Consider the following 204,857-nt stretch of genomic DNA (forward strand, 5'->3'; position numbering starts at 1 on the left):
GTTCGCCTCGTTGATGAAGGCGTACACGTCCTTCGCCGCGCCGTCGATGTAGACGGTGTCCTCGAAGGAGAACGTCAACTCGGAGTCGGCGTATTCGCGTTCGGCGTTCTCCTTCAGCGCCGCGAGCTCGGCCAGGGCGTTCCGGTCGACCTCCGTGCCGATCCGGTCCAGCGCCCCGGAGTCGTCGCCCTCGGCCCGGAACTCGTGCAGCAGCCGCACCCGGGAGGAGTTCTCCCCGAGCGGCTCGACGAGCCAGGCGCCGCCGAGCCCGGCGACGGGTGCCTCGGTGACCAGGTGCTGGAAGTTGATCCGCAGTGCGGCGGGCTCGACGATCCGGCGCAACGGACGGCAGCGCGGCTCACCGGCCACCGTGTCCCAGATCCGCAGCCGCTCCTCGCCCTGGGGGGCCTCCTCGTACTCGACGTGGATGACCGAGGGGAAGATCCGTGGCCAGTTCCCCACCTCGGCGATCAACCGGTGGACCGTGTCCGCCGGGACCGCGACGTTGATTTCGTGCGCGACTTGGCGCATGCCCGGGTGTTCCATGCGTGCTCTCTCCTCGTCCTGGTGTGGTGCGCTGGGACGGGACGGGAACGGTGACGGACAGAAAAGCCGCTGCCGGGTGGGGGATTCCCGACAGCGGCCAGCCAGTGGGGGTGGGAACGCGCCCGTGCGTCCGCGTCCGTGCGCGATCTGCCGTGCGTGGTGCTGCTGTGTGTGGTGCTGCTGTACGTGGTGCGGCCCTGCGTGGTGCGGCCGTGCGTGGGGGGCTGGTGGGCGGTGTTTCACGTGAAACAGCGGCCGGCGTGCGATGCCGAGCCGTGGTTCAGACCCGGCGGCGGGCCGTCTGCCGCCCGACCGGACGGCCCGCCGCCGGGTGGCTCACTCGCCCGCGGCGCGGGTGTGCACCACGCGGTAGGTGTTCTCGTCCTGCCAGGTCTGCAGCGCGGCGACGCGGGCGTCGACCTTTTGGCGCTCCGGGGAACGCTCCCCCTGCGGCACGGCGCGGAAGGCGTCGTACGCCTCCTTGCTGTCCCACTGGGAGTAGACGACGACGAACTTGCCCTCGAGGCCGCGGGCGCGCAGGCCGCGCAGCACCGTGTGGGTGCGGTAGCCGGGGACGTCGACCAGCCACGTCTGGGACTCGCCCAGGGCGTCGATCAGGTCCTCCTGGCCCTCCGGCAGTACACCGAACAGCTCGATGGACGTGTAGTCGTCGCGGTCCGGGGAGATCTCCGTGACGCCGTCGAGCTCCGGCTTCTGCTGCGTGAACGCGATCTCGTTCTGGAGCAGCCGGATCGAGGTGGTGATCTCGCCGAAGAGCGGGAGGGTGCGGTGCTTGAACTCCTCACCGGCGTAACGGCTCTCGAGGTCCTCGGTGCTGCGCCACTGAATGAAGTTGGCCGTTCCCGGCTTGTCCTGTCCGGCGTGGACCGTGCTGGATATCCAGCCCTCGTAGGCCGCCGTGTCGACGATCTCGCGCATCGCGGCGAGCAGCTTGACCTGCTTCTCGGCGGCGTCGGTCGAGAACAGGTTGAGAACGGTCAGGTGCTGACCATCGGCTGCGATCTTCGGCATTCTCTCGTCTCTTCCGTTCGAGGAAAGGGGAGGTGCGAATGGAGGTACGAATGCAGCATGGCAAGGAGATCCGCCCATGTGAAAGGCCCTGCTGTTCAGGGAAATTGACTCTTTTGTCAATTGTTTGAGGGCGGTGTCAGATCTTCCTCAACTTCGTCAGGGATATGAAAAGCGGCCTTGGTTGCCGATTGGCAGGGGCGCCATGCTCGGGTAATGCATCCAGGCCCGGAAGTATCAGAGATATCCACTCTCCTGGACCGTTACCTCATCGGTCTCGACGACGACGAACTCGACGACGTGTGGGCGCGGGGCCTCTTCACGAAGGACGCCCTGGTCGAGTTCCCCATGAGCCGGCACGAGGGCCTCGACGGACTCGCCGGATACCACCGTGACGCGTTGGCGGCCTTCGCCGCCACCCAGCACCTGGGCTCACCCGCGGTCGTCGACCTCGACGACTCCGGCGAGCGGGCCGTACTGCGCGCGAACCTCGTCTCGACGCACGTCCACCACCCCGGTGCGGCGGACGAGCCCCTGTTCCAGGTCGGCACCCTGGCGACCGGCGAGGCCTGCCGCGCCGCCGAGGGCTGGCGGCTCTCCTCCCTGACCTTCCGCGTGCTGTGGACCCGCGGTACCCCGCCCCGACCCCGGGAGCCTCAATGACGACTCTTGCGGCGGCCAACGCCCAGGACATGAAACTCGCGATCATGCTTGTCGACATCGGCCTGGTGCTCGTGGTCGGCGCCGCGCTCGGCCGGCTCGCCCAGAAGTTGCGCCAGCCGATCGTGGTCGGTGAGATCACCGCGGGCATCCTGCTCGGTCCCAGCGTGCTCGGCCTGCTGCCAGGGAACCTGACCGAGCACATCTTCCCCGCCGACGTGCGGCCGCTGCTGTCCGCGGTGTCCCAGGTCGGGCTGATCCTGTTCATGTTCGTGGTCGGCTGGGAGTTCGAGAAGCGGCTGATCAGGCCGCACGCCCGGCTCGCGGCGGGCGTCTCCCTCTCGTCGATCGCGGTGGCCTTCGGCCTGGGTGTGGCCCTGGCACCGTTCCTCTACGACGAGCACTCCACCGTGGCCGGGCACCACATCTCCTTCGTCGCGTTCGCCACCTTCATGGGCACCGCGATGTCGGTGACCGCCTTTCCGGTGCTGGCCCGCATCCTCACCGAGAACAAGCTCCTGGACACCCGGGCCGGCTCGCTCTCGCTGGCCAGCGCCGCTATCGACGACCTGCTCGCCTGGTGCCTGCTGGCGTATGTCTCGGCCCTGGTCACGGCGAACGGCGACTACTCCGACCTCGCCGACATCGGGCTGTACAGCGTGGCTTACGTGGCCGGGATGTTCCTGGTCGTACGGCCGTTGGTGGCCCGTCTGGTGTGGCGCTGGGCCGCGACCGAGCGCTGGTCCGCACTGCTCGCGGTGCTCTGCGCGGGCGCGCTCACCTCGGCCTGGCTGACCACCTGGATCGGCATCCACGCCATCTTCGGGGCGTTCCTGTTCGGGTTCGTGATGCCCCGTGAGCCCGCCATGGTCCTGGCGGAGCACCTGCGCAAGCCCATGGACAACGTCAGCGTCGTGCTGCTCCCGGTCTTCTTCATCGTCACCGGGCTCGGCGTGGACCTCGGCGCGCTCACCTCGGGCGACTTCGTCGCGCTCGCCGCGATCATCGCCGTGGCCTGCACCGGCAAGCTGGTCGGCGCGATCGTCCCGGCACGGCTGGCCGGATTCTCCTGGCGGGAGGCGAAGGACCTGGGGCTGCTGATGAACACCCGGGGCCTGACCGAACTCATCATCCTCAATGCCGCCGTCACCCTGGGCGTGCTCGACGGACGCATGTTCACGATGCTCGTGATCATGGCCCTCGTCACCACGGCGATGGCGGGTCCACTGCTCTCCCGGCGCCGCCCGGAGCCGGCCGACGTGCCCGAGCCGACCGAGCCGACCGAGGGGGTCGCGGCATCGGCGCCGCCGCACGCCTCGGAACCCGACGCGGACTTCATCCGGCCGCGCACCTGATCAAGAACCCCCGCGTAACCCCGTACGTCCGTAACCCCGTACGTCCGCAACCCCGTACCCCCGTACCCGAGAACGAGAGGGCTGTCGTGATCCCCGTTTCGCAAGCCATTCCCGAGCAGCTCGGTCCGGTCGACGGCCGTGCGCTGCGCACCGTGTGCGGGCACTTCGCCACCGGTGTCACGGTCATCACCTCGGGCAGCGGCGAGAACGCCACGGGCGCCACGGTGAACTCCTTCACCTCGGTCTCCCTGGAGCCGGCGCTGGTGCTCATCTGCCTGCACGACAACTCCCGGCTGCTGCCGGTGGTCCAGGAGTCCGGCGGCTTCGTCGTCAACTTCCTGACCCAGCGACAGGAGCCCATCGCCTGGGCGTTCGCCGGCCGGCGGACCGCCCGGATCGACGAGGTGCCGCACCACAGGGCCGCCCTTGACCTGCCGGTGCTCAGCGAGGCGCTGGCGCACCTGGAGTGCCGACTGGTCACCGAGTACGACGGCGGAGACCACACCATCCTGCTCGGCGAGGTCGTCGGACTCGGCGCGCCCGCCGAGGAGGAGCCGTTGATCTTCTTCCAGGGCGCCATGCGAGAGCTCGGCGACGACCCGGTTCTGCCGCGCCGCTGATGTCGCGACGACCGTTACCGGTTCCGGGCGGCAGCCTGCTCCTCCGCCGCGTCGAACTCCTGTCGTGCCTGCTCCACCAGCGGCAGGTGGCCGGTCGACCAGTCGAAGAGCGAGGCGAACAGCGGGGCCAGGCTGCTGCCCAGCTCGCTGATCTGGTACTCCACCCGGGGCGGCACCTCCGGGTAGTACGTGCGGATCACCAGTCCGTCGCGCTCCAGCTGGCGCAGCCGCTGGGTCAGCACCTTCGGCGTGATGGTGCCGATGTTGCGGTGCAGCTCCACGAAGCGCTGGGTGCCGAAGGCGTGGAGCGTCCACAGGATCGGCGTGGTCCAGCGACTGAAGACGATGTCGAGGACCGGGGCGATCGGGCACGCCTGCCGGGAGCCGGCGCCTGCCGCGTGCGCGGCTTCGGGGCTGGTCATGACCAGGGTGCCGGTCGGACTGTCGGTCGTCGCGGCCGTAGGGCTGCCGCCGCCCGCGGTGCTCTTCATTCAGATCATCACCTTCCGGGAAGTCACTTTCCTCTAGGTACCTACTTTACTCAGGATGCTAGCTTCCGAGAAGCCAGCGATACCAGTACCTCCCTGCACGTCCCCGTCCGAGATCCTCATGCTCCTAGGGAGTGACATGTCCATCCAAGAGTCCACCCACAGCCCCGCCGCGGCGGGCGAGCCGGGGCCGGTCCGCCGCCCCGGACTCATCCTGGCCTTCCTCTGCCTGGCCGGCTTCATGACCTTCCTCGACGTGTCGATCGTGAACGTCGCCCTGCCGACCATCGAGGACGAGCTCAACATCTCCACCACGTCCCTGCAGTACGTCGTCACCACCTACGGCATGATCCTCGGCGGCTTCCTGCTGCTGACCGGCCGGCTCGCCGACACCCTCGGCCGCCGCCGGATGCTCCAGACCGGCCTGCTCCTGTTCGCCGGTGCCTCCCTGGTCGCCGGGGTCGCCCAGAACGCCGCGATGCTGATCGGCTCCCGCGGTGCCCAGGGCCTCGGTGCCGCGTTCATCGCCACCGCCGCGCTGAGCCTGCTGACCAACAACTTCGAAGAGGGCGCGGCCCGCAACAAGGCGCTCGGTGCCTGGGGCGCGCTCAGCGGTCTCGCCGCCGTCGCCGGTGTCACCCTCGGCGGTCTGCTCACGGATGGACCCGGCTGGCGCTGGATCTTCTTCATCAACGTTCCGATCGGCGTCATCGGCGCCCTGATCGCCCCGATGATCGTCGGCGAGAGCCGCTCCGCCGAGCGCAGCAAGTCCTTCGACATCGCGGGTGCCGTCGTCCTCACGGCCGGCCTGATCCTGCTGATCTTCACCCTCGGCCAGACCGTCTCCGACTCCGACGTTCCGATGGACCGGGTCTACGGCGGCTTCGCGCTCTCCGCGGTGCTGCTCGTCTCCTTCGTCCTGATCGAGCGCCGCGCCAAGGAGCCGCTGATGCCGCTCGGCATCTTCCGTCGCCCCTCACTGCGCGCCGCCAACGTCATCGCCGTCCTGCTGCTCGGCACCTGCGTCACGCTGTTCTTCTTCGCCAGCCTCTTCATGCAGCAGGTCCTGGACTACTCCGCCGTCAAGACCGGCTTCGCGTACGTGCCGCTGGCCGTGCTCACCGCCGTCGGCGCGGGTGTCGCCTCCCAGATCGTCACCAAGGTCGCCGCCAAGCCCGTCCTGCTGGTCGGTCTCTCGCTCGCCGCGACCGGCATGATGCTGCTGTGGCGCGCCCCGTCCGACGCGTCGTACCTGATCGACGTGCTGCCGGCCTTCTCCCTGATGGGCCTCGGCCTCGGTATGTCCTTCGTCCCGCTCCAGGTGTCCGCGTTCGCCGGGATCGAGGAGCGCGAGTCGGGTCTGGCCGCCGGTCTCATCAACACCGCCCAGGAAGTCGGCGGCGCGCTCGGCCTCGCGGTCGCGGCGACCTACGCCTTCCGCCGGGTCGCCGAGCTGACGGAGAAGGCGGGCGGCGATCCCGCCCTGGTCAACGAAGCCCGTACGACCGTCTTCCACGACGCGTTCCTCGTGGGCGCCGGCTTCGCCGCGGCCGCCTTACTGGTGACCCTGGTGCTGCTGCCGCTGACCAAGTCCTCCGAGCAGTCCGCGGCCGTCCCCGCGCACGCCTGACGGACGACACACGGTCATGGACGACACACGCTCATAGACGACACACGGTTATAGAAGGACGGACCCGGCCATGTCCAAGCACCTGCCCCTGTCCGCGGCGGCCGAGGAATTCCTCGCCGAGAACGCCCTGTGCACCCTGACCACCCTGCGCCCGGACGGCACGCCGCATGTCGCGCCCGTACGGTTCACCTGGGACGGTGAGGCGGGCCTGGCCCGGGTGATGACCACGGTGCACCGCCGCAAGTCCCGCAATCTGCTGGCCGTGACAGGCGCTCGCGCCTCCGTGTGCCAACTGGTGGGACCGCGCTGGATCACCCTGGAGGGCCCGGCGACCGTCTCCACCGACCCGCCCCGGGTGGTGGAGGGGATGCGCCGCTACGCCAAGCGGTACTGGTCCCAGCCGCCGCAGCCGCCCGGCCTGGCGGTCATCGAGATCGCGGTGGACCGGGTGATGGGCCTGTACTGAGCTCTCGTACCAAGAAAAGCCAGAGGGTGCCGGAAGACGCTTCCGGCACCCTCTCGCATGCTCCCGCTGTACTGGCCGCCCCGGACAGGTCCTAGTACCGCCCGGTAGCTGCCGGGCCTCTGACGAACTTGTCAGAGTCCTGTATCGGCGGCCATTCAGCTTCGCGGGAGCCCTCGGAATACTGGAGAAAACACCAGCGGGAGAGGGAATATGGACGCTTTCAACGCCGATGTGATCGTTGCCGGTGCAGGACCCTCGGGGCTCATGCTCGCAGGGGAACTCCGCCTCTCGGGTCTCTCGGTCATCGTGCTCGACCGGCTGGAACAGCCGATGCAGCAGTCCCGCGCCCTGGGATTCTCGGCCCGCACGATCGAGGAATTCGGCCAGCGCGGACTTCTCGAGGAATTCGGTCAGCTGGAAACCATACCCGGCGGCCATTTCGGTGGACTTCCCATCGACTACCGCATTGTCGAGGGCGGTAACTTCGGTGTCCGCGGCGTTCCGCAGTCGCGCACCGAGGCCATCATCACCAAGTGGGCCACGGGCCTGGGCGCCGACATCCGCCGGGGCCACGAGGTCATCGGCCTGTCGCAGGACGACAGCGGCGTTCAGGTCGAGGTCGCCGGCCCCGAGGGCCTCGAGACCCTGCGTGCCGCCTACGTCGTCGGCTGCGACGGCGCCCGCAGCACCGTCCGTCACCTGGCCGGGATCGACTTCCCCGGCGTCAGCGCCACCATCGAGATGAAGATGACGGACGTCGTCGGCATCCAGCTGCGGCTGCGCCCCACCGGCGAGGTCGGCGAGGCCGGCATGGTCGTCGTCCTGCCGCTCGGCCCCGGGGCCACCCGCGTGGTGGTCTTCGAGCGCGGCGCCGGCGTCCGCCCCACCCAGGAGCCGCCCACCTTCGAGGAGGTGGCCGCCGCCTTCCAGCGGGTGACCGGCGAGGACATCAGCGGCGCCAAGTCGCTGTGGACCAGCTACTTCACCGACGCCAGCCGCCAGGCCGCCGAGTACCGCAAGGGCCGTGTCTTCCTCGCGGGCGACGCCGCGCACATCCACCTGCCGATCGGTGCCCAGGGCATCAGCGCCGGCGTGGGCGACGTGGTCAACCTCGGCTGGAAGCTCGCCGCCACGGTCAAGGGGCACGCCCCGGAGGGCCTGCTCGACACGTACCACTCCGAGCGCCACCCGGTCGGCGCCCGCATCGTCTACAACACCCTCGTCCAGCGCACCCTGTACCTCGGCGGCCCCGAGGCGCAGCCGCTGCGCGACCTGTTCGCCGAACTCGTCCAGATCGAGGACGTACGACGTCACCTCGTCGGCCTGGTCACCGGCCTCGACATCACCTACGGCGCCACCGGCGACCACCCGCTGCTCGGCCGCCGGCTGCCCGACCAGGAGCTGCTGGTCGGCGACGAGAAGACCACCACGTACGAACTGCTGCACGCGGGCCGTCCGGTCCTGCTGGACCTGCACGACAGCGCCGCACTGCGCGAGGCCGCGGCCGGCTGGGCGGACCGCGTCGACATCGTCACCGCGGGCCGCGCGGACGCGAACGCCCCGGCCTCCGACCTGCTGGTCCGCCCCGACGGCTATGTCGCCTGGGCGAGCGCCGACGGCTCCGTCGAGGGACTGACCGAGGCGCTCGGACAGTGGTTCGGCGAGGCCCAGCACTGACTCGCTTTTCCAGAACGCGCCCCACCCATCCGACCTGTCCGAGAAATCCCGTCCGAGAAAGCGTCTGAAAAAAAGGAGTGCGGTCTTGCCCACCAAGGCTGAGGAAGCGAAGAAGGCCGACAAGGCCGCCGACTGGATCGAATGCGACGTAGCCATTCTGGGTTCGGGCCTCGCGGGCTCGATCATGGGAGCGATCCTGGCCCGCCAGGGCGCCGACGTGGTACTCATCGACGCGGGCCAGCACCCCCGGTTCGCCGTCGGTGAGTCCCAGAACCCGCAGCTCGTCGAATGGCTGCACATTCTGGCCGTGCGCTACGACGTTCCCGAGATCAAGCACATGCTGGACGTGAAGGCGGTCACCGAGCACATCGGCCCCAGCCACGGCCGCAAGCAGAGCTTCGGCTTCGTCACGCACCGGCCGAACCGGGAGCCGGACCCGCGCGAGGCGACGATGTTCGTCATCCCGAAGATGCTCACCGAGGCGGTGCACCTCTTCCGCCAGGACACGGACTCGCACTACCTGAACGTCGCCGCCAAGTACGGCTGCACGCTCCGCCAGAACTGGTTCGCCACCGACCTCGACGTCGACGACGACGGTGTCACGGTCACGGGGAAGAACGGCGAGGTGTTCCGCGCCAAGTACCTCATCGACGCGAGCGGCTTCCGCTCCCCGCTGGCACAGAAGTTCGACCTGCGCGAGAACCCGCCGCGGCACAAGCACCACGCCCGCTCGCTGTTCACGCACTACGTCGGCATCAAGCCGTACGACGACGTGTGCAACTACCCGGAGGCGCTGCGCCCGCCGGCCGAGTCGCCCTTCCACGGCGGCACCCTGCACCACCTCATCGAACGCGGCTGGTTCTGGATCATCCCGTTCGACAACTACAAGGACTCCAAGAACCCGGCGTGCAGCGTCGGTCTGACCTTCGACGAGCGGCTGTACCCCAAGCCGAAGGACATGACGCCGGAGCAGGAGTTCAACCACTACCTCGACAAGTACCCGGCCGTGAAGCGCCAGTTCGAGGGTGCCAAGCGGATCCGCGAGTGGGTCTCCACCGACCGTCTCCAGTACTCCTCCAAGCGCACCATCGGCGCCCGCTGGTGCCTGATGTCGCACGCGGCCGGCTTCATCGACCCGCTGTACTCGCGCGGTCTGTCCAACACCTTCGAGGTCGTCGACGCCCTCGCCTACCGGGTCCTGGACGCCCTGCGGGAGGACGACTTCACCGAGGAGCGCTTCGAGTACGTCGAGCGCCTGGAGCAGGGGCTGCTGGAGTACAACGACAAGATCGTCAACAGCTCGTACATCGCCTTCAGCCACTTCCGGCTGTGGAACGCGGTGTTCCGGGTGTGGGCGTGCTTCACCACCCCGGCCACCATGCGCCAGATCATGGCCCGCCAGAACTTCCAGCTCGACGGTGACGACCGGCACTTCCGCGAGATGGAGAAGGCGCCGTACACGGGCCTGTGGTGGCCGGACAGCCACGCCTTCAAGGTCCTGTTCGACATCACCGCCGAGACCTGCGAGCGGTACGAAGCGGGCGAGATCGACGGTGACAAGGCCGCGGACATCGTCTTCGAGGCGATCCGCGACTGCGAGTCCGTCAACACGCCGTTCGGCTGGAAGGGCCCCGAGGACCTCCGGTTCTTCCGGGCCACCACCCCCACGATGATGAAGTTCATGTGGTGGGCGAGCACGTCCGGCCCCAAGGAGATGCGCGACCTCGGCCGTTCGATGCTGGCCGGAGTCGTCAAGCAGGGCGTGCGCGGCCGCAAGGTGTCCTGACCTCGCCGCCACCTCCCGACTCCGGAAGTCCCCCCTCCCGGATCCGGCGCCGGGCCCACCCTCCCCCCGTGGGTCCGGCGCCGCCCCCTTACCCCTTACCCCCTCCTCCCTTTGTTCCGCTATCCACCGTTTCCTAGAACCCTTGGGACATCCGTGATCACTCGTAGAGCATTAATCGGTGCGGGAACCGCCGCCGCCGGCCTGGCCGTCCTGCCCCACACCCCCGTCGCCGCGGGCACCAGCGCCCCCTGGAGCACGCTCGCGGGCAAGCTCCAGGGGCAGTTGGTGCTACCGTCCGACTCCGCCTACGCCGTGGCCAAGCAGCTGGAACTCGCCCAGTTCGACTCGGTCAACCCGCGGGCCGTCGCGTACTGCGTCAGCTCCTCCGACGTCTCCCTCTCCCTGCGCTTCGCCCAGGACTACGGCCTGCCGTCCGCCGTCCGCAGCGGCGGCCACAGCTACGCGGGCTACTCGACCACGCCCGGCCTGATCATCGACGTCTCGCGACTGAATGCGATCACCGTCGGCAACGGCACCGTCGACATCGGCCCCGGCGCCAAGAACGTCGAGATACTCAACGCCCTCGCCCCGCACGGCCTGGTGGTCAGCGAGGGCGGCTGCCCCACCGTGTCGGCCGGCGGTTTCCTCCAGGGCGGCGGCTTCGGCTTCCTGACCCGCCCGATGGGCATGGCCTGTGACGCGGTCACCTCGGCCGAGGTGGTCCTCGCCGACGGCCGCGTGGTGACCGCCTCGCCGACCAGCTACAGCGACCTGTTCTGGGCGATCCGCGGCGGCGGTGGCGGCAACTTCGGCGTCGTCACCCGCTTCTCGGTCACCCCGCACGAGGGCGACCAGATGGCCATCAGCAACCTGATCTTCCCGTACGACCGCGCGGCCGACGTGCTGCACGGCGTCGGCCAGTGGCTGGTGGACGCCCCCCGCACCATCGGCGGCGGCGCGTACCTCGTCCAGCCCGACGCCGCGCCCGGCACGGTCCCCGCGCTCAACGTCTTCCTCGCCTCCCGGGGCACCCCGGCCGAACTGGCCTCGGAGGCGGCGCGGCTGCTGTCGCTGACGGGCGCGGTGACGGCCCGCCAGGACGCGGTGATGACGTACCAGCAGGTCATGATGATGATCTTCGGCTGCGCCACGCTGAGCCAGGACCAGTGCCAGCGCTCCGGAAAGTCCCCGAGCGGTGTGCTCACCCGGCCGGCCTTCGGTCTGGAGCGGACCCGGATGGGCTCCGAGCCGTACGCGCAGAGCGACTGGGCGGACGTACTGACGGCCTTCGACGCCGACCGCAGGGCCGGGCAGTCCCGCTACCTCGACTTCCACTTCTTCGGCGGCGCGGCCAACGACCTGGCCCGCACGGACACGGCGTATGTGCACCGCGACTCGCTCTTTTCCGTCAACTACCGGGTCCTCATCAACGACCCGGCGCAGTCCACGGCCGCCGCCCAGGCCGTCGCCACGACCTGGGTGGACAACGGGTTCGACACCATCGACCCGCTGTCGAACGGCGAGACGTACCAAAACTGGATGGACGCGGAGCTGACGGACTGGCGACAGTCGTACTACGCCGAGAACTACGCACGACTGGCGGTCGTCAAGGCCAAGTACGACCCCCGTAGGTACTTCAAGTTCGCCCAGGGCATCAGCGCCTGACGGTCTGTCAGCGTGAGCCTCTCGCAACGCGGAAGGGCCGCCGGACCGGTGTCCGGTGGCCCGCCCACTCCGTCGCCCGTCAGGGACGACGGCCGTACCAACCGACCAGCTTGTCGATGTCAGGAGCGTCCTCGTGCACCTCCACCACCGGGCCGAAGGGCACCTGGCCGCCGCGGGGTTCCGCGGGCACGGCCCGGTGCATGTTGGCCAGCGGCGCCGCCAGCATCTCCGGGTCCCACTCGGGGGTCTGACCGGTGGCCTTGGCGAGGTCCCAGGCGTGCAGCACGAACTCATTGGTGTAGATCACCGAGGCGACCACGCCCGGAACCGGCCCCCAGGGCAGGCCGATCTGGCGCCCCAGCACCGCCGGGTCCGACCAGACGGCGTCGAACTCCTTCGTCGCCGTCGCCCACGCCTTGGCCCAGTCGCCGTCGGCGACGTCCTCGGCGAAGTGCGGAACGCTCATGAAGGAGCCGCCGGCGCCCATGACGGCGACCCGGCGCAGCACCGACACCACGTGGTTGGCCATGTCGCGGACCGAGTAGTCGGGACACGGGGTGATGGTGTCGTACTGCTCGGGGCGCAGTGCGGCGAGCGTACGTCCGGTGAGGTCAACGGCCTTGAACAGGCCTCCGCGGGGGTCGACTTGAGTCATGTCTTGAGTCATGTGTTCATCGTCGACGTCAAACAGGTCATCTTGTGGCCTATTAGGGGGACCACATCAACATTGCCTAAAAATGACGTACTGGCTGAAAATGTGTCAAAGGTGAAGGGGAGGGCTAAGGGGAGGGCTAAGGGGAGAGCGGGGACGGGGGGTGGGGCGTTGTGAAGGCTGATCGTCTGGTGGCGACCCTGCTGCTGCTCCAGGCGCGCGGGCGGGTGACCGTGCGCGAGGTGGCCCAGGAGCTGGAGGTCTCCGAGCGCACCGCGCGCCGCGACCTGGAGGCCCTCACCACCGCCGGTGTCCCCGTCTACTCGCAGCGCGGCCGGGGCGGCGGCTGGAGTCTGGTCGGTGGAGCCCGCACCGATCTGACCGGCTTCACCTCGCGCGAGGTCGGGGCACTGTTCCTGGCCGCGGGCCCGCTGTCGGCCTCGCCGGAACTGCGGGCGGCGTTACGCAAGTTGATGCGGGCCGTGCCCGCACCGATGCGACCGCACGCCGAGGCGGCGTCCAAGGCCATCCTCATCGACGGGGTCGACTGGTCGCGTACGGCGGCGGGGAGCAGCGGCCCCCACCAACACGCCCTGGAACGGGCGGTGCTGGACGGCGAGCGGGTCCGCCTCGGGTACGCGCACCCCGACCGGGCGCCCGGTGAGCGGACCGTGCACCCGCTCGGGCTGGTCTCCAAGGCCGGCCGCTGGTACCTGGTGGCCGGCACCGAGGAGGGGCTGCGCACCTTCCGGATCGGCCGCGTCACCTCCGTGACACCGACCGGTGAGCCCGTACGGCGTCCCGAAGGCTTTGAACTCGCAGCGGCCTGGCGAGAGTTGTCGGCCGAGGTGGAACAGAAGCTGTCCGCGGCGACCGTACGGGCCCGGGCCGACCGCGACGCCCTGCCGGTGCTGCGGCAGCTGCTCGGCGGCCGGCTCCGCGCGGGAGAGGTCCAGTCCGACGGGCGGGTCGAGTTCACGGCCGACGGCCCGTCCGTGCAGGTACTCGCCGCGCAGCTGGCGGGCCTCGGCGGCCGTGTCGAGGTACTCGATCCGCCGGAGGCGCGGGAGTCGCTCGTACGTCTGGGCGAATCGCTGACAGCGGTCTACGGCGCTCCGGACGGTGCCCGTCGTGACGCCCGCCGAAGCGATAGTCACTTTCCTCTAGGTACCTACTATACGGAGGATGCTAGCGTCCCAGTCATGGCCGCCCACCACTGAGGGCCGTTCGCCGACTCAATGTCCCGACTCAATGTCCCGACTCAATGTCCCGACTCAATGTCTACGTCTGCGTCTACGGATCAATGAGTACTGATCAATGACTACTGGTTACCGATTAGGGAGCTGTTCATGATTGTCGTCACGGGAGCCACCGGAAATGTCGGACGGCCGCTGATCGAGGCGCTCGCCGAGGCGGGCGAGCAGGTCGTGGCGGTCTCGCGGCGCCCGCTGCCCGCCACCCCGGCGGAGGGTGTCCGCCATGCCCAGGCCGACCTCGGCAGCGCCGAGAGCATGCGGCCGGTCCTCGAAGGCGCCGACGCCTTCTTCATCCTGCTGGCCGGCGAACTGCTCGGCTACGGCGAGGCCGCGACCGAACTGCTGGACGCGGCGAAGGCCGCCGGGGTCAAGCGGGTCGTCCTGCTCTCCTCGCAGATCAATGCCACCCGCCCCGACTCCGCCTCGCACGGCCGGCTGCGCGAGTTCGAGGACGCCGTACGCGGATCAGGACTGCCGTTCACGATCCTGCGCGCCGGCGGATTCGCCTCCAACGCCTTCGCCTGGGCCGAGTCGGTCCGCGCCGACCGCACGGTCTTCGCCCCGTTCGGTGACGTGGCGCTGCCGGTCGTCGACCCGGCCGACATCGCCGCGGTCGCCGCGGTGGTCCTGCGCGGGGACGGCCACGCCGGCCGTACGTACGAGCTGACCGGCCCCGAGGCGGTGAGCCCGCGCCACCAGGCCGAGGCGATCTCCCGGGCCCTCGGCGAAGAGGTGACCTTCGTGGAACTGACCCGCGAGGACGCTCACGCGCACATGGCCCAGTTCATGCCCGAGGACGTCATCCCCGGCACCTTGGACATCCTCGGCGCCCCTCTCCCCGCCGAACAGCAGGTCAGCCCGCATGTCGAGGAGATCCTGTCCCGCCCGGCCACGCCGTTCTCCGGCTGGGTGACGCGCAGCCTTCCGGCCTTCAAGTAGCCCCGGACCGCCGCCGGATGCCCGCTGTGTTCGTTCCCCCGCGGCAGCGGGCATCCGGCGGCCCATGACAGGTCGAGCCTCCTCAGGTCCAGACCTGAGGAGGCTCGTGTGCAGTGCTCCTGATGGCCTGTGCATCCTTGGTGCGACTGGGTATCACGGGGTGGTGCTCACTATGGTGTGATGAGGTTTTTGTGGCGCTTTCCGGTGACGGTGCGTCTGTGAGGTGCAGGAGCGTGGTGGTGCGCCCGGTAGCGTGCGTGTCACTGCGAGGCCGGTGGGAGCAGCAATCACGATTCCGGTCTCCTTGAGAATCCGCCCCGTGCCCAGGAATGCGACGCGGGGTCCCGCCCCGCCCGGGTCCACACCGGAGCGGAAAGCGTCCGGCGGGGCGGATACCGCAGCCTCCGAATCGCCGCGGCCGGCAGCGCCACAGGCGGCAGGTGCCGCACACGATGAGCACCCGCACCGCACCCGGCGGCGACGGCCCACGGTCCACCGGCAGGCGTCCACACCCCGCCCAGCACGACGGACCGCTTCCCAGCATCCAGGAAAACCCAGGACCGCCCAGGGAACCTCAGCTCATCAGCGACGCTCAACCTGTCTGCCCTACCCCCGGAGAGCTACGCGGCGAGGCGCTCGGCGAATTCCTTGGCCTTGGTGGTCGCCTCGTCGTGGGCCTTGGCGCGGGAGGCCTCGAAGAGGGGGACCAGCTCGGACATCGCCGGGTTGTGCGGGGCCATGGTGAGCTCCGGGACGATGAAGTGGAGGTCCAGTCCGAGGGTGTCGCGCAGGGTGGCCTCCAGGTAGTTCTGGACGTACTCGTACGGCTCGCGGGGGGTGCCCGGCGCGTACGAGCCGCCGCGGCTGGCGACGACCGTGACCGGGGTGCCCTTGACCTTCGAGTCCTCGGTCATGGCGGTGCGGCCCATGAGGATCACGCTGTCGAGCCACGCCTTGAGGGTCGAGGGGATCGCGAAGTTGTACATCGGAGCGCCGATCACGATCGCGTCCGCCTGCTCCAGTTCCGCTATCAGCTTCTCGCGCGCGGCGAAGGCGGCGGCCTGCCCCGGCGTGTGTGCGTCCGCGGGGGCGAAACCGGCGGTGTGGGCGTCGGCCGTGATGTGCGGTACCGGGTCCGCGGCGAGGTCGCGGTAGATCACGGTGCCCTGCGGGTGCTGCTCCTCCCAGGCCTTGCGGAAGGCGTCCGTGACAGCGCGGGAGGCCGAGGCCGAGCCCGGGAAAACGGACGAGTCGATGTGAAGGAGGGTGGCCATGAGGATCTCCAAGAGGGGACGGCTGCCCGAGCCCGAGGGGCTTGGGCCAGAGCGCTTTGTTTTCGTACTCGACTAGAGATAACACAGCTACTTACTTTTTTTCATCCCCGCACGGCAACGCAGTACCCTGGACTCATGCCAGAGCCAGAGCCGGGGACTCGCGGGACGCACGAGGCAGGGCCGTGTCAGCAGGTCGACGACGGCATGACCCGGGTCTTCCAACTGTTGGGAAAGCGCTGGACCGGCCTCATCGTCGCCGTGCTGCTCCAGCACCCCGTCCACTTCGCCGACCTGCGCCGGGCGATCCCCGGCATCAGTGAACGGATGCTCTCCGACCGCCTCACCGAACTCGGCGCGGCGGGACTGGTCGTGCGCCAGGTGGACGAAGGCCCCCCGCTGCGGGTCTCGTACGGCCTGACGGAGGCGGGCGCCGCGCTGGAGCCCGCCCTCCAGGAGCTCGGCACCTGGGCGGAGAAGTACCTGCCGGGGACCCCGCCGTGCCAGGGACACCTGCGGGAGTAGCGACCTCGTAGGCGGCCTTGCCTCGCAGTTGTCCACAGGGGCTGGGTTGTCCACAGGGTCTGACGCGTCTCAGCGACCGGCGGTACGGTCATCACGAGTTGATGTTCGTCCGGTGTGCGTGCACGGGGGAGGCGGTCGTCGTGACCGAGGTCGGTGCAGGGGTTGTGGGTACGGCGGTTCGGGGGCCCTTGGCGCCCAGGATCTCCGGGGTCCTGGCGGTGCAGGGATTCGCGGGATGGTCCGAGCCGGGCGCGCCCACGGACAAGGACCTCAAGTCCCCCCAGTCCCCCGAGTCCTCCCAGTCCCCCAAGGAAGCCGGCAAGGCACTGCGCGAGCGGGTGCGGCGCGAGGCGCACGCCGAGCTGACCTTCGACGCCGACAGGCCGGACGCGATGGCCGCGGTCGAGGAGTCCAGCCTCGGCAGGATCCCGGGGCTCACTCCGCTACGGATCGGCAGGATGGCGGCCAGCCCCTTCGCCTTCATGCGCGGCTCGGCCGGCCTCATGGCGTACGACCTCGCGCGCACCCCCATGACCGGCATCGGCGCGCAGATCTGCGGCGACGCCCACGCGGCCAACTTCGGCCTGTACGGAGACGCGCGCGGCGGCCTCGTCATCGATCTGAACGACTTCGACGAGACGGTCCACGGCCCCTGGGAGTGGGACCTCAAGCGCCTCGCCACCTCGCTCGTGCTCGCGGGCCGGGAGGCCGGGGCGGACGAGGACATGTGCCGCAAGGCGGCCCAGGACACGGCCGGTGCCTACCGACGCACGATGCGCCTGCTCGCGAGGCTCCCGGTGCTGGACGCGTGGAACGCCATCGCGGACGAGGCGCTCGTCTCGCACACCGACGCCCACGACCTGCTCGGCACCCTGGAGCGGGTCTCGGAGAAAGCGCGGGCCAACACCAGCGGGCGGTTCGCCGCCAAGTCGACGGAGGCGGTCGAGGGCGGCGGGCGGCGTTTCGTCGACGCCTCGCCGGTGCTGCGCCGGGTACCCGACGCGGAGGCGGCAGCGGTCGCGGCCTCGCTGGAGCAGTACCTGACGACCCTCCCGGAAGACCGTCTCCCCCTCCTCGCCCGGTACGCGGTGCACGACGTCGCCTTCCGCGTCGTCGGCACGGGCAGCGTCGGCACGCGCTCGTACGTCGTGCTGCTCCTGGACCACCGCGGCGAGGCCCTCGTCCTCCAGGTGAAGGAGGCGCGCCCCTCGGCGCTGCTCCCGCACCTGGCGACGGCCGGCCACGCCCTGCCCGATGTGCCGCACGAGGGCCGCCGCGTCGTCCTCGGCCAGAAGCGCATGCAGGTGGTCAGCGACATTCTGCTGGGCTGGACGACGGTCGACGGCCGCCCCTTCCAGGTGCGCCAGTTCCGCAACCGCAAGGGCAGCGTCGACCCCGCCGCCCTCGCCGCCGACCAGGTCGACGACTACGCCCGGATGACCGGCGCCCTCCTCGCCCGCGCGCACGCCCACAGCGCGGACCCCCGCCTCGTCGCCGGCTACTGCGGAAAGAGCGAGGAGCTGGACGAGGCGATCGCTTCGTTCGCCGTGTCCTACGCGGACCGCACGGAGGCGGACCACGCGGAACTGGTGACGGCGGTCAGGGAGGGGCGGGTGGCGGCGGAATTGGGCGTTTGAGCGCTACGAAGGCGGTAACAGGGGGAGGCGCGGGCCGGTGGTCTTGAGTGTGTCCCGTGAGCCGTGGCCTACGCTGGGCGGGTGACGACCCCGGAAGCCGAGCACAGTCAGTCCGAGCACAGCCAGTCCGACCACATCGAGGCCGAGGATGCCCGGCCCGACGCCGATTCGGCCTCGGGTCCCGCGGACACGGTCGGTGAGGGCGTGGCCGGTGACGGTGACGGATCTCAAGGCGCGGCGCGGCCCGAGGAGCGGCTGGAGCGGGCGGTGCGGGCGGCCGAGCAGGCTCTGATCGAGTTCGAGATCGCGGTGGAGACGTTCCGCGTCGAGGTCGAGAACTTCTCGCGGCTGCACCACCAGAAGCTCGGCCCGATGTACTCCCGCCTCGACGAGCTGGACGCGCAGATCGCCGAGGCGCTGGCCGCGCGCACCGGGGACCCGGAGGACATACGCAAGGCGGACGAGGCGCGGGCACGGGTCATGCCGATGCCCGGGGTCGAGGAGCTGTTCCACGGCTGGATGGACTCGGACGGCCTGTTCCCGGAGGCCGTGGCGATGCTGACGGACCAGCCCGTGCGGCCCCCGCAGCGGGTGCGCCCCAGCGACGAGGCCCGCAAGCTCTACCGCGAGCTGGCCCGCAAGGCCCACCCCGACCTGGCGCAGGACGAGGACGAGCGCAGGCGGCGCGGCGAGTTCATCGCCCGGGTCAACGCCGCGTACGGCCGGGGCGACGAGGCGCTGCTGCGGGAGCTCTCCGAGGAGTGGGCCGCGGGCCCGGTGCCCGAGGAGTGGAAGCCGAGCCGCAGCGAGGAGCTCTACGCCCGGCTTGAATGGCTTGCCCAGCGCAAGGAAATGCTCACCCTCGTCGCCCGTGAGCTGGAAGAGGGTGCCATCGGCGCGATGCTCAAGCTGGCCCCGGACGACCCTGACCGGCTCCTCGAGGAGATCGCCGAACAGCTGTTGGCTCAGGTCGCCGAGCGCGAGGCGGAGCTGGCCCGGATGGTCGGGTAGCGTCAGAGGCATGTCTTTTGGTTCTGGTGTGCCCACAGTCGAGGTCGGGGATCTCGCGGACGGAGACTTCCTGCTGGACGTCCGGGAGGACGACGAGTGGCAGGCGGGTCACGCCGCGGGGGCGCTGCACATCCCGATCAGTGAGTTCGTAGCCCGCTATGGCGAGCTGACCGAGGCGGCGCCGCAGGACGGCAGGGTCCACGTGATCTGCCGCTCGGGCGGCCGTTCGGCGCAGGTCGCGATGTATCTGGTCCAGCAGGGCATCGACGCCGTGAACGTCGACGGCGGCATGCAGGTCTGGGCTGCCACCGGCCGCCCGGTCGTGGACGACAAGGGCGGGTCCGGCTTCGTGCTGTAGGCGTGCTGCGTGCTGTAGGCGGCTCCTTGGAGGGCTCTACCCCCGCGCGCCCTGCGCGTGCAGGTGCCGGGCGTGGGGCGGCGTGGCTTGCTCAGCCCAGGGGATGGGCGGCGAGCAGATCGCCCAGCGCCTCCTCGTGCGCCGCCGCCGGTCCGAGCGACAGCTCCAGCTGCTTGGCCCAGGCGTGGTACCGGTGCAGCGGGTACTCGACGTCGGCGCCGAACCCCCCGTGCAGATGCTGCGCGGTCTGCACGACCCGCCGTACCCCTTCCGACGCCCAGATCTTGGCGACGGCCACGTCCCCGGACACCGGAAGTGCACCCCCCGCACCCCCCGTACTGCCCGCACTGATCCGCCACGCGGCCTGCCACAGCGTCGCCTCCATCGCGCGCAGGTCGATATAACGGTCGGCGGCCTGCACGGCGACGGCCTGGAACGTGGCGATCGGGAACCCGAACTGCTCCCGTCGGCCGGCGTACGCACTCGTCATCCCGAGCACCCCCTCACCGAGCCCGAGCGCCAGCGCGCACGTCCCGGTGGCCAGCAGCTCCCGCAACCACTCCCACGCCCCGTCCGCGTCGATGACATCCCGGGCGTCGATCCGCGTGGACTCCAGGCGCAGCTCACCGAGCCGCTCACCGGTCGTGGAGATCTGCTCACCGAGGACGACCCCCTCGTGGACCCGGGGGACGAGGGCGAGGACGGTCCGGTCGGCGTCCGTGTGCGCGGGTACGAGGGTGAAGTCGGCGTTCTGCGCCCAGGGAACCGCCGTCTGCACCCCGTCCAGCAGCCACGCGGCACCGTCCCGTCGTGCGGTCACGGCGAGTTCGGCGGGGTCGTGCCCGGTCCGCCCGTTCGCCGCGACGGTCAGCACGACTTCGCCCCGGCCCGTCCGCGCGAGCAGCTCCGCCTTCAGCCGCTCGCCGCCGTAGGCCTGTACGGTCGCCGCCGCCGCGCTGCTCTCCAGCAACGGGACCCGGGCCAGCACCTTCGCCGACTCGCGCAGCACCAGGCACAGGGCGATCGCGTCCAGGCCGGCCCCGCCGTACTTGGCGTCGAGCAGCAGGCTCAGCAGGTCCGCGTCGGCGAGCCGCGCCCACAGGGCCCGGTCGAAGTCCTCGGCGACGGCGCCCGCGGTGAGCGCGGGACTGGGCACCGCGTCCGGCACGACGCCGCCGAACACCGCCCTCGCCGCCTCGACCGCCGCCTGCTGCTCCTCGGTGAAGGTGAAGTCCACGGCCTGTCCTCCCACGCACCGGCCCACCGACCAGGCCGGACGCCTGATCTGACGGAGCGTCAAGATAGAACAGGTTCTACGAGAAGGGAACGGATCGGCCGCGCCCCACGGAAATGAACGCGCCCTCGGCCCCCTCTCCAGCCGATCGATCGTTCGGTCGTCGTCCTGATCCGATGACGGGACGGGCACCGTAAGGTGTCCAACGCTGTGGATAACCTCGGGATCGCCGCTGTGGGCGCTGTGGGCACTGTGGCCGCTTCGGCTGCTGCTTCCGCCGGCGCCGCTGTGGCCGTTGGGGCTGTGCCGGGCGGTCGAGCCTGAGTACCGTTCCGGTGCGCGCGCCGCGGCGTGGTGCGCGCGGGCGGTACGGCACGGTACGGCCCGGCGGCGGGAATCGGACCGGGATCGGGATGGGGGCGGAATGGACACGTACGACGAGGGCTCACCCGCCCGGCACACGCCGGCCGAGCCCGGCGACCCCGCGCCCGAGGGCCCCGGCCCCCTCCCCGACAGCCCTCCCCCTCCTGGCCTGGAACCCCCCGACCAGGGACTGACCGACCTGGCACGCCCTGACCAGGGACTGACCGACCTGGCACGCCCCGAACAGGGACTGACCGACCTGGCGCCCCCTGACCAGAGGCCGACCCACCAGGGCCCCTCCGACCAGGCGCCCCCCGACCAGCCACCCACCGGCATAGCCGCCCTCTCCCTGCGCTACCAGATCGCCGCGGCCCTCGCCCTCGCGGTCATAGCGGTCACCGCCTGTGTGCACCTCGGGATGGTGTTCCTGCACGTCGCACCGTCGAACACGGTCACCAAGCAGCACGGCCGGGCGATCGACGACTGGATCTACCCCGAGTTCGAGCAGAACTGGAAGCTCTTCGCCCCCAACCCGCTGCAGCAGAACATCGACGTCCAGGTCCGCGCCCAGGTCCGCACCGCGGACGGCAGCATCAGCGAGACCGGCTGGTACGACCTGTCCGCGCTCGACGGCCTGGCCATAGACGGCAATCTGCTGCCGAGCCACACCCAGCAGAACGAACTGCGCCGGGCCTGGGACTTCTACATCAACACGCACGACAACGAGAACCGTCCGGCGGACCTGCGCGGCGACCTCTCCGAACGCTATCTGCGCCGCGTCGTCGTGCTGCGTCTCGACCGCGAACGGGCGGGCGGCACCGGCGCCGTCGTCGAACGCGTCCAGGTCCGCTCCCGTACCACCAACGTACGGCCCCCCGAGTGGAGTGAGGAGCAGGTGTCCGACAAGCCCATCCTCCGAGAGCTGCCCTGGTGGATCGTGCCCGAGGAGGACCTGAAGGACGCGTGGACGGAGGCGAGCGCCCGATGAACGGATTCGCCCTGTCGGTCTCGCGCGGCATCGCCCGTGTCACCGACGCCGCCCTCGGCCCGTACCAGACCGCCGTGATCCGCATCGGCTTCGCCGCCACCTGGCTGCTGTTCCTGCTGCGCGAGATCCCGCACCGCCAGGAGATGTACGGCCCCGACGGACCGTGGAGCTGGGACCTCGCCCAGGGGCTCATCGCGGAGAACCACGCCTTCACGGTCCTGATGTGGTCGGACAGCCAGGTGTGGTTCGAGATCGTCTACGCCCTCGCCGTCCTGTCCAGCGCCCTGCTGCTGGTGGGCTGGCGCACCCGCACGATGTCCGTGCTCTTCATGATCGGCGTGCTGTCGCTGCAGAACCGCAACATCTTCATGGGAGACGGTGGCGACAACGTCATCCACCTGATGGCGATGTACCTGGTGTTCACGCGCTGCGGCCAGGTGTGGTCGCTGGACGCCCGGCGGGCCCGGCTCGCGCGGGAGGCACGCGCGCGGGGCGACCTCTCCGGGGCCGAGGGTCCGGACCGGGCCGGCTTCGCCCTGTGGGCCGTGCTCGGACTCGTGCTGGCGGCGGCGACGGGCGCGGGCAAGATCGACGGCGGCTGGATGGGCGGCTGGCTCACGATCTTTTGGGGACTGTGGGCGGTGCCTGCCCTGTGGTGGGTCGTCGGCCGCCGCGCGCGCGGCGCGGAGCCGCGGATCCTGCTGGACGTCGTCGCCAACATCGTGCACAACGCGGCCCTGCTCACGATCATGGCCGAGGCGTGTCTGATCTACGCGACCGCCGGCTGGTACAAGATCCAGGGCTCGCGCTGGCAGGACGGCACCGCGGTCTACTACCCGCTCCACCTGGACTACTTCTCGCCCTGGCCCGCCCTGTCCGACCTGCTGTCCGCGCACGGCACGATCGTGCTGCTGGTGACCTACGGGACGGTCGCCGTGCAGGTCGCCTTCCCCTTCACCCTGTTCAACCGGCGGGTCAAGAACGTCCTGCTGGCGGCCATGATGACCGAGCACGCCGTGATCGCGGTGGTCCTCGGGCTGCCGTTCTTCTCGCTCGCGATGATCGCCGCCGACGCGGTGTTCCTGCCGACGTCCTTCCTGCGACGCCTCGGTGGGTGGGCCACGCGCGCGCGTGGACGGCTGTTCCCGAGCGGCGTCCGCAAGCTGCCGGATCCACGCGTACCGGATCCACGCGTACCGGATCCACGCGTACCGGATCCACGCACCCCGGATCCACGAGCATCAGGTCCACGCACCCCGGAGACCGCCGAGGACCCACCCGTAGGCTTCACAGCATGAAGGACCCCGTAAGCGACCGCCCGCAGGACCCCGTCAGCACCTGGCACCGGCTCGCCGACACCTCCGTCCTGCTCGACGGCTTCCACGCCCTCAAGCACGCGGTGCGCTTCCACGCCGAGGTCCCGGTGGCGGTCACCAGCGACCGGCGGGCGGCGCTCGCTCTCGCCGACGAGCTGGCCCCGGACGTACGGGACACCCTGGACGGCCTGCTGACGGAGGTCCCGGAGGCCACGTACCAGTCGCTCGTGCCGCGTCCGCACCCCACCGCGGTGGCCGCTTTGGCGGTACGACCCTCCCGCGACGCCAATCTGCGGGCGCTGGCCCGCACACCCCGCACCGCGCCCGTGGTCGTCCTCGACCATCCGCGCAACCTCGGGAACGCCGGCGCGGTGATCCGGCTCGCGGCCGGCTTCGGCGCGACCGGTGTCGTCACGACGGGCACCCTCGACCCCTGGCACCCCACCGTCGTGCGCGGCGGGGCGGGCCTGCACTTCGCCACCGCCGTGGAACGGCTGACGGTGGCGGAGCTGCCGTCCGGGCCGGTGTTCGCCCTCGACCCGGAGGGCGAGGACATCCGGGCGCTGAAGCTCCCGGACGACGCCGTCCTCGCCTTCGGCTCCGAGCGCAGCGGCCTTTCCTCCGACCTGCGCGCCCGCGCCGACCACTTGGTGTCGCTCCCGATGCGCCCCCAGGTCTCGAGCTACAACCTGGCGACGAGCGTGGCCATGACCTTGTTCCACTGGAGCACCCCGTAGGGGCGCGGGGCTGTGACATGTGCGGCTCCGCCGCGTGGGTGCGACCAGCCGCATCCGGCCCGCAGCCTCAGAGCTACCGCCGAACCTCCACCACCCGGAACCGATTGGCCACGAACGCCCCGTCACACAACGCGGCGTTCGCCGCCGGATTCCCACCCGACCCATGGAAGTCCGAGAACGCCGCCGTCTGATTGACGTACACCCCACCCGTCAGATTCAGCGACAGCTGCGCATACTCCTCCAGGCAGGCCTCCTGAACGGCCCGCTCGACCTCCACGTCAGTGGTGTACGCCCCGACGGTCATCGCCCCCTTGTCCCGGACGGTCCGCCGCAGCAGATCCACCGCGTCCGCCGCCGAGTCGACCGCGACGGCGAAGGAGACCGGCCCGAAGCACTCGCTCATGTAGGCGGCCTCGTCGTCGGCCCCTTCCCAGTACTTGCGCGCCCCGTCGAGCTTCACGATCACCGGCGTACGGACCACGGCGTCGGGGAACTCCGGGTTGCTGATCTCCCGCGAGGCGAGGGCGACCTCGCCGAGCCCCGCCGCGGCCTCCAGCCGCGCCTTTACGTCCGGGTTCACGATCGCGCCCAGCAGCCCGCCCGCGCGCGCGTCGTCCCCGAGGAGTCCGCCGACCGACTTGGCGAGGTCGGCGACGACCTCGTCGTACGACTTGGGGCCCTCCTCCGTACGGATGCCGTCGCGGGGGATGAGGAGATTCTGCGGGGTCGTGCACATCTGGCCGCTGTACAGGGAGAGGGAGAAGGCCAGGTTGGACAGCATGCCCTTGTAGTCGTCGGTGGACTCCACGATCACCGTGTTGACGCCGGCCTTCTCCGTGTAGACCTGCGCCTGGCGGGCGTGGGTCTCCAGCCAGTCGCCGAACGCCGTCGAGCCGGTGTAGTCGATGATCCGGATCTCGGGACGCACGGCCAGGGTCTTGGCGATGCCCTCGCCGGGGCCCTCGGCGGCCAGCGCCACCAGGTTCGGGTCGAAGCCCGCCTCCGTGAGCACCTCGCGCGCGACCTGGACGGTGAGCGCGAGCGGCAGCACCGCGCGCGGGTGGGGCTTCACGAGCACCGCGTTGCCGGTGGCCAGGGAGGCGAACAGGCCCGGATAGCCGTTCCACGTAGGGAAGGTGTTGCAGCCGATGACGAGGGCGATGCCGCGCGGCACCGGGGTGAACTGCTTGGTCAGCGTGAGCGGGTCGCGCTTGCCCTGGGGCTTGGTCCACTCCGCGGTGTCCGGGGTGCGGACCTGCTCCACGTACGCGTACGCCACCGCCTCCAGGCCGCGGTCCTGCGCGTGCGGGCCGCCCGCCTGGAACGCCATCATGAAGGCCTGGCCGCTGGTGTGCATGACCGCGTGCGCGAACTCGTGCGTGCGGTCGCTGATCCGCTTGAGGATCTCCAGGCAGACCACGGCACGTGCCTCCGCGCCCGCGTCGCGCCAGGCCCGCTGTCCGGCCCGCATGGCGGGCAGCAGCACGTCGATGTCCGCGTGCGGGTAGGTGACGCCCAGCTCGATGCCGTACGGCGACACCTCGCCGCCCACCCAGTCGTCGGTGCCGGGCTGGTCGAGGTCGAGACGGGTGCCGAGCACGGCGTCGAAGGCGGCCTTGCCCTCGGCCATGCCCAGGCTGCCGTTCTCCCCGTACGCCTTGGGGTGTTCGGGGTGCGGGGACCAGTACGCGCGTGTGCGGATCGCTTCCAGCGCCTGGTCGAGGGTGGGCCGGTGTTGGGCGATCAGCTGGTGCGCGGAGAGTTCGGCGGCCATCAGGGACCAACTCCTCGTCTCAGGGGTGCGTCATTGCACCCGCGAGCTGGGCAGGAATGGACATACAGAGTTAGAGTAACCGAACGATCGGTCGGGACAAGGGGGACCGCCGCATCTGTGGAAAACCCCGTGCGGGAGGATCGCGCACATGACAGCAATCGACCTCAACAGCCCCGTGGCCGTCGTCGGCACCGGCACCATGGGCCAGGGCATCGCCCAGGTCGCGCTGGTCGCGGGCCACCTCGTGCGGCTCTACGACGTCATCCCGGGCCGTGCCGACGCGGCGGCCGAAGCGATCGGCGCCCGTCTCGACCGGCTCGTGGAGAAGGACCGGCTCAGCGGCTCCGACCGGGACGCCGCACGCTCTCGTCTGCACCCGGCCGGGAGCCTCACCGACCTCGCGGACTGCGCGCTCGTCGTCGAGGCGGTGCGCGAACAACTCGACGTGAAACAGCAGCTGTTCCGCGAGCTCGAGGACATCGTCGAGGACGACTGTCTGCTCGCCACCAACACCTCGTCCCTGTCCGTCACGGCCATCGGCGGCGCCCTGCGCAACCCCGGCCGCCTCGTCGGACTGCACTTCTTCAACCCCGCGCCGTTGCTGCCCCTGGTGGAGGTCGTCTCCGGGTACACGAGCGACTTCTCGTCGGCCACGCGCGCGTACGAGACGGCACGCTCCTGGGGCAAGACCCCGGTCGCCTGCGCCGACACCCCCGGCTTCATCGTCAACCGGATCGCGCGGCCCTTCTACGCCGAGGCCTTCGCTGTGTACGAGGCGCAGGCCGCCGACCCCGCCACCATCGACGCGATCCTGCGCGAATGCGGAGGCTTCCGGATGGGCGCCTTCGAGCTGACCGACCTGATCGGCCAGGACGTCAACGAGTCCGTCACGCACTCCGTGTGGCAGGCCTTCTTCCAGGACGTGCGCTTCACGCCCTCGCTCGCCCAGCGACGGCTCGTCGAGTCAGGCCGGCACGGCCGCAAGACGGGCCACGGCTGGTACGACTACGGGGAGGACGCCGAGCGCCCCGAGCCGCACGTCGCGGAGCAGGCGCAGCCGCCCGGGTATGTCGTCGCCGAGGGTGATCTGGGCCCGGCCTCCGACCTGCTCGCCCTGATCCGCGAGGCGGGCATCCAGGTCCGCGACGACGAGGAGGACCACGGCACCCGCCTGGTGCTGCCCAGCGGCGGCCAACTCGTCCTGGCCGACGGCCAGACCTCGGTCGAGTTCCGCGACGTCGTCTACTTCGACCTGGCGCTCGACTACCGCCGGGCGACCCGGATCGCGCTGTCGGCCTCCCAGGACACCGCCCCTCAGACCCTCTCCGAGGCCGTCGGCCTCTTCCAGGCGCTCGGCAAGACCGTCAGCGTCATCGGCGACGTCCCCGGCATGATCGTCGCTCGCACCGTGGCCCGGATCGTCGACCTGGCGCACGACGCCGTCGCCAAGGGAGTCGCCACCGAGGAGGACGTCGACACGGCGATGCGGCTCGGCGTCAACTACCCGCTGGGCCCCTTCGAATGGAGCCGCAGGCTCGGCAGGAGCTGGGCGTGCTCCCTCCTGGACGATCTGCACCAGCGCGACCCCTCCGGACGCTACGCGCCCTCTCTCGCGCTCTACCGGCACGCGTACGCCACCGAGAAGCGGGAGGGCACCCCATGACCACCGCCAAGCGCGACACCTACACCCCGGAGACCCTGCTCTCGGTCGCCGTCCAGGTCTTCAACGAGCGCGGCTACGACGGCACCTCCATGGAGCACCTCTCCAAGGCGGCGGGCATCTCCAAGTCGTCGATATACCACCACGTCACGGGCAAGGAGGAGCTGCTGCGCCGCGCCGTCAGCCGAGCGCTCGACGAGCTCTTCGGGATCCTCGACGAGGAGCACGCGCGCGTGGGGCGTGCCGAGGAGCGCCTGGAGTACGTCGTGCGGCGCATGGTCGAGGTGCTCACCGCCGAACTGCCGTACGTGACCCTGCTGCTGCGGGTGCGCGGCAACACGGACACCGAGCGCTGGGCCCTGGAGCGGCGCCGCGACTTCGACCACCGGGTGGCCGAGCTGCTGAAGTCCGCCGCCGCCGACGGGGGCATACACGGCGACGTGGAGGTCCGGCTCGCGACCAGGCTGGTCTTCGGGATGATCAACTCGATCGTGGAGTGGTACCGGCCGGACGGGCGGGGCATGGGCGCGCGGGAAGTCGCGGACGCCGTCGTGCAACTGGTCTTCTCGGGACTCCGCAGCGGGCGCTGAGCCCGGGTGCGTCGCAGAGCGCCGAGTTCATCCCTCCGGTTCCAGGTCCTCCTCCTCGAACACCAGCAGCGTCCGCGTGCTGAGCACCTCAGGGATGGCCTGGAGGCGGGTGAGGACCAGCTCGCGCAGCGCCCTGTTGTCCGGTGTGTGCACCAGCAGCAGTACGTCGAAGTCGCCGCCCACCAGCGCGATGTGGGAGGCCCCGGGGAGCACCCTCAGCTGCTCGCGGACCGTGCGCCAGGAGTTCTGCACGATCTTGAGAGTGACGTAGGCCGAGGTGCCCTGCCCGGCGCGTTCGTGGTCGACGCGCGCCCCGAAACCACGGATCACACCGTCCTCGATGAGGCGGTTGATACGCGCGTAGGCATTGGCCCGTGACACATGAACCCGTTCGGCCACGGAGCGTATCGAGGCGCGGCCGTCCGCCTGGAGCATCTGCAGGATGTCCTGATCGATGGCGTCGAGCGGGCGGGCCGGCGGATGGACGGGTGGTGGGGCGGGCTGCTGGACGGGGCCGGCCTCCGACGGTTCGGCCATTTGTTCAGGTGCCATGTCCCCCCGCCTCCCTACCATGGACGTACTGCGTCCATCTCAGGTTGTGCAGAACCGTTTGTCCACAGCCTGGCGGTGCCTGTAGCCAAAATGTGCCGACGACCGAACAATCGGTAGGTGAGGCGCGTCACAACCGTGGCGCGTCCTGAGCCACTCCCACGAGGAGGTGCCGTCATGACGGTCATGGAGCAGCGAGGCGCTTACCGGCCCACCCCGCCGCCCGCCTGGCAGCCCCGCACCGACCCCGCGCCGCTGCTGCCCGACGCGCTGCCCCACCGCGTCCTCGGCACCGAAGCGGCCGCGCGGGTCGACCCGGGCCTGCTGCACCGTCTGTACGCCGAGCTGGTGCGCGGCCGCCGCTACAACGCCCAGGCCACCGCCCTCACCAAGCAGGGCCGCCTCGCCGTCTACCCCTCCAGCACCGGCCAGGAGGCCTGCCAGGTCGCCGCCGCGCTCGTCCTTCAGGAGCGCGACTGGCTCTTCCCCAGCTACCGGGACACCCTCGCGGCCGTCGCCCGCGGCCTCGACCCCGTCCAGGCCCTCACCCTCCTGCGCGGCGACTGGCACACCGGGTACGACCCGCACGAGCACCGCATCGCGCCCCTGTGCACCCCCCTCGCCACCCAGCTTCCGCACGCCGTGGGCCTCGCGCACGCCGCCCGCCTCAAGGGCGACGACGTGGTCGCCCTCGCCCTGGTCGGCGACGGCGGCACCAGCGAGGGCGACTTCCACGAGGCACTGAACTTCGCCGCCGTATGGCAGGCCCCCGTCGTCTTCCTCGTCCAGAACAACGGCTTCGCCATCTCCGTCCCGCTCGCCAAGCAGACCGCCGCCCCCTCCCTGGCCCACAAGGCCGTCGGCTACGGCATGCCCGGGCGTCTGGTCGACGGCAACGACGCGGCCGCCGTGCACGAGGTGCTGAGCGACGCCGTGCGCCACGCGCGCGCGGGGGGCGGTCCGACACTCGTCGAGGCCGTCACGTACCGCATCGAGGCCCACACCAACGCCGACGACGCCACCCGCTACCGCGGCGCCTCCGAGGTCGAGACCTGGCGCGCGCACGACCCGATCGCCCTCCTGGAACACGAGTTGACCGAGCGCGGCCTGCTCGACGACGACGGGGTACGGGCCGCCCGCGACGCCGCCGAGACGATGGCCGCGGACCTGCGCGAGCGCATGAACCAGGACCCGGTACTCGACCCCATGGACCTGTTCGCCCACGTGTACGCCGAACCCACACCGCAACTGCGCGAGCAGGAGGCACAATTGCGCGCGGAGCTGGAAGCCGAGGCACACGGGCCGGAAGGAGCAGGGCGATGACCACGGTTGCCCTGAAACCGGCCACCATGGCCCAGGCCCTCACGCGCGCGCTGCGCGACGCCATGGCCGCCGACCCGACCGTCCATGTCATGGGCGAGGACGTCGGCACCCTCGGCGGCGTCTTCCGGGTCACCGACGGGCTCGCCAAGGAGTTCGGCGAGGACCGCTGCACCGACACCCCGCTCGCCGAGGCGGGCATCCTCGGGACGGCTGTCGGCATGGCCATGTACGGCCTGCGGCCGGTCGTGGAGATGCAGTTCGACGCGTTCGCCTACCCGGCGTTCGAGCAGCTGATCTCCCACGTCGCACGGATGCGCAACCGCACGCGCGGCGCCATGCCGCTGCCGCTCACCATCCGCGTCCCGTACGGCGGCGGCATCGGCGGCGTGGAACACCACAGCGACTCCTCCGAGGCGTACTACATGGCGACTCCGGGGCTCCATGTCGTCACGCCCGCGACGGTCGCCGACGCCTACGGGCTGCTGCGCGCGGCCATCGCCTCCGACGACCCGGTCGTCTTCCTGGAGCCCAAGCGCCTGTACTGGTCGAAGGATTCCTGGAACCCGGACGAACCGGGGACCGTTGAACCGATAGGCCGCGCGGTGGTGCGGCGCTCGGGCCGCAGCGCCACGCTCATCACGTACGGCCCGTCCCTGCCCGTCTGCCTGGAGGCGGCCGAGGCGGCGCGGGCCGAGGGCTGGGACCTCGAAGTCGTCGATCTGCGCTCGCTCGTGCCGTTCGACGACGAGACGGTGAGCGCGTCGGTGCGGCGGACCGGCCGCGCGATCGTCGTGCACGAGTCGGGCGGGTACGGCGGGCCCGGCGGTGAGATCGCGGCCCGCGTCACCGAGCGCTGCTTCCACCACCTGGAGGCGCCGGTGCTGCGCGTGGCCGGGTTCGACATCCCGTACCCGCCGCCGATGCTGGAGCGGCACCACCTGCCCGGTGTCGACCGGATCCTGGACGCCGTGGGGCGTCTGCAATGGGAGGCGGACAGCTGATGGCCCAGGTGCTGGAGTTCAAGCTCCCCGACCTCGGGGAGGGCCTCACCGAGGCGCTGATCGTCCGTTGGCTGGTGGAGGTCGGGGACGTCGTCACCGTCGACCAGCCCGTCGTCGAGGTCGAGACCGCCAAGGCGATGGTCGACGTCCCCTGCCCGTACGGGGGTGTGGTCACCGCCCGCTTCGGCGAGGAGGGCACGGAACTGCCCGTGGGTTCCCCCCTGCTGACGGTCGCCGTCGGCGCCTCGGCCTCCGGCGATGACGACGGGGGATCCGGCAACGTACTGGTGGGCTACGGCACGGGGGCGCCTCCGGCGCGGCGCAGAAGGGTCCGGTCGGCCCCCGGGACGGTGGGGTCCGGGGCGGTGGCGCCCGGGCGACGCCCGCCGAGCGTTCCGCCGCGGGAGGGCGACACGACGGGAGAAGGCGAGGTCGGCGGCGAGCACGGCACGACGGCCGCCCCGACCGGGTGGCGTGGGCCGGGACAGCCGCATGGGCGCGGCCCTGCCGTGTCCTCCGCCACCGTGCCCCCCGCCATCGGTGAAGGGGCGATCGCCGATGGCGGCGACACCCCGGCAAGCGTCGGCGGCGTCACCGCGGTGCGCGGCGGGGGTCCCGTACCCGTCATCTCCCCGCTCGTCCGCCGGCTCGCCCGGGAGAACGGTCTGGATCTACGGGAGTTGGCGGGCTCCGGGCCCGACGGGCTGATCCTGCGGGCGGACGTCGAGTACGCGCTGCGCGCGGCGGCAGCCTCCGCGCCGACGCCCGCCTCCGCGCTCGCCGGGGCCTCGCAGGCCGCGTCCGTCGCCCCCGCCGCACCCAGGCCCACGCAACCGGCCTCTCCCACCCAGGGCACCCGCATCCCCCTGCGCGGTCTCCGCGGTGTCGTCGCCGACAAGCTCTCCCGCAGCCGCCGGGAGATTCCCGACGCGACCTGCTGGGTGGACGCCGACGCGACGGAACTCCTGCACGCGCGCGCGGCGATGAACGCCGTCGGCGGCCCGAAGATCTCCCTGCTCGCGCTGCTCGCCAGGATCTGCACCGCCGCGCTGGCCCGCCACCCGGAACTCAACTCGACGGTCGACCTGGACGCCCGCGAGATCGTGCGACTCGACCAGGTGCACCTGGGCTTCGCGGCGCAGACCGAGCGGGGTCTGGTCGTACCGGTCGTACGGGACGCGCACGCACGCGACGCGGAGTCGCTGAGCGCGGAGTTCGCCCGGCTGACCGAGGCCGCGCGGACCGGGACGCTCACACCGGCAGAACTCACCGGCGGCACCTTCACGTTGAACAACTACGGAGTGTTCGGCGTCGACGGCTCCACGCCGATCATCAACCACCCCGAGGCGGCCATGCTCGGCGTCGGCCGGATCATCCCCAAGCCCTGGGTGCACGAGGGCGAGCTGGCGGTGCGACAGGTCGTCCAGCTCTCGCTCACCTTCGACCACCGCGTGTGCGACGGCGGCACGGCGGGCGGCTTCCTGCGCCATGTCGCGGACTGCGTCGAACAGCCGGCGGTGCTCCTGCGTTCCCTGTGATCGCGGCGGCACGCATACTCGGGGGATGACCGCGTACGAGCCACCGGGTACCCCCGGCACCGATGCCCCGTACGACGCCGTGGTGCTCGCCGGAGGCGCCGCCCGGCGGCTGGGCGGCGCCGACAAGCCCGGCGTGCGGGTGGGCGGGCGCGCGCTGCTCGACCGGGTGCTGGCCGCGTGCGCCGAAGCCGGGACCACGGTGGTCGTCGCCGAACCCAGGACGACCGCGCGCCCCGTGGCGTGGGCCCGCGAGGACCCGCCCGGCGGAGGCCCGGTGGCCGCCCTGGACGCCGGACTGCGGCACACCACCGCCCCGTATGTCGTCGTGCTTTCGGCCGACCTGCCGTTCCTGGACGAGGGGACGGTACGGCGCCTGCTGGCCCCCCTTCAGGAGAGCGGCCCCCCGCACGACCCGGCGAAACCCGAAGGCGTACGCGAGGGTGCGCCCGACGGCGTGCTGCTCACGGACCCCGACGGCCGCGACCAGCCGCTCGTGGCCGCGTACCGTGCGGCGGCTCTGCGCCGGGAGCTGTCCACGCTCGCCGCCGGACACGGCGGACTCACCGGTCTGCCCCTGCGGCGGCTCACCGCCGCGCTGGACCTCATCCGCATTTCCGACCCCGTCGCGTCCTTCGACTGCGACACCTGGGACGACATCGCCGCCGCCCGGGCACGTATCAGGGAGCATGGGCACGTGTTGGACGAATGGATTTCCGCAGTCAAGGACGAGCTGGGCATCGACCTGGAGGTCGACACCGGCGTCCTGCTGGACCTGGCCCGCGACGCCGCGCACGGTGTGGCCCGGCCCGCGGCACCACTGACCACGTTCCTCGTGGGGTACGCGGCCGCGAGGGCCGAGGGAGGCCCCGAGGCCGTGGCCGAAGCCGCCCGCAAGGCCACGGCGCTGGCGCTCCGCTGGGCGGCCGAGAACGCCCCCGACGCCAAGCCGGACGCCGGATGACCGCGCCGGGTGCCCGCGTAGGCCAGGACGCCGACGAATTCGACGTGGAGGAGGCCCTGGCCTTGGTCAAGGATCCCCGCGGACACGGCCACGACACCCCCGCCGACCCCGCACCGGCACCGGACGGCGCGGGCCACGCCCCCACGGGCAAGGACAGCGGGCGGCACCACAAGGCCACCCCCTGGCAGCAGGCCCGCGCCACCGCCGAGCGGGCCGCCCGTTCGATGCCGCGCCGCGCTCCCGTCTCCGTGCCCCTCGACGCCGCCCTCGGCCTGGTCCTCGCCGCCCCCCTCACCGCGCTCACCGACCTCCCCTCCTTCGACACCTCCGCGATGGACGGCTGGGCGGTAGCCGGGCCCGGACCCTGGGACCTGCGCGAGGAACGGGTGCTCGCGGGCCACGCGCGGCCCCAAACGCTCACCGACGGCGAGGCGGTGCGGATCGCCACCGGCGCGCGCATCCCGCAGGACGCCACCGCCGTCCTGCGCAGCGAGCACGGACAGCTCGACGACAAGGGCAGGCTGCACGCGACGCGCGACGTCCTGCACGGTCAGGACATCCGCCCGCGCGGCCAGGAGTGCCGCAAGGGCGACCAACTCCTGCCGGCCGGCGCCCTGGTCACTCCCCCCGTGCTGGGCCTCGCCGCGGCGGCCGGGTACGACACCCTCGCCGCCGTCCCCCGCCCCCGCGCCGAAGTTCTCGTCCTCGGCGACGAGTTGCTCACCGCGGGACTCCCTCAGGAAGGCCTGATCCGGGACGCGCTCGGCCCGATGCTGCCGCCCTGGCTGCGCGCGCTCGGCGCCGAGGTCGTCGCGGTGCGCAGGCTCGGCGACGACGCCAAGGCCCTGCGCAAGGCGATCGCCGGCTCCGATGCCGACCTGATCGTCACGACCGGCGGTACCGCCGCGGGTCCCGTCGACCACGTCCACCCCACCCTGAGCCGCCTCGGCGCCCACCTCCTCGTGGACGGCGTCACGGTCCGCCCCGGCCATCCCATGCTCCTGGCCCGCACCAAGGAGAACCAGCACCTCGTCGGCCTGCCCGGCAACCCCCTGGCGGCCGTCTCCGGCCTGCTCACGCTCGCCGAGCCCCTCCTGCGCATCCTTGCGGGGCGCGTCGCCCAGGAGCCGTACACGCTGCCTCTCATGGACGCGGTGCACGGGCACCCGCACGACACCCGGCTCATCCCCGTCGCCCTGCGCGCCGACCGGGCCGTTCCGCTGCACTACAACGGTCCGGCCATGCTGCGCGGCATCGCCGTGGCCGACGCCCTCGCGGTCGTACCTCCTGGCGGTGCCCGCCCGGGCCAGGAGCTGGAACTCCTCGATCTGCCCTGGTCGTTGGCGGGGGCATGAGCGCATGAGCCAGGGCGTGAACTGGACGGCGAGCCGGATCGGGGAGTGTTTCACGTGAAACTTCCGGGCCATGACGCGATCGCCCGCCAGGCGGACGAGCATCTCGTGCCCCATCGGGTGAAACTCCCGAGGAAAGCGGTGGAGCACCCCCTCCGTCAGGTCGCCAAACGACTGGCGATGGCCCTGTTCGTGCTCGCCGCGACCGCCTTCATCGTCTGGATCGACCGCGACGGCTACCGCGACAACGCGGGTGACGGCGTAGACCTCCTCGACTCCCTCTACTACGCGACCGTCACCCTCTCCACCACCGGCTACGGCGACATCACCCCGGTCAGCGACGCCGCCCGGCTCACCAACATCTTCGTCATCACCCCCCTGCGCGTGCTGTTCCTGATCATCCTGGTCGGCACCACCCTCGAGGTCCTCACGGAACGCACCCGGGAGGAATGGAACATCAACCGCTGGAGATCCACAGTGCGCGATCACACCGTCGTCATCGGCTTCGGCACGAAGGGACGGTCGGCGATCGAGACCGTCCTCGCGACAGGGTCCAGGACAGGGGCGAAGAAGGAGCAGGTCGTCGTGGTCGACCTCAGTTCGAAGGTGATCGACGCCGTGACCGCCGAGGGCTATGTGGGTGTGGTCGGGGACGCGACGCGCAGCGATGTGCTGATGCGGGCCGAGGTGGACAAGGCGCGGCAGATCATCATCGCGACGCAGCGCGACGACACGGCCGTCCTGGTGACACTGACCGCGCGGCAGCTCAATCGCGGCGCGAAGATCGTGGCCGCGGTGCGCGAGGAGGAGAACGCGCCGCTGCTGCGGCAGTCCGGCGCCGACGCCGTCATCACCAGCGCCAGCGCCGCCGGCCGCCTGCTCGGCCTCTCGGTGCTCAGCCCCGCCGCCGGGATGGTCCTGGAGGACCTCATCCAGCAGGGCAGCGGGCTCGACATCGTCGAACGGCCGGTCGTCAAGGCCGAGGTGGGCAAGGGCCCGCGCGAGACGGACGACCTGGTGGTGAGCGTCGTACGAGGGCATCGGGTGCTCGGATACGACGATCCGGCCGTCGCCGGGCTCCAGTTGACGGACCGGCTGATCACGATCGTTCGGTCGTCGCCCTGACGCGCGGGCAGGCCTGCGCCTGTCGCGGGCCTACTTGCGGTTGTACAGCCGCATCGTGATCGGCCCGAAGACCAGCACGAACAGGCCCGACCAGCCCAGGGACCAGGCGATCTCGGCCGTCGGCCACTCGCCCGCCATCAACTCGCGGACCGCCGAAGCGAGATGGGTGATCGGGCTGTTGTTGACGAACGCCTGGAGCCAGCCGGGCATGGTCTTCGGGTCGACGAACACGTTGGACAGGAAGGTGAGCGGGAAGATCACCATCATGCTGACGCCCATCACCGACTTCTCGGTGCGCAGCAGCAGCCCGAACATCGTCCAGATCCACGAGAACGCGAACGAGAACACGACCAGCAGCGCGATCCCGGCGATCACGCCCACCGCGCCGCCGTCCGGGCGGTAGCCGAGGATCACGCCGACGGTGAGCATCACCACGGACGCCATCGTGTAGCGCAGGGCGTCGCCGAGGAGATAGCCGACCATCGTCGACGGCCGCCAGATCGGCAGGGTACGGAAGCGGTCGAAGACGCCCTTCTCGATGTCCGTGTTCACCGAGACGCCCGTGTACATCGTGATCATCACCACCGACATCACCAGGATGCCCGGCAGCAGGAACTGGATGTACTCCGCCGGCGAACCGGCCAGCGCCCCGCCGAACAGGTACGTGTACATCAGCACCATCATGATCGGGAAGGCGGTGACGTCGAAGAGCTGCTCCGGTACGTGCTTGATCTTGAGGATCGCCCGCCAGCCGAAGGTCAGCGAGGCCGACAGAGCGCTGGGCCGCGGCGGGCGCTCCCCGGCGACGAGCAGCGCGGCGAGCGACTCGGCGCTGACGGGGGCGAGTTCCTTGCTCTCGGTGTTGGTCGCGGTGCTCATGCGGCAGCCTCGTCCTTCGTGTCGTGGCCCTGTGAGCCGCCGTTGGCCGAGCCGTCCTTGGCCGAGTCGTCCTTGGTGTCGTGTCCGGTGAGGGCGAGGAAGACCTCGTCCAGGCTGGGCTGGCCCAGGGAGAAGTTGTCGACGGTGATGCCGCTGCGGGCCAGTTCGGCGAGCGCGCGGGCCGCCTGCTCGGCGGCTCCCCGGCCGTTGACGGCGTCCATGCCGACGCGCGCCGTCAGCGCCACCGGATCCGGTTCCCGCTGCACCTGCGCGTCGAGCGCGATCCGCAGTACCTCCTCCGCCTCCGGCCGCTGCGCGGGATCCCGCAGCCGCAGATGTACGGAACCGGCGCCGACGGACGCCTTCAGCTCGCCCTTCGTGCCCTCCGCGATCACCTTGCCGTGGTCGATGACGGCGATCCGGGAGGCCAGCTGGTCGGCCTCGTCCAGATACTGCGTGGTCAGCAGCACGGTCGTGCCCTGGGCGACGACCGCGCGCACGATGTCCCACACCTGGTTGCGGCTGCGCGGGTCGAGGCCGGTGGTCGGTTCGTCGAGGAAGAGCAACTCGGGAGTGTTCAGGATGGACGCGGCGATGTCGACGCGGCGCCGCATGCCGCCGGAGTAGTGCTTGACCTGCTTGCCCGCCGCCTCCGTGAGCCCGAAGGCCTCCAGGAGCTGCGCGGCGCGCTCCCGCGCGGCCTTCTTGCCGTGCCCGAGGAGCCGGCCCAGCAGGACCAGGTTCTCGGTGCCGGTGAGGTCCTCGTCCACGGACGCGTACTGGCCGGTCAGGCTGACCCGGCCGCGCACCTCGTCGGCCTCGCGGACGACGTCGTGGCCGAAGACGTGTGCCTGGCCGCCGTCCGGCCGCAGCAGGGTGGCGAGCATCTTGACCGTGGTGGTCTTGCCGGCGCCGTTCGGACCGAGGACGCCATAGACCGTGCCCGTGGGCACGGCCAGGTCGACGCCGTCGACGGCCCTGGTCTCGCCGAACGTCTTCACCAGGCCCGCGGTCTCGATGGCCAGGCCGGAGGTCTGCTGGCTCATGGTGGGTTTCCTTCCGCGTACGTGGGTTACGCATGGGGAGACCTTTACCGTCGCTCAGATTCATCGGTCGCGCACAGAGTTTTCTCAGAGGATCGGCCCAGCGACCGAGGGGCGTCCGTTCGGGGGCCGAAACAGAGAGCGAACGATCTGATTCGAGCAACAACGCTCAACGACGTAAGAACGCTCAACGAGGTGGGAAGCAGTAGCGTCCCCCTCATGTATGCGATCACGATTCCTGAACCTGGTGGGCCCGAGGCGCTGGTGTGGGACGAGGTCCCGGATCCCGTGCCAGGAGACGGCGAAGTCCTCGTCGAGGTGGTGGCGAGTGCCGTCAACCGCGCCGATCTGCTGCAACGCCAGGGCCTCTACAACCCACCGCCCGGCGCGTCCCCCTACCCCGGTCTCGAGTGCTCGGGGCGCATCGTCGAGATCGGCCCCGGTGTCTCCGGGTGGGCCGTCGGCGACGAGGTCTGCGCGCTGCTCGCGGGCGGCGGATACGCCGAGAAGGTCGCGGTCCCGGCCGGGCAGCTGCTGCCGGTGCCCGCGGGCCTGGACGTCAAGCAGGCAGCCGCGCTGCCCGAGGTGACCTGCACCGTCTGGTCGAACGTCTTCATGGTGTCCCACCTGCGTCCCGGCGAGACGCTGCTCGTGCACGGCGGCTCCAGCGGCATCGGCACCATGGCGATCCAGCTCGCCAAGGCCGTGGGCGCGAAGGTCGCCGTGACGGCGGGCAGCAAGGACAAGCTGGAGTTCTGCGGCGAGCTCGGCGCGGACATTCTCATCAACTACCGCGAGCAGGACTTCGTCGAGGAGCTCAAGCGGGCCACGGACGGCGCGGGCGCCGACGTCATCCTCGACAACATGGGTGCCAAGTACCTCGACCGGAACGTCCAGACCCTCGCGGTCAACGGACGGCTCGCGATCATCGGCATGCAGGGCGGCGTCAAGAGCGAGCTGAACATCGCCACGCTCCTCAACAAGCGCGCCGCGATCAGCGCGACCTCCCTGCGCGCCCGTCCGCTCGGCGAGAAGGCGGCGATCGTCGCGGCCGTACGCGAGCACGTGTGGCCGTTGATCGACTCCGGCCACGTCCGTCCGATCGTCGACCGAGTGCTGCCGATGAGTGACGCCGCGACGGCACACCGGCTCCTGGAGGAGAGCGGTCACATCGGCAAGGTGCTGCTCGAGGTTCCCTAGGTCCTGGCCGATCCCGAGGTTCCCTGGCCGGCGCGGTTCGGCCTCAGCCGCGCCGGAGGCGCAGGGCGAAGAACGTCAGCGCCAGGCCCAGGCCGATGAGGATCAGCCCGCTGCCCAGGGGCAGGAATTGCAGCACCGGTTCCGGGCCGGTTCCGGGGCGGACGACGCCCTGCCCGACGGCGGTGGGGGCGTTCGACGGCTCGGGGGCGACAGCGGCCTCCGTGCTGTCGACGGCGGCGGGGACGCGATCCTCGTCGGCCGGTGCCGTCTCCTCCTCGTCGGGCTCCTCCTCCGACGGGGGCACCTCGCGGCCCGGTCGCGCACGGCCCTCACCCGCGAGGCTCCCTGCCCGGGAGGAGTCGGCGCTCGGGGCGGGCTCGACGGCGTACGCGGGGTGTACGGCACCGGTCGCCAGGACCAGCAGCAGTCCGGCCGCGCGCAGTGCCCTGAGCCATGGAGTCACACCGGTGACCCCCTCCCGATGAGGAGTCCCATGATCAATGGGACAAGCCTCACATGCCTTCTTTGTCCTGGCATCTCAGGTCCGTCCACACGGTGGATCACCCTGCACGGGGGGCACCACCGTGATGGGGTGTACGAGTGCGAGACAATGGCGGCATGGAGATGCCGAGGAGCGAAAGGTCGCCGGAGAACCCTCAGATCCTGGTCGTGGGCCAGGACGGGATGGCTCTTGGCGGCACCGGTGACGAGGACTCCCGCGAGGTCCCGGTGACAGATATGGTCGAACAGCCCGCCAAGGTCATGCGTATCGGGAGCATGATCAAGCAACTTCTCGAAGAGGTGCGCGCCGCACCTCTCGACGAGGCGAGCCGGGTCAGGCTCAAGGAGATCCACGCCAGCTCCGTCAAGGAGCTGGAGGACGGCCTGGCGCCCGAGCTGGTCGAGGAGCTGGAGCGGCTCTCGCTGCCCTTCACGCACGACGCGACCCCCAGCGACGCCGAGCTGCGCATCGCGCAGGCTCAGCTGGTGGGCTGGCTCGAGGGCCTCTTCCACGGGATCCAGACGACCCTCTTTGCCCAGCAGATGGCGGCCAGGGCCCAGCTGGAGCAGATGCGCCGCGCCCTCCCGCCGGGCGTCGGCGGTGTGGACGGCGACGAGGACCCGCGCGCGGGCGGCCGCTCCGGCGGACCGTACCTGTAGCCCTGGTCCCTGTACCCCTGGAACCTGTAGCGCCAGACGACACCCCACACGTAGCGGGCCCGGCACGAAAAGTGCCGGGCCCGTCCCTATGCCGGTCCTGTCAACGGTTCAGGACGGGTCGCCCGTCGAAACCTTGAACTCGATCACGCCGACGCCCGAGCCGCTCGACGTCCTGGCTCCCGGCACGATGCTCGGCGCGGCGGCCTGCAGCGACCGGGCGACGCGCAGGCACTCGTCGCGCATGGTCTCGGCGCTCGGGAAACGCTCGTTCGGGTTCTTCTTCAACGCGCGGGCGACGAGCGCGTCCACGGCCGGGGGCAGCGAGCGGTTGATCATCACGTTGCCCGGCTTGATGTCCCGGTGGACAGGCCCATCTCGTGGCTGATCTCGAGGGCCGCCGGCGCGTCCGCGGTGATCTTCAGGGCCTTGTCGGCGGGCATGGCGCCGTACTGCGCGATGTCCTGGTCGAGCACGGAACCGAGCGGTTGCCCCTCGACGTACTCCATGACGATGTACGGGTGGTCATTCCGTCGAGGCTGTCCTCGCCGTGTCGAAGACCGAGACGATGGTCGTGTGCGTGAGCTTCGCCACCGCCTGGGCCTCGCGGCGGAAACGCTCGCGGAAGGCCTGCTCGCGGCCCAGCTCGGTGTGCAGTGTCTTGATCGCCACCTGGCGGTCGAGCACCGAGTCGTCTGCGAGATGCACCGAGGTCATGCCGCCCTCGCCGATCAGATCGCGCAGTTGACAGCGCTCGCCGGCGACCGCGCGCGCCCCGCGTACCGGCCGTGTGCGCCGTCCTGGCTCATCTTCTGCGTCCCCCATCGGCGTGGCGGCAGCGGCTGGTTGCTCCCGCGGTCCGTCATCGATCGATCGGTGTTCGGTGATCGATTGGCTGATCACCGGCCAAGTCTGCCCCAGGGCAGAGACACGTCAAGCTCGGTGCCCGTTCCGTGACCGTACGCGAAAGAACCGTCGCGCAAGCGTTACAGGTGCCGTGCGGGCGGTACACAGAATTTGCACGCGAGCACCTGCGACGGGTTTGATGGCCCGTCCATCCCACTTCCGTCTCGGACCGACGCCTTGCGGGGAGCCTGTAGCGTGGCCCGACGGAGACCGTAACAACCACCGCGCAGACCGCGGGCAGAAACGACGGCGAGGACTGATGGCACAGCAGCGCGCTCAGGGCCCGTCCGACCCCGAGGCGACTGGCGGCGGTATGTCAGATGCGCCGGAGATGTGGGGCAACGGCGGACTGGTGGGGGACGGCCGATATCGGCTGACCCACAGACTCGGCCGGGGTGGCATGGCCGAGGTGTTCGCGGCCGAGGACGTACGCCTCGGACGCACCGTCGCGGTCAAGCTGCTCCGCTCCGACCTGGCCGAGGACCCGGTCTCGAAGGCCCGCTTCACGCGCGAGGCCCAGTCGGTCGCGGGGCTCAACCACCACGCGGTCGTCGCCGTGTACGACTCCGGCGAGGACGTGGTCGGCCACGGTGTCGTCCCGTACATCGTGATGGAGCTGGTCGAGGGCCGTACGATCCGCGATCTGCTGCTCAACGCCGAGGCCCCCGGGCCCGAGCAGGCGCTGATCATCGTCTCGGGTGTCCTCGAGGCGCTCGCCTACTCGCACCAGCACGGCATCGTGCACCGCGACATCAAACCGGCGAACGTGATCATCACGCAGACCGGCGCCGTGAAGGTGATGGACTTCGGCATCGCGCGCGCCCTGCACGGCGCGCAGTCGACGATGACGCAGACCGGCATGGTCATGGGCACGCCGCAGTACCTCTCCCCGGAGCAGGCGCTCGGCAAGGCCGTCGACCATCGCTCCGACCTGTACGCGACCGGCTGCCTGCTCTACGAACTTCTCGCGCTGCGGCCCCCGTTCACCGGCGAGACGCCGCTGTCGGTGGTCTACCAGCACGTCCAGGACATCCCGGTGCCGCCGTCCGAGGTCGCCGAGGGGGCGCCGCCGGAGCTCGACGGGCTCGTCATGCGCTCGCTCGCCAAGGAGCCGGACGACCGGTTCCAGACCGCCGAGGAGATGCGCGGGCTGATCCAGTACGGGCTGCAGATGCTGTACGACCAGGGCGCGCACACCGGCACCTGGAACACCGGCCCGGTCACCATGCACGACAGTCCGCACACTCCGGTGTCGGGTTTCGCGGGCACGGCGGCGCTGCCGCACCCCAGTGACTCCGGCACCTCGCAGATCCCGGCGCCGATCATCCCCCCGTACGGCGGTGGCGGGGACGACGGCGGTTTCGAGGGCCATGGCAACCACGGCAGCGGCCGCGGCAAGCTGTGGATCCTCGCGGTTCTCGCGGTGATCGCGATCGCGGCGGGGGTCGCGCTCGCACTCAACAACACCGGTGGCAGCGGCGACGGCGGGCCGAGTACGACGCTGTCGCCGACCACGTCGCCGACCGCCACGGACGAAAAGTCCAGCGAGAGCCCCAGCGAGGACTCCACGGACACCGCGACGGACGACACCACGGACGACGACTCCGGCTCGAACTACGACCCGGACTACACGCCGTCGTACACGCCGTCGTACAGCTACAGCAGTGAGCCGTCGTACACGCCGTCGGAGGAGCCGTCGGACACGGCGTCCTCGGAGCCGACGCCTTCCGAGGAGCCGAGCCAGCCGTCCGAGGAGCCGTCGGAGCCGACGGACCCGTCGGACGACGGCGGTGACGACACCGGGGGCGGCACGGCAGGTCCTTGAAGGACTCCGATCGAAACGCCCTCCACGCGCGCGTGAAGCCCGGCAACGGGCGCCACGCGCGCGTGGTGTTTCACCGCCCCACAGCCCACCGCCCCCACCGCCACGGGACGCTCACCCCGCGAACGCCTCGCGCACCGCGTCGTACTGCCGCGTCCACCACACCGCCAGCGCCGAGGCCGCCGGGAACTGGGGGTCGGCGCGGGTGTCGCCGCGTTCGTAGTGCCAGCGCAGCATCCAGAAGTCGTTGAGGCGCTCCCACCACACGCGGTGCACAGCGGCGGTGAGTTCGCAGGGGGTGGCACCCGCGGTACGCCGGTACGCGCGCGCGTAGGCCCGCACCTTCGCCAGGTCGAGCGCGCCGACGGGGCGTACGAAGAAGATCACCGCGGCCCGCACGGCCTCCTCGGCACGGGGGTGGACGCCCAGCCGGTCCCAGTCGACGATCGCGGCCGGTTCGCCGTCGCGGTAGAGCAGGTTGAACGGGTGGAAGTCGCCGTGCACCCAGCCCACCGAGCCGCCCTGCGGGGGCCGTCGGTCGGCGTGTCGTTCCAGGAGGGCGCGGCGCTCCAGGAGCCGGTGCCGGGCGAGTTCGTCGAAGGCGTCGGAGGGGTGGTGGTGGCGCACCCGGGCGAGCAGGCGGTCGATCAGCGCGAAGGTGTCGACGGGGTCGGAGGCCGGGTTCGCCCGGGTCCGCCCTTCCACCGGCATCACCCGTTCCAGACTCGCGTGGACGCCCCCGAGGAGCGCTCCCAGGCGCGCGCACTGCTCGCCGGTGAGCTGGCCGCCGTGCTGGTGCCGGCCGTCGATCCAGGGGTGCAGCGCGTACGCGTGGCCGCCGATGACGGCGACCGTGCGCCCGTCGGTGCCGGTCAGCGGTGGGGCGACGGGGACGCCGAGGTCGGCGAGGCGCTGGGTCGCCCGGTGCTGGCGGGCGATCGCGACGGGGTCGGCGGTCTCGGGGTCGAAGTGGTGCTTGAGGAAGTAGCGGCCGCGGGTGGTGCGGAGCCGGTAGCCGCGGTTGAGCAGCCCTTGGTCGACGGGGTCGCAGGTCAGCGCGGACCCGGCGGCGTACTGGCGGAGGAGGGCGCCCAGAGGGGGCGCGTGAGGCACAGGGGGTGGTACGGACGATCGCGGCACGCGCCAGATGCTAGGGCACGAATCGGGGCCCTGACCTCGCGTTTGTCACACACAGTCGTATTTGATCATTGATGAGTCACAGGGCGTGCTGGAACTGCCGTCCAAGGCCACCGTCCGTGGAGTGCACGGTCGAGAACCGGGGCTCGATCCCCAGATAGACCGGGTCGTAGGGCTCGCCGTCGACGACACGTGGCGTCGCGCCGAAGAGCTCCAGATGTGTCGCCGTCGGCTCGACGATCTCGCACCGGCCCACGATCTGCGCGGACCACACGCCTTCGCCGGGCCGTGCGGCGCTCAGGCTGTCGGTGCCGTACGCGACGATGCCGCCGACGCAGGCCCGGTGGTGTCCCCAACCCCGGTGCATGCGCAGTAGGACGCGCCCGTCCGCCACGATGTGGCGGGCGAACGCGAGGAAGGGCATGGCGCGCATGCTGGTGGCCACCCGGCCGTAGTCGGTGCGGCCGATCAGTTCCACGGCGAGCTGTTCGTCGGTGAGCTGTTCCTCGGTGGGCATGCCACCCAATCTCCGGCACCTGGAGGGGCGGAAAAAAGAGGCGCCCGCCCTCTGGAGAGGGGCCATAAGTCCCGAATAAGTTCCCGGACCGATCAGCGCTGCTTCTCCGCCTGTATGCGCGCCACATAGGCGGCCGCCTGGGAACGCCGTTCCATGCCCAGCTTGGACAGCAGGCTCGACACGTAATTCTTGATCGTCTTCTCGGCGAGATGCAGCCGCTCACCGATCACGCGATTGGTGAGCCCCTCGCCGATCAGGTCGAGGATCCTGCGCTCCTGCTCGGTGAGGTGCGCGAGCCTGTCGTCGCTCTTGGCGCCACCGCCGCCGCGTAGCCGCTCCAGCACCCGGGCGGTGGCCACCGGGTCGAGCAGGGACTTTCCGGCGGCGACATCGCGTACGGCCGAGAGCAGTTCACTGCCGCGAATCGCCTTCAGGACATAGCCCGAGGCACCCGCCATGATGGCGTCGAAAAGGGCCTCGTCGTCGGAGTAGGACGTCAGCATCAGGCACTTGATGTCCTCGTTCTGTGACCGGATCTCGCGGCAGACCTCCACCCCGCTGCCGTCCGGGAGCCGGACGTCGAGCACCGCGACGTCCGGGCGTGTGGCCGGAATCCGTATGAGCGCGTCGGCCGCCGTGCCGGCCTCGCCGACCACCTCGATGTCGTCCTCCACCGAGAGCAGCTCATAAACGCCCCGGCGTACCACCTCGTGATCGTCGAGGAGAAATACGGTAATTTGTCCGTCTTCGGGCACGAAGTAAGTGTCACACACCACTATGGGCGTTGCCTGGGGTGAACTCTTCCCGTGTCCGGGGTGACCGGGATAACGTGCCGGTGTTCCGGCCCCCTGCAAGGCTGCAACCCATGCTCTGACCAGCGACTGTTCCCGACTAGCGCGATTACTTGGAAATCCGACTAAAAAGTACTTGGAAATCCAAGCAAAAACGCAGGTCAGGAGGGGTTTCCCAGAAATGTGGAGCACTGGGTAACGTGACCGTTGCAGGGTGCTCGCCGGGGCACCTGTCACGCCTGTTCCCGGCCGAGGGCACCCACCCCGTGCACGGGTACTGGAACAGGCGAGCCGCACTGGCCACCCGGCAACCCCGGGGGCCGGACCGACGGAGGAGCACACGTGACCGTGGAGAGGACTGCCGCGCGCAAGCCGCGACGCAGCGCCGGTACAACCGGTACGAAGAGCGCCGCGAGCAAGCGCGCCGGCGCGGCTGAAATGGGCAAGAAATCACCTGGCGCATCGGGGGCGGACCCCGAACTTGTTCAGCTGCTGACTCCGGAAGGCAAGCGCGTCAAGGACGCCACGTACGACTCGTACGTCGCCGACATCACCCCCGAAGAGCTGCGCGGCCTGTACCGCGACATGGTGCTGACCCGCCGCTTCGACGCCGAGGCCACCTCCCTGCAGCGCCAGGGCGAGCTGGGCCTGTGGCCCTCGCTGCTCGGCCAGGAGGCCGCCCAGATCGGCTCCGGGCGGGCCACCCGCGAAGACGACTACGCCTTCCCGACCTACCGTGAGCACGGAGTCGCCTGGTGCCGCGGGGTCGACCCGACCAACCTGCTCGGCATGTTCCGGGGCGTGAACAACGGCGGCTGGGACCCGAACAGCAACAACTTCCACCTGTACACGATCGTCATCGGCTCACAGACGCTGCACGCCACCGGCTACGCCATGGGCGTCGCCAAGGACGGCGCGGACTCGGCCGTGATCGCGTACTTCGGAGACGGCGCCTCCAGCCAGGGCGACGTCGCTGAATCGTTCACCTTCGCCGCGGTCTACAACGCCCCGGTCGTGTTCTTCTGCCAGAACAACCAGTGGGCGATCTCCGAGCCCACCGAGAGGCAGACCCGCGTTCCGCTCTACCAGCGCGCGCAGGGCTACGGCTTCCCGGGCGTCCGCGTCGACGGCAACGACGTCCTGGCCTGCCTGGCCGTCACCAAGTGGGCGCTGGAGCGGGCCCGCCACGGCGAGGGCCCCACGCTCGTCGAGGCGTACACCTACCGCATGGGCGCGCACACCACCTCCGACGACCCGACCAAGTACCGGACGGACGAGGAACGCGAGTCGTGGGAGGTGAAGGACCCGATCCTGCGCCTGCGCACGTACCTGGAGGCCTCAAACCACGCGGACGAGGGATTCTTCGCGGAACTCGAGGCCGAGAGCGAGGCGTTGGGCAAACGAGTACGCGAAGTCGTCCGGGCCATGCCGGACCCGGACCGCTTCGCCATCTTCGAGAACGCGTACGCGGACGGGCACGCGCTCGTCGACGAGGAGCGGGCCCAGTTCGCCGCCTACCAGGCGTCGTTCGCGGATGAAGGGGAGGGCAAGTAGCGATGGCTGCGGAAAAGATGGCGCTGGCCAAGGCGATCAACGAGTCGCTGCGCACGGCCCTGGACGCCGACCCCAAGGTCCTCATCATGGGCGAGGACGTCGGCAAGCTCGGCGGTGTCTTCCGGGTCACCGACGGTCTGCAGAAGGACTTCGGCGAGGACCGGGTCATCGACACCCCGCTCGCCGAGTCGGGCATCGTCGGCACGGCGATCGGCCTGGCCCTGCGGGGCTACCGCCCGGTCGTGGAGATCCAGTTCGACGGTTTCGTCTTCCCTGCGTACGACCAGATCGTCACGCAGCTCGCGAAGATGCCCGCGCGGGCGCTCGGCAAGATCAAGCTCCCCGTCGTCATCCGCATTCCGTACGGCGGCGGCATCGGCGCGGTCGAGCACCACTCGGAGTCGCCCGAGGCGCTGTTCGCGCACGTGGCGGGCCTGAAGGTGGTCTCCCCGTCGAACGCGTCCGACGCGTACTGGATGATGCAGCAGGCCATCCAGAGCGACGACCCGGTGATCTTCTTCGAGCCGAAGCGGCGGTACTGGGACAAGTCCGAGGTCAACACGGACGCGATCCCCGGACCGCTGCACAAGGCGGTCGTGGCACGCGAGGGCAGCGACCTGACCCTCGCCGCGTACGGCCCGATGGTGAAGGTCTGCCTGGAGGCCGCGGCGGCGGCCCAGGAGGAGGGCAAGTCGATCGAGGTCCTGGACCTGCGCTCGATGTCCCCCCTCGACTTCGACTCCGTCCAGGCCTCGGTCGAGAAGACCCGCCACCTGGTCGTGGTGCACGAGGCCCCGGTGTTCCTGGGCACGGGCGCGGAGATCGCCGCCCGCATCACGGAGCGGTGCTTCTATCACCTGGAGGCGCCCGTCCTGCGGGTGGGCGGCTATCACGCCCCCTACCCGCCGGCACGTCTGGAAGACGAGTACCTTCCGGGCCTGGACCGGGTGCTCGACGCCGTCGACCGCTCGCTGGCGTACTGAGGAGAGGGTCGTGACGACGATGACTGAGAACGCGTCGGGGCTCCGCGAGTTCAAGATGCCCGACGTGGGCGAGGGACTCACCGAGGCGGAGATCCTCAAGTGGTACGTCAAGGCCGGTGACTCCGTCACCGACGGCCAGGTCGTCTGCGAGGTGGAGACGGCCAAGGCAGCCGTGGAGCTGCCCATCCCGTACGACGGTGTGGTGCGCGAACTCCGTTTCCCCGAGGGGACGACGGTGGACGTGGGCGAGGTGATCATCGCGGTGGACGTGGCCGGTGGGACGGCCCCGGCTCCCGCGGAGGAGGCCCCCACGGCCGAGGCGCCGGCGCAAACCCCCGCTGCCGAGGCGCCCGAGCCCGAGGGCCGCAAGCCGGTCCTCGTCGGGTACGGCGTCGCCGAGTCCTCCACGAAGCGCCGCCCCCGCAAGGGCACGGAGGTCCCGGCCCAGCAGTCCGAGGCATTCTTCGCGGCCACCGCGATCCAGGGTGAGCTCAACGGACACGGACACGCCAAGCAGCGCCCCCTCGCCAAGCCCCCGGTCCGCAAGCTGGCCAAGGACCTCGGCGTCGACCTGGCGACGATCACACCGTCCGGCCCTGACGGCATCATCACGCGCGAGGACGTACACGCGGCGGTGGCCCCGGCCCCGGTCGTGGAAGAGACTCCGGCCGCCCCCGCCGAGGCTCCCGCTCCGGCCGTCACGTACGGCACGGCCCGCGAGACCCGCATCCCGGTCAAGGGCGTCCGCAAGGCCACGGCCGCCGCGATGGTGGGTTCGGCGTTCACCGCGCCGCACGTCACCGAGTTCGTGACGGTCGACGTGACGCGCACGATGAAGCTCGTCGAGGAGCTGAAGCAGGACCCCGCCACATATGGGATGCAGGGCCTGCGGGTCAACCCGCTCCTCCTGATCGCCAAGGCCCTGCTGGTGGCGATCAGGCGCAACCCGGACGTGAACGCGTCGTGGGACGAGGCCAACCAGGAGATCGTCCTCAAGCACTACGTGAACCTCGGGATCGCCGCCGCCACCCCCCGTGGCCTGATCGTCCCGAACATCAAGGACGCGCACACCAAGACGCTCCCCCAACTCGCCGAAGCGCTGGGCGAGCTGGTGACCACGGCCCGCGAGGGCAAGACCTCACCGGCCGCGATGCAGAGCGGCACGGTCACGATCACGAACGTCGGCGTCTTCGGCATCGACACAGGCACGCCGATCCTCAACCCCGGCGAGTCCGCGATCCTCGCGGTCGGCGCGATCAAGCTCCAGCCCTGGGTCCACAAGGGCAAGGTCAAGCCCCGCCAGGTGACGACGCTGGCGCTGAGCTTCGATCACCGCTTGGTGGACGGAGAGTTGGGCTCCAAGGTGCTGGCCGACGTGGCAGCGATCCTGGAACAGCCGAAGCGCCTGATCACCTGGGCGTAGGGCCGCGACGTCCTGAGAACGACGGAGGGGGCCCACCGCGGATGTGCGGTGGGCCCCCTTCTCGTATGTGGGGACCATGTCCCGTATGTGCGGGACTGTGTCCTTTTGGCTTCGCCCGGGACTACTTGGCGAAGGCGTAGTTCATGAGCTTCTTGGCGTCCGACTCGCGGGCGGCGATGGAGGTCGAGGCGAGGACGGTGCCGATGACCGTCTTGCCGTTGCGGGTGGCGGCGAAGACGAGGCAGTACTTGGCCTCGGCGCCGGAGCCGGTCTTCACGCCGATGGTGCCGCTGTAGCTGCTGAGCAGCCCGTTCGTGTTGGTCCACGCCGCCATGGTGCGGGTGCTGCCGGTCTTCGTGATGGTCTTCGCCGTGTACGACTTCGTCTTCACGATCGTCTTGAACGTGGAGCTCTTCATCGCGCTGCTGGCGATCTTCGTCAGGTCGCGCGGCGTCGAGTAGTTCGAGCCGTTGCCGATGCCGTCGAATGAATCGAAGTGCGTGTTCTTCAGGCCGAGCTTCGTCGCGGCGGTGTTCATCTTGCCGATGAACGACTTCACGCGGGCGGCACGCGTCGTGCCCGTGCCGAACTTGTCGGCGAGCGCGTACGCGGCGTCGCAGCCGGACGGCAGCATCAGCCCGTAGAGGAGCTGGCGGACGGTGACCTTGTCGCCGACGATCAGGCGCGCCGAGGACGCGTTGTTGGCGACGATGTAGTCGCTGTACGCCATCTGGATCGTGACCTTGGCGTCCAGGTTGAGGTTCGACTGCGCGAGCACGACCTTGGCGGTCATGATCTTGGTGGTGGAGCCGGTGGAGCGGCGGGTGTCCGCGGTCTTGCCGTAGAGGGTCGCGGCCGTGCTGTTGTTCATCACGTAGCCGCCCTTGGCGGCGATCGTGGGCGTCGTGACGGCGCCCGCGGGGGCGGCCCCGAACGCTCCGGCCGCCAGTACGGCGCCGGTGGTAATGGTGACAGCGGCGGCTCGACGGATACGCGTGCCCTTAATGCCGGTAATCAAAATGAACGCTCCGAATGCGCGAAATGCCCCTGGGAGAACGACACATGGCAGTGCCGTCTCACGTACGGACTCGCGACGCGCCCAAAGGGATGCACGAAAGAAGGGGATGGTTTATGTGACGTGCGTTACGTCAAGAGTCTATCGGTGACGGCGTGATGGGTCTCCGGTCGTACCGGTCCGCATCCTGGACGAGACGCGACCATGCGTACGTGTTGTATCTATGATGTGCGCATGCCTGTCGCCCCGTCCGTGTCCGCCCCGCCGGCCGTCCCCCCGGTGAACCAGCCCGTGGGCCAACCGGTGGAACAGCCGGTGAAACAACCGCTGAAGCAGCCGCCCGCCGCCGACCGTGTCTACGCCCACGTCAAGCACGGGGTCCTGGAGCGCCGTTACGAGGGCGGGACGCTGCTCACCGAGGGCGAGCTCGCCGAGGCGGTCGGGGTCTCGCGGACTCCCGTGCGTGAGGCGCTGCTCCGGCTCGAGGTCGAAGGGCTGATCAAGCTCTACCCGAAGAAGGGCGCGCTCGTGCTGCCCGTCTCCGCGCAGGAGATCGCGGACGTGGTCGAGACACGGCAACTTGTCGAGGAGCACTCGGTCCGCAAGGCCGTACCGGCTTCGCCGCGGCTCATCGAGCGCCTGGAGGAACTCCTCACGCAGCAGAAGGAGCAGGCCGCGGCCGGGGATCTGGCCGCCGCCGCAGTCACCGACCGCTGCTTCCACGCCGAGATCGTCCGCAGCGGCGGCAACGAGATCCTCTCCCGGCTCTACGACCAGCTCCGCGACCGGCAGTTGAGGATGGGGGTAGCGGTGATGCACGCCCACCCCGACCGGATCACCAAGACGCTCACCGAGCACGAGGAGATCCTCGAAGTCCTGCGCTCCGGCGACGCGGAGGCGGCGGTCGACCTCGTCCACCGGCACGTCAGCTGGTTCTCGAACCTGGCGCGGGGAGAGGTCCGATGAGTTCCCACTCGGCCGTGTCGCTCCCGGGGGACCCGCCCGGCGGACGCCGGGCCATCGGCGTCTGGGGCATCGGCGTCTCCGTCTACTTCGTCGCGGTCATCTTCCGTACGTCGCTGGGGGTGGCCGGGCTGGACGCGGCGGACCGCTTCCATGTGAACGCCTCCGCCCTCTCCACCTTCTCGATCCTCCAACTCCTCGTCTACGCGGGCATGCAGATACCGGTCGGCCTGCTGGTCGACCGGCTCGGCACCAAGAAGGTGCTGACGATCGGCGTCGTGCTGTTCACGGCGGGGCAACTGGGCTTCGCGTTCTCCCCCTCGTACGGGATGGCGCTGGCCTCGCGCGCGCTGCTGGGCTGCGGTGACGCGATGACGTTCATCAGCGTGCTGCGGCTGGGCACGCGGTGGTTCCCGGCCCGGCGCGGTCCGCTGGTCGCACAGTTGGCGGGTCTGGTGGGGATGGCGGGCAACCTGGTCTCGACCCTCGTCATCGCGCGGCTGCTGCACGGGGTGGGCTGGACGGCGGCGTTCGCCGGCAGTGCGCTCGCGGGAGTCGTCGTCCTCGTCCTCATGCTGCTGTTCCTGAAGGACCACCCCGAGGGGCACGAGCCGGAGCCGTTCCCGCATCAGGGGGCGGCGTACGTCCGTCGCCAGATCGCCGCGTCCTGGCGGGAGCCCGGCACGCGGCTCGGAATGTGGGTGCACTTCACGACACAGTTCCCGGCGATGGTGTTCCTGCTGCTGTGGGGCATGCCGTTCCTCGTCCAGGCGCAGGGGCTGTCCCGGGCCACCGCCGGTGAACTGCTCACCCTCGTGGTCCTGTCCAACATGCTGGTCGGCCTGGTGTACGGGCAGATCGTCGCCCGGCATCACGCGGCGAGGCTTCCGCTCGCGCTCGGGACGGTGGCGGCGACCGCGGTGGTCTGGGCGAGCGCGTTGGCGTATCCCGCCGAACGCGACCCCATGTGGCTGCTGATCGTGCTGTGCACGGTGCTCGGTGCGTGCGGGCCCGCGTCGATGCTCGGCTTCGACTTCGCGCGGCCCGCGAACCCGCCCGAGCGGCAGGGGACCGCGTCCGGAATCACCAACATGGGTGGTTTCGTCGCCTCCATGACGACGCTCTTCGCGATCGGTGTGCTGCTGGACGCGACGGGCGACAACTATCGCGTCGCGTTCTCCGCCGTGTTTGTGCTGCAGGCGCTGGGGCTGAGCCAGATCTTCCGGCTGCGGAAGCAGGCGGCGCGGCGGGAGCGGGAGCGGTTGGTGGCCAGCCGGGTGGAGACGGTGCACGTGCCCGCGTAGGCACCGGGCGAGGGTTTCCGCCCCCGCCGCCCTTACCCGTCCCTGGTGGCTGCCGCCCCCAGACCCCCGCTTCGGCCTGAACGGCCTCGTCCTCAAACGCCGGACGGGCTGGGATGCGCGCCCCCGGCGCTACGGCGTGACCGTGAAGTTCCGCAGGATCGCCGTCGTCAGTTCCGGGTCGCCCTCCGTCTTGATGCGGTCGGAGACGGCGTCGGCCGAGACGCGCCCGCAGGCGAGGCGGAAGTACGTCTCCCAGTCGAGGGTGAGGGTGGCGGCGGGGCCGAGAGAGGGGGCGCCGTCTATCGAGCCGCGCCCCTCCGCGTCGACACGCACCGTGCGCAGGAATTCCATCGGCCCGTGGATGTCGAAGACGACCGCCGAATTCGCCGGCGCCCCCGCGTTCTTCGCGACGACCTTCGGGAGCGCGGCGAGCAGCACGTCACGGGTGATGTGCGCACCCGGAGAGTCGAGGTTGCCGGGCCGGCCGAGGGCGACCCGGAGGTCCTGCTCATGCACCCACACATCGAACGCCCGGTTCCGCATCGCCTGTTCGAGCGTCGGCTCGGAGCCGAGCGGACCGCGCACCTTGGTCTCCGGGGCCCGCGACTCGTTCCGCAGCTGACGGTTGCGGCGGATGATCGTGTACTCCAGCTCGGAGGTCATCTCCGGCGCCGTGTGGTGGCGGCGTACGTCGACCTGCATCTCCATGTACCGCTGGTACTCGTTCGTCACGTGGAACAGGTCGCGGGGGAGCGTGTGGATCGGCCGCGGGTCGCCCAGCATCTCGCAGTCGAGCCCGATGACGTGCGACACCAGATCCCGTACCGACCAGCCGGGGCAGGGCGTCCTCCGGTTCCACTCGCCCTCCACCAGCGGCGACACCAGTTCGGATATCGCGTCGATGGAGTGGGTCCAGGCGTCGGCGTAGGACTGAAGGCTGGGATGCAGACTCACGGAACGGGACCCCTCGGGCGATCGGTGCTCGGGCAGTGGGTGTCTTGGAACGCTAAGTTACGCTGCTGTGAGGCACCCCGGCAGTGCTTTCGTGTGACGATCGTAGGCCCGTATGGACGGCTCGAATGCCAGGACGGTGGTAGTGTGCGCGCCTCTCTCCTCCAGATCGATGTAAAAGAGACCGAATCGGTCGATTCGCGTCGGCGGCGTGTGGCATCACTGGTACGAGAACAAGCCGGTGTCGATCTGGTCGTGCTGCCTGAGCTGTGGACCACGGGCGCGTTCGCGTACGAGTCCTTCGGCGCGGAGGCGGAGACCTTCGAGGGGCCGACCTTCGAGGCGATGGCGAAGGCGGCGAGCGACGCGGGCGTGTGGCTGCACGCGGGTTCGATTCCCGAGCGGGCCGCTGACGGGACGCTCTACAACACCGCCCTAGTCTTCTCCCCCTCCGGCGACCTGGCCGCCGCCTACCGCAAGATCCACCGCTTCGGCTTCGACAAGGGCGAGGCCGTGCTGATGGGCGCGGGCGGCGAGCTGGTGACGGTCCGCCTGCCGGACACCACCGTCGGCGTCGCCACCTGCTACGACCTCCGCTTCCCCGAACTCTTCCGCGGGCTCGTCGACGCGGGCGCCGAGACCCTCGTCCTCTCCGCGGGCTGGCCGGAGCGCCGCAGGGCCCACTGGACGCTGCTGGCTCAGGCACGGGCGGTGGAGAACCAGTCGTACGTCCTCGCCTGTGGAACGGCCGGGACGCACGCGGGCGTTCCCCAGGCCGGTCACTCGATCGTGGTCGATCCGTGGGGCGAGGTCCTCGCCGAGGCGGGCTCGGGCGAGGAGATCCTCACGGTGGACTTCGACCCGGCGAAGGTCGGCGTGACGCGGGAACAGTTCCCGGCGCTGAAGGACCGGATGCTGGGGCTGGAGGCGCCGCGCCGCTGAGTCAGCCCTCCGCGTCTTCTTCCCTCCGCTCCTCCCCGCGTTCCTTCTCCGCCAGGTGGATCACACACACGGCCACGGCGATCAGCAGCGCCGCGTCCGCGTCGTCCCGGACGACATCGACGCCGTACGTCTCCCGGATACGCAGCCACCGCCGCGAGATCTGCGCGAGCAGCTCCCCGTCGTAGTCGACGCCGAACTCACGGTCGAGGATCTTGCCGCTGACGTCCAGCTCCGTGCCGTCCACGAGGGACACCCGGTAGTGGTTGCGGAGCAAGGACAGCCGCTTCCGCCTGATCGTCGCCAGCGGCTCCCCGTCCCGCTCGATCACCATCGTGTCCCGCAGGGCGAACATCTTCTGGTGGATGTCGATGAGAACACGCCCCCGCGTGTCCTTGAGCTCGAAGGTGTCCCGCAGCCGCATCGCCTTGCCGTCGACGAGGAACACCTTGTTTCCGTGGTCGTCCTCGATCCAGTAGTCGTCACCGAGGCCGAGGAGCCGGTCGCGTACGAGGAATCTCATACGGTCACGGCTTCCCCGGTGGCCGGTCCGAAACGCCGCCGGTAGGCCGACGGGCTGAGCCCCGTCTCCCGCCGCAGCCGCACCCTCAGGTTCGCGGCACTGCCGAGACCGCTGCCCCGCGCCACCACGTCGAGCCGCTGCTCGCCCCGCTCGATGAGGCGACACGCGAGCGCGACCCTCTCCCCGGTCAGCCAGGCCAGTGGAGTCGTCCCCAGCTGCGCCCGGAAGCGCCGGTGCAGCGTGGCCGGGCTGAGGGCCGCGTACGCCGCCAGGTCCGCGACCGTGAGCGGCTCGCCGAGCCGCTCCTGCGCCCAGGCCAGCAGCGGTGCGAGGGATGCGTCCGGTACGTCGGGCACGGGCCGCTCGACGAACTGCCGCTGCCCGCCGTCGCGGTGCGCGGCGAACACGAGCCGCCGGGACACCGCGTTGGCCACCTCGGCGCCATGATCCCGGCGCCAGATGTGCAGGCCGAGGTCGAGCGCGGCGGCGCTGCCGGCGGCGGTGAGGATGTCGCCCTCGTCGACGAAGAGCACGTCCGGCTCCAGCAGTACCTTCGGGTGCAGTTCCCGGAAGGAGTCCGCCCAGAGCCAGTGCGTGGTGGCGCGGCGGTCGTCGAGCAGCCCGGCCTCGGCGAGCGCGAAGGTGCCGGTGCAGAAGCTCACGACGCGTGCCCCGCGCGCGTGGGTGCGCCGGATGGCGTCGAGGACGGCGGCACCGCGCGGTACGACGTTGTCGGGACGGCCGGGTACGACGAGGGTGTCCGCGTCGTCCGCGGCCTCCAGTCCGGGCACATCCGTCAGGGTGAAGAACCCGTGGTTCATCCGGACCCCCGGCGTGGGCGTGCACAGCGTCACCTCGTACAACGGCCCCGGCAGGCCGAGCTCGGGCCGCGGCAGCCCGAAGAGTTCGGTGGCGACGCCCACCTCGAACGGATTGGTGCCCGCGTCGACGATCACGGCGACGCGGTGAGGCCTCGACTGCTGAGACCCGACCCGGTGGGGCCTCGACTGCTGAGAGGATCCTTGCGGCATATGCGATTTCTAGCACTCGTGCGAGGGCCGGCCCACCGCTGAGGATGGCGCCATGAGCACCCAACCGGTATCCCTCCCCGCCGCCCTGGCGTCCTTCACCGACCTGTGGAGCCCCCGCATCGTCACCACCGTCAACGACTACGACGTACGCGTCGCCAAGGTCGAAGGCGAACATGTCTGGCACATCCACGACCACACCGACGAGTTCTTCCTGGTCCTGGAGGGCGAGCTGACCATCGCGCTCCGGGAGCCGGAGGGCGAGCGGACCGTCGTACTCCCCAAGGGATCCGTCTTCACCGTCCCGCGCGGCACCGAACACAAGCCGATCGCCCCCGGCGGCGCCGAGATCCTCCTCTTCGAGCCGACCGGAACCCTCACCGTGGGCGACCACCACGACGAGGTCCCCGACCACGTGCACGCGACGACGGGCCAGGCTCTCGGCTAGTCCGACGAAGGCTGGTCCGACGAAGATGGCGGCGTCCTGCGACGACACTGCATCCCATAGCGGCTCGGCCGCGGGGACCAACGAATACCCGGCCTGCCACGTCCACCAGCAGGACTGGGGCGTCCCGGTCCGCCTCACGGAGGGCGGCACGGACCGGCTGCCGCTGGTGCTGGCGGGGATGGACGCGGAGTAGGCGCCCGGGGCGGTGTCAACTCTCCACGGAGTAGGCGCCCGGGTCGACGTCAGCCCTCCAGGAACGCCACCAGTGCGTTCGCCAGCAGGAACGGGTCGTCCGCGCCGCACAGTTCGCGGGCGCTGTGCATCGACAGGATGGCCACGCCGATGTCGACGGTCTTGATGCCGTGGCGGGCCGCGGTGATCGGGCCGATGGTGGTGCCGCAGGGCATGGCGTTGTTGGAGACGAAGGACTGGAAGGGCACGCCGGCCTTCGCGCAGGCGGCGGCGAAGACCGCGCGGCCCGAACCGTCCGTGGCGTAGCGGTTGTTGACGTTCACCTTGAGGATGGGGCCGCCGTTGGCACGCGGGTGATGCGTCGGGTCGTGCCGCTCGGCGTAGTTGGGGTGGACGGCGTGGCCGGTGTCGGAGGACAGACAGACCGTGCCCGCGAAGGCGCGCGCCCGGTCCTCGTACGAGCCGCCGCGCGCGTACACCGAGCGCTCGAGCACGCCGCCGAGCAGCGGACCGTCGGCGCCCGTGTCCGACTGCGAGCCGTTCTCCTCGTGATCGAAGCCCGCGAGAACGGGGATGTACGGGAGCCCCGAGTCGCCCGTCGCGACCGCGACCAGAGCCGCCGTACCCGCGTGCAGGGACAGCAGGTTGTCCATGCGGGGGCCCGCCACCAGCTCCTTGTCGCGGCCCAGGTGGGACGGCGGTTCGACGGAGTGGGTCATCAGGTCCCAGCCGGTGACCTCGCCCGCCGGCAGCCCCGACTCCTCCTCCAGGAAGGCGATCAGGTCGCCCTCGCGGGGGTCGCCGAGGCCCCAGATGGGCTGCAGGTGACGCTGCTTGTCGAGCTTGAGTCCGTCGGTGGTGACGGAACGGTCGAGGTGGACGGCGAGCTGGGGCACCCGCAACAGGGGGCGGTCGATGTTCACCAGCCGCGACGAGCCGTCCTTCAGGGTCAGCCGTCCCGCCAGGCCCAGGTCACGGTCGAGCCAGGAGTTCAGCAGCGGCCCGCCGTAGATCTCCACGGCCACCTGCCGCCAGCCGTGCGCCCCGGTGTCGGGCAGCGGCTTGACCCGCAGATTGGGGGAGTCGGTGTGCGCGCCCACGATCCGGAACGGGGTGTGCGGTTCGGCGCCCTCGGGCACGTACCAGGCGATGATCGCGCCGCCGCGCAGCACGTACTTCCCGCCGCTCGTCCCCTCCCACGCGTCGGTCTCGGCGACCTGACGGAATCCGGCCTTCTCCAGCCTCTCGGCGGCGTTCGCCACGGCGTGGTACGGCGTCGGGCTCACCGACAGGAAGGTCATGAGGTCGTCGGTGTGGCCGCGGTCGAAGCGGGCGCTTGTGCTGCTCATGGGGTTCACCTTAACGACGCCCGAGGGCCCGCTCCCGGGGATGGGGAACGGGCCCTCGTAAGGAGGATGTGAAGGCCGGACACCTGACTGGAAGGATAAGTTCCGATCAGGTGTCCGATGTTTCAGGCACCCGGTGTTTGTGTTTCAGGTGTCCGGCGCTTCAGGTGTCCGCTGCTTCAGATATCCGGCGCTTCAGATATCCGGTGCTTCAAGTGTCCGGTTCCTCAGAACGCCGCCTCGTCCAGCTCCATCAGGTCCAGCTCCACACCCTCGGCGAGCTTGCGGGCGCCGGTGACGCCGGGCAGGACGTTGGCCGCGAAGAACTTCGCCGCGGCGATCTTGCCGGTGTAGAAGGGGCGGTCCTTGGCGGAGGCCGTCTCCAGCTTCTCGGCGGCCACGGCGGCGCCGCGCAGCAGCAGGTAGCCGACGACCACGTCGCCGGAGGCCATCAGCAGGCGGGTGGTGTTCAGGCCCACCTTGTAGATGTTCTTGACGTCCTGCTCGGTCGCCGCCAGGTCGGTCAGCATGAGACCGACGATGGCCTCCAGCTCGACGGCCGCCTTGGCGAGCTGCTCGCGGGCGGCGGACAGGTCTTCGCCGCCCGTGCCGAGCGCCAGGAACTTCTTGATGTCCTCGGCGAGGGAGTTCAGTGCCGCGCCCTGGTTGCGGACGATCTTCCGGAAGAAGAAGTCCTGGCCCTGGATCGCGGTCGTGCCCTCGTACAGGGTGTCGATCTTGGCGTCGCGGATGTACTGCTCGATCGGGTACTCCTGGAGGAACCCGGAGCCGCCGAAGGTCTGGAGCGACTGCGCGAGCTGCTCGTAGCCCTTCTCGGAGCCGTAGCCCTTGACTATCGGCAGGAGCAGGTCGTTCAGGGCGTGCAGCGCGGTGACGTCCTCACCGGCCGCGCTCTGGACGGCGATCTCGTCCTGGACGGCCGCCGTGTGCAGCACCAGCGCGCGCATGCCCTCCGCGTACGCCTTCTGCGTCATCAGCGAGCGGCGCACGTCCGGGTGGTGCGTGATGGTGACCTTGGGCGCGGCCTTGTCCATGAAGTTCGCCAGGTCGGGGCCCTGGACGCGCTCCTTGGCGTACTCGAGGGCGTTCAGGTAGCCCGTCGAGAGGGTGGAGATCGCCTTCGTGCCGACCATCATCCGCGCGAACTCGATGATCCTGAACATCTGACGGATGCCGTCGTGCTTGTCGCCGATCAGCCAGCCCTTGGCGGGGTGGCGGTCGCCGAAGGTCATCTCGCAGGTGTTGGAGGCCTTGAGGCCCATCTTGTGCTCGACGTTCGTCGCGTAGGCGCCGTTGCGCTCGCCCAGCTCGCCGGTCTCGAAGTCGAAGAGGTACTTCGGGACGAGGAAGAGGGACAGGCCCTTGGTGCCGGGGCCGTGGCCCTCGGGGCGGGCGAGGACGTAGTGGAGGATGTTCTCCTCCATGTCGTGCTCACCGGACGTGATGAAGCGCTTCACGCCCTCGATGTGCCAGGAGCCGTCCTCCTGCTGGACGGCCCTCGTGCGACCGGCGCCGACGTCCGAACCGGCGTCCGGCTCGGTCAGCACCATCGTCGAGCCCCAGGTCCTGTCGACCGCGATCTGGGCGATCTTCTTCTGGACCTCGTTGCCCTCGTCGAAGAGGATGCCGGCGAACGCCGGTCCGGAGGAGTACATCCAGACCGCCGGGTTCGCGCCGAGGATCAGCTCCGCGAACGCCCAGATCAGGGACGCGGGGGCGGTCGTACCGCCGATCTCCTCGGGCAGGCCCAGGCGCCAGTACTCGGAGTCCATGAAGGCTTTGTAGCTCTTCTTGAAGGAGGCCGGTACCGGCGCGGTGTTCGTCTCCGGGTCGAAGACCGGGGGGTTGCGGTCGGCGTCCGCGAAGGACTCCGCCAGCTCGTTCTCCGAAAGGCGGGTCAGCTCCTCGAGGATGGTCTTGGCGGTCTCGACGTCCATCTCCGCGAACGGGCCGGTGCCGTACAGCTTGTCGCGCCCGAGCACCTCGAAGAGGTTGAACTCGATGTCGCGGAGATTCGACTTGTAGTGCCCCATGGCGACGGCTCCGTAAGGGATTGGGAGGCGGAGGTACTCGCGGCCTCGTTACACGTACCGGCAAGTAGCTACGATGATGCTACCCGTCGGTAATAAGAATCAACCCCTGATGGTCCATATGTGGCGCAGTAGTCTTTGGCGCATGTACGGCTACGACCAGAACCCGGGTGCCCAGCAGCAGTACGCGCAGCCGCAGCAGCAGATGCCCGGGCAGATGCCGGGCGGCCAGATGCCCGGCGGTTACGGGCAGCAGCCGCCGCTCTACCCCGAGCCGTCCCCGCCGTCCCTCGCGGACGCGGTCCGCGCCTTCACCACGGGGTCGCTCGCCGCCGAGGACTTCCAGCAGGTCTTCGCGACGTCGAAGGTCTACTGCCCGCGCGGCGACAACCCCGGCTTCCTGGCGCTGCACAACACCCAGCAGCCGGTCATCCCCATGTTCACCTCCCTCAAGGAGCTGCGCCGGTACGCCGGCAAGGAGTCCAAGTACTTCGTGATCACCGGCGCCGAGGTGATCGACCTGCTCCCCACCGGCTACGGCTTCGTGCTCGACATGGAGGGCGAACACCGCATGGTCTTCGACGCCAAGGCGGTGGAGCAGATGGTCGACTTCGCGATGCGCAGGATGTACGGCTGACGTACCCCGCTCACTCGAGACGCCCGGAGGGAATGCCCTCCGGGCGTCCGTCGTTACGGGTGGCAGAAAGTTCAATAATCAACTAAACTCGAAGCACAAGGAGGTACCGACATGCCTGCAGTGACCGTCGAGAACCCGCTGGCCCTTCCCCGTGTGGCCGCGCCTGCCGATGCCGTGGCCCGTCCCGTACTCACCGTGACGACCGCCCCTGGCGGCTTCGAGGGCGAGGGGTTCCCGGTTCGCCGTGCGTTCGCCGGGATCAACTACCGCCACCTCGACCCGTTCATCATGATGGACCAGATGGGTGAGGTGGAGTACGCGCCGGGCGAGCCCAAGGGCACCCCCTGGCACCCCCACCGCGGCTTCGAGACCGTGACCTACATCATCGACGGCGTCTTCGACCACCAGGACTCCAACGGTGGCGGCGGCACCATCACCAACGGTGACACCCAGTGGATGACCGCGGGCGCCGGCCTCCTGCACATAGAGGCCCCGCCGGAGTCGCTCGTCATGTCCGGCGGCCTCTTCCACGGCGTGCAGCTGTGGGTGAACCTCCCGGCCAAGGACAAGATGATGGCCCCGAGGTACCAGGACATCCGCGGTGGCCAGGTGCAGCTGCTGAGCACCCCCGACGGCGGCGCGCTGCTCCGCGTCATCGCCGGTGAGCTCGACGGTCACCAGGGCCCGGGCATCACCCACACGCCGATCACCATGGTCCACGCGACCCTGGCGCCCGGCGCCGAGATCACGCTCCCGTGGCGCGAGGACTTCAACGGCCTCGCGTACGTCCTCGCCGGACGCGGCAGCGTCGGTACGGACCGTCGCCCGGTCCACACCGGCCAGACCGCCGTCTTCGGCACCGGCACCTCGCTGACCGTCCGCGCGGACGAGCAGCAGGACTCCCACACGCCGGACCTGGAGGTCGTGCTTCTCGGTGGCCGGCCCATCCGCGAGCCCATGGCCCACTACGGCCCCTTCGTGATGAACACCCGCGAGGAGCTGCAGCAGGCGTTCGAGGACTTCCAGAAGGGCCGCCTGGGGACCATCCCGGCGGTGCACGGGATGTCCGAGGGCGGGCTGTAGGACTCCGCTCCGCCGGATGAGTGAGGGAGGCCCCGTCCGCCATGCCGGACGGGGCCTCCGACCGGTGGGCAGGTTGCGCGAGGGGTGCATCCGGGCAGGGCGACGTATCAGGGCATGCGCCGCCGAAGACGCACCCGCGCCGGCCCGGATCGTCGCTCCCTCTTTCGGCCCTCCTGATGTGACGCACCGGCTGACGCATGGTCAGGTGAAGGCGTGCAGCTACTCCCCGAAGGTGCCCGGCGCCTGGCCGCCTGGTGTGTCGTGATCCTGCTCGTCGCTGGTGTGGCGTGGGTCGGGATCGAACTGTGCGGGGAGCTGCGTACCGCGGTGGTGCCGGTGCTGCTCGCGCTGCTCGGGACCGCGCTGCTGAAGCCGCTGTACCGGCGGATGGTGAAGGTCGGGGTCAACCGGTCGCTGGCCGCAGGGCTGACGTGTGTCGCGGTGGTCGTGATCGTCGGCGGGGCCGTGTACATCGTCGTCGCCGCGCTCATCGAGACCGGGGACCAGATCGTCGCCTCCCTCAGGCAGGCGGCGAAGTCGCTCACCGAGCACTTCGGGGCGGCGGGGACCTCGCTGGACGACCTCGCCGCCAACTCCAAGGAACTGCTCACCAAGTTCGGCGGGACCGCGGCCTCCAATGTCATCAGCGGGGTCAGCGTCGTGGGCGAGACCATCGCCATGGCCGTACTGGCCCTGCTGCTCGTCTTCTTCTTCCTCCGGGACTCCGACCGCACCGCCGGGGCGCTGCGCTCGCTCGCACCCCGCGGCACCGCCGACACCGTGGAGGCGATGGCCCGCCGCGCCTTCAGGGCCGTCGAGGGCTTCATGCGCGGGACCACGCTCATCGCCTTCATCGACGCCCTGTGCATCACCGTCGGGCTGCTGATCCTGCGTGTCCCGGGTGCGGTCGGGCTCGGCGCGCTCGTCCTCGTGGGCGCGTACATCCCGTATCTCGGCGCGTTCATCTCCGGCGCGGTGGCCGTGCTGGTCGCGCTCGCCGACCGGGGGTTCGTGATCGCGCTGTGGGCGCTCGGAGTCGTCCTCGCCGTGCAGGTGCTCGAGGGGCATGTGCTGCAGCCGATGATCCAGAGCCGGACCGTGCAGATGCATCCGGCGGTCGTGATGCTGGCGATCACGGCGGGCGCGTCCGTCGCGGGGATCCTGGGCATGCTGCTCGCCGTACCGCTGACGGCGGCCGCGTTCGGGGTCTTCTCCGAGCTGCGTACGCGCTATGCGCCGGCCCCCTCGGACGTCGTGGCGGACGACTCGTAGAACTCGAACCAGATGCTCTTGCCCTCGCCCCGCGGGTCCACGCCCCAGGCCTCCGCGAGCAGCTCCATGATCACCAAGCCCCGTCCGGAGGACGCCAGTTCACCGGGGTGGCGCCGGTGCGGCAGGTCGTCGCTCGCGTCCGTGACCTCCACCCGCATCCGGCGGTCGTCCGGCCCGCCGGTCACCTCGGCGACGAGCTGTGCGTCGGCGTCGGTGTGCACCAGGACGTTCGTCAGCATCTCGGAGACGAGCAGGACCGCCGAGTCGCGCTGGTCCTCGCAGGCCCAGTCGTGCAGCAGCTCACGCAGCTGCTGGCGGGCCCCGGCGATCCGCTCGGGCTCGGCCTGCGCCACGGTCAGCGCAGCTCGGCGTACCGTCGGCCGGACGGTCACGTCCGTGTCCCCGCAGCCGCACCCCTCGGCCTGCCGGCACAGCAGCAGCACCGCGATGTCGTCCTCGCGGCGGTCGACCAGCGGCCCGGGGGTGTGGTACGAGGAGGGCCCGTGCACCGCCTGGACCAGGGTGTCGGCCAGCGACTCCATGTCACCGGTGTGGGACTCCAGGATGCGGCGGATGCGGCGCCACCCGGTGTCGAGGTCGTGGCCGCCGGTCTCGATCAGCCCGTCCGTGCAGATCAGCATGGCCTCGCCGGGCTCCAGGACGAGCCGCGTGGTGGGGTAGTCGGCGTCCGGGTCGATGCCGAGCGGCAGCCCGCCCGAGGTCGGCCGGATCAGCACCGTTCCGTCGGCCATGCGTATCGCCGGGTCCGGGTGTCCGGCGCGGGCGATGTCCAGCGTCCCCGTCGCCGGGTCCACCTCGACGTACAGGCAGGTCGCGAAGCGCGGGTCGCCGTCGGCCGGTCCCCCGTTGCCGCTGCTCGACCCGTACGTCACCGAGTCCGTGACCCCGTACAGGAACCGTGAGGCCCGGGAGAGGACCGCGTCCGGGCGGTGGCCCTCGGAGGCGTAGGCGCGCAGGGCGATGCGGAGCTGGCCCATCAGCCCCGCGGCACGCACATCGTGGCCCTGGACGTCGCCGATGACGAGGGCGAAGCGGCCGGACGGCAGCGGAATCATGTCGTACCAGTCGCCGCCGACCTGGAGGCCGCCGCCGGTGGGGACATAGCGTGCGGCGACGCTCATGCCGGGGATCTGCGGGCCCAGCGTGGGCATCATCGAGCGCTGCAGGCCCTCGGTCAGTTCCCGTTCCGACTCGGCCGTCCCGGCCCGGGAGAGGGCCTGCGCGAGCATCCGGGCCACGGTCGTCAGCACCGAGCGCTCGTCGGGAGTGAAGCTGACGGGGTACGTGAAGGCCGCCATCCACGCGCTCATCGTGCGCCCGGCGACGGTCAGCGGCAAAAACGCCCAGGACTCCCGGCCGAAGTGCGCGGCGAGCGGCCAGGAGGTGGGATAGCGGCTCTTGTACTCCTCCGGGCTGGAGAGATAGACGGCCCGGCCGGTGCGGACGACTTCCGCCGCCGGATAGTCCGAGGCCAGCGACATCTGGATGAAGGGTCCCTCGTCGCCCGGCTGCTGCCCGTGGTGGCCGATGAGGGTGAGCCGGTCGCCCTCCGCGCCGAAGACGGCGAGCCCGTCCGGCGAGAACCCCGGCATCGACAGGCCCGCCGCGACCCGTAGCACCTCCGCCGTGGACCGTGCCTCGGCCAGGGCCCGGCCCGCGTCCAGCAGGAACGCCTCGCGCGAGCGGCGCCAGTCGCCCGTGACCGGGCTGCGCGCGGCGGCGCCCGGCGAGGGCTCGGTGACCTCCTGGAGGGTGCCCAGCAGCTCGAATCTCCCGGTGCCCGGGGTGAGGGTCGGCTTGGACCGGGTGCGCACGGTACGGATCACCCGTCCGTGCTCGTTCATGATCCGCAGCCGGACCTCGGCGAGCGTGTCCTCGGTGACGGCGAGCTGCACGACGCTGACGACCTCGTTCCAGTCGGCCGGGTGAAACCGGGAGCGCACCCCCGCCTCCGTGACCTTCGTGGGCTGTGGGGGCAGCCCGAGGAGCCGGGCGGCCTCCCGGTCGAGTGTGACCAACCCTGTGGCGTTGTCCCAACGCCAGAGGCCGGTTGCGAGGGCGGCCAGGACGTCCCCCACGCTGGGCAGGGGCTCACCAGTGCGCATTCACCCACTGTAGAAAGAGGTGATCGTCGAGTGCCACCGAGAGTATTCGGGGTGGCGATCATTGGGTGGCCGGTACCCTTGGGGGATCTGGGCGTAGGCCCGGAAGTTTCACGTGAAACCGAGAAACAGACCCTGGTCCGACGTTCCGCGTGAAACAGACAGCTGAAACAGACAGCGAAACAGACACCCGATCCGCGAAGACTGGATGAACGACGATGCATCGGTACAGGTCCCACACCTGCGGCGAGCTCCGCGCCTCTGACGTCGGCAGCGACGTCCGGCTGAGCGGCTGGCTGCACAATCGCCGAGACCTGGGCGGCATCCTCTTCATCGATCTGCGCGATCACTACGGCATCACGCAGCTCGTCGCCCGCCCCGGCACCCCCGCCTACGAGGCCCTCGACAAGGTCTCCAAGGAGTCGACGGTCCGCATCGACGGCAAGGTCGTCTCCCGCGGCACGGAGAACGTGAACCCGGACCTGCCCACCGGCGAGATCGAGGTCGAGGTGAGCGAGGTCGAGCTGCTCGGCGCGGCCGCCCCGCTGCCCTTCACGATCAACGCCGAGGACGGCGTCAACGAGGAGCGGCGCCTGGAGTACCGCTTCCTCGACCTGCGCCGCGAGCGCATGCACCGCAACATCCTGTTGCGTACGGCCGTGATCTCGGCGATCCGTCACAAGATGACGGCGCTGGGCTTCAACGAGATGGCGACGCCGATCCTCAGCGCCACGTCCCCGGAGGGCGCGCGCGACTTCGTGGTCCCCTCCCGTCTGAACCCGGGCAAGTTCTACGCGCTCCCGCAGGCGCCTCAGCAGTTCAAGCAGCTGCTGATGATCTCCGGCTTCGACCGCTACTTCCAGATCGCGCCCTGCTTCCGCGACGAGGACGCGCGTGCGGACCGTTCGCCGGGCGAGTTCTACCAGCTCGACGTGGAGATGTCCTTCGTCGAGCAGGAGGACGTCTTCCAGCCGATCGAGAAGCTCATGACGGAGCTGTTCGAGGAGTTCGGCGGCGGCCGCCACGTCACCTCGCCGTTCCCGCGCATCCCGTTCCGCGAGTCGATGCTGAAGTACGGCTCCGACAAGCCGGATCTGCGGGCCCAGCTGGAGCTGGTGGACATCACCGACATCTTCGAGGGCTCGGAGTTCAAGGCCTTCGCGGGCAAGCACGTGCGCGCCCTGCCGGTGCCGGACGTGTCCGCGCAGCCCCGGAAGTTCTTCGACCAGCTCGGTGACTTCGCGGTCTCGCAGGGTGCGAAGGGTCTGGCCTGGGTGCGGGTGGCCGAGGACGGCTCGCTCACCGGTCCCATCGCGAAGTTCCTCACGGAGGAGAACGTCGCGGAGCTGACGAAGCGGCTTTCGCTCGCCGCGGGCCACGCGGTGTTCTTCGGCGCGGGCGAGTTCGACGAGGTCTCGAAGATCATGGGCGCGGTGCGGGTGGAAGCCGCCAAGCGTGCCGGCCACTTCGAGGAGAACGTGTTCCGCTTCTGCTGGATCGTCGACTTCCCGATGTACGAGAAGGACGAGGACACCGGCAAGATCGACTTCTCGCACAACCCCTTCTCGATGCCCCAGGGCGGCCTGGAGGCCCTGGAGACCCAGGACCCGCTGGACATCCTGGGCTGGCAGTACGACATCGTCTGCAACGGCGTCGAGCTGTCCTCCGGCGCGATCCGTAACCACGAGCCCGACATCATGCTCAAGGCCTTCGAGATCGCGGGCTACGACCGTGAGACCGTCGAGGAGCAGTTCGCCGGCATGCTGCGTGCCTTCCGCTTCGGCGCCCCGCCGCACGGCGGTATCGCCCCGGGCGTCGACCGCATCGTCATGCTTCTCGCGGACGAGCCGAACATCCGGGAGACGATCGCGTTCCCGCTCAACGGCAACGCGCAGGACCTGATGATGGGCGCGCCGACGGAACTGGACGAGACCCGTCTGCGAGAGCTGCACCTTTCGGTGCGCAAGCCGCAGCCGAAGTAGACCTTCGTCTGCATCCCGGCGCGTTCGAATGGCTCGGAATCGACACCGATTCCGAGCCATTCTCATGTGGTCCTCATGGGCTCCCGTGAATCACAGCTCTTTGACAGGTTCACTTCATAGCGTCCATGGCCATGACTGATACCCCCCAACAGGCAGCAGCAGAACGGGAATTGACGCGCCGTCGGGTCGTCGTCGCTGGCGGTGCGACGGTCGTGGCCGCGGGTCTGGCGGCCGGCCTGGGCGCGAACGCCTTCGCGGGCGACGCGACCGCCGCCACGGGCGCCGGGCCCCTGGCGATGGACTCCGCGAGCCCGTCCGGCACCCCGGAGGCCTGCTACGTCCTGACCTCGGAGACCACCGAGGGTCCGTACTACATCGACGCGGACAAGATCCGCCAGGACGTCACCGAGGACGAGGAGGGCATCCCCCTCACCCTCAGACTCAAGGTGATCGACGCCGAGACCTGCAGACCGGTACGGAACGCCGCCGTCGACATCTGGCACTGCTCGGCGCTGGGCGTCTACTCGGGCTACGAGGACATGGGCAATGGCGGTGGCGGCGCCCCGCCCTCCGGCGCCCCCACGGACGCGCCCACCGGGACGCCCACCGGCCCGCCCCCGTCGGGCGGTCCCGGCGGCCACCAGGAGCCGACCGACGACGAGCGCTATCTGCGCGGTACGTGGCGGACGGACAAACGCGGTCACGTCACCTTCAGGACCGTCTTCCCAGGCTGGTACCGGGGCCGCTGCGTGCACATCCATGTGAAGGTCCATGTGGACGGCACCTGGACGGACGCGGGGTACGAGGGCGGCCACACCTGCCACACGGGCCAGCTGTTCTTCGACGAGGAGTCGGTGCTGGCCTCCGCCGAGGTGGAGCCGTACTCGACGAACTCTGCCACCCGGACGACCCTCGACGAGGACACGATCTACCCGGACAACGGCGCCGAGGGCGGCCTGCTCCACCTCAGGTATGACAAGAGGCGCATCGCCCGGGGTGTCCACGCCCACCTGACGATGGGCGTGGCCCCGGATGAGACCCATGACAGCTCGGAGTAAGAGCAAGGAGTGGGATGAGTAAGGGAAGCCTTGCCTAAGTCCATTATCAGAAGGGGCTCGAAAGTGCCGTATGTTTCGGGCCCCTTTTTGCTCTCTCAGGGAAAGCCACAGTGCTTTCCCATGGTCTTGACAGGCGATTTACCTAGCGTCCGGGCCATGACTGAGACCCAAGGACCGGCGCACAAGCAGAGCATGACACGACGCAAGGTTGTTATCGCAGGTGGAGCGGCCGTCGCGGTCGTGGGCGTGGGCGGCGGCATCGCCGCGACCGCGAACGCGGGCCAGACGACCTCCGACTCTGCAACGCCTTCGTCCTCGTCGAGCTCCGAGACGTGTTACACGCTGACCTCGGAGACCACCGAGGGCCCGTACTACATCGACGCGGACAAGCTCCGCCAGGACGTCACCGAGGACCAGGAGGGCATTCCGATGACCCTCAAGCTCAAGGTGATCGACGCGGAGACCTGCAAGCCGCTGAAGAACGCGGCGGTCGACATCTGGCAGTGCAACGCGATGGGTATCTACTCCGGTTACGAGGCGATGAGCAGTGGCGGCGGTGGCGGCGCCCCGTCCGGCATGCCCTCCGACGCCCCGACCGGCTCCCCGACCGGCGAGCCCCCGTCCGGCGCGCCCTCCGGCGGTACGGGCGGCGGCCACTCCGAGCCCACCGACGACGAGCGCTACCTGCGCGGCACCTGGAAGACCGACAAGCACGGTTACGTCACCTTCAAGACGGTCTTCCCGGGCTGGTACCAGGGTCGCGCCGTCCACATCCACACGAAGGTCCACGTCGACGGCACCTGGACCGACGCGGGCTACGAGGGTGGCCACACCTGCCACACCGGCCAGTTCTTCTTCGACGAGAAGTCGGTCCTGGCGTCGGCGGAGGTGTCCCCGTACTCCACGAACACCACCACCCGCACCACCCTCACCGAGGACACGATCTACCCCCAGAACGGCCATGAGGGTGGCCTGCTGTACCTCAAGTACAACAAGAAGAACATCGCGAAGGGCGTCCACGCCCACCTGACGATGGGCGTGGCCCCGGACGAGACCCACGACAGCACGGACACGCAGCCGAGCGCGTCGGCGTCGGCGTCGTAACTCCTCGCACGCACACAAGGGGCGTCCGGGTTCGTGAAGTCCTGGGCGTCCCTCGGCGACAAGTTCGGGCGGGGCGCAGGCTGGGATGCACTCCTGTCAGCCCGCCACCCGGCCCTCCGGGTAGGCCGTCTCGCGAACGGTGCCCCGTTCCGGGAAGTACCAGACGAACGGCATCAGTCCTCTTCCGGCTCCTCGGAGAACAGGTCTTCCGTACGGGTGGCGGTGATGGCTCGGTCGAACCAGCGGACGAGGGTGTCGAGGTCGCTGCAGTCGGTGATCCGGGTGCGGGCGTCGTCGGGGACGGGGATGCCGCGCCGTTCCAGCAGGCGCAGGATCGACGAGGCTTGATTCTCGGCCCTTCCTTCGAGGTAGGCCGTCTCGCGAACCGTGCCCCGGCCGGGGAAGTAGCTGACGAAACTCAAGATTTCCCTCCACTTTTCTCCCGCCGGGGTCTTGCCCAGGGAGTTGTCCAGAAAGTCGTTGAAGTAGTCGGCGGACTTCCCGTCCGTCTCCTGAAGGGCGCGGGCCAGTGCTTCCAGTATGGCCTCGATCCGGGGGCTTCGGCCATGCGCGACAGCGGAGAACGCCGCCATCGTGAGGTTCTCGGCCGCGGTCCTCTCGTCGGTGATGACCGGCAGGTTGTCCGGTCCGACGATCAGGGGATACGTCCGCTGCGCGGTCCAGCCCCGGGCTCCGCAGGCGAAGGGGCCGGCCGCCCACTTGGCCGTGGCCCGGTCCTGGCACACCACGAGCAGCAGCACTGGAAGGTCGTACTTCGCCTGGAGGTACGCGACGTAGTACCCCCAGCTCGATTCCTTGGCCGTGTCCCGGCGCCGCTGGGTCGACGGCGAGCACGAAGGTGTCTCCGTCGGACGGGGCGATGCGCAGCACGGTGTCCACGCGGCGCTCCACCGGCCGGATCTCCGTCACGTCGGAGGTGAGCGCGTCCACGGTCACCTTCTCGGGTAACGGGATGCCCAGTACAGCGAAGACCGGGGCGAGGATCTCGGGCCGGTCCTGGAAGATCCGGTGCGAGGCCTCGTGCGCCGATGTGACCATGTGGCGGAACCTAGGGGGATCTCGGGCCGGGCGTTCGGCCGACGGGAGGGGATCACTCTTTCGGGGGGCGATGAAACGTTCACGCCGCCGTGGTCAGTTCGCACCAGATGTACTTGCCGGTGCCGATGATGTTCTTGACGTCCCGTTGGGGGACCCAGCCCCAGGTGTTCGCGCAGTCGTGGACCAGTGCGAGGCCGCGGCCCGTTTCGGCGTCGGGGGTGGCGTGGTGTACGGGGTGGGGTGGTGTGGGGTCCGCGTCCCAGACACCGATGCGCAGGGTGCCGCCTTCCGCGCGGAGCCGTATGGCGGCGGGGCCCTTGGTGTGCTGTACGGCGTTGGTGACCAGCTCGGTCGCGAGCAGCTCGGCGGTTTCTGTGAGGTGGGGGAGGCCATGGGCGGTGAGGATCAGACGGAGGGTGCGGCGGCAGATGGCGACGGCTCGGGGGTCGTTGGGGATGTAGAGGGTGTACTCCCAGGGGGCGGGGGCGTCGATGGCCTCTTGGGTTTGGGTCACGGTTGAACTCCTGTGGAGGGGAGGGAGGGCGGTGGCGGTTGTCGGGCGGTGGCTGTGTCGCGGCCGCCATGGCAGGGCGGGGCGGTGCGCTTCCGGGGACCCCGGGGTTCCGCAGTGTGTGCGTCGCGTCACCGACGGTAGGGCAGTAATTTGTGCCCGTGCAAGCAGGTTGCGTAATCTGCCGCTCGCAAGTGGTAATCCGGTACGGCTCGTTGAGGGAAGAGGTCCGTATGCCGCCGAGGAGTCAGCCGACTGCGCGTCAGATGCGCCTCGGTACCGAGTTGCGCAGGTTGCGGGACGCTGCCGGCAAGACCGCCCGGGAGGTGGCGCAGTTCCTGGGCTCCACGTCAGGACAAATGAGCCAGATGGAGGCAGGCATCGCGGGCGTGAGCGAACAACGCCTGCGAAGGCTCGCGGCCCATTACGCCTGTGCGGACCAGAAGTTGGTCGACGCCCTGGTGGAGATGGCGACGGACCGTACTCGTGGGTGGTGGGAGGACTACCGCGACGCACTGCCGCCCGAGTTCCTGGACTTGGCGGAGCTGGAGCACCACGCGCACTTCGTTCAGGTGATCGCGACCGCTCATGTGCCGGGACTGCTTCAGACCGAGGAGTACGCGCGGGCGGTTTTCGGGTACTGGGTACCGCCGCTCCCGGACAGCGAACTGGAGCTGTGGGTTGCGTACCGCATGCGTCGCCAGCTGCTCCTGTCGCGAGAGGGGGCGGTGCCGTACGAGGCGGTCCTGCATGAGTCCGTATTGCGTACTCGTGTGGCCGACCGGCGTGTGGCCCGCGTTCAACTCGAGGAGCTGGTTCGTCAGTCGGAGCGTCCCGGCGTCTCGTTGCGGGTGATTCCCTTCGACGTCGACGGATTCGCTGGGGCAAGCTCGTCGTTGGTGTACGTCGGCGGTCGCGTACCGGCATTGGACACAGTGCAGCGCGATACCCCCTACGGCTCCGCCTTCCTGGATGCCTCCGCGCAACTCGGCGCCATGCGAACACTCTTCCGTAAGGTGGAGTCGGCGTCCCTTGACCCGGCTCGGTCGCGGGATTTCATCCACCGTCTGTCGAAGGAGCTGTAGGCGTGATCCATTGGCAGAAGTCCACGTACTCCGGCGGCGCGGCGGGCAACGAATGCGTGGAAATGACCTGCGTCCACGACAAGTTGCTCCTCCGCGAGAGCGACGAGCCCGGCCGGATACTTTCCCTCTCCCCCGTCGGTCTGGCTGCCCTCCTGGGGGAGATACGGGCGAACCGGGCCTGAAAAACAAGCTCACCAACTAGGAGCCGGGCGTCCGAGCCCGCAGCGAACCGCCGCCGGCCCCCCTTGGGAAAGGGGGGCCGGCGGCGGCAGACGCCAGGGCGCTTACGAATCGTCGCCGCCTTGGCGGTTCGAACTCCGGTCCGCACGCCCCGATCGACGCACCAGCTCGCCCGCCGCCAGGGTCGCGGTGGCCACTGCCCGCACCCAGCGCGGGCCGCCCCGTGCCGCCCACACGACGCAGACACACCCTCCGACGACGAGCACGAGGACGCCGGACAAGACGAGCACTGCCATGCTCATCCCCCTTCTTCCGTTGTGGTGGCCGCAGTCCGGTCAGGACAGCGACTTGTAGCCGCCCCAGCCCGTGGCGATCTTCGTACGCGCCCCGAACGACCCCTTGCCGTCACCGTAGTTGCGGTACAGATTGCCGCTGGTGTCACGGGAGACGAGGTCGGCCTTGCCGTCGCGGTTGAGGTCGCCGGTGCCGACGACGGCGTTGTAGGAGCTGCCCCAGTTGCTGAACAGCTTCACCCGGGCCGTGAACGTGCCTTTGCCCGAACCGGCGTACTGGTAAAGGGTGTTGGACTTGTCCTGGGCGACCAGGTCGCCGATGCCGTCGCCGGTGATGTCGCCGACGCCGACGATCTTCTTGTAGCCCTTCCAGTTGTCGTAGAGCTTCACGCGCGCGGACAGCTTGCCGGTGCTCGTGCCCTTGTAGAGGTACACCGCTCCGGTGGACGTGTTGCGGGTGATCAGGTCGGGGCGGCCGTCACCGCTGATGTCGCCGGGCGAGGTGAGGATGTCGTACTGCGTCCAGCCGCTGGTCGCGAGGGTCGTGTACGAGGTCGATGGCTTGACCGCGCTGCCGCAGCCCGGCTTGTAGAGGCGCAGGGCCCCGCTGCTGAGGCGGACGAGGACGTCGTTGCAGCGGTCGCCGCTCAGGTCTCCGAACGGGACCGCCTTGATGCCGGCGGCCCACCCGGTGCCGGTGGCCTTTTCGGAGAACTTGCCGCCGCCGGTGCCGAACTGGACGGACAGACCGCCGGAGGAGTTGAGGGTGAGGAGGTCGCCGACGCCGTCCGGTTCGCCTTCGATGCTGTGGAAGTCGTGGCGTACCGTCGCGCCGCCGGAGACCGTTCCGGTGCCGCTGGTCACGGTCGTTGCCGTGGAGCCGCCGAGGCCGGTCGCCTTGAGGGTCCACTTGAAGCGGCCGTTGGGGAAGTGGCTTCCGTTCGTCGCCTTGCCGTTCCAGGTCGCCGACAGCCAGGCCGTGGCGGCGCCGCCGGTGACTGTGCGGGTGGCCTTGCCGCTCTCGCCGCTCTCGACGGAGGTGAAGGTGAGGGACCAGGAGGCGACGGGGCGGGAGAGGAGCCAGGTGCCGTTCCAGGTTTTGGAGTCGGCGTCGGACGACTTCAGCCAGACCAGATCGTCGGCGGTCTCGGTCGCGAACACGCTCGGGGCGGACGGGGCCACGCCGGTCGTCGCGATGTGCGTCCGCTCGTACATGTCGAACCAGGCGACCAGGCCCGTGTACTCGTCCACCGTCCACCGGTAGCGGCGGTCGGTGGCCTGCCCGGAGGCCGGGAGGCCGGAGGCGATCACGCGGGTGGTGCCGGTGGCCGCGTCGGTGAGGACGAGTTCGTCGCTCGCGTGGTCGTGACGCACGGTGAATCCGTCGCCGAGCAGTACGTCACCCGGGGTCACGGGCACCGACGTACCGGCCTTGGTGTCGTACACGCCCGCAGAGGCCGTTCCGCAGGACCAGTACACCCAGCGGCCCGCTGCCTGGAGCTCGGTCGGCACACAGCCGGTGTTCGGGATCGTGACCGTGGTGAGGGTCTTCTCCTCGGTCAGGCTGTACGAGGTGATCTTGCCGGCGGTGGTGGTGGCGCTCCAGAGGGTGGAGCCGTTGAGGGCGGCGGCGCGGATCGAGCGCTTCAGCTGCTGCCCCTGGCCGAATTCACCGACGTACTGCAGGGGAGTGGTGCCACCGGAGTTGTAGACCGCGTAGTCGTCGGAGACGTCGACGATCGCGCCGCCCTCGGTCGCGAACTCCAGCGTGCTGTTGGACCAGGCGTCACCGATGGCGATCAGCTTGTCCGCGTTCGGGAGACCGCTGCCGCCCTCGTCCATGTCGCTGAACGTGTCGAGGTAGACGTCCTCGGGCGCGGAGCCGCTGTTGCCCCACAGCGGCGAGCAGGTGGTGCCGGCGTACGGGCACGCGGGGCTGATCGCGTCGCCCGCCGTGGCGTCGGAGGCGGTCAGCGTGGTGCCGCCGTCCGTGGTCAGGGTGCGGATCGACGTGGTGTCGGAGGTGCTGGAGGGGCTGTCCTCCGCCACCCGCAGGCTGCCCCGGCTGAGCGCGAGGCCCGTCTTGGCGTTCTCCGTCGCCGGGATCTCGTACACCTTCGTCAGCGTCGGCGAGCCGTCCTCGGCCTGGCCGACGCGCTGCGTCCACCAGTCGGTGGCACCGGTGCCACCGGTGACGAAGGCGTCGTCGCCGGGGGCGGGAACCGCGTACACGCCGGAGTCGGAGAGCAGGGTCCGTGAGGAGCCGTCGAGGAGGGAGACGGCCGTGATCGCCGTGCCGGTGTCCGTGTCCGTGGGCAGCAGCAGCCAGTCGCCGGTCAGGACCGGGTCGCCGTCGAGAGCGCCGAAGGTCGGCAGGCCGATGACCTGTTCCTCGGCGGCCGGGTCGGTGCGGGACTTGACGTGGAGCTCGCCGGTTCCGTCGTCGTACCAGCCGATCCGGTCCTCGCTCTGCACGAAGATCGAGTTGGCGGTGACGTCGGTGAAGGCGCGGGTGCCGACGGCCGTGTCGAGGTCGATGTAGTACAGCCAGCCGCCGTACTCGGCCAGCACGCCGGAGCTGTCCGCGGCCACGACCTCCTGGTCCCCGATGATGAACCAGTCGCCGGTCACGAAGCGTTCGCGCCGCTCGCCGTCCACGGAGTCGATCAGGGTGCGGCCGGTGACGACGGTGTCACCGGCCAGCGCACGGTAGTAGTAGTCCGAGGTGACGGTCGACAGTTCATGCGTCGCCGGGTCCCAGAGAGGGACGGACTTGCTGGTCAGGGAAGTCGGCAGGGCGACCAGGTCGCTGTCCGAGCCGTACCAGGCCGTCCGGCACGCCGAGCCGACGGAGGTGCAGCCCGCGCCGGGCGTGTAGACGCCGGCCGCGTTCTCGACGGTGACGGTGGTGCCGTCGTCGTACTCCGTCCACAGCAGCCCGGCCGTTCCGCTCTGCCGGTGCAGGAAGCCGGTCGTACCGGCGGTGAGCGGCCGGTCGGCGCGCGGAGTGTCCGAGCTCGGGTCGACGAGCGTGATCTCGGTGGTGCCCGTGGCCGCCGCGGGGGCGGCCTGGGCCGAATCAGCGCCCTCGGAAAAGACGGTGACGGCCGTGGCCGCGACAGCGACGGCGAGTGCGGAGACGGCAGCGGCCAGACCGCCCCGTCTCAGGGCGTGTCTGCCCACGTGGATTTTCCCTCCCCGCGAGGACCCCCGTCCTCGCACAAGTGGCCGGATGCTACCCGATCATGAGTCGTGCGTGCCGTCCCACGGTTCGCCGAAGCCGAGCCGGTCCGGGTACAGCTCGGCCCAGCTCTCCTCCTCGTCCTCCTCGATCACCAGGCCGAACAGCACGCCGTCGACGGTGAGTTGGAAGGGACGGATCGCGATGTCCGTGTAGGCGCGCCGGGGCAGGCTGCGCAGGAGTTTCCCCAGGTGGGCCCGGGCGCGGGAGAGGACCGAGTCGTCTCCGTACGGGGCGCGCTGCTGCTCGGCCCAGGTGCCCGCGCACCAGATCTCCGAGTCGTGGTACCGGCCCCCGGCGTCGAAGGTGTGCAGCACCGTGTACAGGCGTTTGTGCTCTTCCCAGCCGTCGTCGGGCCGGTACCCCTCGGGGAACGCATACGTGAGCGACGCCAGGAACTGACCGTCCGCGTAGCGACCGATGGTCTCGGTGCGGGACTTCGGCTCGTAGGCGATCGGGATGACTGGAGGGACTGCCATGACGAAACCATACGGGTGGACGCGAACATGCCATCATCGGGGTCGGTTTCCGGCCGACGGCTGGGGACGCGCCCCCGCCCCCACCCCAGGCATCTCGGAAACCGCCAACACTTGACCCCAAAGTGTTGGCGGTTTCCGAGAAGGGTCCCGGCCGGGCTCGCAGGGGTACTACTCCGGTGCGCCGCCGAAGCGCTCCTTGTACGACTCCAGGTCCTCGTCCGTGATCTTGGCGAAGAGGACCGGGGGGACCGTGAAGGGGGTGCCGGCGGGGACCGAGGACAGGGCACGGGCCTCGTCGGACGTCACCCACGTCGCGGTGTCATTCGGCAGGGCGAACGCCGAGCGCATGGCCTTCGCCGACGCCGGGATGAAGGGTTCCGACACCACCGAGTAGAGGTGGATCAGGTTCATCGCCGTACGAAGGGTCAGCGCCGCGCCCTCCGGGTTGGTCTTGATCTCCAGCCAGGGGGCCTTCTCCTCCAGGTAGGAGTTGCCCGCCGACCACAGGGCGCGCAGCGCCGCCGCGGCCTTGCGGAACTGGAGGGCCTCCATCTGGGTCTCGTACTCGGCCAGCAGGCTCGCGATCTCCTCGCCCAGCTTCGCCTCTGCCTCGCCGGCCGCCGCGCCCGCCGGGACCTCCTCGCCGAAGCGCTTCTTGGAGAAGGACAGGACGCGGTTGACGAAGTTGCCGAGGGTGTCCGCCAGGTCCTTGTTCACCGTGGTCGTGAAGTGCTCCCAGGTGAAGGAGGAGTCGTCGGACTCCGGCGCGTTGGCGATCAGGAAGTAGCGCCAGTAGTCCGCCGGGAGGATCTCGAGGGCGTGGTCGGTGAAGACACCGCGCTTCTGGGACGTGGAGAACTTTCCGCCGTAGTACGTCAGCCAGTTGAAGGCCTTGACGTAGTCGACCTTCTTCCACGGCTCGCGCACGCCGAGTTCCGTGGCCGGGAACATCACCGTGTGGAAGGGGACGTTGTCCTTCGCCATGAACTCCGTGTAGCGGACGGTGTCGTCCGCTTCGTACCACCACGACTTCCAGTCCCGGTTCTCCGGGTCTGTGTCTCGCGCGGCGTCTGCCCACTCCTTTGTCGCGCCGATGTACTCGATCGGGGCGTCGAACCAGACGTAGAAGACCTTGCCCTCCGCCGCCAGCTCCGGCCAGGTGTCGGCCGGGACCGGGACGCCCCAGTCCAGGTCACGCGTGATCGCGCGGTCGTGCAGGCCCTCGGTCAGCCACTTGCGGGCGATGGACGCGGCGAGGTGGGGCCACTCGGACTCGTGGCGCGCCACCCACTCCTCGACCTCGTGCTGAAGCCGCGACTGGAGGAGGAAGAGGTGCTTCGTCTCGCGCACCTCCAGGTCCGTCGAGCCGGAGATCGCCGACCGGGGGTTGATCAGGTCGGTCGGGTCCAGCACGCGGGTGCAGTTCTCGCACTGGTCGCCGCGCGCCTTGTCGTAGCCGCAGTGCGGGCAGGTGCCCTCCACGTAACGGTCCGGGAGGAAGCGGCCGTCCGTCGGCGAGTACACCTGACGGATCGCGCGCTCCTCGATGAAGCCGTTCTCGTTCAGGCGGCGCGCGAAGTGCTGGGTGATCTCGCGGTTCTGCGGGCTGGAGCTGCGGCCGAAGTAGTCGAAGGCCAGCGCGAAGCCGTCGTAGACCGCCTTCTGCGCGTCGTGCGCCTGCGCGCAGAACGCGTCGACCGGGAGGCCCTGCTCCTTCGCCGCCAGTTCGGCCGGCGTGCCGTGCTCGTCCGTCGCGCAGATGTACAGGACGTCGTGGCCGCGCTGGCGGAGGTACCGGGAGTACACGTCCGCCGGGAGCATGGACCCCACCATGTTGCCCAGGTGCTTGATCCCGTTGATGTACGGAAGGGCGCTGGTGATGAGGTGTCGAGCCATCGGGGGCTGCTCCCAAGTCGTTACGTGGGGTGACGATCGTCGGTTCAGGTCGTGTCGTCGGTCGTCTTACGAACCTTGAAATCGTAGCCGACATGGGTGGGCCGCCCGCCTCCCGTTTTACGGGGTGGGAAGCGGACGGCCGGGGTGGGGCGCTGTGGCGCTACGGGCGCCAGCTCGCGAGGACGCCCTCGTAGACCTCCGCGTCCGTCAGTTCGCGGGGGGTCGGGCCCGCGTGGAAGAAGGCCGTGTTGTCGGTCTTCAGCTTGCGGAGGTAGTCGAAGGCCTTGTTGTCGTGCTCACCGAACGCGACGAAGGAGAAGAAGACGGTGGGGTGGTTCTTGGCCGCGTCCGTGAGGGACTGGGTGGCCGGGGTCTTGGCGTCCGGGGCGCCGTCCGTCTGGAAGATCACCAGGGCGGGGTCCGTCGTGCCGGACTTCTCGTAGTGGGTGACGATCTCTTCGACCGCCGCGTGGTAGCTCGTACGGCCCATGCGGCCGAGGCCGGCGTGCAGGTCGTCGATCTTGTTCTCGTGCTCGGGGAGGGTGAGCTCGCCGGTGCCGTCCAGTTCGGTGGAGAAGAAGACGACGTGGACGGTCGACTCCGGGTCGAGGTGGGCGGCGAGGGCGAGGGTTTGTTCGCCGAGGGCCTGGGCGGAGCCGTCCTTGTAGTACGGGCGCATCGACGCGGAGCGGTCCAGGACGAGGTAGGTCTTTGCGCGCGTGCCGGTGAGGTCCCTCTTTGCGAGGGCCGTCCCTGCTTCGTTGTACGCGGTGACCAGGGCCGGGGCGTGGGTCTTGACGTGGGTGAGGGGGGTGGCGGCCTCGGCTTCGCCATCGGCCGTCTCGTTCCCGCCCGCACCACCCGTGCGGCTTTCGTCGTCGGCTGCGGGTGGCCCCTGTGGGGCCTCATCGCCGTCGGCGGCCGCCGGTTCGTCCACGAGGTCGCCCGCTTGCGCGGCGACGGGTTCCGGTGCCGGAGCGGCGGCGGGCTCTTCGCCCTTCGGCTGCGGCTCGGAGACCTCCTCCGGCTCGGACTCCGCGACCTTCGGGGTCTCAGCGACAGGCTCAGGCACCACGGCCGGCTCGGGCTCGACCACAGCCGCGGCCTCGGGCTCGACGACAACGTCCGGCTCGGCTGCCTCAGCCTCAGCCGCGGGCTCAGCCGCAACGTCCGGCTCAGGTGTCTCCGCCTCGGCCGCGGCCGCAACCGCGGGCTCAGCCGCAGCTTCCGGCTCGGGTGTCTCCGCCTTGAGCTCGGCTGCGACCTCCGGCTTCGGTTCGGGTGCGGGCGTCTCCGCGACAGCGTCGGCTTCGGGCTCGGTCGTAACCTCGGGCTCAGCCTCAGCCTCGGGCTCGGCCATAACTTCCGGCTTCGGTTCGGGTGCGGGTGCCTCTGCGACAGCGTCGGCTTCGGGCTCGGTCGTAACCTCGGGCTCAGCCTCAGCCTCGGGCTCGGCCATAACTTCCGGCTTCGGTTCGGGTGCGGGTGCCTCTGCGACAGCGTCGGCTTCGGGCTCGGTCGTAACCTCGGGCTCAGCCTCAGCCTCGGGCTCGGCCATAACTTCCGGCTTCGGTTCGGGTGCGGGTGCCTCTGCGACAGCCTCGGCTTCGGGCTCGGTCGCAATCTCGGGCTCAGCCTCAGCCGCGACCTCAGCCCCAATCCCAGCTTCAGCCTCGGGCTCGGGGACAATCTCTGGCTCGGCTGCAAGCTCCGGCTTCGGTTCGGGTGCGGGCGTCTCCGCGACAGCCTCGGCTTCGGGCTCGGTCGCAATCTCGGGCTCAGCCTCAGCCGCGATCTCAGCCTCAGCCTCAGCCTCAGCCTCAGCCTTTGCCTCGGTCTTGGCATCCGGGGCCGCGGTCGGCTCTGGCTGTGTGGGCTTGGGGACCGTCACGTTGTCGAAGGCTGCTGACACCAGGTCGTCCACTACGGACGGCTTGGGCTCGGCAGTGGACGCCGTCGGCGTCGGCTCGGACGAAGGTGCGGGAATCTTCGGCTCGGCCTCAGGCTCCGCAGGAACCCGCTCGGCCTCAGGCTCCGCAGGAACCGGGGCAGGAGCCGGGTGGGTCTCCTGGGCCGGAATTGTCGTGTTCGAGGTCTCCGCGTCGGCGTCGCGCTCCTCGCGTGAGCGGCCGAACACGTTCCGCAGGAGAGTGAGAATGCCCATGTGCGCAACCCTTCGCATGAGTTGTAGCCCGTCAATCCCTGGCCAGGACGGACACGTAAGGTTAGCCGCCGCCGGTGGTGATCTTGGGCAGGGTCGAGTATCGACGGGTGGTGGTGTCAAGGGCCCCACGGATTCGGCAGGTTCACCCCCCGTTCACCCGTCCGCTGCGTTCCTGCACGCCGTCCCCCCTAGCGTCACGCAGACACCAAGGGCTTTTATGGGGAGAACAAAGTGCGCAGACTCCTGCCGTTGATCGGAACGCCCAGTTCACACCCCGGTGGGCGGTCCGCCCTGACCTGCCGGTTCCGTTGTGGTAACGCCTGCTTCCACGAGGTGCCCAACACCAGCGACAACGAGTACGTCGGTGACGTCATCGCCGGCGCGCTGAGCCGCCGTTCGATGATGCGGGCCGCGGCCGTCGTGACCGTCGCCACCGCCGCGGGCACCGCCGTCGTCGGCACCGGCGCCCCGCAGGCCCAGGCGGCCACGGCGAGCGGCAGCGACACGGCGTACAAGACCCAGAAGGGCGCACGCGGGCTGCGCTTCACCCCCGTCGCCCCCAACACCACCGACGCCGTGGTGATACCCGACGGCTACCGCCAGAACGTCGTCATCCGCTGGGGCGAGCCCATCCTCCGCGGCGCCCCCGCCTTCGACCCGGAGCACCAGACGGCGAAGGCGCAGGCGGCGCAGTTCGGCTACAACAACGACTTCATCGCGCTGCTGCCGCTGCCCGGCGAGCGCGGCCGGCAGATCCTCGTCGCCAATCACGAGTACACCGACGAAATCCTGATGTTCCGCGGGTACGACGCCGCGAACCCGACCCGTGAGCAGGTCGAGATCGCCTGGGCGGCGCACGGCCTGTCCGCCGTGGTCGTCGAGGAGGACCGGAAGACCGGCAAGCTCACCGCCGTCCCGCGCCACCAGCTCAACCGCCGCGTCACCGCCACCACCGAGTTCCGGATCACCGGCCCGGCAGCGGGGTCCGACCTTCTCAAGACCTCCGCCGACCCCACCGGCACCAAGGCCCTCGGCACCCTCAACAACTGTGCCGGCGGCACGACTCCGTGGGGCACGACCCTGCACGGCGAGGAGAACTTCAACCAGTACTTCGCCAACAGCAGCCGGGCGACGGACACGCGCTACGGAATCGGCACCGGCGCCAGCGAGCGCAAGTGGGAGCGTTTCGACAAGCGGTTCGATGTCGCCCAGGAGCCGAACGAGGTCCACCGCTTCGGCTACGTCGTCGAGCTCGACCCGTACGACCCCAGCTCCACGCCCCGCAAGCACACCGCGCTGGGCCGCTTCAAGCACGAGGGCGCGACCGTGCGGCTGACGCACGACGGCCGGCCGGTCATCTACACCGGCGACGACGAGCGCTTCGACTACTTCTACAAGTTCGTCGGCAGCAAGAAGATGAAGCGCGGGAGCGGGCGGGCCGTCCGCGAGCACAATCTCTCGCTGCTCGACGAAGGAACGCTGTACGTCGCGAAGCTGACCGGCGACTCCCCGGCGATCGAGATCGACGGCACCGGAAAGCTCCCCGAGGACGGTGAGTTCGACGGCAGCGGCGAGTGGATCCCGCTGGCCACCGCGACCGCGAAGGGCGCCGTCTCGCACGTCGAGGGCATGTCCGCCGACGAGGTGTTCGTCTTCACCCGGCTGGCCGGTGACAAGGTGGGCGCCACGAAGATGGACCGGCCCGAGGACATCGAGCCCTCCCCGGTGACCGGCAAGGTCTACGTCGCGCTGACCAACAACACCAACCGCGGTGTCGGCAGCAACGCCAAGGCGGACGAGGCCAACCCGCGCAACGCCAACAAGCACGGCCACATCCTGGAACTCACCGAGCGCTGGAACCGGCCGGAGAGCACCAGGTTCGCCTGGTCGCTGTTCCTCGTCGCGGGCGACCCGACCGACCCGGCCACGTACTTCGCGGGTTTCCCGAAGGAAAAGGTCAGCCCCATCTCCTGCCCGGACAACGTGGCCTTCGACGACCACGGCAACCTGTGGATCTCCACCGACGGCAACCAGCTCGGCTCGCACGACGGACTGTTCGGCGTCGCGACCAAGGGCGACCGGCGCGGTGAGCTCAAGCAGTTCCTGACCGTGCCGAACGGTGCCGAGACCTGCGGCCCGCTCGTCCAGGACCGGCGCGTACTCGTCGCCGTTCAGCACCCGGGCGAGATCTCCGGCGCGACGGTCGAGAAGCCGGCGAGCATCTGGCCCGACGGTGCCGGGAAGATCGTCCGCCCGGCGGTCGTCGCGGTGTGGCGCGCGGACGGCTGCGACATCGGCATCTAGCACCGTGCGGGCCGTCCCTTTGTCCAGGGCCGGCCCGCACGCCGTTGTGCCGAGAACCTCAGTGCGGTGATGTGATCGACCGGGCCGCCGCGACCTCCTGTCGGAGCGGCTCCAGCACGCTTCCCGCGGGCCCCGTGAGATCCGTACGGACCGCGAAGAGTACGTCCGTCTCGTGCAGCCCCTGCGACAACTCCCGTAGCTGAAGCACGATGTGGGACACCTCGAGCGGCGACGGGGGCTGGGCTCCGTGCCGGACGCGCACCCCGGCCGCGGTCGTCGCGTCCACGATCCGCTCGACGGCGACGACGAGCGGCAGCCAGGCGGCGGCGCGGCGTCCGTTGGGCGGGGGTTCGCTGAGGGCGCGCTGGAACTCCGTACGGATGGCGGACAGGTCGCGGTAGAGGCGACGCCGCATCCGGGCGCGTGCAGCGGGGTCGACGTCGTCGCCGAACGCGTACTCCACATAGCGGGCGGTGTCGGCGACCGCGTTCGCGAGCCGGTCGCCGACCCGGGTGTGCCAGCTCTCCGGCCACAGCAGATAACCGGCGACGATCGCGATCGCGCACCCCATGAGGGAGTCGACCAGCCGGGGCACCAGCAGGGCGGTGCCCTGGCGGCTGAGGACGTCGGAGAGGAGGAGGATCACGGGGGTGACGGCGGCGGTCTGGTGGCCGTATCCCCGTGGGGTGAGGACCGGGATGAGCGGGGCGAGGACGAACAGCACCGGCACGTCCCACCAGCCGAGCGGCACCACGGCGAGGACCCCGGCCGCGACGACCAGCCCGGCGACCGTGCCCACCGCGCGCAACAGCGCCCGGGAGAAGACCGACCCGAAGTCGGGCTTCATGACGAAGGTGATGGTCAGGGCGACCCAGTAGGAGCGCGGCACCAGCACGAGCGAGACCAGGGCCTGCGCGAGGCCGATGCACAGGGCGAGGCGCAGGCCGTAGCGCCAGGAGGCGGCGGACATGACGACGTTGCGCGCGGCGCGCGCGCCGCGGATGCGCAGGGCGGCGGGCCGGCCGAGCCGGTCGTCGACGTTGCGCGGGTCCCTCGTTCCGGCGGACTGGTCGGTGACGACATCGGCGGCGTGCCGTAGCGCGTGGTTGACGGCGCGCGAGGTCTCGTTGGTCGCGACCGGGAGCCGGAGCCCTATCGGCCCGCTGTAGCCGGTCTCGATGGCGTCGGCGAGATGGCGTACGGCGTCGGGGACCTCGGGGGGCAGCGGTGCGCCGAACTGGTGGGCGGCCGGGGCGGCCTCGACGACGGGCGAGATGGCGTTCAGCTGAGCGAGCAGCCGTACGAGGTCGGGGCTGCGACCGTGGTGGAATGCGCGCAGGGCGAGGGCGATGTCGTACGACTCGTTGAGGGACCGGGTGACGGCGACGCGCAGGTCGTCGTAGGCGTCGGTGCCGCTCGCGGCGAGCAGGTCCGCCACCGTCCGGTACGTCTGTGCGACGGCCGCCCGCTCCGGTACGCCCGAGCGGAGCGGCCACGCGAGCAGCGCCAGGGCGAGGACGAGGAGGCCGCCGCCGGACATCAGCAGGGGCGCCAGCCACCACGCGCCCGGCAGCGCCAGCCCGGCGCCGATGACGCAGTTGAGGAGCAGCAACAGCCCGGACACGGAGGCCACGGCGCCGATCGTCGAGATCATCCCGGAGACGAGCGCGACGCCGGTGACCGTGCCGACGGCGACCCAGCCGTGGCCGTGGACGAGCGCGCCGATGGTGACGCCGATCGCGCCGAAGAGCTGGGGCACGGCGATGTTGAGGATGCGCATGCGGTAGACGTCCGCGGTGTCGCCGATGACGCCCGACAGGGCGCCCATGGAGGCGAGGGCGCCGTAGGCGGGGTTGCCCACCGCGAGGCCGATGGCGAGCGGCAGCGTCATCGCGATCGCGGCGCGGGCGGCGGCGGCCCAGGGGACGGGGGCCGGCTCCGCCCGGAGGTTTCTGGCCAGCCAGTCGGGAGGGCTGAGGTCGATGGGCAACTGGCGGGACATGGCCCCATTATGGCCGCACCGTGCAACCGCTTCCGGGTTCATTTTCGCTGGTGGAGGACGACATCGACGACGAGCGCGCGGTGGTCGCTGCCGGTGATGCCGAAGAAGGTGGCCTTGTGCGCGGAGAAGTCCTCGGAGACGAGGACGTGGTCGATCTGGGCGCCGAGGGTGGGAGTGGTCGGGGCGGGCCAGCTCGGGGCGCGAGGGGAGCCCGCCAGCCGGGAGGCGTCGCGCAGGCCGGTGTCGAGGATGCGGCGGAACGCGGCGTGGTCCTGGGAGGCGTTGAAGTCCCCGGCGAGGATGGTGGGGGTGTTCCTGTCCCCGGCGGCGTAGTCGCGCAGTTCGCCGAGTTCGCCGCGCCACACGTCGAGTTGTCCGGGCAGCGGGGGCATGGGATGCGCGAGCTGGAGCCGTACGGCATGCCCGTCGACGTCGGCCACGGCTCCCGGCATCCCCATCGTCCCGCGCACGCCGTCCGCTCTTGTGAGCGGGAACCGGCTGATGATCACGGATCCGTCGGACCCGGCGCCCTCGACGGAGGCGCGGTAGGGATACGCGCCCCCTTGGAAGGTGTTCCGGAGCGCGGTGGAGCAGGTGGTCTCGCACTCCTGAACGAACACGATGTCGGGCCGCTGCCGTTCGACGGCGGTGATCAGTGACTCCGTTCCCGCCCCGAACTGCACGTTGGAAGTCATCACCCGCAGCTCGGCGAGGGAAGCCCCACTCGGCTCATCGGTCTTGCCGTACGGCTCGATGAACCAGGCGAGCGCCCCCAGCACCAGCACGCCCCACAGCATCCCGACCCGCCAGCGCGAGAACAGCGCGAGCACCAGGCCGAGTCCGGTCGGCGCGAGGAGCCAGGGCAGGAAGGCGAGCAGTTGCGGCACGGGGGTGATCCCGTCGGTGTCGGCGGCCCGGCACCCGACCACGACACTCACCCCGGCCAGCAGCAGTCCGGCCGCCCAGGCCCCGGCCGTCCGCCCGCCCGACCGCCGCCGCTCCCGCTCGTCCGGGCCCGCCCAGTCGGCTGCCGCAGTGTCCAAGTCCCGGCCTTCCGCTGGTTCGAGTGGGGTGGCGAATCCTTTCTCAAAGACGGGAGGAGCGGGGGAATGGTTGACGTGCGAAGGGCGGCCGCGGCCCACCCGTCCGGCCCAGGGATTACGGCGTGATGGAGGTGCGGTCCGCCGTGGCCAGGGACCACATGACGAAGACCGCGAGGGCGATGGCGATGACGGACCAGACGGGGGCGTAGGGGAGGAACAAGAAGTACTCGATCATGAAGAGGGCGGTGAGGCCGATGCCCACGCCGCGCGCCCAGGTCGCGCCCTTCAGGATGCCCCAGCCGGTGATGGCCACCAGGACGCCGATGGCGAGGTGGATCCAGCCCCAGGTGGTGAGGTTGAACTCGTAGATGTAGGTGCCGATGCGCTGGTAGACGTCGTTCGACGCGATCCCCGCGATGCCGTTGAGCACGCCCACGACGCCGATGACCATCATCAGGACGCCGGCGAAGACCGTGCCGCCCAGGGCCCAGGACGAGCCGCCGGGGGGCTGGGGGGTGGGGGTCACGGTGTGCTGAGAAGCCATGCGGGTGCCTCCTCGGGGCCGGGAGTTCACCCGCAGGTTCGCCCGGGGGAGGCGGCGCCGCACTCGGGGTGGGCCGAATGGGTTACCCGGTCGGCCGGGGGCTGTTTTCCACTCGGGTCAGGAACTCCGCCAGCGCCCCGTTGAACTCCTCCGCCCGCTCCAGGTTCGGCATGTGGGCCGCCGACTCGACCACGCGGAGCGTCGAGTCGGGCAGCGCCGCGTGCATCGCCTCCGCGTCGGAGACCGGGGTGTACTCGTCGTCGGCGCCCACGACGACGAGGGCCGGGACGGTGACCCGGGTCAGCAGGTCGCGGTAGTCGGGGCGTTCCGCCCGCCCCCGTAGGGCCGCCGCCGCGCCTTCGGCCGGTGTGGCGGTCATCATGCGGTGCACGTGCGCCGCGACCTCCGCGTCCGCGTACGGCGCGACCATCTTGTGCAGCACCTCGTCGGCGTAGCCCCGCATCCCCTCGCGCAGCAGCCGGTCCGCCATGTCGGCGCGGGCCTTCCTGCCCTCCGGTGTCTCGGCGGCCGGGAACGTGTCGGCCAGCACCAGTCCCCGGATCCGCTCCGGGAACTGCCGGTGGCACTCCATCGCGATCTGCCCGCCCATGGAGAGCCCGGCCAGCACGAACTCGGTCACGCCCAGGTCGTCCAGGAGCGCCGCGATGTCCTCGGCGAAGGTGGCGAGCGGGGTGATGCCGGGGACCACCGGGGACGCGCCGTAGCCGCGCAGGTCCGGGGCGATGACGCGGTGGGTGGGGGAGAAGGCGGTGATCTGCGGGGCCCACATGGTGTGGTCGAAGGGGTGGCCGTGGATCAGGACGAGAGGGAGCGCCGACGAGCCGACGCCCCCTTTGTCCTCGTACGCGAGGAAGGGTGCCATGGTCACGACCCTAGGTCCGGCCAACTCCTCGGTGCAATAAGATCTTTGCTCTCGGTGCAATGTGTGTGGGTTGAGGGGGCTGTCGAATGGGCGATCAACGTCGCATGGACGATCACCGCGGCGTGGGCGATCACCGCCGCGTGGACGACTACCGGCGCATCGCCGATCGGCTCGCCGACGACATCGCCGCGGGGCGGCTCACGCCCGGCGAACGGCTGCCCCCGCAGCGGGCGTTCGCCCGGCGGCGCGGGATCGCCGGGTCGACGGCGGGGCGGGTGTACGGGGAGCTGGTGCGGCGCGGGCTGGTGGTCGGCGAGGTCGGGCGCGGCACGTTCGTCCGCGCCGCCCCGGTGCCCTCGGGTCGTGCGCTCACCGAGCCGACGGCCGCCACCGCGACGGTCGACATGCAGCTCAACTACCCGTCCGCGCCCGGCCAGTCGGAGCTGCTGGCCCCCGCCCTCGCCCCGCTGCTGCGCCCCGACGTCCTCGCGGAGTCCCTGCGTACGGCTCCCGCCACCGGCACGGCCCCCGCCCGCGAGGCCGCCGCCGCCCTCCTCACCACCCCGGGCTGGCGCCCCGCCCCGTCCCGGCTGGCCTTCGCCGGCAACGCTCGCCAGGCCATCGCGGCTGCGCTCGCCGCCCTTGTCCGTCCGGGGGGCCGCGTCGGTGTCGAGTCCCTGACGTATCCCCTGGTCAAGGAGATCGCGACGCGCCTGGGCCACACCCTGGTCCCGCTCGCCATGGACGAACAGGGCCTGCGCCCGGACGCCGTCGCCGCGGCCCACCGCTCGGCGCCGCTGTCCGCCGTGTACGTCCAGCCGACGCTGCACAATCCGACGTCGGTGACGATGGGGGACGCGCGCCGCCGCCAACTGGCGACCGTGGCACGGGACGTGGACCTTCCCCTCGTCGAGGACCGCGTCTGGTCCTTCCTTCATGGCGAACATGAGGGACATGGCGGAGATGAGGGCGGCCTCGACCCGCTCGCCGCGTACGCCCCCGAGCGCACCTACGTCGTCGACGGCCTCTCCAAGCGTGTCGCGCCCGGGCTCACGGTCGGCTTCCTCGTCGCCCCGGAGGGCCGGGTCGACGGCGTGGCGGCGGCCCTGCGCTCCGGGGCGTGGACCGCGGGACGCTTCGCTCTGGAGGCCGCGGTCCGCTGGATCGCCGACGGCACGGTCGACCGCCTGGTCCGGGCCAAGCGTGCCGACGCGGCGCGGCGTCAGCGGCTTGTCGCCGAGCACCTCGCCGGGTTCCGCGTACGGGCCGATCCACGGGCGTACCACGCCTGGTGGGAGCTGCCCGCACCCTGGCGGGCGGACACCTTCACGGCGGCAGCGGCGGTGCGCGGGATCGCGGTGACCCCGGGCTCGGCCTTCTCCGCCCAGGCGGCTCCGGACGCGGTCAGGCTCGGACTCGCGTCGGCTGCTCCGCCGGAGCTCGCGCGGGCGCTGCGGACGCTCGCCGATGTCGCGCGTACGCGGCCGTGAGCAAGGCGGTCAGCGTCACCGCGACGCCGAGGGCGACCAGGGCCCAGGAGACGAGGTCTGTACGGAACCCGGGCGTCGATCCGCCCGGAGCCCAGTAACCGCACGGCCGACACCCTCTCAGGTGGAGGGCTCACCCGAACGGGTGTTACCTGGTTTGGGGAGAAGGAGGCCTACATGCGGACCAATCCGACCCTGCGGACCCTTGCCGCGGCCCTGCTCACCGGCGCAGTTGTGACCGCCGTGACGGCGGGCACCTCGGTGGCGGCGGCCCCGCCCGCGCACTTCAGCGGTAATGGCGGCTCCAACAGTCCCGTATGGGGCATCATCCGCTCCGGCGGATACCTGAACGTACGACTGCTGCCCACCGCGAACTCAGCCGTCGTCTACCGGCTTTCGCCGGGCAGCCTGGACCGCGTCGAGTGCGCGGTACGCGGGGACAGCTTCTTCGGCATCTCGACCTGGTACTGGCTCGTCGGGGCGCGGGGCTGGGTCAGCGCCGCGTTCGTGGACACCTACGGGCGGGGAGTGCCCAGTTGCTCGAATCTGGGCAACCGGGGCTTCGGCTAGCTCGTACAGCTTCACCGTGTCCGTTCCGTCCACAGGGCTCCTGGGAGTTGCTCCCAGGGGGTAGGTGAGTGAGGGATAGCGCGGGGCCCCGGCAGCCTGCCGGGGCCCCGCGCGCCAGGTGCCGCACATCTGTGTGACCGCACCCGCATGACGGCTTCACCGCGTGGTCGGGTGTCCCTCCGCGTCCTCGTGCGTGTAGTAGCGGTAGAAGCTCACCGCGAACACGCCCGCCGCGACCGCCAGCGACATGATGGTGGACCGCAGTACGGTCTCATCGGCCTGGCTGTAGAGGAAGCCGAAGGCGATGCCCGCGAAGGCGGCCCACAGCACCGCGTGCAGTTCGCGCCTCAGCAGCGTCGCCACCTTGCGGACGCCGACGTAGGCGGCGGCGACCGCGATCGCGACCACGAACCCGAACAGGATGTTCCAGCCCGTGATCGGTCCGGCGTCGCGGTTGATGGCCGCCGCCCAGTACCCGTAGATGAGCCCGCCGACGACGGGCACCGCCCACTTGGCGATGGCATGGGTGCGCGCGTCGAAGATGTCGGGCGTGCCAGATGTGCCTGACGTACCTGATGTACCTGGTGTACCTACTGCGCCTGATGTACGTCGTGCCCCTGACGCCGATGAGCCAGATGCCGCGTGAGCCATGGGAGCACTCCTCTCTCCTCGCCCCTGCCTTCCAGGGCACACCTCGCCCGAGCGGGTGGCAAGTCGGGATGCGGGGGCCCTGGCCACGTGTTTCGCTGAGTTTCATGAAGCTCGTACTCTTCGGCGCCACCGGCATGGTCGGCAGCCGTATCGCCACGGAGGCGTCGTCGCGCGGGCACCAGATCGTGGCGGTGAGCCGGTCCGGGCAGTCCCCGATCCCCGGGGTCACCGCGACCGCCGCGGACGCCTCCGACGCGGTGAAGGTGGCGGAGCTGGCGGCGGGCGCGGACGCGTTGGCCTCGGCGTGTGTGCCACCCAGGGACGGTACCGACCCCAAGGCGCCCTTCCTCGCGATCAACGAGGCGTTGGTGGCGGGGGCCAGGGCGGCCGGAGTGGGCCGGCTCGTGGTCGTCGGCGGCGCGGGCAGCCTGGAGATCTCGCCCGGACAGGCGTTGATCGACCAGCCCGGCTTCCCCGAGGCCTACCTTGCCGAGGCGCTCGCCCACCGCGAAGCCCTCTCCTTCTTCCGCACCGTCCACGACGTCGACTGGACCTACGTCTCGCCCGCCGCGGAGATCGGCCCCGGCACCCGTACCGGCCGGTTCCGGCTGGGCGGTGACCAGCTGCTCACCGACGAGCACGGCAACAGCCGGATCACCGCCGAGGACTACGCCATCGCCTTCGTCGACGAGCTGGAGCAGGACGCGCACCCGCGCGCCCGGATGTCGGTCGCGTACTGACGGCGCACACGTACAAGGGGACACGTATGAGGAACGAGGCGGTGCGGCGAGGTGGACGGCCCGAGATCCACACTCGAACCACCTCCCGCGGGGCGGGCGGACTTCGTCCAACGGCAGAAGCTGCTGCGCGTGCGCGGCCGCAGTGTCGCCTGGGTGCCGCCGCTGCTGCTGCTGGTCGCCATCGGGGTGCTCGACTGGAACACCTCCGACGACTTCCGGATCATCTCCTGGATCGTGCTCGTGCCCGGTATCGCGGCGGCGATCTGCGGGGTGTGGGGCACGGCGGCGTTCACGGTGCTCTCGGTGGCCACCTACGCCACGGTGGACGCGTCCTGGGAGCACCAGTCCCAGACGGGCCTGCCCGACTTCATCCTCGTCACCGTCGGCGGCATCCTCGCCGTGCTGGCCTGCGCGGTCCGCGTCCGCGGCGAGCGGCGCATGCTGCACATGCAGGACGTCGTCGAGACCACCCGGCGCGTCGTGCTGCGCCCGCTGGCGCCGGGCTGGGGCGACCTCGACCACGCGTCCGTGTACCTCGCCGCGGACAGCGAGGCACGCGTCGGCGGCGACTTCTACGACATCCAGCCCGGCCTGTACGGCACCCGCGTCCTGCTCGGTGACGTCCAGGGCAAGGGGCTCGGCGCGGTGGAGGCGGCGGCCGCGCTGCTGGGCACGTTCCGCGAGTCGGCGTACCACGAGCCGCTGCTCAGCACAGTCGCCGACCGCCTGGAGGTACGGATGCTCCGGCAGGTCCGGTACCACGTCGCGCTCGGCGACGACGACGGCGACCGCTTCGCCACCGGGATCCTCGTCGGCTTCCCGGAAGCCGACGAGAACACCATCGAGATCATCAACTTCGGCCATGAACCGCCGCTCGTGATCGCCCCCGACGGCGTGCGCTCGCTGCCGCCCGGGGACGGACTCCCGCTCGGCCTGAGCGAGTTGGCGTACGGCCCGCCGCCCGTGCTCAGCGTCCGGCTGGCTCCCGGCGAGACCCTGCTCCTGGTCACCGACGGTGTCACCGAGGCCCGCGACACCGACGGTGAGTTCTTCCCCCTCCGCGACCGCGTCGCCCGCGCCCTGGCCGAGGACGCGCGCGTCGCGGAGCCCCAGCACCTCGTCCAGTTCGTCCGCGACGGCACACTGCGGCACTGCGACGGCCGGCTGGCCGACGACACCACGATCTTCGCCGTACGACGCCCGCGACAGCCGAGGAGGTGGGGGCAAGCCCAGGCATAGGCGGGCGTTTGCACTCCGCCGTCCCCCCTTTGCACGCGCACCGGCTACGGTGCTGACGTAAGTGATCGATGGGGGAGGGAACCATGCCCGGAACCGTGCTGCTCCTCGCGGCCTCGCCGGTGGGCAAGGGGTGTCTGGTGGACGCGGCGTCCGTACTCCCCGTGCTCGCGGCCGTGTCCCCCGCGGTGCTGTCCGGCACGGACACGGCGAACGTGGTGGAACTGGCCGACCCGCTGGAGCCGCAGGCGGTCCTGACCCGGCTGCGCGCGGCGGCGACGGCCCCCGGCCCGCTGACGATGTTCGTGACGGGCCAGCTCCAACTGGACCGCCGCCAGCGCCTCCCCCACCTCGCGCTGGCCCGCACCACCCCGGCGACCGTCCGCTACACGGGCTTCCCCTGGCACTGGATCACCGAGGAACTGAGGCTGCGTCCGCCGGGCAGCACCGCGCTCCTGGTCGACCTGCACGCCGACGCGGAGACCTGGGAGCACCTGGCGACGAGCACGACGAGCACGACGAGCGCCGGCACCCTCATGGTGGGGACGGGCGTCAGCCTGTACGGCCGCGTCGCCCCGCCGCCGCGCCGGCGCACGGTGGCGTCACCGGCGTACATGAAGGCCGTCGCCACCATCCTGCGCAGCGGCCACCGGCCCGAACTGCCGTTGCTGCACCATCAGTCGCTGGTCCGTGCCGCTGCCGCCGACGCCGAGGGCGGGCAGCCGGGGATCGTCCTTGCGAGCCACGCGCGGGTGCCCGTGGTCCCGGACCCGCATGCCGCGATCACCGCCGCCGCGCAGGCGGGCCGCCACCACGAGGCCGCGACGCTGGCCGCGCGCTGGGAACAGGATGCGAGACGCACCTCGGGCGCCGCGTCCGAACAGGCCCTGCACTGGGCGGAGGTCCGGGCGGACCTGGCGATGCTCGCGGGGGACGCGGCGGGCAGCTGTCGGATCTGGCTGGTGGTGGCGACCACGCGCCTCGACGCGGGGCGGTCCCCCGACGACCCGGTCGTGGAGTCGGCCGTGGACCGGGCCCACCACCAGTGGGGCCGGATCGGCGACCCGGCGCAGGCCCGTGAACTCGGGCCCGCGCTGGCCGACTTGCGCCTGCGCGTTCCGGGACGCCGGCGAGGCGCGCTGGACCATGTCCAGCGGCACCTCAGCCGGCTTCAGGCGCAGGTGTGACACCCGTTCAACTGCTGTTTCAGCTGGTGAAGATGAAGTACTTCCAGGCGCCGTGCGTCGTCGAGTTCACGGTGTCGCCCGACGTGTTGTTGTAGTACGAGGAGCGCACCCGCATGCGGTAGCCCGTCTCGTGGGTGCCGCCGAGCTGCACCTTGGAGACACCCGCGGAGTTCAGCTTGAAGTAGTCGCTGCCGGCGTCGTACCAGGTGCCCTGGTAGTAGACCTCCATCTGCAGCCGCTGCTGACGGTTCGGGTACGCCGTCATCGTCGTGGTGAACAGCGGGTCCTTGGACTTGTGGAAGTAGTAGTACGTCTGGCCGTACACCGACTTCTTCGTGTACTGGCCGCTGATCGCCGTGGACACCTTCACCCGGGCGCCGACGGTGACGCTCACGGTCTTCGGCTTGTAGCGGGAGTCGCCCGTGAACTTCGCCGTGATCTTGGCGTCGCGCTTGAGGTCGAGCCACACCGAGAGGTTGCCGGACGAGTTGACCGTGCCGGCCTTCACCAGCTTGTTGGGCTTGTCGCCGCCGTAGGGGTCGGCGTAGATCTGGACCGAGCGGTTCTTGTAGGTCGAGCCGAGGTGCGCCGTGAACTTCACGTCGGCGCCGTACGCGTACACCTTGCGGTTGTTGTTCAGCGTCAGGGCGGTCGAGGCGCGCGAGACGTCCACCGTCCAGGCGCCGGACGCCGAGGTGTGCGTGGCGTCGCCGGCGTACGAGACCTTGTACGTGACCTTGCCGCCCGCGGGCGGGGTGTCCTTGAAGGAGAACGTGCCGCCGGAGCCGAGGGCCCTGGTGCCGAGCGACTTGCCCTTCGGCGACTCCAGGTCGGTGCGGGTGACGGTGAGCGGGGTCCCGGCGGGCAGCGGCAGGGTCCCGGTGAGCGTGCCGCTGACGGTGAGGGACTTGGCGCGGGTCGCGCTCCCGGGCGCGGTGACCGTCAGCGTCGGCTTCGACTTGGTGGGGGCGTCCAGGACCCGCAGCGAGTACACGCCCTCGCTGTTGGACGACACCGCGAACAGACGGCCGGTGCCGCCCGGCTGCCAGGCCAGCGCGCCGTCGGCCAGCAGGTCCGAGCCGCTGCTCTGCCCGGTGTTGGGGAAGTCGTACTGCCGGACCGGGGTGGTGGCGCCCGGCGTGAAGACGTGCACGTCCGGGTCGTACGAGGAGTCGGAGCCCGCGGCGACGGTGCCGTCGGGGGCGACGGCGGCGGCGTTGGCGTAGTGCTCGGTGGGCAGGGAGCCGGCCGCCGCGAGGTCCGAGGTCTGCCAGACCCAGTCGCGGTCGTCCCCGTTGGCCGTGATGACCTTGCTGCCGTCCGGGGTGAACGCGAGGTCGCTGGTCTGACCGTGGTTGTGGTCGATGAACGCGGTCCGGGCCGCCGTGCCGGCGGCGACGTCGTACACCGCGAGCAGCGAGGAGGAGGTGTACGGGTCTCCCGCGGCCAGCGCGTTCGGCGCGCCCGGCGTGGCGGCCAGGCGCGGGGCGTCCCGCCAGTCGGAGGCGGCGTCCTGGTCCAGGGTGACGACGGGGTCGGCGCCGGTCGTATCGAGGGAGCCGATGTTGCCGTTGTCCGTGGTGCCGTACCCGAACCAGATCTTGCCGCCCGCGACGGCGAGGTACTCCGGCTCGGTGTCGGTGCCCGTCGGGTAGCGCGCGGACTCCGTCAGCGTCGCCGTGTCGATGGCGACGATCGAGTCGTCGTCGCGCGCGGCGGCGTACAGGGTGCCCGAGTCGGCGGAGAGCGCCAGGCCGGTGACGCCCGGCAGGGACGTCACCTGCTTGACGACCGTCCCGCTGTAGTTCGTGACCACGATCTTGCCGTTGCGCGGATCGCTGACGAAGACGTGCTGGTGGACGCCGTCCACCACGAGGTCGCCGGTCGCCATGACCGGCAGGATCTTGGTGGAGTCGGCGGCTGCGGTGGTGACCGTGCCGATGGCCAGGGCGGCGGAACTGAAGACGACCGCGAACGCCGTGGCGATGGGAAGAGTGCGCATACGCACGCTGATTCGAACCCCCCGGTACGAATGAAAATGTGGGCGCCACCGATGCGGGCCGTGTTCCGGTCGTGTGTGACCTGTGAGCCGCTTGTGGCGAATGAGCGAAGACTAAGTCATGCCACTGACAACAAGGGGCACAGGGGTCCCGGGAGCGCCGGGGGAGTGCTCCCCTCACCTCTGTCGAGAGCCTCCCCCGGGGGCGCCCGCGCTGCCATGATGGTGAGTCATGACTGCTGAGGGGGAGGGTGCGGCGCCCCGGGCCATCCGCGTGCGGCTGGACGGGACGGCGAGCGACAGTGACGTCGGCGCCCTGAAGAAGTGGCTGGAGCGGGAGAAACCGCTGGAGGAGCTGATCGCCGGCGGCGACCTCCGCATCGAGGAGCGCGCGGGGACCGACGAGCGCGGCACGCCCATGGGCGTCGGCATGGACATCGTGCTGGTGCTGGTCGGGGCGGCCGCGGAGGCGGTCTTCAAGGATCTGCTGGCGCGGGTGACGAGCGCCGTGGGCGCCTGGCGCGACAACCGCGGCTCCGTGGAGAGCGGCGATCCGCCCACCGCCCACGTCGATCCCGTGGACCCCGACGAGAGGTAGTCGGGTGGACCGCTTCGACCCGCGGGGGAAACCGAACCGGGCGTTGCTGGTCGGCGTGTCCGAGTACGAGTTCACGCGGCCGAAGCACCGCCATGGCGTCCCCGGCCCGCTGCCCGCCGTCACACACAACCTCTCCATACTGCTGGGCGCCCTGGAGCGGGGTGGAGTCGTCAGACCGAGCGAAATCACCGTCGCGCGGTCGCCGCGGCTCGGCGAGTTCCGCCAGTCGCTGCGGACGGCCGTCGACACCGCGGAGGGGCTGCTCCTGCTCTACTTCGCCGGACACGGCGCCGTGCCCAGCGCGGGCGACGAGCTGTGGCTCCAGATGCGCGACGCGGAGATCGTCCGGGGCGAGACAGCGGGGTTCGAGGGCGCCGCTCCGTTCACCAACGTGCTGAGGTTCCTCGCCAACAGCCGCGCGCAGCGGATCGTGGTCGTCCTCGACTGCTGCAACGCGGGCAATGCCGCCCGGGTGTGGGAGGCCGTGGAGCGCCCCGACGTCCGACGGCGCGTCTCCGTGCTGATGAGCGTGCAGGCCAACCATCGGATCGACGCGGGGCACGGTGACACGGCCACGCCGTTCACCGCGCGGCTCGCGGAACTGCTGACGGAGGGCATCGAAGGGCAGGGCGACGAGATCCACTTCCTGGCCGTCTCGGAGGCGCTCAGGACGTATCTGTCCACCCACCACAGGACCGAACGCGGGGAGCCCTGGGAGCCGCAGAGCCGGACGGAGAATCCGGCGGTGGACGTGCTGTTGGGGGTACGGGAACGGGGGTCGGCCTCAAAGGAGCCCGAGTCCGAACCGGCACCCGAATCCGAATCCGAATCCGAATCCGAATCCGAATCCGAATCCGAACTCGAACCCGAGTCCGAGTCCGAGTCCCAGTCCGGGTCCCAGTCCGAGTCTTCGACGGCGGTGGCGCCCGGGCTCCCGCCTTGGTGGAGAGGGCGCGCGCTCGCCCGCCTGAGGCCCCGCGGTCCCCGTACGACGCTGTCGGCGAATCCGCTGCCGGGGGGACCCTCCTCGGAAACCGCCAACACTTCGGCCCGAAGTGTTGGCGGTTTCCGACACCCATGGGGTGGGGGCGACACCGCCGACCGGATCCGCCGCCGTACGACGGGGCCCGCGGCCAGGGTCCCCCGGGCGCTGTCCCGTATCCGGGCCGGCATCCGGTCCCGGACCTCGGGTCCGACCGTCACCGTGGTCGTCGTCCTCAGCCTTCTCGCCGCCGTTGGCCTCACCAGCTACTTCGTTCTCAGCGGCGCGGCGTCCGACCAGTCCTCCTGCGGCCCGCCCCTGGAACTGCGGCTGCTCACCGACCCGGACCTCGAGTCCACCGTCCGCAAGGCGGCCGACACCTATCTCACGTCGCCGGCGAACACCACCGGCGACGGCTGCCGACGCAGCGGGATCACGGTGTACAGCGCGGGTTCGGCGGCCGTGGTCGCGGGCCTGCGCGACCACTCCGACCCCTGGCAGCGGCCGGTCGGCGGCGACGCCGACCCGCAGCGCGACATCGGGCCCCAGCCGGACATCTGGATCCCGGCCACGTCCGCGACCGCGGAGCGGGCGCGTCCCTCCGGGGTCGCGCGGAGCTACGTGACGCTGGAGCCGGACGCGGAGCCGTTCGCGTACTCCCCGATGGTGCTCTCCGTGCCGCAGGACATCGCCGAGGCCGAGTCGCGGCACCGGACCGGCGACTCGCTCGCGGGCCTGCGGCAGAAGCTGACGGCGCGGGAGAAGACCGCCGACGTACGACGGCCGGACCCGGCGAACACCGACTCCGCGCTGTTGGCCACGGTCGGCCTGTACGGCACCGGTGAGGGCGACGTGGGCCGGGCGGAGGGGAGCGTGGCCCAGACCGGACCGCCCTCGCCGACGGCCGGGGACCTGCTCTGCACCCTGCCCGACAAGCCGGACGTCGACGCGCGTACGGCGGCCCTCGTACCGGAGTTCCTGATGGTGAGCGGTGTCGGCTGCGACGGTACGACGCGCGAGCCGCGGACGGCCGAGTACCCCGACGACGTTCCGGGCCTCACACCCACCTTCGTCCGCGTCCGCTGGTGGGACGGCGACCGCGACCAGGCGGCGCGCGACGACGTGGTGCGGAGGTTCCACGACTGGCTCACGGACGCGGAGAACCAGGGCGACGACAGTGGCGGGGGTGGCGGCAACGGCGGCAAGCCGCGAGGCGGTCTCGCCGTCTTCGGCGCGGACGGCTTCCGCGCCCCCTCCGGCTCCCGCGCCTTCCTCGCCGCCCGCGACGCGAACGGCGCGAACGGCGCGGACGGCGCGGACGGCGCGAACAACGCGAACGTCGCCGGGCTGATCGCCGACCCCGGCGCGCGCGCGAACCCCGCAACCGCAGGCGTGTTGGACACGGCCCTGAACCGGTACCGGAACGCGAAGGGCCCCGGCCGGGTGCTCTTCCTGCTCGACAGCTCGGGCTCGATGGGCGACCTGTGGGAGGGGCCCGGCGGCGCCCCCGGGATCCTGAAACAGTCCCTCGACGGGCTCAGCGACCAGGACGAGTTCGGCGTCTGGTCCGTCGCCTCCGCCGGCCGGAGCCCCTACGGCGAACTGCTGCCCTTCGGCCCCCACAAACGCCAGGACGCCGAGCGCGTCATCGACCGCGAGGCCGTGGTCCGGGACGCGGAAGCCGATCCGTACGGCGCGCTGACGGCGGCACTGGACACCATGGACCGCAAGGGCAAGGACGACGACCGTCCCGAACTGATCGTCTTCCTCACGGACGACGAGGACAACAACCACCTGACCACGGACGGCAGGTTGGACGAACTGCTCGAGTCGGCCGGCGGCAAGGGCGTTCCGGTCGTCATGGCGGCCCTGGACAGCGGCGGCTGCGCCAAGGGCAGGCCGGACCGGCGGATCTCCGACGCGAGCGGCGGGCGCTGCCTGGACACCAAGGGCGACCTCGTGGCGGGCCTGCGGGACGAGGTCGCGCGCACGGGAACGGGGGACGAGTGATGCGTACCGGCAAGTTCCGCAGATACGGGGGGCCGTTGGCGCTGGCTCTGCTGCTGACCGCCGGCGCCGGCTGCACCGGCGGCGGCCCGGAGCGGTCCGGCGCGGCGGTCACCCCCGGGACCTCCGGGGACATCGTCGTGGCCAGCGGGCGGGACGTGACCGGCAAGGGCGGCATCCGTCAGCAGCTCATCGACGCGTGGAACGACCGGCAGAAGAAGGAGCACACCGGCTTCGAGGCCCGTCTGGTCGAACTCCCGGGCTCCGCCGACGCACAGCGCAGCCAGCTCCTCGGCGCACTCCAGTCCGGCAGCGCGGAGTACGACGTCGTCAACCTCGACGTGACGTGGGTGCCGGAGTTCGCCGCCGCGGACCTGATCCGCGCGCTGCCGGACGACCTGGTCGACGACGACGACGTCATCAAGTCGGTGGCCAGCACGGCCCGTTGGGACGACTCCGTGTACGCCGTGCCGTTCAACAGCGACGTCGGACTGCTCTACTACCGCCGGGACCACCTCGAGCAGGCGGACGTCCAGGACACCGAACTGAGCAAGGAGGGCGTCGGCTGGCAGCGGCTGCGGAACCTGACCGACACGATCGAGGAGCCGGGCAAGGAGCGGCCGACGGGGTACGAGAAGGGCTGGACCACGCAGCTCGGTCCGTACGAGGGCCGTACGGTCAACGGCATCGAGGCGTTCGCGGCCACCGCCGGGTACGGCGTCGGCCTCACCGACGCCGACGGCCACTACACCGCCACCGTGCAGCAGTTGACGGACGGCTTGGCGGAGCTGCGCGCCCGTACACAGGGCGCGTACACACTCGGGGACGCGATCCGCTCCAACGAGGCCGAGTCGCTCACCGACTTCGCGGACGGCCGTACGGCGTTCCTGCGCCACTGGCCGTACGCGTACCGCACGCTGCACCAGTCCCTGACCGACAAGCAGCTCGGCGTGGCACCGCTGCCCGGCGGGGCGGTGCTCGGCGGGCAGAACCTCGCGGTGACCCGGTCGTCCCCGCACGCCGACAAGGCACAGGAGCTGATCCGGTTCCTCACCGGGAAGGAGAGCGAACGCTGTCTGCTCGACGCGGGGTTCGCGGCCACCCGGGTCTCCGCGTACACGGCCGACGACGTGACGTGCGGCTCGGCGCGGACGCCGGACGCGGCCTCGTCCGCTTCCTCGCCCGCCGTGTCCCCTTCGGCCTCGCCGACCGGGGAGCGGGCCGACCCGATGCCGCGCGACGACCGCGGCCGTCCCGCGTACGCCCGCACCATCCTGCTTCCCGCGCTGCAACGCGCCGTCCAGCGGCCCCGTACCCCGCTCTACGGCGCCTTCACCCAGACCTTCGCCACGGAGCTGGGCAAGCTGTTCGGCGACGAAGGGTCGGGCGATACCGCCGCCCTGGCCAAGGACTTGGACAAGGCGCTCAGGAGAGTCCTGCCGGACTGACGAGGTACGCGAGCGCCCCCGACACCAGCGTCCGTACGCCCGGCGCGATCGTGGACAGGTCGGGCGCGAAGTGCGGGCTGTGGTTGCTGGGCACGGCCGCGAACTTCTCCATGAGGTCGCTGCCCGGGGCCGCGTCCCACACGTCGGGCGGGGTACTGGTCACGAACCAGTAGGAGTACGGGGTGTCGTCCTCCGCGAGCAGCGGGAAGTCCTCGCTGCCCATCGCCGGGCCGGGGTCGAGGATCGTCCCGGCGCCGAAGACATCGGCGTGCACGGCGGCGACCTGGCGGTCGGTGTCCGGGTCGTTGACCGTCGCCGGGAAGCTGTTGCCGACGGTGACCTCGGGCTCGCGCGGGCAGCCCGCGGCCAGGCACTCGCCCGCCGCGATCCGCCGGATCGCCGCGATCATCCGCTCCCGCACCTCTTCCGACTGGGTACGGAGGTTGAGCGAGATCCGGGCCTCGGTCGGAATGATGTTGTGGCGGCTGCCCGCCTCGATCCGCCCCACCGTCAGGACGGCGGAGTCCCGCGGCGCGATCTCCCGGCTGACGACGGTCTGCAGCCGGGTCACGAGGTAGGCGGCCGTCACCACGGGGTCGACGGTCGACTCCGGACGCGAACCGTGCCCGCCCCGCCCGTGCACGACGATGTCGATGTCGGTGGAAGCGGACATGATCAGACCCGGCCGATGGGCGTAGAACCCGACCGGACCGGGCGCCGCGTGCTGCGCGAGCAGGACATCCGGCGGAGGAAACCGCTGGTACAGATGGTCCTCGACCATCGCCGCCGCGCCCTCGCCGGTCTCCTCGGCGGGCTGTCCGACGACGAGCAGCGTGCCGGACCAGGCGTCCCGGCCCGCCGCGAGCGCTGCGGCCGCGCCCGCCAGCCAGGTGACGTGCAGATCGTGCCCGCAGGCATGCATGACGCCGGGCCTCTCGGAGGCGTACGGCAGTCCGGTCGCCTCGGTGACGGGGAGGGCGTCCATGTCGGCGCGCAGCAGGACGACGGGCCCGTCCCCGTTCGGCAGGATCCCGACGACACCGGTGCCGCCGATGCCGGTGACCGTGTCGAGCCCCGCCGTCCGGAACCGGTCCGCGAGCGCGGCGGCCGTCCGGTGCTCGTGCAGCGACAGCTCGGGATGCCGGTGCAGGTCCCGGTAGAAGTCCTCCAGTGCCGGAACCGGCAGGTCGGCGGTGAGGTCCAGCGCGGTACGTGCGGCGGCAGAAGTCACGGGCTCAGGGTAAAGCGGCGGGCATCCGAACGGAGCGGTCCAGGGCCTGTCCGGCGGATCATGCCGCAGACGCGGGGCCCTAGTCCGAGGTCGCCCCCGACGTGGAGGTGGCCTGCTGGACGTCCGGGGCCGTGGGCTGTTCCGCCCGGGCCGGCACCGCGTTGGCTGCCAGGACCAGTGCGGCGACGGCGACGAGGGCCGCGCCGAACCCTCTGAAGTAGCGCGCGGAAATACGTCGGAGCATGGCGACCTCGCAACAACAGCGGCGTATTAAGCAGGCTTAATCCGTCGCTTAACGTAGAGGCTCGGGGCGTCAAAGGGCAAGTGGTGCAAGGGGAGTTGGATATTAGTCAAAACTTGCCTCGGCGTAAGTCGGGTTAATGGCATGCTTAATCCATGGCGGAGCGTGACGGCCCGGAGATCATCGGGCGCAGGGTGCAGCAGTTGCGGACAGAACGCGGGCTGACACAGAAGCAGTTGGCGGAACCGGCGTACACGCCCGCCTACATCTCCACGCTCGAGGCGGGCCGGGTGCGCGCCTCCGAGTCCGCGCTGCGGCACATCGCCGGACGGCTCGGGGTGGCGTACGAGGAACTGGCGACCGGGCGTCCCGCCCACCTCGCCACCGATCTGCGGCTGCGCCTCACCGACGCGCAGCGCACGCTCGCCACCGGCGAGGCCGAGGTCGCCGCCGAGCAGTACGCCGCTCTCCTCGCGGAGGCGGACACGCACGGGCTCGTCGCCGAGCAGGCCGCCGCACTGCTCGGGCTCGGGGAGTGCGCGTTGGAGACCGGCGACCTGGAGACCGCCCGGCAGCGGTTCGAGAGGTCGGAGCAGCGCCTCGGTGACGCTCCGCTGCCGAACCGTGTACCCGCCCTGCGCGGCCGCGCGGTCTCCCACTACCTCGCCGGAGAACTCCGTTACGCCTGCTATCTGTTCGAGTCCACCCTCGACGAACTGAACCGCACCGGGATGCACGACCCGGATGCCCTCCTGCTCCTCTACACCGGTGTCATCGCGCCCTACATGGACATGGGCGCGCATGCCCGTGCCGCCCAGGCCGCCGAGTTCGCCCTCGCCCTCGCCCCGCAGGTCGGTGACCCCGCGCTCGTCGCCCGCATGCACCGTTCCGTCGCCCGCACGATGATCGCCGAGGGCCGGATCGCCGAGGCCGACGCCTCCCTCGCCAAGGCCTCCGAGCTCTACCGCCAGCTCCAGATCCGTACCGAACTCGCCAACTGCCACTGGATGCGCGGCTATTTGTACGCGCAGAACGGCGAACTCGAGCGGGCGGAGGGTGAGTTGCGAGAGGCGCAGGCCATGCTCTCCGCCAAGCGGGCCGCCCTCTACACCAGCCAGGTCGCCGTCGAACTCGCCGACGTACTGCACCGGCGCGGAAAGTCGGCCGAGGCCGGTGTACTCCTGCACGAGGTGCTCGGTGACCTCAGCCCCGAGCGCGGCGCCGTGCACTCCGCCGGCGCCCACCGCCTCCTCGGCATCATCGCCGAGGACGCCCGGGACACGGAGGCCGCCGAGGAACACTACGTACGCGCGCTGAGCCTCCTGGAGCGCGCGGGCGCGGCCGGCGACCTCGCCGACCTGTGCCGCCTCCTCGGCGACCTGCTGCGCCGCACGGGGCGGGTGGAGGCCGCACTCGACGCCTACCGCACCGGCCTGGGCCACCAGACGGCCCCAGGCACAACAACCCTGGGCCCGGCCCCGGCCCAGCCCCCGCTCTGACACTGGCCCGGTACGAGCGGCGCTGACCCGCGCAGGGTTACGGGGTCACGATCGCGAAGGCCTTGTCCGGCTCGGAGACGTACGAGAGCAGCCGGGCCAGGAGTGTGGTGTCGCCGTCCGTCTCGATGCCCGCGAGGCCCTGGCCCTCGAGCACCCCGAGCAGTTCCGGCCGGGTGAGGATCAGTGTCAGATCCGCGTGCGGCTTCGGCGTGTGGTGGACCGGCATGCTGCGGTGGGTGAGGGCGCCGTGGTGGAGGTTGACCCGGTGGCGGCACTGCTCGTCGATGACGACGAGGTCGAGGGTCAGGTGCTCGTGCCAGGCGCGCGGGCCGTCGATGCGGACGGCGAGCGAGTCGAGCAGCATGCTCACGGTCAGCGCGGACGTCATCTCGGAGCCCGAGGTGTCGTAGTCGATGTCGGCCGCGCCCTCGCGCAGCTCCAGGGCGGCCGTGAGGTAGAAGTTGCGCCAGGTCCCGTTCTCGGCGCCGTGCCCGAGCCGTTCGTAGACGTCGGCGAGGGTCTCCTTGGCAGCGGTGTTCGACGGGTCCGCGAAGACGAGGTGGTTGAGCAGGGTGGCGGCGAAACGGAGGTCGCCGCCGTCGACGTACGCATGGGCCTTGACCAGGGCCTCCACCGGTCCGCCCGCCAACTCCACGTACCGGCGGGCGAGTTCGGTCGGCGGGTGTTCCCAGAGGTGGGCGGGATTGCCGTCGTACCACCCCATGTACCGCTGGTAGACGGCCTTGACGTTGTGGCTGACGGAGCCGTAGTAGCCGCGCGCGTGCCAGGACTTCTCCAAGGCGGGCGGAAGTCGCAGCTCCTCGGCGATCTCGGGGCCGGTCAGGCCGTTGTTGAGCAGGCGGAGGGTCTGATCGTGCAGGTAGGCGTACAAGTCGCGTTGCTCGCCGAGGAACCGGCGGATGTTCTCGCGTCCCCAGGTCGGCCAGTGGTGGGACGCGAACGCGACGTCGTACGCGTCGCCGAAGACGTCGATCGTCTCGTCGAGGTAGCGCGCCCAGACGCGGGCGTCGCGGACCGGGGCACCGCGCAGGGTGAGCAGGTTGTGCAGGGTGTGGCTGGCGTTCTCGGCCACGCACAGGGCGCGCTGCTCGGCGAGCAGGAAGTTCATCTCGGCGGGCGCCTCGGTGTCCGGCGTGAGCTGGAAGACGAACCGCACGCCGTCGACGGTCTCCCGCTGCCCGGTGCGGGTGACGTCCACGTTCGGTGGGACGAGCCCGATGGAGCCGGTGGAGGTGATGGTGCCGAGCCCGGTACCGATCTGGCCGCGCGGGTCCTTGGGCAGCCGCGCCCCGTGCATGAACGTGGCCCGTCGCAGCATCGCGTTGCCGGCGAAGACGTTCTCACTGACCGCGTGCTCCAGAAAACCCTCGGGTGCCAGCACCGGCACCCCGCTCTCGCTCCCGTGCGGCAGCACCCCGCGGGCGCCGCCGAAGTGGTCGACGTGCGAGTGCGTGTAGAGGAGCCCGGTCACGGGCCGCGGCCCGCGGTGCTCGCGGTAGAGCGCGAGCGCGGCCGCGGCGCACTCGGCCGAGATCAGCGGGTCGATCACGACCACACCCTGCTTGCCCTCCACCAGGGTCATGTTCGAGAGATCGAGCCCGCGCACCTGATACACGCCCTCGGTGACCTCGTACAACCCCTGCCGCGCACACAACCGCGCCTGCCGCCACAGACTCGGATGCGCGGTCGCGGGACAGTCCTCCGCGAGGAACCCGTACGCGTCGCCGTCCTGGACGACCCGCCCTTCAGCGTCGGTGATCACACCCGGAACCAGGGCCGCGATGAACCCGCGGTCCGCGTTCTCGAAGTCGGTCAGGTCCTCGAAGGGCAGCTCTTCACTCGACGGGGAATCCATGCGGCCAGCCTGTGCGGTGGGTGGGGGCGGAGCCAGCGGGGTGGGCCGTTCGAGGTGCCGAGGAGCGGCAGTGACGAACCGCCACCAGGACTCCGAGCTGGGCGCTGAGGTTCCCCTGATGCGCAGGGTGTGGTGCGCGTCACACATCGCTACGAGAAGTCCACCTGGACCGCCGCACACCGAAAACCCGGCAACCTGCGCAGGCAGCAGCCGCGGGGTGAGGTGGCCGGGTCCGGTTACTTCGCGAGGTGCAGGTACTTCACGGAACGCAGGTACTTCACGACGAGAGCGAGGTACAGGTCAGAGCCGGTCCATCCGGGTGTAGGGGCTGAGGATGCGGGCCTGGCGGGAGCCGAAGTCGACGAGCATGGCGATGCCCTCTTCGACACCGATGATCGTGCCCAGGCCGAACTGGTCGTGGGAGACGCGGTCTCCGAGGGCGAATTCCTTGGCCACGGGGACGACCGGGGCTGCGAAGGGGCTGGTGGGCAGGTGGCGCCGGGGCGCGGAGGGTTTCGTCATCGTGTAGCCAGTATGGGCTTTGTTTGGCCGGAAGGAAGCCCCGGAAGAGAGTTCCGTGGTCTCGGGCACACCCGCCGAGGCGCCGACGATCTTGGACCAGACGCCCTCCGAGACGAGGGTGGAGAGGCCTTCGCCCGAGGTGGGGAGGGGGGCCGGGAGGGCCGGCTTCCTGCCTTGGGCCGGGTGTTCCGCGAACAGAGCCACGGTGACGCTGAGGTTCTCGTCGTAGCGGGTCTGCCAGCGGGTGCGCGGGCCCGCGGTGCCGGTGTGGGCGGCCACGGGGCTGTCGACCTGCCCGTGCATGAGTTTGGTGATCGTGTCCGCACCTGGGCGCGTCATGGCGGTACGGGTGTCGGGGCGGGCCTCGTGGACGGTGCGGCCGGCCCGGGTGATCTTCGCGACCGTGTACGGCTTCGCGTACGTGCCGTGCGCCGCCGCCGTGGCGTACGCGGAGGCCAGCCGGAGAGGGGTGGGGGCCGCGGTGCGGGGGAGGTCTTTCAACGGGTCCCCGAGCTTGGTGAAGGTGAAGGGCTGGCGGGCGTAGTCCGCGCCGCCGTACAGGCGTACCGACGCTGGCCGTCCGTGTCGCCCGGTGGATAGAAACGGAAGGCGGGAAAGCGGGCCGCGGCGCGCTGCGCGGGCGTGATCGCCCCGCTGTCCGCCATCGCGTCCAGCGCCCACTCCCAGCGGCCCGAAGTCGCCGGCCCTGGCGAGCACAACAGTTGAAGACCCTCCGCGGCGGACGAGGGGGAGACGGCGGCGGCCGCGGGACGGACCGCGGCCGAGGGGAAGAAGACAGCCGTCGGCAAGACGGCAGCCGCGGGGAAGAGGACGGCCGTGGGGAAGAGGGAGGACGGCCGTGTCCGATGAACTCGCCTCGAGTTTGCGCGAGTTGGCCGAGGACGCCGAGAGGCCCCCGCCGGTACCCGGCGCGGAGATCCGCCTGCGGGCCGTATGCCGCAGGCGCCGCCGCCGTACGGCCGTGACCGTCGCCGGTGCCTGCGCGGCGGCGAGTCTGGCCGGAGGTCGGCTCTCGGTGGGGTCAGTCCTGCTCGGCGGCGGTGGTGGGGAGTTCGGTGGGTGGTTTGCCCGCGAGGACGTCCTGGAGGCGTTGGGTGCCGACCTGGACGGCCTGCTGGGTGGAATCCTCCGCGGCGCCGTCGAGGCCGCCGTTGGTGAGGGAGACGGCCCGGTCGCCGACCCGGACGGCGGCGAAGTCCAGCGTCAGCGTCCATCCCTCGCCGCTGTCCTCGTCGTCGCTGTCGACCTCACTGCTCATCGTCATCCGCAGGCCCTCACGGGCATCGCCCACCCCGGGCAGCTTCGCCGGTTCGACCGTCACGTACGCCCGGTCGCCTCTGACGTCGGTGGACATGAACTCCCCGCACGTATCGGGCAGTGTCCTCAGCCAGGCCAGCTTCGCGTCCACGTCCGCCGGTCCGGCGTACGCGGCGACCTGGTAGCGCATCTGCGCCTCGCCGTCGCTCTCGTCGAGGCCGACAACGGCCCGGGGCCCCTTCGGTTCGCCCAGCAGATCCTCGGCGTACAGGCCGTCGAGCAGCCGCTGACAGTCGGGGACGTCCGTCCGGCTCTTGAGGACACCGTCCCGCCAGGTCGCCCCGCCCTGTGTCTCCGACCACGGTCCGCCCAGTTCGGCCTGGGTGATCAGCGCTGCCGTGGCCTGCGCGTCGGTGAGCGAGGGGGTGGCGGTGGGGGAGGCGATGACCGCGGGGGACGCGGAGGCCTGGGCGTTCACGTTCCCGGAACCCACGCCGCCCTCGTGGCCCGCGCACGCGGTCGCCGACCACAGCACGCCCGCGGTCAAGGCGCAGGCGAGCAGACGGGAGCGGGAGGGCGGGGTCGAAGCGGAGGCGGGGCGGCGAGTCGGGCGGTTCACGGCGGAGGCCTCCTGTGGGCGGACGCGATGTGTCCTCCCACGCCACCACCGGGTCCGGCGGACCACCAGCGCACCGGGCCGTCCGAGTGAGCGACCCCGCTCCTTGTTCCTTCGGGGGGCCCTCGGGGTTCCCTCGGGGGATCTGTCCGGCATCGCGCCGCAGAGACGGGCGCAGAGATGGGCGCAGACACGGGCGCAGAGACGCCCGATCGCTGCCGGCTGCTCCAGGCGGGTGTCTTTGCCACTGCCGGGCGGTCCGTGACGGTCGCTCCCGGGCGGTGCCCGGTGGCCGCCCCCGGCGGATGTCCCGCGTCGCTTCCGGGAGGTGGACGATTGCCGGTCCCAGCGGGCGTGTTGGTCGTTTTCGGCGGGGGTGGTCGCCGGCACGGCCTGTACGGATGCTGTTGCTGATGGGTGTGGATATCTGTTGTGGCCGTAGTAGAAAACGTCCCGGTCGGGCGGGCATTTCTTTATTCCCCGGCGTGGGGTGAGATAGTGCGCCGCCCTTCGCGAGCCGTAGCGTGCTAGTGTCGATATCAGTTGCAGTTGTGGTTCCCAAAGTCTTGGGGCGTACTTTCCGGTCCGTACCGGTTGGTTCGCTTCTGAATTATCCGGCGCTTTATTCCGGATGGGGCAATCATCGCGACAACGCGAGTCCACACAGTGTGGACTCACGAGCTTTGCCCCGAAGGAGATTTGACATGGCTACTGGCACCGTGAAGTGGTTCAACGCGGAAAAGGGCTTCGGCTTCATCGAGCAGGACGGCGGCGGCGCCGACGTCTTCGCCCACTACTCGAACATCGCCACCCAGGGCTTCCGTGAGCTCCAGGAAGGCCAGAAGGTGACCTTCGACGTCACGCAGGGCCAGAAGGGCCCGCAGGCGGAGAACATCGTCCCCGCCTAGTCCGGGACCCGCTGACGCCTGACTTCTGAGTCGGCCGACGCTTACAGGTGGCCGGGACCTGCACCATGAGGTGCGGTTCCCGGCCACCTGCTTTTTTTATGTTCCGCCCCGGATTGTTTGATTGAATTTCCGGCGAATTTTTGTCTGCCGTGCCCGCTTCCGGTTCGCCGTGCCCACCTTCCGGTGCCGGGAAACTTCACCCCGCGGAGTCACCATGCGTTGCGTGATCGCACGTTTTCCCTTCGACCTCATCAAGAGTGAGGTCGAGCAGTCGATGTCGGGCGTTCAGCCCGAGCCCGTCACCAGTGGGTCCGTGGTCATCGGCCCGCACACCTACCCCGTCAAGCAGGTCGGCGAGGTCATCACCAAGCAGGACCGCCGGGACTTCACCGAGGTCGAGGTGGCCCGCGCCCTCACCCGCCTGGGCTTCGTCTGCCGCCAGGCCGTCGTCCCCACCCGCTCCGCCGTTCCGAGCTGGGCCGAACCGGCGTAGTCCGGTCGGCCTGGGCACCACGTTCGGCTCAGCAGGATCGCACCGACACGCCCGCGGCGGGGTTATACCGCCAGCACCGCGCGGATCGTCTTGCCGCCGATGCCGGTGCTGACGACCTCCAGGCGCTGGGCGAGATGCTGCACCATCGCGAGGCCGCGGCCGCTCTCCGACTCGGTGTCCATCGGGCCCACCCGGGGCCGGCCCGGGCTGTCGTCGTGGACCTCGACGGTCACCTCGCCGTGGCCCACCTGCAGCCGCAGCCGACAGCCGTTGCGGCCGTGCCGGACGGCGTTGGCAACGAGCTCCGACGCGATCAGCGTGGCGTCATCGACCTGGTCGGCGGTCGGCGACGCCATCCGCGGCCGCGGCCGGGTGAGGAAGGCCGACGTCAACTTGCGGGCCCTGCCGGCGGAAACCGCCGTGCGCGGCAGTGTGTACTCCACACGGGCGGTCGGCCTGACGGCGCGCTGCTGCGCACGCATGACAACCTCACTTCCCCTCCCAGGGCAACCGGTCCCCGGCGGCCGGACCCCCCGCCGGCCGAGATCCGCGCGAACTGTGCGCGGCCGGTCCTGCCCCCGGGTGATGCCCCCGCCGGATGATCGGCAACCGGGCGGGGAGGTCACAAACCCGCCAGGGGTGTGAGGGGCGCTCGGCGCATCATCTTCCGTTCACCCCGTTGAAAGTTGTTCGACCGCCTCCCGTGGGGCACAGGATTCTGAAAGGGTGAGGAGATGCCGACCCTTTACAGAAGACTGCTCGGTCTGCTTCCCAAGATAGGGGTGCAGGTTCTGGATCTCGGTTCGGGTGCCGCGGTGGTGTACCGGCGGGGCAAACGCACCCGTGTCCCCGTGGGGCCCGCGGCCGATCTGATCGCCCGCGGCAGCGGACGGAACGAGGTCACGCCGCTCGGGCCCGCCGCCGACCTGATCGTCCGCGGCAGCGGACGGTATGTGGTCACGCCGGTGGGGCCCAAGGCGAAGGCCGACACCTGGGTGGTCGCCCGGGAGCCCTCGTCACCGGCCGATGCCTGGGGGGTCGTGCCCTTCGGCGAGTCCGGTGGGCGGCTGCTGGTCGACGAGACCGCGTCGGCCGCCGACGAACGCCGGTTCCAGCTGGCCGCCGCCGAGTACCTGTGCACTCAGCATGTGACCGCCCTGCTGGAGAAGTACGCGGTGAACTGCGTCTTCGACGTGGGCGCCAACACCGGTCAGTACGGCCGGCGGCTGCGCAAGCTCGGCTACACCGGCCGCATCGTCTCCTTCGAACCCACGGCCGCCGCCTTCGCGAAGCTGGAGCGGGCCGCGGCGAAGGACGACGACTGGTGGGTCTTCAACATCGGGCTGGGGCGCGCGGACTCCGCCGAGTCCATCCATGTGGGCTGGAACACCATGAACTCCCTTCTCCCGCCCAGTGATTACGGCAAGGACCGCTATCTCCGGTTCGCGAAGACCGACACCGAGGAGATCGAGATCCGCCGTCTCGACGGGATGATGGACAAGGCGCTGGCCGGCATCGCCGACCCCCGGCCCTACCTCAAGATGGACACCCAGGGCTACGACTTGGAGGTGTTCGCCGGCGCCGGGGAGCGCGTCACCGAGTTCGTGGGCATGCAGTCCGAGGTGGCGGCGCTGCGGCTGTACGAGGGCAGCCCCCGGATGAGCGAGTCGATCGCCACGTACGAGGGCAGCGGGTTCGAGATCACCGGCATGTACCCGGTGACGCGCGAGGCGACCACGGCGCGGGTGGTCGAGTTCGACTGCGTGATGGTGCGGGCCTCGGCCGTTCCCGACACCGACAGCGAGTAGGTCTGCGTAGTTCTCTGTAGGTCGGCATAGTTCTATGCCGGATACGCATGTGTTTGGGCGGCCTTCACCGTCGCCCAGACCGGAGCCCCTGTGTGCAGGTCGAGTTCGGCCGCGGCGACGGTCGTCAGGTCGGCGGCCAGCGGGAGTTCACCGGTGAGGTCGGCGCGGATCTGGTCGCCGTGGGTCTCCAGACCGGCGATCTCGCACCGCCACAGGTTGCGCGCGCTGGAGCCGGTGGGCCGGGTGCGGTGGAGGGTGACGGCGCTCGGCGGGAACGCCACGAACGCCGGACCGGTCAGGTCCTCGGTCGTGGTGATCGCCGGGCCCGCGTCCAGCCGTACGGTGTGGCCCTCGGCCTCGCCCCGGTAGAGGTTGAGGCCGACCAACTGGGCGATGTAGTCGGTGCGCGGGTGGCGGGCGATGTCCGACGGCGTCCCGTCCTGGACCACCCGGCCGTCCTCCACGACGACCAGCCGGTCGGCCAGCACCATCGCGTCCAGCGGGTCATGGGTGACCAGTACGGCCACGGCCTCGAAGTCGGCCAGATGGCGCCGGAGCCCGGCGCGCACATCGAGCCGGGTGCGGGCGTCGAGCGCGGCGAGCGGCTCGTCCAGCAGGAGCAGCCGGGGGTGGGTGGCCAGCGCGCGGGCGAGGGCGACGCGCTGCGCCTGCCCGCCGGACAGCCGGCGCGGTTTCGCGCCGGCGTGGTCGGCCAGGCCCATCCGGTCCAGCCACGCGGCGGCCAGGGCCCGTGCCTCCGTCTTGGACACGCCCTGGCAGCGGGGCCCGAACGCCACGTTGTCCAGCGCGGAGAGGTGCGGGAAGAGCAGGTAGTCCTGGAAGACGACGCCGACCGGGCGCGACTCGGGCGGCGTACCGTCCAAGTCGGCGCCGTCCAGGCGTAGATGTCCGCCGGGAGAGAGGGGGGTGAGACCGGCCAGGGCGCGCAGCGCGGTGGTCTTTCCGGCGCCGTTCGGTCCCAGGAGCGCGACGACTTCGCCGGCGGCGGCGGTCAGCGCCACGTCGAGGTGGAAGGCGCCCCGGTGGACGACCAGACGGGCGTCGAGGCCTGCGCCGGATGCCTTGGATGCGAGGGGTACGTCGGATGCGAGGGACACGTCGGGGGTGAGGGGCGCGTCGGGGGTGAGGGGTACGTCCGTCATGGCGCCGCCGTCATCCAGCGGTCCCGCAGTCCCACCAGGACCGCGATCGACACGGCGAGCAGCACCAGGCTCAGCGCGATCGCGGCGTCCGGGTCGCTCTGCAGGGCCAGATACACGGCCAGCGGCATGGTCTGCGTACGGCCGGGGAAGTTGCCCGCGAACGTGATGGTCGCCCCGAACTCGCCCAGCGCACGCGCCCACGCCAGCACGGAACCCGCGGCGATCCCGGGCGCGATGAGGGGCAGTGTGACCCGGCGGAACGCGGTGAACCGGGACGCGCCCAGCGTCGCGGCAGCCTCTTCGTAGCGCGGGTCGGCCGCCCGCAGCGTGCCCTCCACGCTGATGACCAGGAACGGCATCGCCACGAACGCCTCCGCGACCACCACCCCCGCCGTGGTGAACGGCAGTGTGATCCCGAACCACGTGTCCAGCCACCGCCCGACGACGCCGTTGCGGCCGAGCGCCAGCAGCAGCGCCACGCCGCCCACCACCGGGGGCAGTACGAGCGGCAGGGTCACCAGGGCCCGTACGACGCCCCGTCCGGGGAAGTCGACGCGGGCCAGCAGCCAGGCCAGCGGCACGCCCAGCACCAGGCTCACCGCGGTCGCCGCCGTGGCGCAGAGCAGGGACAGCTGAAGCGCCTGCCAGACCTCCGTGCTGGTCAGCTGCTCCGGCAGACTGCGCCAGGGGGCTCGTACGAGCAGCGCGAGCAGGGGGAGCAGCAGAAACGCCAGGGCGACGAGGGCGGGCAGGAGCAGGGGCAGCGGGACGCCGCCGGTGCGGCGGCTCCTGACGCGCCCGCCCCGCGGCCCACCCTTCAGGGTGTCGGTCGCGGCGTCGGACTCGTCGATGCGGGTCACGGCTGGAGGAACCCGGCGGCGGTCAGTACCTTCTGGCCCTCGGCGGATTTGACCAGCTCGATGAAGGCCTTCGCGGCGTCCGCGTTGGGGGCGTCCTTGAGCTGGGCGATCGGGTAGTCGTTGATGGCCTCGGACGACTCGGGGAACTCCACGCCCTCCACCTTGTCACCCGCCGCCTGCACATCGGTCCGGTAGACGACCGCCGCGTCGGCCTCCTTCAACTCCACCTTCGTCAGGGCGCTCTTGACGTCCTGCTCGTACGACACGGGCGTGAGCTTGAGGGCACTGGCCTCCAGCGCCGTCTGCGCGGCGGCTCCGCACGGCACCGTCTTGTCGCAGAGTACGACCTTGAGGCCGGACTTGGTGAGGTCCTTCAGGGAGGAGATCTTGTCGGGGTTGCCGGGCAGGGTGGCGATCTCCAGCTGGTTGCGCACGAAGGTGGCCGGGGTGTCGGCCGTCCCCTTCTCGTCCGTCACGAGCGCCATCGTCTTGGGGCTCGCGGCGGCGAACACGTCGGCCGGGGCACCTCCGTTGATGCCGGCGGCGAGGGTGTCGCTGCCGCTGAAGCTGAAGGTCACCTTCGTGTCCGGGTGGGCCTTCTCGAACTCCTTGCCCAACGTGGTGAAGCTCTCCTTGAGAGAGGCGGCGGCGAAGACGGTCACCGTGCCCGACAGCTGCTGCGACGAGGACGCCGAGGAGTCCGAACCGGCCGAGGCGTCCGACTTGGCGGACGAGTCGGAGTCGGAGGACGAGCAGGCGCTCAGGGTCAGCAGCGCGGCGGCACCGGCGCCGGCCACCCGCAGGGTCCGGCCGGTGCGGCGGGTCCGGCGCGCGGATCGGATCATCACGGATCTCTCCCTCTGAAGCCTTCTGAAGTCTTCTGAAGCTCTAGGCACGCATACGTCAGCTCCAGGCATGCATACGTCGATCATACTGACGCAAATACCAGGCGGAAGTCTTCTGTGGCATCGCATGAGCTGCACGATCGGCGCTGGGATGTATGCATGTGCGTTTGTGCGGGGATGCGGCGGGTCGCCTTCGAGTGCGCCACCAAAGGCGTACAGCACCACCGCTTCGAGGGCCCGCTGCGCCGTTACGTGGCGTGGACGTATGCCGTGAAGGGAGGTCGGCCTTACGTGCGGTCGATGTGCACGTTGGTGGACTTGACGCGGGCGGTGGCTTCCACGCCGACCTCGAGGCCGAGTTCCTCGACGGCCTCCCGGGTCAGCAGGGAGACCAGCCGGTGCGGGCCGGCCTGGATCTCGACCTGGGCGGCCACGTCGCCGAGTTTCACGGCGGTGACAATGCCGGGGAACGCGTTGCGGACGGAGGTGTAGGAGGTGTCCTCCTCGCCGCTGCTCTTCGCGAGTTCGACCGAGAAGGCGGCGAGATCCCGCCCGTCGATCAGCCGCCGCCCGCTCTCGTCGCGGTGGGTGGCCATCCGTCCGGCGTCCGCCCACCGTCGCGCGGTGTCCGGGCTGACGCCCAGCAGACGGGCGGCCTGGCCGATTGTGTAGGACTGCATAGGCGTCAAGATAGGCCACGAAACGAGGAGGGCCGCTGTGCCGACCGATCGCGGGCGGGAGCACCCCGGCAACCCGTCGCAACCTGCGGAGACCAGGGTGTCGACGCGAATCGAACGAGTCCGGCCTGGTGGAACTTACGATCGGCATGGTCGACCCCGCGGGTTCGAACCCCGAGTCGCACTTCAAGAACGTCGAGGAGAACACCAAGGTCAACTACCCCACGTACCGGAAACTGCGCATGCAGCGCACCACCTTCCAGGGGAAGCCCGCGGCCGTGTGGGAGTTCACCTTCAAGGGGCGGGTCCGGGTGTTCCGCGCCATCGACCTGGGCTTCGGCCAGGAGGGCGGCAGGGAGTACGACATCTACCTCTCGGCCCCGGAGACTCAGTGGGACCTTTACCGCCACCCGGTCTTCGACAAGGTCAAGGCGGGCTTCCGGGTCGGCTGACGGACGGCGGTGACGGACCGCACTCCGGTCGGGGCCTGTCAGGCCTTGCCGTCCGTCAACTCGCTGGCGTCGAGCGGCAGTCGCAGGCTGACGCGGCGTCGTACGGAGGCGAGTTCGCGGTGCAGCGGCGAGGGCGGTACCGCCAGCACCGGGCAGACGGCGTGCGCGACGCAGTACCGGGCGACGGACGGGAACAGCGCGCGGCGCAACCTGCCGCGGACCCCGGCCCCGATCACCAGCAGGTCGCCGGCCCGGTCGGCGGTCCTGACCAGGGCGCGGCCCGGCCTGTCCCACACCACCAGCCCCTGGCACGGCACCCCGGGCCCGGAGTCACCGAAGGCCGTGTCGAGAGCGGTGCGCAGCCGTTCGTCCGCCATCTGCCGGAACTCCGTCATCGGCGGCGCGAGCATCGAGCTCGGGTGGGCCAGTGCACCGCGGGGCGGTTCCCAAGCGCCCACGGCCAGTAGCCCGGCACCGGTCCGACGCGCCTCGGCCGCGCCCCGGTGCAGCGCCGCCACGCTCCCCAGCGAACCGCTCACTCCGACCACGACGCGCCACCGCTCGCCCTCGCCCATCGCTCGCTCACTCCTCGGCGTACGTCCACACAGGCATCCGCGTTCCCATCGAACGCCAACGAGGGCGGCGCATCGCGGTATTGGCGTTCACCTGACGGCGGGCCGACCATTCATGACACTTCGACACACTCCTCTGACGCCGGGCCGAACGGGCGGTCACCCGTGAGCGGCCGGCCATGCTGAAGGATGTGGCCTGTGACCTCACCCTTTCCTCCGGACGCCGACCACCGCAGCACCACGCTCGACACCCCGGAGACCTGGCTGCTCCTGGCCCCGGACGCCGTCCGCACGGCGGTCGAGGCGCAGTACGGACTGCTGGACCAGGAAGAACAGGCCAGGGCGGAGCGTTTCAAACAGGCCCGGGACCGCGGTACCTACGTGGTGGCCCACGTCGGGCTGCGCCGCCTGCTGGGCGCCCACTTGGGGGTGTCCCCCGCCGCGGTGGTCCTCGGCCGTGAGTCGTGCCCCCGGTGCGGCGGGCCGCACGGGCGACCCGCGGTGTCCGCCACACCGCCGGTCCATTTCTCCCTCTCGCACGCAGGTGACCTGGCGCTGGTCTCCCTGGCGCGGCAGCCGGTGGGGGTCGACGTGGAGGAGGCGCGGAACATCCGCGCCTCCGTCGACGACATCGTGCCCCAGTTCCATCCCGCCGAACGGTCTCTGCTCGTGCGGATGGCTCGAGAGGCCCGAGAGGAAGCGCTCCTGAGCGCCTGGGTGCGCAAGGAGGCCTACCTCAAGGGGCTGGGGATCGGCCTCGCCGCCGATCTGGCCGACGTCCACACGGGCTTGGGCGTCCCTTACGGTTCCCCGGGGCTCACCCCCGGCTGGTCCTTGGCGACGGTCGCCGTGCCCCAGGGCTACGCGGCCGCCGTCGCCCTGCGCCAAGCAGCCGACCCCGCGACCACCTTGCCCGACCGCGTGGTCCCGCGGGTGTTCGACGTGACCGGCGCGTGAGGGAGCGGGCGTCCCCCATGACGATCCGATGTTGTCGTCGGGCGTCCGGTTCTTCGCCGTCGCGGGCGTAGCCCTCCATGGCAAGGACATCGGGATTCCGATAGGAGAAATCGGATGATCTATTGGCATTCCGATGACATGCGGGCCTACTGTCGAGACGTCGCCTCAGATGGCGGCTGTCAGCGCGGGCCGTGAGGATGTATTCAGGCAGGGCCCGGCGATCACGGTCTGTATCCGAAGCCGGCTTCCCGAGCCGGGACAGGCCGCGTCCGAGGAGAGAACATGTCGAAGATCCTTCAGCGCCGAGAAGGCCAAGTGGCTGCTCCAGGACCGGCTGACCGAGGCGGGCCTGAAGGTCGAGGCCGGTGAGCCGTGGGCGCCGCACGTCGAGGTCGACCGCAACGTCGTCACCGGCCAGAACCCGGCCACCTCCGGCCCGCTCGCGGCCGAGCTGCTCAAGAAGCTCGCCTGACACCCCCGATTGCCCCAGTCTTCCTGATTCCTGGAAGGACCCCCCCATGACCACGCAGAACGCGATCAACTGGCCCGAGCGCTGCCTCCCGGGCACTGGCGACAACTTCGTCTCCAACGAGGTGATCGTGCGGGGTCCCCAGATCGGCGAACCGGCCGCGGCCCTCGCCGATGAGCGTCCCAACCCGATGCTCAACGGCCACCAGGCCTGGCTCGACGGCCTCGTCGACGCCGCGTCCGGGAAGACCGGAGCCTGAGCGCAGCGCAGGCCGGCGCACCGCCGTATCACCGCACCGTCACACAGGAAGTTGACGTCATGACCGACAAGCCCACCGTGAGCGTCCTCGGCACCGGGATCATGGGCGCCGCGATGGCCCGCAACCTCGCCAAGGCCGGACACACCGTCCGCGCGTGGAACCGCAGCCGCGACAAGGCCGAGCCCCTGGCCGCCGACGGCGCGCACATCGCCGACACCCCCGCCGAGGCCGTGCGGGGCGCCGACGTCATCCTGACCATGCTGTACGACGGTCCCGCCGCTCTGGACGTGATGCGCCAGGCCGCGCCCGCGCTGCGCCCCGGCACCGCCTGGGTGCAGTCGACCACCGCGGGCATCGAGGCCATCGGCGAGCTGGCCGGCTTCGCCCGCGAGCACGACCTCGTCTTCTACGACGCCCCGGTGCTCGGCACCCGCCAGCCCGCCGAGGCCGGACAGCTGCTCGTCCTGGCCGCAGGACCGAGCGAGGGACGCGACGTGGTGACGCCGGTCTTCGACGCCGTCGGCGGGCGCACGGTGTGGACCGGCGAGGACGGCGCGGCGGGCACCGCGACCCGCCTCAAGCTCGTGGCCAACAGCTGGGTCATCGCCGCCACCAACGCGGTCGGTGAGGTCCTGGCCCTGTCCAAGGCGCTCGATGTGGACCCGCAGAGCTTCTTCGCCGCCATCGACGGCGGCCCGCTCGACATGGGTTACCTGCGCGTCAAGTCCGGGCTGATCCTGAACGACCAGCTCACCCCGGCCCAGTTCGCGGTGGCCACCGCCGCCAAGGACGCCCGCCTGATCGTCGAGGCCGGCGAGCTGCACGGCATCCGCCTCGACGGCGCCGCGGCGAGCGCCGAGCGCCTGGCCCGTGCCGCCGCCCAGGGCCACGCCGACGAGGACATGGCCGCCGCCTACTTCGCCAGCTTCGACGAAACGCCCTCCGCCTGAGGATTCCCCTCGATCCAGCGGCTCAGTTGAAAGGTGCCCTTCATGCGTGCTCTGGTGCTCGACCGCCCCGGCGCTCCCGACACCCTGCGCCTCGCCGAGCTCCCGGTTCCCGAGCCGGGCCCGGGGCAGGTACGGGTGAAGGTCGAGGCGTGCGGGCTGAACCCGGTGGACTATCAGGTCGCCGCGGCCGGCCATGCCGACTGGACCTGGCCGCATGTGCTCGGCCTCGATGTGGCCGGCACGGTCGACGCTGTGGGCGAGGGCGCGAGCCGTGACCTGCTGGGCGTGCGCGTCGCCCGCCACGGTGATCCGCGCCGTGCGGGCGGTTTCGCCGAGTACACCCTCGCCGACGTCGTCGCTCTGGCCCCGGTGCCGGACGCGCTCGACGCGGCCTCGGCGGCGGCCCTGCCCTGCGCCGGGATGACCGCGTACCAAGCGGTGGTACGCCGACTGCGCGTCACCGGGGAGCACACGGTCCTGGTCACCGGTGGTGCGGGCGGGGTGGGCGGCTACGCCGTGCAGCTCGCCGCACAGGCCGGGGCCCGGGTGATCGCCACCACGTCCGCGGTCAACGCCGAGCACGTCCGCGAGCTCGGGGCGGACGAGGTCGTCGACTACCGCACCGAGGACGTCCCGGCCCGGGTGCGGGCCCTGACGGGCGGACGGGGTGTGGACGCGGTGGTGGACACCGTCGGCTCCGGCTCCGCCACCGGCAACCTGGACCTGCTGGTGCACGGCGGTGGGCTCGCCGCCGTCGCGGGGCGACCCGACCTGACCGCGGTGGCCCCGTTCACGACCGCGCCCTCCGTGCACGAGATCGCCCTGGGGGCCGCGTACAGCCACGGTGACAAACGCGCCCGCGCGGATCTCTCCGCCATGCTGTTCGAGCTGTTCAGGCTGGTCGTGGACGGCCGCCTCGATCCACGGCTGGCCCGGACCCTCACGCTCGACGAGGTCCCGGCCGGGCTGGCCGAACTGGCCGCCCGGCACCTGCGGGGCAAACTCGTGCTGACCTTCCGCTGACCTGCGCCTCGGTCACGGTGCCCGGCCGAAGAGGGGAAATCACCAGCCGACTTGGTGCGGGGCCGCGCGCAGCCGCCCGAGTACGCCCTGCGGCTCGCGGCGACCGACACCGGTGCCTTATGGACCTACGGCCCCGGAACTCCGCCGGCCACACTCGTCGCACCCGCGGAACACCTCCTCCTCCTGCTGTGGGGCCGGATGCGGGACACGGACCCGGCATTCGCCTGGGAGGGTGACCAGCGGGCCGGCCGACGGATCCTGGACGGCCCTTCGACTCCTTGATCCGCCGGAAAGCGATCAAGAAAAGCTGTCGGCACGTCGAATTCCGCCTCAGCAGGCAACCCGGACACCCTTTTCACCGGTCTCACAGGTTGCTCACAGATCCGACCCTCGGGCGCGTGGGGTGCGCCCGTACTGCCGGTCGGCCGTGGGTTGTCCAGTCCGATGCCACTTGACCATGGCACTCGCAGACGAGGAACCGATGACCAGTCAGCAACACCGCAATCGCTTGAAGCGCTCGGCGCTCGCCGCAGGAGCCGCGCTCACCGTCGTCGTCGCCGGCGCCGGTTCCGCTCCCGGGGCGGCCCCGGCGAGCAAGGCCGGGACGCCGAAGCTCAAGCTGGTGGCCGCCTCGAACTCCGTGACGCTCGACCGCTGGGAGGGGAACTCAGGGGTCTACCTGGACCTGGGTACGTACATCACGGTCGACAAGGCGCCGCTGGAGTTCAAGGTCACCCGGAAGTCGTACAAGGACCCTGTCGTCGCCCAGCAGATCTTCCGCGACGGCACGAGCACGCGGGCGAAGAAACTGCCCACCGGGCTGGTGAAGGACTTCGCCGGCCTGCCCGGCTTCCTGGAGGTGTCGATCAAGAACGCGGCCGGAGAGGTGGTGTCGAGAAGCAAGGGGTCCTTCTGCCCGAACAACGCCTCCGGGCGGCTGCGTCCGGACGCCCCGGCGACCTCGCACTATCCGGAGAGCTGCTCCACCAACCCGTTCACGCTGGGTTCGGTGTGGGGCGTCGAGAAGGGCTGGGCGTCCAACTCCAGCACGGTCGACTACGACAAGCCGGTGGACCTGCCGGCGGGCGAGTACACGGCCCAGGTCTCGGTGGCCAAGAAGTACCGAGTCCTGTTGGGCATACCCGACGACCGGCCGACCATCAAGGTGACGGTACGGGAGGAGTCCGGTGGCGGCGGTGGAATGGGAATGGCCTCGCGGTCCAGCGCCCACCACGCCGGCGGGCACGGCGCGCACTCCGCCGCCTCCGCCGACTCCGCTCACCACTACGGTCCCCGTGGCGCCGACGCGCCCACGCCGCCCGCCCTGTCGCACGCGCTCGAAGACCGCGGCATGGCACACCACCTGGGTGACGGACAGGGCCACACCGACGGCTCGCGCGTCGCGCCCGCGCTGAAGCCCCTGGCCAAGCGGCCCACCGGCCGGGCGGGCGTCCCGGCGAACGTGCCCAAGCCGGACCTGCGTTCGCTGCCGGCCTGGGACATTGCCATCAGCGACGGCGAGGACGGGGACGTACCGGGCAAGGACTACCTCGCCTTCAGCGCCAACGTCTGGAACGCGGGCCCGGCGCCCCTTGTCGTGGACGGCTTCCGCAGCCCCGGCAAGGACCTGATGGACGCGTACCAGTACTTCTACGACGCCAAGGGCAAGCAGGTCGGGTACACGCCCACCGGCACCATGGAGTGGGACCCGCGGGTCGGCCACGAGCACTGGCACTTCACGGACTTCGCCAGCTACCGCCTGCTGAGCGCGGACAAGACCAAGGAGGTGCGCAGCGGCAAGGAGGCGTTCTGCCTGGCCAACACCGACGCCATCGACTACACGGTGAAGAACGCCAACTGGCATCCGTACAACACCGATCTGTCGACCGCCTGCGGTCAGCAGAACTCGATCTCCGTCCGTGAGGTCCTCGACGTCGGCTCCGGCGACACCTACACCCAGTACCGTCCCGGCCAGTCCTTCGACGTCTCCGACCTGCCGAACGGCACGTACTACATCCAGGTGATCGCCAACCCCGAGAAGCGGCTCCAGGAAACCAACCTGAAGAACAATGTCGCGCTGCGCAAGGTCGTCCTGGGCGGTGCGCCGGGCGCCCGCACCGTGACGGTGCCGCCGCACGCCCTGATCAACACGCCGTAGCGGACGGCGGGGAGGCCGGCCCGGAAGCGCCGGCGCAGTCCCGTTGGGCGGCAGCGACGTTGCCGCCCGACGGGGCGACCGTACGAGCAGCCTTGCGATCGCCCTTGGGTCCGCGTCAAGGGCGGCCGTACCGAGAACACCCTGTTGGCCATGCCGATGAACACCTACATCTTTCGCCCCGGCCAAGCTCGGTTCCCGCGCATCCTGCGCAGCCCGGGCATCAACCGCCTCGGCGGCCGAGGGCACGCTCAGCTGGATCCGGAGGCGGAAGGCGAACTGTCGGACGCTTCCTTCGCGGCGCGGCGGTACTCGGCGTTGATGCGCTGCGCTTCCTCGAGCTGGTCCTCAAGGATGACGATGCGGCAAGCGGCCTCGATGGGGGTCCCCTTGTCGACGAGCTCGCGAGCGCGAGCGGCGATCCGCAGCTGGTAGCGGGAGTACCGGCGGTGTCCGCCCTCCGAGCGGAGCGGGGTGATCAGGCGGGCCTCGCCGATGGCCCGGAGGAAGCCCGGGGTGGTACCGAGCATTTCGGCGGCCCGGCCCATCGTGTAGGCGGGGTAGTCGTCGTCGTCCAGACGACCACTGAGCGGGATATCTGCTGTCATGTCACCTCGTTGAGCCACGCGTCGAGGGGCCCTGGTGCCGTACGGCACCAGGGCCCCGAAGGAAATTGAACACCATCTGCCGGCCTTACTGCTTGGCCGACCTTCTGTTTCCGCTACCCGGCCCAGGGAGAAGGGCGGGTGCGCGGGGATCGTGACTGCTTGACCGGAGACCACCATCCGTTCCGGGGTCTTGCGGTACCCGGGCCGAACCCTCTCGGACCGGGCGATCCTGATGGCGTCTGCTTCTCCGTTCTTCCTCTGGATCCATTACTTGCGGCTTTTTCAGCCTGTTACCCGCCAGTTCGTGTCTGCCGGGTCTGGTGTGTCTGCGACTACGAGAGAAACGTTAATCACGGCACCGGCCAATGTCTACTCTGGCCGCCATAGATTTTGGTGGTGTCGGGGCGTAGGCATTCTGTGTCCCGCGGTAGCGGGGCGGGGTCCGGGCGGGCCGCTGAAGGGAACTTTCTGAGCAAAGGACCGCCGGTCAGGGCTGGACGGGCATGCTCCAGCAGTTGGAGGTGGCCTGCTTGCCGGCCAGGCGGTCGGTCAGCCAGGAGATGGCGTCGCCCTGGTCGGTGAGCAGCGGGGCGAAGTGGTTGAGCAGGGGGCTGACGACGTTGGGCAGTACGACCGCCTTGTACGTGACGTCGGCGCCCTTGCGGCACCAGTCGACGGCGAGGGTGCGGGCCTGGGCGTGCGGGACGAGGTTGTCGCTGACGCCCGTCGCGAGGCGGACGGGGCCGGACGGCTTCAGTGTGCCGATGCGCTGGCTGTTCAGGATCGTCTGGAGTGCGGGCGTGGCGGCGATGATGTCGCTGATCGACCGGCCGTCGGTCGTCCACTTGGTGCTCTTGGCGTAGCCGTAGCCGAACAGGGCGTCGGCGACGCACATGGTCGACAGGTCGGCGAGGGCCGCCTTGCCCGCGGTGTTCAGATGCGCCTCGGCGATGGGCTTCAGGGACGGGTCGGACTGGAGGAAGCCGTTGAGCGACCAGCCCAGCGCGCCGGCCAGTTCGCTGCCGTCGATGGCCTTGGTGACGGAGGTCAGGTCGGCGGGCGGCGCCCCGGCGTAGGTCCCGGCGAGGGTGACGTCGGGCGCGTAGGAGGACTGGAGTTCGGCGGCGGCGGCGGTCGCTCCGCCGCCCTGGCTGTAGCCGAAGAGGCCCACCCGGGAGTCGGCGGTGACCGAGGCCCCGCTGACCGAGCGGGCGGCGCGGACGGCGTCCAGCACGGCGTGTGCCTCGTCGACACGGTTGACGTAGGTGTGCAGCCGGTCGGTCGTGCCGAGGCCGGCGTAGTCGGTGACGACCACGGCGGCGCCGGTCGCCAGGAGGCGGTAGATCGCGATGTCCTCGTAACCGACGGACATGGTCTGGCCGTTGAGCGTCAGCGGGTTCTCGAGGCCGAGGGACGCGGCGCACTGGTCGCCCTGTCCCATGGTGCCGGGTGCCACCGCGACCAGGGGCCGCGGGCCGTCGCCCTTCCAGGCCGCGGCCGGTTCGATGTAGGCGCCGGTGACCGCGATCGGTTGGCCGCTGGAGTCGGTGGACTTGTACATCAGCCGGGTCGCCCGGCCCGGCAGCGGCCCGTCGAGGCCGGGCAGGCTGACGGCCAGCGGGAGGGGCTCGGTGCGGACGAGGGCGCCGTTGGCGGCGGGCAGGGCGGCGGGCGGGTTGTAGAACGCGGGGATGGTGACGCCCCGGGACACGACGGTGTCCGCCGCCGTGGCGGTGGTGTCCGAGAGAGCCTGGGCGCCGAGGCAGGCGGCAGCGGTGACTGCTGCGGCCAGGAAGCGTCTGCGTACGGGCATGGCGAACCTCCTGTGAAGCGGCTGGCAGGAAGCGGCCTCCGTGTCGGGCCTCGTCCCAGTCGGCTCGGCCACAGAGGTGCTGAGCTACGGCGGCACGGTGTCGCACACGCGTCCCACGGGCTTGCCCGCGCCGCTTGGAAGTGGTTCGCGAGGACCTTACCCACCAGTAAGTTACTCGTGGTACCAGCCGGTAGGTTACGGTTCGGTAACTTGACTGGCTGTCGCATACGGGAGGGGTGACCGCGGAGCTGCCGCCGCAAGCTGCCGATCATCGTGGGGGCCTGTCCGATTCCTGTCCGACAGGGAGACGGTGATGGCGCGACGCAGGCGCGGGCCTCTGTGGCGGCCTGCTGAAGGGCCTGCCGCCGGTGTGGGGCGACACCGGCGGCAGGGGCGTGTGCGGTCCGCTCGTGGTCAGCCGTTGCCGCCGCCGGAGGTGTCGTCGTCGAAGGTCACGACGACCTTCTCCGCCGCGCCCGGCGTCATGGTGAGCTCGAACGCCCGCTCCACCTCGGAGAACGGCACGCGGTGGCTGATCAGCCTGGCGAAACGCTCCTGGTTCGCCACGAGTTCGGAGGTGACCTCGAAGATCTCGGTGGGGTAGCCCTGAGAGGCGATGAGCGTGAGCTCGCTGCGCAGCATCCCGCCGAGGTCGATGGCGTCGGACTCCTTCTGTACGGCGACCATGACCAGCTTCGCGCCCCACTTCGCCGATGCGATCGTGGCGTTGAAGACGGCGGGGGCGCCGGCCGCGTCGATGTAGATGTCGGTGCCGGCGCGGGGCTGGCCGAGGGCGTTGGCGGCCTGGCCGTGCAGTTCCGTCAGACGGGCGGTCACGTCCTCCTTGGAGGAGTCGATGACGGCGTCCGCGCCGACGGCGAGGGCGGTCTCCAGACGCCCGGGGATGACGTCGGCGACGACCACGTGCTCGACGCCGCGCAGCTTCAGCCAGATCGCGGCACCCAGGCCGATGGGTCCGGCGCCGAACACCACGACCTTGTCGCCGGGCTTGGCCTCGGAACGGTTGACGCAGTGCTGGGCGACCGCCATGGGCTCGTTGAGCGAGGCGACGTCGAACGGCACGGTGTCGGGGAAGACCGCCACGCTCTTGCCCACCTCGGCGTCCTCGATGAGCAGGTACTCGCTCATGCCGCCATGCTTGCCGCCGCAGCCGATGATGCCCGAGGGGACGCCCTGCGGGTTGACGACGACGCGGTCGCCCACCTTGAGGCCGGTGACGTCGGCGCCCACCTCGACGATCTCGCCCGCGGGCTCGTGGCCGAGGGGGAGGGAGACCATCGATCCGCCCGGGCCGAACGGCGCACCGCCCATGTGTAGGAAGCTCACGTCCGTGCCGCAGATGCCGCAGGCGCGGATCCGCAGCAGCGCGTCCTTGGGACCGGTCGCGGGACGCTCGACGTCCACCACGTCGACCTTGTTCTGCTCTCCGGTCCGTACGGACTTCATCGTGGCCATGGGAGGACTCTCTTTCTTGGACCTGGCTTACTTGACTTAGGCAAGCATGCTATATTAATTGAGTCAAGCAACTGTCGGGGGATTTTGCTGAGCTGGGCAGGTGGTTGGTTTCGATGCCGCACTGACCTCGCCCTGACCTCGCGGGATCGACGATCCCGCGCTTCGCGCGTCGCTGCGAGGTGGCGCTCTCCCGAACCGAGGGTGTAGGTGCCTGCACTCCGCCAGTGGCTCGCGAAGCGCGCAGGTATGGACTGCTGTCGCACCGTCCCTCATGATGACGATGCCATGACAATGCAGTCCTCGGGATGGTGACCGTGCGCGGATCCTTCGTCAGGGCCACACTGACCGTCGTACTCCTCCTGGTGCCCCTGGCGCCCGTCTCCGGGGCCGCAACAGCACAGGAGCCCGCCGCCTCATTCGAAACCGTCGCGGCGGCGGCGGACTGGACACCGCCCCTCAGCACCCGGGGCCGCTGGATCGTCGACGCGGACGGGGACCGCTTCAAGCTGCGGTCCGGCAACTGGCACGGCGCCAGCGGCACGTGGAACGGCTTGGGCAGCGCGGACGACGACGCCAACCACCACGCGGGGGAGAACTCCGGCCGGATGCCGCTCGGCCTGGACCGCGCCCCCATGGCCGAGATCATCGCCGGCTTCCAGGAGATCGGGATCAACAGCATCCGGCTGCCCTTCTCCAACGAGATGATCCACGACAGCGTTCCCGTCACGGACGACGCCGTCGCCGCCAACCCCTCCCTGCGCGGGAAGACCCCGCTCCAGGTGTACGACGTCGTGGTGCGCGAACTCACCGCCGCCGGCCTCGCGGTGATCCTCAACAACCACACCAACACCACCCGTTGGTGCTGCGGAGTGGACGGCAACGAACGCTGGAACGCGAGCCGGTCCACCGCCACCTGGGAGAGCGACTGGCTCTACATGGCCCGCCGCTACAAGGACAACCAGCGTGTCGTCGGCGCCGACCTCTACAACGAGGTGCGCCGCAACGTCTGGGACGATCCCAACTGGGGCCTCGGCGACGACCACGACTGGTTCGCCGCCTCACAGCGCATCGGCGACCGCATCCTGACGGAGGCCGACCCCGACCTTCTGATCTTCGTCGAGGGCATCAACTGGACCGGCATCCCCGTCGACGGCTTCGCGCACGAACGCCCCACCCTGGAGCCCGTACGCCGCCTCTCCCACACGCTCGTCGACTCCGGCAAGCTCGTGTACTCCGCCCACTTCTACGACTACACCGGCCCGAACCACAGCGGCGCCACCGGAACGGGCGAGACCACCGATCCCCGATACCGCGACCTGACCCCCACGGAACTGATCGACGTACTGAACCGCCAGGCCTTCTACGTGACCGCCGAGCAGGACCAGCACTTCACCGCCCCCGTCTGGATCAGCGAGTTCGGCGTCGGCGGCCGCGACGAGACCGGTGTCAAGCAGCGTGCGTGGTTCGAGAACTTCGTGGACCACCTGATCCGTACCGACGCCGACTTCGCGTACTGGCCGCTCGTCGGCCACCACGAGGACCGCAAGGGCAACGGCTGGGCCCTGCTGCACTGGGACGCCGCAGGCACCCGCATGGGTCTGTACGACGGTGACGACTGGCGGGCCGCCGCCTGGACCCGGCTCATCGAGGCCCCCGCCCGCAGCGGCCACATCGCCGACGTGGCGGACTGGTCGATGCTCAGCCCCGACCACGCCGACTTCGTCGCCTCGCGGCGGATGCGGGCCCTGCCCGACTGGGACTCCGGCGCCCGCAAGGCCGTGTGCCCCGACGGGCAGCGCCTTCTCGGCCTCGGCCACACCGGCAACCGGGGCCTGTGCTCCGACGTGTCCACCTCGTTGGAGCCGGTGGGCGGCCACGAGGTGGTCGTCGACGAGCGGCACGTCACGACGGGCAACGACTGGGCATCCGGCTACACCAAACTCCAGTGCCCCGCCGGCCACTTCCTGACCGGCTACAGCGTCCGCGGCTCCGCCGTCTCCGCCGCCCTGTGCGCGGCCGCACCGGCCGGCGAACTCGGCACGAGCGGCCGTACCGTCTGGTTCGACCGGAGCGACAACCGGGGCTCCGCCCCCAAGGGCGGCGACTTCGCGCAGGGCCACTACAAGGGCCAGTGTGCGGACGACGAGTACGCGGCCGGGATCGCGTACACCGGCCGGGTGGGCTCGGCACGGACCCCGGACGCGCTGTACTGCCGGAAATTGAGCTGACCAGGTCTTCTTCGCATAACCCTGAGTGGCAGGGGGCTGGACGGATCCGCGCGAGGTCCGAAGATCTCGCTCGTCGTCCTGCTCAAACGACTGGCTCGCCGATGCCCAGCACGTTTCCCTCGCTGTCACGGAACCAGGCTCCGCGCTCTCCCCGCGCGCCCTTGCTCGGGTAGTTCCCGTCGATCTCGGCGATCCCGTCCCTGGTTCGCAACCCAGGCACGTCGACCTCGTCGAACACCACGCCGCGCCGTTTGAGCTCCGACACGACGGTCTCGATGTCGTCGACCTCGAAGGCCATCTGCGTGAAGGTGCCGGACGAGGCTCCCGTCGACCGGAACAGCGCGAACTCCGCGCCTTCGCACCGATACAGCAACGCGCCGGGCCGTTCATCAACGGGTTGCAGGCCAAGTCGCTCGGCGTAGAAACGCCGCGCCCGGTCCAGGTCCTGAGCTGGAAGCCTGGTCGCCACGCGTGCCCCGGCCAGAAGGTTCCTGTCGTCTGCGTTCATACCCCCACTGTGCCGTGAGAAGCAGCCGCAGGGGCGGAGGCACCCGGCGCGTGCCACGGCGGTGGCCTTCGTCGACGCATGGCTCCCTGCGGTGCGTCTTGAACTCCCTTCGTTCCGAACCCCGTTGACAGCTCCCCTCGCGAGCCCCCATCATCATTCCACTAATCAAGTAGTGGAATGGTGGTGGTGATCTTGGAGTTCCGCATCGACAGGCGGAGCGGGGTCCCCGCCTTTCAGCAGATCGTCCAGCAGACCAAGCAGGCCCTGCGGTTGGGCGTGCTGGTGCCGGGGGACCGGCTGCCGACCGCCAAAGAGGTCTCCGAGATCAGCGCGGTCAACCCGAACACCACGCTCAAGGCGTACCGGGAACTGGAACGCGAGGGCCTGGTCGAACCACGGCCGGGTCAGGGCACCTTCGTGCGCCGCTCGCTGGCCCGCCCGCAGACGGGCACCGACTCGCCGTTGTACGGGGAGCTGGTGGCGTGGATGTCGAAGGCAGGCGCGGCAGGCCTGGAGCAGGAGGACGTGGCCGCGCTGGTCGCGTCGGCCATGGAGAAGCAGTACGGCGAAATGACGACCAGGACGAGGAGCACAGGTGAGTGACGATATGCACGCCGGGGAGTCGGCGCTGGAGGCGCGCGGCGTGGGCATGCGGTACCGGCGGGGCTGGGCCCTGCGGGACTGCTCCTTCCGGCTTCCGGTGGGCCGGATCTGCGGGCTGGTCGGCCCCAACGGGGCGGGCAAGACCACGCTGTTGGGCATCGCAGCCCATGTGCTGGAGCCGACGGAGGGCTCGCTCAGCGTGTTCGGCGCGGCCCCGGGCTCGGTGGAGACCGGCCGGCGCACCGCGTTCCTCGCCCAGGAGAAGCCCCTGTACCGCCGCTTCACCGTGGCCGAAAACCTGCGCCTGGGACGGGAGTTGAACCCCGGCTGGGACCAGCGGGCCGCCGAGGACATCGTCCGCGCGGGAAATGTGCCCCTGGACGCGAAGGTCGGCACCCTCTCCGGGGGCCAGCGCACCCGCGTCGCCTTCGCCCTCGCCTTCGGTAAGCGCCCCGAGCTGCTGCTGCTCGACGAGCCGATGTCGGACCTCGATCCGGTGGTGCGCCACGAACTCATGGGCACCCTCATGGCCGAGGCCGCCGAGCGCGGCACCACCGTGCTGATGTCCACCCACGTCCTCGCCGAGCTGGAGAACGTCTGCGACTACCTCGTCGTCATCGCCGCCGGCGGTGTGCGTCTCGCCGGTGACGTGGACGAACTGCTGGCCGTGCACACCGTGGTCACGGGTGTCAGGGACAGCGACGGTCTGCCCGCTGACCTCGCGCACCACACGGTCGTCGAATCCCGCACCAGCGGACGGCAGTTCACCGCTCTCATACGCCCCGAAGGGCCGGTCGTCGGCCCCTGGGACACCGACGTCCCGAACATGGAGGAACTCCTGCTCGCGCATCTGCGCTCGGCCGAGGCGCCACCCCTGATCACCCCCACCGCTCAGGTCCCGGACCAGGCGCACGGCTCGCGGGCGGTGGCGGCATGAGCGACACCCTCACCGGCACTCCGGCCACGACCGCGTCCACGACGGACTCCACCCGGCGCCCCCGGCTCGGCGGAATGACCTGGCTGGTCTGGCGTCAGCACCGGGCCGCGTTCTGGACCGTCCTCGGCGCCACCGTGCTGTGCCTGGCGTGGATCGTCTACCAGCGCACGCAGATGGTGGACTTCCTCCACGGCTACGGCTGGCCCGCCAAGAGCATCGATGACCTGGCCGGGAGCAATGAGTTCGGACCGTACGCCAACGCGTTCCAGCCCGTCTCCACCGGCCTGGTCGTGATTCCCATCCTGCTCGGTGTCTTCGTCGGCGCTCCGCTGCTCGCGGGCGACCTGGAGACCGGCACCGCCAAGCTGGTCGCCGCCCAGTCCACGAGCCGCGCCCGCTGGCTGGCCACCAAACTGGGGCTGACCGCGCTGGTGGTCACGGTCAGCACGGTGGCGCTGTCGGCCGCGTACGGCTGGTGGTGGAACCCGGTCAAGTACCAGAACACCGTCGGGGACTGGACCTCCGCCTCCGCCTTCGACGTCACGGGACCCGTGCCTGTCGCCCTCACCCTCTTCACCGTCGTGGGCGGGGTGGCGATCGGCGTGGTGCTGCGCCGCACGCTGGCGGCCATGGTGGTCACCTTCGGTTTCGCCGTTGTCGTCCAACTCGTCTGGGGATACTTCCGGTTGTCGCTCGGCGACGTGGCCACGATGACGACGAGCAAGGGCGTCACCGCCGACGGCTCGTTCCCCACGCTGCCCCATGGCGCCTACCAGATCGACGAGTCGTACCTCACCGGCAGCGGAGAGCTCCTCGGCTGGAGCACCTGCGTGGACGCGCAGTCGGAACAGGCGCGCGAACTCTGCCTGAAGAAGGCCGATGTGGTGGGCTGGTCGGTGGACTATCTGCCGATCTCCCAGATGACCGGCATGCAGTGGCTCGGCGCGGCGATCCTGCTGGCTCTGACCGCCGCCGTCACCGCTTCTCTCTTCTTCTGGGGCCGTAAGCGGCTGGTCTGACACCGCCGGCCGCCTCCCCTCCCCTCGATTTCCTCACCGGCACGCGCTGCTTTGCCGTGCCCGGGCAGAAAGGCATGCCTTGAAACACCGCAAGAGATGAGCTGGAGCGGAGGCGGCGACGATCAGCCCTGCTGACCGCCGTCGCTCTCGCCTCGGCCCCGGAATCCCAGGCCGCACCGGCCGACAGCGGGACGGGCACCACCACGGGTACCACCACCGGCACGGCAAAGGCCGTCACGCTCGTCACCGGCGACGGGTGACCCTGGACGCCACCGGACAGGTCACCCGCGTACGGCCCGCCGAGGGCCGTGAGGGCACCACCTTCCGCATAGCGCGGGCCGACGGCCGCACCTGCGTCGTCCCGCGCGACGCCGAGCGGCTGCTCGCGAACGGCACCGCCGACCGACGGCTGTTCGCCTCGCCCGGCGTGCCGCCACCTCGCTGGTGCGTAGTCCACGGCAGGGGTCCATCGCACCTCGTGCACAGGCAGGGCGCCCCCTCCGGCCCGGCTGGAACATCCCGGCTAGAACATACGGATTGCCGGGGCCTTGACTCTGGCATCGAAGCGGTGCCGCGAGCCGGCGAGGGGCGGAGCGCATTCCGCCTCCGCCAGGTTGAGATGGGAGTCGCCGCGCAGGATCTGTTCCTCAAGCCGCTTCAGCCGGTCCGTCGGATCGATGCCCAGCTCCTCGGCGAGCATCTTTCTGACCCGCGCATACGTGGCGAGAGCCTCAGCCTGGCGGCCCATCCGATGGAGGGCGATGATCAGCAGCTCGCAGAACCGCTCCCGGAACGGATACTGCTCGGTGAGCGTGCGCAGCTCCGGCACGAGGGCGTCTGCTTGCCCGAGGCTGAGCCGCGCCTGCGCGTAACGTTCGACGGCGAGCAGTCGCAGCTCCTTGATCCGCTCCAGATCCGACTGGAACGACGTGCCGACGGACAAACCCTCCAAGGGGCTGCCTTGCCAGGTCTCCAGGGCGGCCAGGAAATGTCCGGCCGCTCGCTCCGTGGAACCGTGGGCCATCTCCTCGTCGCCTTGTCGTAAGTGGTCCATGAAAATGGACAGGTCCAGTTCGCCTGTGCCCACATGAAGCAGGTATCCGCGAGTGTGCGTGGTCAGTCGGTCCTTGGCCTCACCGGAGCTGTGCAGTATTCGGCGCAGCGCGGCTATATATCCCCGGATATTGACGGCCGCCGATGGCGGCGGCTCCTCCCACCAGGCTGCGTCGATCAGGCGGTCGACCGTCACGATACGATTCGCGTCCGACAGGAGTGTAGCCAGTACGATTCTCTGCCGGGGGCCGCCGAGTCCTATGGGGCACCCGGCATCCGTGAACATTGCTACCGGGCCGAGAAGGCAGAACTTCACTCCAGATCTCCCGTCGTGCGTATGAATGCGGCTCTCCTGTTCATCATTTCATCTCGGCAGTAGAGAGCGCATTCTTTGGTGCAGGAATTTCCACGCGTAAGTAAAACGGTACGCCGAAGGTGAAGCGAAATGGCGCGTGAGAATTTGCGTAGTATTCGGCGCAAATGTATTCATTGGGGGAGTGGAAAATCCTGCATGGGTAGAATGTGTAGAAATTGCTCTGCTGTGGGGTGACTGCTCGTCAGAGGGACTGTGGCGGCGGGGAGGAACTCGCCCCGACCGTCGCCGAGCCCGACGAAGGCCGTACAGGCCCGGCCTTTTCCGTGATCCCCGGCCCGGTGGGGGAGTCGTCGGCCGTTCGGCGCAGCAGCGTCAGGCTCGCCGCCGTCAGCAGGGACAGGATCCCGATGTTGACCAGTGCGGCCATGTGCATGCCGTCGGTGAAGGCGGATCGGGCGACCGCGAGCAGTTCGTCGCCCACCCGTTCGGGCAGGCGCCCGGCGACTTCGGTGGCGCCTGCCAGGGTCGACCGGGCCGTATCGGCTGCCTCCGGCTGTACCCCCTCCGGGACGGAAGCACCCCCCATCCGTGCCCCGTAGGCCGCCGCGGCGACGGACCCGGCAACGGCCACCCCCAACCCGTTGCCCAGCTCCGCACCGGTCTCCCCGATCCCCGAGGCGTTGCCGGCCCGCTCGGGCGGGGCACTGCTGATGATCACGTCATTGGTGAGGGCGAGTGCGGCCTGGATACCGAAGGAGGCGACGGCGAAACCGGTGGCGGTCACGGCGAGCCCGGACGCCGCACCCGCCAGGGTGACCAGCACCAGCCCCGGTACGGAGACGGCGAAACCGCCTGCCATGATCCATCCGGGGTGCAGCCGGTTCGCCAGGGCCGGGGCCAGCAGTGTCCCCACCACTCCGGCTGTCATGGCGGGCAGCGCCCACAGGCCGGCGGCGAGCGGGGACAACCCGAGGACCAGTTGGAAGTACTGCAGGACCAGGAACTGGGTTCCGGTCAGCACGAAAAGGCCCATGGTCTGACCCCCCAGCGACACCCCGAACCTGGGACGTGAGAAGAGCTTGAGGTCCAGCATGGGCTCGGTGAGCTTCAGCTGTCTGCGGACGAAGACGGCGGCGAGGCCGAGCCCGACGGAGATGGCCAGCAGCGACGGCGCCCGGACGCCGTCCTGGGCGATCTGCTTGAAGCCGTACACCACGGGCAGCACCGTCCCGATGGACAGCACGACGCTGGCGGGGTCCAGTCGGCCCGCCTCGGAGTCGCGGTACTCGGGCAGCAGCCGCGGGCCGACGAGCAGCAGGACCAGCCCCACGGGCACTCCGAGCAGGAACACGGACCCGTACCAGAAGTGCTCCAGAAGCACTCCGCCGATCAGCGGGCCCACCATTCCGCCCACGCTGAAATTGGTCATCCACACCGCGATCGCGAACCGTCGTTGCGCCGGATCGCGAAACATGTTGCTGATCAGGGAAAGCGTGGAGGGCATCAAGGTCGCCCCGGCGACACCCAGGAGGGCCCGGGCCGCGATGAGTAGGCCCGCCTGGGACGAATAAGCGGCGATCAGGGACGCGATGGCGAATGCGGCGGCGCCGATCAGCAGAAGTCTGCGACGTCCGATCCGGTCGCCGAGAGTTCCCATGGTGGCCAGGAAGGAGGCGACCAGAAAACCGTAGATGTCGACGATCCAGAGCAATTGCGTACTACTGGGATTCAGGCTTTCACTGAGATAGGGCGCGGCGAGATGAAGCACGGTCATGTCGATGCCGATGAGCATGGTCGGCAGAGCGAGGACCGCAAGGCCGAGCCATTCTCGTCGACCGGCCCGCATCGGCCTGTCGTCCTGCATGAAGAACTCTCCTCCCCGTTGGCGTTCTGCGGCCGTGCCGTCGAGAACGGGAGCAATGTTAGGTGTCCCTCACACCGACGCGACAGACCGTCGACGAGAACTGGCCATCAGGGAATGTCCAGTTCATTTCCATATGTGTCGAGAAGATGTCGTACGGCGAATGTGAGCGGGCGCCTCAGCGCCTCGTCGAGGGTGAGCCACGCGGCTGAGCTGCCCTCCGGGCCGAGGCGCAGTTCGGCCACCCCTTCCGCGTCGGCCTCGCAGTAGTAGGCGTGCCACAGATGGGCGTCGGCCCCACGACGGCAGCCGTCTCCGGGTATCGGGGTCCGGTCGAGGAGCTCCAGGCGCCGGGCGGTGATGCCGGTCTCCTCCTGAAGCTCGCGCGCTGCCGCGAGATCCGGGGCCTCGTGGCGTTCCACGTGCCCGGCCGGGACAGTCAGGCCGAAAGGGAACGCCGTGCGGTCGAAGAAGAGGAAGCGTTTGCGCGCGTCCCGGACGAAAACACCCGCGGTCTCGTGCCAGTACTCGCCGCCGGTATCTGTCCACCATCTGATCGCCGGGTCCAGCACCAGCGCCCGGTCGCCCACGGTCCCGCAGCTGCGACATGCGCAGCGGCGTCGTCCGCCGGCGGTGCGCCACTCCACCGCTTCGCTGTGGCAACTGAGGCAGTAGTGATGTGTGGCGCCGTCAGTGAGCGCGCCCGAGGGCAGGAAGTCCAGCCTCATCGTCCTCTCCTTCTCTCCTCGGGAATCGCGGAACTGGCAGGGGGCGGCGGCTCGGCATGGAGCCGCGCGGCAGACAGCCCTCTGGCGTGTCTGCCGCGCGGCGCTGTTGTTCCGGGCCCGGTCGTGCCGGTCGTGCCGTCCCGTACCCGGTCGTGCCGTCAGTCGTCCAGGCCGAAGCGGGCGAACAGTTCCTTGTCCCCGGTGACGTAGGAGGTGTCGGTGATGACCGTCTGGTCGGACGGGCCTCGGCTGCACATGCACATGTGGCGGCCGGTGGAGACCACCCGGGCGGCGCGGGCGCCGCCCGAGGCCATGACCTCCTCAGCGATGTCCTTCACCAGGTGCTCCTGGATCTGGAACCTGCGGCTGAAGGCCTGCACAAGGCGCGGGAATTTCCCGAGGCCGAGAATCCGGTCTCCGGGAACGTACGAGACGGCTACCTTCCCGTAGAAAGGGAGGAAATGGTGGGCGCAGATGGAATAGTAATTGATGTCGTGCACCCGGATCACGCCGGCGTGCTCGCCCTCGACGTCGACGGTGGTCTTGAGGATTTTCGAGGTGTCGATGGCATAACCGCTCAGAAGTTCACGATAGGCCCGGACGATACGGGGTTCGCACTCGGGTTCCTGGTACCAGTCCAGTGCGCGCTTGTCGGTGATGACATTCTCTTCGAGCCACTCTGCGATGCTGGTCATGAGACATCTCCTGATGGACGCGGGTTCGACTCGGACGCTGCTTTTCTGCCGGGGTTCAGGTTTACCGCCTGCTCGGCTCTGATCAGCTCTGCTCGGCGGGCGGCCATTTCGCCGGAGGGGTCTGCCCACGGAATTCGATGACGACGTTCCGGTAGGCGTGGCTGCTCTTGTTCACCAGCCGATGCGGCTTTCCGCGCCGACGGTGTACCACCTGGCCGATGAAGTCGTCCTGGTCCTCGATTTCCCCGTCCTCGTACTCCAGCCGTACCTGGCCGGGCTGGTCGACCACGAATACGTAGTCCCACGGGTGCTCGTGCCATTCGCTGGCCTCGCCGGGCTCCAGCTCAAGCAGCCACACCCGGGTCCTGTCGTCCTCGAACAGCAGCTTTGTGCCCGCGGTGCCGTAGTGGCGACCGGCTACCTTGCCGCGCAGTTCTTCCGGGACCTCGTCGTGCCCTTTTGCGCTCTCGTCGTGCGCCATTTACTGACGCCACCTCCTTGCTGAAGGCCCTCTCGGTGATGTGCTACGGACAGCGTGCCCCGCGCATGTATAAATCCAGTACAAGCCACGTACATTTATCTCGGGACGGTGGACCATTCCGTTCAGGGTGTTGTAGCTTCGGCCGAGTGCCCGGACACATCCTCGACAATTTCCTGAAGGGGAGAAGTGACGATGGTGAGGCGTGCGACGGAACCCGACATCGAAGGCCACAGCAAGAAACTCTGGAAAAACGACGACGGTACCTGTGAAATCGAGCTGATACCGAGTCTGCGCAGCTATACGTACGACCGTGACGAGATGATGCCGGAGACAGCGAGGTTACGTCTCGACTTCTACGAGGTGGCCGCCGCGCGACTCGCTGAAAAAGGAGTGCGTACGGTCTTCCGGGAGCGGATCGGAGAAATTTCCTATCGGGCGGACTACGTGCCGGCGCCGCCGTACGAAGTCATCGTCAAGAACATCGCCACCGGGTCGACGGTGCGCAAGTACCCCGGACTCTTTCCGGAGGGCCACCGTTTCCAGCCGCCGGTGGTCAAGTTCGACTACCGGACCGATCCGGAGGACCAGCCGATCGGCGAGGACTACCTGCGCGCGACCGGCGTGGACGTCGAGGAGTTCCGTGCGTGCGCGCTGGCGTGCAACGAGGGGCTGAGGTCCTGGCTGGCGCCCCTCGACCTGTGGGACTTCTGCCTGGTCATCGGGGTGGGCGCGGACGGTTCGCCCGTCATCAACTCGGAGGTGTCCCCGGACTGCATGCGGCTGCGGGACGAAGCCGGGAGGCCCCTGGACAAGGATCTGTTCCGGCAGGGGGCTGACGAGGCGGCCGTCGTGGCGGTGTGGACGGACCTGGTACGCAGGATCCGCGGGTGAGCGCCTCGCCGGGTACGGAAGCGCCGGGTACGGAAGCCGACTCCCGAGGCGGCACCGGCGGCGACAGGGGCGGGCGTACCGCGCTGCTGACGGGCGCCAATCGTGGTACCGGCCGGGCCGTCGCCGAAGCACTGCACGCGGCCGGCTGGCGGGTGTACGCCCTCGGCCGGACCCGCGCGGACCTGCCCTGGCTGGGCGAGGTCCAGTGCGATCTCCGGCACGCGGAGGAGGTCGGCGCCGCGGTGGACCGGGTGGTCGCGGAGAGCGGCGGCCTGGACGCGGTGGTGGCCACCGGGGTCGTACGGTCCCTGGGCCCCGTCGCCTCGCTGCCTCTCGACGTCTGGCGGGAGGCGGTCGAGGTCAATCTCACCTCGCTGCTCGCGCTGATCCAGACGAGCCTGCCGCAGCTGCGGAGCGGCGGGGGCCGGATCGTCCTGATGGGCAGCCATGCGGGCAGCCGGTTCTTCGAGGGCGGAGCCGCCTACTGCGCGACCAAGGCGGCACTGAAAGCGATCTCCGAGGTGCTGCTGCTCGAGGAGCGGGCGCACGGCGTCTGCACCACGCTTGTCAGCCCGGGGGCCATCGCCAATCTTCCCGGTGACGAGTCGCCGCTGAAGATGGCCACCTCCTCGGTGGCCCAAGCGGTCCTCTGGGCGCTGGAGGCGCCGGCCGACACCGTCGTCGGCGAGATCGAACTCAGGCCGGCCCGGCTCACCGACCGGCCCACGGTGTCCGGGCTCGACCGGCTCCAGGCCGTCTGACACCGAGTCGCCGGATCTCCGATCACCTGAACGCCCAGCCGTCCGAGGCCCACAAGGATCCAGAAGGAGTGGCATGAGCGAGCACGCCGTCGCCGGCAGTACCGAACGGACGAATGTGAGCTGGGACTTGGGGGTGGGATTGCTGTCGGTCGTCGCGGACGACGCCGAGCCGGAGACCGTCGACTGCCGCAGCGCGCAGATCGGTTTCGCCTCGCGTGTGTGGATCTCCCTGGACGCCAGCGGACGTCCGGTCGCTCTGGACATCCTTGACGTGCCACCGATCCTCGTCGGCATCGTGCCCTCGGCCCGGCGGGGTGGTCCCGTGGCGGACCTTGAATCGTCGCCGCCGGGAGCGATCCCCTGGCTGCTGGACACCGACAGCGACTGGATGTGGGTCGAGCTGATCCGGGCGCCCGTGCGGCAGCGTCTGGAACGGGAGGGCTGGGTCGAGCTCCGGCTGACCGGGAACCGGCCCACCCGCCTCAAGGTACGGGCACCGGTGGCCGGCGTCCCCGATCAGGCCGGGCGAGCCCGGTAGTGACCGCACCGGATCGGATCGGTCTCGTCTGCACCGACCTCGACGGCACACTGCTCAACGGTGCGGGAACCGTCGGCCCGCTGACGCGCTCCGCCCTCGCCGAGGCGGCGCGCTGCGGGGTGCCGGTGGTGTGCGTTACCGGCAGGCCGCTGCGGGACGCGCTGTCCGTGAGCCGCGAACTCGGTTCGGGCGGCCTGGTGGTATGCAGCAACGGGGCGGTCGTCGCCGAGGTGACGAGCGGCCGGGTGCTGGAGTGCCGGGCCTTCTCGCGCGGGTGGGGCAGTGCCCTCCTGACGCGGCTGCGGACACGTGTGCCGGGGGTGGTCCTGGGGGTGGACACCCTTCGAGGGCTCTTCCTTGAGCACGGGTTCGCGGCGCTGGTCCCCGACTGCTGGGACCACCAGGTTGTCTCCGATGCCGCCGCGGCACTCGTCCCCGACGACCGGGTGGTCAAGATCCTGGCCGTCCACCCCGCCGTGCCGGCGCCGGAGCTCGCGGAACCGCTGGTCCGTTCGGAAGACGGTATCCAAGTCAGCTGCTCCACACCGTACTTCCTGGAAATCTCGCCCGACGGTGTGGACAAGGGGGCGTCCCTGCGCTGGCTGGCCGGTTTCTACGGAACACGGGTCACCGCCACCGCGGCCGTGGGGGACATGCCGAACGACCTGCCGATGCTGCGCGCCGCCGGGCTCGCCGCAGCCGTCGCCAACGCGCACCGCGCCGTTCGGCAGGCCGCCGATCTGATCCTGCCCAGCAACGAGGAGGAGGGCGTGGCGGACCTCATCTCGATGGTGTGCCGCGCCGGCAAGGAACCGTCATCGGCACGCGACGACTGATCGGCAACGATGACAGATATTGTGAACGGCTGTTCCCGGAGTGGGAACGCCGGATGTCATGCGGCTGACGGAGGCCGGACATCGACCGTCAGTCGTCCTCGTCGCTCTCCTCGTCCTTCCCCCCGTCCCTCCCCTCCTTTTTGTGTGGCTCCTCCTGCCGTTCGAGGCTGTCGCTCGCCTCCGCCGTGGGGCTCGGGGAGGCGGTCGCGGACGGGTTCGATGCCAGGGGTGACGTGGAGGCGGGAGCGCTGGTGCCGGGCGACGGCTCGGATTCCGTGCCGTCCGCCGTGGTGTCGTCGGGGGAGAACCACAGCATGCCCAGGAGCACCGCGGCCACGAAGAGCACCGCTCCGGCGGCCGTGGCCACGACGCGCGGTCGGCGGGCGAGGCGGGGGCGCAGCCCGGGTCGCTCCGGACGCCGTGCCCGGGACCGGCCGACAGCGTGGCCCCGGACGGAGGGCAGCGCGTACGTGGTCGGGGCGCCGGCTCCGCCGACCTGGCGTGGCCCCGGCCCGGAGCCGCCCGACGGCCCGGGGCCCTGACCCGCCACAGCGCCCTGACGCGCCACCGGACCCTGGCCCGCGACGGCGGACGGTCCCGCGGCCGGACCCGTGGCCGTGCGCCGGGACACCGTCGGCGGCCGGGACGCCGGCGTCGCGTCGGGCATCGGCTCGGGTCGCCCCCGCCAGGCGCCGCCGGCGAACCAGTCGGCCGCCTGCTGGGCGGGGGGCCGGTGCTCGGGGTCCTTGGCGAGCAGGCCGAGCAGATAGTTCTCGAAGGCGGGCGGGAGCCCGGCGACGCCCAGCTCGCGGGGCGGTAGGGGCGCGGCGTCGAGGTGCTGATGCAGGATGGCGACGGCGGTGTCGGCCCGGAACGGCGGGCGGCCGGTGAGGAGTTGGTAGAGCACGCAGCCCAGGGCGTACACATCGGAGGCCGGGCCCGCCGGCTGTCCCAGGGCACGCTCGGGGGCGAGGTAGAGGCTCGTACCGACGATCTGCCCGGTGGCGGTCAGGGCGGCGCCGGGGTCGTCGAGGAAGCGGGCGATGCCGAAGTCGCCGATCTTCAGGGTGCCGTCGGCGTCCAGCAGCAGGTTGGCGGGCTTGATGTCCCGGTGGACGATGCCCTGCCGGTGCGCGGCGGCAAGCCCGGCGGCGGTCTCGGCGGCGATACGGGCCACGCGTTCGGCGGGCAGCGCGCCGGATTGGGACAGCACGCTCGCGAGGCTGGGGCCCTCGACGAGTTCCATCACCAGGAAGAGCCGGTTCTCGTGCTGGCCGAAGTCCAGGACGCCGACCACGTTCGGGTGGTTGAGCCGGCCGGCGGTCTGCGCCTCCAGCCGGAAGCGGGAGGTGGCGGTGGGGTCGGAGTCCTGGGGCAGCAGGAGCTTGACCGCCACCGGTCTGGCGAGGGTCTCGTCGTACGCCTGCCAGACCTCGCCCATCCCGCCGCGTCCGATCGACGCGCTCAGCCGGTAGCGGCCCGCTATCAGCACCTGTCCTCATCCCCATGCCGTGAGACGTCGTGAACGCCGCAGGCCGCAACTCACCCCGTGGAAACGGGTGATGGTGGGGTGCCGCAGCCGCCCCAGCATACTGGCGGCCGGGTCAGCCGGTTTCCGTGCCGCCGGTCTGTTCGGCCTGTTCCGGGCGGCATGGCGGCAGCGCGACCATCGCGTACGGCGCCACCTCGACGTGGCTTCCGGCCGCGCTGTGGCGGACCTACGGGACGGCCGACCGCACCGGTGTTGCGGACCGGGCGCCCGTCTGTGCCGGGGCAACAGGGCCTGAGTGCGCTGTCACCTTTCCCGTGTTTCCCGTTCCACCAGCTCCTTGAAGTGATCGAGGTCGCTGCGCACGATGCGTTCGATCGCGTTCGCCTGGGCGAAACCCTTCTGTCCGCCGAAAGCCTCCCTGACAGCGCCCGGGTCGTACTCGATCCGGGCCTGGATGCGGGTGTGTTCCGCGTCGATGGGCAGGACGGAGAAGGAGCCCGCAAGGTCGGGACCGCTCAGGGCCTGCCAGGCCATCGTGCGCCCCTGGTCACGGTCGATGATCTCGGCCTCGAGCTCCTGCGTTCGGCCACCCGCCTCGATGTCCAGGAGCGCCCGGTTTCCGGTCCTCGAACGAGCCTCACGTACTCCTTCGACGAACCGCGGATAGTTCTCCACGCGGTGGAGGCAGTCCCAGGCCTGATCGACCGGGACGCTGATGTCGACATGCTCTTCGAGAGTGCTCATCATTCACCCCAAACCTCGCTCACGGTTTACCGGGTCATGAATCCAGTGTGCGCGTCGCACCTCAAATGATCAGCACGATGGCAGCGCCGATGCCGCCGAGGAAGAGGGCGAGGGCCGCTTCCAGCCAGCCGCCCTTCCCCCAGCGGAACGGCCGGTCCAGGGCGAGTTGCCCGGGGCCGGTGGCGGCGATGGTGAGTGCGGCGACGGCGATGGACACGTTGTACTCCACACCGCCGTCGCTCGCCCACAGGCCGTGCTCGGCGGTGACGGTGACCATGGCGTTGATCATCACGCCGATCACGGCGGCGGCCGCCAGCGGGGTGAACAGCCCGAGCGCCAGCCCCAGTCCTCCGAGGAACTCGGATGCGCCGCCGATGACGGCGAAGAGCGTTGCAGGGTGGTAGCCCAGGGCCTCGAAACCGTCGGCGGTGGCGGACAGACCGGCGCCGCCGAAGATCCCGAAGAGCTTCTGGGCGCCATGGGCTGCCATGAGCAGGCCGAAGGTGAGCCTGAGGAGGAGCAGACCGCAGTCGCCGGCGGAGACTGCCGGCCGTGCCATGGGCTCGGGCGAGGCGCGCCACTGAGCGGCGGTGATTTTCATCGGGAGCTCTCTTCTTGCAGGGGGCTCCCCGGGCGGTTGCCGGCCGACCACCCAAGGAACCGGCACATCGGTGGGGACCGTCACCAAGGCGCTCTCCGCGCATCCCGCGTCCACAGGCCAAGAACCGCCGGCCGACCGGACCGCGGGCGGCATCGCTCAACCGCAGGGGTCCGGGCACCTGCGCGCCCGGACCCGTCGCTCACGCCGCGAGGGCGTGACCGGGATGCAGCACCACCTTGGTATAGCCCTCGATCCGCTGGTCGAACTTCTCGTACGCCTGTGGCGCCTGGTCCAGCGGCAGCTCGTGGGAGACCACGAAACTGGGCTTGGCGCGCCCGGCGATGATCAGGTCACGCAGCTGGCGGTTGTACCGCTTGACGTTGCACTGACCGGTCCCCATCTGCTGGCCCTTCTCGAACATCTTGCCGATGGAGACCAGCAGTTGGCCGTGTTTGGCGTGCTCATCGGGTCCGCCCGGGTCGGCGGGGACGTACAGCCCCGGTATGCCGAGCATGCCGGTGGGCCGCACCGTCTCGACGAGTGTGTTGAGGACGACGGCGGGCTCCTCGTGGCTGGCGTCGTGCGCCTGGGCCTGGTACCCGACGGCGTCCACTCCCTTGTCGGTTCCCTCTCCTCCCGTTTGTTCCTTGATCCGTTCGGCCGGATCGCCCTGGGTGAAGTCGATCGGGATGGCCCCGATCTCCTCCGCCTTGGCGAGCCGCTCGGGCACCCGGTCGACGGAGAACACCTTTGACGCCCCGCGCAGCAGCGCGGAGTAGGCGGCCATCAGTCCCACCGGTCCGGCGCCGAAGACGGCCACGCTCTCGCCGGGGGTCACCTGGGCGAGTTCGCATCCGTGGTAGCCGGTCGGGAAGATGTCGGCGAGCAGCACGAAATCGGTCTCGAACTCTTCGCCCGGGGGCAGCTTCAGGCAGTTGAAATCGGCGTAGGGCACCCGCAGGAGTTCCGCCTGACCACCGGTGTACGGGCCCATCGCCACGTATCCGTAGGCTCCGCCGGCGAAACCGGGATTGACCGTCAGGCAGAAACCGGTCCTGCCCGCCAGGCAGTTCTTGCAGAATCCGCAGGCGACGTTGAAGGGCATCACCACGCGGTCCCCCTTGGACAGCGAGGTCACGCCGCTACCGACCTCCTCGACTATGCCGAGGTTCTCGTGTCCGAAGACGATGCCCGACTCGGCCGCGGTGCGGCCTTCGTACATGTGCAGGTCCGATCCGCAGATCGCGGTCGACGTGACCCGTACCAGCACATCGTTCGGGTGCTGGATCCGTGGATCCTCGACATCCCTCACAGCCACACTGAAGGGCTTCTCGTAAACGACGGCTTTCACCTTTGCCACCTCCGCGTCGAACGCTGGATGACGGCGGTGACGAACGGGCCGCTACCCGGGGGGACACACACGGAGGCGCGGGCCGTCGGCCTGTGCCGTGGCCTCGAGTGCTCTCGCTTCACCGCCCGTACCTCCAGGTAACGCCCGTACGGCACGGGCCGCAACCGACACACTCGTTCCCGCCGCATGTCACCTCTTGCCGAGCTGCTCCGTCAGAGAGGTGTAGCCCTCAACAACGACACAGGAGAGCGCACCATGGATGCTCGCTTGAACCTCTTCGGCAACCCGGTCGGCGGCAAGTTCTTGCGGTACATCAACTCGGCGGGCAAGGCGGTCTCGGATTCGACGCTGCCTGCCGCGACGCAGGAGCTGGTGAAGATCCGCGCCAGTCAGATCAATGGCTGTGGTTTCTGCACCGACATGCACACCAAAGACGCCGCGCACAGGGGGCGGGCCGTACGCCGTCCAAGTCGGAGGTCCGCGGCACGGTCGCCGACGCGGTCCGCCGCGAGACCGACTCCGACCCGGATTCCGGAAGCGCCTCGTGATCATTGTCATCGCCGACACGTCCGGTCTCCTTGCCGCCCTTGATTCGACGCACCCGGAGCACGGGGCGGCGAACGAGGCGATCATGGCGGCCGGGCTCCTGGTCATGTCGCCGCTCCTGCCGGCCGAGCTCGATCACGTTGCCACGCGCGAGCTCGGGCGGGAGGCCGCCCTCAGCGCGGTCGACGACCTCCGGCGCTGGATGAGCCGAGGCCGCGTCGTCATGCCGGAGATCACGGAGGACCACCTGGGCGCCGCCCAGTCGCTCCGCGTCCGCTATCGCGCGCTCGACCTCGACCTCGGCCTCGCCGACGCGGCGAACGTGGCGCTGGCTGCCGACTACGACACCGACGCGATCCTCACCCTCGGCCGACGCGACTTCCGAGCCGTACGCCCGTTGGGCCGCTACAAGGCATTCCGCGTATTGCCCGACGGCCTGCCACTCTGACGATGTCCGGGCCGGGAGCGCCTTTGTGCGTGCGCAGACCTTCCGGCGAAGCCCGGGCCGCGGTGCTCAGGTCAGACGGCCGCCACACGTCGGAGGTGGTCGACGACCGTGGCGCGGGCGGTCGACGGCCGTCGTGCAGCGGCACGCTCGGCCCTCGACCGCCCAAGGCCACCGTTCCGACCTGGACCGTCAGGCCATGTGCACTTCGAGTGCGGCCCGCACCCCCGACTCGACGGCTCCCTCGATCCACGAGGGTTTGACCGAGGTGTGATCCCCGGCGAAGTGCAGGGGGCCCTCGGGGGCGCGGATGGCCGCGAGGAGCTCCGTGTGCTGGCCGGGGAGCAGGACGGACGCCTCGCCATACGCGTACGGGTCGCGCAGCCAGCTCTGCGTGCGGCCGGCACCCGTGTAGAAGACCTCGACGCGCTGCCCGTAGACCTGCTGCAGTCCCCTGAGGGCGTGCGGGTAGCGGGCGTCGTCGTCGAAGGAGTCCCAGCGGGAGGCGTCGTCGGCCCAGCTGTAGGAGGCGAGGACGACGCCCCCCTTGCTGCCGGGGACCGGGTGGGAGGGGTTGATCATGAAGCGGTTGGAGTTGTCGGCGACCGAGCCGCCGCCGATGATGTGCGCCGCCTCGGGCTGCTCGCGGGAGGCCCAGCGGTGGGCGGCGTAGTGGACGCGCTGCGCCGGGCTGATGTGGCCGGGCGGCACCGACGGATGCGTGCCGAGGAGGCTTCCGTCGGCGGGCGCCTTGCCCTGTCGGTACGCGTCGTACAGTCCGGGCCGCACCGCGTCGAGTTCGCGTTTCCAGTCGGCCTCGGTGAACTCCCACCAGCGGCGGCTGAATTCGAGCAGCACCTTGGTCGCGCTGTCATAGTGCAGCTCGCCGACGGCACGGCGTTTGCCGTACGACATCAGCGGGCTGACCTGCACCTGCCGCAGCCCCGAAAAAGGGACCGTGACGATCGCGAGATCCCCGGTGAACCGCTCCCGCACGACCTTGCCGTCACGCCCCTCGGACACCGTGTCGATCGACACGTGAGGCCCGTCGGGGCGGACGTGTGAGGTGTTGCCGTCGGCGGCCCGATCCGGGTCCCAGTACTCGATGTGCGTGGCACGCCGGTCCGGCCGCAGCTGGTCGCCGACCTTGCCCAGCAACGCGTCCGGGAGGGTCGCGGTGCCGCCGACCAGCTCCCAGAACGGGGTGTCGGGGCTGATCAGCGACTGGCTGATGAAGCTGTGGACGAAGGACAGCGGCAGCCGTGAGGTCAGGTTCTCCAGGGTGCCGATGAGATCGATGGTGCGCTCGTCGAAGCCGGCCTGCTCGGTCAGGAACCGGTACATGGACCAGTCGCCGTACTGCTGGATCACCCGCGCCCAGCCCCGCACCCGTTCGGGCATGGGCTTGTCGACGCGCTTGCCGTCCGGACCCACCGTGCTGAACTCGTTGCGTACGGGGTCCAGAGCGGCGCGCAGGATCGTGGCGGAGGGGGTGTCCCAGTGCTTGCGCGGCACGCCGAACGACCGGTTGATCCTGCGCGGGGACGTCGCGTACGCGGCGCGGCGCATGCGGATGCCGTTGACGTGGATCCACGCCTGGTTGACGGGCTTTCCCTCGCCGTCGACGTCGACGAGGTGGAACCGGCGCCGCTCGACATCGAGTTGGTCGATCAGGCGCATCACCAGCGGATGACTGCCGGGGATCCGCATGGCCCCGGCTTCGGCGTACTGCCGCGGATCGGCGAACGGCTGCGCCGCGTGCTCGTGTCCGCCGGTGCGGAAGGTCTTGATGCGGCCGCCCACGCGGTTGCCATTGGCCTCCAGCAGCGTCACGTGGTGCCCGGCCCGCTTCAGCAGCCAGGCCGCCACCAGGCCGGCCGGTCCCGCCCCGACCACCAGGATCTTCTTGGCGCTCCTCGTCCTGGGGCGCGGCAGACCGGAGTCGAGGATCTTCTCGTACGTCGGCACGAGCGGCTTGTTGTCGTCGTCGACGACCAGCAGCGCGCGGGCGACAGCGAGACAGGTGGCCCAGTCGGCGGTGGATCTCGGCGGGCAGGGGGCGGTTGGGGCTTCCGGGGGAGCGGCGGGGGCCGCGGCGGCCGGATCCGCCGCGCTCAGCCCGAGCGCGGTCGCGGTCGCGGCGGTACCGGCCGCGACCGTCAACTGGCGCCTGGAGAGCGGATGATGGCCGGCTGTGGGGGAGAGGTCATCCATACGTCATGGATAGAGGGGACGGCGTGCGTCCGGCAGAGCGATCAACGGCGATCACCGGAACGTGGGAGCGCCACGGGGTGCGTCCCCTGCCCTGGCGACCGCCTGAGCGGATGTGACAGTCCCGCGCGCCCCCGAGCACGACCACCGGAGTGCGCCACCCTCCCACTGGTCCGGACGGAAAAGCACCTCCGGGCTTCCGACCTGGGGGTTTGTCGGCACCGACACGTCGGGGTGGAGGCAGCCGTCAGTGCACCAGGGCGGCGGGGGGCATCCCGCGGTCGCGGGTGCGATGTTCTTGTTGAAGCGGAGCAGGTTGTCCGGGTCCCAGGCCGCCTTGACCGCGCGCAGCCGCTGGTGCTTGGCCTCGCTGCCGTGGGGCCGCATCCGGGCCGGGGGCGTCGACCGGGACGTCACTTTCGTCGACGTCGACGGCGGGGTCGACGACCAGGTCGACGCGGTCTGCCGCGCCAAGTACGGCCGCTGCTCCGCCCACCTGATCACCCACGCCAGATATCGGAATCAGGCTGACCGTCGCGGTCGCGGGCGGCAACAGCCCGGCGGTCAACCGGCTGACGCGTCCCCGGCCGGGGCCGTCCGGGGGGTGGGGGGTTCGGAGCCGAGCAGGTCGAGGAGGGTCAGCGCGTCGTACTCGGGGGTGCCGGGTTCGGCGTAGTAGGTGATCAGGCGGTGGCCAGGGGTGCCTTCCAGCTCCATGGACTGGTAGCCGAGGGTGAGGTCGCCGACCTCGGGGTGGTGGAAGGTCTTGCGGCCGTGGGTGCTGCCCCTGACGTCGTAGCGCTCCCAGAGGCGGGCGAACTCCGGGCTCTTGAGCAGGAGTTCACCGGCGAGCCGGGTCAGGTCCGGTGCGTCGGGATCCGTCCCCGCCAGCGCGCGCAGCCGGGCGACGCACCCGCGTACCTGGGTGTTCCAGTCGTGGAACAGGTTCCGGGCGGCCGGGTGGAGGAAGACGTAGCGCGCGATGTTGCGCTGTCTGGCCGGCCACTCCTCCAAACCGGCCAGCAGTCGCAGCCCGCCCGGGTTGGCGGCGAGCAGGTCGTTGGTGCGGCTTACCACGTGCGCGGGGCCCGGTCGCAGGCTCTCCAGCAGCAGTTTCACGCCGGGACGGACCGTCCGGCTGGGCGCCGTCGGCGGCTCGGGCACCGTGCGCGCGGCGAGCACCGTCAGGCTGCGCAGGTGCTCGTGCTCGTCCTCCCCCAGACGCAGGGCACGGGCAAGGGAGTCCACGACCGAGGGGCTGGGGCGGGTCTCCCTGCCGCGTTCCAGGCGGGTGTAGTAGTCGATGCTGATGCCGGCCAGGGTGGCCAGTTCCTCACGGCGCAGCCCGGGCGTGCGGCGCAGTCCGGAGCCGACCGTGAGTCCGGCCTCGGCGGGGGTGATCCGGGCCCGGCGGGCGCGCAGGAAGCGCCCCAGCTCGGTGCCCCCGCTCTGCTGCTCACGTGTCATGCCTTCGAGTGTGCGAGGGCCGATGACTTGGGCGGTAGGGGCGTGGGGGGCCCTGTCACGCCCCGGAACGCCGCTCCCCGGCACAGCGCGGTCTGCCACGCGGCGCGCGTCACGGGGAGGGTTGACCATGCTGTGTTTGCTGCTCGGCCAGGTCCTTCTCCAGGGCGTGCGCCGCGGAGTCCAGGGTGGCGACCAGGGACTGGAGGTGGTGCGGGTCGTAGCGCACGCCGGGCATCGACACCGACAGACCGGCCAGCGCGGTGCCGTCCCGGTCGCGCACCGGTACGCCGACGGCGACGAGGCCGCGTTCGGAGCGCTCCTTGTTGACGGCGAACCCGTTGCGGCGCAGACGCCTCAGCTCCGTCCGCAGCCGGGCGAGATCCGGGCGATCGGCCGGACGGTCGCGGTAACGCTCGGGGGCGTAGACCTCCTCCAGCTCTTCCTCGGCGAGGTCGGCGAGCAGGAGCAGCCCCGCCGTCGTGCGGTGGGCCGGGAACACCATGCCCTCCCGGGAACCCACCCGCAGTGCCTGCCGGCACTCGACACTGGCGATGAACCGGGCCGTGTCCCCGGTGCGCACGATCAGGTTCGCGGTCTCGTCCAGAAGATCGACGACCCGGTGCAGATGGGGCAGCGCCGCCGCGCGCAGCCGCGACACGAGGGACTGGGAGTGCGCGGCGAGTTCCAGCACCAGCCCCGCGCGGTAGACGCGGTCCTCGCCCTGCACGGCGAAGTCCCGGTAGACGAGCATGGCCAGGACCCGGTGGGCGGTCGACCTGGCGACGCCCAGCCGCTCGGCGATCAGCGACACGGTCGCGCCGCCCTCCATCTGCAGGATGGTCGCCGCCCGCAGCGCGTGGTCCACGCTGGCGATGGGGTAGGGCGGCGGCGTCTTGAGCGGTTTGTCCATGGCGTGCCTCCGGATTCTGCTCTCCAGAATCTACCTGTTCTTCTGGAAGGGACGATGCACGCTGAGGCCTGTGACTCAGTCTTCTCTCGCCCAAGACATCGCTACGGGCTCCCCGGTCCGGCTCCAGGCCGTCTCCGCAGAAGGGCAACCCGAGGTCACCCCGGCGCTCGAAGAGCTGTACCGGGGCTTCGAGCAGGAACTGCTCGTTCCGCTGTGGACCGAGATCGGCGACCTGATGCCGGCCCATCCGCGCTCGCGCGCCGTGCCGCACCTGTGGCGTTGGGAGCGGCTGCGGAAGCTGGCAGCCCAGGCCGGCGGCCTGGTCCCGGTCGGCCGCGGCGGTGAGCGCCGGGCCATCGCGCTGGCCAACCCCTCCCTCGGCGGGAGGCCGTTCGCCACCCCGACGCTGTGGGCGGCCATCCAGTACCTCATGCCGGGCGAGGACGCCCCCGAACACCGCCACACCCAGCACGCCTTTCGCTTCGTCGTCGAGGGCGAGGGCGTGTGGACGGTCGTCGGGCGCGACCCGGTAGCCATGCGGCGCGGCGACTTCCTGCCGCAGGCGGGCTGGAACATGCACGCCCACCACAACGCCACCGCCGAGCCGATGGCCTGGATCGACGGCCTGGACATCCCCTTCCAGTACGCCACCGAGACGCAGTTCTTCGAGTTCGGCCGCGACGAGATCAGCGACGCCGAGCGGATCACCCCCGAGCGTTCACGTTCCGAGCGGCTGTGGGGCCACCCCGGTCTGCGCCCGGTCTCGGCCGGCGAGCTCGCCCCCGGATCCCCCCTGCTGGCGTACCGCTGGGAGCACACCGACCGCGCCCTGAACGACCAGCTCGCCCTGGAGGCCGAGGGCTTCGGCGGCACCGTGGAGCCCGGTCACGCCGCCGTCCGGTTCACCGACCCGGTGACCGGCGCCGATGTGCTGCCGACGATCCGGGCCGAGATGCACCGGATCGCGCGCGGCGCCGAGACCGCGCCGGTGCGCGAGACGGGCTCGTCCGTCTACCAGGTCTTCGACGGCTCCGGCACCGTCACCGTCGGGGAGAAGTCGTGGTCGCTCACGCGCGGCGACCTGTTCGTCGTCCCCTCCTGGCAGCCGCTCTCGGTCCGCTCCGAGGCCGGCTCCACCGACTCCGACTCCGGCGCCCTGGACCTGTTCCGGTTCAGCGACTCCCCGATCTTCGAGGCCCTCCGGCTGGGCCGTACGCACGTGGAAGGAACCACCCGATGAAGCTCGCCACCCTCCGCACCGGCACCACCACCCGGGCCGTCCGGCTCGACGGCGACGTCCTGGTCGACCTCGGCGTCCCCGACCTGGGCACCCTGCTGGACCGGGACGACTGGGCCGAGCGCGCCGCCGCGGCCACCGCCGACGGCGCGACGACGTACCCCGTGGACGGTGCCGAGTTCGCGCCCGTGGTCCCGCGGCCGTCGAAGGTGGTCTGCGTCGGCCTCAACTACCGCAATCACATTCAGGAGATGGGCCGGGACCTGCCCGAACACCCCACCCTGTTCGCCAAGTTCGCCGACGCGCTCATCGGTGCCGGTGACGACATCGTCCGGCCGGACGAGACCGACGCGTTCGACTGGGAGGTCGAGCTCGCGGTGGTCGTCGGCAAGCACGTGCGCCGCGCCCGGGGCGAGGAGGCCGAGCGGGCGATCGCCGGGTTCACCGTCCTGAACGACATCACCTGCCGCGACTGGCAGTTCCGCACCCGCGAGTGGTTGCAGGGCAAGACGTGGGACTCCACCACCCCCGTCGGCCCGTACCTGGTCACCCCCGACGAGCTGCGGGGCGGCGTCCGCCCCGCCCTCGACGTCCGGCTCACGGTCGACGGCGAGGTCATGCAGTCCGACACCACCGGCGACCTGCTCTTCGACCCGGTCGACCTGGTCGAGTACGTCTCCGCGATCACCCGTCTCCACCCCGGCGACATCATCGCCACCGGCACTCCCGGCGGCGTCGGCCACGCCCGCAAGCCGGCTCGCTACCTGGTCGGCGGCGAGACGGTCGTCGCCGAGGTCGAGGGCATCGGCCGCCTGGAGAACCGAGTGGTCAAGGAGAAGTCCGCCTGATGTCCCGTACGTTCGACGACGCCCGCCGCTGGGCTCTGCTCGGCACCGAGCTGATGCTCAAGGCCGCCGCGGGCTTCGACGGCGCCGCCTTCGCCGCGCCGAGCGCCCTGCCCGGCTGGAGCCGGGCACACGTGGCGGCCCACGTCGCCGCCAACGCCGAGGCGCTGTCCAACCTGGTGCACTGGGCCGCCACCGGCGAACCCACACCGATGTACGCCTCGCCCGAGGAACGCACCACCGGCATCGAACGGGGCCGTGCCCTGCCGGCCGCCGACCTGACCGCGTGGCTGCGCAGCTCGGCGGACGCGCTGGAGAAGGGGATGGCCGCGCTCGGCGAGGAGCAGTGGCGCGCGCAGGTCGTCACCGCACAGGGCCGGACCGTGTCGGCCACCGAGGTGCCCTGGCTGCGCTCCCGCGAAGTGTGCGTGCACGCCGTCGACCTGGCGAACGGCGTGTCCTTCGCCGACCTGCCGCCCGACTTCCTCACCGCCCTGTGCGACGACGTCGTCACCAAGCGCGCTGCGGCCCCCGGCCCGGCTGTGACTCTGCGGGCACCGGCCACCGCAGCCGCGTGGGACCTGCCCGGCGACGGCGAAGCCGCCCTGGTCACGGGCGAGCTGCACGACATCGCGGCCTACCTGACCGGACGGGACGCCGGCCCGCTCACCCCGGACGGCACGCGCGCCCCCACGCTGGGCGCCTGGCTCTGACGCGGGCCTGCCCCGCGACCGAAGGAACAGATCATGAATCCTGAATCCAGCCCCGCCGGGCGGCCCGACGTCCTCGTGGTCGGCGGCGGTATCGGCGGCCTCAGTTCCGCCTTCGCCCTGGCCCGCCAGGGACTGCGCGTACGTGTCCTCGAACGGGCCAAGCAGTTCGGCGAGGTGGGCGCCGGTCTGCAGATCGCACCCAACTGCACCCGCATCCTGGCCGAGTACGGTCTGCTCGAGGAGGCCAGGACCCTTGGTGTCGTCCCCGAGAGCATGGTGATGCGGGACGCGCTCGACTCCCGGGAACTGACCCGGCTGGACCTGGGCGACCTCGAACGCCGCTACGGCTTCCCGTACATGGTCATCCACCGCAGCGACCTGCACGGCATCTTCCTGCGTGCCTGCGAACGCGCCGGTGTCGAGCTGCTGACCGACCAGACCGTCGTCGGCTACGAGCACACGGACGGCGGCGCCCTGATCCGCCTGGAGGACGGCAGTACCCAGGAGGCGCCGCTGGTCGTCGCCGCCGACGGGCTGCACTCCGTGGCCCGCCGGCAACTGGTGGGCGACGACGTGGTCAGCTCCGACTACGTCGCCTACCGCGCGGCCGTCCCCATCGAGCAGGTCCGGGACAACGGCATCGCGGAGAAGGACGTCACCGTCTACGTCGGCCCGCGCTGCCACTTCGTCCAGTACGCGCTGCGCGGCGGCGAGATGTTCAACCAGGTCGCCGTGTTCGAGTCGCCCAAGGCCCTGGCCGGGCAAGAGGACTGGGGCACGCCCGACGAGCTGGACGCGGCCTTCGAGGCCACCTGCGACACCGTGCGCAAGGGCATTCCGCTGATGTGGCGGGACCGCTGGTGGCAGATGCTCGACCGCGACCCGATCGAGACGTGGGTGCACGGCCGTATCGCGCTGCTCGGCGACGCCGCGCACCCGCCGCTGCAGTACATGGCGCAGGGCGCGATCATGGCGATCGAGGACGGCTGGGTGCTCGCCCGGCACTACGCCCGGCTGGCCGAGGCCGCTCCGGCGGGCACCCGACCGGACTGGGACGCCGCGCTGGCGGCGTACGAGGCGGTCCGGGTGGAGCACTGCCACCGCGTCCTGACGACGGCGCGCGCGTGGGGGGAGCTGTGGCACCTCGACGGAGAGTCCCGGCGCCGGCGCAACGCGATCATGCGGGAGCGGGACACCCATGACTACTCCTTCACCGACTGGGTGTACGGCCCGACCGCGTTGGCACCGGACGAGGAACCCCCCATGTTCACGCCGATCCCGCTGTCCTCGGCGGTCCTCGAGGAGTCGGGGGACGAGCCGTCGCGGGAAGCGGCGACGATGGTGGGCAGCGGCACGTCATGAGCGACGCCTACCTCTACCAGGCACCGCTCACCCGGCGGCGGCCGCCGGCTGATCACCTCCGGCTACCTCAAGGCCTCCCACCGCGAACTCGACGACCGCACCACCGAGGGCAACCCCTACCACCCGCACACCGGCGCGGTGCGACACGGTAGGGCTCTGCGCGCAACCACGAAGGAGACCGGCGCAGCGACTCCTGACGCGGCCGTCACGACGCCGACCGGGGGCCCACCACGCCGCCGCACTCGCCGGCCGCCCACGCAAAACGCTCGGCTGGGAAACCCCAGCCGAGCGCCTGTCCGAACTGCTCTCAACTCACAGTGTGTTGCCACGGCCCCTTGCGTCGGATCCAGCCTGCAGGGTCCGAGCCGAGCCTGTGGGGCGACGTGGAAGGGACTCAGTCAGAGGTGATGGTGACCGTGACCGAGCCATAGGCATAGGCGTGCCGCGCGTCGCCGTAGTACTGGGCGGTGTACTGGACATCGCCCTTGGTCCTCGGCTGGTCGGTGTAGCTGAAGGTGCCGTCCGCGGCGACGGTCGCGGACCCGATCAGCGTGCCCTCACCCGCCAAGGGGTCGTCGAGCCGCCAGATGTCGACCGTGCTTCCGGTGCCGAACCCCACGGGCGCATCGAGCTTTCCGGTGAGGGTGAGGTCCTGATTCCGGGGGGACGAGGCAGGCGCCTGCACGGTGACGGTGGTGGCGACCTGCGGGTGGTTCAGGACCTGCAGCGTCAGGGACGAACCGCTGCTGTCCTTGGTGACCGCGAAAATCCGGCTGGCATCGGGAGCCCAGGCCAGACCGGCGGACTGGAGGGTGTTGGTCGTGTAGGGGGACGACGCGGGGAAGTCCCAGGTCTTGAAGGCCGTGGAGTCGCCCTGCGTGAACAGGTGGACGTCGGGCGAGTAGGCGCCGTCGATGCCCGCCGCGATCGTGCCGTCGGGGGCGATGGCCACCGCGTTGGGGTAGTGGCTGGTGGTGTAGCGGCCGTCGTCCGCCAGGTCGGCGGTGCGGAACGACTGGTGGTAGTAGGGCGAGGCGCAGGCGACGACAACCCGCGCGGCGTCCGGCGTCAGGGCGAGGTCCTGCAGGCTCGCGCACCCGTCCGGCCCTGGATCAACGCGCCTCGCCTGTGCGTCGGCCTGGCCGGTACTCACGTCGTACACCGCCAGGGTGGCGTTGTTGCCGTCGGACTCGGCGGCGACGAGGGTGTCCGGCTCCTGCGGCGTGGCGGCCAGTCGGGGCGCGCCGCGGAACGTGTCGAGGCCCTGGCCCCGTGTGACGACCGGCTGCGGGCCACTCAGGTCCAGGGAGCCGAGGGCGCCGTTCCAGGTGTCCGTGCTGTAGCCGAACCAGATCTTTCCGCCGGCCAGCGCGAGGGAGGTCGGGCCGGCGTAGGCGCCTGCGCCGGTGCCGGTGTCGTACCGGGCGGTCTCCTGCAGCGTGGCGGTGTCGATCGCGGCGATCGCTCCGGCGTCGCGGAGTGCCACGTACAGCGTCCTGGAGTCGCTGGAGAGCGCGATTCCCCAGGCACCGGCCTCACCGCTGATCTGCTTCACGACCTGGCCCGTGTAGTCCGTCACCAGAACGCTGCTACCGAACGGGTCGCTGAGGAAGACCTGCTGATGAGCCGCGTCGACTGCTATGTCCCGATACGAGCTGATCGGCAGTGAGGTACTGGTGTCCGCGGCGGCCGTGGTCGTTCCGACGCCGAGGAGCGAGAGGCCCAGGGCAGCGGAGAGTGCTGCTCTTTCTGTGAACTGTCTTATGCGCACGTGTTCGGTCGCTTCCTTCGATAGGACGTCTGCAGGCGAGCTCCGCGGAAGGCACGACGAGCAGAGCGGTCCGGCGCTCTGCTCGTACTGCCACTGTCTTGATCGACAGGCGGCACTTATCCAGCGCAAAGACCCAACGGGACGTCACACACGGTGGATCACGCATCGCGGCACACAGCCGGCGTCCGGCAGACGGTCTTCGGGCGGGAGGCGGCGATCGGAGCGTCGGTCGCAACTGCCCCTGCACACAACGGGGTTCCCGAGACGATGACGATGACTCCGCTCGGACGGGTTTGTCGAGGACCCGGGCCGGGAGAGGAGGGAACTCAGCCGGGAATGTTGGGAGTCCACTCGTCCCGCGCCCACTCGGAGTCACCGAGCGGATAGTTGTACGCGGGCAGCCCCACGTTCCCGCTCGTCCGGAAGGGCCGGCCGTTGTCGTCGACGCGTACGGTGCCTTGCTTGTCGCCGCTGGACCAGTCCAGCTCCAGGTACCAGCTCACGTTGTGCGCCCGCGCGTCCGCGAAGATGTAGAAGACCTCGGGATCGGACTCACTCACCTTGTACGGGAAGTCGCGCTGCCCGGCCTTGGGGGAGGTCGCGGGCCGCCCGGCATCGAGGTTCACACCGAACGACGCCGTCTCCACGCCACCACCGCACCCGACGCCCATCGCGAAGTCGTTCCAGGCGAGCGGCGCACTCTTCTCCACCACCCGCACATGCAGTTCCTCCAGGACGACGGTGGCCTTCCCGGTGCCCTGCACGGTCAGCGCGAGCATCTGCTGCCCGCCGGCGACCCCACCGAGCGCGGTGACCCACCCGCGTGCGTCGGGCTCACTCGGCGGCGGGGGCACCCGCTCGGGGTTTTCGTCGACCAGGTAGTGCTGGCTGCACGGCCCTTCCCACTTGTACGGATTGACGGCGACGTTGGGCGCGGCGGCCCCGTCCTCGGAACCGCTGCCCCGGGCCGCCGTCCCGGCCCCACTGCTCCGGGATGCGGAGGCGGAAGCCGTAGGACTGCCGCTGCGCGAGGCGGACGGGGAGGCAGGCGTGCTCTTCGCTTCGGTCGGCTCGGAGGTGCCGGGACTGTCGTCGACGGACTCGGCGGCGGCCTCCACCGATCGCTTCCCGCCCTGGTCGTCATCGCCCTCGCCGGGCGCGAGATTCACCACGAGCGCTGCCGTCGCCACGGCGGCGACCACAGCGGCGCCGGCGAAGACGACGGTGCGCCGCCGTCGCGCCACGGGAGCCTCCGCCAGGGACCCCCGTTCGACCTCGGGAACGGCTCCGGCCACCGCTTCGGACCCGGCCGCCTCGGTCACGGGCTGCGCCGCTGTCTGTGCCTGCGGCTCCTCCTCAGTGGGGGCTCCGCTGCCCGCCTTCTGCCCCCGCCGGGCATCCGCGAGAACCCACCGCCGATGAAGTTCCACCAGCTCCTCGGGCGTCGCCTTGCACACCCGCGCGAAGCGCTCCACAGGCGCGTAGTCCGTCGGTACGGCGTCCCCGTTGACGTACCGGTGCAACGTCGACGCACTCATGTGGAGCCGCTTCCCGAGCACCCCGTAACTGAGCCCGGACCGCTCCTTCAACTGCCCGAGAAGCTCCGAAAAGCCGTCCCCCGCCATCGTTCCCCCCACTCTCCACGTCCCGGATCGGCGTTCCAGGGGGACAGTATTCCCCCAGGTCAGAGCCGTTGCGGGCGTTCCAGCGTTCCAAAGATCCCGGCAACCGTGGCGGCTGGGACGGATCACCCCACAAGCTGCGGTCATCCAAGCATGCCGCTCCCGGCACCCGGTCGAGCGGCCCGCACCACCCGTAACGAATCAGGGGGACCACTCATGTCCGCACGCACCACCCGCACCCGCCTGCTCGCCGCCACCGCGATCACGCTCGCCACGCTGTCGCTGACGGCCTGCGACAACGGAGAGGGCGTCCAGGACGAGGGCGCGTCCTCCGCGGCCTCGTCCACTCCCACTCCCACCGCTTCCCCCACCTCCGCGGGCAAGACGAGCGAGAGGGCGACCACGGGCGGCGGCCAGGCCGACTCCGCGAGCTCCTCCAAGGGTTCTACGGGATCCACGGGTTCGACCGGCGCAACGGGCTCCACAGGTTCGAAGGACTCCGGCACCGGCACCGGCACCGACTCCACCCTGAACGTCCCGTGCACCGGCTCGAACACCAAGACCACCGCCACCGTGGTCTCCCGCCCCTTGAACCACCTCCTCATCACCGTCACCAACACCGGCTCGAAGAGCTGCGACCTCACCGGCTACCCGATGCTCCGCTTCACCGACGCCCAGTCGGTCCCGCCGGCCTTCGAGGAGTCCAAGCCGCAGGCGGTGGTCACGCTGTTCCCGGGCGAGTCCGGCTACGCAGGCGTACGCCTTGCGGCCGCCGACGGCAGCGGCTCGAACGGCCACACGGCCAAGACCCTGGAGGTCTTCTTCGACAACGGCAGCGACAGCTCCCAGAGCGCCACCCCGTCGCTCCCCGCGAAGGGCGTCTACATCGACGACAAGCTGACGGTCACGTACTGGCAGCAGAACATGGACGACGCCCTCACCTGGTGACCCCGGGCGCCGAGGAACCCGTACACCGAATGTCCACGGGTTCCTCGGGTTCCTCGGGGTCCTTCACCACGCCGGCGATCCGGCCCCCGGCATCCTGACGGCTTCGGACGCTTGGGATGGATTTCCGCACCTAGCCTGGGCGGCGCCGGGACGGTGGGTCCTGGGGGTCGACGCCGGTCATCGCGGAGGCGTCCTTGGTTCCGCTGGGGCGCTGGGAGCGACCCCTGCGTCCCGTGTCCCGCCGGCCTTTCTCGTCCTTGTCGGCGTGCTCCTCGCCGCGTGCGGTGTCGCTTTCCACCGTGTCGCCCGGTACGGACTTCGTCTCTTCCTTGGACTTCGTCCGTCCCGGGCCTTTCCCGCCGCCGTGCTCGGCGGTGTGGAAGGAGCGGTGGGCGCTGGGGTTGTCCTGCTGACGTGTCTCGTCCACGTCGGGTGACCAGCCGTGCTGCTCGGTGCCCTCGTGACGGCTCGGGCCTTGTCCGTGGGGTGGCTCGGACGCGTGTGGCTTCTTCGCCATGGGTCGACCTGCTTTCGGCGAGGGCGATGCTTGTGCGTCGCCACATGGGGAAATTGTCCCTCTTTGCGTATGTGGTGTATGTCCCACCTACCTCGAGTCGCGCCTATTCCGGGAGGTTGCGCTGTTCCAGAGGGCGTACTGCAGGACCTTGGAGGATCCGTCCGTCCGGGGCGAAGCGCGATCCGTGACACGGACACTCCCATGCCTGCTCCGCGTGGTTGAAGGACACGATGCAGCCGAGGTGGGTGCAGCGGGCCGAGAGGGCCTGGAGCGAGCCGCTTTCGTCCCGGTGGACGGCGTACTGACGGGTGCCAAGGCGCACCACTGCGCCGTGGCCCGGGGGGATGTCGTCCGGTGCGGGGCTCGTCACGGGCGACATCCGGTCGCCGACGAAGTGCCGGGCCACGTGGGCCTGATGCTTCAGGAAGGACGTCCCTTCGCGGAGCACGGAGGCCAGGCGGCGCGGGTCGTAGAGGCTGCTCCAGGCGGCCGGGCGGCCGTTGATCAGGTCGCTGAGCAGGCGGCCCGCCATGATGCCGCTGCTCAGGCCCCAGCCGCCGAAGCCGGTGGCCACGTAGGTGTGCCGACTGCAGGGGTGGAGCGGTCCGATCAGAGGGACGGAGTCGGTGGGGTCGTTGTCCTGCGTGGCCCAGCGATGGGTGAAGGCGAGCCCGGCGAAGCGGTCGTCGGCCCAGTCCGACAGCCGCGCGAACCGCTCCTCCACGTCCGCGGTGCCCGGCGCGAAGTGTTCCCCGGTGACGATCAGCAGGCGTTTGCCGTCACGGTACGGTGCGGTGCGCACCGAGCGCGTGGCCTGTTCCGGCGTGATGTACATGTCCCGCGGGGCGCGGTCCTCGTCGATGGTCGCGGCGACGACGAGTTCACGGCGTGGGCTGAGGCGGGTGAACAGCAGGGCCCGGTCGAAGACGGGGTAGTGCGTGGCGATCACGACCTCGTCGGCGCGCACCGACACACCGGCGTCGGTGCGCAGGACGCAGGGTTCGCCCTCGGTGAGGCCGACGACGCGTGTTCCCTCGTACACCGTGCCGCCGCGTCGGCGCAGGTCGTCGGTGAGCGCCAGGAGGTACTTACGGGGATGGAACTGGGCCTGGCCGCTCACCCGGACCGCGCCGGTGATCGCGAAGGGCAGTTCGGTCTCGGTGACGAACTCGGCCGGCAGACCCGCCTCACGTGCGGCTTCGGCCTCCGCCCGCAGCTCGCCGGTGCGCCGCGGATCCTCGGCGTAGGTGCAGGCCGCTGCCTCCTCCCACTCGCAGTCGATGCCGAGCTCGTCGACGATCTCGGAGGCGTGCCGGATCGCCGCGGTCTGCGAGTGCGCGTACAGGCGTGCGCCCTCGGGGCCGCGGGTGCGGCGCAGGTGGTCGTAGACCAGGGTGTGCAGGGCGGTCAGTTTGGCCGTCGTGTGGCCGGTGACCCCGGCGGCGACGCGGTCGGCCTCCAGGACGGCCACCTCGCGTCCCTGCCGGACCAGCTCCCAGGCCGTGCTGAGTCCGGCGATGCCGGCGCCGACCACGGCGACGTCGACGGTGAGGTCACCGGACGGCGGGGGAGCGGGGTCGCCGGGCGGCGTGGACTCCAGCCAGTAGGACCCCTGGGTTCCCGTCTTGGCGTTCATGGCGGACGAGTGCCCCTCGTGGTGCGCGATACGCCCGATATGTGGGGCTTCATTTCTTCGTAGCCGGGTGCCCGGCGTCGTGCGGAACGAAGGAGGTGCGAGTCATCAGAGGAAACAGCCTTCCTGAGCCGTTGACCGTGCGTGACGTCTCGCCGTACGGAGCGGCTGTCCGCCTGGCTGCGGCTCCCGGGTACCCGATCTCGAAGAGTGCGAGAGCACTTTTTTCGGGTCCTCAGGGGTGTGACGGGGGAGACGTGGGTCCGGTTGTGGACTGTTTGTCCCGTGGCTGGGGATCGGTCGTGCCGGCGCATGGGCGGGCGAAGTCGATCTCCTTCGCCGCGGTGATCCGGGCACCCATGTTGCGCTCCATCATCTCCAGGGCGGCGGACTCCAGATGTGGATGGATGGAGGCGACGGCGTCCTTGGCCACCGTCACCCTCAGGTGGCGGATGTGCGCATCCAGGGCGGAGTAGAGGACGCACTGCTCGGTGACCTGACCGCTCAGCACCACGTGTCCGACGCCCAATCGCCACAGGAGGTAGGGCAGGGGCGTCTCGTAGAAGACGGAGTGGCGGGCCTTCACCACGAAGAGCGACTCGTCGTCGGGCCTTATCGGCTCGATCAGGTCGGCGTGCGGTCGGGCCAGTGCGGTGTGCACGAGTTCTCCGTGGTGGGAGCGCCACAGTCCGAAGTTGTCGTTCACGTAGATCACCGGCACGTCCGCCCTGCGGGCTCGGCCGATCAGCTCCGCCAGGACGGGCACGACACGTCGGACGGACGGCACGAGCAGCTCGGCGTCCTCGTGATCGTATGTGTTGATCATGTCGATCACGACGAGAGCGAGCCCCGTCGTGCCCGCGGGCTGGTCCACGGCCTCCGCCGCCCGTTCAGTGCTGTCAGTGCTGTCAGTGCTGTCAGTCGCGCAGAGTCGCGGCAGGATCTTCGTGCGGTGGAAGTCGAAGAAGCCCTGCCCTGCTGATCCGTGCCCCAGCACACCTTCAGTCCGCCGTACACGGGCTTGGTGCCGCCGCCGCTGCGGCGGAAGCGCTCGACCAGGGCGGTGTCGGGCATCGTCGTGATCAGGCCATCGCCGATGCGTGCCGCAGCCTCGGCGGCCTGTGGGCCGAAGGCGGACTCGGGCATCGTCTCTCCCAGGTGGAGCGTGTGCCGGCGGTTCCGGGAACGCGCTGTCGAGTACCCGGTGGACCGAGGGGTCTAACAAGGGCGTGAGCAGCGTGACGGCAGCGGTCGCGTTGACGGTGACCGGGATGTTGCCGCGTGTGGCCTTGGAGTAGGGGCAGATCCGATGGGCTGCCGCGCCCAGTTCCATGGCGGTCTTCTGGTCGACGCCGTACCACGCAGTCGCCACGGCCGGTCGCCCGGGTGACGCCGACCGGGCCGCGGCGGCCGAGCTGCTGCCGGCCGGCCTGATACAGATGGACGAGGAAGGGGAGCTGTCGCTCACCGGCGAGGGCCGCCGCGACCCGGTCGGCGAGACACCACTGCACCCCGTCCCCGCCGCCCTGCTGACCACCCTCCGGCGCCACGCGGAACCGGTCGCGCTGCACCGCCTCCACTGGGACACCACGCACAAGAGGCTGCGCGAGGCGTTCCTGCGTGCCGAGGACGCGAAGTTCCCGCGCTGGTCCGCCCGCACCAAGGACGCGCTCCACACGTCGGCCGTCCTGACCGCCGTACTGCTCGCCCTCTGGTTCGCCGTCCAGATGGTGTTCCTCCGGGACTTCACCGCGTCCGGCGCCGGGAGCGTCGTCCTCGCCGTCTGCTTGTGCTTCCTGCTGTGGCTGATGCTCGCGGTGCCGCTGGGCTGGGCGGCGATGTGGTGGTGGCCCGGCCGTCACGACCACTTCCGGGACCACTTGCCGCCGCATCCGGCCGAACCCGCCCTCGGCCCCGTGCGCGCCGAACGGCTGCAGCAGAGCACCAGGGACCCGAGGTGGCAGCGGGAGGCCGAGGAGACATGGGTGGACAGCGGGGGAGCTTTCTGATGTCACGTCAGGCAAGTGAGCGAGCGGGGCCCGTGTCATGAGCGGTGAGATGGGATGGATCACGGCCGGCTGGTTGCTCGGGTTCGCCGGGTTCAACGCGGCCCTGGGCGCGGTCTGGTGGAGGCGTACGCGCGCGGAGCGGCGTGCGTTCTTCGGCACCGCGCATTCCGGCCGGCTCTGCGGCCGGGTTACCTCCGGGGCGGTGGCGGCCCGCGTCAAGGCGCAGGGGCCGTCCACCGGCTCGCCGTGGGAGTGCGGCTCAGTGGTCGTCGCGGATGGTGGTCGCGATGCCGTTGCTGATCACGACCTCGGCGCTGAAGCCCTTCTTGGCGGCCGTCTGCAGTTCGGCCTCGGTGCACTGCATCTCGCCGTCTTCACCCGAGCAGACGTCGTCGTATCCGAGGATCTTGGTGTCCTCGGCGGTGAAGAACTGCTGCTCGGTGCCCTTCATGTCGGAGACCGTGTACTTGCCCGGCGCCAGGTAGGAGACGTTGCCGAACCAGGTTCCGTTGACACCCTTGCCCTCGTTGATGCCCTCGACGACGGTCTCGTCGGAGTCGGAGCCAGACGATGGGCCGGAGTCCGAACCCGAACCGGAGGACCCGGACCCGGCCCCGGACCCGGAGTCCTGCTGGGCGGCACGCCGCTCGGTCACCAGGCTCGCGATACCGTTCTTCATCTCCACGTCGGCATTCACGGCACCCTTCTTGGTTGCCGCCTCCAACTGGTCCAGCGTGCAGGGCGCGTCGACCTTGGACCCCGCCTCGCCGCATATCGTGCCGGCGCCGTAGACCTCGGTGTCGTCCGCGACCAGGAACTGCTGGTCGTCCTTGCCCGGCACGGACACGATGTACTTGCCCGGGGCGAGATAGGTGACCTCGCCGTTCTTGAACGAACCGCTGACGCCCTTGGAGTTCTTGGAGTCCGACGCCTTCTCCGCGACCGCCGCCGCGCCCGTTCCGCTCTTGTCGGACGAGCTGTCGGCGGTGCCGTTCTGGCACGCCGTCATCAGCAGCCCGGCGGTGATCGCGGCGGTGGCGACAACGGCCTTGCGCAGGTGGCGGTTCATCACGGGAGGTTCCTTCCGGGGCGGGGGTAGTGGGCAGCCGGCGCGTTTCCGCCGGTTGCCCGCTCTGTGCTGACTATGAGGGGCCCCAGAGCCCGCAGGTCACGCCCGTCTTCCCTTCAGGACACCGCCGTGGCACAGCCGTGACACAGCAACACATCGGCTGTGGACGGCGGTTCGTCGACGCGCCACCTTTCATCACGCGGACACGTGTGCATGCCCGACCAGCCCGCCGAGGCCGTCCGTCGGCACCGAAACCCCTACGCCACCTGGACCGACAGCCCGGTCCCGCCCAGCCCGAGAACCCCGTGGATACCTTGCCTCTGAGGTGGTCGTGAGGGTCGGATCGCACTGCTGATGACCGTGGTTGTCTGCACTTACGGGCACGTCGTGGGCACGGGCGCCACCAGCAACCGGGCCTTACATGCGCGCGCTTGTGCGGGACGGGGGCGCACCCGGCCGCCGGTCGGGCACGATCTCGTCCACACCGGCCTGCTCCGGCCCCGGGACCCGATTCCTCGTGCACGGCTATGGGAAGTTTTGGGGTGCATCGTTACCCTCCGCCCATGATTCCCACGGTGGTTTGGGGCACAGGCAACGTCGGGCGCGCGGCCATTCGAGCTGTCGCGGCGCACCCGATGCTCAGCCTGGTGGCCGTGCTGGTCTCCAGTCCCGCCAAGGTCGGCAAGGACGCGGGCGAGCTCAGCGGACTCGGGCGGCGCCTGGGGGTGACGGCGACGGACGATGTGGACGGGGTTCTCTCCGCAGCCCCCCGCGCGGTCGTGTACGCGGCGTCCGGTGACGTCCGCCTGGACGGTGCCCTCGATGACATCAGCCGCGCGCTCCGCGCCGGCGCGGTGGTCGTCACACCGTCCGTGTACGGCATGTACGACTGCACGAACGCACCTGACGAGATCCGCGACGTGCTGCTCGAGTCCGTCGAGGCCGGGGGCGGCTCGTTGTTCGTGTCGGGTGTGGACCCCGGTTGGGCCAACGACGTGCTCCCGCTGTTGGTCAGCGGGCTGGGGTCCGCCATCGACGCCGTCCGCTGCCAGGAGATCTTCGACTACTCGACCTACGACCAGGAGGAAGCGGTTCGCCGGCTGATCGGTATGGGACATCCTCTGGACTATCAGCCGCTGATGCTCGCCGAGGGCATTCCGACGATGATCTGGGGCGGACAGCTGCGGATGATGGCACGGGCCCTGGGCGTCGAACTGGACTGCATCGAGGAGACCTTGGAACGCCGTCCCCTCGAAACGTCCGTCGTCACGGACACGATGGGGGAGTTCTCGGCCGGTACCCAGGGAGCGGTGCGTCTTGAGGTGCAGGGCGTGGTGGAGGGCGAGCCCCGCATCGTCATCGAGCATGTCACCCGCATTCACGCCACCTGTGCCCCGGACTGGCCGGCACCGCCTGACGGTGGGGCGGGCGCACATCGCGTGATCATCGAAGGGCGCCCCCGCATAGAGGTCACGGTGGAGGCCACGGACGAGGGAGAGAACAGAGCCGCCGGCGGCAATGCGACGGCGGCCGGCCGTCTGGTGAACGCCATCGACTGGCTCGTCGAGGCCGAACCGGGTCTCTTCGACGCACTCGACGTCCCGCTGCGCCCCGCGGTGGGCAGACTGGGAAAGAAGTGATCATGCAGATCGACATCCCCCAGGGCGCCGACCCCATCCCGTACGTCTGGGGTGACCTGGTGCCCAGGATCGGTCAGGCCGCCAGTGCCTTCTCGCTGGCCGTCTATGAATACACGACCCTCGGACTGCGCGAGTTCGAGGCCGCCCGCCTGCGCATCGCGCAGATCAACGGGTGCCTGTTCTGCCTGGACTGGCGCACCGAACGCGACGGGGAGAAGGTCGAGGAGGGGTTCCTCGACGCGGTCACGCAGTGGCGGACCACAGGCACCTTCGACGAACGGACCCGACTCGCCGCCGAGTACGCGGAGCGCTACGCACTCGACCATCACCACCTGGACGGTGAGTTCTGGGACCGGATGAAGGCGCACTACAGCCAGGCGGAGATCGTGGAGTTGACCATGAGCATCGGCTCATGGCTGGCGTTCGGCCGTCTCAATCATGTGCTGGGTCTCGACAGCGTCTGTGTGCTGCCTTCGGCACAGGGTTCGTGAGGCATTTCGAGCTGCGGGCCGGGGCGCATCGGCCACGGCCCACAGTTGTCCGCACGGCGCCCGGACGGGACACGGGAACGGTCAGAAGTCCTCGGCGATGATCTTCTCGATGTTGCGCTCGGCGAGCGCGGTGATGGTCACGAAGGGATTGACGGTGGTGTTGCCGGGGATCAGCGCACCGTCCATCACATACAGGCCCGGGTGGCCGTGCAGACGGCCGTAGTTGTCAGTGGCTTTGTTGAGGACCGCTCCACCGAGCGGGTGGTACGTGAGATGGTCGCCCCAGATCTTGTAGGCACCGAAGAGGTCCGTGCGGTAGATGGTGCCCTCGGTGGCGTTGATCTTGTCGAAGATCGTTTTCGCCATGGTGATCGACGGCTGCTTCCACGCGGTCTGCCAGTCCAGTTCCGCCTTCCCCGTCGACGCGTTCCACGTGAAACGGCCGCGGTGGGGATTGTTGGTGATCGACAGGTAGAACGACGCCCAGGTCTCGATGCCGGTCGGGAGCGGCGCCACCTCCGCGAACGCACCGCCCGCGGTCCAGTTGTCGATGCCCGCCGTCGGGATGGACGACTGGAGCGCTCCGGTCGGGTCCCACAGGTGGTTCGCCCGGCCGCACATGACGTTTCCGTTCTCGCCCCATCCCCTCCCGATCTCGTTGTTGAGACCGGGCAGCGCGCCCGTCGCCTTCAGAGCGACCAGCAGCTTGCTGGTGCCGACGCTCCCCGCGGCGAAGAACACCCGTTGCGCCCATACGGTCTTGGTGGTGGCGACGGCTCCGCTCGTGTCGAGCTGCTCGATGGTCACGGAGTAGCCGCCGGTGGCGGGCGTCACCGCGGTGACCCTGTGCAGCGGTGAGATGCTGACCCGGCCGGTCGCGCGGGCCTGCGCGAGATAGGTCTTCGGCAGGGACTTCTTGCCGTGGTTGTTGCCGTAGAGGATCTCGCCGGCCAGGGCTGACTTGGTCACTGCTCCCGTGGCCTCCTGTTTCATGTAGTCCCAGTCGTAGACGTTGGGCACGAACATGAAGGGGAAGCCGGACCGTCCCGCCTGTTTGCGGCCGACGCGCGCGTACTGATAGCACTCCGTCGTCTCGAACCAGGCCGGGTCGATCGTGCTGACGCCGAGGGTGCTGTTCGCCCGCGGGTAGTACACGTCGTACATTTCGTCGGCGTCGACCGACGGGAGGACTCCGGGGAAGCGGGACCGCTGGGGTGTCACCGCCATACCGCCGTTGACGAGGGAGCCGCCCCCGACTCCCCTCCCCTGGTACACCACGATGCCGCCCATTTCCTCTGCGTCCAGGATGCCCGTGTATCGCGGCACGTCCTTGTCGAGCGGGAAGCCGAGGAAGTTGCTCAGGGGCTGCTTGGTCCGTGTGCGAAGCCAGAAGGACCGGTAGTCGGGGGTGGTGGTGTTGGCGAAGATCTTGCCGTCCGTTCCCGGGGTCTCCCAGGCCATGCCCATTTCCACCATGTGGACGTCCACACCGGCCCGTGCGAGTCGCAGTGCGGTGACGGAACCCCCGTATCCGGTTCCTATCACGAGTGCGGCGACCTGTGCGCCGGGTTCGATCAGGTCGGCCTCATCAGGGAGCGCCGCGGCGGTCGGCATGTCGAATGTACCCAAGGCGGCGGCGCCGAGAATAGAACCAGTTCCTCCAATGAATCTTCGGCGGGATAAACCTCTTCCTTGCAGTGTGTTGGCAGGTTTGGTGCCCACGTAGATCTCCTTCCTCTCGCAGAATCGAAACGAGTTCTACTAAGAAGCGTGAAATAAGTCACGAGAAACCTACGGGTAACTTAAGTGTTGTTCCCGAGTTTTTCGCATCAGGAATCAACCGATAACGCACCCCTCCCTTTGGTATCAATTCAAACCCGTGAATCATGCCTTGCGGAACTGATCCCTTTTCGATTTGCGGCGTAGTTGAGACTCCGCAGTCCGTTGGACGGCAAAGCCAAGACGGCACCACCGCCACGGAGTCTTGTCGATGCGGAAGGGCAGGACGACGCGGTGCGGAGCGAGTTGGCCACCCTGTTGGATCTCGCGGAGGGGATCGCCAAGGGCGACTACCGGGAGAAGGGCACGAACGCAGCTGAGGCTCTCAGGCAGGGGCCGCCTGACGGAAGCGCTCGCGCTGTACCAGGAGGAGGCCGACGCCGGCCGACGGGACGCGGCGGCGCATGTCGCCGCTCTGCACGAGCAGTTGGGGAGGCCCTCGGCGGCCGTCGCCTGGTACCAGCGGGCGGCGGAGGAGGGCAATCTGGACGCCCTGCGGCAGACCGCTCGTCTGATGACGGTGGCCGTGGGTCCGGACGCGTGCTGCGTGCACGGGCTCTGCACTCGGCCCGGTGGTTCACATGCCCAGCTCGGGAAGAACGCCCACACCCGGTGGCGGATGCCGGGGTGAGTGCGGCGCCGATCGCACCCTGGTCTCCGCAGAACTGTGGGCCACTCCGCGATCTCTTTCCCTGGTACTCCTGATGGGCCTGGGCCTGCTGCTACTCTCGTGCCGCTGTGCGTGGGGGGGGCAGCTTGGGGGCTGGACATTTTCGCAGCACCGTCGACGCGCGCCTGATCGGCCGCCGCCGTCCCGTCACGTCTTTCTCTGTTGAGAGGTCCAGGAGACGATGATGGTCCGTCGTACCACCGCCCGGGGCGTCGTCGCCGCGTTGGCAGTTCTCGCCGTGACCGTCGGTCCCGGTCCCCTCGTCGTCACGGCCGACGCGGACAACGGTGTCGGGGGCACCGCCCTCGCGGCGGAGAAGGTCTTCCAGGCGGATCGCTACATACCGCGCAGGGACCGGATCCACACCGCCGGCCCCAGTGGCTATCTGCATGTCCAGGAGGGGCGTTCCGGCTACCTGTGGACGTCGTACGACACCGGTACGACGACGGAGCTGGGCGACCTGGCCCGACTCGAACTCCCGGCGTACCTGGGATCGTCGTCCGACGTCGTGGCCGATGTGGTCTCGCCCACCCAGAAGGTCGTCCTCAGGGACGTCTCCGCCGGTACCACCACGGACGTCGCCCTCACCCACGGCACGTACGGGGCCACCTTCGGCTCCCATGTGCTGAGCCAGGCCCGGGATGCCGACGGCAACCGTGTGCTGTGGCTCTACGGCGACGGCGCTCCCGCCGACGGCACCCTTGTCGAGGGATGGCCGGCCGGAATCACGACCAACTTCAGCGTTCTGGGCGGCGACAGCGGTACCGCCGTCATCGGCTATGCGCTGGGAAACGGTGAGCGGCACCTGGCGCTGGTGGACCTGGCCACCGCGAGAGTCACCGGCGATGTGGCCGTGTCCCTCGCTCCGACGGCCGTCGCGCTGAGCGCGGACCGGCTGGTCTGGTACCGGTCCGACAGTACGGTGGCACACGTCCTGGACCGCGCCGACCTCTCCGCCGCCGAGACGACGGTGACGCTGCCCGGCACGGAGGGCACCCCGTCCGTGGGTATCGCCGGACGCTGGCTGGTGGTGGCCCGTTCCGTGCCGTCGGACCCGCACGACCTGGTCGACGAGTCCGGCGAGCGGCTCATGGCCGTCCCCCTCACGGGCGGCGGCCCGCTGACCCTGCTCCGGCACGCGAACAGTTCCCTCGTCACGGCACCGGACGGCAGTCTGCTGGCCGTCGGCGGCACCGACGCCGGGCACTGGGCGGTACGCAGGGTCACCGACACGGGGGCGGACACCCCGACGCTGACGGAACTGACCGCCGTACCGCCGGTGGCCGCGAAGATCAACCGGCTGTCGCTGCAGAACGGCACCCTGGCCACCCACGAGGCCGACAGCAGCTTCCTGGGCGCCTACTACACCCGGCGCATCGCCGCCGACGGAACGCCGAGCGCGCCGACCTGGCGGAGGTGGGACCACTCCGATGTGGGCCCGTACGCCACTGGGGACGGCCGCGCGGTGACGTTCACCGCCGACTCCGACCCCACCATCGGCTCGAACGTCCAGTCCCTCGACAAGAACGACCAGGCCGGCTTCTTCTATCTGCCCTCGGCCTCCGGAACCGTCCTCGACGTCACCGGCCGCTACGCGATCGTCAACGGTTCCTCCCCCGCCAAGCAGTACGTCGGCGACCTCGGCGTCCACTCCGATCTGAAGCCCATCCTCACCCGCTCCGTCACGGCCGCCTCCGTCTGGGGGACCGGCCTGTGGACGCCGGGTTCCGGCACCGGTGTCGTCACCGCCAAGGACCTGAAGACCGGCAAGACCACCGACACCGTCAGCACCGGCGCCCCGTGCGTCCCCAAGGAGCTGCAGGTGGTGGGCCGCTGGATCTACTGGTCCTGCGGCCCGACCGCGACGGCCGGCGTCTGGGACCGTACGGCCAGGAAGAACATCCCCGTCCCGTCCGGCCAGGCCCTGCTCGGCGACGGCTACCTTGTCCGGCACGACACTTCGGCCGGGGCGCTCCTCCTCACCGCCTTCGCCGACGGCACTGCGACCACCCGCAAGATCGGCGACCTGGCGGCGGGCACTTCCAGCCTGCGCGGGGTGACCTGGACCGCGGACAAGTTCGGTGGGCCCGCGGCCTACGTCGACGCGGACAAGCGGATCCACCTGGTGCCCAGCGAGGTCGCCACCCAGCGGCTCTCCGTCATCGAGTCCGAGGCGACCGACAACGCGTGGGAGAGCAGCACGGTCGGCAGCCCGTGGTGGCAGTGGCGCGGGCTGCTCTCCAAGCCTGCCGCCTCCTGGACGGCCACGCTCACCAGCAAGGCCACCGGCGCGGTGGTGCGCACGCTCTCCGGCGGAGAGGTCGACGGCACCCTGACCACGCGCTGGGACGAGCGCGACAGCAAGGGCGCGCTCGTCCCCAACGGCACGTACACCTTCAAGCTGACGGCCCCGCCCGCCGACGGTTCGGGACCGGCCCTGACGGTGTCGCAGACGGTCAGGGTGTCCGAGGGAGCCGCCGTACGCCGCGACTTCACCAACAGCGGCACCTGGGCGCCCGACGGAATCGGCGACGTCCTGACCCTCACCTCGTCCGGCGTCATCAGCTACCGCCCGGGCAACGGGACGGCCTTCGGCGGGGCCATGTCGGCCTCGGGCTGGCCCTCCTCCGTGACACTCGTCCCGTTCGGCGACCTCAGTGGCGACCGCCAAAACGACATCCTCGTCCGGTTCAGCAGCGGCGAACTGCGGGTGTACCGGACCATGCGTGGGCAGACCTTCTTCACGAGCACCCCGCACACCTCGCTCGGCAAGGGCTGGAACCAGTACAACGTGCTGACCTCGCCCGGGGACGTCAGCGGCGATGGCCGCCCCGACCTCATCGCCCGCAACAGCTCCACCGGGGCCGTCTACCTCTACAAGGGGACGAGTTCCGGAAAGCTCTCGGCGCGCGTGAAGCTCTACGCCAACTGGAAGACGTACAAGAAGATCGTGGGCGTCGGCGACCTCAACGGCGATGGCATCGGCGACCTGATCGCCCAGGACAAGTCCAACAACCTGTACCGGTACTTCGGCACGGGCAAGGGCACCTTCAAGGCGCGCGTGAAGCTGTTCTCGGCCTGGGGAGGTTCCTACAACGCCGTCGTCGGCGTCGGCGACATCACCGGCGACGGCAAGGCGGACATCGTCTCCCGCGACACTTCCGGCAACCTGTGGCGCAACAGCGGGAACGGAAAGGGGTCGTTCGGGCCCCGCATGAAGATCGCCTCGGGATGGCAGGCGTACAAGGGCGTGTTCTGACGGCCCGGCGCAGCGCCCGCGGCCCGGCATTTTCGTCGCGTCAGACTCGGGCCTGTGCTCTCACCCGACCCGGTGCCTGCGAACCGAACTGCCTTTGGGCGGCGCACAGTAGAGAAAGGTGCCCCTTCGAACGCCGGGATCGACCAGAGCCGGGGCTCAGCGCACCGGGAAGCCGAAGGAGTAGCCCTGCTCCTTGAGCCGGGGGAGGATCCGGCGCAGGGCCTCGACGGTCTGGGAGCGGTCGCCTCCCGCGTCGTGGAAGAGGAGCGTCGGCCCGCCCGGCAGCTCCCGCTCGACGGTGGCGACGATGGCGTCCGTGCCCGGCAGCTCGAAGTCCTTGGTGTCCACGTTCCAGCCCAGCGGGCGCATGCCGCGGGAGGCGGCGAGCGTGCGGCTGTACGGGGTGAAGGCCCCGCCGGGCGCCCGGTAGTACATCGGTCGTACGCCCCCGGACGCCTCGGTGATCATGCGTTCGGCGTCGAGTATCTGCTGCGACTGGTAGGCCTGCGACTCCTTGTCCATGGTGGTGTCGTGCGACACCGAGTGGTCGCACAGCCGGTGCCCGGCCGCGACCACCTTCTTCACGAGGTCCGGGTGGGCCTGCGCCTGCGTCCCCACCATGCAGAACGTGGCCTTCACCCCGTACTCCCGCAGCACGTCGAGCACTTGAGGGGTCCACACGGGGTCGGGGCCGTCGTCGATGGTGATGTTGACGCCGCGCGCCCCCTTGTCCGAGGCGTGCGCGATGGTCACCGCGACCGGCTTGACGTCACTGCCCGGCGTGGCCGACGCGGTCGCCTTCGGCGACGAGCCGCCCACGGCACCGGCCTGCGCGGTCCACACCGAGGCACCGGAGGCGAGCAACGTCACCCCGAGCGCCGCGCCGAGCACCTTGCCGTACCAGCCCCGCCCGCCGCCGTGCCGTGCCATGTCCGCCCCGCTTTCCCGCAGTTCCTCGCCGATTCCTTGGTCACCTCGCGACCATCTGGCAGGACGAGGAGCGGCGGCCACGGGATGCGTCCGTTACCGATCAAGGACAATCCCGGGGTAGTTCCCGGACAACTGGGCGAGCAGCGGGCAAAGCCGGGCCGCTCGGCCCGATCCCGCCTCCCCCGGCACCGGCGCGCGCCCACCGCGGTGGCCCGTCGGAGCCGACGTCCCTCAGCCGAGTGGAGCGCCGCTCACGTCGGTGAGGCCGACGAGCTGGACACCGCTCGAACCTGGGGGTACGCGGCGGGAAAGGGCAACGGCGGCGGGACCGGTGGCGGCGCGGGGACGGCGCGGGTCGGCGTGCGGCGACGCGCGAGCCAGAGGACGGCCGCCGTGTACAGGGCGATGCCGGCCAGGTCGAGGGCCACGAGCTGCCAGGGAGCGTCCGCGGCGGTGTCGTCGCTCTTGAGGCCGTCGACGACGGCGGCCGAGACGCCGAAGGCCAGGAGGTTGTTCACGGCATGCAGTCCGATCGCCGCCTCGAGCCCACCGGTGCGTACGGTGAGCCAGCCCGCGACCACTGCGAACACGGTCAGGTCGGCGAAGCCCCACGGGGTGCCCCAGCCGTGGGCGGCGGCGAACAGGACGGCCTGGGGCACGAGCGCCCACCAGGGAGAGCGCAGGAAGCCGCCGACCGCCTGCGTGAGCCAGCCGCGGAAGACGTACTCCTCGGCGGCCGCCTGCAGCGGCACCAGGACGACCAGCATGGCGAGGGCCGGGCCGAAGACCTCCCAGCCCGCCCACTGCGACGGCGGGGCGTCGTCCATAGGCAGCAGGAGCATGGTCCCGGTGGTCACGGCGAGGACCGGGAGGGCCGCCAGCACGCACAGCCCCAGCCAGCGCCACCGCAGTCCGCCCGTCACGGACGAGACCGTGCCCGCCGGGCGGCGGCCGATCCAGCGCACCGCGAGCAGGACGACGGGCAGGGCGGAGGCGATCGCCGGCAGGTCGAGGGCGGTGCCCGAGACGGGGCCGAACTCGACGGTTCCGTCGGGGGCTTCGGGGTACCCCTTGGCCGCTCCCAGGGCGGATCCGAGGCCGTAGAGCAGTACGGCTACGAGCACGCACGCCACGGCCACGAACCCGGTGCCCAGCACGGGCCGCCACCATCGATGGCGTGCCGAGGCGCGTGCCATGCGGTGGTAGGGGAGCAGTTCAGGCAGGGGCAGGAGCGCGGACATCGGGGCGGCGAGCGGATTCGTCATGGTGACAAGCCTCCCCGCGGGCCCGTGCCCCCACATCCGCCGCCGGCACGAACGGGGCCTCTGTCGGAGGGTGGAGAGCGACCTCGTACCTGGGGCCGGTGCCGCGCCGTAGCACCCCGCCCTACGCTCGTGCCGAGATGGAGACGATACGCAACTGGCTGCTCCCCACGCTGCTCGCGGCCGGACAGATCGCCTGGCTGTGGCCCGGAGCCGGCTTGGCCGGCGCGGAGGTGCCCGGGGCGGCGGCACTTGTCGCCGTCCTGGGCGCGGTGGTCGTCGAGACGGCCGCGCTGGGCCGTCGACGGCAGGCGCCGGTCCGTGCCCTGGCCTGGTCCCTGGGCGCTCTCCTGCTGGGCCAAGTGGCGTGGCATGACGGCTACTTCGGGGTGGGTGCGCCGGTCGCGCTGTATTCGGTCGCGGTCCGCTGCCCCGTGCCCGTGACCGTACGCGCGCTCGCCGCGGCCGTGGGTGTCGAGTGGCTCCTGTCCCTCATCCGCCTCGGGGTCCGGCCCGCGCTCGCCTCGGAGTGGGCGCTCGGTGCGCTCCTGTACGCCGTCTGCGCGGGGCTCGGTGAGGCCCGACGCCAGTGGCTCAAGGGGCGGTCGCTCGCGTCCCGTCGGCTGGCCGGCGCGGAGGAGACCCGGAGGCGGGCGGGCGACACCGAACGGCGGCGTCTGGCCCGCGAACTGCACGACGTGAGCGCCCATCACCTGACGTCCGTCGTCATCACGGCCGACGCCGCGCGAAGACTCGGCGACAACAGGCCCGAGTTGACGGCCGAGGCGCTGTCGTTCGCCGAGCGCACCGGCGCCGAGACCCTGACGGCGCTGCAACGGCTCGTCGGTCTGCTGCGCGACGTCGACCGTCCGGATCCCCGTCCGATGACCGCCCGTATCGAGGAACTCATCGCCGGCCTGAAAGTGCAGGTGGGGACAGGGCCCGGACGTATCACTCTCGAACAGACCGGTACCGTAAGGGTGTTGATGTCGACCCGGCCGAGTCCGCCGGAGTCCGTCCAGGAGGTGTCCCCGTCACCACACGCGTGATGGTCGTCGACGACCAGGCGGTGGTCCGCGCCGGATTCGCCGCCATCGTGGACGCCGAACCCGATCTGACGGTGGTCGCCGAGGCCGGTGACGGGGCGTCGGCGGTGTCGCTCGCCGCCACCGAGGCGCCCGACCTCGTCCTGATGGACATCCGTATGCCCGGCATGGACGGTCTCACCGCGACCCGTCTCATCACCGCGCAGGAGCGCCGGCCGCGCGTCCTCGTCCTGACCACCTTCGACCTCGACGCCTACGTGTACGAGGCGTTGCGCGCCGGGGCCTCGGGGTTCCTGCTCAAGGACGCCCTGCCCGAGGACCTGCTGTCCGCGATCCGCGTGGTCGCCGCAGGAGAGGGCATCCTGGCCCCGACCGTGACCCGCCGGCTCATCGACACCTTCGCCCAGGGCGCCCCGCAGCCGCCGTCCGTGACGGGTGCGCTGTCCTCCCTCACGCCACGCGAGAGGGAGGTCCTGCTGCACATCGCGTCGGGCCTGACGAACGCCGAGATCGGCTCCGCGCTCGGAGTGACCACAGGCACCGTGAAGACCCATGTGAACGCCCTGCTGTCCAAGCTGGGCCTGCGGGACCGGGTACAGGCCACGATCCTGGCGTACGACAGCGGGCTGGTCAGGCCGCGCGGAACGGCCTGAGCACGGGAGCCACGGCCGGCTCTGCCTCGACTGAGGGCACACGGAGGGCACGCCGCTCGGGATCGAGGCACGCGGCCTTCTCGAAGAACGCCGCTCCTGGCCTTCTGGCTCACTTGCCGGCTCCTGGGCCGTACCACTGAAGGGCCTGACCGGTGACGGCGGCGATGCACTCGAAGTCGCGGTCGCGGTGCAGGAGAGTCAGGCCCTGCAGTTCTGCCGTGGCGGCCACGACGAGGTCAACGGCTCCGGCGCTGCGGTGCTGCCCGCGCTGGGTGAGGATCTCCTGGACCTGCCAGGCCCGGTCGTACGCGCGGTCATCGACTGGCACCCAGCCGAAGAGCAGACGCAGGTCCTCGATGCCTCGGGTGCGGTCCTCGGCGGAGCGTGCGCTGCAGAAGAACTCCAACTCGGTGATGGGGCAGGTGGCCAGGAGGCCAGCGGCTGCCGCTCGGTCCCATCCGTACTGCTCGGCATCGCCGCGCAGCAGGCGGGCGAGTGCGCTGGTGTCGATCAGGAACTGCGCGGCGTTCACCGGCGGTAGTTCCCCTTGTCCTCGAAGAGGTCCAGGTCGAAGCCACCCTCCTCAGCCGCCGCACGCAGGCGCGTCAGCGCCAGAGCCCGCCGCCGGTTCTCCAGCACCTCGCGCAACGCGGTGTTCACCGTCTCCTTCTTGGTGCTGGTACCGAGGGCCTTGGCTACGTCCGCGACCAGCTGATCGTCGAGGTCGATCACGGTTCTACTCATCGAATACCTCCACTGATATCATTGCCGCCATCGTATATATCCTAAGTGATGCTTGGCGATCGGTCGGCCTGGACCGGTTGATCAGCCGACATCGTGGATGGGCGACCTCACTGATGCCAACCGGCCGTGATCGGTCACCGGCATGGTCACATCAGGGCGATGAGATGGAACGGCGGGCACATGTCTTCCCAGCGGTTCATCTTGCGCAGGGCCACCACCGCGGAGCGATCCTCGTAGATCAGCAGGATGTCCAGATCCGCGGGACGTTCGGACCGTAGTGCCGAGCCGAACAACCACACCTCCAGGGATGGCAAGCCACGTGCCGCCTCCGTCAGAAGTCTCAGGTGAGGCCAGCGACTCAGGTCCACTCGGAGACGAGACCGTCAACCGGAGACAGCGCACTGGCTCAAGGAGTACGCCCGCGGCACCGCCGTCCCTTCCCTCAGCGCCGCCACACTGGCACTTCTGCCCGTACCGCTGCCGCCCCTTGCCCACCAGCGGCGAGTCAGCGCCGCGCTGGATGCCGTAGACGCACAGATCACCGCGCATCGCGAACTCATTGGCTTGCAGATGCACACCCCTATGGCGGCGTAGGCGGTCTGAGGGATGATCCGCACGGTGCGCGGTGATTGCCTCGGCCGGTCAAGTGGGCCCGTCAGGGCTCCGGGAGAAGGCCGTGTCTCCGGCCATCGCCACGATCGCGTCCTTGACGAGCAGCACTCGCGGCGGGTAGCTCTGCACTTTGTCCCCGGGGTCGTCCAGTGCGGAGGTGCGCCGAACCTCCGCTCCGGTGCGACTGTCCAGTGCCAGCAGACGGCCGAAGCGGTTGCAGAAATAGACCCGCTTGTACGTCGCCGACACCGCGGGCGCGGACAGACTCTCCACGTCCGTCACCTTCTGCCAGAGTTGTTTGCCGCTGTCCGCCGACACCGCGGTGACCGACCCGTCGGACCGGACGAAGTAGACGACGCCGTCCACGAGGGTGGCCGCGCCGGTCAGCGGACGAGCCAGCGGTATCCGTCTGACCTGCCCGGTTTCCGAGGCCACCAGCAGCAGCGCGTTGTACGGCCGTTCGTACCCGGCTTCGTACACGTCCTTCGCGGTCTGAGGAGCGAGGAACAGGGGTTGCCCGCCGAGAGCGCCGAGCGCTTCCGCCTTCTTGGGCAGTGTGGCCGTTTCGGTCAGGCTGCCGGGTCCGAGCTTCATCAGCCCGACCGGGGCCTGGCCGGGCTCGTTGCCCTGCGAGCACAGGGCGTAGGGGACGCCTCCCAGCGCCGACGGAGTGCAGTACTCGTCCAGCGAGGACGCCTGCCACAGTTCCTTGCCGGTAGGCCCGTAGGCCACGAACGACGAGTAGTCGGGAGACAGGGTCAGCAACCCGCCGTCGTACAGGACCGCGTTCTCGGACTTGTTGATGTCGCGTTGCCACCGCCGGTGCCCGGTAGCGGCGTCGAGGGCCACCACGCGCCTGGTCCTGTCGTCCGGATCTTCGTACGCATAGACCAGCCCGTCGCGAACGCCGATCGGCTGCACTCCCTGAGGGCGGGTGCCGGTCCGCCACAGGGTGCGGCCGGAGGCCGCGTCGATCCTGGCGACCGTGACGCCCGTACCGCCACAGAACAGGGCGCTTCCCTCCGTCACGCATCCGGGGCTGCCGTAGTCGAGAGGAATTCCCTTCACGTCGTACCGCAGATCCGTGCGCCACGGCCGCCAGCCGTCGGGCAGTGACGCGGCACGGGCGGTGGCCGTGGCGTCGGAGGCGGTGGTGGTGTCCGGATCGGACACGAAGACACCCACACCGACACATAGCCCGGTGACGGCCAGCACCGCGCCGAGGCCGGTGAGCAGCATCCGGGCTCGGCGTCGCTTGCCGGAGCCGGAGCCGGAGCCGGAGCCGGAGTCGGTGTCCGTGCCGGTCGCGGCGGTGGGGCGGCGCCGGGGTTTCGCGGACTGCCCGGTCTTCGGGGACCCGGTGGCGTCGGATTCCGGCAGCGCCTGGAGCATGCGGTGTATGTCCGTCAGTTCCGGCCGTGCGGCCGGGTCCTTGTCCAGGCAGCGCTCGACAATGTCCAGGAGCGCTTCGGGCACGCCGCCGAGGTCCGGGGTCCCGAACACCACCTGATAGCCGATTATATACGGGCTGTCGGCGTCGAACGGTCCTGTGCCGACGGCCGCGAACACCAGCAGCGACCCCAGCGAGAACACGTCCGAGGCCGGGGTGACGTCCCGGGGGGAGGCCAGTTGTTCCGGCGACATGAACGGCGGAGTGCCGATCATCCGCCCGGTCGTGGTGAGGCTCTGGTGGTCAGAAGCCCGCGATATGCCGAAGTCGATGACGCGCGGCCCGTCCTCGGTCATCAGGACGTTGCCCGGTTTGAGGTCCCGGTGCACCAGGCCCGCCCGCTGGATGTCGCGCAGTGCCTCGGTGAGCCCCAGCCCCAGCGCGCGCAGTTCCCGCTGGCTCAGCGGGCCGTCCTTCTCCACGACTTCGGCAAGGTTGCGCCCCGGCACGTAGAGCGTCGCCATCCACGGCCGGTCGGCGTCCGGGTCGGCGTCCACGACAGGCGCGGTGAAGGCGCCGCTCACTCTGCGCGCTGCCCCGATCTCCTGCCGGAAGCGCGTCCGGAACTCCTCCTCCTGGGCGTACGTCTCGCGCACGAGCTTGACCGCGACTTGCCGTCCCGAGGCGGAGACTCCCAGATAGACGACTCCCATGCCGCCCGCCCCGAGCCGACCGAGAAGGGTGTACCCGCCTATGGACTCCGGGTCCCCGGTGCTCAGGGGCGTCATCGCCGATCATCCTTCCCAGCGTCTGCCTGCCTCACGGGGATCAGAGTAGGGCCTGCCGCCCCGGAAACGGGGCCGCGCCTGTCACGCACCGGTGTCCCTTTGCCCCTGAGCCGTGCGATGGGTCATCCGTCCAGATAAGGGCTCAACTCCTGGCCGTCCAAGCCGATGTCGCTGTGCGTCGAGGTGTTCATGTGTGCCCGTTTCGCAAGAGCCGGCGGTCTACGGTCGGGCTGTTGCCTCGTCGGTGGCGCTTGCTTTCACCGTGATTCCCCGCTGTTCCCCGCTCGTTCCGCCGGTACTTCGGAGGGTCATCACTGGCCACAGCCCGCCGCACGGTGTTCCGGGCAATCCCCAGATGCCGCGCGATCCCCTTGATCGACATCGGCCACACCTTCGCGCTTGAGGACGGTCACCAACCCGGCGGTGATCGGGACCGATAAGCAGAGCGACACCAACCCCACGCTCACCAAGGTGGTACGACTGCAAGGCAACACCGAGACCCGCTGAGTCAGTGCTGTCACGTCTGTCGGGCCCGGCTCTGGCCTCGGAGAGCCGGGCCCGATGCGAGCCTGACCGACGTCAGCCGTTACTGAGGTCGATCACGTGGAGACACACGCACACTCATCCCAGGCACATCGATACAGAAGCCGAACTTAGGCGACGGGTACATCAATCCAGTACATGGACTACGCTTGGTACATGTCTATGAAGCGCACGAACGTCTACGCCGACCCCGAGGACCTGGCGATCATCAAGGAGGCGGCCAAGCGGCGAGGCATAAGCGAGGCCGAGATCATCCGTCAGGGGATTCATCTCGCGGCGATGGCGAACCGTGTCTGGGACGAACCGTTGTTCTCGCGGACGTTCGAGGGGTCGGGGCGCACGCCGTCCAAGGCTGAGGTCCGTGACGCGGTCGCCGACGCGGTCCGCCGCGAGTCGGACTCCGGAACTGCCGCGTGATCATCGTCATCGCGGATACGTCCGGCCTCCTGGCCGCTCTCGACTCGACGCACCCGGAGCACAGGGGCGCGAACGAGGCGATCATGGCGGCCGGTCTCCTGATCATGTCCCCGCTCCTACTGGCGGAACTTGATCACGTGGCCACGCGTGGGTTGGGGCGCGGGGCCGCCCTGAGCGCGGTCGACGACCTGCGGCGCTGGATGAGCCGGGGTCGTGTCGTGATGCCGGAGATCACGGAGGGCCACTTGGGTGCCGCCCAGTCCGTCCGCGTCCGCTACGGCGCGCTCGACCTGGACCTCGCCGACGCGGTGAACGTGGCGCTTGCGGCCGACTACGACACTGACGCGATCCTCACCCTCGACCGACGGGACGTCCGGGCCGTACGACCATTGGGCCGTCACAAGGCGTTCCGGGTGCTCCCGGACGACCTTCCGCTCTGACACGAGATCCTCGGCGGCCAAGCGCCTGCTCCCGCAAGGAAGTTGTGCCCCTCCTGTCGAGATGCGCGATGAGCGGTAGGCGTCCGGCGCCGTTCGGGACGGGCAGGCTGAGTGCTCTGGCCGCGCAAACCTGCTGATGGTTGACGTGAAGTCGCAGGTCAGCGCCGTGCTACAACGTGAGCGGGCTGCACCCGCAAGGCGCTCGCGCCCTCCGCGTGCCCAATCTTCGAGCGCGACACGTGCCAGAAAACGCGGGAGAGCCCCGCTCACGCAAGAGCCCCAGGCCGCTGACCTGGGGCTTCAAGAAGAGCGGGTGACGAGAATCGAACTCGCACTCTCAGCTTGGGAAGCGACGGCGCTCGGGCGGCTGCATCGCAGCTGACCTGGGTGAATTCGTCGCGCAGGCGCCGTCGCGCAGGTCCGCCGGCACCGCTGTTCACCGTGGTTGTCCGCTCTGAAGGGCATGCTGTGGGCACGGCCTCGTTGGCCGGACATACCTACAGGATCCCCGCAGGCCATGACCCACCACGCTGAACGGGTGATGACGGTGAATCGCGGTCGCCAGGGCCCACAGGTGGCTTCGATGGGCCCTGGGTTTGCCGATTCGCGGTGGGTTCGGTGTTTCAGTCCACGGTGAAGAAGTAGTCGTAGGGTGCCAGTTGGACGCCGGAGCGGGTCGTCGCGTAGACCGTGAGGTCGTACCAGCCGTCCGCGGCCGGGGTCCAGTCGATGCTCGCGGTGTGGTGGGCGTCCGCGGGGACCGTGACCTCCGGGTCACCGTTGTTGAAGGTGTACGTGTAGCTCACGACATCCTTCACCTTCGGCGTGAACGTGAAGGTGCCCGGGACGCCGACGTCGCCGCCCGAACCGTTCTCGGGGTAGGCGTCCGAAGCGACGGTGGGAGTGGTGTCGTAGCTGATGCCCCACCAAGCCGCGTCGCTGACCCAGCCGTTCGCGCTGTTGCTGGTCACCTGGAGGTGCTCGCCGTAGATGCCGTCCAGCGCGAGCTCCGCGGTCGCCGTGCCGTCCGCCCCCGCCGCGACCTCGAAGGTCCTGTCGTTCTGACCGCCGATGGTCCGCACCGAGTAGCTCACGACCGGGCTCTTCGTCTGGAGTCCGGGGTCGGGACGGAGCGTGAACTCGGTCGGCTCACCGAACTCCGGTTTCGGGACGGCCGGGGTGACGGTGGGCGCCGCGGACTTGACGCGGAAGGTGTAGCTGGTGATCGCCGACCCGTTGTAGGCCCGGTCCAGGCTGCGCACCCACAGCGTCATCGGACCGGAGCCGGTCGGCGGGACCAGGCTCAGTGTGGCCGAACCGCCGAGCGTGTCGGCGCGCTTGAAGTATTTCGTGTTGGAGTACGGGTCGACAGGCTGCGGAATGCCGTAGTCACCGATGTTCGTGCCGATGACCGGCAGGTCCTGCTGCCAGGAGAACTCGAACCCCTCGACATCGTCGACACCGCCCGCGCTCAGCGTGAACTCGACCGGCTCGCCGCCCTCGTTCCACACGTCCGGCGAGTAGTTCGGCGAAGTGATGGTGGGCGCATTCGCCGGGCGGGTGTTGTCGGTCGTGACGTAGCAGGGGGCCGACCAGTCCGAGACCGCGTCCCCGACCACCGTCTGCGCCTGCCACGCGTAGGTCTGCCCGTCGGCGAGCGCACTGGCGGGCAGGGTGGCGGGGGCCTCGAAGCCGGGGGTGACGCGGTCGCGGGTGACCGTCGTGATCCGCGTCGGGTCGGTGACCGGCCAGGCCTGATACCGCACGCCGACCAGGGAGTTGCCGGTGGTGTCGGTGATCCCGGGGATACCCTCGACGACGAGGCCGTCGCCGGCCCAGCGGTACGAGGGCCGGTCCGCGTCGGTCGAGCAGTGCCGGTAGCCGTTGAACAGCTGAGTCGGTGTGGTGGGCGTCCCGTCGGCCGCGCTCGCGGGCGACGCGGCGGCGGCCAGTGCCAGGCCGAGGGTTCCCAGAGAAGCGAGGACTGCACGGGGTCTCGCGCCGAAGGGCATGGTCAAGTGATCCCTCCCGTTTGGATGCCCGCACGCGGTGCCCTGATGCGCACTGCTGTACGAGCGGCGAGGGGATCGTACTGAAGCGCCGCAGGCCGACGCATGAGGATTAAGGAGAGCCGAGCGAGCGACGGCGCGGACCCTGGTCCTCCGGACAGGGGGCGTGCCATCGGGGTGGCGTTTGCTGATCGCGCCAACCACGCGTCTCACTGCGGCGAGGCAACCGACGCGAGGTCGTCGGAGCGGGCCCAGCTGATCCATCAGTCCTCGACGGCGAAGCACCAGCGGAGGCTTGCCCAGGGCATCGACGTCGAGGTGCGCGCACAGCTTCGGGAAACTGCTGTGGCCCGACAGAGCGCTCGCGAGGCATGAGGCGCTGCCGTCCCTGCACGGATCCGGCCGACTCGGCCGGACCCTCGGCTTAGGGACGGTGTGCTCGAACCAGCAGCGCTCGGACCGACGGGCTCAGCTGAGGAGACGTCACGATCGAGATCCGCCTACTCCGTCTCTGGCACGCCGATGTCCGAGAAGATGGCCTGTGCCTGTCGCCTCATCATTCCGGCGGCGGCGCCATCGGTCTTCCGGTGGGCGCGGGCGAGTGCCATGAGGGCGCGGGCCTCGCCGAGTCGGTGGCCGGTCTCGCGGTGTACGGCGAGGGCCTCCTGGCCGAGCTCGACGGCTGTGCCGTGTGCTTCCTCGGCCTCCGCTGTCTCGCACAGGGCTGTCAGAGTCTGGCCCTCCACCACGCGGAACGAGTGGTCGCGGGCCAAGGTCAACGCCTGTTCGGCGTGGGTGCGGGCCTCGTCGTACCGGCCGGAGTCCTTGTAGGTGAGTGAGAGGCACAGGAGGCTGTCCGCCTCGGCTCGTCGGAATTGCGCCTCGCGGGCCAGGGCGAGAGCCTGCGTGCCGACCTGAAGAGCCCGGTCCATCTGCCCCAGTCGTCGGCGGGCGGTGGCGACCGTGGTGAGGATGCCGGACTGAACCCAGTGTCGTTTCGTGTCCTCGACCCGGGCGAAGGCCTCCTCGGCCTGCTCCAATCCTTCGCTGTGGTGGCCGAGTTCGACATTGATCTTCGCGATGGCGGCGAGCATCATCGCGTGGCCGTCGCGGTAACCGGCCCGCTTGTCGGAGGCCACCTCCGGGCCGAGGAGGTCGAGTCCGTCGGTGAGACGGCCGAGTTCCCAGTACACCCCGCCCAGGATCTGCAGGGCCGAGCTGGCGTCCCACCAGCTGACCTCTGCCTCGAGGTCGACGGCACGTTCGAGGTGGTCGGCCGCCTCGTGCAGCCGGCCCAGGTCCCGACAGGCCATACCGAGGCCGACCATGCCGAATCCTTCGAAGTAGCGATTCCCGGTCTCACGGAAGAGGCGCAGGCCGGCGGTGAAGTCATCGTGCGCACTGTCGAGGCGCGCCATGCTCCACTGCGCGAAGCCTCTGAGACCGAGACCCGACGCCTCGCCCGTCGCCCAACCGAGCTCCCGGCTGATGTCCAGTGCGCGTGTGGCGTGTTCCATCACCTGTAGGACATGCCCCCGGTCCCACCGTGCCGCAGCGAGGCTGGAGTGCATCGCTGCCTGGCCGAACAGATCACTCTCGGTCTCGGCAGCGTCCAGTGCCGTCTGCGAGGTGGTCTGCCAGGTCTTCCGTGGCAGATGGATCCAGAAGTCGCTGAACAGTGCGGAGGTCAGGTGCCAGGCGACGGGGCGGGGTCCGTGGTGGGCGGCATGGTTGATGACGGCGAGCAGATTCGCCCGTTCCGCATCCAGCCATGGTCCGGGCGCGGAGGCCGACGGCATGCCCGGGTGCCTCCCGGGACCGGGACGGAGGCTGCCGGGCAGCTCCGGAAAGAGTCCGGCCCCCGCCATGGTTCGGGTGGCGTTCAGGTACCAGATCAGGAGCCGTTCGAGGGCCGCTTCACGGTCCGGCGCCGCCTCCTCCACCAGCGCACACTCCTGCGCGTACTCGCGGAGGAGATCGTGGAACCGGTAACGCCCCACCGTCGCCGGTTCGATCAGGTGGGCCGAGGTCAGCGCACCGATCAGACGCCGGGCCTGCTGCAGCGGCGCATCCAGGAGGGCAGCTGCGGCCTCGGTGGTGAACTCCGCTCCCGGGAACAGGCCGAGCAGACGGAACAGCCGGCGTGCGCCGGGCGCCAGGACCCGGTACGACACCGAAAAGGCCGTACGCAAAGGAGAGTTGGCGTCACCGTCCGGCTCCAGCGCCTCCAGCTTGTTGCCCTCGGTCATCTCGGCGACGAGGTCGGCCGTCCGCAGGGCCGGATCGCCCGCGAGCCTGGCGGCGGCCACGCGCAGGGCCAGAGGGAGGCTGCCACAGAGCCGGATCAGTTCGTCGACCGCGTGTTTGTCGTCGTCGACCCGGTCCGTGCCGAGGGTCCGGCTCAGCAGCGCGCGGGCCTCGTCCGGCTGGAGGAGATCCAGGGGCAGGGCGTGGGCGCCGTCGTGGGCGACGAGGTCGCCGAGCCGGTTGCGGCTGGTGACGAGGACGCAGCAGTTCGGGCCGGACGGCAGCAGCGGACGTACCTGCTCGGCCGAGGCCGCGTTGTCCAGCAGGACGAGCATGCGCCGGCCGGCCAGCAGGGTCCGGAACACGCGGCTCTGGGCCTCGTGGTGCGGGGGGATCTCCGATGCCGCGAGCCCCAGGCTGCGCAGCAGCAGTTCAAGGGCCTCGCCGGGCTCGAGGGGCTGCCGGTCGTGGTCGAAGCCGTGCAGGTTGACGTAGAGCTGGCCGTCCGGGAAGCGGTCGCGGACCTGGTGTGCCCAGTGCACGGCCAGCGCGGTCTTGCCGATGCCGGCGGCGCCGCCGATGGCGGAGATGACCACGGTGTTCGCCGTCCCTGGCGCCCGCGCGGGCGCCAGCAGCGAGTGGAGGCAGTCGAGTTCGCCGCTGCGGCCGGCGAAACCCGGGGTGTCGTGCGGGAGTTCGGCGGGCACGGCGCTCTCCCGCGGTGTGGGGAGCACCGGCGGGGGCGGACGCAGGAGGAAGGCGTCGTCCTGGTGCAGTATCGCTTCGTGCACCCGGCGCAGTTCCTCACCGGGATCGGTTCCGAGCTCGTCACGCAGTCGTACGCGCAGGCCCTCGTAGGTCTTGAGCGCTTCCGCCTGACGCCCGCAGCCGTACAGGGCCCGTATGCGCAAGGCCGTCAGCGACTCGTCGTAGCGGTCAGCCGCCGAGGACGCCGACAGCCCGCTCAGGTCGTCGAGGGCATCACCGAACCGGCCCAGCAGGACCAGGCACTTGAGCCGCTCCAGCCGGAACGTCCGTCGGCGTTCCTCCATCCGCTGCCGCTCCTCCTGCGCGAATGGTCCCGGCAGCCCGGCCAGGGGCTCGCCCCGGAACAGCCCGATGGCTGCGGAGAGTTGGTTTGCAGCGGTGGCCAGGTCGCCCGGCGCTACGGTGCGCAGTGCCTCGGCACCCCGTTCGTCCAGATCCGCCGTATCGAGCCTGACCTCCTCGACGACGAAGCGGTACCAGCCCTTGCCGCTGCGGATCACCGACTCCGCGGGCCGGGTGCCTTCCGGATCGAGCACCCTGCGCAGCGAGTTGACGTGAGTGGGCAGCACCTTGTGGCCGCCTGCGGGAGGCTCGTCGCCCCACACAGCGTTGAGCAGCCGCTCGTGACTCACCATGGCCCCCTGGCGCAGCAGCAGAGCGGCCAGCACGGCCTGCCGCTTCACCGGCCCCAGTTCCAGCGGCGTCCCGCCCCGCCATGCTCGTAACGGTCCGAGCACTTCGAACCGCAGCGGCTGAGGAGACCTGTCGTCCATCCCGAAGCTTCCTCTCCTCCACCTCATCGGAATTTCATCAGAATTGCAGCACCCCCAGCCAGGGTGATGGACACGACATCGCACAACCCGCACAACCGAAGGGGGTCCGCGTGACCGAAGTGGAGTTGGTGGCCACCGCGTTGGCTACGGGGGCGGCGGCCGGACTCACCGACACCTCACGAGGAGTCGTCCACGACCTCCACGCCGTGCTGAGGGAGGCGGTTCGCCGACGGTTGTCCAGTGGCGGCGCCGGCGTGCGAGGCGGATACGGCGTACGGGTGCTGTACGCGTACGAGACGGACCCCGATGTGTGGCGGACCCGGCTGCTCCAGGTGCTGGCCTCCGGGCTGGAGATGGACGAGGAGATCCTCGGGGCGGCCCGCGCAGTGCTCCGCGCGGACCGCCGGGCAGGGCACGTCATCGTGGACGTGGTCGGCTCATGACGGGGTGCGCGACTCTTCCGGCCGCGCTGCTGGGCGCGGGTGTCGCCATGGTGATCTCACCACTGGTGGAAGCACCCAGGGACCACCGCGAGCTGGGGCGGGAGGCCCGCAGGCACTCGTACGACATCACGTTCGGGTGGCGAAGGATCCGACCGCAGCTTCCGCAACGCAGTGGGTAAAGGGTTGCGGCACACGGAACAGATGAATGCTCCTGGCGGATGTCCGTGATCAAGCACAAGGACCTGGAACTGAGCGAAACGGAGTGGACCGAAGGCCGAGAGTGCCCTCCTCGGGAGGACGGCTGCACCGTCGCGAGGGAACTGCAGGCTGAGGGCTCTCATACATGGGAAGCAACGACGCTTGACTGGCCCCTGCGGTTCTGACCTGCGGAGATGCCCTGTGCTGCAGTGGCTTTTCCGGTCGGATCGCACCCCTGTTGACCGTGGTTGACCGCCCTTACGGGCACGCCAAGGGCACGGAGCCGCAGAGCGGGCGAGGCGCGTGTCGCTGGTGTCGCTTCCATGTGCTGGATGCCTGGACTCCTACGCCGGCTGAATGGTGCCGTCGCGCATGCACATGGATGCCGTCTCTCGGAGTTCGTCCTCAGTCGTCGGCCGAGAGTCGGACTCTGTTGCTTCGAAGGGGGGCTGAGAAGGACCTCGGAGGGTTGGCCAGCCGAGATCCCCCGTCGGTGGGGGAGTCTGCCGCCTGCCGAACTGCGGTACTCAGTCGTCTTGGTTCTGCTGCTCCTCCTCGCCCTGACGATGCGGGGTCGCCGCGCGCCTCGCCTGGACAGCCCGGCGCCAGAAGCTCGTGCAGGACGACTCGTGCAGGACGAAGCGAGGCCCCAGCCATGGCGGGGCCGCAGGCCGTTGTGCCTGCGGCCCCGCTCGGGCGTTGGGGTCAGGACGGGCCGCCGTACTGGAGGCCGCGTCCGTTGGTGCCGACATAGACGCGCCCGAAGGTGTCGGGGTCGCCGGTGATGACGCCGACACCGCCGATGCTGCCCCACTGGTGGGCGTCGTCGTTGACGCGGAGCCAGGTGGCGCCCTTGTCGGTGGAGCGGAAGACTCCGGTGACGTCCTTGACGGTACCGATCAGGTACAGGGCCTGATAATCGGCGCCCTGCGCGGCCTTGCCGAAGCCGAGGGCGGAGGCGGACTTCACCGTGGTGAGTGTGGTGAAGGTGCGGCCGCCGTCGGTGGAGTGCAGCAGCCCCTTGCCGCCGCCGGAGATCCACAGGTCCCCGGCGATGCCGGGGACGGCCGTGAGGTCGCCGCCAGGCAGGTTGGTGGCGCGGGCGGTGAAGGTCGCGCCGCCGTCGGTGCTGGCGTAGAGCGTGCCGTCGGCCAGTGAGTAGAAGGTCTTGGCCGAGGAGCGGTCGGCGACGACCACGGCGCCGGTGCCCAGGCCGCTGACCTTCGACCAACTCGCCCCCTTGTCGGTGGAGCGGTACGGGGCCTGGCCGGCCTGGGTCCAGACGATGGCGGAGCCGTCCGCCGCGAGCGCGACCTGGCCGCTGTCGGCGCTGCCCACCGGCTCTGCCTTGAAGCCGTTCCAGCTGTTGCCGCCGTCCGTGGAGTAGGCGCCGTCCTGCGCGCCGCCACGGCCGACGCGGACCATCAGCGCCGGGTTGGGCTGGGCGAAGTCGATGTCGGTGCTGGTGATCATCATCGGGTTGTCCAGCCGCCCTGCGGGCACCTTGGTCAGGGAGTCGTGGCGGAAACCGCCCAGGTCGCCCATGGCGGTGATGACGGTGGCGCCGCCGGGCGGGGCGATCGCGTCCATCAGCGAGGTCTCCTCCAGCCCCTGCGACCCCACGATCCAGTGGCTGGTGCCGCCGCTGTCGGTGGCGTTGGCGTCCTTGCTGCGCCAGATGCCGCTGCCGGTGCCGTACAGCACGTGCCCGGAGTTGAAGGGGTCGATGGCCATGGCGGTCATCCAGTGCCCGATGCCGGTACCGACATAAGGAGCGCCGGAGGCGTCCCGCTCCGATTTCGCGGCCTGTGCCTTCCAGGTCGTGCCGCCGTCGGTGGTCCGGTACAGCTCGTCCTGGGGCCACCAGCGGTGGAGGGTGGAGACCATCACCGTGGACGGCTTCTGCGGGTCGACGGCCAGACCGGAGAACCCGTAGTTGCCCTGGGACGGGGAGATGTTCTTCCACGCCCCGCCGGCCGGCGTGTGCTTCCACACCGAACCCGCCGTCGCGTCACCGATGGAGTTGGCGTACGTCATGTACAGCGAGCCGTCACCGGAGACCACGCCGTGCTGCGGCATCTCGCCGGTGGGCTGCCCGGAGACGGCCTGCCAGGTGCTGCCGCCGTCGGTGGAGCGGTACAGGGAGGTGGACTTGTCGGCGACGCCTACATAGACCGTCCTGCTGCCGGCCGGGCCGTACGTCACGAAGGCGATGCCCGCGCCGCTGCTCGCCCCGTCCTTGACGGGGAACGAGGAGACCTGACTCCATGTCACGCCGTGGTCGGTGCTGCGCCACAGGCCGTTTTTGCGGGTGCCCAGCAGCAGGGTGCCGTTGTCCGCGGGGTTGATCGCCAGGCGCTCGCCCGCCCCGCGGCCGTGTTCGTTGGCGCCCAGCTTGAAAGGCAGAGCGGTGCGCTTGAAGGTGCGGCCCCGGTCCGTGGAGCGCAGCAACTCGGCGTTGCCCGCCCAGCCGTTGGTGTAGGTGCCCGCCGCGGCGTAGAACCGGTCGGGGTCGACGGGGTCGGTGGCCAGCGAATCGATGCCCAGCAGGTTCCAGTCCTTCTCGTCGACCCAGTCGGTGAGCGGGATCCACTGCTCGGCCGCGGTGTCCCAGCGGTAGGCGCCGCCCATGTCGGTGCGCGCGTACAGCAGACCCTTCTCGCGCGGGTTGAACACCAACCCGGTGACGTAACCTCCGCCCACCACCTGGGTGTTGTTCCACACATACGGTCCGGCCGCGGCCGTGCTCTGCGCCCCGCCGGCCCCGGCCGCCTGGGTCTCGGCCGTTTTCACCAGCTTCCACTGCTGGTTGGTGCTGTGCCTGTCGGGATACTGCATGACCGCCGCACCCTGGGCCGTGGAGCCTCCGGAGACGTCCAGAACCAGGCCGCTCCTGCGGGAGGTGAAGGTGACGGCGTCGGAACCGCTCACATCGTCGATCCGCCACTCCTGGGAAGCGGAGGAGCTGTCGGTCTGCTGCTCGGCGGCGGCCTTCTCTGCGGTCGAATTGCCCGCTATGCCCAGCACTTTGCCGCTGTTGCGGTTCACCAGCTCGTAGTAGCCGTCCCCGGTGGGCTTCAGCTTCCATTGCTGGTTGGCGGTGTTCTGGTCGGTCCACTGCTGGATACGGGTGCCGTCGGCGGTGGAGAAGCTGTTGACGTCCAGCACCTTCCCGCTGCGCACGGAGACCAGCCGGTAGTAGGCATCGCCGTCGACCGTCGCGGCCTGCGAATCCTCCTGCACGAACAGGAAATACGGCACGACGATGGCGGGCACGCCGAGCAGTAGACCGGTCGCAGTCCAGCGACGGCGGTGACGCCCGCGGCGCCCGCCGTTCGTGAGGTTGTTCATGGGGAGGTGTTCTCCTTGCATACCGTTCACCAGAGGAAGGCGGAGCCAGCTCCGTAAGGGCCGGATCCGACTCCTTGTGGTCACAGGCTCCGCAAAGGGTTGCCTTGAGCCGGGAATTTTTTTCAGGTCACCTCGTGGTGCGGTAGGCGTTGATCAGGAGAACTACGCCGAGCCGGGGCCTGATGGGCTGCTCTTCGTCAGTGAGAAGGGTGCTCCCTTGCGGCGGTACCTTCGGGCGGAGGCGGCGGAAGGCGCGGGAGCTTGTCGGCATGCCCGAGGGCTTCCGGCTTTACGATCTCCGGCATGCAGGGCGCACCCTGTCGATGCGCTCCGGTGCCACCCTCAAGAACGCCATGGTCCGTGCCGGGCAGTCCTCCGGGAAAGCGGCGCTGATCTATCAGCACTCCGACGACGAGCGACAGCAGGAAGGTGCAGCCGGACTCGACGCGGCCATACGCAAGGCTCGCCAGGAAGCTGCGGCCGTGCCAGGTGAAGACACCGTTGATCCAGACGATCAACCTTCTGGCACGAATCTGGCACGTGGCGAGTGATCACCACGGACAGCAAAAAGACCCGGGTCGATGACCTGGGCCTTTGTCATGGAGCGGGTGACGAGAATCGAACTCGCACTCTCAGCTTGGGAAGCTGATGTTCTACCACTAAACTACACCCGCGTAAGACGCCGACCGAGAGCCGGTGTCGAATGCTCGCTCACTCTACCTCATGCCCGGCCCCCGGTGCTGAAGCCGTGGGGCCGGGGTGCGTTCCGGGGGGTGGATGCGGCTGCGGGGGACCGGAGTTGGGGCATACGGTGGGGGCGGAGAAGAGGGTCTGTGCGTGGCCGGAGTGCCGCCTGGAAGGCCGTTCCCTTCGTCCCGTAATGTGGCCATTCGTCGTCAGTCAGACGCGGCTCTTGGGGAAGGGACTCTGAGGACTTGATCGAGCGCACCGTCGTCCGTTGTGCCGAGGGGCACGTGTTCAGCACCGCTTCGTTCCCGATGCAGCAGGCCGAGCGGCTCGGCCCTGGTCGACTGATCCGGTGTCCGCGGTGTACGCGGCTCCGGAACGTCGTTCCGGTCACGCTGGAGAAGCGGTAGGCAGTGCCGGTAGGCAGGTATGTAGGTAGGAGAGAGTAGGGAGGCGCGGGGGACTGGTCACAATTGCTGACAGTCCCCGCGTATCCTCGGGGCGTGCTTCTCTCAGACAAGGACATCCGGGCCGAGATCGACGCCGACCGGGTGCGTATCGACCCGTACGACGAATCCATGGTGCAGCCCTCGAGCATCGACGTGCGGCTCGACCGCTACTTCCGGGTGTTCGAGAATCACCGCTACCCGCACATCGATCCCTCCGTCGAGCAGGCGGATCTGACGCGGCTCGTGGAGCCCGAGGGCGATGAGCCGTTCATCCTGCATCCCGGGGAGTTCGTTCTCGCCAGTACGTACGAGGTCATCTCGCTTCCCGACGATCTCGCCTCGCGGCTCGAAGGGAAGAGTTCGCTCGGGCGGCTCGGGCTCGTCACCCACTCCACCGCCGGGTTCATCGACCCCGGGTTCTCCGGGCACGTCACCCTCGAGCTGTCGAATCTCGCGACGCTCCCCATCAAGCTCTGGCCGGGCATGAAGATCGGGCAGCTGTGCATGTTCCGGCTCAGCTCGCCGGCCGAGTTCCCGTACGGCAGCGACCGGTACGGGTCCCGCTACCAGGGCCAGCGCGGGCCGACCGCCTCCCGGTCCTTCCTCAACTTCCACCGGACCCAGGTGTGAGGCTGTGAGCATGTCCGACGTACGCGAGAACCTCACCTACGAGCGGTTCGGGGTCGCGGTCCGCGAGCTCGCCCAGACCATCGCCGACGACGGGTACGAGCCCGACATCGTGCTCAGCATCGCCCGTGGGGGAGTGTTCGTCGCCGGTGGGCTGGCGTACGCCCTCGACTGCAAGAACATCCATCTCGTAAACATCGAGTTTTATACGGGCGTGGGCACCACCCTGGAAATGCCCGTCATGCTCGCTCCCGTCCCCAACGCCATCGACTTCTCCGACAAGAAGGTCCTGATCACCGACGACGTCGCCGACACCGGCAAGACGCTAAAGTTGGTGCACGACTTCTGCGTCGACACCGTCGCCGAGGTCCGCAGCGCCGTGATCTATGAGAAGTCCCACTCACTCGTGAAGTGCGAGTACGTGTGGAAGCGGACGGATGACTGGATCAACTTCCCGTGGAGTGTTTTGCCTCCAGTGCACAGGTCAGGGGAAGAGGCCAAGTTGAACAAGGAAGCGCTCTGACCTGCACAGAGTGGGCGCACCGTACTCGCCTCCACTGACAGCCAACCCCCTGGATCACGCGTCCGGTGGGCGCTCCCAAGCGGCCGGACAGGTCCTAGGTGTTTTGAGCATGCGCGTCGTCGACACTCGCGGATCGAAGGCATCCGTGTGGGGTGAAGGCGTTGAAACAACACCGTGGTGAACCGTTGGCCAACGCCATATGCTCCCTCTGATCGATCAAAGACTCCCGTGGGGGGACATTCATGCGCACAACCGCGCGCCTTGCCCTGCTCGGCACCAGCGTCGCGCTGGTCGCCACCGCAATCGGTGCCACCGCCGCCCAGGCGGAGGACGGCGGCAAGGGCAACATCACGATCGACAAGGTCGTCGTCAACGGCGGCAAGCCGGTCGTGGTCGGTACCACCACCGTGGTGTCCGCCAAGGTCTCCGTGACCGCGTCGGACGATTCGGGCATCGCCGAGACCACGTACATCAGCGCCTTCGGTCCGAAGCCGAACTACGCGCAGATCTGGTACGACGACGGCGAGATCACGTGCGTCAAGGCGAGCGCCACCACGTCGACCTGCACGGGCACGCTGACGTTCGACCCGCAGGCGTCGACCGGCTTCGTCAACAACAGCGCGGCGGCCACCTGGAACCTCGGCACGCTGGTCTCCGCCCATGACTACAACTACATCCACCGGGACGCGGCCACCACGTTCAAGGTGCAGCGCTACTCGAAGCTGACGGTCAACGCCTCGCCGGAGCCGGTGAAGAAGGGCAAGACCATCACGGTCACCGGCAAGCTCTCCCGGGCCAACTGGGAGGACAACGAGTACCACGGCTACGCGAACCAGTCGGTGAAGCTGCAGTTCCGCAAGAAGGGCAGCAACACCTACACCACGGTGAAGACGATCAAGTCCAACTCGACGGGCAACCTCAAGACGACCGTCACCGCCTCCACCGACGGCTACTTCCGCTACAGCTTCGCGGGCACGACGACGACTCCGGCGGTCAACGCGACCGGCGACTTCGTAGACGTCCAATAGCCACGCACTGAGAGCGTTTCTGAGACCTGATGCGGGAGAACGCCGATTCGACCACAGGCGACCGTCACACCACGCCTGGTCGAGTTTCAGCGGATGCCCAGCAGGGGCGCCGTCTTCACCGGGACGGCGCCCCTACCGGTATGACGGTGATGATAAGGAATAACGGCTCAGCGAAGGCGCTCGGCGCTCCCCCCGCCATGGCGGCCGGCCGCCGCGGTTCCGGCCCCGTCGTAATCCTCCAGACCCGCGGGACCTGGTCCGTCCATGATCGGCGCATCCTGCAGGGTGGTTTTGCCCCCTGCCTCAAGGGCACATGACCAGTGAGACTCCGCGGAGGTACCGAGATGAGTGCCGGAGAAAGAGCCAAGGCAAAGGCCGAACAGGTCGTCGGAAAGACCGTGCGGAAGGCGGCCCACGCGGTGCACAAAGAAACCCTCGCAGCGAAAGGCGCCGCACTCGAAGCACGGGGCATGATGCGGGGCGCGAAAGAAGGAACCAAGGGCTCCTTCAAGCGCTGACAAAATCATGACATTGGTGCACCGTGGTCGTGTGGCACCGAACCATTTACAAGGCAGTGGCCATCCAGCGAGCCGCAGTATCAGGGGGCGCAGCAGACGGCAGGTTCTCGGCGCCTGAGAACGGCGGCAACGAAAGGAGGGGCTCCCCGCACCGTGCAGCGCGGGGAGCCCCTTCTTCTTCGTACGTCGTCTAGAACGTACCCAGCTTGATGATCGACAGGATCGCGATCAGCTGGATCGCCGACGCGCCGAGCGCCTTCGGCCACGGGAGGTCGTGGGACTTGCTGACCATGAGGGTCAGCAGGGCGCCCGCCGCCACCCAGGTCGCCCAGCCGAGGAGTTGGACGAAGGAGGCGTCGCCGCCGAAGAACATGGCGACGATCAGGCGCGGGGTGTCCGTGATGGACATGATCAGCATGGAGAGGCCGACCGTGGGCTGCCAGGCGCCGTCGCCGCCGAGCTGGCGGGCCAGGGTGTGGGTGACCACGCCCAGGATGAAGGTGCTGATGACGATCGCCACGGCCGTCGTCAGGACGATCGGGATGGCGTTCGAGAGGGTCGCGTTGATCGCTTCCTCGCGCGCCCCGTCGAAGCCGAAGACGGCCAGCAGGCCGTAGAGGAACGTCACGATCAGGGCCGGGGCCCACATCGTGTAGTCCCGCATCTGGAGGAAGGTCTGGTGGGGGCTGGTGACGATGCCCTTCAGCAGGTCCTTCCAGTGCAGGCGGGGGCCGACCGGTGGGGCAGCGGCCTGGCCTGCGTGGTACGTCCCGCCCTGGTTGTAGGGGTCCTCGCCGATCGAGAACGCCTGGGTGTGACCGGGGCTGTTCGCCGCGTACGGGTCGGGCCCCTGTTGGGGGTGCCCGTCGCCGAAGTACTCCGGCTCGCCGTGGCCGCCGGCGCCACCGGTCTGGGGCCACCCCTGGTGCTGCCCGCCGTAAGCCTGCCCGCCGTACTGCTGCTGCGGCGCGGGCGGATAGCCGTACGGCTGCTGGCCTCCCTGCGGGGCCTGCTGTCCGTACGACGGTTGGTGTTGTTGCGGTCGCGCTTGCGGGGCCCGGTTGTCCCGGCTGCGTCCGATCCTGAATCCAGCCACGTCATCGAACGTACCTGGTCCCGGCCGACACCGTGCCCGGCCTGGGGTCTTGGACCCGGGTTTGGGTCCGAGCTGTGACATCCCCTAAGGGAAATCCCAGGGGTCCCTTACGGGCAGTTCACACCACACGTACTTGCCCGCGGCGCCCGCGTTCGCGCCGTTCACCTGGAACCAGCCCCAGTCGTCGACGTACGCCCGGACGAGGTGCAGGCCGCGGCCCGCCTCGCCGTTCGGCAGGGCGGTACTCGGCGGCGTGGGGGTCGTGGGGGATGTAGAGGGTGTACTCCCAGGGGGCGGGCATGGGGGTCTCGGTGAAGACGCTGCCCTCGTGGACGCGCCGGCAGACATGGCGGCCGAACGGGGGCGCGGCTGGTGGGAGGAGTGCCGGGAGCTGGTGCCGACGGGTTACTTGGACCCGGCCGAACTAGAGGCCCATACCGCTGAGTTGAAGACGTTTCAGACGCCGCGCCCCACGGAGCCCTGCGGCTGCGCGAAAGCGACGAGCCCGGCACGGTGATGACCGCCACCGCCACCGGGCTCGCCGCCCTCATACGTCACCTGCGCGGCGACCGCTACTGAAGCATTCCGTCGACCGCCGTGGTGTCCACGGACGTCACGCCCGTCGTCGTCACGCCCTTCGCAGCGCCCCGAAGCAGCAGCGAGCCGTACGACGCCCCCACGTACAGGTCGGCCTTGCCGTCGCGGTTCGTGTCGCGGAGGCGGACCGTCGAGCCGAAGTAGTCGTCGGCCTGCACGGCACCCGGGATGCCCGCCGTGCTGCGCGCGAACCACTGCGAACCCGTGGCGGACAGGCCCGACGCGCGGCCGTACAGGACGTGGACGCCGCCCGCGTACTCCTTGCCGCCGATGGTCTCGCCGTACGCGCCGATCGCGAGGTCGCGATAGCCGTCGCCGTTGACGTCACCGGTGGCCAGGTCGTCGCCGAAGGAGTCGTACGTCTCCGCCGTGTCCGCGATGCCGCTGGTGTTCTGGGTGATGCGGGCGCTCTTGCCGGGGCCGCTGGAGCCGCCGTACCAGACGGTGACGCGGCCCTTGTACGTGTCGTACAGCGGCGTGCCGATGGCGATGTCGCCGTAGCCGTCCTTGTTGAAGTCGCCGGTGACGCCGTCGCCGCCCCGGTCGCTCTCACCGCCGTTGCCGTTCTTGCTCTCCAGGCGCAGGGTCTTGCCCGGGTACAGCTTGGCGCTGCCGCCCTTGATGAACCAGGCGTCCGAGGCGATGTAGGTGTCGGAGACGACGTCGCCGATGATGACCAGGTCGGTCTTCTTGTCGCCGCTGACCCGACCCGTGACCAGGGCCGTTGAAAAGAAACTGGACGAGGCCTTGTCCAGGGTCGTGACCGAGCCGTGGACGCCGGAGCGGGAGATGGAGCCCCGGTAGACGTAGGTCTTGCCGGCGTTGACGAGGGCCAGGTCCGGCTTGCCGTCGCCGTTGAAGTCGCCGGTCGCGAGGTCGGAGCCCATACGGGCGTACGAGGTCTTGGGGCCCTTGTTCGGTAGGGCCAGGCCGCCGGACAGGCCCGTCTTGCCGCCCCACAGGACGGTGACCGTGCCTCGGTCCGCGTGGCCGTCGACGTTCTCGCCGGTCGCGGCCACCGCGAGGTCGCCGTAGCCGTCCTCGTTGAAGTCCGCGGCGGTGCGGACCTCGCCGAAGAAGTCGTCCGTCTCGTCGGAGCCCGGGACGCCCGCGCTCGACTGGTCGATGAACTGGGTCTTCGTGCCGGGTCCGGTGGCCGTGCCGAAGGTGACCTGGACGCCGCCGCCCTTGCTGTGGAAGTCGTTCCCGTACGAGAAGACGGCGTAGTCCCTGAAGCCGTCGCCGTTGAAGTCGTCGGCGTACTTGGCGGCTGCGGCGGCGGCGGGCGCGGACAGGGTGAGCGGGACCAGGCCGGAGGCGAGGAAGGTCCCGGCCAGGAGGCAGGTGCGCTTGCGCAAGAGGACTCCAAGGGTGGGAGAGGGCCCGCGCGTCCTGGGCGCGGGCCCAACTGCTGGATGCTGTCCGCCGGTTCGGGGGCGGACGGCACCGTCGAAGGGAGCGGGGGTGTCAGCCTGTGAGTACGTCGCCGAAGTACGCGTTGCCCGACGGGCCGCCCAGCGTGGTGCTCCCGAAGGTCTTGGAGCCGCCCGCGGTGACGCCGGCGGTGGTGGACTTGAAGGTCCAGACGGCGCCGTCGCTGGTGTTCTCGTTGCGTGCGCTCGCCACCAGCTCCGCGCGGCCGTCCCCGGTGATGTCCGTGAGCTGGACCGCGGAGCCGAAGAAGTCCAGGGACTCCGCGGTGCCGGGGACCCCGGTGGTGTTCTGGGAGAAGGACTTGGCGCCGGGTCCGGTCAGACCGGCGGACGAGCCGCGCAGGACGACGACTATGCCGGCCTTCTTCGCCGAGCCGATGGTCTCGTTCTCGACACCGACCGCGATGTCGGCGTACCCGTCGCCGTTGGTGTCGCCCGACGACAGGCTCCAGCCGAAGCCGTCGTTCTTCTCGGCGGTGTCGGGGATGCCGGCGGTGTCCTGGGTGATGCGGACGGGTGCGCGGGTGCTGAGGCCGCCCGCCGCGCCGTACGTCACCGTGATCGCGCCGCCCAGGCCGCCGTGCGGCGCCTCCGCGGACTTCTCCATGAAGTTGCCGGTGACGATGTCGCCGTAGCCGTCCTTGTTGATGTCGGCGATGGTGGCCGCGTAGCCGCCCGCGACCTTCTTGCCCGCCTTCAGACCGGTGGCCGAGCCGGTGTAGAGGACGCTGCGGGTGGGGGCGACGTTGCCGACCTCCTCCTGGCCCATGACGAGGAGGTCCGTCCTGCCGTCGCCGTTGACCTCGCCCGCGACGATCTTGTCGGTGTTGATGCCGGTCTGCGTCATCGTGTCGATGCCCACGAGCGAAGCCGCCTTGCCCTTGCGGGAGATGGGGCCCTTGAAGATGTTCAGCTCGGGGTAGGCGACGTTGGCGGCGGCCAGGTCGGTGTGGCCGTCGCCGTCGAAGTCGCCGGTGGCGACGTCCCAGCCGAGCTCGTAGCGGTTCTCGGGCAGCGGGGAGCTGATGTCGCTGGCTCCCTTGATGCCGCTCGCGCCGCCCCACAGCACGGTGATCGTGCCGGAGTCGCCGGTAGAGCCGACCTGCTCGCCGTGGACGCCGACGACGATGTCCGTGTAGCCGTCGTCGTCGAGGTCGCCGGTGGTGAGGCGGTCGCCGAAGTAGTCGCCGGACTCGGCCGTGCCGGGGATGCCGGTGGTGTTCTGGCTGATGATCTGCCGCTTGGCGGTGTTGAGGCCGCTCGCGGTGCCGTAGACCACGGCGACGTAGCCGGCGCCCGTCTTGCCGGAGACCTTGGCGATGGGCGCGGCGATCGCGAGGTCGCGGTAGCCGTCGCCGTTGAAGTCGCCGGACAGGCCGGAGGGCGCGGCGGCGGCCGTGGTGGCGGGCAGGGTGAGGGTGGTGACAAGGCCGGTGGTGAGGGTCGCGGCCAGCAGGAGGGTGCGCTTGCGCAAGGCGGGCTCCGTGGGAGAAAGGGGTGGCAAGGGGACGCCGGGCCCGTACCTACGGGCCCGGCGTGCGCGTGCGAAGGCTCAGTCCGCGAAGATCGCGCCGAACTGCGCCGGGGCCGTCGTCGAGACGCCCACCGTGCTCGGGGCGATCGTCCGGGCGCCGGTGGTGGTGATCTTCGTACCGTTGGAGGGCAGGTAGGTGACCGCGCCCTTGGCGCTGTTCTCGTAACTGCCGACGATCAGGTCCGCCTTGCCGTCGCCGTTGACGTCGTCGAGCTTGACGTCCGCGCCGAAGAGGTCGTTCTTCTCGTCGTCGCCGGGGACGCCCGCCGTGCTCTGGGCGAAGGCCTGCGCGGCGCCGTCGGTCTTGACGCCGGTCGCGGTGCCGTACAGGACGGTGACGGTGCCGGTGTTCGTGGCGGTGCCGATGTCCTCGTTCGGGGTGGAGACGACCACGTCCTGGTAGCCGTCGCCGTTGACGTCGCCCAGGTCCAGCTCCCAGCCGAAGGCGTCGTTCGTCTCCGAGGTGCCGGGTACCTTGCCGGTGTTCTGGGTGATGCCGGTGGTCGCGGCGGGGCCGGACGCCGAGCCGTAGGTGATGTTCACCTTTCCGCCGTGCGCCGCGCCCGGGACGGTCGTGCCGTCGCTGAGCTTGTTCTCCCAGCCCGCGCCGCTGACGATGTCGCCGAAGCCGTCGCCGTTGATGTCGCCGATGGCGGTGATGATGCCGGGGCTGAGGGTCTTGGCGGAGGCGGCCTTCAGACCGGTCGCCGTGCCCGGCACGAAGTAGTTCGTGTTCCAGCCGTACTGGGTCTTGGTCTCGTAGCCGTCGACCACCAGGTCGGTGCGGCCGTCGCCGTTCACGTCGCCCGCGGTGAGGCTCATCGGGCCGTAGGGGTTGGTGCCGGAGCCCGCCACGATCGGGGGCTTGATCGTGGAACGGCCCGCTCCGGGTGCGCCGGCGGAGGTGATGCCGCCCTTGTAGACGTAGATCGTGCTGGATGAGTTGCCCACGGCCAGGTCGGCCTTGCCGTCGCCGTCGAAGTCGCCTGCCGCCAGGTCCTTGCCCCAGAAGTCGTGCGAGGAGGAGGCCGGGTCGGCGATGGCCACGCTCTTGCCGGTGAGGCCCGTCGCGGAGCCCCAGAGGATGGCCAGGGCGCCGGCGTTGGTGTCGGTGCCGAACTTCTCCCACGGGGAGGACACCGCGAGGTCGTCGTACCCGTCGCCGTTGAAGTCGGCGTACGCCAGCTCGCCGCCGAAGCCGTCTCCGGTCTCGGCGTTGCCGGGGACGCCGGTGGTGTTCTGGCTGATCGTGGAGCGCTTGGCGGAGGTGATGCCGCTCGCGCCGCCGTAGAGCGCGACGATCTGGCCGGCGGTCTTGTGGCCGCTGACATAGGCGCCGTGGGCCGAGGCGACGACGTCGCCGATGCCGTCGCCGTTGAAGTCGGCCTTCGTCACCTTGAAGGAGTCCGCGGCGGTCGCCGTCGACGCCGAGAACGTGAGCAGACCGCCCGTCAGCGCGGCCGCGGTGGCCGTCGCGAGGGCGAGTTTCACAGCGTGCGGGTGGTGCTTGTGCATGCGGGGGTCTCCTGCGGCATGCGGGGATGCCTCGCCGGCATCCACAGTCAATTGGGGTGCGACCGCCGCGTGTGTCGGGGATTGTCCCAAGGTGCGCGGTCGGGTCGACTATCAGGAGACCCCTGGCGGGGCGTGAGGGTTGTACGTGAGTTCGGTTAATTTTCGAGGTTCGCGATACGGAAAGGCCGGCATCCAAGGAGCGCGGGTAGCGCGGGATCAAGTACTTCAGTTGCTTCGGTCCGTGGCGCGGGATCAAGTACTCCCGTACGTCAGGAATCCATCCCCAGGAATTCCGACGTCGAGAAGCTCACCGCCGGCTCCGTCGCGACCAGCCCCGCCTCGCTGCCCGCGTACACCGCGACCGTGTCCTTGGTCTCGCCGTCGTGACTCCGTACGACCAGATCCGCCCGCCGGTCCCCCGTGAAGTCGGCGACGGTGAGCACGTGGGTCGTGCCCCGGCCCGGTGGCGGCACGGTCACCGGGCCCGCCGTGGACAGTCCGGTCGTACGACCCCGTAGTACCCGCAACTCCGCACCGCCGGCGACCAGTTCGCTCAGGCCGTCCCCGTCGAAGTCCCCGGCGTCGAGCACTGACCCGGGCGTGGCGACGCTGCCGCGTGCGGTGCCCTCCGGGAGGTCGTAGCGCAGAGACGTTCCGTCAAGTGAGCCGACCGCCGCGTCGAGCGCGCGGCCCTTCCCGAAGCGGCCGAGGGCGACGTCGACGCCGGTCGGCAGGGCGGGGCCGGTGCGGGTGGGGCCGGCCGGGCCGCCGAGGACGAGCGCGGACCCGGTGCCGTCCGCGTCGCCGGTGCCCTCCGCCGTACGGACGAGGAGGTCGTCGTAGCCGTCGAGGTTCACGTCGGTCGCCGGGCCGGTGGGCACGTTGCCCGGTGAGGTGAGCGGCGCGCCCGCCGCTCGCGGGGCGCCCTTCCTGGTGAACGGGCCGCGCAGATAGCTGAGTCGGGCGTCCGACGCGTGCACGACCAGGTCCTCGGCGCCGTCGCCGTCGAAGTCGCCGCACACCGGCTGGTCGGGCCAGTCGTTGCCGAAACGTGCCTGCGCGGGGATGGTCAGTGCGACCGCCCTGCCGGTGAGGCCCGTGGGGGAGCCGAAGAGGAGCTGGAGCGGGACGGGCGGCATGCCCTGGCCGTCGTAAGGCGGGTCGGTGGAGACGACGAGGTCGGTGAAGCCGTCCTCGTCCAGGTCGCAGCTCGCCTCCGGATCGAAGACTGCGGGCAACTGGCCCTTCGTGCGGGCGGCTTGGCGTGCGGGGGTCAGCAACTGGCGGGCGCCGGGGACGAGTCCGCGCTCCGAGCCGTAGACGACCCCGATGCCCGCGTCGTCGCCGTGGGCGTCGTCCCGGCCCTTGACCAGGTCGCCCAGGACGAGGTCGCGGTGGCCGTCGCCGTTGTAGTCGTCGGCGACCTCGCTGCCTTTGCCTCGGGGGACGGGGAGTTGGGTGGGGGCCTTCGCGATGGTCAAGGGTTCGTGCTTCGCGGACCGGGCGTTCTCGGTGCCGGCGCAGCCCGCGAGCAGCAGGACGCAGCCGATTGCTCCGGTCCGCAACCCCGCCCGTATCCCGGTCCGAGCCCCGGCTCTTCGTCCGCGCACCGTTCACCTCATCCGCCCCACCGACAACAACCCGGCCATGATGCTCCGGTTTTGGCGACGCGTTAAGTGGGGCGGCGTGCGGGGTCGGTCACGGAGCGGTTACCTCGCGGCCGCCGCCGACGTAGTACGCCCCACCACGTGACACACGTCGGCCGGGGCTGGAATTCCAGCCCCGGCCGACGGCGTTCGCGTACCTGCTGTTACTTCACCGGCTCAGGCTCCGGCGCGTTCTCCGCCTCCGCCTCGCCCGCCGGGTCGACCGGCGTCCGGACGGAGTCGAGCAGGAGCTGGGCGACGTCGACGACCTGGATGGACTCCTTGGCCTGGCCATCGTTCTTCTTGCCGTTGACCGAGTCGGTCAGCATGACGAGGCAGAACGGGCAGGCGGTGGAGACGATGTCGGGGTTCAGCGACAGCGCCTCGTCGACACGCTCGTTGTTGATGCGCTTGCCGATCCGCTCCTCCATCCACATCCGCGCGCCACCGGCGCCGCAGCAGAAGCCGCGCTCCTTGTGGCGGTGCATCTCCTGCTGGCGCAGGCCCGGGACGGCGGACATGATCTCGCGCGGGGGCGTGTAGATCTTGTTGTGGCGGCCGAGGTAGCACGGGTCGTGGTAGGTGATCAGGCCTTCCACCGGGGTGACCGGGATCAGCTTGCCCTCGTCGATCAGGTGCTGGAGCAGCTGGGTGTGGTGGATGACCTCGTAGTCGCCGCCGAGCTGCGGGTACTCGTTGCCGAGCGTGTTCAGGCAGTGCGGGCAGGTGGCGACGATCTTCTTCGCGGACTTCGGCTTCTTGGTGCTCTCGTCCTCGTCGTCCTCGCCGAACGCCATGTTTAGCGCGGCGACGTTCTCCATGCCGAGCTCCTGGAACAGGGGCTCGTTGCCGAGGCGGCGGGCGGAGTCACCGGTGCACTTCTCGTCGCCGCCCATGATCGCGAACGTGACGCCCGCCATGTGGAGGAGCTCCGCGAAGGCCTTGGTGGTCTTCTTGGCGCGGTCCTCGAGGGCACCCGCGCACCCGACCCAGTACAGGTAGTCGACCTCGCTGAGGTCCTCGAGGTCCCTGCCGACGACCGGGATCTCGAAGTCGACTTCCTTCGTCCACTCCAGGCGCTGCTTCTTGGCCAGGCCCCAGGGGTTGCCCTTCTTCTCCAGGTTCTTGAGCATCGTGCCCGCCTCGGACGGGAACGCGCTCTCGATCATCACCTGGTAGCGGCGCATGTCGACGATGTGGTCGATGTGCTCGATGTCGACCGGGCACTGCTCGACACAGGCGCCGCAGGTGGTGCAGGACCACAGGACGTCGGGGTCGATGACGCCGTTCTCTTCGAGGGTGCCGATGAGGGGCCGCTCGGCCTCGGCGAGCGCGGCGGCGGGCACGTCCTTGAGAGCCTCTTCCGAGGCCTTCTCGTTGCCCTCCATGTCCTTGCCGCCACCCGCGAGCAGGTACGGCGCCTTGGCGTGCGCGTGGTCGCGCAGCGACATGATGAGGAGCTTGGGGGAGAGCGGCTTGCCGGTGTTCCAGGCGGGGCACTGCGACTGGCAGCGGCCGCACTCGGTGCACGTGGAGAAGTCCAGCAGGCCCTTCCAGGAGAACTGCTCGACCTGGGAGACGCCGAAGACGTCGTCCTCACCGGGGTCGGTGAAGTCGATCGCCTTGCCGCCGGACGTCATGGGCAGGAGCGCGCCGAGGGCGGTCTCGCCGGTCGCGTTCCGCTTGAACCAGATGTTCGGGAAGGCGAGGAAGCGGTGCCAGGCGACACCCATGTTCGTGTTGAGCGAGACCGTGATCATCCAGATCATGGTCGTGCTCAGCTTGATCATGGCGGCCAGGTAGACCAGGTTCTGGAGCGTGCCGAGGCTCAGGCCCTTGAAGGCCAGGATCAGCGGGTACGAGGCGAAGTACGCGGCCTCGAAGTGGTCGACGTGGTGCAGCGCGCCCTCGAGGCCGCGCAGGACGTAGATCGCCAGACCGATGGTCAGGATGACGTACTCGACGAAGTACGCCTGACCCATCTTGGAGCCCGCGAACCGGGACTTGCGGCCGGGCCGCGAGGGCAGGTTCAGCAGCCGGATGACCATCAGCGTGACGATGCCGAGCGTCGTCATGGCGGCGATGAACTCGATGTACAGCTCGTACGGCAGGAAGCCACCGATGATCGGCAGGGTCCAGTCGGCCTCGAAGAGCTGGCCGTACGCGGTGATGATCGTCGGCGGCAGCGTCAGGAAGCCGATGGCCACGAACCAGTGGGCGAAGCCCACGATCCCCCACCGGTTCATACGGGTGTGACCGAGGAACTCCCTGACCAGCGTCACGCTGCGCTGGTAGGGGTTGTCGGTCCGGCTGCCGGCGGGCGCGGGCTGGCCGAGTTTGAAATACCGGACGAACTGGCCGATGGCGCGTGCGAGCAGTGCGACGCCGACCACGGTCAGGACCAGCGACACGACGATCGCGGCGAGTTGCATTCGGGGGCTCCTCGGGCCTGCGAGGGGGGACTCGAGCTGGGGCTTCAGCTGATTACTAAGCGGTAACTTATGTGGTCCTCTGAGAGTACCTACTTCTAGCGCCGCACTGTAGTCAGCCGTGCGGTGATCTGCGTCGCTGAGGGGTACCTGAGTGGGGTGTCCGTTTCGGAGCGAACCTGGTCAGGTCGACACGTAAAGCTGATCGTGTTATCTGCGGCTAATCTGCGACATTAACGCCTAAATTGGCGAGGTGTTGTATGGAATCGTCGCCGCCACCGCCGCCCTGCTCCTCGCCGCCGTCCTCGCCGCGCTGCTGCGGACACCCGCCCTGCGCCTCGGCGTGATCGAGCGCCGGAGGGTGCGGGTGGTGCCGTTGCTCGGCGGGGTGGCGGTGGTCGGGGCGACGGGGTTCGTCGCCGGGGTCGGGGACTGGACGGGTATGGCGCCGCTGGGGCCCGCCGCCGGGCGGCTGCTGGTCGCCGGGATCTGCGTCGGCGTCCTCGGGCTGATCGCCGATCTGCGTCGGGTGCCGCTGTTCGTGCAGGCGGTCGTCGTCGCCGGGGCCGCCGCGTGGACCGTGCCGTACGACGGGCTCGGGCTGCCGGTCGGGATGGTGGCCGTGGGATGGATCGTCCTCGTGGCGCACGCCTTCACCTCGCTCGATCACGCCGACGGGGTGATGGGGACGGTCGCCGTGGTGACCGCCTTCGCGCTGAGCGGCTGTGCGGCGGCCGAGGTCATGGACGGGTTCGCGGCGCTGCTGAGTGTGCTGGCCGCCGCGCTGACCGGGTTCCTGATGCACAACTGGCCGCCGGCCCGGATCGTGCCGGGGCGCTGCGGGGCGCTGTTCGCCGGGTTCGTGCTGGCCTCTGCCGCGGTGTGGGTGCACGCTGGGCGGGAGGCCGGGTCGAGTGTGGGCGCGGTGTTCGCGCTGACGGCCGTGGCGACGGCCGATGTCGTCCTGGTGCTGGTGTCGCGGCGGCGGGCCGGGCGTCCGCTGCTGCGCGGGGCCCCCGACCATCTCGTGCACCGGTTGCGGCGGCTCGGTGTCACTCCGCAGGGCGGCACGGTCGTCGTCGGGATCAGCGGCTTCGCGGGTGCGCTCGTCGGCATGCTGATCGACCTGGGGTGGGTGAGCGCGACGGCGGCCCTGTGGGTGGCGGGCGGTGTCGTCGTGGTCGTGCTGGCGCTCCTGCGTATCCCCGCCTACGGGGTACGCCATTCGGGGAGGTCGCACCCTGCCTATACGGTGCGGCTGGCGGCGAAACCGCAGGTCAGCAGCCACCTGCGCGTAAGGAACAGATAAGAGTTGAGCCCCCTCGACTCAGCTCTGTTGACCGAGCGGCGACTGTCGTGCACACTTGAGTCCGTTCCACTCAAGTCATTGTTGGAGGATTCGAAATGGCACGTGCGGTCGGCATCGACCTGGGCACGACTAACTCCGTCGTCAGCGTTCTGGAGGGCGGCGAGCCCACCGTCATCACCAACGCCGAAGGCGCCAGGACCACGCCGTCCGTCGTCGCCTTCGCCAAGAACGGTGAGGTGCTCGTCGGCGAGGTCGCCAAGCGCCAGGCGGTCACGAACGTGGACCGGACGATCAGGTCCGTGAAGCGTCACATGGGTACGGACTGGAAGATCGAGCTCGACGGGAAGAACTTCAACCCGCAGCAGATGAGCGCCTTCATCCTGCAGAAGCTGAAGCGCGACGCCGAGGCCTACCTGGGCGAGAAGGTCACGGACGCGGTCATCACCGTCCCGGCGTACTTCAACGACTCCGAGCGCCAGGCGACGAAGGAGGCCGGCGAGATCGCCGGCCTGAACGTCCTGCGCATCGTCAACGAGCCGACGGCCGCCGCCCTGGCCTACGGTCTCGACAAGGACGACCAGACCATCCTCGTCTTCGACCTCGGCGGCGGCACCTTCGACGTGTCCCTGCTGGAGATCGGCGACGGCGTCGTCGAGGTGAAGGCCACCAACGGCGACAACCACCTCGGTGGTGACGACTGGGACCAGCGCGTCGTCGACTACCTGGTGCAGCAGTTCCGCTCCGGTCACGGCGTGGACCTCGCCAAGGACAAGATGGCGCTTCAGCGTCTGCGCGAGGCCGCAGAGAAGGCGAAGATCGAGCTGTCCTCGTCCACCGAGACCTCGATCAACCTGCCCTACATCACGGCGTCCGCCGAGGGTCCGCTGCACCTGGACGAGAAGCTCACGCGCGCTCAGTTCCAGCAGCTGACCGCCGACCTTCTGGAGCGCTGCAAGACGCCGTTCCACAACGTCATCAAGGACGCGGGCATCAACCTCTCCGAGATCGACCACGTCGTTCTCGTCGGTGGCTCCACCCGTATGCCGGCCGTCGCGGAGCTCGTCAAGGAACTGACGGGCGGCCAGGAGGCCAACAAGGGCGTCAACCCGGACGAGGTCGTCGCCATCGGCGCCGCCCTGCAGGCCGGTGTGCTCAAGGGTGAGGTCAAGGACGTCCTGCTCCTCGACGTCACCCCGCTGTCCCTCGGTATC

At 70.1% G+C, this 204,857-nt stretch carries 177 protein-coding genes, 1 tRNA gene and 10 pseudogenes; 99 read left to right on the forward strand and 89 right to left on the reverse strand.

Annotated elements, in window-relative coordinates; genetic code table 11:
* The coding region (locus ACX28W_RS14020; protein WP_458999256.1) for an aromatase/cyclase at window positions 1-546 on the reverse strand (546 nt) is incomplete at its 3' end.
* Window positions 547-882: 336 nt separating this feature from the next.
* Complete coding sequence (locus ACX28W_RS14025; RefSeq protein ID WP_458999257.1) at window positions 883-1,578, reverse strand: antibiotic biosynthesis monooxygenase family protein; 696 nt, start codon at window positions 1,576-1,578, stop codon at window positions 883-885.
* 213 nt (window positions 1,579-1,791) lie between these two features.
* Here ACX28W_RS14025 and ACX28W_RS14030 point away from each other — a divergent pair, with 213 nt between their 5' ends.
* The 3 genes from ACX28W_RS14030 to ACX28W_RS14040 all read left to right on the forward strand — a co-directional run bounded on the left by ACX28W_RS14030 (window position 1,792) and on the right by ACX28W_RS14040 (window position 4,210).
* Window positions 1,792-2,238, forward strand: a complete 447-nt coding sequence (locus ACX28W_RS14030) for a nuclear transport factor 2 family protein (protein ID WP_458999258.1) — start codon at window positions 1,792-1,794, stop codon at window positions 2,236-2,238.
* Window positions 2,235-3,590, forward strand: coding sequence for a cation:proton antiporter (locus ACX28W_RS14035; protein WP_458999259.1), 1,356 nt, complete (start codon window positions 2,235-2,237; stop codon window positions 3,588-3,590). The genes ACX28W_RS14030 and ACX28W_RS14035 overlap by 4 nt, the downstream gene beginning before the upstream one ends.
* 86 nt (window positions 3,591-3,676) lie before the next feature.
* Window positions 3,677-4,210: a flavin reductase family protein gene (locus ACX28W_RS14040; protein ID WP_458999260.1), complete on the forward strand. Its 534-nt coding sequence runs from the start codon at window positions 3,677-3,679 to the stop codon at window positions 4,208-4,210.
* 14 nt (window positions 4,211-4,224) lie between these two features.
* On the opposite strand, the gene ACX28W_RS14045 is transcribed toward ACX28W_RS14040, so the two are convergent.
* Window positions 4,225-4,632: a winged helix-turn-helix transcriptional regulator gene (locus ACX28W_RS14045; RefSeq protein ID WP_458999414.1), complete on the reverse strand. Its 408-nt coding sequence runs from the start codon at window positions 4,630-4,632 to the stop codon at window positions 4,225-4,227.
* Between the two features lie 205 nt (window positions 4,633-4,837).
* On the opposite strand from ACX28W_RS14045, the gene ACX28W_RS14050 reads away from it, so the two are divergent.
* The 5 genes from ACX28W_RS14050 (at window position 4,838) to ACX28W_RS14070 (ending at window position 11,922) form a co-directional block, all read left to right on the forward strand.
* Window positions 4,838-6,328, forward strand: coding sequence for an MFS transporter (locus ACX28W_RS14050; RefSeq protein ID WP_458999261.1), 1,491 nt, complete (start codon window positions 4,838-4,840; stop codon window positions 6,326-6,328).
* A gap of 70 nt (window positions 6,329-6,398) precedes the next feature.
* Window positions 6,399-6,794, forward strand: coding sequence for a pyridoxamine 5'-phosphate oxidase family protein (locus tag ACX28W_RS14055; protein WP_458999262.1), 396 nt, complete (start codon window positions 6,399-6,401; stop codon window positions 6,792-6,794).
* Window positions 6,795-7,004: 210 nt separating this feature from the next.
* Window positions 7,005-8,471: an FAD-dependent monooxygenase gene (locus ACX28W_RS14060; protein WP_458999263.1), complete on the forward strand. Its 1,467-nt coding sequence runs from the start codon at window positions 7,005-7,007 to the stop codon at window positions 8,469-8,471.
* Between the two features lie 85 nt (window positions 8,472-8,556).
* Window positions 8,557-10,257, forward strand: coding sequence for an NAD(P)/FAD-dependent oxidoreductase (locus tag ACX28W_RS14065; protein ID WP_458999264.1), 1,701 nt, complete (start codon window positions 8,557-8,559; stop codon window positions 10,255-10,257).
* 153 nt (window positions 10,258-10,410) lie between these two features.
* Window positions 10,411-11,922, forward strand: coding sequence for an FAD-dependent oxidoreductase (locus ACX28W_RS14070; RefSeq protein WP_458999265.1), 1,512 nt, complete (start codon window positions 10,411-10,413; stop codon window positions 11,920-11,922).
* A gap of 79 nt (window positions 11,923-12,001) precedes the next feature.
* Here ACX28W_RS14070 and ACX28W_RS14075 read toward each other — a convergent pair whose 3' ends face one another.
* A complete protein-coding gene (locus tag ACX28W_RS14075; protein ID WP_458999266.1) occupies window positions 12,002-12,577 on the reverse strand; it encodes a TIGR03086 family metal-binding protein in 576 nt (191 codons plus the stop codon).
* Between the two features lie 170 nt (window positions 12,578-12,747).
* On the opposite strand from ACX28W_RS14075, the gene ACX28W_RS14080 reads away from it, so the two are divergent.
* A complete protein-coding gene (locus ACX28W_RS14080) occupies window positions 12,748-13,794 on the forward strand; it encodes a helix-turn-helix transcriptional regulator (RefSeq protein ID WP_458999267.1) in 1,047 nt (348 codons plus the stop codon).
* A gap of 129 nt (window positions 13,795-13,923) precedes the next feature.
* On the forward strand, window positions 13,924-14,769 hold the full coding sequence (locus ACX28W_RS14085) for an SDR family oxidoreductase (RefSeq protein WP_458999268.1): 846 nt from the start codon (window positions 13,924-13,926) through the stop codon (window positions 14,767-14,769).
* A 620-nt stretch (window positions 14,770-15,389) separates the two neighbouring features.
* Here the strand turns inward: ACX28W_RS14085 and ACX28W_RS14090 are convergent.
* Window positions 15,390-16,043 (reverse strand): FMN-dependent NADH-azoreductase, encoded by a 654-nt coding sequence (locus ACX28W_RS14090; protein WP_458999269.1) that lies wholly within the window; start codon window positions 16,041-16,043, stop codon window positions 15,390-15,392.
* Between the two features lie 135 nt (window positions 16,044-16,178).
* Between ACX28W_RS14090 and ACX28W_RS14095 the strand changes: the two genes are divergently transcribed.
* From ACX28W_RS14095 to ACX28W_RS14110, 4 genes are all read left to right on the forward strand, one after another.
* Complete coding sequence (locus ACX28W_RS14095) at window positions 16,179-16,565, forward strand: winged helix-turn-helix transcriptional regulator (protein WP_458999270.1); 387 nt, start codon at window positions 16,179-16,181, stop codon at window positions 16,563-16,565.
* A 101-nt stretch (window positions 16,566-16,666) separates the two neighbouring features.
* Window positions 16,667-18,202: a DUF2252 domain-containing protein gene (locus tag ACX28W_RS14100; RefSeq protein WP_458999271.1), complete on the forward strand. Its 1,536-nt coding sequence runs from the start codon at window positions 16,667-16,669 to the stop codon at window positions 18,200-18,202.
* A gap of 81 nt (window positions 18,203-18,283) precedes the next feature.
* On the forward strand, window positions 18,284-19,213 hold the full coding sequence (locus ACX28W_RS14105) for a J domain-containing protein (RefSeq protein ID WP_458999272.1): 930 nt from the start codon (window positions 18,284-18,286) through the stop codon (window positions 19,211-19,213).
* Between the two features lie 28 nt (window positions 19,214-19,241).
* A complete protein-coding gene (locus tag ACX28W_RS14110) occupies window positions 19,242-19,571 on the forward strand; it encodes a rhodanese-like domain-containing protein (protein ID WP_362068117.1) in 330 nt (109 codons plus the stop codon).
* 91 nt (window positions 19,572-19,662) lie between these two features.
* On the opposite strand, the gene ACX28W_RS14115 is transcribed toward ACX28W_RS14110, so the two are convergent.
* Window positions 19,663-20,808, reverse strand: a complete 1,146-nt coding sequence (locus tag ACX28W_RS14115; protein ID WP_458999273.1) for an acyl-CoA dehydrogenase family protein — start codon at window positions 20,806-20,808, stop codon at window positions 19,663-19,665.
* A gap of 421 nt (window positions 20,809-21,229) precedes the next feature.
* Between ACX28W_RS14115 and ACX28W_RS14120 the strand changes: the two genes are divergently transcribed.
* From ACX28W_RS14120 to ACX28W_RS14130, 3 genes are read left to right on the forward strand one after another with little or no spacing between them, the layout of a single operon-like run.
* Entirely contained in the window at window positions 21,230-22,156 is a 927-nt protein-coding gene (locus ACX28W_RS14120; RefSeq protein WP_458999274.1) for a DUF5819 family protein, read from the forward strand.
* A complete protein-coding gene (locus ACX28W_RS14125) occupies window positions 22,153-23,454 on the forward strand; it encodes an HTTM domain-containing protein (RefSeq protein ID WP_458999275.1) in 1,302 nt (433 codons plus the stop codon). The genes ACX28W_RS14120 and ACX28W_RS14125 overlap by 4 nt, the downstream gene beginning before the upstream one ends.
* The gene (locus ACX28W_RS14130) at window positions 23,451-24,209 is read left to right on the forward strand and encodes a TrmH family RNA methyltransferase (protein ID WP_458999276.1); all 759 of its coding nucleotides are present in this window, start codon (window positions 23,451-23,453) and stop codon (window positions 24,207-24,209) included. Before ACX28W_RS14125 ends, ACX28W_RS14130 begins: the two co-directional genes overlap by 4 nt.
* 73 nt (window positions 24,210-24,282) lie before the next feature.
* On the opposite strand, the gene paaN is transcribed toward ACX28W_RS14130, so the two are convergent.
* Entirely contained in the window at window positions 24,283-25,983 is a 1,701-nt protein-coding gene (gene paaN, locus ACX28W_RS14135) for a phenylacetic acid degradation protein PaaN (protein ID WP_458999277.1), read from the reverse strand.
* 148 nt (window positions 25,984-26,131) lie between these two features.
* On the opposite strand from paaN, the gene ACX28W_RS14140 reads away from it, so the two are divergent.
* On the forward strand, window positions 26,132-27,646 hold the full coding sequence (locus tag ACX28W_RS14140; RefSeq protein ID WP_458999278.1) for a 3-hydroxyacyl-CoA dehydrogenase: 1,515 nt from the start codon (window positions 26,132-26,134) through the stop codon (window positions 27,644-27,646).
* On the forward strand, window positions 27,643-28,233 hold the full coding sequence (locus tag ACX28W_RS14145; RefSeq protein ID WP_458999279.1) for a TetR/AcrR family transcriptional regulator: 591 nt from the start codon (window positions 27,643-27,645) through the stop codon (window positions 28,231-28,233). Before ACX28W_RS14140 ends, ACX28W_RS14145 begins: the two co-directional genes overlap by 4 nt.
* 27 nt (window positions 28,234-28,260) lie before the next feature.
* Here the strand turns inward: ACX28W_RS14145 and ACX28W_RS14150 are convergent, their stop codons facing one another.
* The gene (locus tag ACX28W_RS14150; protein WP_458999280.1) at window positions 28,261-28,785 is read right to left on the reverse strand and encodes an Lrp/AsnC family transcriptional regulator; all 525 of its coding nucleotides are present in this window, start codon (window positions 28,783-28,785) and stop codon (window positions 28,261-28,263) included.
* A 174-nt stretch (window positions 28,786-28,959) separates the two neighbouring features.
* Between ACX28W_RS14150 and pdhA (ACX28W_RS14155) the strand changes: the two genes are divergently transcribed.
* From pdhA (ACX28W_RS14155) to ACX28W_RS14180, 6 genes are read left to right on the forward strand one after another with little or no spacing between them, the layout of a single operon-like run.
* Window positions 28,960-30,105: a pyruvate dehydrogenase (acetyl-transferring) E1 component subunit alpha gene (pdhA, locus tag ACX28W_RS14155; protein WP_458999281.1), complete on the forward strand. Its 1,146-nt coding sequence runs from the start codon at window positions 28,960-28,962 to the stop codon at window positions 30,103-30,105.
* Window positions 30,102-31,106 carry an alpha-ketoacid dehydrogenase subunit beta gene (locus tag ACX28W_RS14160; protein ID WP_458999282.1) on the forward strand — a complete coding sequence of 335 codons (1,005 nt, stop codon included), beginning with the start codon at window positions 30,102-30,104 and terminating at the stop codon, window positions 31,104-31,106. Before pdhA (ACX28W_RS14155) ends, ACX28W_RS14160 begins: the two co-directional genes overlap by 4 nt.
* A complete protein-coding gene (locus ACX28W_RS14165; RefSeq protein ID WP_458999415.1) occupies window positions 31,106-32,644 on the forward strand; it encodes a dihydrolipoamide acetyltransferase family protein in 1,539 nt (512 codons plus the stop codon). Before ACX28W_RS14160 ends, ACX28W_RS14165 begins: the two co-directional genes overlap by 1 nt.
* 25 nt (window positions 32,645-32,669) lie before the next feature.
* Complete coding sequence (locus ACX28W_RS14170; protein ID WP_458999283.1) at window positions 32,670-33,605, forward strand: DUF6457 domain-containing protein; 936 nt, start codon at window positions 32,670-32,672, stop codon at window positions 33,603-33,605.
* Window positions 33,602-34,960, forward strand: a complete 1,359-nt coding sequence (locus ACX28W_RS14175) for a molybdopterin molybdotransferase MoeA (RefSeq protein WP_458999284.1) — start codon at window positions 33,602-33,604, stop codon at window positions 34,958-34,960. Before ACX28W_RS14170 ends, ACX28W_RS14175 begins: the two co-directional genes overlap by 4 nt.
* A 54-nt stretch (window positions 34,961-35,014) precedes the next feature.
* Window positions 35,015-36,082, forward strand: coding sequence for a potassium channel family protein (locus tag ACX28W_RS14180; RefSeq protein ID WP_458999285.1), 1,068 nt, complete (start codon window positions 35,015-35,017; stop codon window positions 36,080-36,082).
* A gap of 30 nt (window positions 36,083-36,112) precedes the next feature.
* On the opposite strand, the gene ACX28W_RS14185 is transcribed toward ACX28W_RS14180, so the two are convergent.
* A complete protein-coding gene (locus ACX28W_RS14185) occupies window positions 36,113-36,961 on the reverse strand; it encodes an ABC transporter permease (RefSeq protein ID WP_458999286.1) in 849 nt (282 codons plus the stop codon).
* Complete coding sequence (locus ACX28W_RS14190; RefSeq protein WP_458999287.1) at window positions 36,958-38,007, reverse strand: ATP-binding cassette domain-containing protein; 1,050 nt, start codon at window positions 38,005-38,007, stop codon at window positions 36,958-36,960. Before ACX28W_RS14190 ends, ACX28W_RS14185 begins: the two co-directional genes overlap by 4 nt.
* Window positions 38,008-38,223: 216 nt before the next feature.
* Between ACX28W_RS14190 and ACX28W_RS14195 the strand changes: the two genes are divergently transcribed.
* Entirely contained in the window at window positions 38,224-39,204 is a 981-nt protein-coding gene (locus ACX28W_RS14195; RefSeq protein WP_458999288.1) for an NAD(P)H-quinone oxidoreductase, read from the forward strand.
* Window positions 39,205-39,247: 43 nt separating this feature from the next.
* Here the strand turns inward: ACX28W_RS14195 and ACX28W_RS14200 are convergent, their stop codons facing one another.
* Entirely contained in the window at window positions 39,248-39,667 is a 420-nt protein-coding gene (locus tag ACX28W_RS14200) for a hypothetical protein (RefSeq protein ID WP_458999289.1), read from the reverse strand.
* 155 nt (window positions 39,668-39,822) lie between these two features.
* Between ACX28W_RS14200 and ACX28W_RS14205 the strand changes: the two genes are divergently transcribed.
* Window positions 39,823-40,365, forward strand: coding sequence for a bacterial proteasome activator family protein (locus ACX28W_RS14205; protein ID WP_362067835.1), 543 nt, complete (start codon window positions 39,823-39,825; stop codon window positions 40,363-40,365).
* A 135-nt stretch (window positions 40,366-40,500) separates the two neighbouring features.
* Here the strand turns inward: ACX28W_RS14205 and ACX28W_RS14210 are convergent.
* Window positions 40,501-41,171, reverse strand: a pseudogene (locus tag ACX28W_RS14210) (protein kinase domain-containing protein); the annotation flags it as partial.
* A gap of 353 nt (window positions 41,172-41,524) precedes the next feature.
* Here ACX28W_RS14210 and ACX28W_RS14215 point away from each other — a divergent pair.
* Window positions 41,525-43,093: a protein kinase domain-containing protein gene (locus tag ACX28W_RS14215; protein WP_458999416.1), complete on the forward strand. Its 1,569-nt coding sequence runs from the start codon at window positions 41,525-41,527 to the stop codon at window positions 43,091-43,093.
* A 111-nt stretch (window positions 43,094-43,204) separates the two neighbouring features.
* On the opposite strand, the gene ACX28W_RS14220 is transcribed toward ACX28W_RS14215, so the two are convergent.
* From ACX28W_RS14220 to ACX28W_RS14230, 3 genes are all read right to left on the reverse strand, one after another.
* Complete coding sequence (locus ACX28W_RS14220) at window positions 43,205-44,230, reverse strand: phosphotransferase (RefSeq protein WP_458999290.1); 1,026 nt, start codon at window positions 44,228-44,230, stop codon at window positions 43,205-43,207.
* A 76-nt stretch (window positions 44,231-44,306) separates the two neighbouring features.
* A complete protein-coding gene (locus ACX28W_RS14225; protein ID WP_458999291.1) occupies window positions 44,307-44,744 on the reverse strand; it encodes a pyridoxamine 5'-phosphate oxidase family protein in 438 nt (145 codons plus the stop codon).
* Window positions 44,745-44,836: 92 nt separating this feature from the next.
* Entirely contained in the window at window positions 44,837-45,499 is a 663-nt protein-coding gene (locus ACX28W_RS14230; protein ID WP_458999292.1) for a response regulator, read from the reverse strand.
* A gap of 378 nt (window positions 45,500-45,877) precedes the next feature.
* On the opposite strand from ACX28W_RS14230, the gene pdhA (ACX28W_RS14235) reads away from it, so the two are divergent.
* The 3 genes from pdhA (ACX28W_RS14235) to ACX28W_RS14245 are packed head-to-tail and all read left to right on the forward strand — an operon-like array spanning window position 45,878 to window position 49,495.
* A complete protein-coding gene (pdhA, locus tag ACX28W_RS14235; protein WP_458999293.1) occupies window positions 45,878-47,089 on the forward strand; it encodes a pyruvate dehydrogenase (acetyl-transferring) E1 component subunit alpha in 1,212 nt (403 codons plus the stop codon).
* A 2-nt stretch (window positions 47,090-47,091) separates the two neighbouring features.
* The gene (locus ACX28W_RS14240) at window positions 47,092-48,072 is read left to right on the forward strand and encodes an alpha-ketoacid dehydrogenase subunit beta (RefSeq protein ID WP_458999294.1); all 981 of its coding nucleotides are present in this window, start codon (window positions 47,092-47,094) and stop codon (window positions 48,070-48,072) included.
* Between the two features lie 10 nt (window positions 48,073-48,082).
* Window positions 48,083-49,495 (forward strand): dihydrolipoamide acetyltransferase family protein, encoded by a 1,413-nt coding sequence (locus ACX28W_RS14245; protein WP_458999295.1) that lies wholly within the window; start codon window positions 48,083-48,085, stop codon window positions 49,493-49,495.
* 121 nt (window positions 49,496-49,616) lie between these two features.
* Here ACX28W_RS14245 and ACX28W_RS14250 read toward each other — a convergent pair whose 3' ends face one another.
* On the reverse strand, window positions 49,617-50,513 hold the full coding sequence (locus tag ACX28W_RS14250) for a D-alanyl-D-alanine carboxypeptidase family protein (RefSeq protein ID WP_458999296.1): 897 nt from the start codon (window positions 50,511-50,513) through the stop codon (window positions 49,617-49,619).
* Window positions 50,514-50,744: 231 nt separating this feature from the next.
* Here ACX28W_RS14250 and ACX28W_RS14255 point away from each other — a divergent pair, with 231 nt between their 5' ends.
* Window positions 50,745-51,476 carry an FCD domain-containing protein gene (locus ACX28W_RS14255; RefSeq protein ID WP_458999297.1) on the forward strand — a complete coding sequence of 244 codons (732 nt, stop codon included), beginning with the start codon at window positions 50,745-50,747 and terminating at the stop codon, window positions 51,474-51,476.
* Window positions 51,473-52,777, forward strand: a complete 1,305-nt coding sequence (locus ACX28W_RS14260; protein ID WP_458999298.1) for an MFS transporter — start codon at window positions 51,473-51,475, stop codon at window positions 52,775-52,777. Before ACX28W_RS14255 ends, ACX28W_RS14260 begins: the two co-directional genes overlap by 4 nt.
* A 129-nt stretch (window positions 52,778-52,906) precedes the next feature.
* Here ACX28W_RS14260 and ACX28W_RS14265 read toward each other — a convergent pair whose 3' ends face one another.
* Window positions 52,907-53,731, reverse strand: coding sequence for a maleylpyruvate isomerase family mycothiol-dependent enzyme (locus tag ACX28W_RS14265; protein ID WP_458999299.1), 825 nt, complete (start codon window positions 53,729-53,731; stop codon window positions 52,907-52,909).
* Window positions 53,732-53,875: 144 nt separating this feature from the next.
* Between ACX28W_RS14265 and ACX28W_RS14270 the strand changes: the two genes are divergently transcribed.
* Entirely contained in the window at window positions 53,876-54,670 is a 795-nt protein-coding gene (locus tag ACX28W_RS14270) for a carbon-nitrogen family hydrolase (protein ID WP_458999300.1), read from the forward strand.
* A gap of 1 nt (window position 54,671) precedes the next feature.
* Here the strand turns inward: ACX28W_RS14270 and ACX28W_RS14275 are convergent, their stop codons facing one another.
* Both ACX28W_RS14275 and ACX28W_RS14280 read right to left on the reverse strand, forming a co-directional pair.
* On the reverse strand, window positions 54,672-55,190 hold the full coding sequence (locus ACX28W_RS14275) for an LURP-one-related/scramblase family protein (protein WP_458999301.1): 519 nt from the start codon (window positions 55,188-55,190) through the stop codon (window positions 54,672-54,674).
* On the reverse strand, window positions 55,187-56,221 hold the full coding sequence (locus ACX28W_RS14280; RefSeq protein WP_458999302.1) for a GlxA family transcriptional regulator: 1,035 nt from the start codon (window positions 56,219-56,221) through the stop codon (window positions 55,187-55,189). The genes ACX28W_RS14275 and ACX28W_RS14280 overlap by 4 nt, the downstream gene beginning before the upstream one ends.
* A gap of 52 nt (window positions 56,222-56,273) precedes the next feature.
* On the opposite strand from ACX28W_RS14280, the gene ACX28W_RS14285 reads away from it, so the two are divergent.
* Window positions 56,274-56,666, forward strand: coding sequence for a cupin domain-containing protein (locus tag ACX28W_RS14285; RefSeq protein ID WP_458999303.1), 393 nt, complete (start codon window positions 56,274-56,276; stop codon window positions 56,664-56,666).
* A gap of 25 nt (window positions 56,667-56,691) precedes the next feature.
* A pseudogene (locus ACX28W_RS14290) lies at window positions 56,692-56,859 on the forward strand (hypothetical protein); the annotation flags it as partial.
* Window positions 56,860-56,908: 49 nt separating this feature from the next.
* On the opposite strand, the gene ACX28W_RS14295 reads toward ACX28W_RS14290, so the two are convergent.
* Together ACX28W_RS14295 and ACX28W_RS14300 are read right to left on the reverse strand one after the other, a co-directional pair.
* Window positions 56,909-58,207 (reverse strand): M18 family aminopeptidase, encoded by a 1,299-nt coding sequence (locus ACX28W_RS14295; protein WP_458999304.1) that lies wholly within the window; start codon window positions 58,205-58,207, stop codon window positions 56,909-56,911.
* Between the two features lie 224 nt (window positions 58,208-58,431).
* Window positions 58,432-60,258, reverse strand: a complete 1,827-nt coding sequence (locus ACX28W_RS14300; RefSeq protein ID WP_458999305.1) for an acyl-CoA dehydrogenase — start codon at window positions 60,256-60,258, stop codon at window positions 58,432-58,434.
* Window positions 60,259-60,400: 142 nt separating this feature from the next.
* On the opposite strand from ACX28W_RS14300, the gene ACX28W_RS14305 reads away from it, so the two are divergent.
* The 3 genes from ACX28W_RS14305 to ACX28W_RS14315 all read left to right on the forward strand — a co-directional run bounded on the left by ACX28W_RS14305 (window position 60,401) and on the right by ACX28W_RS14315 (window position 63,247).
* Window positions 60,401-60,892, forward strand: a complete 492-nt coding sequence (locus ACX28W_RS14305) for an SseB family protein (RefSeq protein ID WP_458999306.1) — start codon at window positions 60,401-60,403, stop codon at window positions 60,890-60,892.
* Between the two features lie 111 nt (window positions 60,893-61,003).
* The gene (locus ACX28W_RS14310; protein ID WP_458999307.1) at window positions 61,004-61,975 is read left to right on the forward strand and encodes a pirin family protein; all 972 of its coding nucleotides are present in this window, start codon (window positions 61,004-61,006) and stop codon (window positions 61,973-61,975) included.
* Window positions 61,976-62,188: 213 nt separating this feature from the next.
* Window positions 62,189-63,247 carry an AI-2E family transporter gene (locus tag ACX28W_RS14315; protein WP_458999308.1) on the forward strand — a complete coding sequence of 353 codons (1,059 nt, stop codon included), beginning with the start codon at window positions 62,189-62,191 and terminating at the stop codon, window positions 63,245-63,247.
* On the opposite strand, the gene ACX28W_RS14320 is transcribed toward ACX28W_RS14315, so the two are convergent.
* The gene (locus tag ACX28W_RS14320) at window positions 63,205-65,373 is read right to left on the reverse strand and encodes an ATP-binding SpoIIE family protein phosphatase (RefSeq protein ID WP_458999309.1); all 2,169 of its coding nucleotides are present in this window, start codon (window positions 65,371-65,373) and stop codon (window positions 63,205-63,207) included. The genes ACX28W_RS14315 and ACX28W_RS14320 overlap by 43 nt on opposite strands.
* A 215-nt stretch (window positions 65,374-65,588) precedes the next feature.
* On the opposite strand from ACX28W_RS14320, the gene aspS reads away from it, so the two are divergent.
* The 3 genes from aspS to ACX28W_RS14335 all read left to right on the forward strand — a co-directional run bounded on the left by aspS (window position 65,589) and on the right by ACX28W_RS14335 (window position 69,514).
* Complete coding sequence (gene aspS / locus ACX28W_RS14325; RefSeq protein ID WP_362067893.1) at window positions 65,589-67,352, forward strand: aspartate--tRNA ligase; 1,764 nt, start codon at window positions 65,589-65,591, stop codon at window positions 67,350-67,352.
* A gap of 131 nt (window positions 67,353-67,483) precedes the next feature.
* Window positions 67,484-68,410, forward strand: coding sequence for an intradiol ring-cleavage dioxygenase (locus ACX28W_RS14330; protein ID WP_458999310.1), 927 nt, complete (start codon window positions 67,484-67,486; stop codon window positions 68,408-68,410).
* Window positions 68,411-68,566: 156 nt separating this feature from the next.
* On the forward strand, window positions 68,567-69,514 hold the full coding sequence (locus tag ACX28W_RS14335) for an intradiol ring-cleavage dioxygenase (protein WP_458999311.1): 948 nt from the start codon (window positions 68,567-68,569) through the stop codon (window positions 69,512-69,514).
* Between the two features lie 173 nt (window positions 69,515-69,687).
* Here the strand turns inward: ACX28W_RS14335 and ACX28W_RS14340 are convergent, their stop codons facing one another.
* Complete coding sequence (locus ACX28W_RS14340; RefSeq protein ID WP_458999312.1) at window positions 69,688-70,275, reverse strand: hypothetical protein; 588 nt, start codon at window positions 70,273-70,275, stop codon at window positions 69,688-69,690.
* A 377-nt stretch (window positions 70,276-70,652) separates the two neighbouring features.
* Window positions 70,653-71,087, reverse strand: coding sequence for an ATP-binding protein (locus ACX28W_RS14345; protein ID WP_458999313.1), 435 nt, complete (start codon window positions 71,085-71,087; stop codon window positions 70,653-70,655).
* A 230-nt stretch (window positions 71,088-71,317) separates the two neighbouring features.
* Between ACX28W_RS14345 and ACX28W_RS14350 the strand changes: the two genes are divergently transcribed.
* Together ACX28W_RS14350 and ACX28W_RS14355 are read left to right on the forward strand one after the other, a co-directional pair.
* Entirely contained in the window at window positions 71,318-72,169 is an 852-nt protein-coding gene (locus ACX28W_RS14350) for a helix-turn-helix domain-containing protein (protein WP_458999314.1), read from the forward strand.
* 2 nt (window positions 72,170-72,171) lie between these two features.
* Window positions 72,172-72,351, forward strand: coding sequence for a DUF397 domain-containing protein (locus tag ACX28W_RS14355; protein ID WP_458999315.1), 180 nt, complete (start codon window positions 72,172-72,174; stop codon window positions 72,349-72,351).
* Window positions 72,352-72,453: 102 nt separating this feature from the next.
* Here the strand turns inward: ACX28W_RS14355 and ACX28W_RS14360 are convergent, their stop codons facing one another.
* The 5 genes from ACX28W_RS14360 to ACX28W_RS14380 form a co-directional block, all read right to left on the reverse strand.
* Window positions 72,454-72,645, reverse strand: a complete 192-nt coding sequence (locus tag ACX28W_RS14360; RefSeq protein ID WP_458999316.1) for a hypothetical protein — start codon at window positions 72,643-72,645, stop codon at window positions 72,454-72,456.
* Window positions 72,646-72,684: 39 nt separating this feature from the next.
* On the reverse strand, window positions 72,685-75,825 hold the full coding sequence (locus ACX28W_RS14365) for an FG-GAP repeat domain-containing protein (RefSeq protein WP_458999317.1): 3,141 nt from the start codon (window positions 75,823-75,825) through the stop codon (window positions 72,685-72,687).
* Between the two features lie 60 nt (window positions 75,826-75,885).
* The gene (locus ACX28W_RS14370) at window positions 75,886-76,362 is read right to left on the reverse strand and encodes a hypothetical protein (protein ID WP_458999318.1); all 477 of its coding nucleotides are present in this window, start codon (window positions 76,360-76,362) and stop codon (window positions 75,886-75,888) included.
* Between the two features lie 168 nt (window positions 76,363-76,530).
* A complete protein-coding gene (metG, locus tag ACX28W_RS14375; protein WP_458999319.1) occupies window positions 76,531-78,258 on the reverse strand; it encodes a methionine--tRNA ligase in 1,728 nt (575 codons plus the stop codon).
* 160 nt (window positions 78,259-78,418) lie between these two features.
* A complete protein-coding gene (locus ACX28W_RS14380) occupies window positions 78,419-80,422 on the reverse strand; it encodes a VWA domain-containing protein (RefSeq protein WP_458999417.1) in 2,004 nt (667 codons plus the stop codon).
* A 231-nt stretch (window positions 80,423-80,653) separates the two neighbouring features.
* On the opposite strand from ACX28W_RS14380, the gene ACX28W_RS14385 reads away from it, so the two are divergent.
* Window positions 80,654-82,726: a PhoX family protein gene (locus ACX28W_RS14385; protein ID WP_458999320.1), complete on the forward strand. Its 2,073-nt coding sequence runs from the start codon at window positions 80,654-80,656 to the stop codon at window positions 82,724-82,726.
* Window positions 82,727-82,784: 58 nt separating this feature from the next.
* Here the strand turns inward: ACX28W_RS14385 and ACX28W_RS14390 are convergent, their stop codons facing one another.
* From ACX28W_RS14390 to ACX28W_RS14405, 4 genes are all read right to left on the reverse strand, one after another.
* On the reverse strand, window positions 82,785-84,728 hold the full coding sequence (locus tag ACX28W_RS14390) for an FUSC family protein (protein WP_458999321.1): 1,944 nt from the start codon (window positions 84,726-84,728) through the stop codon (window positions 82,785-82,787).
* 38 nt (window positions 84,729-84,766) lie between these two features.
* Window positions 84,767-85,771 carry an endonuclease/exonuclease/phosphatase family protein gene (locus ACX28W_RS14395; RefSeq protein ID WP_458999322.1) on the reverse strand — a complete coding sequence of 335 codons (1,005 nt, stop codon included), beginning with the start codon at window positions 85,769-85,771 and terminating at the stop codon, window positions 84,767-84,769.
* A 115-nt stretch (window positions 85,772-85,886) separates the two neighbouring features.
* The gene (locus ACX28W_RS14400; RefSeq protein ID WP_458999323.1) at window positions 85,887-86,315 is read right to left on the reverse strand and encodes a DUF7144 family membrane protein; all 429 of its coding nucleotides are present in this window, start codon (window positions 86,313-86,315) and stop codon (window positions 85,887-85,889) included.
* Between the two features lie 82 nt (window positions 86,316-86,397).
* Complete coding sequence (locus tag ACX28W_RS14405; protein ID WP_458999324.1) at window positions 86,398-87,198, reverse strand: alpha/beta fold hydrolase; 801 nt, start codon at window positions 87,196-87,198, stop codon at window positions 86,398-86,400.
* A gap of 140 nt (window positions 87,199-87,338) precedes the next feature.
* Between ACX28W_RS14405 and ACX28W_RS14410 the strand changes: the two genes are divergently transcribed.
* Together ACX28W_RS14410 and ACX28W_RS14415 are read left to right on the forward strand one after the other, a co-directional pair.
* Window positions 87,339-88,688 (forward strand): aminotransferase-like domain-containing protein, encoded by a 1,350-nt coding sequence (locus tag ACX28W_RS14410; protein WP_458999418.1) that lies wholly within the window; start codon window positions 87,339-87,341, stop codon window positions 88,686-88,688.
* Between the two features lie 174 nt (window positions 88,689-88,862).
* Window positions 88,863-89,255: an SH3 domain-containing protein gene (locus ACX28W_RS14415; RefSeq protein ID WP_458999325.1), complete on the forward strand. Its 393-nt coding sequence runs from the start codon at window positions 88,863-88,865 to the stop codon at window positions 89,253-89,255.
* A 156-nt stretch (window positions 89,256-89,411) separates the two neighbouring features.
* Here the strand turns inward: ACX28W_RS14415 and ACX28W_RS14420 are convergent, their stop codons facing one another.
* Window positions 89,412-89,906, reverse strand: a complete 495-nt coding sequence (locus ACX28W_RS14420) for a hypothetical protein (protein WP_458999326.1) — start codon at window positions 89,904-89,906, stop codon at window positions 89,412-89,414.
* Window positions 89,907-90,010: 104 nt separating this feature from the next.
* Between ACX28W_RS14420 and ACX28W_RS14425 the strand changes: the two genes are divergently transcribed.
* The 3 genes from ACX28W_RS14425 (at window position 90,011) to ACX28W_RS14435 (ending at window position 93,069) form a co-directional block, all read left to right on the forward strand.
* Window positions 90,011-90,646 carry an NAD(P)-dependent oxidoreductase gene (locus ACX28W_RS14425; protein ID WP_458999327.1) on the forward strand — a complete coding sequence of 212 codons (636 nt, stop codon included), beginning with the start codon at window positions 90,011-90,013 and terminating at the stop codon, window positions 90,644-90,646.
* 51 nt (window positions 90,647-90,697) lie between these two features.
* Window positions 90,698-91,885, forward strand: coding sequence for a PP2C family protein-serine/threonine phosphatase (locus ACX28W_RS14430; protein ID WP_458999328.1), 1,188 nt, complete (start codon window positions 90,698-90,700; stop codon window positions 91,883-91,885).
* A gap of 83 nt (window positions 91,886-91,968) precedes the next feature.
* A complete protein-coding gene (locus ACX28W_RS14435) occupies window positions 91,969-93,069 on the forward strand; it encodes a hypothetical protein (RefSeq protein ID WP_458999329.1) in 1,101 nt (366 codons plus the stop codon).
* Window positions 93,070-93,088: 19 nt separating this feature from the next.
* On the opposite strand, the gene ACX28W_RS14440 is transcribed toward ACX28W_RS14435, so the two are convergent.
* Window positions 93,089-95,071, reverse strand: a complete 1,983-nt coding sequence (locus tag ACX28W_RS14440) for an Ig-like domain repeat protein (protein WP_458999330.1) — start codon at window positions 95,069-95,071, stop codon at window positions 93,089-93,091.
* 229 nt (window positions 95,072-95,300) lie between these two features.
* Here ACX28W_RS14440 and ACX28W_RS14445 point away from each other — a divergent pair, with 229 nt between their 5' ends.
* Genes ACX28W_RS14445 through ACX28W_RS14455 form a run of 3 tightly spaced genes read left to right on the forward strand, consistent with a single transcriptional unit; the run spans window position 95,301 to window position 100,103 of the window.
* Window positions 95,301-95,666, forward strand: a complete 366-nt coding sequence (locus tag ACX28W_RS14445) for a hypothetical protein (RefSeq protein ID WP_362067953.1) — start codon at window positions 95,301-95,303, stop codon at window positions 95,664-95,666.
* Between the two features lie 4 nt (window positions 95,667-95,670).
* Window positions 95,671-98,658, forward strand: a complete 2,988-nt coding sequence (locus ACX28W_RS14450) for a VWA domain-containing protein (RefSeq protein ID WP_458999331.1) — start codon at window positions 95,671-95,673, stop codon at window positions 98,656-98,658.
* Entirely contained in the window at window positions 98,658-100,103 is a 1,446-nt protein-coding gene (locus ACX28W_RS14455) for an extracellular solute-binding protein (RefSeq protein WP_458999332.1), read from the forward strand. The genes ACX28W_RS14450 and ACX28W_RS14455 overlap by 1 nt, the downstream gene beginning before the upstream one ends.
* Here ACX28W_RS14455 and ACX28W_RS14460 read toward each other — a convergent pair.
* Complete coding sequence (locus ACX28W_RS14460) at window positions 100,081-101,334, reverse strand: amidohydrolase (protein WP_458999333.1); 1,254 nt, start codon at window positions 101,332-101,334, stop codon at window positions 100,081-100,083. The genes ACX28W_RS14455 and ACX28W_RS14460 overlap by 23 nt on opposite strands.
* 79 nt (window positions 101,335-101,413) lie before the next feature.
* A complete protein-coding gene (locus tag ACX28W_RS14465; RefSeq protein WP_458999334.1) occupies window positions 101,414-101,578 on the reverse strand; it encodes a hypothetical protein in 165 nt (54 codons plus the stop codon).
* A gap of 152 nt (window positions 101,579-101,730) precedes the next feature.
* Between ACX28W_RS14465 and ACX28W_RS14470 the strand changes: the two genes are divergently transcribed.
* Window positions 101,731-103,074, forward strand: a complete 1,344-nt coding sequence (locus ACX28W_RS14470; RefSeq protein ID WP_458999335.1) for a helix-turn-helix domain-containing protein — start codon at window positions 101,731-101,733, stop codon at window positions 103,072-103,074.
* A gap of 37 nt (window positions 103,075-103,111) precedes the next feature.
* Here the strand turns inward: ACX28W_RS14470 and ACX28W_RS14475 are convergent, their stop codons facing one another.
* The 4 genes and pseudogenes from ACX28W_RS14475 to ACX28W_RS14490 all read right to left on the reverse strand — a co-directional run bounded on the left by ACX28W_RS14475 (window position 103,112) and on the right by ACX28W_RS14490 (window position 107,369).
* The gene (locus ACX28W_RS14475; protein WP_458999336.1) at window positions 103,112-104,950 is read right to left on the reverse strand and encodes an alkyl/aryl-sulfatase; all 1,839 of its coding nucleotides are present in this window, start codon (window positions 104,948-104,950) and stop codon (window positions 103,112-103,114) included.
* 300 nt (window positions 104,951-105,250) lie between these two features.
* Window positions 105,251-105,472, reverse strand: coding sequence for a hypothetical protein (locus tag ACX28W_RS14480; protein ID WP_362067974.1), 222 nt, complete (start codon window positions 105,470-105,472; stop codon window positions 105,251-105,253).
* Window positions 105,473-105,742: 270 nt separating this feature from the next.
* Window positions 105,743-106,189, reverse strand: a pseudogene (locus ACX28W_RS14485) (hypothetical protein); the annotation flags it as partial.
* A gap of 325 nt (window positions 106,190-106,514) precedes the next feature.
* Entirely contained in the window at window positions 106,515-107,369 is an 855-nt protein-coding gene (locus tag ACX28W_RS14490; RefSeq protein ID WP_458999337.1) for a hypothetical protein, read from the reverse strand.
* Window positions 107,370-108,070: 701 nt separating this feature from the next.
* Between ACX28W_RS14490 and ACX28W_RS14495 the strand changes: the two genes are divergently transcribed.
* Together ACX28W_RS14495 and ACX28W_RS14500 are read left to right on the forward strand one after the other, a co-directional pair.
* A complete protein-coding gene (locus ACX28W_RS14495) occupies window positions 108,071-108,274 on the forward strand; it encodes a cold-shock protein (RefSeq protein WP_010986199.1) in 204 nt (67 codons plus the stop codon).
* Window positions 108,275-108,488: 214 nt separating this feature from the next.
* Window positions 108,489-108,767 (forward strand): SCO5918 family protein, encoded by a 279-nt coding sequence (locus ACX28W_RS14500; protein WP_458999338.1) that lies wholly within the window; start codon window positions 108,489-108,491, stop codon window positions 108,765-108,767.
* A 62-nt stretch (window positions 108,768-108,829) separates the two neighbouring features.
* Here ACX28W_RS14500 and ACX28W_RS14505 read toward each other — a convergent pair whose 3' ends face one another.
* Entirely contained in the window at window positions 108,830-109,249 is a 420-nt protein-coding gene (locus ACX28W_RS14505) for an ATP-binding protein (RefSeq protein WP_458999339.1), read from the reverse strand.
* A 252-nt stretch (window positions 109,250-109,501) separates the two neighbouring features.
* On the opposite strand from ACX28W_RS14505, the gene ACX28W_RS14510 reads away from it, so the two are divergent.
* Complete coding sequence (locus tag ACX28W_RS14510) at window positions 109,502-110,575, forward strand: FkbM family methyltransferase (RefSeq protein WP_458999340.1); 1,074 nt, start codon at window positions 109,502-109,504, stop codon at window positions 110,573-110,575.
* A gap of 32 nt (window positions 110,576-110,607) precedes the next feature.
* Here the strand turns inward: ACX28W_RS14510 and ACX28W_RS14515 are convergent, their stop codons facing one another.
* The 4 genes from ACX28W_RS14515 to ACX28W_RS14530 form a co-directional block, all read right to left on the reverse strand.
* The gene (locus ACX28W_RS14515; protein ID WP_458999341.1) at window positions 110,608-111,738 is read right to left on the reverse strand and encodes an ABC transporter ATP-binding protein; all 1,131 of its coding nucleotides are present in this window, start codon (window positions 111,736-111,738) and stop codon (window positions 110,608-110,610) included.
* The gene (locus tag ACX28W_RS14520) at window positions 111,735-112,598 is read right to left on the reverse strand and encodes an ABC transporter permease (protein WP_458999342.1); all 864 of its coding nucleotides are present in this window, start codon (window positions 112,596-112,598) and stop codon (window positions 111,735-111,737) included. The genes ACX28W_RS14515 and ACX28W_RS14520 overlap by 4 nt, the downstream gene beginning before the upstream one ends.
* The gene (modA, locus tag ACX28W_RS14525; protein WP_458999419.1) at window positions 112,595-113,443 is read right to left on the reverse strand and encodes a molybdate ABC transporter substrate-binding protein; all 849 of its coding nucleotides are present in this window, start codon (window positions 113,441-113,443) and stop codon (window positions 112,595-112,597) included. Before modA ends, ACX28W_RS14520 begins: the two co-directional genes overlap by 4 nt.
* Window positions 113,444-113,730: 287 nt before the next feature.
* A complete protein-coding gene (locus tag ACX28W_RS14530) occupies window positions 113,731-114,123 on the reverse strand; it encodes a TOBE domain-containing protein (RefSeq protein ID WP_458999343.1) in 393 nt (130 codons plus the stop codon).
* 119 nt (window positions 114,124-114,242) lie between these two features.
* Between ACX28W_RS14530 and ACX28W_RS14535 the strand changes: the two are divergent.
* Window positions 114,243-114,572: pseudogene (locus ACX28W_RS14535) on the forward strand (serine/threonine protein kinase); the annotation flags it as partial.
* 38 nt (window positions 114,573-114,610) lie between these two features.
* Here ACX28W_RS14535 and ACX28W_RS14540 read toward each other — a convergent pair.
* A complete protein-coding gene (locus tag ACX28W_RS14540; RefSeq protein WP_458999344.1) occupies window positions 114,611-115,147 on the reverse strand; it encodes a universal stress protein in 537 nt (178 codons plus the stop codon).
* A gap of 195 nt (window positions 115,148-115,342) precedes the next feature.
* On the opposite strand from ACX28W_RS14540, the gene ACX28W_RS14545 reads away from it, so the two are divergent.
* The 7 genes and pseudogenes from ACX28W_RS14545 to ACX28W_RS14575 all read left to right on the forward strand — a co-directional run bounded on the left by ACX28W_RS14545 (window position 115,343) and on the right by ACX28W_RS14575 (window position 120,960).
* The gene (locus ACX28W_RS14545) at window positions 115,343-116,101 is read left to right on the forward strand and encodes a 4'-phosphopantetheinyl transferase family protein (protein ID WP_458999345.1); all 759 of its coding nucleotides are present in this window, start codon (window positions 115,343-115,345) and stop codon (window positions 116,099-116,101) included.
* Between the two features lie 301 nt (window positions 116,102-116,402).
* A pseudogene (locus tag ACX28W_RS14550) lies at window positions 116,403-116,573 on the forward strand (type 1 glutamine amidotransferase domain-containing protein); the annotation flags it as partial.
* A gap of 46 nt (window positions 116,574-116,619) precedes the next feature.
* A complete protein-coding gene (locus ACX28W_RS14555) occupies window positions 116,620-116,829 on the forward strand; it encodes a hypothetical protein (protein WP_458999346.1) in 210 nt (69 codons plus the stop codon).
* Window positions 116,830-116,888: 59 nt separating this feature from the next.
* Window positions 116,889-117,779, forward strand: a complete 891-nt coding sequence (locus tag ACX28W_RS14560) for an NAD(P)-dependent oxidoreductase (protein WP_458999347.1) — start codon at window positions 116,889-116,891, stop codon at window positions 117,777-117,779.
* A 42-nt stretch (window positions 117,780-117,821) separates the two neighbouring features.
* Window positions 117,822-118,802 carry a zinc-binding dehydrogenase gene (locus ACX28W_RS14565; protein WP_458999348.1) on the forward strand — a complete coding sequence of 327 codons (981 nt, stop codon included), beginning with the start codon at window positions 117,822-117,824 and terminating at the stop codon, window positions 118,800-118,802.
* 54 nt (window positions 118,803-118,856) lie between these two features.
* Window positions 118,857-119,084: a hypothetical protein gene (locus tag ACX28W_RS14570; RefSeq protein WP_458999420.1), complete on the forward strand. Its 228-nt coding sequence runs from the start codon at window positions 118,857-118,859 to the stop codon at window positions 119,082-119,084.
* 199 nt (window positions 119,085-119,283) lie between these two features.
* Window positions 119,284-120,960 (forward strand): lysyl oxidase family protein, encoded by a 1,677-nt coding sequence (locus ACX28W_RS14575; protein WP_458999349.1) that lies wholly within the window; start codon window positions 119,284-119,286, stop codon window positions 120,958-120,960.
* 248 nt (window positions 120,961-121,208) lie between these two features.
* On the opposite strand, the gene ACX28W_RS14580 is transcribed toward ACX28W_RS14575, so the two are convergent.
* The 3 genes from ACX28W_RS14580 to ACX28W_RS14590 all read right to left on the reverse strand — a co-directional run bounded on the left by ACX28W_RS14580 (window position 121,209) and on the right by ACX28W_RS14590 (window position 124,854).
* Window positions 121,209-121,565 (reverse strand): helix-turn-helix domain-containing protein, encoded by a 357-nt coding sequence (locus tag ACX28W_RS14580; RefSeq protein WP_458999350.1) that lies wholly within the window; start codon window positions 121,563-121,565, stop codon window positions 121,209-121,211.
* 487 nt (window positions 121,566-122,052) lie between these two features.
* Window positions 122,053-123,378: a lipase family protein gene (locus tag ACX28W_RS14585; RefSeq protein WP_458999351.1), complete on the reverse strand. Its 1,326-nt coding sequence runs from the start codon at window positions 123,376-123,378 to the stop codon at window positions 122,053-122,055.
* A gap of 414 nt (window positions 123,379-123,792) precedes the next feature.
* Window positions 123,793-124,854, reverse strand: a complete 1,062-nt coding sequence (locus ACX28W_RS14590) for a zinc-dependent alcohol dehydrogenase (RefSeq protein ID WP_458999352.1) — start codon at window positions 124,852-124,854, stop codon at window positions 123,793-123,795.
* 305 nt (window positions 124,855-125,159) lie between these two features.
* Between ACX28W_RS14590 and ACX28W_RS14595 the strand changes: the two genes are divergently transcribed.
* Window positions 125,160-127,082, forward strand: coding sequence for a glycoside hydrolase family 5 protein (locus ACX28W_RS14595; protein WP_458999353.1), 1,923 nt, complete (start codon window positions 125,160-125,162; stop codon window positions 127,080-127,082).
* An 82-nt stretch (window positions 127,083-127,164) separates the two neighbouring features.
* Here ACX28W_RS14595 and ACX28W_RS14600 read toward each other — a convergent pair whose 3' ends face one another.
* Window positions 127,165-127,590 (reverse strand): VOC family protein, encoded by a 426-nt coding sequence (locus tag ACX28W_RS14600; protein ID WP_458999354.1) that lies wholly within the window; start codon window positions 127,588-127,590, stop codon window positions 127,165-127,167.
* Between the two features lie 177 nt (window positions 127,591-127,767).
* On the opposite strand from ACX28W_RS14600, the gene ACX28W_RS14605 reads away from it, so the two are divergent.
* The 3 genes from ACX28W_RS14605 to ACX28W_RS14615 are packed head-to-tail and all read left to right on the forward strand — an operon-like array spanning window position 127,768 to window position 130,149.
* The gene (locus tag ACX28W_RS14605) at window positions 127,768-128,193 is read left to right on the forward strand and encodes a GntR family transcriptional regulator (protein ID WP_458999355.1); all 426 of its coding nucleotides are present in this window, start codon (window positions 127,768-127,770) and stop codon (window positions 128,191-128,193) included.
* Window positions 128,194-128,197: 4 nt separating this feature from the next.
* Window positions 128,198-129,130: an ABC transporter ATP-binding protein gene (locus ACX28W_RS14610; protein WP_458999421.1), complete on the forward strand. Its 933-nt coding sequence runs from the start codon at window positions 128,198-128,200 to the stop codon at window positions 129,128-129,130.
* Entirely contained in the window at window positions 129,127-130,149 is a 1,023-nt protein-coding gene (locus ACX28W_RS14615) for an ABC transporter (RefSeq protein WP_458999356.1), read from the forward strand. Before ACX28W_RS14610 ends, ACX28W_RS14615 begins: the two co-directional genes overlap by 4 nt.
* 523 nt (window positions 130,150-130,672) lie before the next feature.
* Here ACX28W_RS14615 and ACX28W_RS14620 read toward each other — a convergent pair.
* The 5 genes from ACX28W_RS14620 to ACX28W_RS14640 all read right to left on the reverse strand — a co-directional run bounded on the left by ACX28W_RS14620 (window position 130,673) and on the right by ACX28W_RS14640 (window position 135,283).
* Complete coding sequence (locus ACX28W_RS14620) at window positions 130,673-131,488, reverse strand: AfsR/SARP family transcriptional regulator (protein WP_458999357.1); 816 nt, start codon at window positions 131,486-131,488, stop codon at window positions 130,673-130,675.
* 271 nt (window positions 131,489-131,759) lie between these two features.
* Window positions 131,760-133,382, reverse strand: coding sequence for an MFS transporter (locus ACX28W_RS14625; protein ID WP_458999358.1), 1,623 nt, complete (start codon window positions 133,380-133,382; stop codon window positions 131,760-131,762).
* A gap of 107 nt (window positions 133,383-133,489) precedes the next feature.
* A complete protein-coding gene (locus tag ACX28W_RS14630; protein ID WP_458999359.1) occupies window positions 133,490-134,107 on the reverse strand; it encodes an NUDIX hydrolase in 618 nt (205 codons plus the stop codon).
* 158 nt (window positions 134,108-134,265) lie between these two features.
* Entirely contained in the window at window positions 134,266-134,802 is a 537-nt protein-coding gene (gene folE, locus ACX28W_RS14635) for a GTP cyclohydrolase I (RefSeq protein ID WP_458999360.1), read from the reverse strand.
* 82 nt (window positions 134,803-134,884) lie between these two features.
* Window positions 134,885-135,283 (reverse strand): cupin domain-containing protein, encoded by a 399-nt coding sequence (locus ACX28W_RS14640; protein ID WP_458999361.1) that lies wholly within the window; start codon window positions 135,281-135,283, stop codon window positions 134,885-134,887.
* 192 nt (window positions 135,284-135,475) lie between these two features.
* Here ACX28W_RS14640 and ACX28W_RS14645 point away from each other — a divergent pair, with 192 nt between their 5' ends.
* From ACX28W_RS14645 to ACX28W_RS14660, 4 genes are all read left to right on the forward strand, one after another.
* Complete coding sequence (locus ACX28W_RS14645; RefSeq protein ID WP_458999362.1) at window positions 135,476-136,174, forward strand: phosphoribosylaminoimidazolesuccinocarboxamide synthase; 699 nt, start codon at window positions 135,476-135,478, stop codon at window positions 136,172-136,174.
* The gene (locus tag ACX28W_RS14650; protein WP_458999363.1) at window positions 136,171-136,935 is read left to right on the forward strand and encodes an SDR family NAD(P)-dependent oxidoreductase; all 765 of its coding nucleotides are present in this window, start codon (window positions 136,171-136,173) and stop codon (window positions 136,933-136,935) included. The genes ACX28W_RS14645 and ACX28W_RS14650 overlap by 4 nt, the downstream gene beginning before the upstream one ends.
* Window positions 136,936-137,008: 73 nt before the next feature.
* A complete protein-coding gene (locus tag ACX28W_RS14655; RefSeq protein WP_458999364.1) occupies window positions 137,009-137,473 on the forward strand; it encodes a hypothetical protein in 465 nt (154 codons plus the stop codon).
* On the forward strand, window positions 137,473-138,309 hold the full coding sequence (locus tag ACX28W_RS14660) for an HAD hydrolase family protein (protein WP_458999365.1): 837 nt from the start codon (window positions 137,473-137,475) through the stop codon (window positions 138,307-138,309). Before ACX28W_RS14655 ends, ACX28W_RS14660 begins: the two co-directional genes overlap by 1 nt.
* A gap of 88 nt (window positions 138,310-138,397) precedes the next feature.
* Here the strand turns inward: ACX28W_RS14660 and ACX28W_RS14665 are convergent, their stop codons facing one another.
* From ACX28W_RS14665 to ACX28W_RS14680, 4 genes are all read right to left on the reverse strand, one after another.
* Window positions 138,398-139,801 (reverse strand): protein kinase domain-containing protein, encoded by a 1,404-nt coding sequence (locus ACX28W_RS14665; RefSeq protein WP_458999366.1) that lies wholly within the window; start codon window positions 139,799-139,801, stop codon window positions 138,398-138,400.
* Between the two features lie 303 nt (window positions 139,802-140,104).
* Window positions 140,105-140,548 carry an SRPBCC family protein gene (locus ACX28W_RS14670; protein ID WP_458999367.1) on the reverse strand — a complete coding sequence of 148 codons (444 nt, stop codon included), beginning with the start codon at window positions 140,546-140,548 and terminating at the stop codon, window positions 140,105-140,107.
* A gap of 58 nt (window positions 140,549-140,606) precedes the next feature.
* Complete coding sequence (locus ACX28W_RS14675) at window positions 140,607-141,146, reverse strand: DoxX family protein (RefSeq protein WP_458999368.1); 540 nt, start codon at window positions 141,144-141,146, stop codon at window positions 140,607-140,609.
* Between the two features lie 199 nt (window positions 141,147-141,345).
* Window positions 141,346-142,497 carry a glutathione-independent formaldehyde dehydrogenase gene (locus ACX28W_RS14680; protein WP_458999369.1) on the reverse strand — a complete coding sequence of 384 codons (1,152 nt, stop codon included), beginning with the start codon at window positions 142,495-142,497 and terminating at the stop codon, window positions 141,346-141,348.
* Between the two features lie 255 nt (window positions 142,498-142,752).
* Between ACX28W_RS14680 and ACX28W_RS14685 the strand changes: the two are divergent.
* Window positions 142,753-142,962 (forward strand): annotated as a pseudogene (locus tag ACX28W_RS14685) (carboxymuconolactone decarboxylase family protein); the annotation flags it as partial.
* 79 nt (window positions 142,963-143,041) lie between these two features.
* Window positions 143,042-143,491: a PIN domain-containing protein gene (locus ACX28W_RS14690; protein WP_458999370.1), complete on the forward strand. Its 450-nt coding sequence runs from the start codon at window positions 143,042-143,044 to the stop codon at window positions 143,489-143,491.
* A gap of 189 nt (window positions 143,492-143,680) precedes the next feature.
* Here ACX28W_RS14690 and ACX28W_RS14695 read toward each other — a convergent pair whose 3' ends face one another.
* Together ACX28W_RS14695 and ACX28W_RS14700 are read right to left on the reverse strand one after the other, a co-directional pair.
* On the reverse strand, window positions 143,681-145,702 hold the full coding sequence (locus tag ACX28W_RS14695) for a flavin monoamine oxidase family protein (RefSeq protein ID WP_458999371.1): 2,022 nt from the start codon (window positions 145,700-145,702) through the stop codon (window positions 143,681-143,683).
* Between the two features lie 51 nt (window positions 145,703-145,753).
* A complete protein-coding gene (locus tag ACX28W_RS14700) occupies window positions 145,754-146,086 on the reverse strand; it encodes a BBE domain-containing protein (protein WP_458999372.1) in 333 nt (110 codons plus the stop codon).
* Between ACX28W_RS14700 and ACX28W_RS14705 the strand changes: the two genes are divergently transcribed.
* On the forward strand, window positions 145,992-146,375 hold the full coding sequence (locus tag ACX28W_RS14705; RefSeq protein ID WP_458999373.1) for a DUF2255 family protein: 384 nt from the start codon (window positions 145,992-145,994) through the stop codon (window positions 146,373-146,375). The two genes, ACX28W_RS14700 and ACX28W_RS14705, sit on opposite strands and share 95 nt — an antisense overlap.
* Here the strand turns inward: ACX28W_RS14705 and ACX28W_RS14710 are convergent.
* Both ACX28W_RS14710 and ACX28W_RS14715 read right to left on the reverse strand, forming a co-directional pair.
* The gene (locus tag ACX28W_RS14710) at window positions 146,264-147,166 is read right to left on the reverse strand and encodes a helix-turn-helix transcriptional regulator (protein ID WP_458999374.1); all 903 of its coding nucleotides are present in this window, start codon (window positions 147,164-147,166) and stop codon (window positions 146,264-146,266) included. The two genes, ACX28W_RS14705 and ACX28W_RS14710, sit on opposite strands and share 112 nt — an antisense overlap.
* Window positions 147,167-147,275: 109 nt before the next feature.
* Complete coding sequence (locus ACX28W_RS14715; RefSeq protein WP_458999375.1) at window positions 147,276-148,076, reverse strand: IclR family transcriptional regulator; 801 nt, start codon at window positions 148,074-148,076, stop codon at window positions 147,276-147,278.
* Between the two features lie 70 nt (window positions 148,077-148,146).
* Here ACX28W_RS14715 and ACX28W_RS14720 point away from each other — a divergent pair, with 70 nt between their 5' ends.
* The 4 genes from ACX28W_RS14720 to ACX28W_RS14735 are packed head-to-tail and all read left to right on the forward strand — an operon-like array spanning window position 148,147 to window position 152,233.
* Complete coding sequence (locus ACX28W_RS14720; RefSeq protein WP_458999376.1) at window positions 148,147-149,316, forward strand: cupin domain-containing protein; 1,170 nt, start codon at window positions 148,147-148,149, stop codon at window positions 149,314-149,316.
* Complete coding sequence (locus tag ACX28W_RS14725) at window positions 149,313-150,161, forward strand: fumarylacetoacetate hydrolase family protein (RefSeq protein ID WP_458999377.1); 849 nt, start codon at window positions 149,313-149,315, stop codon at window positions 150,159-150,161. Before ACX28W_RS14720 ends, ACX28W_RS14725 begins: the two co-directional genes overlap by 4 nt.
* Window positions 150,161-150,871 carry a maleylpyruvate isomerase family mycothiol-dependent enzyme gene (locus tag ACX28W_RS14730; RefSeq protein ID WP_458999378.1) on the forward strand — a complete coding sequence of 237 codons (711 nt, stop codon included), beginning with the start codon at window positions 150,161-150,163 and terminating at the stop codon, window positions 150,869-150,871. The genes ACX28W_RS14725 and ACX28W_RS14730 overlap by 1 nt, the downstream gene beginning before the upstream one ends.
* Window positions 150,872-150,904: 33 nt before the next feature.
* Window positions 150,905-152,233: an FAD-dependent oxidoreductase gene (locus ACX28W_RS14735; RefSeq protein ID WP_458999379.1), complete on the forward strand. Its 1,329-nt coding sequence runs from the start codon at window positions 150,905-150,907 to the stop codon at window positions 152,231-152,233.
* A gap of 394 nt (window positions 152,234-152,627) precedes the next feature.
* Here the strand turns inward: ACX28W_RS14735 and ACX28W_RS14740 are convergent, their stop codons facing one another.
* The gene (locus ACX28W_RS14740) at window positions 152,628-154,004 is read right to left on the reverse strand and encodes a YncE family protein (protein WP_458999380.1); all 1,377 of its coding nucleotides are present in this window, start codon (window positions 154,002-154,004) and stop codon (window positions 152,628-152,630) included.
* 326 nt (window positions 154,005-154,330) lie between these two features.
* Complete coding sequence (locus ACX28W_RS14745) at window positions 154,331-155,629, reverse strand: helix-turn-helix domain-containing protein (RefSeq protein ID WP_458999422.1); 1,299 nt, start codon at window positions 155,627-155,629, stop codon at window positions 154,331-154,333.
* Between the two features lie 213 nt (window positions 155,630-155,842).
* On the opposite strand from ACX28W_RS14745, the gene ACX28W_RS14750 reads away from it, so the two are divergent.
* Entirely contained in the window at window positions 155,843-156,574 is a 732-nt protein-coding gene (locus ACX28W_RS14750) for a DUF4232 domain-containing protein (RefSeq protein ID WP_458999381.1), read from the forward strand.
* 130 nt (window positions 156,575-156,704) lie between these two features.
* On the opposite strand, the gene ACX28W_RS14755 is transcribed toward ACX28W_RS14750, so the two are convergent.
* From ACX28W_RS14755 to ACX28W_RS14775, 5 genes and pseudogenes are all read right to left on the reverse strand, one after another.
* Window positions 156,705-157,091, reverse strand: a complete 387-nt coding sequence (locus tag ACX28W_RS14755; RefSeq protein WP_458999382.1) for a hypothetical protein — start codon at window positions 157,089-157,091, stop codon at window positions 156,705-156,707.
* Between the two features lie 103 nt (window positions 157,092-157,194).
* Window positions 157,195-158,727 (reverse strand): FAD-dependent oxidoreductase, encoded by a 1,533-nt coding sequence (locus tag ACX28W_RS14760; protein ID WP_458999383.1) that lies wholly within the window; start codon window positions 158,725-158,727, stop codon window positions 157,195-157,197.
* Between the two features lie 232 nt (window positions 158,728-158,959).
* Complete coding sequence (locus ACX28W_RS14765; protein ID WP_458999423.1) at window positions 158,960-159,550, reverse strand: cysteine hydrolase family protein; 591 nt, start codon at window positions 159,548-159,550, stop codon at window positions 158,960-158,962.
* A gap of 5 nt (window positions 159,551-159,555) precedes the next feature.
* Window positions 159,556-159,870: a hypothetical protein gene (locus ACX28W_RS14770; RefSeq protein WP_458999426.1), complete on the reverse strand. Its 315-nt coding sequence runs from the start codon at window positions 159,868-159,870 to the stop codon at window positions 159,556-159,558.
* Between the two features lie 97 nt (window positions 159,871-159,967).
* A pseudogene (locus tag ACX28W_RS14775) lies at window positions 159,968-160,078 on the reverse strand (osmotically inducible protein OsmC); the annotation flags it as partial.
* On the opposite strand from ACX28W_RS14775, the gene ACX28W_RS14780 reads away from it, so the two are divergent.
* On the forward strand, window positions 160,056-160,733 hold the full coding sequence (locus ACX28W_RS14780; RefSeq protein WP_458999384.1) for a hypothetical protein: 678 nt from the start codon (window positions 160,056-160,058) through the stop codon (window positions 160,731-160,733). The pseudogene ACX28W_RS14775 and the gene ACX28W_RS14780 sit on opposite strands and share 23 nt — an antisense overlap.
* 259 nt (window positions 160,734-160,992) lie before the next feature.
* On the opposite strand, the gene ACX28W_RS14785 is transcribed toward ACX28W_RS14780, so the two are convergent.
* Entirely contained in the window at window positions 160,993-161,802 is an 810-nt protein-coding gene (locus ACX28W_RS14785; protein ID WP_458999424.1) for a hypothetical protein, read from the reverse strand.
* A 563-nt stretch (window positions 161,803-162,365) separates the two neighbouring features.
* Here ACX28W_RS14785 and ACX28W_RS14790 point away from each other — a divergent pair.
* Both ACX28W_RS14790 and ACX28W_RS14795 read left to right on the forward strand, forming a co-directional pair.
* Entirely contained in the window at window positions 162,366-163,442 is a 1,077-nt protein-coding gene (locus ACX28W_RS14790; RefSeq protein WP_458999385.1) for an NAD(P)H-dependent amine dehydrogenase family protein, read from the forward strand.
* A gap of 2 nt (window positions 163,443-163,444) precedes the next feature.
* Entirely contained in the window at window positions 163,445-163,933 is a 489-nt protein-coding gene (locus tag ACX28W_RS14795) for a carboxymuconolactone decarboxylase family protein (RefSeq protein ID WP_458999386.1), read from the forward strand.
* Window positions 163,934-164,014: 81 nt separating this feature from the next.
* Here the strand turns inward: ACX28W_RS14795 and ACX28W_RS14800 are convergent, their stop codons facing one another.
* Window positions 164,015-165,547 carry a GMC oxidoreductase gene (locus ACX28W_RS14800; protein ID WP_458999387.1) on the reverse strand — a complete coding sequence of 511 codons (1,533 nt, stop codon included), beginning with the start codon at window positions 165,545-165,547 and terminating at the stop codon, window positions 164,015-164,017.
* 1,016 nt (window positions 165,548-166,563) lie between these two features.
* Between ACX28W_RS14800 and ACX28W_RS14805 the strand changes: the two genes are divergently transcribed.
* The gene (locus tag ACX28W_RS14805; RefSeq protein ID WP_458999388.1) at window positions 166,564-169,641 is read left to right on the forward strand and encodes an FG-GAP-like repeat-containing protein; all 3,078 of its coding nucleotides are present in this window, start codon (window positions 166,564-166,566) and stop codon (window positions 169,639-169,641) included.
* Window positions 169,642-169,797: 156 nt separating this feature from the next.
* On the opposite strand, the gene ACX28W_RS14810 is transcribed toward ACX28W_RS14805, so the two are convergent.
* Both ACX28W_RS14810 and ACX28W_RS14815 read right to left on the reverse strand, forming a co-directional pair.
* On the reverse strand, window positions 169,798-170,571 hold the full coding sequence (locus ACX28W_RS14810; protein ID WP_458999389.1) for a polysaccharide deacetylase family protein: 774 nt from the start codon (window positions 170,569-170,571) through the stop codon (window positions 169,798-169,800).
* 251 nt (window positions 170,572-170,822) lie between these two features.
* Window positions 170,823-171,836 (reverse strand): CPBP family intramembrane glutamic endopeptidase, encoded by a 1,014-nt coding sequence (locus tag ACX28W_RS14815; RefSeq protein ID WP_458999390.1) that lies wholly within the window; start codon window positions 171,834-171,836, stop codon window positions 170,823-170,825.
* A 137-nt stretch (window positions 171,837-171,973) separates the two neighbouring features.
* On the opposite strand from ACX28W_RS14815, the gene ACX28W_RS14820 reads away from it, so the two are divergent.
* Window positions 171,974-172,882 carry a sensor histidine kinase gene (locus ACX28W_RS14820; RefSeq protein ID WP_458999391.1) on the forward strand — a complete coding sequence of 303 codons (909 nt, stop codon included), beginning with the start codon at window positions 171,974-171,976 and terminating at the stop codon, window positions 172,880-172,882.
* Window positions 172,882-173,532, forward strand: coding sequence for a response regulator (locus ACX28W_RS14825; protein ID WP_458999392.1), 651 nt, complete (start codon window positions 172,882-172,884; stop codon window positions 173,530-173,532). The genes ACX28W_RS14820 and ACX28W_RS14825 overlap by 1 nt, the downstream gene beginning before the upstream one ends.
* A gap of 109 nt (window positions 173,533-173,641) precedes the next feature.
* Here the strand turns inward: ACX28W_RS14825 and ACX28W_RS14830 are convergent, their stop codons facing one another.
* From ACX28W_RS14830 to ACX28W_RS14840, 3 genes are all read right to left on the reverse strand, one after another.
* Complete coding sequence (locus ACX28W_RS14830) at window positions 173,642-174,064, reverse strand: PIN domain-containing protein (protein ID WP_458999393.1); 423 nt, start codon at window positions 174,062-174,064, stop codon at window positions 173,642-173,644.
* Entirely contained in the window at window positions 174,061-174,276 is a 216-nt protein-coding gene (locus tag ACX28W_RS14835) for a type II toxin-antitoxin system VapB family antitoxin (protein ID WP_458999394.1), read from the reverse strand. The genes ACX28W_RS14830 and ACX28W_RS14835 overlap by 4 nt, the downstream gene beginning before the upstream one ends.
* A 146-nt stretch (window positions 174,277-174,422) precedes the next feature.
* Complete coding sequence (locus ACX28W_RS14840) at window positions 174,423-174,590, reverse strand: hypothetical protein (protein ID WP_458999395.1); 168 nt, start codon at window positions 174,588-174,590, stop codon at window positions 174,423-174,425.
* A gap of 97 nt (window positions 174,591-174,687) precedes the next feature.
* Here ACX28W_RS14840 and ACX28W_RS14845 point away from each other — a divergent pair.
* A pseudogene (locus ACX28W_RS14845) lies at window positions 174,688-174,870 on the forward strand (restriction endonuclease subunit S); the annotation flags it as partial.
* Between the two features lie 48 nt (window positions 174,871-174,918).
* On the opposite strand, the gene ACX28W_RS14850 reads toward ACX28W_RS14845, so the two are convergent.
* Window positions 174,919-177,066: a protein kinase domain-containing protein gene (locus ACX28W_RS14850; protein ID WP_458999396.1), complete on the reverse strand. Its 2,148-nt coding sequence runs from the start codon at window positions 177,064-177,066 to the stop codon at window positions 174,919-174,921.
* 699 nt (window positions 177,067-177,765) lie between these two features.
* On the opposite strand from ACX28W_RS14850, the gene ACX28W_RS14855 reads away from it, so the two are divergent.
* Both ACX28W_RS14855 and ACX28W_RS14860 read left to right on the forward strand, forming a co-directional pair.
* Complete coding sequence (locus tag ACX28W_RS14855) at window positions 177,766-178,026, forward strand: ribbon-helix-helix domain-containing protein (protein ID WP_458999397.1); 261 nt, start codon at window positions 177,766-177,768, stop codon at window positions 178,024-178,026.
* A complete protein-coding gene (locus ACX28W_RS14860; RefSeq protein WP_458999398.1) occupies window positions 178,023-178,466 on the forward strand; it encodes a PIN domain-containing protein in 444 nt (147 codons plus the stop codon). Before ACX28W_RS14855 ends, ACX28W_RS14860 begins: the two co-directional genes overlap by 4 nt.
* A 623-nt stretch (window positions 178,467-179,089) precedes the next feature.
* Here ACX28W_RS14860 and ACX28W_RS14865 read toward each other — a convergent pair.
* Window positions 179,090-180,478 carry a hypothetical protein gene (locus ACX28W_RS14865; RefSeq protein WP_458999425.1) on the reverse strand — a complete coding sequence of 463 codons (1,389 nt, stop codon included), beginning with the start codon at window positions 180,476-180,478 and terminating at the stop codon, window positions 179,090-179,092.
* A gap of 231 nt (window positions 180,479-180,709) precedes the next feature.
* Here ACX28W_RS14865 and ACX28W_RS14870 point away from each other — a divergent pair.
* Window positions 180,710-180,850, forward strand: a pseudogene (locus tag ACX28W_RS14870) (tyrosine-type recombinase/integrase); the annotation flags it as partial.
* 125 nt (window positions 180,851-180,975) lie between these two features.
* Here the strand turns inward: ACX28W_RS14870 and ACX28W_RS14875 are convergent.
* On the reverse strand, window positions 180,976-184,263 hold the full coding sequence (locus ACX28W_RS14875; RefSeq protein ID WP_458999399.1) for an AfsR/SARP family transcriptional regulator: 3,288 nt from the start codon (window positions 184,261-184,263) through the stop codon (window positions 180,976-180,978).
* 110 nt (window positions 184,264-184,373) lie between these two features.
* Between ACX28W_RS14875 and ACX28W_RS14880 the strand changes: the two genes are divergently transcribed.
* Window positions 184,374-184,706: a hypothetical protein gene (locus ACX28W_RS14880; protein WP_458999400.1), complete on the forward strand. Its 333-nt coding sequence runs from the start codon at window positions 184,374-184,376 to the stop codon at window positions 184,704-184,706.
* 903 nt (window positions 184,707-185,609) lie between these two features.
* Here the strand turns inward: ACX28W_RS14880 and ACX28W_RS14885 are convergent.
* Window positions 185,610-188,255 (reverse strand): RICIN domain-containing protein, encoded by a 2,646-nt coding sequence (locus tag ACX28W_RS14885; protein ID WP_458999401.1) that lies wholly within the window; start codon window positions 188,253-188,255, stop codon window positions 185,610-185,612.
* A 163-nt stretch (window positions 188,256-188,418) separates the two neighbouring features.
* On the opposite strand from ACX28W_RS14885, the pseudogene ACX28W_RS14890 reads away from it, so the two are divergent.
* A pseudogene (locus ACX28W_RS14890) lies at window positions 188,419-188,806 on the forward strand (tyrosine-type recombinase/integrase); the annotation flags it as partial.
* 49 nt (window positions 188,807-188,855) lie between these two features.
* Here the strand turns inward: ACX28W_RS14890 and ACX28W_RS14895 are convergent.
* Window positions 188,856-188,929 (reverse strand) — tRNA-Gly (locus ACX28W_RS14895).
* Window positions 188,930-189,445: 516 nt separating this feature from the next.
* Here ACX28W_RS14895 and dcd point away from each other — a divergent pair.
* The 4 genes from dcd (at window position 189,446) to ACX28W_RS14915 (ending at window position 192,087) form a co-directional block, all read left to right on the forward strand.
* Complete coding sequence (gene dcd, locus ACX28W_RS14900) at window positions 189,446-190,021, forward strand: dCTP deaminase (protein WP_458999402.1); 576 nt, start codon at window positions 189,446-189,448, stop codon at window positions 190,019-190,021.
* Window positions 190,022-190,031: 10 nt separating this feature from the next.
* Window positions 190,032-190,541 carry a phosphoribosyltransferase gene (locus ACX28W_RS14905; RefSeq protein WP_458999403.1) on the forward strand — a complete coding sequence of 170 codons (510 nt, stop codon included), beginning with the start codon at window positions 190,032-190,034 and terminating at the stop codon, window positions 190,539-190,541.
* A gap of 242 nt (window positions 190,542-190,783) precedes the next feature.
* Window positions 190,784-191,569: a calcium-binding protein gene (locus ACX28W_RS14910; RefSeq protein WP_458999404.1), complete on the forward strand. Its 786-nt coding sequence runs from the start codon at window positions 190,784-190,786 to the stop codon at window positions 191,567-191,569.
* Between the two features lie 344 nt (window positions 191,570-191,913).
* Complete coding sequence (locus ACX28W_RS14915) at window positions 191,914-192,087, forward strand: hypothetical protein (RefSeq protein ID WP_458999405.1); 174 nt, start codon at window positions 191,914-191,916, stop codon at window positions 192,085-192,087.
* Between the two features lie 190 nt (window positions 192,088-192,277).
* Here the strand turns inward: ACX28W_RS14915 and ACX28W_RS14920 are convergent, their stop codons facing one another.
* The 6 genes from ACX28W_RS14920 to ACX28W_RS14945 all read right to left on the reverse strand — a co-directional run bounded on the left by ACX28W_RS14920 (window position 192,278) and on the right by ACX28W_RS14945 (window position 202,340).
* Entirely contained in the window at window positions 192,278-193,264 is a 987-nt protein-coding gene (locus tag ACX28W_RS14920; protein WP_458999406.1) for a Yip1 family protein, read from the reverse strand.
* 491 nt (window positions 193,265-193,755) lie between these two features.
* Window positions 193,756-195,138: an FG-GAP and VCBS repeat-containing protein gene (locus tag ACX28W_RS14925; RefSeq protein WP_458999407.1), complete on the reverse strand. Its 1,383-nt coding sequence runs from the start codon at window positions 195,136-195,138 to the stop codon at window positions 193,756-193,758.
* Window positions 195,139-195,247: 109 nt separating this feature from the next.
* Window positions 195,248-196,687, reverse strand: a complete 1,440-nt coding sequence (locus tag ACX28W_RS14930) for an FG-GAP-like repeat-containing protein (RefSeq protein ID WP_458999408.1) — start codon at window positions 196,685-196,687, stop codon at window positions 195,248-195,250.
* 78 nt (window positions 196,688-196,765) lie between these two features.
* Complete coding sequence (locus ACX28W_RS14935) at window positions 196,766-198,262, reverse strand: FG-GAP-like repeat-containing protein (protein WP_458999409.1); 1,497 nt, start codon at window positions 198,260-198,262, stop codon at window positions 196,766-196,768.
* A 269-nt stretch (window positions 198,263-198,531) separates the two neighbouring features.
* Window positions 198,532-199,827, reverse strand: coding sequence for an FG-GAP repeat domain-containing protein (locus ACX28W_RS14940; RefSeq protein ID WP_458999410.1), 1,296 nt, complete (start codon window positions 199,825-199,827; stop codon window positions 198,532-198,534).
* 245 nt (window positions 199,828-200,072) lie between these two features.
* Window positions 200,073-202,340 carry a (Fe-S)-binding protein gene (locus ACX28W_RS14945; protein ID WP_458999411.1) on the reverse strand — a complete coding sequence of 756 codons (2,268 nt, stop codon included), beginning with the start codon at window positions 202,338-202,340 and terminating at the stop codon, window positions 200,073-200,075.
* A gap of 250 nt (window positions 202,341-202,590) precedes the next feature.
* On the opposite strand from ACX28W_RS14945, the gene ACX28W_RS14950 reads away from it, so the two are divergent.
* Complete coding sequence (locus tag ACX28W_RS14950) at window positions 202,591-203,646, forward strand: MraY family glycosyltransferase (RefSeq protein WP_458999412.1); 1,056 nt, start codon at window positions 202,591-202,593, stop codon at window positions 203,644-203,646.
* A gap of 95 nt (window positions 203,647-203,741) precedes the next feature.
* Window positions 203,742-204,857: molecular chaperone DnaK (gene dnaK, locus ACX28W_RS14955; protein WP_458999413.1), on the forward strand; the 1,116-nt coding region annotated here is incomplete at its 3' end.

The organism is Streptomyces sp. SD15 (genome assembly GCF_054462255.1).

What these genes read in the sequence shown, in the direction of transcription:
- ACX28W_RS14025 (WP_458999257.1), bottom strand. Translation starts at nt 1,578, where the DNA reads ATGCCGAAGATCGCAGCCGATGGTCAGCACCTGACCGTTCTCAACCTG.
- ACX28W_RS14030 (WP_458999258.1), top strand. Translation starts at nt 1,792, where the DNA reads ATGCATCCAGGCCCGGAAGTATCAGAGATATCCACTCTCCTGGACCGT.
- ACX28W_RS14035 (WP_458999259.1), top strand. Translation starts at nt 2,235, where the DNA reads ATGACGACTCTTGCGGCGGCCAACGCCCAGGACATGAAACTCGCGATC.
- ACX28W_RS14045 (WP_458999414.1), bottom strand. Translation starts at nt 4,632, where the DNA reads ATGACCAGCCCCGAAGCCGCGCACGCGGCAGGCGCCGGCTCCCGGCAG.
- ACX28W_RS14050 (WP_458999261.1), top strand. Translation starts at nt 4,838, where the DNA reads ATGTCCATCCAAGAGTCCACCCACAGCCCCGCCGCGGCGGGCGAGCCG.
- ACX28W_RS14055 (WP_458999262.1), top strand. Translation starts at nt 6,399, where the DNA reads ATGTCCAAGCACCTGCCCCTGTCCGCGGCGGCCGAGGAATTCCTCGCC.
- ACX28W_RS14060 (WP_458999263.1), top strand. Translation starts at nt 7,005, where the DNA reads ATGGACGCTTTCAACGCCGATGTGATCGTTGCCGGTGCAGGACCCTCG.
- ACX28W_RS14075 (WP_458999266.1), bottom strand. Translation starts at nt 12,577, where the DNA reads ATGACTCAAGTCGACCCCCGCGGAGGCCTGTTCAAGGCCGTTGACCTC.
- ACX28W_RS14085 (WP_458999268.1), top strand. Translation starts at nt 13,924, where the DNA reads ATGATTGTCGTCACGGGAGCCACCGGAAATGTCGGACGGCCGCTGATC.
- ACX28W_RS14090 (WP_458999269.1), bottom strand. Translation starts at nt 16,043, where the DNA reads ATGGCCACCCTCCTTCACATCGACTCGTCCGTTTTCCCGGGCTCGGCC.
- ACX28W_RS14095 (WP_458999270.1), top strand. Translation starts at nt 16,179, where the DNA reads ATGCCAGAGCCAGAGCCGGGGACTCGCGGGACGCACGAGGCAGGGCCG.
- ACX28W_RS14100 (WP_458999271.1), top strand. Translation starts at nt 16,667, where the DNA reads ATGTTCGTCCGGTGTGCGTGCACGGGGGAGGCGGTCGTCGTGACCGAG.
- ACX28W_RS14120 (WP_458999274.1), top strand. Translation starts at nt 21,230, where the DNA reads ATGGACACGTACGACGAGGGCTCACCCGCCCGGCACACGCCGGCCGAG.
- ACX28W_RS14125 (WP_458999275.1), top strand. Translation starts at nt 22,153, where the DNA reads ATGAACGGATTCGCCCTGTCGGTCTCGCGCGGCATCGCCCGTGTCACC.
- ACX28W_RS14130 (WP_458999276.1), top strand. Translation starts at nt 23,451, where the DNA reads ATGAAGGACCCCGTAAGCGACCGCCCGCAGGACCCCGTCAGCACCTGG.
- paaN (WP_458999277.1), bottom strand. Translation starts at nt 25,983, where the DNA reads ATGGCCGCCGAACTCTCCGCGCACCAGCTGATCGCCCAACACCGGCCC.
- ACX28W_RS14140 (WP_458999278.1), top strand. Translation starts at nt 26,132, where the DNA reads ATGACAGCAATCGACCTCAACAGCCCCGTGGCCGTCGTCGGCACCGGC.
- ACX28W_RS14145 (WP_458999279.1), top strand. Translation starts at nt 27,643, where the DNA reads ATGACCACCGCCAAGCGCGACACCTACACCCCGGAGACCCTGCTCTCG.
- ACX28W_RS14150 (WP_458999280.1), bottom strand. Translation starts at nt 28,785, where the DNA reads ATGGCACCTGAACAAATGGCCGAACCGTCGGAGGCCGGCCCCGTCCAG.
- pdhA (WP_458999281.1), top strand. Translation starts at nt 28,960, where the DNA reads ATGACGGTCATGGAGCAGCGAGGCGCTTACCGGCCCACCCCGCCGCCC.
- ACX28W_RS14160 (WP_458999282.1), top strand. Translation starts at nt 30,102, where the DNA reads ATGACCACGGTTGCCCTGAAACCGGCCACCATGGCCCAGGCCCTCACG.
- ACX28W_RS14165 (WP_458999415.1), top strand. Translation starts at nt 31,106, where the DNA reads ATGGCCCAGGTGCTGGAGTTCAAGCTCCCCGACCTCGGGGAGGGCCTC.
- ACX28W_RS14170 (WP_458999283.1), top strand. Translation starts at nt 32,670, where the DNA reads ATGACCGCGTACGAGCCACCGGGTACCCCCGGCACCGATGCCCCGTAC.
- ACX28W_RS14175 (WP_458999284.1), top strand. Translation starts at nt 33,602, where the DNA reads ATGACCGCGCCGGGTGCCCGCGTAGGCCAGGACGCCGACGAATTCGAC.
- ACX28W_RS14185 (WP_458999286.1), bottom strand. Translation starts at nt 36,961, where the DNA reads ATGAGCACCGCGACCAACACCGAGAGCAAGGAACTCGCCCCCGTCAGC.
- ACX28W_RS14190 (WP_458999287.1), bottom strand. Translation starts at nt 38,007, where the DNA reads ATGAGCCAGCAGACCTCCGGCCTGGCCATCGAGACCGCGGGCCTGGTG.
- ACX28W_RS14195 (WP_458999288.1), top strand. Translation starts at nt 38,224, where the DNA reads ATGTATGCGATCACGATTCCTGAACCTGGTGGGCCCGAGGCGCTGGTG.
- ACX28W_RS14205 (WP_362067835.1), top strand. Translation starts at nt 39,823, where the DNA reads ATGGAGATGCCGAGGAGCGAAAGGTCGCCGGAGAACCCTCAGATCCTG.
- ACX28W_RS14225 (WP_458999291.1), bottom strand. Translation starts at nt 44,744, where the DNA reads ATGCCCACCGAGGAACAGCTCACCGACGAACAGCTCGCCGTGGAACTG.
- ACX28W_RS14240 (WP_458999294.1), top strand. Translation starts at nt 47,092, where the DNA reads ATGGCTGCGGAAAAGATGGCGCTGGCCAAGGCGATCAACGAGTCGCTG.
- ACX28W_RS14255 (WP_458999297.1), top strand. Translation starts at nt 50,745, where the DNA reads ATGCCTGTCGCCCCGTCCGTGTCCGCCCCGCCGGCCGTCCCCCCGGTG.
- ACX28W_RS14260 (WP_458999298.1), top strand. Translation starts at nt 51,473, where the DNA reads ATGAGTTCCCACTCGGCCGTGTCGCTCCCGGGGGACCCGCCCGGCGGA.
- ACX28W_RS14275 (WP_458999301.1), bottom strand. Translation starts at nt 55,190, where the DNA reads ATGAGATTCCTCGTACGCGACCGGCTCCTCGGCCTCGGTGACGACTAC.
- ACX28W_RS14280 (WP_458999302.1), bottom strand. Translation starts at nt 56,221, where the DNA reads ATGCCGCAAGGATCCTCTCAGCAGTCGAGGCCCCACCGGGTCGGGTCT.
- ACX28W_RS14285 (WP_458999303.1), top strand. Translation starts at nt 56,274, where the DNA reads ATGAGCACCCAACCGGTATCCCTCCCCGCCGCCCTGGCGTCCTTCACC.
- ACX28W_RS14295 (WP_458999304.1), bottom strand. Translation starts at nt 58,207, where the DNA reads ATGAGCAGCACAAGCGCCCGCTTCGACCGCGGCCACACCGACGACCTC.
- ACX28W_RS14300 (WP_458999305.1), bottom strand. Translation starts at nt 60,258, where the DNA reads ATGGGGCACTACAAGTCGAATCTCCGCGACATCGAGTTCAACCTCTTC.
- ACX28W_RS14305 (WP_458999306.1), top strand. Translation starts at nt 60,401, where the DNA reads ATGTACGGCTACGACCAGAACCCGGGTGCCCAGCAGCAGTACGCGCAG.
- ACX28W_RS14310 (WP_458999307.1), top strand. Translation starts at nt 61,004, where the DNA reads ATGCCTGCAGTGACCGTCGAGAACCCGCTGGCCCTTCCCCGTGTGGCC.
- ACX28W_RS14320 (WP_458999309.1), bottom strand. Translation starts at nt 65,373, where the DNA reads ATGCGCACTGGTGAGCCCCTGCCCAGCGTGGGGGACGTCCTGGCCGCC.
- aspS (WP_362067893.1), top strand. Translation starts at nt 65,589, where the DNA reads ATGCATCGGTACAGGTCCCACACCTGCGGCGAGCTCCGCGCCTCTGAC.
- ACX28W_RS14330 (WP_458999310.1), top strand. Translation starts at nt 67,484, where the DNA reads ATGACTGATACCCCCCAACAGGCAGCAGCAGAACGGGAATTGACGCGC.
- ACX28W_RS14335 (WP_458999311.1), top strand. Translation starts at nt 68,567, where the DNA reads ATGACTGAGACCCAAGGACCGGCGCACAAGCAGAGCATGACACGACGC.
- ACX28W_RS14350 (WP_458999314.1), top strand. Translation starts at nt 71,318, where the DNA reads ATGCCGCCGAGGAGTCAGCCGACTGCGCGTCAGATGCGCCTCGGTACC.
- ACX28W_RS14360 (WP_458999316.1), bottom strand. Translation starts at nt 72,645, where the DNA reads ATGGCAGTGCTCGTCTTGTCCGGCGTCCTCGTGCTCGTCGTCGGAGGG.
- ACX28W_RS14370 (WP_458999318.1), bottom strand. Translation starts at nt 76,362, where the DNA reads ATGGCAGTCCCTCCAGTCATCCCGATCGCCTACGAGCCGAAGTCCCGC.
- metG (WP_458999319.1), bottom strand. Translation starts at nt 78,258, where the DNA reads ATGGCTCGACACCTCATCACCAGCGCCCTTCCGTACATCAACGGGATC.
- ACX28W_RS14380 (WP_458999417.1), bottom strand. Translation starts at nt 80,422, where the DNA reads ATGGGCATTCTCACTCTCCTGCGGAACGTGTTCGGCCGCTCACGCGAG.
- ACX28W_RS14390 (WP_458999321.1), bottom strand. Translation starts at nt 84,728, where the DNA reads ATGTCCCGCCAGTTGCCCATCGACCTCAGCCCTCCCGACTGGCTGGCC.
- ACX28W_RS14400 (WP_458999323.1), bottom strand. Translation starts at nt 86,315, where the DNA reads ATGGCTTCTCAGCACACCGTGACCCCCACCCCCCAGCCCCCCGGCGGC.
- ACX28W_RS14405 (WP_458999324.1), bottom strand. Translation starts at nt 87,198, where the DNA reads ATGGCACCCTTCCTCGCGTACGAGGACAAAGGGGGCGTCGGCTCGTCG.
- ACX28W_RS14415 (WP_458999325.1), top strand. Translation starts at nt 88,863, where the DNA reads ATGCGGACCAATCCGACCCTGCGGACCCTTGCCGCGGCCCTGCTCACC.
- ACX28W_RS14420 (WP_458999326.1), bottom strand. Translation starts at nt 89,906, where the DNA reads ATGGCTCACGCGGCATCTGGCTCATCGGCGTCAGGGGCACGACGTACA.
- ACX28W_RS14425 (WP_458999327.1), top strand. Translation starts at nt 90,011, where the DNA reads ATGAAGCTCGTACTCTTCGGCGCCACCGGCATGGTCGGCAGCCGTATC.
- ACX28W_RS14435 (WP_458999329.1), top strand. Translation starts at nt 91,969, where the DNA reads ATGCCCGGAACCGTGCTGCTCCTCGCGGCCTCGCCGGTGGGCAAGGGG.
- ACX28W_RS14440 (WP_458999330.1), bottom strand. Translation starts at nt 95,071, where the DNA reads ATGCGCACTCTTCCCATCGCCACGGCGTTCGCGGTCGTCTTCAGTTCC.
- ACX28W_RS14445 (WP_362067953.1), top strand. Translation starts at nt 95,301, where the DNA reads ATGACTGCTGAGGGGGAGGGTGCGGCGCCCCGGGCCATCCGCGTGCGG.
- ACX28W_RS14455 (WP_458999332.1), top strand. Translation starts at nt 98,658, where the DNA reads ATGCGTACCGGCAAGTTCCGCAGATACGGGGGGCCGTTGGCGCTGGCT.
- ACX28W_RS14465 (WP_458999334.1), bottom strand. Translation starts at nt 101,578, where the DNA reads ATGCTCCGACGTATTTCCGCGCGCTACTTCAGAGGGTTCGGCGCGGCC.
- ACX28W_RS14470 (WP_458999335.1), top strand. Translation starts at nt 101,731, where the DNA reads ATGGCGGAGCGTGACGGCCCGGAGATCATCGGGCGCAGGGTGCAGCAG.
- ACX28W_RS14475 (WP_458999336.1), bottom strand. Translation starts at nt 104,950, where the DNA reads ATGGATTCCCCGTCGAGTGAAGAGCTGCCCTTCGAGGACCTGACCGAC.
- ACX28W_RS14480 (WP_362067974.1), bottom strand. Translation starts at nt 105,472, where the DNA reads ATGACGAAACCCTCCGCGCCCCGGCGCCACCTGCCCACCAGCCCCTTC.
- ACX28W_RS14495 (WP_010986199.1), top strand. Translation starts at nt 108,071, where the DNA reads ATGGCTACTGGCACCGTGAAGTGGTTCAACGCGGAAAAGGGCTTCGGC.
- ACX28W_RS14500 (WP_458999338.1), top strand. Translation starts at nt 108,489, where the DNA reads ATGCGTTGCGTGATCGCACGTTTTCCCTTCGACCTCATCAAGAGTGAG.
- ACX28W_RS14505 (WP_458999339.1), bottom strand. Translation starts at nt 109,249, where the DNA reads ATGCGTGCGCAGCAGCGCGCCGTCAGGCCGACCGCCCGTGTGGAGTAC.
- ACX28W_RS14510 (WP_458999340.1), top strand. Translation starts at nt 109,502, where the DNA reads ATGCCGACCCTTTACAGAAGACTGCTCGGTCTGCTTCCCAAGATAGGG.
- ACX28W_RS14515 (WP_458999341.1), bottom strand. Translation starts at nt 111,738, where the DNA reads ATGACGGACGTACCCCTCACCCCCGACGCGCCCCTCACCCCCGACGTG.
- modA (WP_458999419.1), bottom strand. Translation starts at nt 113,443, where the DNA reads ATGATCCGATCCGCGCGCCGGACCCGCCGCACCGGCCGGACCCTGCGG.
- ACX28W_RS14530 (WP_458999343.1), bottom strand. Translation starts at nt 114,123, where the DNA reads ATGCAGTCCTACACAATCGGCCAGGCCGCCCGTCTGCTGGGCGTCAGC.
- ACX28W_RS14540 (WP_458999344.1), bottom strand. Translation starts at nt 115,147, where the DNA reads ATGGGCGAGGGCGAGCGGTGGCGCGTCGTGGTCGGAGTGAGCGGTTCG.
- ACX28W_RS14555 (WP_458999346.1), top strand. Translation starts at nt 116,620, where the DNA reads ATGACCACGCAGAACGCGATCAACTGGCCCGAGCGCTGCCTCCCGGGC.
- ACX28W_RS14560 (WP_458999347.1), top strand. Translation starts at nt 116,889, where the DNA reads ATGACCGACAAGCCCACCGTGAGCGTCCTCGGCACCGGGATCATGGGC.
- ACX28W_RS14565 (WP_458999348.1), top strand. Translation starts at nt 117,822, where the DNA reads ATGCGTGCTCTGGTGCTCGACCGCCCCGGCGCTCCCGACACCCTGCGC.
- ACX28W_RS14575 (WP_458999349.1), top strand. Translation starts at nt 119,284, where the DNA reads ATGACCAGTCAGCAACACCGCAATCGCTTGAAGCGCTCGGCGCTCGCC.
- ACX28W_RS14580 (WP_458999350.1), bottom strand. Translation starts at nt 121,565, where the DNA reads ATGACAGCAGATATCCCGCTCAGTGGTCGTCTGGACGACGACGACTAC.
- ACX28W_RS14585 (WP_458999351.1), bottom strand. Translation starts at nt 123,378, where the DNA reads ATGCCCGTACGCAGACGCTTCCTGGCCGCAGCAGTCACCGCTGCCGCC.
- ACX28W_RS14590 (WP_458999352.1), bottom strand. Translation starts at nt 124,854, where the DNA reads ATGGCCACGATGAAGTCCGTACGGACCGGAGAGCAGAACAAGGTCGAC.
- ACX28W_RS14595 (WP_458999353.1), top strand. Translation starts at nt 125,160, where the DNA reads ATGGTGACCGTGCGCGGATCCTTCGTCAGGGCCACACTGACCGTCGTA.
- ACX28W_RS14600 (WP_458999354.1), bottom strand. Translation starts at nt 127,590, where the DNA reads ATGAACGCAGACGACAGGAACCTTCTGGCCGGGGCACGCGTGGCGACC.
- ACX28W_RS14605 (WP_458999355.1), top strand. Translation starts at nt 127,768, where the DNA reads ATGGTGGTGGTGATCTTGGAGTTCCGCATCGACAGGCGGAGCGGGGTC.
- ACX28W_RS14610 (WP_458999421.1), top strand. Translation starts at nt 128,198, where the DNA reads ATGCACGCCGGGGAGTCGGCGCTGGAGGCGCGCGGCGTGGGCATGCGG.
- ACX28W_RS14615 (WP_458999356.1), top strand. Translation starts at nt 129,127, where the DNA reads ATGAGCGACACCCTCACCGGCACTCCGGCCACGACCGCGTCCACGACG.
- ACX28W_RS14620 (WP_458999357.1), bottom strand. Translation starts at nt 131,488, where the DNA reads ATGTTCACGGATGCCGGGTGCCCCATAGGACTCGGCGGCCCCCGGCAG.
- ACX28W_RS14625 (WP_458999358.1), bottom strand. Translation starts at nt 133,382, where the DNA reads ATGCAGGACGACAGGCCGATGCGGGCCGGTCGACGAGAATGGCTCGGC.
- ACX28W_RS14630 (WP_458999359.1), bottom strand. Translation starts at nt 134,107, where the DNA reads ATGAGGCTGGACTTCCTGCCCTCGGGCGCGCTCACTGACGGCGCCACA.
- folE (WP_458999360.1), bottom strand. Translation starts at nt 134,802, where the DNA reads ATGACCAGCATCGCAGAGTGGCTCGAAGAGAATGTCATCACCGACAAG.
- ACX28W_RS14640 (WP_458999361.1), bottom strand. Translation starts at nt 135,283, where the DNA reads ATGGCGCACGACGAGAGCGCAAAAGGGCACGACGAGGTCCCGGAAGAA.
- ACX28W_RS14645 (WP_458999362.1), top strand. Translation starts at nt 135,476, where the DNA reads ATGGTGAGGCGTGCGACGGAACCCGACATCGAAGGCCACAGCAAGAAA.
- ACX28W_RS14655 (WP_458999364.1), top strand. Translation starts at nt 137,009, where the DNA reads ATGAGCGAGCACGCCGTCGCCGGCAGTACCGAACGGACGAATGTGAGC.
- ACX28W_RS14670 (WP_458999367.1), bottom strand. Translation starts at nt 140,548, where the DNA reads ATGATGAGCACTCTCGAAGAGCATGTCGACATCAGCGTCCCGGTCGAT.
- ACX28W_RS14675 (WP_458999368.1), bottom strand. Translation starts at nt 141,146, where the DNA reads ATGAAAATCACCGCCGCTCAGTGGCGCGCCTCGCCCGAGCCCATGGCA.
- ACX28W_RS14695 (WP_458999371.1), bottom strand. Translation starts at nt 145,702, where the DNA reads ATGGATGACCTCTCCCCCACAGCCGGCCATCATCCGCTCTCCAGGCGC.
- ACX28W_RS14705 (WP_458999373.1), top strand. Translation starts at nt 145,992, where the DNA reads ATGTTCTTGTTGAAGCGGAGCAGGTTGTCCGGGTCCCAGGCCGCCTTG.
- ACX28W_RS14700 (WP_458999372.1), bottom strand. Translation starts at nt 146,086, where the DNA reads ATGCGGCCCCACGGCAGCGAGGCCAAGCACCAGCGGCTGCGCGCGGTC.
- ACX28W_RS14710 (WP_458999374.1), bottom strand. Translation starts at nt 147,166, where the DNA reads ATGACACGTGAGCAGCAGAGCGGGGGCACCGAGCTGGGGCGCTTCCTG.
- ACX28W_RS14715 (WP_458999375.1), bottom strand. Translation starts at nt 148,076, where the DNA reads ATGGACAAACCGCTCAAGACGCCGCCGCCCTACCCCATCGCCAGCGTG.
- ACX28W_RS14725 (WP_458999377.1), top strand. Translation starts at nt 149,313, where the DNA reads ATGAAGCTCGCCACCCTCCGCACCGGCACCACCACCCGGGCCGTCCGG.
- ACX28W_RS14730 (WP_458999378.1), top strand. Translation starts at nt 150,161, where the DNA reads ATGTCCCGTACGTTCGACGACGCCCGCCGCTGGGCTCTGCTCGGCACC.
- ACX28W_RS14735 (WP_458999379.1), top strand. Translation starts at nt 150,905, where the DNA reads ATGAATCCTGAATCCAGCCCCGCCGGGCGGCCCGACGTCCTCGTGGTC.
- ACX28W_RS14745 (WP_458999422.1), bottom strand. Translation starts at nt 155,629, where the DNA reads ATGGCGGGGGACGGCTTTTCGGAGCTTCTCGGGCAGTTGAAGGAGCGG.
- ACX28W_RS14750 (WP_458999381.1), top strand. Translation starts at nt 155,843, where the DNA reads ATGTCCGCACGCACCACCCGCACCCGCCTGCTCGCCGCCACCGCGATC.
- ACX28W_RS14755 (WP_458999382.1), bottom strand. Translation starts at nt 157,091, where the DNA reads ATGGCGAAGAAGCCACACGCGTCCGAGCCACCCCACGGACAAGGCCCG.
- ACX28W_RS14760 (WP_458999383.1), bottom strand. Translation starts at nt 158,727, where the DNA reads ATGAACGCCAAGACGGGAACCCAGGGGTCCTACTGGCTGGAGTCCACG.
- ACX28W_RS14765 (WP_458999423.1), bottom strand. Translation starts at nt 159,550, where the DNA reads ATGATCAACACATACGATCACGAGGACGCCGAGCTGCTCGTGCCGTCC.
- ACX28W_RS14770 (WP_458999426.1), bottom strand. Translation starts at nt 159,870, where the DNA reads ATGCCCGAGTCCGCCTTCGGCCCACAGGCCGCCGAGGCTGCGGCACGC.
- ACX28W_RS14780 (WP_458999384.1), top strand. Translation starts at nt 160,056, where the DNA reads ATGGCGGTCTTCTGGTCGACGCCGTACCACGCAGTCGCCACGGCCGGT.
- ACX28W_RS14785 (WP_458999424.1), bottom strand. Translation starts at nt 161,802, where the DNA reads ATGAACCGCCACCTGCGCAAGGCCGTTGTCGCCACCGCCGCGATCACC.
- ACX28W_RS14790 (WP_458999385.1), top strand. Translation starts at nt 162,366, where the DNA reads ATGATTCCCACGGTGGTTTGGGGCACAGGCAACGTCGGGCGCGCGGCC.
- ACX28W_RS14795 (WP_458999386.1), top strand. Translation starts at nt 163,445, where the DNA reads ATGCAGATCGACATCCCCCAGGGCGCCGACCCCATCCCGTACGTCTGG.
- ACX28W_RS14800 (WP_458999387.1), bottom strand. Translation starts at nt 165,547, where the DNA reads ATGCCGACCGCCGCGGCGCTCCCTGATGAGGCCGACCTGATCGAACCC.
- ACX28W_RS14805 (WP_458999388.1), top strand. Translation starts at nt 166,564, where the DNA reads ATGATGGTCCGTCGTACCACCGCCCGGGGCGTCGTCGCCGCGTTGGCA.
- ACX28W_RS14810 (WP_458999389.1), bottom strand. Translation starts at nt 170,571, where the DNA reads ATGGCACGGCACGGCGGCGGGCGGGGCTGGTACGGCAAGGTGCTCGGC.
- ACX28W_RS14815 (WP_458999390.1), bottom strand. Translation starts at nt 171,836, where the DNA reads ATGACGAATCCGCTCGCCGCCCCGATGTCCGCGCTCCTGCCCCTGCCT.
- ACX28W_RS14820 (WP_458999391.1), top strand. Translation starts at nt 171,974, where the DNA reads ATGGAGACGATACGCAACTGGCTGCTCCCCACGCTGCTCGCGGCCGGA.
- ACX28W_RS14825 (WP_458999392.1), top strand. Translation starts at nt 172,882, where the DNA reads ATGGTCGTCGACGACCAGGCGGTGGTCCGCGCCGGATTCGCCGCCATC.
- ACX28W_RS14835 (WP_458999394.1), bottom strand. Translation starts at nt 174,276, where the DNA reads ATGAGTAGAACCGTGATCGACCTCGACGATCAGCTGGTCGCGGACGTA.
- ACX28W_RS14850 (WP_458999396.1), bottom strand. Translation starts at nt 177,066, where the DNA reads ATGACGCCCCTGAGCACCGGGGACCCGGAGTCCATAGGCGGGTACACC.
- ACX28W_RS14855 (WP_458999397.1), top strand. Translation starts at nt 177,766, where the DNA reads ATGTCTATGAAGCGCACGAACGTCTACGCCGACCCCGAGGACCTGGCG.
- ACX28W_RS14865 (WP_458999425.1), bottom strand. Translation starts at nt 180,478, where the DNA reads ATGCCCTTCGGCGCGAGACCCCGTGCAGTCCTCGCTTCTCTGGGAACC.
- ACX28W_RS14875 (WP_458999399.1), bottom strand. Translation starts at nt 184,263, where the DNA reads ATGGACGACAGGTCTCCTCAGCCGCTGCGGTTCGAAGTGCTCGGACCG.
- ACX28W_RS14885 (WP_458999401.1), bottom strand. Translation starts at nt 188,255, where the DNA reads ATGAACAACCTCACGAACGGCGGGCGCCGCGGGCGTCACCGCCGTCGC.
- ACX28W_RS14905 (WP_458999403.1), top strand. Translation starts at nt 190,032, where the DNA reads ATGTCCGACGTACGCGAGAACCTCACCTACGAGCGGTTCGGGGTCGCG.
- ACX28W_RS14910 (WP_458999404.1), top strand. Translation starts at nt 190,784, where the DNA reads ATGCGCACAACCGCGCGCCTTGCCCTGCTCGGCACCAGCGTCGCGCTG.
- ACX28W_RS14915 (WP_458999405.1), top strand. Translation starts at nt 191,914, where the DNA reads ATGAGTGCCGGAGAAAGAGCCAAGGCAAAGGCCGAACAGGTCGTCGGA.
- ACX28W_RS14920 (WP_458999406.1), bottom strand. Translation starts at nt 193,264, where the DNA reads ATGTCACAGCTCGGACCCAAACCCGGGTCCAAGACCCCAGGCCGGGCA.
- ACX28W_RS14935 (WP_458999409.1), bottom strand. Translation starts at nt 198,262, where the DNA reads ATGCACAAGCACCACCCGCACGCTGTGAAACTCGCCCTCGCGACGGCC.
- ACX28W_RS14945 (WP_458999411.1), bottom strand. Translation starts at nt 202,340, where the DNA reads ATGCAACTCGCCGCGATCGTCGTGTCGCTGGTCCTGACCGTGGTCGGC.